At 58.6% G+C, this 230,686-nt stretch carries 196 protein-coding genes and 1 pseudogene (2 of these 197 only partly in view); 102 read left to right on the plus strand and 95 right to left on the minus strand.

Translation table 11 applies throughout. The annotated features are described in order from the left end of the window. Positions 1-420 carry the start of a FecCD family ABC transporter permease gene (locus IEW73_RS00530; protein WP_188669679.1) on the minus strand. The gene continues 1,032 nt to the left of window position 1, outside the view, so only the first 420 of its 1,452 coding nucleotides appear in the window; it begins with the start codon at positions 418-420; its stop codon lies off the left edge, out of view. Positions 421-640: 220 nt separating this feature from the next. Here IEW73_RS00530 and IEW73_RS00535 point away from each other — a divergent pair, with 220 nt between their 5' ends. Both IEW73_RS00535 and IEW73_RS00540 read left to right on the plus strand, forming a co-directional pair. Then, on the plus strand, positions 641-1,438 hold the full coding sequence (locus tag IEW73_RS00535; RefSeq protein ID WP_229675623.1) for a hypothetical protein: 798 nt from the start codon (positions 641-643) through the stop codon (positions 1,436-1,438). A gap of 344 nt (positions 1,439-1,782) precedes the next feature. Then, positions 1,783-2,181 carry a PaaI family thioesterase gene (locus tag IEW73_RS00540; protein WP_188672648.1) on the plus strand — a complete coding sequence of 133 codons (399 nt, stop codon included), beginning with the start codon at positions 1,783-1,785 and terminating at the stop codon, positions 2,179-2,181. Positions 2,182-2,241: 60 nt separating this feature from the next. Here the strand turns inward: IEW73_RS00540 and IEW73_RS00545 are convergent, their stop codons facing one another. After that, a complete protein-coding gene (locus IEW73_RS00545) occupies positions 2,242-3,639 on the minus strand; it encodes an NAD(P)/FAD-dependent oxidoreductase (RefSeq protein ID WP_188669680.1) in 1,398 nt (465 codons plus the stop codon). A 218-nt stretch (positions 3,640-3,857) separates the two neighbouring features. On the opposite strand from IEW73_RS00545, the gene IEW73_RS00550 reads away from it, so the two are divergent. The 6 genes from IEW73_RS00550 to IEW73_RS00575 are packed head-to-tail and all read left to right on the plus strand — an operon-like array spanning position 3,858 to position 10,099. After that, positions 3,858-4,493, plus strand: coding sequence for an alpha/beta hydrolase (locus tag IEW73_RS00550; protein WP_229675624.1), 636 nt, complete (start codon positions 3,858-3,860; stop codon positions 4,491-4,493). Between the two features lie 43 nt (positions 4,494-4,536). After that, entirely contained in the window at positions 4,537-5,832 is a 1,296-nt protein-coding gene (locus tag IEW73_RS00555) for an NAD(P)/FAD-dependent oxidoreductase (RefSeq protein WP_188669682.1), read from the plus strand. Next, positions 5,826-6,650 carry a DUF1365 domain-containing protein gene (locus IEW73_RS00560; RefSeq protein ID WP_188669683.1) on the plus strand — a complete coding sequence of 275 codons (825 nt, stop codon included), beginning with the start codon at positions 5,826-5,828 and terminating at the stop codon, positions 6,648-6,650. The genes IEW73_RS00555 and IEW73_RS00560 overlap by 7 nt, the downstream gene beginning before the upstream one ends. A 36-nt stretch (positions 6,651-6,686) precedes the next feature. After that, a complete protein-coding gene (locus tag IEW73_RS00565) occupies positions 6,687-7,994 on the plus strand; it encodes an SAM-dependent methyltransferase (RefSeq protein ID WP_188672650.1) in 1,308 nt (435 codons plus the stop codon). Between the two features lie 4 nt (positions 7,995-7,998). Beyond that, positions 7,999-9,330: an SAM-dependent methyltransferase gene (locus tag IEW73_RS00570; RefSeq protein ID WP_188669684.1), complete on the plus strand. Its 1,332-nt coding sequence runs from the start codon at positions 7,999-8,001 to the stop codon at positions 9,328-9,330. Continuing rightward, positions 9,323-10,099, plus strand: coding sequence for a DUF1295 domain-containing protein (locus IEW73_RS00575; protein WP_188669685.1), 777 nt, complete (start codon positions 9,323-9,325; stop codon positions 10,097-10,099). Before IEW73_RS00570 ends, IEW73_RS00575 begins: the two co-directional genes overlap by 8 nt. Here the strand turns inward: IEW73_RS00575 and IEW73_RS00580 are convergent. Together IEW73_RS00580 and IEW73_RS00585 are read right to left on the minus strand one after the other, a co-directional pair. Beyond that, positions 10,088-11,548 (minus strand): alanine/glycine:cation symporter family protein, encoded by a 1,461-nt coding sequence (locus tag IEW73_RS00580; RefSeq protein ID WP_188669686.1) that lies wholly within the window; start codon positions 11,546-11,548, stop codon positions 10,088-10,090. The genes IEW73_RS00575 and IEW73_RS00580 overlap by 12 nt on opposite strands. Positions 11,549-11,762: 214 nt before the next feature. Next, positions 11,763-13,142 (minus strand): DUF2252 domain-containing protein, encoded by a 1,380-nt coding sequence (locus tag IEW73_RS00585; protein WP_188669687.1) that lies wholly within the window; start codon positions 13,140-13,142, stop codon positions 11,763-11,765. Positions 13,143-13,269: 127 nt separating this feature from the next. On the opposite strand from IEW73_RS00585, the gene IEW73_RS00590 reads away from it, so the two are divergent. Both IEW73_RS00590 and IEW73_RS00595 read left to right on the plus strand, forming a co-directional pair. Continuing rightward, complete coding sequence (locus IEW73_RS00590) at positions 13,270-13,722, plus strand: Hsp20/alpha crystallin family protein (protein ID WP_188669688.1); 453 nt, start codon at positions 13,270-13,272, stop codon at positions 13,720-13,722. A 72-nt stretch (positions 13,723-13,794) separates the two neighbouring features. Next, a complete protein-coding gene (locus tag IEW73_RS00595; RefSeq protein ID WP_188669689.1) occupies positions 13,795-14,397 on the plus strand; it encodes a nitroreductase family protein in 603 nt (200 codons plus the stop codon). 7 nt (positions 14,398-14,404) lie between these two features. Here IEW73_RS00595 and IEW73_RS00600 read toward each other — a convergent pair whose 3' ends face one another. Further along, positions 14,405-14,893, minus strand: a complete 489-nt coding sequence (locus IEW73_RS00600) for a DUF309 domain-containing protein (protein WP_188669690.1) — start codon at positions 14,891-14,893, stop codon at positions 14,405-14,407. A gap of 148 nt (positions 14,894-15,041) precedes the next feature. On the opposite strand from IEW73_RS00600, the gene IEW73_RS00605 reads away from it, so the two are divergent. From IEW73_RS00605 to IEW73_RS00615, 3 genes are all read left to right on the plus strand, one after another. Then, positions 15,042-15,764 (plus strand): type 1 glutamine amidotransferase, encoded by a 723-nt coding sequence (locus tag IEW73_RS00605; protein WP_188669691.1) that lies wholly within the window; start codon positions 15,042-15,044, stop codon positions 15,762-15,764. A 190-nt stretch (positions 15,765-15,954) separates the two neighbouring features. Further along, the gene (locus tag IEW73_RS00610) at positions 15,955-16,098 is read left to right on the plus strand and encodes a hypothetical protein (protein ID WP_188669692.1); all 144 of its coding nucleotides are present in this window, start codon (positions 15,955-15,957) and stop codon (positions 16,096-16,098) included. 55 nt (positions 16,099-16,153) lie between these two features. Next, positions 16,154-17,215, plus strand: coding sequence for a SagB family peptide dehydrogenase (locus IEW73_RS00615; protein WP_188669693.1), 1,062 nt, complete (start codon positions 16,154-16,156; stop codon positions 17,213-17,215). Positions 17,216-17,236: 21 nt separating this feature from the next. On the opposite strand, the gene IEW73_RS00620 is transcribed toward IEW73_RS00615, so the two are convergent. Continuing rightward, positions 17,237-17,878, minus strand: coding sequence for a lipocalin family protein (locus IEW73_RS00620; RefSeq protein ID WP_188669694.1), 642 nt, complete (start codon positions 17,876-17,878; stop codon positions 17,237-17,239). Between the two features lie 161 nt (positions 17,879-18,039). On the opposite strand from IEW73_RS00620, the gene IEW73_RS00625 reads away from it, so the two are divergent. Next, positions 18,040-18,258 carry a hypothetical protein gene (locus IEW73_RS00625; RefSeq protein ID WP_188669695.1) on the plus strand — a complete coding sequence of 73 codons (219 nt, stop codon included), beginning with the start codon at positions 18,040-18,042 and terminating at the stop codon, positions 18,256-18,258. Positions 18,259-18,272: 14 nt separating this feature from the next. On the opposite strand, the gene IEW73_RS00630 is transcribed toward IEW73_RS00625, so the two are convergent. Next, positions 18,273-19,187, minus strand: coding sequence for a hypothetical protein (locus tag IEW73_RS00630; protein WP_188669696.1), 915 nt, complete (start codon positions 19,185-19,187; stop codon positions 18,273-18,275). 370 nt (positions 19,188-19,557) lie between these two features. On the opposite strand from IEW73_RS00630, the gene IEW73_RS00635 reads away from it, so the two are divergent. Next, positions 19,558-19,701, plus strand: coding sequence for a hypothetical protein (locus tag IEW73_RS00635; RefSeq protein WP_188669698.1), 144 nt, complete (start codon positions 19,558-19,560; stop codon positions 19,699-19,701). An 87-nt stretch (positions 19,702-19,788) separates the two neighbouring features. On the opposite strand, the gene IEW73_RS00640 is transcribed toward IEW73_RS00635, so the two are convergent. After that, positions 19,789-20,487, minus strand: a complete 699-nt coding sequence (locus tag IEW73_RS00640) for an META domain-containing protein (RefSeq protein WP_188669700.1) — start codon at positions 20,485-20,487, stop codon at positions 19,789-19,791. 223 nt (positions 20,488-20,710) lie between these two features. Here IEW73_RS00640 and IEW73_RS16495 point away from each other — a divergent pair, with 223 nt between their 5' ends. The 4 genes from IEW73_RS16495 (at position 20,711) to IEW73_RS00660 (ending at position 24,120) form a co-directional block, all read left to right on the plus strand. After that, positions 20,711-21,334, plus strand: coding sequence for a DUF4190 domain-containing protein (locus tag IEW73_RS16495; RefSeq protein ID WP_206050438.1), 624 nt, complete (start codon positions 20,711-20,713; stop codon positions 21,332-21,334). 72 nt (positions 21,335-21,406) lie between these two features. After that, a complete protein-coding gene (locus tag IEW73_RS00650; protein WP_372433611.1) occupies positions 21,407-22,477 on the plus strand; it encodes an NAD(P)-binding domain-containing protein in 1,071 nt (356 codons plus the stop codon). A gap of 38 nt (positions 22,478-22,515) precedes the next feature. Continuing rightward, positions 22,516-23,277 carry an enoyl-CoA hydratase/isomerase family protein gene (locus IEW73_RS00655; RefSeq protein ID WP_188669704.1) on the plus strand — a complete coding sequence of 254 codons (762 nt, stop codon included), beginning with the start codon at positions 22,516-22,518 and terminating at the stop codon, positions 23,275-23,277. 21 nt (positions 23,278-23,298) lie between these two features. After that, complete coding sequence (locus IEW73_RS00660) at positions 23,299-24,120, plus strand: SDR family oxidoreductase (RefSeq protein ID WP_188669706.1); 822 nt, start codon at positions 23,299-23,301, stop codon at positions 24,118-24,120. Here IEW73_RS00660 and IEW73_RS00665 read toward each other — a convergent pair. Then, complete coding sequence (locus tag IEW73_RS00665) at positions 24,092-24,973, minus strand: SRPBCC family protein (protein ID WP_188669708.1); 882 nt, start codon at positions 24,971-24,973, stop codon at positions 24,092-24,094. The two genes, IEW73_RS00660 and IEW73_RS00665, sit on opposite strands and share 29 nt — an antisense overlap. Positions 24,974-25,196: 223 nt before the next feature. Between IEW73_RS00665 and IEW73_RS00670 the strand changes: the two genes are divergently transcribed. Together IEW73_RS00670 and IEW73_RS00675 are read left to right on the plus strand one after the other, a co-directional pair. Continuing rightward, positions 25,197-26,156 carry an ATP-binding cassette domain-containing protein gene (locus IEW73_RS00670; RefSeq protein WP_188669710.1) on the plus strand — a complete coding sequence of 320 codons (960 nt, stop codon included), beginning with the start codon at positions 25,197-25,199 and terminating at the stop codon, positions 26,154-26,156. Next, on the plus strand, positions 26,153-26,995 hold the full coding sequence (locus tag IEW73_RS00675; RefSeq protein WP_188669713.1) for an ABC transporter permease: 843 nt from the start codon (positions 26,153-26,155) through the stop codon (positions 26,993-26,995). Before IEW73_RS00670 ends, IEW73_RS00675 begins: the two co-directional genes overlap by 4 nt. Before the next feature lie 62 nt (positions 26,996-27,057). Here the strand turns inward: IEW73_RS00675 and IEW73_RS00680 are convergent, their stop codons facing one another. The 8 genes from IEW73_RS00680 to IEW73_RS00715 all read right to left on the minus strand — a co-directional run bounded on the left by IEW73_RS00680 (position 27,058) and on the right by IEW73_RS00715 (position 33,114). Further along, the gene (locus IEW73_RS00680) at positions 27,058-27,291 is read right to left on the minus strand and encodes a hypothetical protein (protein WP_188669715.1); all 234 of its coding nucleotides are present in this window, start codon (positions 27,289-27,291) and stop codon (positions 27,058-27,060) included. 187 nt (positions 27,292-27,478) lie between these two features. Beyond that, positions 27,479-29,194 (minus strand): acyl-CoA dehydrogenase family protein, encoded by a 1,716-nt coding sequence (locus IEW73_RS00685; protein WP_373286496.1) that lies wholly within the window; start codon positions 29,192-29,194, stop codon positions 27,479-27,481. A gap of 177 nt (positions 29,195-29,371) precedes the next feature. Beyond that, a complete protein-coding gene (locus IEW73_RS00690) occupies positions 29,372-29,923 on the minus strand; it encodes a YceI family protein (protein ID WP_188669719.1) in 552 nt (183 codons plus the stop codon). Positions 29,924-30,033: 110 nt separating this feature from the next. Continuing rightward, on the minus strand, positions 30,034-30,615 hold the full coding sequence (locus tag IEW73_RS00695) for a YceI family protein (RefSeq protein ID WP_188669721.1): 582 nt from the start codon (positions 30,613-30,615) through the stop codon (positions 30,034-30,036). Positions 30,616-30,653: 38 nt separating this feature from the next. Next, positions 30,654-31,100, minus strand: coding sequence for an SRPBCC family protein (locus IEW73_RS00700; RefSeq protein ID WP_188669723.1), 447 nt, complete (start codon positions 31,098-31,100; stop codon positions 30,654-30,656). A 4-nt stretch (positions 31,101-31,104) separates the two neighbouring features. Further along, positions 31,105-31,410 carry a GNAT family N-acetyltransferase gene (locus tag IEW73_RS00705; protein WP_206050437.1) on the minus strand — a complete coding sequence of 102 codons (306 nt, stop codon included), beginning with the start codon at positions 31,408-31,410 and terminating at the stop codon, positions 31,105-31,107. A gap of 10 nt (positions 31,411-31,420) precedes the next feature. After that, a complete protein-coding gene (locus tag IEW73_RS00710; protein WP_188669725.1) occupies positions 31,421-32,140 on the minus strand; it encodes a pirin family protein in 720 nt (239 codons plus the stop codon). A gap of 2 nt (positions 32,141-32,142) precedes the next feature. After that, the gene (locus IEW73_RS00715) at positions 32,143-33,114 is read right to left on the minus strand and encodes a pirin family protein (protein WP_188669727.1); all 972 of its coding nucleotides are present in this window, start codon (positions 33,112-33,114) and stop codon (positions 32,143-32,145) included. Positions 33,115-33,301: 187 nt separating this feature from the next. Between IEW73_RS00715 and IEW73_RS00720 the strand changes: the two genes are divergently transcribed. After that, on the plus strand, positions 33,302-34,579 hold the full coding sequence (locus IEW73_RS00720; RefSeq protein WP_188669729.1) for a glutaminase: 1,278 nt from the start codon (positions 33,302-33,304) through the stop codon (positions 34,577-34,579). 56 nt (positions 34,580-34,635) lie between these two features. On the opposite strand, the gene IEW73_RS00725 is transcribed toward IEW73_RS00720, so the two are convergent. Then, the gene (locus IEW73_RS00725) at positions 34,636-35,250 is read right to left on the minus strand and encodes a lytic transglycosylase domain-containing protein (protein ID WP_188669731.1); all 615 of its coding nucleotides are present in this window, start codon (positions 35,248-35,250) and stop codon (positions 34,636-34,638) included. Positions 35,251-35,525: 275 nt separating this feature from the next. On the opposite strand from IEW73_RS00725, the gene IEW73_RS00730 reads away from it, so the two are divergent. Together IEW73_RS00730 and IEW73_RS00735 are read left to right on the plus strand one after the other, a co-directional pair. Next, a complete protein-coding gene (locus IEW73_RS00730; protein WP_188672656.1) occupies positions 35,526-37,259 on the plus strand; it encodes an ABC transporter ATP-binding protein in 1,734 nt (577 codons plus the stop codon). Beyond that, positions 37,256-39,178, plus strand: a complete 1,923-nt coding sequence (locus tag IEW73_RS00735) for an ABC transporter ATP-binding protein (RefSeq protein WP_188669733.1) — start codon at positions 37,256-37,258, stop codon at positions 39,176-39,178. Before IEW73_RS00730 ends, IEW73_RS00735 begins: the two co-directional genes overlap by 4 nt. Before the next feature lie 88 nt (positions 39,179-39,266). Here the strand turns inward: IEW73_RS00735 and IEW73_RS00740 are convergent, their stop codons facing one another. The 4 genes from IEW73_RS00740 to sfnG are packed head-to-tail and all read right to left on the minus strand — an operon-like array spanning position 39,267 to position 44,201. Continuing rightward, positions 39,267-40,751 (minus strand): SDR family oxidoreductase, encoded by a 1,485-nt coding sequence (locus IEW73_RS00740; protein ID WP_188669735.1) that lies wholly within the window; start codon positions 40,749-40,751, stop codon positions 39,267-39,269. A 22-nt stretch (positions 40,752-40,773) separates the two neighbouring features. Continuing rightward, entirely contained in the window at positions 40,774-41,916 is a 1,143-nt protein-coding gene (locus tag IEW73_RS00745) for an LLM class flavin-dependent oxidoreductase (protein ID WP_188669737.1), read from the minus strand. A 12-nt stretch (positions 41,917-41,928) separates the two neighbouring features. Continuing rightward, positions 41,929-43,086, minus strand: coding sequence for an SfnB family sulfur acquisition oxidoreductase (locus tag IEW73_RS00750; RefSeq protein WP_188669739.1), 1,158 nt, complete (start codon positions 43,084-43,086; stop codon positions 41,929-41,931). Then, positions 43,083-44,201: a dimethylsulfone monooxygenase SfnG gene (gene sfnG / locus IEW73_RS00755; protein ID WP_188669742.1), complete on the minus strand. Its 1,119-nt coding sequence runs from the start codon at positions 44,199-44,201 to the stop codon at positions 43,083-43,085. Before sfnG ends, IEW73_RS00750 begins: the two co-directional genes overlap by 4 nt. A 136-nt stretch (positions 44,202-44,337) precedes the next feature. Between sfnG and IEW73_RS00760 the strand changes: the two genes are divergently transcribed. The 3 genes from IEW73_RS00760 to IEW73_RS00770 all read left to right on the plus strand — a co-directional run bounded on the left by IEW73_RS00760 (position 44,338) and on the right by IEW73_RS00770 (position 45,957). After that, positions 44,338-44,838, plus strand: coding sequence for a hypothetical protein (locus IEW73_RS00760; RefSeq protein WP_188669744.1), 501 nt, complete (start codon positions 44,338-44,340; stop codon positions 44,836-44,838). Then, positions 44,838-45,332, plus strand: coding sequence for a flavin reductase family protein (locus IEW73_RS00765; RefSeq protein ID WP_188669745.1), 495 nt, complete (start codon positions 44,838-44,840; stop codon positions 45,330-45,332). Before IEW73_RS00760 ends, IEW73_RS00765 begins: the two co-directional genes overlap by 1 nt. A 187-nt stretch (positions 45,333-45,519) precedes the next feature. Further along, positions 45,520-45,957 (plus strand): hypothetical protein, encoded by a 438-nt coding sequence (locus tag IEW73_RS00770; protein WP_188669748.1) that lies wholly within the window; start codon positions 45,520-45,522, stop codon positions 45,955-45,957. Positions 45,958-46,060: 103 nt separating this feature from the next. Here IEW73_RS00770 and IEW73_RS00775 read toward each other — a convergent pair whose 3' ends face one another. Further along, positions 46,061-47,296 carry an ROK family protein gene (locus IEW73_RS00775; RefSeq protein WP_188669749.1) on the minus strand — a complete coding sequence of 412 codons (1,236 nt, stop codon included), beginning with the start codon at positions 47,294-47,296 and terminating at the stop codon, positions 46,061-46,063. A gap of 350 nt (positions 47,297-47,646) precedes the next feature. Here IEW73_RS00775 and IEW73_RS00780 point away from each other — a divergent pair, with 350 nt between their 5' ends. Continuing rightward, positions 47,647-48,840, plus strand: a complete 1,194-nt coding sequence (locus tag IEW73_RS00780) for an acyl-CoA dehydrogenase family protein (protein WP_188669751.1) — start codon at positions 47,647-47,649, stop codon at positions 48,838-48,840. A 59-nt stretch (positions 48,841-48,899) separates the two neighbouring features. Further along, positions 48,900-50,261 (plus strand): styrene monooxygenase/indole monooxygenase family protein, encoded by a 1,362-nt coding sequence (locus IEW73_RS00785; protein WP_188669754.1) that lies wholly within the window; start codon positions 48,900-48,902, stop codon positions 50,259-50,261. Here the strand turns inward: IEW73_RS00785 and IEW73_RS00790 are convergent. Both IEW73_RS00790 and IEW73_RS00795 read right to left on the minus strand, forming a co-directional pair. Further along, entirely contained in the window at positions 50,258-50,926 is a 669-nt protein-coding gene (locus tag IEW73_RS00790) for a hypothetical protein (protein ID WP_188669755.1), read from the minus strand. The two genes, IEW73_RS00785 and IEW73_RS00790, sit on opposite strands and share 4 nt — an antisense overlap. A 6-nt stretch (positions 50,927-50,932) precedes the next feature. Further along, the gene (locus tag IEW73_RS00795; RefSeq protein WP_188669757.1) at positions 50,933-52,408 is read right to left on the minus strand and encodes a bifunctional phosphatase PAP2/diacylglycerol kinase family protein; all 1,476 of its coding nucleotides are present in this window, start codon (positions 52,406-52,408) and stop codon (positions 50,933-50,935) included. 121 nt (positions 52,409-52,529) lie between these two features. Between IEW73_RS00795 and IEW73_RS00800 the strand changes: the two genes are divergently transcribed. Beyond that, complete coding sequence (locus tag IEW73_RS00800; RefSeq protein WP_188669759.1) at positions 52,530-53,765, plus strand: NADH:flavin oxidoreductase/NADH oxidase family protein; 1,236 nt, start codon at positions 52,530-52,532, stop codon at positions 53,763-53,765. A 5-nt stretch (positions 53,766-53,770) separates the two neighbouring features. On the opposite strand, the gene IEW73_RS00805 is transcribed toward IEW73_RS00800, so the two are convergent. Then, positions 53,771-54,070 (minus strand): hypothetical protein, encoded by a 300-nt coding sequence (locus IEW73_RS00805; RefSeq protein WP_188669762.1) that lies wholly within the window; start codon positions 54,068-54,070, stop codon positions 53,771-53,773. A gap of 681 nt (positions 54,071-54,751) precedes the next feature. On the opposite strand from IEW73_RS00805, the gene IEW73_RS16615 reads away from it, so the two are divergent. Continuing rightward, positions 54,752-54,874 carry a hypothetical protein gene (locus IEW73_RS16615; protein ID WP_268236247.1) on the plus strand — a complete coding sequence of 41 codons (123 nt, stop codon included), beginning with the start codon at positions 54,752-54,754 and terminating at the stop codon, positions 54,872-54,874. A 150-nt stretch (positions 54,875-55,024) separates the two neighbouring features. On the opposite strand, the pseudogene IEW73_RS00810 reads toward IEW73_RS16615, so the two are convergent. The 5 genes and pseudogenes from IEW73_RS00810 to IEW73_RS00825 all read right to left on the minus strand — a co-directional run bounded on the left by IEW73_RS00810 (position 55,025) and on the right by IEW73_RS00825 (position 58,486). Next, positions 55,025-55,780 (minus strand): annotated as a pseudogene (locus IEW73_RS00810) (heme ABC transporter ATP-binding protein). Further along, positions 55,777-56,823, minus strand: a complete 1,047-nt coding sequence (locus tag IEW73_RS00815; RefSeq protein WP_188669764.1) for a FecCD family ABC transporter permease — start codon at positions 56,821-56,823, stop codon at positions 55,777-55,779. The pseudogene IEW73_RS00810 and the gene IEW73_RS00815 overlap by 4 nt, the downstream one beginning before the upstream one ends. Next, positions 56,820-57,416 (minus strand): heme/hemin ABC transporter substrate-binding protein, encoded by a 597-nt coding sequence (locus IEW73_RS00820; protein WP_372433601.1) that lies wholly within the window; start codon positions 57,414-57,416, stop codon positions 56,820-56,822. The genes IEW73_RS00815 and IEW73_RS00820 overlap by 4 nt, the downstream gene beginning before the upstream one ends. Beyond that, entirely contained in the window at positions 57,413-57,679 is a 267-nt protein-coding gene (locus tag IEW73_RS16680; RefSeq protein ID WP_372433600.1) for a hypothetical protein, read from the minus strand. Before IEW73_RS16680 ends, IEW73_RS00820 begins: the two co-directional genes overlap by 4 nt. A 156-nt stretch (positions 57,680-57,835) precedes the next feature. Beyond that, positions 57,836-58,486 carry a biliverdin-producing heme oxygenase gene (locus IEW73_RS00825; RefSeq protein WP_188669766.1) on the minus strand — a complete coding sequence of 217 codons (651 nt, stop codon included), beginning with the start codon at positions 58,484-58,486 and terminating at the stop codon, positions 57,836-57,838. A gap of 76 nt (positions 58,487-58,562) precedes the next feature. Between IEW73_RS00825 and IEW73_RS00830 the strand changes: the two genes are divergently transcribed. Then, positions 58,563-58,904, plus strand: coding sequence for a neocarzinostatin apoprotein domain-containing protein (locus IEW73_RS00830; RefSeq protein ID WP_188669768.1), 342 nt, complete (start codon positions 58,563-58,565; stop codon positions 58,902-58,904). Here the strand turns inward: IEW73_RS00830 and IEW73_RS00835 are convergent. After that, positions 58,901-59,470, minus strand: a complete 570-nt coding sequence (locus tag IEW73_RS00835) for an NADPH-dependent FMN reductase (protein ID WP_188669770.1) — start codon at positions 59,468-59,470, stop codon at positions 58,901-58,903. The two genes, IEW73_RS00830 and IEW73_RS00835, sit on opposite strands and share 4 nt — an antisense overlap. A gap of 191 nt (positions 59,471-59,661) precedes the next feature. Between IEW73_RS00835 and IEW73_RS00840 the strand changes: the two genes are divergently transcribed. Together IEW73_RS00840 and IEW73_RS00845 are read left to right on the plus strand one after the other, a co-directional pair. Further along, positions 59,662-61,350 carry an NAD(P)/FAD-dependent oxidoreductase gene (locus tag IEW73_RS00840; protein WP_188669772.1) on the plus strand — a complete coding sequence of 563 codons (1,689 nt, stop codon included), beginning with the start codon at positions 59,662-59,664 and terminating at the stop codon, positions 61,348-61,350. Then, positions 61,347-62,801: an ATP-binding protein gene (locus IEW73_RS00845; protein ID WP_188669774.1), complete on the plus strand. Its 1,455-nt coding sequence runs from the start codon at positions 61,347-61,349 to the stop codon at positions 62,799-62,801. Before IEW73_RS00840 ends, IEW73_RS00845 begins: the two co-directional genes overlap by 4 nt. Here IEW73_RS00845 and IEW73_RS00850 read toward each other — a convergent pair. From IEW73_RS00850 to IEW73_RS00860, 3 genes are all read right to left on the minus strand, one after another. Then, positions 62,798-63,337, minus strand: a complete 540-nt coding sequence (locus IEW73_RS00850) for a Clp protease N-terminal domain-containing protein (protein ID WP_188669776.1) — start codon at positions 63,335-63,337, stop codon at positions 62,798-62,800. The genes IEW73_RS00845 and IEW73_RS00850 overlap by 4 nt on opposite strands. 5 nt (positions 63,338-63,342) lie before the next feature. Then, complete coding sequence (locus tag IEW73_RS00855) at positions 63,343-63,543, minus strand: HTH domain-containing protein (RefSeq protein ID WP_206050436.1); 201 nt, start codon at positions 63,541-63,543, stop codon at positions 63,343-63,345. Between the two features lie 129 nt (positions 63,544-63,672). Next, complete coding sequence (locus tag IEW73_RS00860) at positions 63,673-64,719, minus strand: HNH endonuclease (RefSeq protein WP_229675626.1); 1,047 nt, start codon at positions 64,717-64,719, stop codon at positions 63,673-63,675. A gap of 153 nt (positions 64,720-64,872) precedes the next feature. Between IEW73_RS00860 and IEW73_RS00865 the strand changes: the two genes are divergently transcribed. The 5 genes from IEW73_RS00865 to IEW73_RS00885 all read left to right on the plus strand — a co-directional run bounded on the left by IEW73_RS00865 (position 64,873) and on the right by IEW73_RS00885 (position 68,479). After that, positions 64,873-65,730, plus strand: coding sequence for a type IV toxin-antitoxin system AbiEi family antitoxin (locus tag IEW73_RS00865; protein ID WP_229675627.1), 858 nt, complete (start codon positions 64,873-64,875; stop codon positions 65,728-65,730). 139 nt (positions 65,731-65,869) lie between these two features. Further along, positions 65,870-66,166 carry a hypothetical protein gene (locus IEW73_RS00870; protein WP_188669780.1) on the plus strand — a complete coding sequence of 99 codons (297 nt, stop codon included), beginning with the start codon at positions 65,870-65,872 and terminating at the stop codon, positions 66,164-66,166. Next, a complete protein-coding gene (locus IEW73_RS00875) occupies positions 66,163-67,356 on the plus strand; it encodes a putative T7SS-secreted protein (RefSeq protein ID WP_188669782.1) in 1,194 nt (397 codons plus the stop codon). The genes IEW73_RS00870 and IEW73_RS00875 overlap by 4 nt, the downstream gene beginning before the upstream one ends. Further along, positions 67,356-67,853 carry a hypothetical protein gene (locus IEW73_RS00880; RefSeq protein ID WP_188669784.1) on the plus strand — a complete coding sequence of 166 codons (498 nt, stop codon included), beginning with the start codon at positions 67,356-67,358 and terminating at the stop codon, positions 67,851-67,853. Before IEW73_RS00875 ends, IEW73_RS00880 begins: the two co-directional genes overlap by 1 nt. Further along, positions 67,850-68,479 (plus strand): hypothetical protein, encoded by a 630-nt coding sequence (locus IEW73_RS00885; protein ID WP_188669786.1) that lies wholly within the window; start codon positions 67,850-67,852, stop codon positions 68,477-68,479. Before IEW73_RS00880 ends, IEW73_RS00885 begins: the two co-directional genes overlap by 4 nt. Before the next feature lie 8 nt (positions 68,480-68,487). Here IEW73_RS00885 and IEW73_RS00890 read toward each other — a convergent pair whose 3' ends face one another. The 3 genes from IEW73_RS00890 to IEW73_RS00900 form a co-directional block, all read right to left on the minus strand. Further along, the gene (locus tag IEW73_RS00890; protein ID WP_188669788.1) at positions 68,488-69,381 is read right to left on the minus strand and encodes a hypothetical protein; all 894 of its coding nucleotides are present in this window, start codon (positions 69,379-69,381) and stop codon (positions 68,488-68,490) included. Between the two features lie 207 nt (positions 69,382-69,588). Continuing rightward, positions 69,589-69,978, minus strand: a complete 390-nt coding sequence (locus IEW73_RS00895; RefSeq protein ID WP_188669790.1) for an ArsR/SmtB family transcription factor — start codon at positions 69,976-69,978, stop codon at positions 69,589-69,591. Further along, positions 69,978-70,628, minus strand: a complete 651-nt coding sequence (locus IEW73_RS00900; RefSeq protein WP_188669792.1) for an SRPBCC family protein — start codon at positions 70,626-70,628, stop codon at positions 69,978-69,980. The genes IEW73_RS00895 and IEW73_RS00900 overlap by 1 nt, the downstream gene beginning before the upstream one ends. Before the next feature lie 350 nt (positions 70,629-70,978). Between IEW73_RS00900 and IEW73_RS00905 the strand changes: the two genes are divergently transcribed. Beyond that, positions 70,979-71,542 carry a hypothetical protein gene (locus tag IEW73_RS00905; protein WP_188669794.1) on the plus strand — a complete coding sequence of 188 codons (564 nt, stop codon included), beginning with the start codon at positions 70,979-70,981 and terminating at the stop codon, positions 71,540-71,542. A gap of 235 nt (positions 71,543-71,777) precedes the next feature. Beyond that, a complete protein-coding gene (locus IEW73_RS00910) occupies positions 71,778-72,911 on the plus strand; it encodes an alpha/beta hydrolase family protein (protein WP_188669796.1) in 1,134 nt (377 codons plus the stop codon). A 15-nt stretch (positions 72,912-72,926) separates the two neighbouring features. On the opposite strand, the gene IEW73_RS00915 is transcribed toward IEW73_RS00910, so the two are convergent. The 8 genes from IEW73_RS00915 to IEW73_RS00950 all read right to left on the minus strand — a co-directional run bounded on the left by IEW73_RS00915 (position 72,927) and on the right by IEW73_RS00950 (position 81,704). Further along, entirely contained in the window at positions 72,927-74,225 is a 1,299-nt protein-coding gene (locus IEW73_RS00915; protein ID WP_188669798.1) for a lysine N(6)-hydroxylase/L-ornithine N(5)-oxygenase family protein, read from the minus strand. A gap of 29 nt (positions 74,226-74,254) precedes the next feature. Next, on the minus strand, positions 74,255-74,902 hold the full coding sequence (locus tag IEW73_RS00920) for an isochorismatase family protein (protein WP_188669800.1): 648 nt from the start codon (positions 74,900-74,902) through the stop codon (positions 74,255-74,257). Then, the gene (locus IEW73_RS00925) at positions 74,899-76,530 is read right to left on the minus strand and encodes a (2,3-dihydroxybenzoyl)adenylate synthase (RefSeq protein ID WP_229675628.1); all 1,632 of its coding nucleotides are present in this window, start codon (positions 76,528-76,530) and stop codon (positions 74,899-74,901) included. The genes IEW73_RS00920 and IEW73_RS00925 overlap by 4 nt, the downstream gene beginning before the upstream one ends. Further along, on the minus strand, positions 76,523-77,281 hold the full coding sequence (locus IEW73_RS00930) for a 2,3-dihydro-2,3-dihydroxybenzoate dehydrogenase (RefSeq protein ID WP_188669804.1): 759 nt from the start codon (positions 77,279-77,281) through the stop codon (positions 76,523-76,525). Before IEW73_RS00930 ends, IEW73_RS00925 begins: the two co-directional genes overlap by 8 nt. Continuing rightward, positions 77,278-78,408: an isochorismate synthase gene (locus IEW73_RS00935; protein WP_188669806.1), complete on the minus strand. Its 1,131-nt coding sequence runs from the start codon at positions 78,406-78,408 to the stop codon at positions 77,278-77,280. Before IEW73_RS00935 ends, IEW73_RS00930 begins: the two co-directional genes overlap by 4 nt. Before the next feature lie 364 nt (positions 78,409-78,772). Next, positions 78,773-79,783, minus strand: coding sequence for an ABC transporter substrate-binding protein (locus IEW73_RS00940; protein WP_188669808.1), 1,011 nt, complete (start codon positions 79,781-79,783; stop codon positions 78,773-78,775). A gap of 8 nt (positions 79,784-79,791) precedes the next feature. After that, complete coding sequence (locus IEW73_RS00945; RefSeq protein ID WP_188669810.1) at positions 79,792-80,586, minus strand: ABC transporter ATP-binding protein; 795 nt, start codon at positions 80,584-80,586, stop codon at positions 79,792-79,794. Then, positions 80,586-81,704 (minus strand): FecCD family ABC transporter permease, encoded by a 1,119-nt coding sequence (locus IEW73_RS00950; RefSeq protein WP_229675629.1) that lies wholly within the window; start codon positions 81,702-81,704, stop codon positions 80,586-80,588. The genes IEW73_RS00945 and IEW73_RS00950 overlap by 1 nt, the downstream gene beginning before the upstream one ends. Positions 81,705-82,327: 623 nt before the next feature. Here IEW73_RS00950 and IEW73_RS00955 point away from each other — a divergent pair. From IEW73_RS00955 to IEW73_RS00985, 7 genes are read left to right on the plus strand one after another with little or no spacing between them, the layout of a single operon-like run. Next, positions 82,328-96,466 (plus strand): non-ribosomal peptide synthetase, encoded by a 14,139-nt coding sequence (locus IEW73_RS00955; protein ID WP_188669812.1) that lies wholly within the window; start codon positions 82,328-82,330, stop codon positions 96,464-96,466. Further along, positions 96,463-97,482 carry an ABC transporter substrate-binding protein gene (locus IEW73_RS00960; protein WP_188669814.1) on the plus strand — a complete coding sequence of 340 codons (1,020 nt, stop codon included), beginning with the start codon at positions 96,463-96,465 and terminating at the stop codon, positions 97,480-97,482. Before IEW73_RS00955 ends, IEW73_RS00960 begins: the two co-directional genes overlap by 4 nt. Beyond that, positions 97,479-98,750: an enterobactin transporter EntS gene (gene entS / locus IEW73_RS00965; RefSeq protein ID WP_188669816.1), complete on the plus strand. Its 1,272-nt coding sequence runs from the start codon at positions 97,479-97,481 to the stop codon at positions 98,748-98,750. The genes IEW73_RS00960 and entS overlap by 4 nt, the downstream gene beginning before the upstream one ends. Then, positions 98,747-99,583 (plus strand): siderophore-interacting protein, encoded by an 837-nt coding sequence (locus IEW73_RS00970; RefSeq protein WP_188669818.1) that lies wholly within the window; start codon positions 98,747-98,749, stop codon positions 99,581-99,583. Before entS ends, IEW73_RS00970 begins: the two co-directional genes overlap by 4 nt. A gap of 26 nt (positions 99,584-99,609) precedes the next feature. Further along, on the plus strand, positions 99,610-99,855 hold the full coding sequence (locus IEW73_RS00975; RefSeq protein WP_188669820.1) for a phosphopantetheine-binding protein: 246 nt from the start codon (positions 99,610-99,612) through the stop codon (positions 99,853-99,855). Positions 99,856-99,915: 60 nt separating this feature from the next. Next, the gene (locus IEW73_RS00980; RefSeq protein ID WP_188669822.1) at positions 99,916-100,293 is read left to right on the plus strand and encodes a PPOX class F420-dependent oxidoreductase; all 378 of its coding nucleotides are present in this window, start codon (positions 99,916-99,918) and stop codon (positions 100,291-100,293) included. A gap of 25 nt (positions 100,294-100,318) precedes the next feature. Beyond that, on the plus strand, positions 100,319-100,996 hold the full coding sequence (locus IEW73_RS00985) for a hypothetical protein (protein ID WP_188669824.1): 678 nt from the start codon (positions 100,319-100,321) through the stop codon (positions 100,994-100,996). 20 nt (positions 100,997-101,016) lie between these two features. On the opposite strand, the gene IEW73_RS00990 is transcribed toward IEW73_RS00985, so the two are convergent. Continuing rightward, complete coding sequence (locus tag IEW73_RS00990) at positions 101,017-101,973, minus strand: sodium-dependent bicarbonate transport family permease (protein ID WP_188669826.1); 957 nt, start codon at positions 101,971-101,973, stop codon at positions 101,017-101,019. Between the two features lie 123 nt (positions 101,974-102,096). Here IEW73_RS00990 and IEW73_RS00995 point away from each other — a divergent pair, with 123 nt between their 5' ends. Then, positions 102,097-102,390, plus strand: a complete 294-nt coding sequence (locus tag IEW73_RS00995; protein ID WP_188669828.1) for a helix-turn-helix transcriptional regulator — start codon at positions 102,097-102,099, stop codon at positions 102,388-102,390. A 17-nt stretch (positions 102,391-102,407) separates the two neighbouring features. Here IEW73_RS00995 and IEW73_RS01000 read toward each other — a convergent pair whose 3' ends face one another. Together IEW73_RS01000 and IEW73_RS01005 are read right to left on the minus strand one after the other, a co-directional pair. Next, positions 102,408-103,037 (minus strand): alpha-ketoglutarate-dependent dioxygenase AlkB, encoded by a 630-nt coding sequence (locus IEW73_RS01000; RefSeq protein WP_188669831.1) that lies wholly within the window; start codon positions 103,035-103,037, stop codon positions 102,408-102,410. A gap of 32 nt (positions 103,038-103,069) precedes the next feature. Beyond that, on the minus strand, positions 103,070-104,068 hold the full coding sequence (locus IEW73_RS01005) for an alpha/beta hydrolase (protein WP_229675630.1): 999 nt from the start codon (positions 104,066-104,068) through the stop codon (positions 103,070-103,072). A gap of 292 nt (positions 104,069-104,360) precedes the next feature. Here IEW73_RS01005 and IEW73_RS01010 point away from each other — a divergent pair, with 292 nt between their 5' ends. Then, positions 104,361-105,974 carry an ABC-F family ATP-binding cassette domain-containing protein gene (locus IEW73_RS01010; RefSeq protein WP_188669833.1) on the plus strand — a complete coding sequence of 538 codons (1,614 nt, stop codon included), beginning with the start codon at positions 104,361-104,363 and terminating at the stop codon, positions 105,972-105,974. Between the two features lie 97 nt (positions 105,975-106,071). Then, entirely contained in the window at positions 106,072-106,893 is an 822-nt protein-coding gene (locus IEW73_RS01015) for a glycerophosphodiester phosphodiesterase (RefSeq protein ID WP_188669835.1), read from the plus strand. Positions 106,894-106,937: 44 nt separating this feature from the next. Here the strand turns inward: IEW73_RS01015 and IEW73_RS01020 are convergent, their stop codons facing one another. Continuing rightward, positions 106,938-107,591, minus strand: coding sequence for a TetR/AcrR family transcriptional regulator (locus IEW73_RS01020; protein WP_188669837.1), 654 nt, complete (start codon positions 107,589-107,591; stop codon positions 106,938-106,940). 291 nt (positions 107,592-107,882) lie between these two features. Here IEW73_RS01020 and IEW73_RS01025 point away from each other — a divergent pair, with 291 nt between their 5' ends. From IEW73_RS01025 to IEW73_RS01035, 3 genes are all read left to right on the plus strand, one after another. After that, the gene (locus IEW73_RS01025) at positions 107,883-109,316 is read left to right on the plus strand and encodes a lipase family protein (RefSeq protein ID WP_229675631.1); all 1,434 of its coding nucleotides are present in this window, start codon (positions 107,883-107,885) and stop codon (positions 109,314-109,316) included. A 162-nt stretch (positions 109,317-109,478) separates the two neighbouring features. Beyond that, positions 109,479-110,498 (plus strand): type 2 periplasmic-binding domain-containing protein, encoded by a 1,020-nt coding sequence (locus IEW73_RS01030; protein WP_188669839.1) that lies wholly within the window; start codon positions 109,479-109,481, stop codon positions 110,496-110,498. A 99-nt stretch (positions 110,499-110,597) separates the two neighbouring features. Continuing rightward, on the plus strand, positions 110,598-110,747 hold the full coding sequence (locus IEW73_RS01035) for a hypothetical protein (protein WP_188669841.1): 150 nt from the start codon (positions 110,598-110,600) through the stop codon (positions 110,745-110,747). Between the two features lie 100 nt (positions 110,748-110,847). Here the strand turns inward: IEW73_RS01035 and IEW73_RS01040 are convergent, their stop codons facing one another. Together IEW73_RS01040 and IEW73_RS01045 are read right to left on the minus strand one after the other, a co-directional pair. Then, a complete protein-coding gene (locus IEW73_RS01040; RefSeq protein WP_188669843.1) occupies positions 110,848-111,657 on the minus strand; it encodes a siderophore-interacting protein in 810 nt (269 codons plus the stop codon). Positions 111,658-111,845: 188 nt separating this feature from the next. Continuing rightward, entirely contained in the window at positions 111,846-112,874 is a 1,029-nt protein-coding gene (locus IEW73_RS01045; RefSeq protein WP_188669846.1) for an RNA polymerase subunit sigma-70, read from the minus strand. A 138-nt stretch (positions 112,875-113,012) separates the two neighbouring features. Here IEW73_RS01045 and IEW73_RS01050 point away from each other — a divergent pair, with 138 nt between their 5' ends. The 5 genes from IEW73_RS01050 to IEW73_RS01070 all read left to right on the plus strand — a co-directional run bounded on the left by IEW73_RS01050 (position 113,013) and on the right by IEW73_RS01070 (position 118,836). Continuing rightward, positions 113,013-113,651, plus strand: a complete 639-nt coding sequence (locus IEW73_RS01050) for a LysE family translocator (RefSeq protein WP_188669847.1) — start codon at positions 113,013-113,015, stop codon at positions 113,649-113,651. An 89-nt stretch (positions 113,652-113,740) separates the two neighbouring features. Further along, complete coding sequence (locus IEW73_RS01055) at positions 113,741-115,378, plus strand: exonuclease domain-containing protein (RefSeq protein ID WP_188669850.1); 1,638 nt, start codon at positions 113,741-113,743, stop codon at positions 115,376-115,378. 295 nt (positions 115,379-115,673) lie between these two features. Beyond that, on the plus strand, positions 115,674-116,600 hold the full coding sequence (locus IEW73_RS01060) for an acyl-CoA dehydrogenase family protein (RefSeq protein ID WP_188669852.1): 927 nt from the start codon (positions 115,674-115,676) through the stop codon (positions 116,598-116,600). A gap of 21 nt (positions 116,601-116,621) precedes the next feature. Continuing rightward, positions 116,622-117,491 carry an AAA family ATPase gene (locus IEW73_RS01065; protein ID WP_443667592.1) on the plus strand — a complete coding sequence of 290 codons (870 nt, stop codon included), beginning with the start codon at positions 116,622-116,624 and terminating at the stop codon, positions 117,489-117,491. A 4-nt stretch (positions 117,492-117,495) separates the two neighbouring features. After that, positions 117,496-118,836 carry a vWA domain-containing protein gene (locus tag IEW73_RS01070; RefSeq protein WP_188669854.1) on the plus strand — a complete coding sequence of 447 codons (1,341 nt, stop codon included), beginning with the start codon at positions 117,496-117,498 and terminating at the stop codon, positions 118,834-118,836. Positions 118,837-118,850: 14 nt separating this feature from the next. Here IEW73_RS01070 and IEW73_RS01075 read toward each other — a convergent pair whose 3' ends face one another. Next, the gene (locus IEW73_RS01075; RefSeq protein WP_188669855.1) at positions 118,851-120,194 is read right to left on the minus strand and encodes a phenylacetate--CoA ligase family protein; all 1,344 of its coding nucleotides are present in this window, start codon (positions 120,192-120,194) and stop codon (positions 118,851-118,853) included. 398 nt (positions 120,195-120,592) lie between these two features. On the opposite strand from IEW73_RS01075, the gene IEW73_RS01080 reads away from it, so the two are divergent. From IEW73_RS01080 to IEW73_RS01095, 4 genes are all read left to right on the plus strand, one after another. After that, complete coding sequence (locus IEW73_RS01080) at positions 120,593-121,720, plus strand: fatty acid desaturase family protein (RefSeq protein WP_188669857.1); 1,128 nt, start codon at positions 120,593-120,595, stop codon at positions 121,718-121,720. 359 nt (positions 121,721-122,079) lie between these two features. Beyond that, entirely contained in the window at positions 122,080-123,198 is a 1,119-nt protein-coding gene (locus tag IEW73_RS01085) for a ferredoxin reductase (RefSeq protein WP_229675633.1), read from the plus strand. 37 nt (positions 123,199-123,235) lie between these two features. Next, a complete protein-coding gene (locus tag IEW73_RS01090) occupies positions 123,236-124,369 on the plus strand; it encodes a fatty acid desaturase family protein (RefSeq protein ID WP_188669859.1) in 1,134 nt (377 codons plus the stop codon). A 152-nt stretch (positions 124,370-124,521) separates the two neighbouring features. After that, positions 124,522-124,911, plus strand: a complete 390-nt coding sequence (locus IEW73_RS01095; RefSeq protein WP_188669861.1) for a DUF1304 domain-containing protein — start codon at positions 124,522-124,524, stop codon at positions 124,909-124,911. A 53-nt stretch (positions 124,912-124,964) separates the two neighbouring features. Here the strand turns inward: IEW73_RS01095 and IEW73_RS01100 are convergent, their stop codons facing one another. Beyond that, positions 124,965-125,447 carry a limonene-1,2-epoxide hydrolase family protein gene (locus tag IEW73_RS01100; protein ID WP_188669863.1) on the minus strand — a complete coding sequence of 161 codons (483 nt, stop codon included), beginning with the start codon at positions 125,445-125,447 and terminating at the stop codon, positions 124,965-124,967. Between the two features lie 149 nt (positions 125,448-125,596). Here IEW73_RS01100 and IEW73_RS01105 point away from each other — a divergent pair, with 149 nt between their 5' ends. Together IEW73_RS01105 and IEW73_RS01110 are read left to right on the plus strand one after the other, a co-directional pair. Continuing rightward, positions 125,597-126,691, plus strand: coding sequence for a site-2 protease family protein (locus tag IEW73_RS01105; RefSeq protein WP_188669865.1), 1,095 nt, complete (start codon positions 125,597-125,599; stop codon positions 126,689-126,691). A 109-nt stretch (positions 126,692-126,800) separates the two neighbouring features. Next, complete coding sequence (locus IEW73_RS01110; RefSeq protein ID WP_188669867.1) at positions 126,801-127,229, plus strand: nitroreductase/quinone reductase family protein; 429 nt, start codon at positions 126,801-126,803, stop codon at positions 127,227-127,229. Between the two features lie 432 nt (positions 127,230-127,661). Here IEW73_RS01110 and dndA read toward each other — a convergent pair whose 3' ends face one another. After that, complete coding sequence (gene dndA / locus IEW73_RS01115) at positions 127,662-128,852, minus strand: cysteine desulfurase DndA (RefSeq protein WP_188669870.1); 1,191 nt, start codon at positions 128,850-128,852, stop codon at positions 127,662-127,664. Between the two features lie 75 nt (positions 128,853-128,927). Here dndA and dndB point away from each other — a divergent pair, with 75 nt between their 5' ends. The 7 genes from dndB (at position 128,928) to IEW73_RS01150 (ending at position 138,966) form a co-directional block, all read left to right on the plus strand. Next, positions 128,928-130,067 (plus strand): DNA sulfur modification protein DndB, encoded by a 1,140-nt coding sequence (dndB, locus tag IEW73_RS01120; RefSeq protein WP_188669872.1) that lies wholly within the window; start codon positions 128,928-128,930, stop codon positions 130,065-130,067. Then, positions 130,064-131,593: a DNA phosphorothioation system sulfurtransferase DndC gene (dndC, locus tag IEW73_RS01125; RefSeq protein WP_188669874.1), complete on the plus strand. Its 1,530-nt coding sequence runs from the start codon at positions 130,064-130,066 to the stop codon at positions 131,591-131,593. The genes dndB and dndC overlap by 4 nt, the downstream gene beginning before the upstream one ends. After that, positions 131,590-133,557 carry a DNA sulfur modification protein DndD gene (dndD, locus tag IEW73_RS01130; protein WP_188669876.1) on the plus strand — a complete coding sequence of 656 codons (1,968 nt, stop codon included), beginning with the start codon at positions 131,590-131,592 and terminating at the stop codon, positions 133,555-133,557. The genes dndC and dndD overlap by 4 nt, the downstream gene beginning before the upstream one ends. Before the next feature lie 3 nt (positions 133,558-133,560). After that, positions 133,561-133,947, plus strand: coding sequence for a DNA sulfur modification protein DndE (gene dndE / locus IEW73_RS01135; protein WP_188669878.1), 387 nt, complete (start codon positions 133,561-133,563; stop codon positions 133,945-133,947). Positions 133,948-133,949: 2 nt separating this feature from the next. Then, a complete protein-coding gene (locus IEW73_RS01140; RefSeq protein WP_188669880.1) occupies positions 133,950-135,395 on the plus strand; it encodes a DNA phosphorothioation-associated putative methyltransferase in 1,446 nt (481 codons plus the stop codon). Between the two features lie 631 nt (positions 135,396-136,026). Then, positions 136,027-136,701: a hypothetical protein gene (locus IEW73_RS01145; RefSeq protein ID WP_188669882.1), complete on the plus strand. Its 675-nt coding sequence runs from the start codon at positions 136,027-136,029 to the stop codon at positions 136,699-136,701. A gap of 96 nt (positions 136,702-136,797) precedes the next feature. Beyond that, positions 136,798-138,966 (plus strand): ParB N-terminal domain-containing protein, encoded by a 2,169-nt coding sequence (locus IEW73_RS01150; protein WP_206050433.1) that lies wholly within the window; start codon positions 136,798-136,800, stop codon positions 138,964-138,966. A gap of 625 nt (positions 138,967-139,591) precedes the next feature. Here IEW73_RS01150 and IEW73_RS01155 read toward each other — a convergent pair. From IEW73_RS01155 to IEW73_RS01180, 6 genes are all read right to left on the minus strand, one after another. After that, positions 139,592-140,296, minus strand: coding sequence for an HNH endonuclease (locus IEW73_RS01155; RefSeq protein WP_188669886.1), 705 nt, complete (start codon positions 140,294-140,296; stop codon positions 139,592-139,594). A gap of 360 nt (positions 140,297-140,656) precedes the next feature. Then, the gene (locus tag IEW73_RS01160) at positions 140,657-141,127 is read right to left on the minus strand and encodes a DNA phosphorothioation-associated 4-like protein (RefSeq protein ID WP_188669888.1); all 471 of its coding nucleotides are present in this window, start codon (positions 141,125-141,127) and stop codon (positions 140,657-140,659) included. After that, the gene (locus IEW73_RS01165; RefSeq protein WP_188669890.1) at positions 141,124-143,181 is read right to left on the minus strand and encodes an AAA family ATPase; all 2,058 of its coding nucleotides are present in this window, start codon (positions 143,179-143,181) and stop codon (positions 141,124-141,126) included. The genes IEW73_RS01160 and IEW73_RS01165 overlap by 4 nt, the downstream gene beginning before the upstream one ends. Then, positions 143,178-143,342 (minus strand): hypothetical protein, encoded by a 165-nt coding sequence (locus IEW73_RS01170; protein ID WP_188669892.1) that lies wholly within the window; start codon positions 143,340-143,342, stop codon positions 143,178-143,180. Before IEW73_RS01170 ends, IEW73_RS01165 begins: the two co-directional genes overlap by 4 nt. 29 nt (positions 143,343-143,371) lie before the next feature. Beyond that, entirely contained in the window at positions 143,372-145,510 is a 2,139-nt protein-coding gene (locus tag IEW73_RS01175; RefSeq protein ID WP_188669894.1) for a DEAD/DEAH box helicase family protein, read from the minus strand. After that, a complete protein-coding gene (locus IEW73_RS01180; protein WP_188669896.1) occupies positions 145,507-147,723 on the minus strand; it encodes a DNA-directed RNA polymerase subunit alpha C-terminal domain-containing protein in 2,217 nt (738 codons plus the stop codon). The genes IEW73_RS01175 and IEW73_RS01180 overlap by 4 nt, the downstream gene beginning before the upstream one ends. A gap of 473 nt (positions 147,724-148,196) precedes the next feature. Here IEW73_RS01180 and IEW73_RS01185 point away from each other — a divergent pair, with 473 nt between their 5' ends. Both IEW73_RS01185 and IEW73_RS01190 read left to right on the plus strand, forming a co-directional pair. After that, positions 148,197-150,644 (plus strand): AAA family ATPase, encoded by a 2,448-nt coding sequence (locus tag IEW73_RS01185; protein WP_188669899.1) that lies wholly within the window; start codon positions 148,197-148,199, stop codon positions 150,642-150,644. Beyond that, complete coding sequence (locus tag IEW73_RS01190; protein WP_188669901.1) at positions 150,644-150,991, plus strand: hypothetical protein; 348 nt, start codon at positions 150,644-150,646, stop codon at positions 150,989-150,991. Before IEW73_RS01185 ends, IEW73_RS01190 begins: the two co-directional genes overlap by 1 nt. Before the next feature lie 281 nt (positions 150,992-151,272). Here IEW73_RS01190 and IEW73_RS01195 read toward each other — a convergent pair whose 3' ends face one another. The 5 genes from IEW73_RS01195 to IEW73_RS01215 form a co-directional block, all read right to left on the minus strand. Beyond that, positions 151,273-151,647: a PH domain-containing protein gene (locus IEW73_RS01195; RefSeq protein ID WP_188669903.1), complete on the minus strand. Its 375-nt coding sequence runs from the start codon at positions 151,645-151,647 to the stop codon at positions 151,273-151,275. A 1,288-nt stretch (positions 151,648-152,935) separates the two neighbouring features. Then, positions 152,936-153,253, minus strand: a complete 318-nt coding sequence (locus IEW73_RS01200; protein WP_188669905.1) for a GNAT family N-acetyltransferase — start codon at positions 153,251-153,253, stop codon at positions 152,936-152,938. A 51-nt stretch (positions 153,254-153,304) separates the two neighbouring features. Beyond that, positions 153,305-153,727, minus strand: coding sequence for a hypothetical protein (locus tag IEW73_RS01205; RefSeq protein ID WP_188669907.1), 423 nt, complete (start codon positions 153,725-153,727; stop codon positions 153,305-153,307). 105 nt (positions 153,728-153,832) lie between these two features. Next, entirely contained in the window at positions 153,833-154,402 is a 570-nt protein-coding gene (locus IEW73_RS01210; protein ID WP_188669908.1) for a TetR/AcrR family transcriptional regulator, read from the minus strand. Positions 154,403-154,431: 29 nt separating this feature from the next. Beyond that, positions 154,432-155,838: an amidase gene (locus IEW73_RS01215; protein ID WP_188669911.1), complete on the minus strand. Its 1,407-nt coding sequence runs from the start codon at positions 155,836-155,838 to the stop codon at positions 154,432-154,434. A gap of 167 nt (positions 155,839-156,005) precedes the next feature. On the opposite strand from IEW73_RS01215, the gene IEW73_RS01220 reads away from it, so the two are divergent. Further along, positions 156,006-156,221 carry a helix-hairpin-helix domain-containing protein gene (locus IEW73_RS01220; RefSeq protein WP_188669913.1) on the plus strand — a complete coding sequence of 72 codons (216 nt, stop codon included), beginning with the start codon at positions 156,006-156,008 and terminating at the stop codon, positions 156,219-156,221. Here the strand turns inward: IEW73_RS01220 and IEW73_RS01225 are convergent, their stop codons facing one another. After that, positions 156,222-157,691: a potassium/proton antiporter gene (locus IEW73_RS01225; protein WP_188669915.1), complete on the minus strand. Its 1,470-nt coding sequence runs from the start codon at positions 157,689-157,691 to the stop codon at positions 156,222-156,224. A 45-nt stretch (positions 157,692-157,736) separates the two neighbouring features. On the opposite strand from IEW73_RS01225, the gene IEW73_RS01230 reads away from it, so the two are divergent. Then, positions 157,737-158,615, plus strand: coding sequence for a universal stress protein (locus IEW73_RS01230; protein ID WP_188669917.1), 879 nt, complete (start codon positions 157,737-157,739; stop codon positions 158,613-158,615). A 105-nt stretch (positions 158,616-158,720) separates the two neighbouring features. Here IEW73_RS01230 and IEW73_RS01235 read toward each other — a convergent pair whose 3' ends face one another. Further along, positions 158,721-158,960: a hypothetical protein gene (locus IEW73_RS01235; protein WP_188669919.1), complete on the minus strand. Its 240-nt coding sequence runs from the start codon at positions 158,958-158,960 to the stop codon at positions 158,721-158,723. A 200-nt stretch (positions 158,961-159,160) separates the two neighbouring features. On the opposite strand from IEW73_RS01235, the gene IEW73_RS01240 reads away from it, so the two are divergent. The 3 genes from IEW73_RS01240 (at position 159,161) to IEW73_RS01250 (ending at position 162,168) form a co-directional block, all read left to right on the plus strand. Then, the gene (locus tag IEW73_RS01240; protein WP_188669920.1) at positions 159,161-159,760 is read left to right on the plus strand and encodes a DUF3558 family protein; all 600 of its coding nucleotides are present in this window, start codon (positions 159,161-159,163) and stop codon (positions 159,758-159,760) included. Between the two features lie 110 nt (positions 159,761-159,870). Continuing rightward, positions 159,871-160,485 (plus strand): DUF3558 domain-containing protein, encoded by a 615-nt coding sequence (locus IEW73_RS01245; RefSeq protein WP_188669922.1) that lies wholly within the window; start codon positions 159,871-159,873, stop codon positions 160,483-160,485. 24 nt (positions 160,486-160,509) lie between these two features. Then, positions 160,510-162,168: a hypothetical protein gene (locus IEW73_RS01250; RefSeq protein ID WP_188669924.1), complete on the plus strand. Its 1,659-nt coding sequence runs from the start codon at positions 160,510-160,512 to the stop codon at positions 162,166-162,168. Between the two features lie 17 nt (positions 162,169-162,185). Here the strand turns inward: IEW73_RS01250 and IEW73_RS01255 are convergent, their stop codons facing one another. After that, complete coding sequence (locus IEW73_RS01255) at positions 162,186-162,839, minus strand: response regulator (RefSeq protein ID WP_188669926.1); 654 nt, start codon at positions 162,837-162,839, stop codon at positions 162,186-162,188. After that, on the minus strand, positions 162,836-163,939 hold the full coding sequence (locus IEW73_RS01260) for a sensor histidine kinase (protein WP_188669928.1): 1,104 nt from the start codon (positions 163,937-163,939) through the stop codon (positions 162,836-162,838). The genes IEW73_RS01255 and IEW73_RS01260 overlap by 4 nt, the downstream gene beginning before the upstream one ends. 112 nt (positions 163,940-164,051) lie before the next feature. Here IEW73_RS01260 and IEW73_RS01265 point away from each other — a divergent pair, with 112 nt between their 5' ends. The 3 genes from IEW73_RS01265 to IEW73_RS01275 are packed head-to-tail and all read left to right on the plus strand — an operon-like array spanning position 164,052 to position 166,155. Further along, complete coding sequence (locus tag IEW73_RS01265; RefSeq protein ID WP_229675635.1) at positions 164,052-164,795, plus strand: ABC transporter ATP-binding protein; 744 nt, start codon at positions 164,052-164,054, stop codon at positions 164,793-164,795. Next, a complete protein-coding gene (locus tag IEW73_RS01270; protein WP_188669930.1) occupies positions 164,792-165,559 on the plus strand; it encodes an ABC transporter permease in 768 nt (255 codons plus the stop codon). Before IEW73_RS01265 ends, IEW73_RS01270 begins: the two co-directional genes overlap by 4 nt. Continuing rightward, complete coding sequence (locus IEW73_RS01275; RefSeq protein WP_188669932.1) at positions 165,550-166,155, plus strand: DUF998 domain-containing protein; 606 nt, start codon at positions 165,550-165,552, stop codon at positions 166,153-166,155. The genes IEW73_RS01270 and IEW73_RS01275 overlap by 10 nt, the downstream gene beginning before the upstream one ends. Positions 166,156-166,171: 16 nt before the next feature. On the opposite strand, the gene IEW73_RS01280 is transcribed toward IEW73_RS01275, so the two are convergent. After that, complete coding sequence (locus tag IEW73_RS01280; RefSeq protein WP_229675637.1) at positions 166,172-166,522, minus strand: MmcQ/YjbR family DNA-binding protein; 351 nt, start codon at positions 166,520-166,522, stop codon at positions 166,172-166,174. A gap of 40 nt (positions 166,523-166,562) precedes the next feature. Between IEW73_RS01280 and IEW73_RS01285 the strand changes: the two genes are divergently transcribed. Both IEW73_RS01285 and IEW73_RS01290 read left to right on the plus strand, forming a co-directional pair. After that, positions 166,563-167,723, plus strand: coding sequence for a sensor histidine kinase (locus IEW73_RS01285; RefSeq protein WP_188669934.1), 1,161 nt, complete (start codon positions 166,563-166,565; stop codon positions 167,721-167,723). Next, a complete protein-coding gene (locus tag IEW73_RS01290) occupies positions 167,720-168,325 on the plus strand; it encodes a response regulator transcription factor (RefSeq protein WP_188669936.1) in 606 nt (201 codons plus the stop codon). The genes IEW73_RS01285 and IEW73_RS01290 overlap by 4 nt, the downstream gene beginning before the upstream one ends. Here IEW73_RS01290 and IEW73_RS01295 read toward each other — a convergent pair. Together IEW73_RS01295 and IEW73_RS01300 are read right to left on the minus strand one after the other, a co-directional pair. Then, positions 168,322-169,134 (minus strand): ABC transporter permease, encoded by an 813-nt coding sequence (locus IEW73_RS01295; protein ID WP_188669938.1) that lies wholly within the window; start codon positions 169,132-169,134, stop codon positions 168,322-168,324. The two genes, IEW73_RS01290 and IEW73_RS01295, sit on opposite strands and share 4 nt — an antisense overlap. Beyond that, complete coding sequence (locus IEW73_RS01300; protein ID WP_188669940.1) at positions 169,131-170,060, minus strand: ABC transporter ATP-binding protein; 930 nt, start codon at positions 170,058-170,060, stop codon at positions 169,131-169,133. Before IEW73_RS01300 ends, IEW73_RS01295 begins: the two co-directional genes overlap by 4 nt. 146 nt (positions 170,061-170,206) lie before the next feature. Between IEW73_RS01300 and IEW73_RS01305 the strand changes: the two genes are divergently transcribed. Next, the gene (locus IEW73_RS01305) at positions 170,207-171,373 is read left to right on the plus strand and encodes an MFS transporter (RefSeq protein ID WP_206050432.1); all 1,167 of its coding nucleotides are present in this window, start codon (positions 170,207-170,209) and stop codon (positions 171,371-171,373) included. A gap of 3 nt (positions 171,374-171,376) precedes the next feature. On the opposite strand, the gene IEW73_RS01310 is transcribed toward IEW73_RS01305, so the two are convergent. Together IEW73_RS01310 and IEW73_RS01315 are read right to left on the minus strand one after the other, a co-directional pair. Next, on the minus strand, positions 171,377-172,417 hold the full coding sequence (locus tag IEW73_RS01310) for a glycoside hydrolase family 3 N-terminal domain-containing protein (RefSeq protein WP_188669942.1): 1,041 nt from the start codon (positions 172,415-172,417) through the stop codon (positions 171,377-171,379). Between the two features lie 117 nt (positions 172,418-172,534). After that, a complete protein-coding gene (locus IEW73_RS01315; protein WP_188669944.1) occupies positions 172,535-173,203 on the minus strand; it encodes a DNA alkylation repair protein in 669 nt (222 codons plus the stop codon). Between the two features lie 158 nt (positions 173,204-173,361). Between IEW73_RS01315 and IEW73_RS01320 the strand changes: the two genes are divergently transcribed. The 3 genes from IEW73_RS01320 to IEW73_RS01330 all read left to right on the plus strand — a co-directional run bounded on the left by IEW73_RS01320 (position 173,362) and on the right by IEW73_RS01330 (position 176,643). Next, the gene (locus tag IEW73_RS01320; protein ID WP_229675638.1) at positions 173,362-174,171 is read left to right on the plus strand and encodes an AzlC family ABC transporter permease; all 810 of its coding nucleotides are present in this window, start codon (positions 173,362-173,364) and stop codon (positions 174,169-174,171) included. Then, on the plus strand, positions 174,164-174,490 hold the full coding sequence (locus IEW73_RS01325) for an AzlD domain-containing protein (RefSeq protein ID WP_188669946.1): 327 nt from the start codon (positions 174,164-174,166) through the stop codon (positions 174,488-174,490). Before IEW73_RS01320 ends, IEW73_RS01325 begins: the two co-directional genes overlap by 8 nt. Positions 174,491-174,612: 122 nt before the next feature. Beyond that, a complete protein-coding gene (locus tag IEW73_RS01330) occupies positions 174,613-176,643 on the plus strand; it encodes a fatty acid desaturase (RefSeq protein ID WP_188669948.1) in 2,031 nt (676 codons plus the stop codon). A gap of 2 nt (positions 176,644-176,645) precedes the next feature. Here IEW73_RS01330 and IEW73_RS01335 read toward each other — a convergent pair whose 3' ends face one another. The 4 genes from IEW73_RS01335 to IEW73_RS01350 form a co-directional block, all read right to left on the minus strand. Further along, a complete protein-coding gene (locus IEW73_RS01335) occupies positions 176,646-177,188 on the minus strand; it encodes a YaeQ family protein (RefSeq protein WP_188669950.1) in 543 nt (180 codons plus the stop codon). 150 nt (positions 177,189-177,338) lie between these two features. After that, on the minus strand, positions 177,339-180,410 hold the full coding sequence (locus IEW73_RS01340; protein WP_188669952.1) for an MMPL family transporter: 3,072 nt from the start codon (positions 180,408-180,410) through the stop codon (positions 177,339-177,341). Between the two features lie 266 nt (positions 180,411-180,676). Beyond that, on the minus strand, positions 180,677-180,997 hold the full coding sequence (locus tag IEW73_RS01345; protein WP_188669954.1) for a GYD domain-containing protein: 321 nt from the start codon (positions 180,995-180,997) through the stop codon (positions 180,677-180,679). Positions 180,998-181,091: 94 nt separating this feature from the next. Continuing rightward, positions 181,092-181,586, minus strand: coding sequence for a DUF1707 SHOCT-like domain-containing protein (locus tag IEW73_RS01350; RefSeq protein ID WP_188669956.1), 495 nt, complete (start codon positions 181,584-181,586; stop codon positions 181,092-181,094). A gap of 57 nt (positions 181,587-181,643) precedes the next feature. Between IEW73_RS01350 and IEW73_RS01355 the strand changes: the two genes are divergently transcribed. Together IEW73_RS01355 and IEW73_RS01360 are read left to right on the plus strand one after the other, a co-directional pair. Continuing rightward, a complete protein-coding gene (locus IEW73_RS01355; RefSeq protein WP_188669958.1) occupies positions 181,644-182,186 on the plus strand; it encodes a PadR family transcriptional regulator in 543 nt (180 codons plus the stop codon). A 51-nt stretch (positions 182,187-182,237) separates the two neighbouring features. Continuing rightward, entirely contained in the window at positions 182,238-183,056 is an 819-nt protein-coding gene (locus IEW73_RS01360) for an aldo/keto reductase (RefSeq protein WP_188669960.1), read from the plus strand. A 3-nt stretch (positions 183,057-183,059) separates the two neighbouring features. Here IEW73_RS01360 and IEW73_RS01365 read toward each other — a convergent pair whose 3' ends face one another. The 4 genes from IEW73_RS01365 to IEW73_RS01380 all read right to left on the minus strand — a co-directional run bounded on the left by IEW73_RS01365 (position 183,060) and on the right by IEW73_RS01380 (position 185,944). Then, positions 183,060-183,611, minus strand: a complete 552-nt coding sequence (locus IEW73_RS01365; protein ID WP_229675642.1) for a class I SAM-dependent methyltransferase — start codon at positions 183,609-183,611, stop codon at positions 183,060-183,062. A gap of 125 nt (positions 183,612-183,736) precedes the next feature. Continuing rightward, complete coding sequence (locus tag IEW73_RS01370; protein WP_188669962.1) at positions 183,737-183,967, minus strand: antitoxin; 231 nt, start codon at positions 183,965-183,967, stop codon at positions 183,737-183,739. 81 nt (positions 183,968-184,048) lie between these two features. Beyond that, a complete protein-coding gene (locus tag IEW73_RS01375; protein WP_229675644.1) occupies positions 184,049-184,360 on the minus strand; it encodes an NINE protein in 312 nt (103 codons plus the stop codon). Between the two features lie 153 nt (positions 184,361-184,513). Then, entirely contained in the window at positions 184,514-185,944 is a 1,431-nt protein-coding gene (locus IEW73_RS01380; RefSeq protein ID WP_188669966.1) for an alanine/glycine:cation symporter family protein, read from the minus strand. A gap of 129 nt (positions 185,945-186,073) precedes the next feature. Here IEW73_RS01380 and IEW73_RS01385 point away from each other — a divergent pair, with 129 nt between their 5' ends. From IEW73_RS01385 to IEW73_RS01395, 3 genes are all read left to right on the plus strand, one after another. After that, positions 186,074-186,901, plus strand: coding sequence for a glycerophosphodiester phosphodiesterase family protein (locus IEW73_RS01385; protein WP_206050431.1), 828 nt, complete (start codon positions 186,074-186,076; stop codon positions 186,899-186,901). Positions 186,902-186,933: 32 nt separating this feature from the next. After that, positions 186,934-187,641 carry a hypothetical protein gene (locus IEW73_RS01390; protein WP_188669968.1) on the plus strand — a complete coding sequence of 236 codons (708 nt, stop codon included), beginning with the start codon at positions 186,934-186,936 and terminating at the stop codon, positions 187,639-187,641. Between the two features lie 68 nt (positions 187,642-187,709). Beyond that, positions 187,710-188,408, plus strand: coding sequence for an MOSC domain-containing protein (locus IEW73_RS01395; protein WP_188669970.1), 699 nt, complete (start codon positions 187,710-187,712; stop codon positions 188,406-188,408). A gap of 1 nt (position 188,409) precedes the next feature. Here the strand turns inward: IEW73_RS01395 and IEW73_RS01400 are convergent, their stop codons facing one another. Both IEW73_RS01400 and IEW73_RS01405 read right to left on the minus strand, forming a co-directional pair. Further along, entirely contained in the window at positions 188,410-189,408 is a 999-nt protein-coding gene (locus IEW73_RS01400; protein ID WP_229675648.1) for an SDR family NAD(P)-dependent oxidoreductase, read from the minus strand. A 79-nt stretch (positions 189,409-189,487) separates the two neighbouring features. Continuing rightward, complete coding sequence (locus IEW73_RS01405) at positions 189,488-190,684, minus strand: AI-2E family transporter (protein ID WP_188669972.1); 1,197 nt, start codon at positions 190,682-190,684, stop codon at positions 189,488-189,490. A gap of 179 nt (positions 190,685-190,863) precedes the next feature. On the opposite strand from IEW73_RS01405, the gene IEW73_RS01410 reads away from it, so the two are divergent. After that, a complete protein-coding gene (locus tag IEW73_RS01410; protein ID WP_188669974.1) occupies positions 190,864-191,703 on the plus strand; it encodes a hypothetical protein in 840 nt (279 codons plus the stop codon). A 91-nt stretch (positions 191,704-191,794) separates the two neighbouring features. Further along, positions 191,795-193,462, plus strand: coding sequence for a cation:proton antiporter (locus IEW73_RS01415; protein ID WP_188669976.1), 1,668 nt, complete (start codon positions 191,795-191,797; stop codon positions 193,460-193,462). On the opposite strand, the gene IEW73_RS01420 is transcribed toward IEW73_RS01415, so the two are convergent. Next, entirely contained in the window at positions 193,430-194,443 is a 1,014-nt protein-coding gene (locus IEW73_RS01420) for a VIT1/CCC1 transporter family protein (RefSeq protein WP_372433610.1), read from the minus strand. The two genes, IEW73_RS01415 and IEW73_RS01420, sit on opposite strands and share 33 nt — an antisense overlap. 346 nt (positions 194,444-194,789) lie before the next feature. Here IEW73_RS01420 and IEW73_RS01425 point away from each other — a divergent pair, with 346 nt between their 5' ends. After that, entirely contained in the window at positions 194,790-195,122 is a 333-nt protein-coding gene (locus IEW73_RS01425) for a nucleoside triphosphate pyrophosphohydrolase (RefSeq protein ID WP_188669980.1), read from the plus strand. A gap of 13 nt (positions 195,123-195,135) precedes the next feature. On the opposite strand, the gene IEW73_RS01430 is transcribed toward IEW73_RS01425, so the two are convergent. Further along, entirely contained in the window at positions 195,136-195,447 is a 312-nt protein-coding gene (locus IEW73_RS01430) for a YidH family protein (RefSeq protein WP_188672699.1), read from the minus strand. Positions 195,448-195,612: 165 nt separating this feature from the next. Here IEW73_RS01430 and IEW73_RS01435 point away from each other — a divergent pair, with 165 nt between their 5' ends. Beyond that, positions 195,613-215,502 (plus strand): non-ribosomal peptide synthase/polyketide synthase, encoded by a 19,890-nt coding sequence (locus IEW73_RS01435; RefSeq protein WP_188669982.1) that lies wholly within the window; start codon positions 195,613-195,615, stop codon positions 215,500-215,502. Here the strand turns inward: IEW73_RS01435 and IEW73_RS01440 are convergent. Further along, a complete protein-coding gene (locus IEW73_RS01440; RefSeq protein WP_188669984.1) occupies positions 215,495-216,610 on the minus strand; it encodes an alpha/beta fold hydrolase in 1,116 nt (371 codons plus the stop codon). The two genes, IEW73_RS01435 and IEW73_RS01440, sit on opposite strands and share 8 nt — an antisense overlap. Before the next feature lie 470 nt (positions 216,611-217,080). On the opposite strand from IEW73_RS01440, the gene IEW73_RS01445 reads away from it, so the two are divergent. Further along, complete coding sequence (locus IEW73_RS01445; protein ID WP_188669986.1) at positions 217,081-218,469, plus strand: condensation domain-containing protein; 1,389 nt, start codon at positions 217,081-217,083, stop codon at positions 218,467-218,469. A gap of 13 nt (positions 218,470-218,482) precedes the next feature. On the opposite strand, the gene IEW73_RS01450 is transcribed toward IEW73_RS01445, so the two are convergent. After that, positions 218,483-220,240 carry a DUF2207 domain-containing protein gene (locus IEW73_RS01450; protein ID WP_188669988.1) on the minus strand — a complete coding sequence of 586 codons (1,758 nt, stop codon included), beginning with the start codon at positions 220,238-220,240 and terminating at the stop codon, positions 218,483-218,485. Between the two features lie 64 nt (positions 220,241-220,304). Between IEW73_RS01450 and IEW73_RS01455 the strand changes: the two genes are divergently transcribed. Together IEW73_RS01455 and IEW73_RS01460 are read left to right on the plus strand one after the other, a co-directional pair. Beyond that, positions 220,305-220,808: a DedA family protein gene (locus IEW73_RS01455; RefSeq protein WP_229675652.1), complete on the plus strand. Its 504-nt coding sequence runs from the start codon at positions 220,305-220,307 to the stop codon at positions 220,806-220,808. Between the two features lie 132 nt (positions 220,809-220,940). Further along, complete coding sequence (locus IEW73_RS01460; RefSeq protein ID WP_188669990.1) at positions 220,941-221,753, plus strand: DUF5602 domain-containing protein; 813 nt, start codon at positions 220,941-220,943, stop codon at positions 221,751-221,753. Positions 221,754-221,773: 20 nt separating this feature from the next. Here IEW73_RS01460 and IEW73_RS01465 read toward each other — a convergent pair whose 3' ends face one another. Together IEW73_RS01465 and IEW73_RS01470 are read right to left on the minus strand one after the other, a co-directional pair. Beyond that, complete coding sequence (locus IEW73_RS01465; RefSeq protein WP_188669992.1) at positions 221,774-224,422, minus strand: FtsW/RodA/SpoVE family cell cycle protein; 2,649 nt, start codon at positions 224,420-224,422, stop codon at positions 221,774-221,776. A 223-nt stretch (positions 224,423-224,645) separates the two neighbouring features. Beyond that, on the minus strand, positions 224,646-225,443 hold the full coding sequence (locus tag IEW73_RS01470; RefSeq protein ID WP_188669994.1) for an FHA domain-containing protein: 798 nt from the start codon (positions 225,441-225,443) through the stop codon (positions 224,646-224,648). Between the two features lie 302 nt (positions 225,444-225,745). Here IEW73_RS01470 and IEW73_RS01475 point away from each other — a divergent pair, with 302 nt between their 5' ends. Then, positions 225,746-226,699 carry an alpha/beta fold hydrolase gene (locus IEW73_RS01475; RefSeq protein WP_188669996.1) on the plus strand — a complete coding sequence of 318 codons (954 nt, stop codon included), beginning with the start codon at positions 225,746-225,748 and terminating at the stop codon, positions 226,697-226,699. On the opposite strand, the gene IEW73_RS01480 is transcribed toward IEW73_RS01475, so the two are convergent. The 4 genes from IEW73_RS01480 to IEW73_RS01495 all read right to left on the minus strand — a co-directional run bounded on the left by IEW73_RS01480 (position 226,639) and on the right by IEW73_RS01495 (position 229,187). Next, complete coding sequence (locus tag IEW73_RS01480; RefSeq protein WP_188669998.1) at positions 226,639-227,256, minus strand: dihydrofolate reductase family protein; 618 nt, start codon at positions 227,254-227,256, stop codon at positions 226,639-226,641. The two genes, IEW73_RS01475 and IEW73_RS01480, sit on opposite strands and share 61 nt — an antisense overlap. Before the next feature lie 74 nt (positions 227,257-227,330). Then, positions 227,331-227,615, minus strand: coding sequence for a hypothetical protein (locus tag IEW73_RS01485; RefSeq protein WP_188669999.1), 285 nt, complete (start codon positions 227,613-227,615; stop codon positions 227,331-227,333). After that, entirely contained in the window at positions 227,578-227,931 is a 354-nt protein-coding gene (locus IEW73_RS01490; RefSeq protein WP_188670001.1) for a CD225/dispanin family protein, read from the minus strand. Before IEW73_RS01490 ends, IEW73_RS01485 begins: the two co-directional genes overlap by 38 nt. Before the next feature lie 326 nt (positions 227,932-228,257). Beyond that, on the minus strand, positions 228,258-229,187 hold the full coding sequence (locus IEW73_RS01495; RefSeq protein ID WP_188670003.1) for a trypsin-like serine peptidase: 930 nt from the start codon (positions 229,185-229,187) through the stop codon (positions 228,258-228,260). Between the two features lie 265 nt (positions 229,188-229,452). Here IEW73_RS01495 and IEW73_RS01500 point away from each other — a divergent pair, with 265 nt between their 5' ends. Next, positions 229,453-230,686, plus strand: the beginning of a protein-coding gene (locus IEW73_RS01500; protein ID WP_188670005.1) for a DEAD/DEAH box helicase. The gene runs 1,928 nt beyond the window's last position; the window shows 1,234 of its 3,162 coding nt (coding positions 1-1,234); the start codon lies at positions 229,453-229,455; its stop codon lies beyond the right edge, outside the window.

Below are 230,686 nucleotides of genomic sequence, written 5' to 3' on the forward strand. Positions count from 1 at the left end.
GCCGTCAGCGGTGGCCTGGGTGGTGGTGACTACTTCAGCGCTGGGGCCAGCGAGGCCGAATGTGGCGCGGCGGTAGAGGTTTGGCTTTCTACCCACCGCTTGTTTGGTTGTGGTGTTGCGCAACGTGTGGTTCATGGCGTGTTTGCCGATGCTGCTGCCGGTTCTTCCTTCGAGGTGCCCGAAGTTCCATAGCGCGGTAGCGATGGTGGCGAGCAATGTGAAGGCGGTAAAGGCAACACGGTCGGCTTGGCCGCCCCCGGCTTCCTCGCGCAGAGATGTCACGATCAACGCCCCGATAAGCAGCGGGGCGCAGGTTGCGGCAACGTCGATGAGGTGAGAGGTGAGTCGTTCCCATTGTGGTGGGGGATCTGCGCGGGCCGCGCTGGGAAGCGTGTCCGCTTCCAGTGGCCGAGTGCTCACGGGTGACCACCTTTCGTGGACCAAAGTTTTTCAGCGCGATGTTTCACGGATTAGGTTACGACAGCCTAAGCTAATTAGGAAAACCAAGCCTAACCAAATGCCGCGACGCTATGATCCGCATCACATGATTTGCTTACTTGGTAAGCCTAGCCTCAAATTACTAAGGTTAGCCTTATTGGAAGTTGGCCAGAGTGATGGACGAAGCACGAGGAGGGATTTCGTGTCGCGAGCAATGATGAAGGTGGCAGGCGGGTTTGGTGCGACTGAACCGCAAGCTGCAGGAGTGGGTGTGCACCGTGAAACCCCATTGCTAGTCAACGCTTCTGCGCTGCGGCAAATCGATCCCGAATATCCCCGCAATTACGCGGTCACATGGATGCATCTCGAACCGCGTCGCAGGTGGTGGGCGCTTTCTTCGGCCTTGACCGAGCCGCGGTTGGAGCATATGTATGTCCGGATGCGTCGAGAACTGGGATCGCCCGAGGTCGCGGCGAGCCAGGTTGCCGCAGTGGTCATTCACGCAGTCGTCGGGCGCTTGATGGCTTCACTGGCACTCCAGGGGCGGGCGTGGGACCCGGGGCTTGACAACCTTTGGATGCACTACGACTCTGACGGCGGGGTCGATTGGGCGGGGGTTGTCGATCCCACCCTGCGCGTGTTGCCGACCGACTGTTTTGCCGGGTCGCGCGTTGCTGTCACGATGCCGAGTGAACGAGCTCTTGCGGTGTGGGCGGCTCACAGAGTGGAGACGACGCTCAGGCCGCTTTTCTGTCGCATCTCGGAATTTACCGGCGCTGACAGTGAGCGAATGTGGTCAATGGTGGGAGAGTCCATTGTGGGGACGATGTCGTATGTGCCCACGCGGACGGGCTGTGACGACGTCAACGCCGCACGTCGCGGCCGCTTGATGCTCGATGCGATGACGGCGGCGGGATTGCCGGTGCGGTCCCATGTTTCGGCTGTGCGCCTGCGGTGGAGTTCGATGGAGCTTTCAACCCCTGTGCGCGCAACCGCGTAAGAATGTGACGGGCGTCACCCTGAAGATGGTTGTAATGTAGGTGAGCCTCACCTAATGTTGTTGGTGGGACGGGAAATACTACCGGGCCGAGACGGTGTCCTGAGGGCTGCAGAGACATCCGGTCCACGCCACGATGGGCCTCACGCCAAGTACGGCGTGAGGCCCATCGCTATTTCTCACACATCCCATGAGTGCTTTTCAGAAGCACGAGCGTATTTGCGCAACTATGGTGGAGCGCAACTACCACGCCACAAGGAGCAGCCGTGAGCAATTTCGATGACAACGAGCAGATTCAACGTGGAGGAGAAATCCCCGACGAACTCCGAGAAATCCTCAGCCGAGGCATGGGCGACTACCTCGGGCTCCGGTACACCGAGATAACACCAGACTCCGTGCGCGCCCATTGGCGGATCCGTCCCGAAATGCACCAGCCAGCCGGACTGGTCCACGGTGGGGTGTACTGCGCAGTCGTCGAATCACTAGCGAGCATTGCAGGAATGGCTTGGCTGGGCGACCGCGGCCACGTCGTCGGCGTAAACAACAACACCGACTTTCTCCGTGCAGCCCGCGAAGGCACCCTGCACGCCCACGCCATCCCCATGCATCGTGGACGTCTGCAGCAGTTGTGGCTCGTCAATATCGTCGATGAACAACACCGACTCATCGCCCGCGGGCACGTTCGCCTACAAAATGTTGCAGACAGCGCAAATCTGGCAAAGCCAGAAAACAACACCACCGACTAGCTCAAACGGGCAGAAAAAGGCGGGCGCCACACACGGCGCCCGCCAATCTCGCACTGCTTATTAGCTAGCTTCGACCTGCTTCTGATTCAACTTGTCGTTGGCCTTCTGCGCCTCAAGTGACTCAAGGTGATCGATCGCGGTCCGCGCCGTCATCCACTGTTCGGTGACCGTAAGCTGCGCCCGCGAGTTCGTCGCGAACGTGACGATCCACGAGAACAACGTCGCTACCCGGCTCTTGAATCCCACGATGTACACCAAGTGCACCGCGAGCCACATCAACCATCCGATAAAGCCACTGATATTGATCTTGCCGACCTGAGCCACCGCGCTGTACTTGGAAACAGCAGCCATGTTGCCCTTGTTGAAGTACTTAAACGGCTTGCGCTCAGGCGCAGGCTCGCCCTTGGCGTTGGCCTTGACTTCCTTCTTGATGATCTTCGACGTGTACCGCCCGCCCTGGATGGCGACCTGGGCTACACCAGGCAAACCATCGAGCGCCATCATGTCACCCACAACGAAGATGTTCGGTTCGCCCTTGATCGACAAGTCTGGATTAACCATCACGCGGCCTGCGCGGTCAATCTCGGTTCCAGTCTGATCCGACAACATCTTGCCCAGTGGGCTCGCAGCCACACCAGCGGCCCACAACTTGCAGTACGCAGTGATGCGCTGTTCGTTTCCTTCTTTGTCCTTCACGACGACGCCATACTCATCGACATCGGTGACGAAGGTGTTGAGCATGATCTCCACGCCCAACTTTTCAAGGCGGCGATGTGCCTTTCCACCCAGCTTCTCGCCAAACGGAGGAAGTACCTGCGACGCCGCATCGAGCAAAATGATGCGTGCCTGGCCTGGGTCGATGTTTCGGAACGCGCCTTCGAGCGTGTCCTTGGCTAGTTCGGCGATCTGACCAGCCATTTCCACACCGGTGGGTCCTGCGCCAACGACTACGAAAGTGAGGAGACGTTCCTGTTCAGCCGGGTCATTCGACAACTCAGCGAGCTCGAAAGCGCTCACGATCTTGCCGCGCAACTCAAGGGCGTGATCCACAGTCTTCATGCCTGGTGCGTACTTAGCGAAGTGATCGTTTCCGAAGTACGACTGCTCTGCGCCCGCTGCAACGATGAGGCTGTCGAACGACGTGACCGTGGTCTGCCCGAACTGCTCCGAGGTGATCGTGCGGTTGGCGACATCGATATCGCTGACCTCGCCCATCAACACACGGGTGTTGCGCTGCTTCCTAAGTACCACACGGGTCGGTGCCGCAATCTCGCCGACAGACAAAATCCCGGTAGCAACTTGGTACAGCAACGGTTGAAATAGGTGGTGTGTTGTGCGGGCGATCATGGTGATGTCAACATCAGCCCGTTTCAAAGCTTGGGTCGCAAATAATCCACCAAATCCGGATCCAATAACGACGACATGATGGCGCTGACCGTTGTCGGGCTGGTTACCCATGACAGTCTCCTTCGATTGCAGGGCTGACGTGCTAAGCCTAGTAACGTTGCATTTGCTGCGGGAATGGGATCCCGATATTGGTCGCAACTTCTTCCACAACTTTCTCACCACGAACGGTTCGGGGGCGTAACCGGGTGCCCGAATGTGTCCAAAATCGCACCGCAGAAGCATTCGCAGCGTGAACCGAACTGCACGGGCTCCCACTCCGAATGAATGGTGTGAAAACAATCGTTCTCGTTTTGCCCGGCGGAAAGGTTCGCAGCGATTCCAGCTCGCGCCCATGGCACCTCTCCTCTGTGCGGATGCGCCCATTTACCCGGGTCTTGTCCGCACTTGCAGAATCAGCAACCACCGCTGGAGAAGCCGATATCCATGTCGTGCAGGTCCGCTACCGCAAGCGGGGATGGAACGGCAATGGTGCAGAAGCGATCGCCGACGCGAGAGGTGCGATGCAACGTGCGATTGAACTCAACGACAGCGAAATCGACACCAACGTCATAGTCGTGGGGCATTCCATGGGAGGCCGAGTGGCGGCCCACTTGGCAAGCGACCCCCGAGTCTCCGGTGTCATCGCCCTCGCCCCCTGGTGGCCCGACGAGGAAGGAAACCTCTTTAGGGCAGGGCAGCGACTGGCAGTTCTCCACGGGACTGAAGATCGTTGGACAGATCCAGTGCTCTCACGCGCTGAAGTTCTTCGCGCGTCACGCAACGGTGTTGAGGCCCACTGGGAACCGATGGAAGACGCCGGGCACTTCATGTTGAGCAAGACGGGCCAATGGCACAACTGGGTCGTCGAGTCCGCTGAACGCATGATCGCAGCCAGCCACACAGATAACCCATCCGACAACACGTGAGCTTCGAATAACTGCTAAAGGTTCTTTTTTCGAGGGGGAAACGATGGCAGAAGCCAAATCGCCAGCGCGGCGCTCAGTTGCTGTGGTGGGGAGTGGCGTTGCAGGGCTCACAGCAGCATGGGTGTTGCGCAAAAGCGCGGACGTCACACTGTACGAGGCGGACAACCGCCTCGGTGGGCACGCCGACACACACGATGTGGTCGTCGGTTCGAGGATCGTTCCGATCGACACAGGGTTCATCGTCCACAATGAACGGACCTATCCCACGCTCCTGAAGCTATTTGCTGAACTTGGGGTGCAAACGCAAGAGACCGACATGAGCATGTCCGTCCGATGCGACGGGTGCGGTTTGGAGTACGCAGGCGGGAAGAAAGCGCCCGGACTCTTCCCCACAGCGAAGGTCGCCGTAAGGCGGCCATACCTGCGGATGCTGTCCGAGATCAAGCGCTTTCATAAGGCGGCCCGGGGAGTCATTGACGGCGGCGAAGCCACTGCTATCGACGATCAAATCACCTTGGGTGAGTTTCTGCAGCGCGAACAGTTTTCGCCGTACTTCACAAACCATTTCATGACACCACTGGTATCAGCCGTGTGGTCATGCAACCCCGAAACCGCGATGCTGTACCCCGCGCGCTACCTCTTCGCGTTCCTTGACCATCACGGAATGTTGTCAGTCACGGGTTCCCCAACATGGCGCACCGTTACCGGCGGCTCGCGCGAGTACGTCAGCAGGGTGGCGAAGGAACTGCACCAAGTTCGCGTCGGCTACGCAGTGCGCGATGTCCAAGTACGTGCCGAGGGAATCGAAATTCGTGACGACTCCGATGACGTGCACATGTTTGATGCAGCGGTCATCGCAACGCACCCCGGACAGGCACTGCGAATGCTCACCAGACCGACAGACGCTCAATTCGACGTCTTGTCCGCGATGACATACACACCAAACACTGCGTTATTACACACGGACACCGACGTCCTGCCCAAAGCGAAACTTGCTCGCGCTTCATGGAACTACCGAATCCCCGCGTGCGATGCAAAGCCGAACCATGTTCTTGTCAGCTACGACATGACACGGCTACAACGTCTTGGCGCTCTGGACGGCCGACGATTCATGGTGACACTGGGCGGCGAACACCTCATTTCAGGTTCCAGCGTCATTGATCGTATGGAATACGAACACCCTCAATACACGCCGGAATCAATCGCCGCGCAGCGCCGCCTACCCGAAATCAACAGCACCAACCTGGCATTCGCTGGCGCCTACCACGGGTGGGGTTTCCACGAGGACGGCGCATTGTCCGGTCTTCGCGCAGCCCAACACTTAGGCGGTTCATGGTGACCACCACTGCGCTTAAATCTACTGCGCCCGAATCTTCTGCGCCCAAATCTACTGCGCCCGAAACGATAAACCCCTCGCGTCGACGCAAAACCTACCCGGGCGCGATCTACCACACCCAGATTAGGCATGTTCGGCGCGCACCTCTGCGCAATGTGTTCACCTACCGCAGCATGTGGTGGCTGGTCGATCTCGACCGCATTCCGGTTCTGCCATGGTGGGCGCGCCCGTTCGTCTCCTTCCAATCGAAGGACCATTTCGGGGATCCACACCGCAGCATTCGCGACAATGTTGAGGAGTTTCTCGCCCTCCGCGGAATTGATATCAGCGGCGGATCCGTGTGGATGCTCGCAAATGCCCGCGCCATGGGAATCAATTTCAACCCACTCTCGGTGTATTGGTGCTTCGACCGGCACGGAGACATGGCGTGCGTCATAGCTGAAGTTCACAACACTTACGGCGAAAAGCACTGCTATGTCGTCGGTCCAGACGCAGCGACCGCCGGTGCTCGCGTAGACAAAGAGTTCTACGTATCGCCCTTCAATGACGTGTCCGGGGAGTACCAACTGCGGTTACCGGCGCCGACTCAGATTCTGCGGCTAGCAATCGTGTTACACCGCACTGGGCAACCCCCATTCACTGCCACGGTCACGGGGGTGCGCCAGCCCATCACCGTGGCATCAGTAGTGCGGGCAATCTCCTCAATTCCGCTGCCTCCACTGCGTGTGATCGTGCAGATCCGCTGGCAGGGGGTTCGTTTGTGGCTGCGGCGTTTACCAGTAGTTCCACGGCCGAAACACCAGCGGCAGGAAGGCGTATAAATGGAAATCCAGAAAGCGGAAAACATGAGCTCCCAGATGCGTGTCGCCCCCAATGCAGACAGTTCAGTCGTACGGGCACCTGGTCAACTCGACATAGATCCGCAGCGGTGGCCTGCCATCGCTGTTGCGCCGTCTGGTGCCACAGTGAACATGCGAGCACGCGTGGCACGAAGAATTTTTCGCCGCGCGGTTTCCGAACTCCCATTGAGGGTGGAGTTCCCCGATGGCACGGTATGGGGCGCGACGTCAGAGGTTGAGACCCATCCACGCATGTTGCTTCACCGTCCCGACGAATTTTTCCGACGGCTCGGCAGCGGAGCCCTCATTGGCTTCGGTGAGGCCTACATGGCGGGGGACTGGGATGCCAGTGACCTTGAGGCCGTCCTCGAGGTGTTTGCTAGCCGCGTAGCCTCGCTCGTGCCAGGGAACCTGCAACGCTTGCGCGCGTTTTTAGTTGCGCGGCAGCCCAAGAACGAACGTAACTCGACGAAGAACACCCAGTCGAACATCTCCCGTCATTACGACCTATCCAACGACTTTTTCCGCTTGTTCCTCGACGAGACGATGACGTACTCGGCCGCGCTGTTTACCGACCCGGAGACGGCAACCCTGGACGACCTCGCTGAGGCGCAGCGCCGCAAGATTGACCGCCTCCTAGACCTCGCGGGTGTTACAGCAGGATCCCGTGTACTTGAGATCGGTACCGGCTGGGGTGAACTCGCCCTCCGCGCAGCCGCACGAGGCGCCACGGTTCACACCGTCACATTGTCAACAGCGCAGGCTGAACTAGCACAACAGCGAGTCCACCAGCACGGATACTCTGACTCGGTCACCGTCGAGATCCTTGACTACCGATTCGTCGATGGACAATACGACGCTGTGGTGTCCGTCGAAATGATCGAAGCCGTCGGCTACCAATACTGGACGGAATACTTCAGCAAAATCGACAGTGTTCTAGCTCCGGGCGGCAAGGTGGCAATTCAGGCCATCACGATGCCCCACGAGCGGATGCTCGCCACACGTAATACGTACACCTGGATTCACAAATACATTTTTCCAGGTGGGCTACTCCCGTCGGTTCGTGCCATCGAAGAGACCACGGAGAAATTCACCACCCTGCGCGTTGATGAAGTCTTCAGCATGGGATCGCACTACGCGCGGACACTTCGCCTATGGGAAGACCACTTCACTGCGACGTTCGACCAGACGCGAAAGCTTGGCTTTGACGATGTATTTCGTCGAATGTGGAAGTTCTATCTGAACTATTCCGAAGCCGGATTTGCCTCACAGTATCTCGACGTACAGCAAATTTTGATCAGCCGTCCCAACGAGAGCAGGACGTGAATCGATGACCGCAACTGTAAAAGAGACTGAACCTGCCGCGCCCACACAACATGGCGCTGCTCTGACTATTGCCAACGTGCTCGAACCCATCACAGGTAGCCCACTTCCGGTCCGGATCGTTGCATGGGACGGAAGTGAAGCAGGACCCGATGGTGTTCCCGTAGTGCGGATCACCAGCCCCGACGCGCTGCGACGACTGTTGTGGCACCCAGGGGAGCTAGGCGCAGCACAGGCCTATGTCACAGGCGAAATAGATGTCGACGGTGATCTCGGCGATGCGCTCGATCACGTGTGGAACGTGGTTCACGAACGCAACCTCAAAGCGGTGCGACCAGGTCCGCGTCTACTGGCTGGTATTGCGGGTGCAGCCAAGAAGCTCGGAGTTTTGGGCTTAGACCCAGAACCACCCGAATCGCAAGCGAAAATTAAGGGCAAACTGCACAGCGTGCGTCGCGACCGCAGTGCCATTAGCCACCATTATGACCTGTCGAATGAGTTCTACTCGAAGATTCTTGACCCGCACATGGCGTACTCCTGCGGATACTGGACCTCCCACGAACCCGGTTACACGGTCGAGGATGCACAACGTGACAAGCTCGACCTAGCGTGCCGAAAAGTTGGCCTGAAACCCGGAATGCGGCTGCTCGACATTGGTTGCGGATGGGGATCACTCAGCATTCACGCAGCCGCCGAATACGGTGCACGCGTCGTAGGGGTAACCATCTCCCGCGAGCAAAAGAAGTTTGCCGACGCTCGCATCGCCGCCCTCGGTCTAGAGGACACTGTTGAAATTCGACTGCAGGACTATCGCGAAATCCACGACGGACCGTTTGATGCCGTCGCATCCCTCGAAATGGGGGAGCACGTGGGTCAACGCAACTACCCGAGGTACGCAGAGGCGCTGTATAAGAATGTGCGCCCAGGCGGCCGCGTCCTCATTCAGCAAATGTCACGCAGGGGCCGTCACCCTGGGGGTGGACCGTTCATCGAATCGTTCATTGCCCCAGATATGCACATGCGACCACTCGGCGAAACTGTGGAGATGCTCGAAGAATCCGGCCTGGAAGTGCGCGACGTGCACGCCCTGCGGGAACACTACGTGTACACCGTGGATGCCTGGTACGACACATTCGAATCGAAATGGGATGAAGTGTGCGACCTCGTCGGTGAGGAAGTCGCTAGGGTCTGGCGGCTCTACCTAGTGGGCGGCGCGCGGGCGTTCCGCGACGGCCGCATGGGAGTAGATCAGATACTTATGGTTCGCCCAGATGCTCGTGGTGCCTCACATCTCGAAGACGTTCGACCACAGTGGGTTGGGGAACGACATCATGGGTGATTTTGTGCTCGTCAGCGCGCTCAGCTTGGTGGCAGTAGCGGTCTTGATGGCCGTCACGGCACGGGTTGGGTTTTGGCTGGGACGACACAATGTTGTGGACGTCACCTGGGGAGTGGCGTTCGTAGTCATCGCAGGTGTTGCGGGTCTGGCTGGCAGTGGTTCTGTGTCGAGGCGAATCGTAATCTTCGTCCTCGTCGGCATTTGGGGTTGTCGCCTCGCGTGGCACCTATACGTGCGCACCCGCGGCCATGGTGAAGACCCACGCTACGAAAAACTGCTCGCCGGAAGTGATTCGGTATGGGTACCCATCCGCAAAATCTATGTCACACAAGCATTAGTTGCCTGGTTCATCTCACTGCCCATCCAAGTGGTGGCGGTGTCGGACGGTCCTCTCGGGTGGATTGCGTTCGCCGGGATCATGCTGTGGATTGTTGGCGTCACGTTTGAAGCTGTCGGCGACCACCAGTTGCGACAGTTCAAGGCTCGGCGATCAAGCCGCGGCAAGGTCATGAACGAAGGGCTCTGGGCGTGGACGCGTCATCCAAACTATTTCGGTGACGCATGCGTGTGGTGGGGCATTTACCTTATTGCCGCTGACGTCTGGCCTGGTGCGCTCACGGTTTTGTCACCTGTTGTGATGACGTATTTTCTGGTGTTCGCCACCGGGGCGCGCCTGCTGGAAAAGCATATGCAAGAGCGCCCCGGCTTCCGTGAGTACCAGCAAACTACGAGCTTCTTTGTCCCGCTTCCACCGAAGTCACGCGTCTAGTCGCGGTGTTTTCGGTTGGGTGATGCCTTTTGCTTCGGTTTCGGAACCCCAGCATTCGATGTTTGTGAGGTCGGGCATATCTGACCTCACAAACACGGGGTCGAGGCCTTGTTTGCGTTGCGCACGGTAGTGGTCGAGGAGTCTGAATACGATCACGGACAGTGGTGCGATGACGGCGAGGTTGATTGCGACCATGATGCCCATCGAGAAGTCCGCCATGGTCCACACAAGGCCGAGGGACGCCACAGATCCGATGAAGACGCACGATACGACGGTGAGCCTGAAGGCCTGCACGGCGAGCGTCGAATTGGTCATGAAGGATACGTTCGCTTCGCCGATGTAGTAGTTGCCAAGGATGGAGCTAAACGCGAGGAAGAAGATCACGACGGCGAGGTAGTGCACAGCCCAGTCGCCGAACTGCAATGCCAAGGCGTCTTGGGTGAGGGACGCGCCCTCTCGGCCCTGTCCAAAGGTGGGATCTGCGAGCAAGATAATGAACGCGGTCATCGAGCAGATGACGAGGGTGTCAAAGTACACACCGAGCGACTGCACGAGCCCTTGCTTGACTGGGTGCGACACAGCGGCCGTCGCGCTGACGTTGGGGATTGACCCCATTCCGGCTTCGTTGGAGTACAAGCCTCGGCGTACACCGTTCATGATTACCGCTGCGATGCCGCCGCCGACGAGTTCCTGGATGCCGAATGCGTTCTCGAAGATGAGGACGAACATTCCGGGAACTTCAGTGATGTTGAGGGCGACTACTACTAGCCCTAGTCCAACGTAGGACAGCGCCATGATGGGCACGAGGAACTCGGTGACCCGGGCGATGCGGCGGACGCCACCGAAAACGACGAGTGCGGTGAGTGCTGCCAAGAGCAAGCCGATGCCGACGGTGAACAGCGTTGTCGAGTTACCGGTGGATGTTTGGACTACATCGGAAATGGTGTTTGCCTGGACTGTGTTGAACACCAACGGGTACGTCACGAGTGCAACGAGCGCGAACGCTATCGCAAGATGCCGGTTTCGCAGTCCTCGTGTGATGTAGTACGCCGGTCCACCGCGATAGCTGTCGCGGTCCTTCACTTTGTATAGCTGCCCCAATGTTGATTCGATAAATGCGGTGGCAGCACCAATGACGGCTGTCACCCACATCCAAAACACGGCACCAGGGCCACCAATGGTGATTGCCACCGCGACACCGGCGATATTGCCGGTACCTACCCTCGCGGCAGCGGCAATGGTGAACGATTGGAAAGCAGAAAGACCTTTTCGTCCGTTTTCCATCACGAGTGCCGGTTCCGCTACTGATCGGAACATTTCGCGAATCATAGAAATTTGCAGAACGCGTGACCGAATTGTGTAGTAAAAACCAGATAACAGCAGGCCAGCAACGACGGCGTACCAATAGATGTCGTTGATGCTAGCTATTCGATCAATCAGTTCGTCCACGGGTCCACCTCTGTGTGGGAATGGGGGAGTGAAGGTTTTGTTTCGCTCAAGTGAGAGTAGCCGGACCCTGGCGTATTTCAGGCGCTTTTCGTGCGCTCGAACAGTTGGAAAACATCTAATGATCAGCAATAATCGCAGGCTTTGCGAAGAATGTACGAATTACGTTTCGTAACGTAACTTTCACACCATCGCCGGTTCCTGGTAGCGCTGAAACTTAAACCCCGTGCATCACCGGGAAGAGCTTGTCGCCAACCATTGACTGAAAATCTCGATAGTCGCGCTCCATTTGGTCGGCATACGTGTTCGCGTACGCAGCGATGGCCTTATCGAAGTGTTTTCCCTTCCGTAAGTAGGCGCTCAGGATGCGTGGATCAAGCGTGCGGGCGTGTGCGCGAGCCAATAACGCGCCGGTGAGACGGCCGTAGTCGTCGAGGTTGTTGCCGGTGAGTGTCGTGGGGTCGATGTGCGCTTTGTGGTTTCGGAACTGCCGCACTCGATACTCACGGTCGCCGATGCTCGTCCACCCTACGGAGGGGTCATAGTCAGCTTGGACCAGTTTGATTCCTTCGACAATGCGCTGACCATTGTGCTCCGGGGTGGTGTGGTTGACGTACGGCGCAAGTAGAGAAGGTTGGGCTTGTTTGATCTGCAGAACTAGGACTTCGTTGCCGTTGCCTTGCAGAAGTGCAAGGTAACTGTGGAGTCCCACGCTGCCGGTGCCGACAACGCGATGGACGATGTCATGGATGCGGTATCTGTGCGCGAGGGGGCGTTGGGAAGCCGGGAGCGTAGTGACGTATTTGCGTAATGCTTCAACGATGTCGTTTTCGGTGGTCGCTGTGATGTGGGTGCGCACCGGCGGGTCGTCGGTGAACCGCCACTGGCCGTCTTCTTGTTCAGTCCACCTATCGAAAATTCGGGTTGAAGTGTTGCGCTGCGCCTTTCGCATGGCCTTGATGAAGTCTTCTTCGAGCGCTTCGACCTTTGCCTTCTTGAGGGCCGTTTCGTCGGGGAGTGTGCGCCATGCCTGAAGAAACGGCATGTCGGCAAGGCGGTGCATTGTTCGCCTGTAGGCGCGTGCGGCGTGGCGGGCCGCTTTGGAGTTTGTTTTGGACTTGATGTCGTTGTTGCGCCCAGCGAGTATCAAACTTGCGGCGAGTCGTTTGAGGTCCCACTCCCATGGCCCGGGAATCGTTTCGTCAAAGTCGTTGAGGTCCATGATGATGCCACCGAGTCGGCCAGCAAAAAGGCCGAAGTTTCCTGCGTGGGCGTCGCCGCAGAGTTGAGCGTGATAGCCGGTGATGGTGTCACGGTGGAGGTCGAACGCCATGAGTCCTGCGGTGCCGCGGTAGAAAGCGAAGGGTGTTGCACTCATCCGTCCGATGCGAATGGGGATGAGGTTTTCTTCTCGGCCTTCGTTGGTGTCTGTGATGTAGTCCTCGACGGTGGGTCTGTCACTGTGCAGGACGAATTCAGCATGTGCGCCGAAGGGGATTTCCTCGCGCAGTGTTTCGCCAATTGCACGGGCATCGGCGGCGCTTCTCCACGCAGGCCCGTTGCCTGTGAACAACGTCTTCTGAGTGTGTACATCCATGTTATTCACTGTGCCCTAGTTGCCGTCATTGCATACAGGGTTGAGCGGAATAGACTCAAGAACGGTGATGTTATGTCAAGTGCGAAGCTCTTTTATCGCGACAACCTGACCCAAAGGAGGGGTAACAATGGGAGTTCCAGTACGTCGCCACAACACCACGCCGACATGGGGGCGGTGGGATCCGTTGCGCGACTTCGAAGAAGTGTACGACCGACTCGGTCGCTGGTTCGGCACCGCAACGCCTGACGGCTCTACAACGTGGGTCCCGAGTTGCGACATCGAAGAGAGCGACTCGGAATACAAAATCGACGCCGACCTTCCCGGCGTTAAGAAGGATGACGTCTCCGTCGAATTTCACGACGGTGTCCTCACCATCTCCGGCGAGGTGAACGAAAAAGAACACACCGGCGTCGTCCACCGCAGAACCCGCAGAACTGGGCGTTTCAACTATCAGCTCAGCCTGCCTGGAGAAATCGACACCGATGCGGTGACAGCACATCTCGCTGATGGAGTACTGACCGTCACCCTGCCAAAATCGGACAAGCACTCGACTGTCCAAAAGATTGCGATCACCGACTAAACACCACCGCGCCCGGCCCGGAGCATCAGGCACCGGGCCGCTGTCGCGTCAGTCACGCTAACGTAGTCAGCGATGAACGAACCACACGTCGACGCTGCCGAGCAGATCGTCACCACCATCGCCACGCGGCGCTCCTACCTCACACTCACCGACGACGCGCCGTCCGATGCCGCCATCGCTGAACTAGTTCAGGCATGCACCTCCGTCGCCGACCATAAAGCACTGCGTCCTTGGCGTATCGTCACCCTGCGCGGGGAAGCCCGCGAGCGCTTCGGCGCCGCAGTTGCACGTCATCAATACGGTGACGTTGCTTCTCTGACCAAGCCCGATGAAATAAAAGATGCTGCAAAACTTGCGGCTAAACCTTTGCGGGCACCCCTACTCATCGGCATCGTGCACCGCGCGGCCCGCCACCCCAGTGTGCCGGAGTGGGAACAAATAGCGACCGCCGCCGGTGTGGGCCATCTACTCTCGCTGGCATTGTTTGCCCAAGGCTGGGGCGTTGTCTGGCGCACGGGGCCGTTTGTCAACATGCCCGGCGTAGCGGAAGTCCACGGCTTGAACTCCAACGAACGCCTGCTCGGATGGCTTTACGTCGGAGGGATAGACCCAAGCGACGCCAAACCGCGAAACCGCAAAATTGACGCCACTCAACTCATTACGCGGCTGACCTAAACCACCGCTACTGCTTGTCGTGCAGCTTAGGAACCGTCAGCCACAACTCGACACCGCTCGGATGCTTGTGGCATACATCAACTTGTGTGTTGCACCAATCGACTAGTTCGCGCACCCGCACACCGTGCGCGGCATTGTCAGCGAAAGGTGTGAGATTGTGCGACGCCCTTGTCAGAAGTGCCACCGCCCCGCGCATATTTCCCCGCGCGGCATGGGTGACTCCAACAGCAAGCTGCGCTAGCCCCCGCCACATTTCCTTGGCAACGGTAGTGTCCGCCTTCCATGCCTCCTCAAGGATTTCGTGGGCATGAAACGGCGCGCGATCTGATAGCAAGCGTTCAGCAACGACGAGGGCCTGCTCGGGGCTCTCGTACTCAACAGCAAAATCTGCGCCAGTGTCACGAGCGCCATACGGGAGTGGCCGCCCGAGAGCATCACGTGGCCGCTGGTTAAAAGGGCGCCCCTGCTCGTCCCTGTTGCGCGATGACGGGTTCACACCGCCAAGGCTGCCACAGCGCGCCAGCTTCAAGGGCTTATTCAATGACGTGGTTTCAATGACGTGGTGGAAATGCGAACAGCCGTAAACGTAGGTAATCTTCTCGTCAATTACGACGTACAACGTCCGGGCAAGGGGAAGCACGATTATGGCGCAAGCAGTAGTGACGGTGATTGAGAATCACCCAAGCTGCCCCCTTGATCTGCTCGAAGACGCGATCAACACCTGTGTCATCGACGTCGTCCGTCCTTATCTTGGTGATGCAGTCCCATCAGTAGGTGACGTAGGTGATGGCCTCATCGTGCTGGGAGGCTACCAAAGCGCCCTTTCTGATGACGACTTTCCGTGGTTGCCGCGAGTGCGAGCACTCATGGTCAGCTGCGTCGATGCAGAAGTGCCATTGCTCGGTGTGTGCTTGGGGGCGCAACTCCTCGCAGTGGCATGTGGGGGAACCATAGACATTGATGCGGCACCGGGACTTGAAGCTGGCGTGACCGATGTGCACTGGTCACCGGACGCGATCACGGATCCACTGTTCGGTCGGATCGCCCGATGCTGCAACCCGTTGCCTGTGCCCTCCATGCACTTTGATGCAATCGGTGTATTGCCCGATGGAGCTGTCCTGCTGGGTTCATCAGCGCAGTACACCAACCAAGTTTTCCGAGTAGGGCAGCGAGCGTGGGGTGTGCAATTCCATCCCGAAGCGTCATTTTGCACCTTCCGGGCCTGGGCGACCGATGCGGCCATGCAGGAGTCGATGAGTCCCAATCGATTCTTGACTGAATATAAAGAGCGGGAACCCCACATCGCCGCGACCGCACAGATGGTGGGGAAGTCGTTCGCTGGGGTTGTGCTCAGTTCTGCCAGGTAAAAGCACCACTCAGTGTTAGGAGCAAGGTCGAAGCTGTGGGCTGAGCCACGTGGAAAGTAAAAATTTTAAGCAAATTGTGGCAAGTGTGTAACAAACCTGATCACCCGATGCGATGTAAATAGCAGAAGGTCCGAGCGGCCACCTGAACGGTGCGCAACCGCTGAGGCATTACGGGGAGAAAGGCTTTTACATGAACTTCGACGCAACGGCACAGGTGCTGATTGACGTTGTTGGCGAAGACGCCACAATTAGCTCCGCCTTTTCAGTCGAGGCCGCAGCATTCCGGGCTCACAAAAGCGACTATATTGAGGCATCACCACGCCCTCTCAGCTGAACAGGTAGCGTGACCTTCACCCGGTTAACATGCTGTTCTAGGGCGGGAGAGCTGAATGAGTCGAGTGAAGGTTGCTGAGTACGCCATACTTTTCTGGCGTGACGGAAACCTCATTTGGGACGACTACTTACACCACCGACAGTTCGCACTCACACCAGAAAGTGTGGGTCTACTGCGGTGGTTTTCTAGTTGGCGCGACATTGACACGATCGGCGAGCCAGGTGAATTGCACAGGGCGATTGCGGAACGCCTAGTCGAAGAAAAAGTTCTCATTCGCGAAGATTCCGTCGAGCACAAAGAAGAAGTTCGTTTGCTAACTCAATGGCGAGACTGGGGTCCTAGTACCCGCTACCACCACTTCGCCTCCCGGACCGACGAATCCGTGAGTTATCTCGACCCCGTGACAGATCACGAAACATTCGCAGCTAAAGCTGGCCGAACGCCACCTCCCGAGGTTGTCAAAAGCTTCCCGAATCAGCCCATTACCGTGACAACACCTGACACTAAGGATTTGTCCAAGTGGCCGCGTCCCGCGCTGGTGGACGCCCTGTTTGCCCGACGATCGACGCGTAGATTTTCGCCAGAAGCTGTGCCGCTCGACATGTTGGGAACGCTGATCGATATCGCCGCGGGGCCGATTGACATCATCGAGAACGAGGAAACCGGTTCGGTTATCAGAAAAACGAGCCCCTCAGCGGGCGCTCGCAGCCCCATAGAGCTCTACTTGCATGTCAATAAGGTGCACGGCCTGCAGTCGGGTGTGTACCACTACGCCGCATCACGCGGTGGTCTTGAACGTATTCGGCGTCCCGCCCGGCCAGCACTCCTGCAAAGGGCGGTGGGGGAACAGTCGTGGCTCGCGGAAGCTCCAGTGTTGCTTGTTTACACCGCCGTTCTCGAGCGCAGCAGGTGGCGGTTTTCCTCAATGCGCGCGTACCGCGACATTCTTATCGAGCTAGGCCACCTCAGCCAAACCGTCCTCTTGACCGCCACCGCAATGGGACTCGGGTCAGTGGTGGCGACAGCCGTTAGCGATTCGCTGATCGAACAGATCATCGGTGTCGACCCGATCAGTGAACCGGTACTGGCCGTAACAGGGCTTGGCTTCAGTAAATAGAAGCGGCTACCGCCTAGGCGGTTACACCGTGCACAACGGTTGGATGACGTTCTTGCCACCCGCAGCCGGGGTTGTGAGGAAGAAGCACGGATTCCATCCACGTGAGGCGACGATGTCGCGGACATTTCGCCACTGCTGATCACTGAGATCTGGCGTACGGGACAGCACAAACCCCGAACTGCGCGCAGGGTCGCCCACGATTGCGAGCGAATAGTCGTCGTCGATGAATGTCACCACGTAGTTAGGCAGGCCTTCAGGAAGCTGAAATGGAACTGATGGGAACGCGACCTGGAGTGACGCGTTTGTGTTGGCGTCAGTGACGGTGGCAACGCCTTCAATCGTGTTGGTATCGCCTGTCCACGTGGTGCACTCGTTGTTCACTGATACTTGGCCCTCGCCGATGATTCCGTAGGTGGCGCGAGTGTCGCGTGCACAGTCAAGGCTGAAAAGCTGCGGCACTGCGGCCACCTGCAGCCAGGTGCCTGCGTAGCGTTCGACATCAAGTGACGGGACCGATGGCAGTGGGCCCGGTACTACTGGGTCGAGTGAGTCAGCTCCGGGGAAAGCAGATGCTGCTGCGGCCGGGGTGATAGCTAGCGCGAGCGCGGCAAGTAGCGTGGTGGCTCCGCGGCGAAGGCGGGGCGAATGCGCGGCCGAGTTCATGGTGTCTCCTCATCGACAGCTCGGGGAAAACATCTGGAAGAGCAACAAAGTGTTAGGAAATTACTTGAACAGTATCTATCGACTGTGGTTGTCGGCAACGAGAAACGTGTAACACACCACATCGAATTGAGAAATTAGTATTTACAGGACACGATAAGTGGGTGAAAACTGTCCTCGATCGCCTCATCGGAGCATCGCCCTACGCGGCTGGTTCTTTGGTCAGTATCGTCGTCATCCGTATTTTTACAGGGACAGAAGCGGACGCCGCAGTACTTGAGTCACTCGGCAGCACAGCTTTTGCCTGGGGAGTATTTGCCCTCATGGGGGTAGGAATCAACCCGCGAGTGCGGCGCCCAGCGCTAAGCCGCCCCAACAGCTAGCACAACGCAGATCCCTACTGAATGGCTGGCAACGGTGGATTGAATTCCAGAGTGACATATGGCTGCGCAGCCTCTTCCGGGCTCGTTGGCCATGTGGCTGTAGCCTCGTGCACAACGTCATCAAGCTGCATCGTTACTCGGTAAGTAAACGGTGATTCTGCATCGTCAAGCGGCGCGGGGACCTCGCTTGTGAAGAACCGTAGAGTACCCGCGGGGCAACCAGCATCCTCAACTTCTGAGGACACTGTCTGTGTACTTCCGTCCGCAGACTCAATGTCGATTGAAACGGCCGCGTGATCCGGGATTGTTCGAAGATTCGTCACCGATAGATCGGGGCGTGACTCTGATAGCGGCACAAACATCGACGCAATCGCCAACCTTGCCTCAGGTGCGGCTATTTCACCGTCCGTCGGGGTCGTCCACAAGAACGAGACCGCAGCATCGCCTTCCGGGGCCCGAACGGCGAGGAGCACCTCGTACTCACCCGCCTTACCAATAGGCGACAAGGTGAAAGTTCCATCATCGTTTGCAGTGAGTGGTGCTTCATAGGAACGGCCGCATTCCCCACTGCCCGCCTCGCGCAGCAAGGCAACGAAGGACGCATCGTCGGCGGGAAACTCAACGACTACATCGTCGGGGCTGCCCAAATCCAAAGAGTCATCGGGTGGTGTGCCATCTACACACGTGTCTGCCCAACAGTACGACCACGGTGCAATCTCGTGAGTCTCGTCGCCCGCAACAATCGTGATAGGTGGTGGCACAGAATCTTCCGCGCCGCCTGGCGCGGTGGTGCCAACTTCCTCTTGGGTGTCGCCGCCATTGGAGTCAGGGTCAGTTGGTGTGTCATTCGCACTGCAACCTGCGATGAACAAGGCGGCAACCGTACTTGCCGCAAGCATCGACGTCACCCCAATCGGAGAACGACCCACAATGAAACCTCACCCTTCTGCCTGCGAACAATCTGGTACATCTGCAGCACTACCCGCGATGGTACCCGCACCAAACAGTGATATACGTCACGCACAGTTGGTGCCGCGCCGAAAATGTCAGACCGAACGCGATTGCTGATATCCACGGTGATGCGGCGAGAGATTTCTGCGCAGTTATCCAACCCCGCGTGGAGACAGAAGTTCGCCGACTCGTGTCACCGAGACATCGATGAATTCGGATTGCGGCCAGAGTGCGGCCATCGAGAGTTCCTGCGGGCCAGACTATTAGCACATGGAAGTAACAATCACTTTTCGTCTCTCGGCAACTCCCTGCGATAAGTGATGTGTTGGAAACATAAGAAGTACCTCGGTGAAACAGGCCCTCCATAATGTCGTTGTTGCCCAGCAAGGGCAGATTCAACTCAACGACAGGAAGGGCTCCATCATGGGTCTAGTAGCTGGTCTTATCGAAATTGTCGGCAGTCTTCTCTCCTTGCTCCTCGGCGGACTCTGATCTGTCATCCTGAGAGCTCACCGGCCCCCGCCAATGTGGCGGGGGCCGGTTGCGTTTGCAGAAGTTGCGCCTCCTCGGGCGTCAATTTCACTCCCGAGCGACGTACGTCAAACCATTGCCGGCCTCGGTCATCAGTGTCAGGGTATCGGCCTCGATTGACGCCCTGACGTTTGTTTCTGACAGCACAGATAACACGGCGCGTTCAACCTCATCTCGGTCGTCGATACACGCCATGCGTGTCGTCGCTAGAGGGCTAAAACGAATCTCGTCGCCATTAATGGACGCTGAACCATTCATTCGGTTGCAGCCAGTCGAACCGCTCACTTGCCCATCGCTGTCGATCAGCAACAGTGGTTCCGACTCGTCAATGGCTCTGCTCGACATTACGGAGTCTGACGTGATGATGCTCCGAAGAACCCATTCAGTTCCCTGCAGGGGCCGGTCTGGCATCGCCTCCACACGATCGAGCAGCGTCACAGTTCTATCACCCGTTCGGAGCACTAGCTCGTTTCCGTCAATTGTCCACTCTGGCTCATCAACGAACATTGAGTTCACCCACTCGTCAGCACCCGCCGTTTCGGGTGGACACCCAATTAATGTCGACGCTAACTCGCCAGTGATGATCCTGCCGTGTTCAAACCGAACTCCCCCAAAGACTGTGTTGCAGCCAGCGTTGGCGCTGAGAGTTCCATCCTCATTGAACTCGATGCGAAGCGGGCCCCCGCCAGGTATGGGTACGCCATCGACTCCGGTTGACAGAAATGTGCGACCGCTCAATTCATCCATGCCAACCTCCTGCTCATTCGCGCTGCAACCCGTGAGAAGTAACAATGCACAGCATCCGGCTGCCACGATCGAATGTTTCATCAAATTCCTGCCCTGGGAGGTGAAACCAACAACTCAGTTCTACCAGCGGGCACTCGAATCTCGCCAAGAAAACCGAGCCGATAGAAAGTGAGAATCCTCGCTCGAGCGGCAGTTCACCGCCGCAATCAACTACATTCAGAGGGTGACTACGCCGCAAGACCCGAATAGCGGGGATAACGCACATGACCGGGACCCCTCGGACGGGACCGGGCAGCAGTGGCCTCACCCTGGCGGATACAGCTATCCGCCGCTAGGCGGTGAGTATCCGCCGCCGCCGGGTGCTGCGTACCCGCCTCCACCGGGTGGTTCGGGGCCCAATTATGAGTCGCAACCATATGAGTCGCAACCGTATGAGTCGCAGCCGTACGATTCACAGCCATTCAACCCCAACCCGTACCACTTCGACCCCAACAGCCCGGGCGCATATGGCACACCGCCGCAGTACGGAGATCACTCACCGTACGGTGGACGATCGCCTATCCCTGGGCAACATCAATACCCGCCCTACGGGTACTACGGTGCACCGCCACCCACGAACGGAATGGCTATTGCGTCTCTCGTGACGTCACTAACGTCGTTGGTGTGCTGTGGCCTTTTTGCGTTTGTCGGCATTATTTTGGGCGTCATGGCCCGCAAGCAAATACGTCAGACCGGCGAACGGGGTGATGGACTAGCTATCGCGGGTATCGTCGTCGGATCAATACTCACAGGCCTGATCGTCTTGTACTTTGGTGCCTTTTTGCTAGCGATCCCTGCGGGCTTCTAGTCTCTGGCGTCGTTGCACCTACGAGTCGCTGCGAGTTGAATGAGAACCGTGGCGAGTAACCCGCAAGACTCGATGGTGGATGTTGTTGTTATCGGCGCCGGTCAAGCAGGCCTGTCAGCGGCGTTCTACTTGCAGAAGTCCGGGCTCGAACCCAATGACGGATTTGTTGTACTTGATCAATCTGAACGACCAGGCGGTGCGTGGCAGCATCGTTGGCCATCACTCACCTTAGAGACAGTCAATGGAGTTAGCGATCTGCCGGGCCTGAAGTTCTCCGATGTGGTGCCGGTTGAGCAATCATCGGTGCATGCGTCGGATGCTGTCCCGCGCTATTACGAGGCGTTCGAAGAAAAATTCGACTTGCGGGTTCAACGTCCAGTATCGGTATCGGTGGTATGCGGTGGCGAAGAACGCTTCCGAGTTGAGACCGACCGCGGAATCTATTGGGCGCGTGGACTCATCAACGCCACCGGAACCTGGGAAAAACCGTTCATCCCGTACTACCCGGGTATCGATACTTTTCGCGGTCGGCAACTTCACACCAAGGACTACAACACTGCTGACGAATTTCGTGGAAAGCACACGATTGTCGTTGGGGGTGGGATCTCTGCTGTGCAGCTGATCGACGAGATCTCCCGGGTAACAAGCACTACATGGGTGACACGCAGCGAACCGGTCTTCCGCGACGCTCCGTTTGATCCCGAACTCGGCCGACGTGCGGTCGCACTGGTCGAGGATCGTGTGCGTCGCGGTCTACCACCTGGGTCGGTAGTTTCTGTGACGGGGATCCCTGTTACCGAACAGGTTCGCGATGCACGATCGCGCGGTGTGCTCGATCGCAAACCCGCGTTTGCTCGCATCGAACCAGATGGCGTCCGGTGGAAAGACGGCACGTTCGAGCGCGCAGACATCATTTTTTGGTGTACTGGCTTCCGTTCATCGCTCGACCACCTTGCGCCACTGGGGCTACGAGGTCAGGGCGGAGGAATCACGATGTCTGGGCGACTCGCAACCCAAGTTGCCGCAAATCCCCGAGTCCACCTCATTGGCTACGGCCCGTCTGCCAGCACAATTGGTGCCAACCGTGCGGGGAGGGCCGCGGTGAAGGAACTACTGGCCACAATTGACGGTGTTAATCCGTAACATCGCACAAGCAACCCCCACGTCGGAGAGGACGCGACTTGTCGGTCACAATTTCACACGGTATTGCGCACGTCGTTGTGTCCAACCCCAACCGTGGGCACAGCCTCGATATTGACGGCCTCGACGCCGCGGCCGAGACCCTGAAGCACGACACCTCGATCCGCGCGATTGTCCTGACCGGCGCGCAAGAGGGAAGTTTTTGCAACGGTGGGGACGTCAAGGCCTTTGCCGCATCAAGCGATCCTGGTCAGTATTTGCGAAGCATCGCCTTGCCTTTCCACCGTTTCATCTCGACACTTCTTGACGCTGACGTTCCGACGATTGCAGCAGTACGCGGGTGGGCTGCCGGTGGTGGGATGAGTTTGGCGTGCGCGACGGACCTAGCAATTGGCGGGCCAGGCACTCAACTTCTGCCCGCGTACCCCACAATTGGCTATTCGACGGACGGAGGACTGAGCTGGACGTTGCCGCGCATCGTTGGGCGCCGCGCTGCCGCGAGCATCATCCTGACCAACGCACCACTTGATGCCCCGGCTGCGCATAGGCTTGGCATTCTCTCCGAAGTTGTCGACGATGATGAAGCCGTGGTGCAGCGGGCATTCGAACTCGCCGAACAGTTCGCCCGCGGACCGCGTGGCGCATACGCCGAAATCAAACAACTGCTGCGTACCTCAGGCTCACTTTCGGCTACCGAACAATTGCAGCTGGAAGTTGATGCCATAGCTCGCACAGCGGGTAGTGACGACGGCCGCGAAGGCGTCGCCGCTTTGCTCGACCGCCGTGCCCCGCGTTTTCAGTGACCACGAACCTAAGGAGTTTGCATGAGCAATGAATTCATTACCGACCTAGATCTTCGGGACAAAGTTGTTTTCGTCGCGGGCGGAACCAGCGGAATTAACCTCGGTATCGCGGAAGATTTCGCGCGTGCCGGTGCGCACGTTGCCGTCCAAAGCCGATCACAGGACAAAGTCGACAGCACCGTAGCATCATTGCGGGAACTCGGGGTCCGCGCATGGGGTGGCGCTGCCGACGTCCGTGACTACGCCGCCACCGAGAAGGTGCTCGCGGACGCACACGCCGAACTTGGCGACTTTGATGTCCTGATCTCGGGTGCTGCCGGAAACTTTCCAGTGTCAGCGCTGAAGATGTCGGCTAACGCATTCAAATCTGTCGTCGATATCGATTTGCTCGGCACCTTCAACGTACTGCGGGCTGGGTACCAGTTTCTGCGCAAGCCCGGCGGCTGCGTCATCAACATCTCGGCTCCACAGTCGGAACTGCCCACAATCACTCAGGCACATGTGTGCGCGGCAAAAGCGGGCGTCGATATGCTCACGCGGACTCTCGCCCTCGAATGGGGCCCAGCGGGAGTGCGGGTCAACGCCGTGATCCCAGGCCCAATCGACGGCACCGAAGGGATGTCCCGTCTTGCGCCGACTGAAGAGTCCCGCAGTTTGGTGACCAACAGTGTGCCGCTCCGACGCTACGGAACGCCCCGCGATGTGGCGAATGTGTGCCGATTCTTGGCCTCGCCACTCGCTGACTACGTCACCGGAGTGATCTTGCCTGCTGACGGCGGGTGGGTTCTCGGAGGTGCTTCACACGCCATGGGTGTCATCGGACAACCGTTGCTCGACCAGTAGCCGCGACAGCCATCCTGGAGATCACGCGCGGAATTTCTCGATCAACTTGTTTGGCGAGGGCTGGCAAAATGAGGAGTGACAACCACCGTGGGTGGGGCGTAAGTTCCCACCACACAGTCACGGTGGATCCGTATTTCGCCGGGCCCTCGTTAACGGCCCAGCCGCCAGCCATCGCTGAAGCAGGAAATGGGAAGTTCTCGTCCTCGCTGCGGAATCGCAGTGCAAAGCTTCCACTCGGGTCGAACGTGGTGCACTCTTCGGACCAGCCTTTCCCTGCCCGATTGACGCATTGCCGAACCGCACCAACTCCAGGCTCTTTGTTATCGATCACCTCTGATGAGGCAAGCGACGGCATGTAACGAGCGATGCTTCCAATATCCCGCACGACGGGCCACATCTTCTCCATCGGTGCAGTGGTTTCGACGGAAATGCGGTGCTTGTGAACCCCGGCCGCGAAACTTGCACGGTGCACTCCCCAGAGTTGTGCGATACCCAAACCAAGAACGACCGCCGCAACGACGACAATCGTCGCCCGTCCTGACGTGCTCAGCGCCCCGCCGAACAGTGCGAGCGCAACTACGGTTGCCAGGACCCAGGCGAAATCTGCTGCGCTTGAGTAAAGCGACCGCCACACTGCGATTCGTGGTCGCGTGCCCTGGTGGATCAGATCAGCCGCAAAGATTGCCAAACCGATGCCGACGACCAAGTAGACGCTGCGTGGCGCGTTAATCCCTAGAAGTTCGTTGACCAGCGTGGGTGCGGCGATGAGCACGACCGCAGAGCCCAACGAGAACGCTGCGTTCGTCAGGAGCGTGCGACGGAGCGGTGTGGTGGTTGGTTGGTTCCTGATCATCGAAACTCCTACGGGTATGAATTACGGCATAATGCGTACTTGCTTTGTGTGAGGAACCCGAAGACCCAGTGTGAGCATTCCACAATGTTGGCGAAGTTTCAGATCAGGCAGCAAGCAAACTGTCAGACCTCGGTGGAAAAATCGGTTTACGCGATGAGTTTGTGACGGTATGAAGGTCAGTAGGGAAGAGCGCGCCGCAGGGGCGGGCGAGGAGGGGAGCGCGATGCCACAATCTAACTTCGCAATTCATACGCAAGGGTTAGTGAAGCGGTTCGGAAGCACGGTCGCCGTGAATGGTGTCGACCTCGCTATCCGAGAAGGCGGTGTGTACGGCGTCCTAGGTCCAAACGGCGCCGGTAAGACGACAACAATCCGGATGCTTGCAACATTGCTTCCCATCGACGGCGGGACCGCAACCGTGCTCGGCCATGATGTTGCGTCCGAGCCAGAAAAGATACGAGAAAAAGTTGCCTTGACGGGGCAATTTGCTTCATTAGATGAGGACCTCACGGGCGCGGAGAACTTACTACTACTCGCTCGCCTTTATGGGTATTCACGCCCGGCCTCGCGTGAGCGCGCGGCGCAGCTTCTCGAAGCTTTCGGGCTCACCGAGGCGGCGAAACGGCAGGTCAAAAACTACTCCGGCGGGATGCGACGTCGGCTTGACATTGCCGCGAGCATTATCGTCACTCCCGAACTGATGTTCCTTGACGAACCCACTACAGGTCTTGATCCGCGCAGCAGAAACCAAGTGTGGGAGATCGTTCGCGCACTAGTGGCGGGCGGCACCACAGTCTTGTTGACCACGCAGTATCTCGATGAGGCAGACCAGTTGGCCGATCGCATCGCCGTGATCGACCACGGGAAGGTGATAGCAGAGGGCACGACGGGTGAACTGAAAGCATCAGTGGGGTCGGGGGCATTGCACGTGCGCATCGCAAACCCTATCCAACGGGCCGATGCGGCTGGAGTCCTGTCGCGCGTTCTTGGCGTCGATATTATTTCCGAATCCGACCCCGCAGCCCTCACTGCCCGAATCAGCGATCCCCGAACCGTAGCGCTTGCCCTGCCTGCACTTGATGACGCAGACATCGCTGTCACCACGTTTGCGCTTGGGCAGCCAAGTCTTGACGAAGTCTTTCTTGCACTTACCGGTAAACCAGCAGAAGAGGTCACGCAATGACCACCAACCTTGATACCAGCACTAGCGCGACGCCGTTGGCCGTGGAACGTGTCTTGCATGCCCCGGGCCCGCGCCCAGCAAAACCGAGTTCGATGTCGACATCACTGTCGTTCGGTTGGCGCGCACTGCTGAAAATCAAACATGTCCCGGAGCAACTGTTCGACGTCACGATGTTCCCGATCATGTTCATCCTGATGTTCACGTACCTCTTCGGCGGTGCGCTTGCCGGGTCGCCTGGAGAGTACGTGCAGTTCCTTCTCCCCGGCATTCTTGTTCAGACGGTAGTGATGATCACGATGTACACCGGCCTGACCATGAACAAGGACATCGAAAAGGGTGTTTTCGACAGGTTTCGGTCCCTGCCGATCTGGCGGCCGTCGCCCCTTGTCGGGGCGCTGCTAGGCGACATTGTTCGCTACACGCTGGCGTCAATTATCGTCATGATTGTCGGCATGCTCATCGGGTTCCGACCCAACGGTGGAATCGTGGGCGTCACCCTCTCCGTGACCGTTCTGCTCGCCTTCTCATTCAGCCTGTCGTGGGTGTGGACGATGCTGGCAATGCTCATGCGAACGGAACAAGCTGTACTTGGCGTATCCATGTTCATCCTGTTCCCCCTGACATTCATCAGCAACATCTTCGTTGACCCCGAAACCATGCCGGGGTGGCTGCAGGCCTTCGTCAACGTCAACCCCATTACGCACCTGGTGACCGCGATCCGAGGGCTCATGGACGGCAGCATCATCGTCGGTGACCTCGCACTTGTAGGTGTGTGGTGCGTTGTCTTCGTTGCCATCTTCGGCCCGTTGACAATGTGGCTATACAACCGCAAGAGCTAACTACACCAACCAACAATTGTGCCCCGAACCGCAATCGCAGTTCGGGGCACAATCCGTTCGAGTTATGGTCGCGCGAACACATCCCAGGGCATCACTGGTTGTGCAAAGTACTGGTCAACATTGACCCACTGGCCGAGGTCAGCATCCCACTCCTGGGTTAGCTCGTGGTCGCCACGGATAACACCGATGAGTTCAGCCTGGCCCGCGTAAAAGTCACCGAGGCCAGCGAAGAAATCACCCATCTCTGCGTAGTAGGCCGAATCACCGATCAACGCAGTCAAGATTTGTTCCAACATGAGGGCATCCTTAATTGAGGTGGGGGACCGCACTTTACGATGTGCGTTGCCCTAATTTGTAGGCTGCCCAACATGTTTCGGTGCCCAGTTTATGTGCAGTGATGCACCCTAGTGACCATTCCGAACCCAACCTGACATCGGGTTACACGCACATTAACCCGCCGTTAGATTAGAGTTCGCCAAATGCTCAATCGCGCATGGAATATGCCCCTGAAAGCGCTGACACTGCCTCCCACGTGACACTGTCATCTGACTCGGCCGGACGGCGGATCGCAGCGATCATGCGTTTCTGCTGATCATCGGTTGCAAGGGGCTTTGAGTACAGTGACACGGCGTAGCCCGAGAAGTCACGGACGATCGTCGCGAAAATCTGATCCACAATCTCATCTTCGAGTCCAGTGATGCGTGCCTGTTCGAGAATGAGGTGTCCGTAAACGATTTGGGTAAACAACTGCCCAACCTCAAGCATGAAGCTCATGTCGCCGATTTGCTCAGCTGTGGGGGTGGCGTCGGTAAGTAGAGCCATGAACTCGGTGATCTGCTCGCGGAAGACGGCCACATTTTTGATGTGCGACGCGTTCGCAAACTCTGCGTTCGAATCGTGGAATCGCACCTTTGACAAGCCCCGGGCAGGTCCTTGTTTGAACAAGAAGTCGTCGTTTGCCGCGTCACGCCGAGTCGGTACCTCGGGCAAATCTGCTGCCTGGAACAGGTATGCAGGCATGAACTTGTTGATCAGTGCCAGGTTGACGGCAACGGTGCCTTCGAGTTTCGGGAGTCCGCGAACATCGTTTGCGGCGATGGTGATGTAGTTGTCCTTTTCGAAGCTCTTTGCCGCCACAACTTCCGTGAGGAGTCCGATAATTTTTTCGGACTCGGTGGTGACCTTCATCTTGGTGACGGCGTTGTAGAGAAGGTAGCGGCGGTCGTCGGCGTTAGCCTCACGGAAGTAATCGATTGCGCGGTCAGAGAACAGCCGCCCGCCGGTCAGCCTCGCGTACGCCTCGACGAATGCTGCGCGAACGTGCGGCATGGTTGTGACTGCTGCGCCGTACAGGACACGGTTGGATGCGTGAGTGATGGCTTCGTAGAAGGCGTGGGTTGCCATGCCGATTCCACCGAAGCACAAGTTGAACTTGCCGACATTGACGGTGTTCATCGCGGCCGAGAAGGCATCGTTGCCGCGGTGCAGGATGTCCTCTTCGCGCACTGGGTAATCGTTGAGCTGGAACGCGGCCACATACATTTGCGATGGCACGATGTTTTTGATCAGCTCGAACGCGGGGTGGGTTGAGTCGGCACGGAAGAACACGTATTCAGGCTTGTCATCAGCGGAGTCGATGCGCCCGAAGACTGAGACCGTGCGGGCACAGTTGCCGTTTCCGATGTAGTACTTTCCACCGTTGGCGAGGTAGCCGTCGTCTGTGGGGGTAAGGCGCATGTCGGTGGAATACACGTCGGCGCCGTGATCTTTGTCGGATAGCCCGAATGCTGCAACTTCGCCTGCGGCCATGAATTCAGCAGTGATCTTGCGGGCGGCGGGATTTTCGCTCTGCCAGACTGGGCCAAGTCCGAGGGCGGTGACCTGCCACGGGTACCAGTAGTTGAGCCCGTAGAATCCGAGGATTTCAGAGAACGCGGCGACGCGGGCGGTGTCCCAACGGGCCCCATCTACAGCGCCTTCTTGGCCTGCTGGGGTGAGGAACTTCGCGAACAGCTGTTTTTCGGCGACGAAGTCGAGGAATTCTTGGTAGAAGACCTTGCCGTAGTAGTCCTCGGTGAGCTTGGTGAGTCCACGTTCTTCGAACCACGCGATGGTGGCCGCGAGTAGTTCACGAGTTTCGTCGTCGAAGTGTGTTGGGTTGTAGGTGTGCGGGTTGAGCAGTAGGTCGGAAGAGGACACAGTACCTGCCTTAGCTAGGTGGTATGGCATAACGCCGCTGGTGGACCCATATTAGGTCGTTTATCCAAATCGGCGCCGTATTTGTTGCTGAGGTGTGCCTACGCGACCGTAGCCCAACGCAGCGGTGGCGGCCACCCTGGAAAGGGGAGCCGCCACCGCTGCGATGTGTTGGTTGAGTTACTGCTTGATTGCTTCGATGTCGAGGGTGATGGTGACCTTGTCGCCTACCACTGCGCCACCGTTTTCGAGTGGGGCGTCGAAGTTCACGCCGAATTCTTTGCGGTTGATCACGGTGCTGGCTTCAAAGCCTGCGACCTCGCCCTGGCCCATGCCGGGGTTGACGCCGTTGAACTCGAGCGCGAGGCTGACGTTCTTGGTGATTCCGCGGAGCGTGAAGTCTCCATCAAGGTAAAGGTCGTCGCCTTCGGCGCGGAGTCCGGTGGACTTGAACACAGCGGTTGGGTGGTTGGCTGAGTCGAAGAAGTCGTTGGCTTTGAGGTGCTCATCGCGTTGCTCGTTCTTGGTGGTTACCGAGTGAGTGGCGATGTTTGCTGTCACGGAGGGGGTGCCGTCTGCTGCGACTTCCAGTTGGCCGGAGAATTCGGTGAATTCGCCGCGAACTTTGCTCACCATCAGGTGGCGGACGCTGAAGGACACTGTGGAGTGAACTGGGTCGATGGTCCAGGTTCCTGCGCTAAGGCCGGGGAGGGTGGTGACGGCTGCAGTCATGATGGCTCCTTGTGGGGGTTCGCAATGTATTTGCTTGAACAACTAAAACTAGTTAAACATTCAACTACTGAAATGTCGAGTTACTGTGAGGCAGATCACAGTTATGTTGGTTATTCAGGCGAAATCGGCGTTAACGCGCCAGACACTTCCACTGTTACATCGTCGGCCAGCCGCAAAGCGCCCAGAAACGCAGAAAACGGCACGATGCCCCAATGGGACTGCGTCATCACAGTTTTCATCTGCACGACACCAGTTTCCGATACCGATCCCGACATGGCCACCGGCCGCGACAATCCCAGCAAAGCAACCTCCCCGCGCACATCGAGGATGCCGTCGCGCACGTCGACAGACGTCGAAGTGAAATCAATTGAGGGGAAAGCCGCAGGTTTTAAGACCCCGCGCATATTCTTCTCAGTCGACTTCCGGTCCGCCTTCGACATGGGTTTCACTCCGCCGTGGGCTTCAGCGACGAACAGGCTCGCCACAGCGATAGTCGCGGATACCACTGTCCCTGTGGCTCCTATCGTCACTGTGTCTTCTATCGTCACTGTGGCCGACCACTCGGCAGCATCAATGACCAAATCGTGCCCAACTTTTGCGCCGATCCCGGCCCTCGTCGTGCGCACCGAAAGTCGGTCGCCCTGGTGGCCAGCGTGAACAGGGCCGAGCGCATATTTACCGGCTGGGAGCATAGTGCCACCGTAGTCCTAACGTGCCTGTCAGAGGAGGATTACTCCGGATAGCGCGATTCGACAATGCGTTTTAATGCCTGCAGATCTTTGGTGTTCGCCCGACGCATCGCCGCCGTCATCATGGGGGCAACAAGACGCGAAAACCCTAACGGTTCCCCTGCGTTATTCAACGTCACGCGCGTCACTGTCGGTGATACCGCGGTCCACTCATACGTCGTTTGCATCGGGAACGGCCCCTCCGTCGTACGCATCACCAGGCGTACCAGCGGCTCAAACTCGACAATCTCGTATTCATACTCCAGAGTGCGGCGCAAAAACTCCGCAGTAAATGCGACTCGAGCGCCCACTTCCACAGTTGGGGCAGTGCGCCAGTGGACTTTCTTGATATTGGCGTACCACTCAGTGGCATTGCTTGGATCAGCACAATAGCCCGCCACCTCAGAAAGGGGGCGGGCTATCTCGATTGATGTGGTGACGTCCACCATCGGCTTAGAGGTCGAACTCCGCGCGACGGTCCTCCGGGACTAGCGCCACATAGTCGGCATTTTTCGTCAGGAACTTGCGCACAGCTGGGCAGTACGGAAGCAATTGAAGTCCTTCTTCGCGGGTTGCGTCGAGCGCCTCGCGAATGACCTGCATGGCCAGTCCCTTGCCGCCAAACTTGTCGGCGATCTCGGTGTGAATAAATGCCCGCTGTTCTCCGCGCGGCTTGTACTCGGTAAAGCCTGCCATTTCGTCGTCAACCCAGATTTCAAAGCGAGTCTGCTCAGTGTTGTGCTTGACCTCAGTTGCCACGGTCGTCCTTTCAGAAGTGGGCGTACATCTCCCAGATGAGTATTTCGGATTCTTCGATCATTGTCAGCGTTTGCCCGCCGCCGGAGGCTACTCGCACGGAATCGCCATGGTGGAGAGTCTCGCCGTCCATCTCTACCTCGCCGGAGGCAATGAATATATGGATGAACTTGCCAGTCGGTACGGTAATGGAGGAACCGGCCTTGGGTCGTGCGGCGTACAGCGCGGCGTACTTATTGTTTATTCCGATTCCTCGGTCCGATTCATGTTTCGCAAGGCCGGACGCGACGACAAAAAGCTCGCCAGATTTTATCTTGTCGGTGAAGTCTGCCTGGTTGTAGCTGGGCTGCAATCCGTTGGTGTCAGGCGCAGCCCACATTTGCACTACGTGAATGGGCCCCTTGTCGCGCGATAGGCTTCGCTCCGCGTGACGGATTCCAGTGCCGGCCGTCATGCGTTGGGCCGACCCAGCCGGAATGGTGAGGGTGTTGCCTGTCGAATCTTCGTGTACCACTTCGCCGCTCATCACCCACGTGATGATTTCCATGTCTTGGTGATAGTGCATGTCGAAGCTTCCACCGGCAGACATGATGTCCTCGTTGTTGACTAGCAGTACGCCGTGTCCGCCTCTGTGGAGGTCGAAATTGCCCGCGAAGGGGAACGAGTGGTTGCTGACAAGCCACCCAAGGTTGACGGACGTGCGTTCGCCCGCACGTTTTATGTGAACCTCCACCGTTAGCGCCCCCGGTATGGGCGGATGCCGTCCGCAGGGATTTGCCCGAATGCGCCGGACTGGAAGTCCTGGAGCGCTTCGATGATTTCCTGCTTGGTGTTCATCACAAACGGCCCGTATTGGAAGACTGGTTCGCGGATTGGTTGGCCGCCGAGAAGAAGTACTTCAAGTGCGGGGCGATGGCCGTCTTGTGTGCTGTCCGCCGTCACAGTGATGCGGTCGCCTTTGCCGAGCACAGCGAGTTGGCCCTGTCGGATGGGGCGTGCTTCTGCGCCAACGGTTCCGCGACCAGACAGGACGTAGACCAAACCGTTGAAGTCGGGACTCCACGGGGTGGACAGTTGAGCCCCCGGCTGGATCGTTGCGTGCGCCAACGTGATGGGTGTGTACGTCGATCCCGGACCGCTGTGTTCGCCGATGGATCCGGCGATGACGCGAACGAGGGCTCCGCCGTCTGCTGACGACAGCAGCTTCACTTTGTTGCCTTCAAGGTTTTGGTAGCGCGGTGGTAGGAACTTGTCTTTGCGTGGCAGGTTCACCCAGAGCTGGACCCCGTGGAAGGTGCCACCGGACTCGACTAGTTCGGCTGGTGGCGTCTCGATGTGGAGCACTCCCGATCCTGCCGTCATCCACTGTGTGGCGCCGTCTTCGATCAGCCCTCCGCCGCCGTGTGAATCCTGATGCTGGAAACGGCCATCGATGATGTAGGTGACGGTTTCGAAGCCCCGGTGGGGGTGCCAGTCGGTGCCGCGTGGCTCACCTGGGGCGTATTCGACTTCACCCATTTGGTCCATGTGGATGAAGGGGTCGAGGTCCCCGGAGGAGACGCCAGCGAATGCGCGGGTGACGGGGAACCCTTCGCCTTCGAATCCGCGTGGTCCTGTGGTGATGGATTTGACGGTGCGTTCAGTTTCGGCGGCGCTGGGCGCGGGGATTCGGGGGAGGGTCAGGGTGTCGGCGGTGATGGCGGGCATTGTGGGCTCCTTTCGTGGCTCTCACTCAGCATAACTAGTTGAATGTTCAACTTATTCCACTGGGGTAACTCAGCCACATTTCTTCTTCATTCTCCCACCTGTCGCCGCTCAGGCAATGAAACGCGACCAAAACACAGGATCGGACACAAGCCGGTACAAATCGTGAACCTAAGGCATCCTGAACAGCATGGAATCGCCAATCCCTGACTACCTCCGAGAACTACTAGACCGCTGCACTGGCAACGAGCAGGGTGCCGTTGCCGACTACATCCCCGAACTTGCCCGAGCCAACCCCGACCGGCTTGGCATAGCCATGACCACGGTAGAAGGCGCCACCTACACCGTCGGTGATGCAGATATCGACTTCAGCATCCAATCCATCTCCAAGCCCTTTACATACGGACTCGCGCTCAGCGATGCGGGATTCGACGCTGTCCTTTCGAAGATCGGCGTCGAACCATCCGGCGATGCCTTCAACGAGATTTCGCTCGAAGAAGTAACCGGCAAACCCTTCAACCCGATGATCAACGCGGGCGCGATCACCGCCCACTCGCTGGTCAACGGAGCCGACAGTGAAGCGCGCGTCGAGCGCATCCGCGAACACTTCAGCGCCCTCGCTGGTCGAGAACTCTCCTTTGACGAGGCAGTCAACTCATCCGAGTTCGACACCGCCCACCGCAATCTCGCTATCGGCTACATGCTCAAAACAGTCGGGATCCTCGAAGGCGACCCAGTCGACGTTGTTCGCGGGTACATCCGCCAATGCTCACTCAACGTGACGGCCCGGGACCTCTCCATCATGGCGGCAACATTGGCCAACGGGGGCGTGCAACCCAACACCGGCGAGAGGCTGTTCTGGCCGTCAGCAGTACGTCAAGCGCTAAGCGTCATGCTGACGTGCGGAATGTACGACGCTGCCGGTGACTGGATGTCCGTCGTCGGCATTCCCGCAAAGAGCGGGGTAGCCGGCGGGCTTATAGGCGTTCTGCCCGGCCAGATCGGCATCGCGGTGTTCTCGCCCAAACTCGACGACCACGGAAACAGCGTGCGCGGCGTCAAACTCTTTGAGCGCCTGTCCCGCGACATGGGTCTTCACCTCATGGAAACTCCCACCCTGGGGCGCGCAAGCCTGCGCTCGGACTACGTCAAAGACGGTGTGCACGTCTTCGAGGTGCAAGGTGTTGTGAGGTTTGCGGGCGCTGAAGCTGTTGTGCGATCAATTGCGGAGGGCGATCAAGACGAAGATGCCTACATCCTCGACCTCAGCAGGGTCTACGAACTCGGCGATGTGGCACGTCGCATGCTGCTTGAGGTGGTGCGGCGTTTGACCCTGCTCGACAAGAAGAAGGTTGCCATCGTCGATCCAGATGAAGTGCTTCCTGATCCGGACGCGGGCGACGGAGTGACAGCAGATGTGTTTGCCACCGTCAGCGAAGCAATGAGCCACGTCAAGAGCGCAGCCTAGAAATGCAGAGCGCCCAGCCTCGTCGGGAGAGGCTGGGCGCTGGGACAGGTGTGTGCCTAGAAGAAGAGTCCCTCAAGGGATCCGAAATCCAAACCAGCATTGACTTGCGGCAGCGTCGTGGTAGGGCCGTTGAGGCTGCGGTAGCGCGGCTCGAATGCCTTGATCTTCGCCACGTAGGGCTGCGTCTGGGTGGTGTACTCGCCACCAGATGGCATGCCTCCGGCGCGCTGAACTGCACCAAGACCTGCGTTATATGCGGCGAGCGCGAGGTCTAGCGGGTCTCCACGTAACGTGCCATTGCGGACACCCGCGCTTGTCTGACTGTAAAGGTGGCACATAAAGCGACCTTGCGCAGTGACGGAGTCGGGAATGCTACGTGGGTCGGCGCGGCCGTCGCCGTCGGCGTCGACACCCCAGGTTGCCCACGTGCCGGGCATGAACTGCGCTGGACCTACAGCCCCCGCGCTGCTGACGACATTGGTTCGGAAATCGCTCTCGGCTTGAATCTGGGCGGCGAGTAGCGAGGCGGAGATGCCTGAACATTGTGCCGCGGCGGACTGTAGCCACGGAACGTATTCAGACGGAGCGTTGGCGGACGCCGGACTCGCAAGGGCAACGGTAACGCCCAATGCGGCGGCTGTGGTGCTAAGCACTGATGTGATCTTCTTCATGGCAGTGTGAAGCGTGCCATGAATGATTCAGTAGCGAAACGGTTTTGGCACAATTTGATAACAGTAAGTCAGCCCGGGTGTGTTGACTTGCGGTTATTCAATACGAAATTCAACTTTCACCCTACTGTAGGCCCCCTGTGGGTGTCCACCATTTGGACGGCAGTGCTTTTGGGGGCATCGGTGCCAAGAGATTTGTGCATCGAATAACACTGGTGCGCAAACACATGACTAGTCGTAGGATGAATCACTGCCGACTGACGCGAAAGGAAACCCCATTGCTCATCGCGTTGCTCCGCACATACCTACCGCGCTACCGCAAACCCATCGCCGCAATCGTCATCCTGCAGCTGTTCGGAGCGCTCGCCGCACTCCTGTTGCCTAGCCTCAACGCCGACATCATCGACAACGGCGTCACCCAGGGCGACATCCCCTACATCATCCGTATCGGCGGCATCATGCTCGCCGTCGCAGCACTGCAAATTACGTGCAGCATCACCGCCGTCTACTTCGCCGCACACACCGCGACATCGCTCGGCGCAGACCTCCGGCGCGACGTGTTCCACCAAGTCAACCAATTCTCCGCCCGCGAGATGGGAGTTTTCGGCGCACCATCGCTGATTACCCGCAACACCAACGACGTCCTACAGGTTCAAACCCTCGTCCTCATGTCGTTCACCCTGCTAGTCATGGCGCCGATCATGGGCGTGGGCGGCATCATCATGGCACTACGCGAAGACTTGCGACTTTCCTGGCTCATCGCCGTAAGCGTGCCCGCACTGGCCCTCAGCATGGGCATCATCATCGCCCGCATGATCCCTGGCTACCGACTCATGCAAATCAAAATCGATGCCGTCAACAGGGTGCTGCGAGAACAAATCACAGGGGCACGGGTAGTGCGCGCATTCGTTCGCGAACCCTGGGAAACTCGAAGATTCGCCACCGCAAACAACGAACTCACCGACACAGCCCTCCGCGTCGGGCGACTCATGGCTTTTGCTTTCCCCATCGTCATGCTCATCATGAACGTCAGCTCCGTCGGAGTCATCTGGTTCGGCGGCATCGAAATTGACGAGGGACGAATGCAAGTCGGCTCGCTCACCGCGATGCTGAGCTACCTCATCCTGATTCTGATGTCCATCATGATGGTCACGTTCATGGCGTCCCAAGTACCACGGGCGGCGGTATGCGCCGAACGCATCCACGACGTGCTGTCCACAGAGTCATCCATAGTCACATCACCAAAACCGACAGCAGACATGCCAACACCGGGCATCGTCGAATTCCGCGGCGCCACATTCTGTTACCCCGGAGCAGAAAAACCCGTCATCCACAACATCACATTCACCGTCACGCCAGGCACCACCACCGCCATCATCGGCGCCACCGGTTCCGGGAAATCAACCGTCCTTAACCTCATACCAAGGCTCATCGACTGCACCGATGGCGCGGTCCTCGTCGGCGGCGTCGACGTCAAAAACCTCGACCCGCACTTGCTACGAAGCAACATCGGTTACGTCCCCCAACGAGCGTTCCTGTTCTCCGGGACAATCGCCACCAACCTCCGCTACGGCAGACCCGACGCCACCGACGAAGAACTCTGGGACGCACTCACCGTGGCTCAAGCAGCCAACTTCGTGCGCGCCATGCCACTCGGCCTCGACAGCCCCGTCTCCCAGGGCGGCACCACGGTATCCGGAGGACAAAGGCAACGACTCGCCATCGCCCGCGCACTCGTGAGAGCACCCCAGATTTACCTATTCGACGACTCCTTCTCCGCCCTCGACGTCGCCACCGATGCGAGGCTCCGCGCCGCTCTGAAACCCCGAACCACCAACTCGGCGGTCATCCTCGTCGGACAGCGCATCGCCACCATCCGTGACGCAGACCAGATCGTCGTCCTCGACGGCGGGGCAGTGGTGGGCACAGGTAAACATGACTACTTAGTTGCCACCTGCGCCGAATACCGCGAAACCGTGGACTCCCAAATGATTGTCGAGGGCAACCGATGACCCGACCAGGAATGATGGGCGGCGCTGCCGACAGCCAAGGCAACCCCAACGCCCGCGCAACACAATTCGGCCCCTCAGTCCGACGATTGGCAACGCGGCTAGCGCCCTACAAACGTGCCATCGGTGCAGTCCTTCTTTTCATCGTCACCGCAGTATCGCTTAACGCGATCGGCCCCCGAATTCTCGGACACGGCACCGACATCATCTTCAACGGCGTCATCGGAAAACAACTCCCAACAGGAGTGACACAAGCACAAGCCGTCGAACAACTCCGCGCTGCCGGACAAGACACCTTCGCCGACATGGTGTCCGGGATGAACCTCATTCCCGGTGTTGGCGTGGACTTCGGTGCACTAGCCCGCGTGATGTACCTCGCGCTGGCGGTGTATCTCATCGCCGCCACCTGCGCCTGGGCCTCCGCCTACATACTCAACAATGTTGTGCAGTCCGTCATCCGAGGGTTGCGGTCCGACGTTGAAGACAAAGTTCACCGCCTACCGCTGTCCTACTTCGATAAACACCAGCGCGGGGACGTGCTCAGCCGAGTCACCAACGACATCGACAACGTGTCGCAAAGCCTCCAGCAAACCATGAGTCAACTCCTCAACGCGCTCCTCACCGTACTTGCGGTTCTCGCGATGATGCTGTGGATCTCGCCGCTGCTCGCCCTCATCGCACTACTCACGGTGCCGCTGTCACTGCTGGTCACCGCCATCATCGTCAAACGCGCCCAGCCTCACTACGCGGGCCAATGGCGGCACACCGGTCTGCTCAACGCACACGTCGAAGAAACCCACACCGGCCACGAACTAGTGCTCGCCTACGGGCGTGAACGAGACGTCCAGAACACCTTCGACGAACGCAACGGCAAACTCCAAACCTCCGCGTTCAAAGCCCAGTTCCTATCCGGAATGGTCATGCCCGTCATCATGTTCCTCGGCAACATCAACTACGTACTCGTCGCCGTGGTCGGCGGAATGCGTGTCGCCTCAGGCAACATGAGCCTCGGAGAAGTCCAAGCGTTCATCCAATACTCACGCCAATTCACCCAGCCACTGTCGCAACTCGCATCCATGGTTAACGTGCTGCAATCGGGCGTGGCTTCGGCCGAACGCGTATTCGAACTTCTCGACGCCGAGGAAGAAACCGCAGACGTCACCAACCCCGACCTTCCCGCATCCCGCGGACGCGTGGAGTTCGACGACGTGTCCTTCCGCTACGACTCGGACCGACCGCTGATCGACAACCTGTCCCTCACCGTTGAACCAGGTCAAATGGTGGCGATAGTCGGCCCCACTGGTGCTGGGAAAACAACCCTGGTCAACCTGTTGATGCGGTTCTACGAAGTAGACAGTGGCGCGATCCGCATCGACGGCGTCGACATCCGCAGAATGCCGCGCGCCGAACTGCGCACCCGCATCGGAATGGTGCTGCAGGACACCTGGCTGTTCGGCGGAACGATAGCCGACAACATCCGATACGGAGCCATCGATGCGAGTGAGGAATCCGTATCGCAAGCTGCGAAAGACAGCTACGTCGACCGGTTCGCTCGCGCCCTGCCCGATGGGTACGACACCATAATCGACGAAGAGTCCGGCAACGTCAGCATCGGCGAGCAACAGCTCATCACAATCGCCCGAGCTTTCGTGTCTCAGCCGCACATCCTCATCCTGGATGAAGCGACCAGTTCCGTCGATACGCGCACCGAGCTACTGATTCAAAAGGCGATGTCGCGGTTGCGCGCTGATCGCACGGCGTTTGTTATCGCGCACAGGCTCTCCACGATTCGCGACGCCGACGTCATTTTGGTGATGGAAGACGGCCACATCGTCGAAACAGGCAGCCATGACGAACTGATCGCGGCGGATGGCCCATACCGCGCGCTGTACATGTCGCAGTTCGCCGGCGCATCGACCTAAACCCGTCACGCTCCCACTTTGTTCCGACGCTCCCACTTTTACAGTGACAAACCGGGAGCATTCGTCAAAAGTGGGAGCGTCCAGCTAACTACTCGGCCCGCTCGGCGGTGCTCGTCATATTCTTCACCATCCCGCTGAAGATCACGCCATGGAACGGCAGGATCGAATACCAGTACAGAACGCCCACAAGGCCCTTCGGGAAGAACACGGCGCGCTGTTCAAGCCTCGAACCATTCTCAGTAGGCACAACCTTCATTTCCAACCACGCGCCACCGGGCACCTTCATCTCGGCGCGCAGACGCAATAGCTCCGGCGGCCGAATCTCCTCGACACGCCACCAGTCCAAGGCCTCACCCTTATACAAATGGCGTGCATCCCGTCGACCACGCCGCAAACCGACACCACCAACGACACGATCCATCCAACCCCGAATTGACCACGCGACGGGGAACGAATACCAACCGTTCTCGCCACCGATTCCTTCGACAACCGCCCACAACTTCTCAGGCGGAGCGGCACATTCTTGCTCGCGAAGGTCGGTGTAGACGGTTTCGCCAGCCCAATCCGGGTCCGACGGCAAAATATCTGCGGGCGCCTCAGGAACGGACGCGTTTGACCACCGGGTCTCGACGTTGCCGTCATCGATGCGCTGCAAGGCAAGCTTCACAGCCCGCCTGTACGGGGTGAGACCCTCAGCAGGTGGGGGAATGAAGTCGTCGATGTCGTGTTCATGCGCGATAGCCTCGCACTGCAACGACGCAATCAGCGGCATCGCCAACGCTTTCGGCACAGGGGTCACCAAATTGATCCAATGACCAGCAAGGTGCGGCGTCAGAACAGGCACCACCACCATGCGACGTTTAGGAAGTCCCGCAACATCGCCGTACGTCTTCATCATCTCGCCGTACTGCATAACATCAGGTCCGCCGATGTCGAACGTGCGGTTAGCGCCCGGGGCCACCGAAAGATCAGCGAGCGCAATCAGATAATGCAACGCATCCCGAATCGCAATCGGCTGAATACGGTTGCGCACCCATTTAGGAGTCACCATCACGGGCAAACGGTCGGTGAGATGGCGAATCATCTCAAACGACGCTGAACCCGACCCAATCACCACACCCGCTTGAAGCACCACAGTGGGTATCGACGACGCCAACAAGATCTCGCCGACTTCAGCACGAGACTTGAGGTGAGGCGACAAATCAACCCCAGGCGGATGAAGGCCACCAAGGTACACAATTCGTTGCACCCCGGCGGCCTCGGCTGCGCGCACAAAATTTAACGCCGACTCGCGTTCAGTCGCAGCGAAAGACTTGTCACCACCCATCGAATGGACCAAGTAATACACCACATCGATGTCTTTGCAGGCGTTCAGGAGGCTATCCGCATCAGTGAGATCGCCCTGAACAACGTCGACGTCGCGAGCCCAAGGAACGTCCCGCAACTTGTCAGGAGTACGGGCCATCACCCGCACCTTGTAGCCCTCTTCCGCAAGCCGTGGGGCAAGCCGACCGCCAACATAGCCAGTTGCACCGGTTACCAAACAACGAGAAGATCGCGAGTTATCCGCCATGCCCTATAACGGTACTCGCGACTCATGAACTGAAGGGAACAGCAGCACCTTCTAGTTGTTCAGCCTCGGCGAGACGATGCGGATGCTTCCACAGGCCGCGTTCGTGCAGCCTCGGTAAAACCCCTTCGCCGAACCAGTACGCCTCCTCAATGTGCGGATATCCGGAGAAAATGAAATGGCTGATGCCCAAATCACCATATTCCTGGATACGGTCCGCTACCTCCTCGTGCGATCCGACAAGTGCAGTGCCAGCCCCACCCCGCACTAGGCCCACTCCGGCCCACAAGTTCGGTGCGATGGTCAACGCGTCAGTTCGCCCCTTGTGGAGTTCTTGCATCCGACGTTGGCCCTCTGACTGGCTTTGCGCAAGGTTGGTTTGGATTCGGTTGATTTCCCGAGGGTCGAGGTTTGCGAGCAATTTGTCCGCGACGGCCCACGCCTCGGCAGAAGTATCTCGGCTGATGACGTGTAGCCGAATGCCATGCTCCACGCGTCTGCCCTGTTCCGCTGCGAGCGCGTTGATCCACGCGATTTTCTTTCCAACTTCCAAAGGAGGTTCACCCCACGTTAGGTAAACGTCGGCGAATCTTGCCGCTACGTCTCCCGCAGGTGCGGAGGATCCACCAAAAAATATGGGCGGCACCACTACTGGGCGACGGCCAAGTGACGCATCAGATACGGATAGGTGCTGACCGCGGAAAGTAAACGGCGCTTGTTCGGACCAGAGGCGTCGAACAACGGAGAGAAACTCGCCAGTCCGCTCGTAGCGTTCACTTTTGTTGAGAAAGTCGCCATATGCGCGTTGCTCATGGTCCTCGCCGCCGGTAACCACATTGAGGTACAACCGCCCATTGGAGTGCCTTTGGAATGTAGTTGCCATCTGAGCGGCCAAAGTAGGGCTGACGAGCCCCGGTCTGAAAGCGACTAGGAACTTCAGGTATTCCGTCGATTCGATGAGCATTGCTGTTGTCAGCCACGCGTCTTCGCACCACGCTCCGGTCGGAGTCAATACCGCTTCGAATCCGTTCGTCTCGGCAGCGTGTGCTACTTGTGTGAGGTACTGCACGGATGCTGGGCGATCACCCGTCATCGCTGAGCCGTGACCACCCGCGATAAGGGCTCGCGAGTCCCCGTATGTCGGTAGGAACCAATGAAAACGAAGCACGGTTTCTCCTTCTCAGAATAGGGCGTGTTGAGGTTGTGGATGCCCAAGCAGCGCACGCCCGATGTTGTGGTATTTCCACCGGACTGGGTCGTGAAGGGTGTGGGTTCTGGCATTTCGCCAATGCCGATGCAAGTTGAGCGATGCGTCTGCTGTGCGGGTTCCGCCGAGTTCGTGAAGCGCGTTCGTTGCCGACAGTGCTGCCCGGTCTGCAGCCGCCTTCGCGATGGCAACGGCAAGGGATGCGCGTGTTGCCTGCTCTGAGGAAAATGCAGCAAAGGCTTCATCGACAAGGGCTCCAGCTTCCGCCACCAGTGCTTCAGCTGACGCAACATCGACAGTGACTTCGCCGAGTCGATAGGTAGTGAGTGGATCGTCCCGAGCTTCGTCGACTTTGGCTTCAAACCAGGGGCGGGCAGAAGTCCTGATGAATTCCGCTGCATCGTCGAGCGCATTGCGCGCGATGCCAGCATCAATTGCAGCGTGAAGAAGTTGAGCGAACGCGCCATACGCAGCCGGAGCGCGCACTGCTGGTTCGCGCGGCACCACCCACGCCGAATCTACGTGCACATTGTCGAGGTGAACTGTCCCGCTCGCGGTTGTGCGCTGGCCGAACCCGTTCCAATCATCGTCAATTGTCAGACCAGGGGAGTCTGATGGGACAAAGGCAACAAACTCCGTCCCCTCCGACGTGGAAAGGACAGGAATCCAGTCAGCGAACACGGTGCCAGTGCAGTAGTACTTCGTCCCGTTAAGGCGGTAACCCGTTTCAACGGCGTCCAAGGTGGTGGTTATAGACGCAATGGTGCTGCCGTTGCGTTCAGACTGCGCGTTCGCGAGTCGTTGCCCGTCGAGGATCTTGCTAAAGAAGTACTGCTTCTGCTGGTGGCTTCCAGCGATCTTCAAGAAGTTGACATAGACGAAGTGGCTTTGCGGGATCTGAGCGATGTTCGGGTCTGCAGTAGCAAGGATCCGCGTTGCTTCGGCCACCACAGAGGGAGGTGCTTGAAGTCCGCCGTATTCACGGGGGATGGTCAGCGCAAAAAACCCAGCGGTGGAAAGTTCAGTGATTTCGTTGAACGGCAGCGACCGGTCACGATCCCGCTGTGGCGCTGACTGTCGGAACTCGTCCGCGAGCTTATGCACGGTCTGAATGGTTGCGTCCCACGTCATGCCGTAAGCAATTCTCGTGCGTTATCGGCTGCTTCGAGTTCCCTCACCAGCGGCAGCACATGCTTGCCGAAGTATTCGACCTCTTCCTGGAAGTGAAGGAAACCGCCAAGAATGAGGTCGACGCCGAGACGGCGGTACGCGACGATACGCTCTGCGATCTGCTCGGGAGTTCCTATGAGTTGCGTGCGGAAACCGTCGTTGTACTGAACGAGATCATCGAATGTTGAGTCGGCCCACATTCCTTGCTTGTCGGACGTCGAAGCGCCAGCTTGTTGGACAGCACTGCGGAACCCCTCAACCGCTGGCCTGTTCGCCTTCGCGATGATTTCACGGAGCGTTTCCTTGGCTTCTTTTTCGGTGTCGCGGGCAATGATGAAGCCATTGAGGCCGAAGTTAACCTCCCTGTTGGCTTGCCGGGCGTGATGCCGAATGTCACCAAGCTGTTCAATTACTCCCTCGAAGTCTTTGCCATTGGAGAAGTACCAGTCGGCGTACTTACCCCCATTCGAACGTGCTGCCGCGGAATTCCCGCCCTGGAACAATTCGGGATTGGGCCGTGCCGGAGTGTTCAGCGGTTTTGGCTTGAGTGTGAAGTCGTGAATTCGGTAAAAGTCGCCGCGAAAGTCAACATCGTCCTCCGTCCAGATCTTGCGAAGCACCTGGAGAAACTCTGCGCTGCGACGGTACCTTTCGTCATGTTCGAGCCACGGCTCACCGAGATGTGTGAACTCGTCTTTGAACCAGCCACTCACAACATTGACAGCGAAGCGCCCGCCCGACAGATGGTCCGCTGTCGCCGCGAATTTAGCGAGGACTGCGGGTTGCCACAAACCAGGATGCACCGCGGCAATGACCTTGAGTCGTTGGGTGGCAAGCAGGAGCGCAAGGCTAAACGAAGTCGATTCGTGTTGAAACTCAGCGCCGTAACTGGCTTCGTATCGCACCTGACTCAGTGCGTATTCGAACCCGCTGTTTTCTGCGATTTGGGCGAGCTTGACGTTGTATTCGTAGTCCCAACTTGTGCGCTGTTCGATGGTGCTGGTGACCAACCCGCCGCTAACATTTGGCACCCAATACGCAAATTTGGTGTACTCCGAGAGTCTCTCTGTAGTCATCGTTTAACGCCTTTCCCTGAACGTGACGAACCTGTTGGGGGACAACATTGTCAGGACTGGCGTTCCCAGTGAACAGTTAAAACCGCTATGAATTGAACCCTGTTACCTGACGACTCGACAGGGTGTTCTTGGAGTCATGAAATCACTCAGCATTGCCGTCGAATACGGCGCAACGGCACCGCAAGCCAGGCGTGATCCCCTTGAATCCCCATTGCAGACACCGAGCGGAGAATGGGTGTTGCTCACGGGATCACACCGAGGTGAACGCCTCATTCGGCTTCGTGCGCGCGACCTTGGGGAAGCCCGTCAGCGCTATGAGGGAATCAAACTCGGTGACCCCAGAGCTGTTGTGCTGCTCGACATTTACGGGTACTCCGCCGACTCATGGCGACAGGCATTTGACGCCTACCGTCAGATCAACCCCCAGTGGAAACCAGGCGGAGTGTTCGACACAATCACCTACGTTGGTTCCCACAGCGGTCTGGTGGGACTTATTGAAGATGTGCATGCCGCGGGCGTCGCCGATGGTGTCACCGTGCAAGGTCCTGACGATTGGTTGCAGGCGTTTCACCGCGACACTTTAAAACCGTGGCTGGCAACGAAAGCGGGTCCCGTTCGTGAGTTGGTGGCGAGCTGATGACCGCTTCAGTGGATACCAGATTGCAACCGCAGCAGCTACGGAGCGCTTTTGCGGCGCACCCTGCCGGTGTCGTGGCAGTGGCTGCTGACATTGGCGGGAGATACGTGGGGATGGTGGCAAGTAGCTTCGTGCCCGTTTCACTCGATCCACCGCTCGTTTCCGTGTGCATCCAAAATACCTCGGGGACCTGGCCGGTTCTGACAACATCGGCGACGCTCGGCATCAGCGTCCTGGGCTCACACCACGGGGACGTTGCTCGCAGCCTCGCCCGTAGGACGGGTGACCGCTTCGAAAATGTCCCAACCGAACTCGGCCCTGCGGGTGCAGTGTTTATCGCGGCGTCGCCGTTGCATTTGCAGGTGGCGATCCGCGACACGATCGCTGCGGGTGATCACCACATCGTTCTTCTTGACGTCCTAGACGTGCGGATACTCAGCGATCACGCACCGATCGTGTTCTATCAGAGTGGCTTTCACACCCTCCGCCCTTGATGCGCCCTGGTTCCGCCGGGCCCTGGTTCCGCCGCGGCGCAAATCCATCTGCGGAAGTCGCCTAAACCGCCAATTTGGGCCGGGTTTTGTTGACCTCCACAGATGGATTCCCGTCGGAGTTAGCACCGCCGGGGCCGACCACTGCTTGGATGGTTCTATGTCAAGGTCAACTTGTACCGTCGGCCCAGTGACAAGACTGAAGTGTTTGCCCATCGCGGGGGTCTTGCTCGCAGCCTCATGCAGCGGGGATTCCGCGACAGCAGACAACGCTCCGACCTGCCTCGATGTAGGGAGTGAAGTGATTGGCGCGATTTCCGAACAACTCGACAGCTCGGTTAATCCGATCGTCGGTATAGCTGCACCCTCTAACTCGGGCACCAGCTTCGTTGTCAGGCTCGGGATCGCTGAGCTGATCGTGGACGGAGACCAGGCTGAGGTTGTCAATCACGAGGGGAGTTGGACTACGGACTCCGTCAGTTCACGTCCCGAGACCATTCGCGCGCTGGACCACATGGCCGCAGAGTTATCAACCTGGCCAATGGAAGCCGATCCGCAGAACTACGAGACTGGTCAAGCTGCAGTTGCAGCGTGCTTGGGTGACGTTGGCACTTGGGTCAGAAGGTGAACACGCGCAGATCCATCTGCGGAAGTCGCCTAAACCGCCAATTTGGGCCGGGTTTTGTTGACCTCCACAGATGGATTCCCGTCGGAGTTAGCACCGTCGGAGTTCATAAAAGTTGCGCATTCAGCGGGTCGGCGTGGAGCACACTGAGCGACACCGCAACCGCGGCATGTTCCTGCACCCGATTCCCGAAGCCCGTGACAAGGACGTTCCGACGAGGGGAACGTGTGGTCTGATCGAATGACTGCGCAAAGTCCCTCATGGCTTCGGGGTATGAAGTAAAGGCTTGGCCGCCCAATGTCACGTGGTCGGGGTTGAACAGGTCCCGTAGAGTCGCGACGACTTTTCCGAGGGTTCGTGCCCGGTCTGTCAGGATTGCAGCCGCGGCGGTGTTGCCGGCTCGCGCAAGCTTGATCAGCTCATCGAGCGATGGACCGGATGACAGGGCAATTCCGTCGTCGATCGCGCGGCGCATGATGGCGTCTTCACTGACCGTCGCTTCGAGGCAGCCCCGCTGGCCGCAATCGCACAACACACCAGAACCTGATGGAAGGTGTGCGACGGATCCCGGGCCGCCACGGGGGGTGATCACTCGTTCGGCGAAGGTCAACGCGACGCCTACGGTTTCGCGGGCATAAAAGTAGAGGTTGCTGCTTTCACCATTGTGGGTGGATTCATGTGGGGCGAGTAGTAACTCAGCGGCGGCCATCGCTTCGACGTGTGGAGCTACGGAGACGGGAACATTCAGTGCCTTACCGATAACGTGACCGACAGGCGCGTTGGTCCATTGGAGGCGGTGGTGTGACGCCGTGCCAGTTGTGGGATCAACCTGCCCGCCTAAGGCAATTCCGGCCCACAAGAACGTGCGCCGAAAGCGGGCAGCGAATGCGGAGGCGCTAGAGGCGATACTTGTTAGGGCTCCGTGTTGTGGCCCAGCTGGTGTCGGGATTCGGATGCCGCCCAATATTGTTCCGCGGATGTCGCTCGCCACGATTGTGGTCACTGCGGCGCCTATGTGAATTCCTATGGTGGCGTACGGTTCGTGGTTGATTTGTATGGGTACGCGTGGTCGCCCGACAGCTCCTGATGTAGTGAGGTCGTGGCGTTCGAGCAACAGCCCAGCCGCGAGAAGGGCGGCGACATTTCGGTTAACTGTTGCGATGCTTGCGCCACTGAGTTGCGCGGCTTTCTCTCTGGAGATGGGCCCTTTGTGGGCAGCGATCCGAAAAATCGCTGCAGCTGGAGTTTGCCCGTGAAAAAACCGCGGGGGGTGAACGGATACCCCCGGCGCTGAATGGTGAGAAGTAGGCGTTCTAGCTGATGAGAGTGAGAGTGTAGTCACGAGAAACCATCCGTCGACGTCGAATGTGCGGATCCGCAAATGAGTGAGCCCCGGACGCCAACGGACGCCGGAACGAGATTGGGGTTAGCGCGCTTACAGACAGCAGCGCATGCAGCACATTCGACACATCTGCGACGTCCGAACCGGAGCTACGGCCATGACGGCGTGCTTGGTGGGATTCGTAGAAGTCGACACGAGAATGAACCTAGCATCAAACCTTCATTGGGTTCTATGTGATGTGCGCCCCACCCATGTGAGGGTGTTCGAATCGAGCCGATTCTAACTAGTGCTTTGTGCTCCTTTGCTCTCGATAGTTGAACCAACATCGGTACGAGGCAGGGAGCGGAGAATTGAGTACTGCAACGTCAGTTACGCATGATTTAAAGCAATATTTTCGACCACTTTTCTCTGAAATTGCGGCGGGAGCGTTTGAACGAGAGAAGGACCACCGACTACTTCATAAGGAAGTTGACCTACTGCGCGATGCGAAATTCGGTGCGTTGCGTGTTCCCCGAGAACTTGGGGGTTTTGGTGTCAGCGTGCGACAGCTGTTCGACCTGTTGATTGATCTCGCTGCGGCCGAATCAAATTTGCCGCAAGCGTTGAGGGTGCATTGGACGTTTGTTGAAGATCAATTGTTGTCGCACGACCGTGATTGGCTGAACAGGATCGCTGAGGGCGCCTTAGTTGGTAATGCGATTACCGAACCTGGTATTGGCGCCGCGGATCGCTACCAGACAAAACTTACGCGGCGGGGTGAAGGCTGGCTGCTTAACGGAACAAAGTACTACAGCACCGGAAGCCTGTATGCCGACCACATCCTGACTGCCGTCGACCTCGACGGTGAGCGTGTGGGTGTGCTCGTCGATGCCAACCAGAACGGGGTGGAACAGCGCGACGACTGGGACGGTTTTGGGCAACGTCTAACTGTGAGTGGTACAGCTTCATTCACGGACGTTGACGTGGCACCATCTCGCATTCTGGGGCCGGGCTACGGTTCCCCTGGTCGCACTTATTCCACGGCCTACCTTCAACTTGTTCAGTTGGCTGTGTTGGCCGGGATTGCGCAGCGTGCTCAGGACGATACTGCTGAATGGGTGCGTCAGCGGACTCGAACATTCACGCATGCTTCCGCTGACCTGCCGCGCCATGACCCCCTAGTGCAGCAAGTGATCGGAAAGCTTGCGGCGGCGTCATTTGGGGCGCGGGCAGCGGTACTTTCCGTAGCTGATGAACTCGATGCGGTTCTTGCATCTGGTGGCGATGACGCTGAATTGCTGGACCGTGCTGAAGCCGCCGCGGCGAGTGCGCAAAGTGTTGTCATCGACCTTGTTTTGACAGCGACGTCGCAGCTTTTCGAAGTGGGCGGCGCCTCGATTACGTCGTCGGCTCTTGCCCTTGACCGGCACTGGCGCAATGCCCGCACAGTCGCCGCGCATAACCCCCTCGTCTATAAGCAGCAAGCAGTGGGGGCGCACGTCTTGAACGGGGATCCGTTGCCCTACGCGTGGAGCGCTGGTCGGTTCGATAGGAGCTCAACATGACTCGTCGTATCAGTCTTCGTCAAGCACTTGAACGTCATATTCTGAGAAGGAGAACTCACATGACCATTGAACAACGTACTGTCGCCGTCGTCGGTGCCGGTTTAGCTGGTAGCTCAGCTGCATTGGGCTTCGTCAATGCGGGATTTAGTGTCACGCTCTTCAGTGACCGGGATCTGAAGTCGTTGCGCGATGATGTCCCACCAACGGGTACTGCTGTCTACTTTGGGAAGTCCAGGGAGGCGGACGCCACCATCATTGAAGATTTGTATGGTGCGCAGTCGCATACCAGCGGGTTGAGTACTCGGCTGCATTCCGGCGTAGGGGAGACAAGCGCGGATGTGCTTGAGTTTGACCCTTCGTTTGGTTATGTGGCCCAGGCGGTGGACGTTCGACTTCGGTCTGCGGATCGGATTGCGCGTTTCATCGAGCGTGGAGGCACGTTTGTTGTGCAGGATGTCACGCGAGATGACCTCGGTGAGATCGCGGGCAGACACGATCTCACCGTGGTCGCGACTGGAAAAGGTGGGCTGGCGTCGTTCTTCCCTGTTGACGAGGAGCGGACGGTGTATGACAAGCCGCAGAGAACCCTTCTTTTTGCTGCACTAGGTACAAACGGTGAGGCCCCAGATTTCAGTTACCGAGGCCCCGGTGGTCGCGAGCATAATCTCTTTAACCTGCATACCGATTTCGGTGAAGCATGGCTTGGGCCATATCTCCACAAGGATTTTGGTGAGGCATGGGGATTCATCGGGTTCGCTAAGCCTGGTAGTCCGTGGGAGAGTGCATTCTCGTCAGCAATTGACGCCGCAAGCGCGCATAAAGTGGTTTTAGAACTTTATCGTGAGTATTTTCCCAAGGACGCACGTGAGGTGGAGAAACTCCGCCCGATTGAGTCCGACCCGCATTCGTGGCTTCGGGGGGCTGTCACCCCCACCGTGCGGAAAGCCGTCGGTGCAACTGATAGCGGACACCCGGTCTTAGCGATTGGTGATACAGCGATAGCCTTTGACCCAGTCGCTGGGCAGGGGGCTCAGAACGCCATTATTCAGGTAGCTTCACTGGTCGCCGCGGCGCGAAAACACCAGGGACCATTTACCGCTGAATGGCTCGGTGAGCAGTTTGAGCTGCATTGGAAGAGTCGGGGTTATGCGGCGACGGAGGTAACGCGATTGTTCCTCGGGGATCCCAAGCATGCGGAGCATGCGCAGTTGCTGTTTGCGGCTGCTGCTGTGAACGACGCTGTGGCTACCGCGCTGTTCCTCTTGCTGTCGGAGCCGGATCGTTTTCTCGCACTCACGTCGCGTGACGATGTTCTCGCCTACATCACGGAGGCGGCAGGGGTGTCGGCTGAGGATGTGCTTGCCGCATTCTCACCGAGCGAAGGGTTCGCGGAATCCTCACTCGCTCGGGCGGCTTCTTAGTGCGCATGCACTTCGACTCGAGAGATGACTTCGGTGGTGGGGATGATGAGAAACTCGCGCTCTGTCTCCGTCAAGATTTTCAGGAAGCCTGGCGAGGTTTCCATGACGTATCCGCGGACGTCCCCTTCAAGTAGGTCGATTTGCTCGAGGGGGACCCACGGTGTGCTGACGATCGCGGCGAGAATTAGGAGCATTCCGCTCGCGATCAGCCAGACGCGGTGGAGGACGAACACAGCGGCTTGGTGAAGTTGGTCGTTGTGACGGAGACGTTCCAGCAGCGCAACAACGGCGGTGGCGAGCAACATGGTCACGAGGAGCCACCAACTGCGATAGGTCGCTAGCAGCGATGCTAATGCGGCTGTGACGACCGCAAGTAGAACGAGACTACTTGACCGACCACCTTCGACTACGGGCCAGATCACTCGAATGAGTATGAGTGGAAGAAGCACCGCGAGCGCAACGCCAGTGAGTATTGGTTCACCCATCAATGTGCCGACGAGGATGCCGAAGCCTTCGTTGAGGTCGATTGTGTGGATTATGGCGAAGGCAACATTCCAGTCGTAGCCGCTCACCGCGAGTAGGCGAAGGAAGAGGAACAGGAACAGCGCACTAGCGCCGGTGATGACGAGTCCCGATGTGCTGGTTCGCTTTTCGTGATGGGACATGCGAGGTCATCCTTGAGACATTGGTGCGTAAACGGTGAGTGCGTGCGGTTCGGTTCGGACAGTGAGTTGCTGTACGTCGCTGACGGGGTCGCCGTCGAGGGCCAACGGTGCGGGGTCAGTGAGTTCGATGTTAAGGCTAGGGGACAGCAGGCGAAGGTAGGTGGGGCTGGTCATAAGTGTCCCTGTGATGACGGCGTACAGAGCGCGCGTGTACGACAGTGTGAGGTCGGCTCTGATGATGCGGATATCGAGGTTGCCGTCCGCCATGCTCGACCTGCCGACGGGAATGCGATGTGCGGGTTGGTAGGTGCCGTTGCCGATGAAGAGGGTGCGAACCCTAATGTGTTGCCCGTCGAGGGTGAGTTGGAGTGGGTCGTTTGCGGCGAGTTCGCGGATCATGCCGAGTGCGAGTGGGATCCATTTGCCGAGATGGCGTTCCCACTTTTTGCGGACTTTGAGCGCCGCGGGGTAGGTGCCGAGGCTTGCTGTGTTGATGAATGTGTGGTCGGTGTGGCTATCGGCGATGGCGGTGGCGAGGTCAATTCTGCGAGAGTCGCCGGATGCTACTGCTGCTGCGGTGGTGCAGACATCGAGTGTCCCGATGTCGATAGCGAAGTGATTGAGTGTTCCCCCTGGGAATACTGCGAGCGGATGGTGGGTGAGGGCGGCTGCGGCTGCGACCGTGCGCACGGTGCCGTCACCTCCGAGTACTCCTAGCGCTGATGGGTTCCGTTGCTTGATGAGCTGGATGAGTTTTGCGTGGGTGTCGGCTTGGGTTTCACCGATCGGGATGTCAACAAATTCAGCGTGCGGTAGCAATTCTTTGATGCTGTCGCGGAGTGTGTCGGATTCGCTGCCAGATTCAGGGTTGGCGACGATGAGGAGTCCGTTGCCGTCGGGTAGCGCTGGAGCATCACCCGGAATGTTGCTGATCGATGGGGTTGCGGGGAGGGCGGCCCACCATCGGCGGGTGGCGAAGGCAATACCGACGCCTAGTGCGCTCCCAACGATGACGTCGGAGGGCCAGTGCACGCCGTTGTGGACTCGGGAGTAGGCGACCGTGGCGGCGAGGGGTGCGATGGCGAGGCCGAGGGCGGGTGATTCGAGGGCAACTCCGGTGGCGAATGCTGCGGCTACGGCGGAGTGTCCGGATGGAAAGGATGACGATTTTGGCATTCGGATGCGGCGCCTGTGCAGCGGCATCGAGAAGTGGTCGGGTCGGGGGCGCGGGAGTGAAAACTTGAATGCCACGTTTGCGAGGAGACTGGTCGCCCCGACGGCCAGGATGCCCCGAACTGCAGCTCGACGGGGTGCGCCGGGGTGCCGCGAGAGAAGGAGCGATATCGCGATCCAGGGCTTGCTGTAGTTGGCGATTGTGCTCGCGAACTGCATGCCTGTGTCGAGCGAAGATGGGCGCAGGGTGGCGGAGTGGGCCATTACGTTGTGGTCGAACGTCGAGATGAGGCCTAGTAGGCGGCGCATAAATAAACGCTAGCCGTTGCGGTGTGATTGGTGGGGGTATTGCATGTGTGGATTTGTCGACGTAGCCTTGAAAACATTATTGACCGCGGGTCAACAGTGATACTCGAATGACGGAGAGCCCATGACCACCGTTCCAGGACTGGACACACCACTCACGCTTCCGTGTGGGACAACGCTGCGTAACCGGATCGCGAAAGCGGCCCTCAGCGAGCAATTGGGCAACCGATCTCATGCGCCAGACCGCAAGCTCGTCACCCTCTACGAGCGATGGTCGAATTCCGGCGCCGGGCTGCTGATTACCGGCAATGTGATGGTGGACCGTCGAGCGCTGGGTGAACCCCGCAATGTCGCAATCGAAGACGACCGCCACCAGTCGGCAATGAGTGAGTGGGCCGCCGCCGCCACTGCGAACAACACCCAGGCATGGGTGCAGATAAACCATCCAGGACGGCAGGTGCCCCGCAACCTCAGCAACACCCCCGTCGCTCCCTCCGCCATTCCCGTAAGTGGGATGGCAGGCGCATTCGGCACCCCGCGTGCACTCGAGCACGACGAGATAATTGACCTCATTCGCCGGTACGCCACCACAGCAGGATTGGTGGTGCGCGCAGGTTTCACAGGCGTGCAGATTCACGCCGCGCATGGCTATCTCATTAGTCAGTTCCTGTCGCCGCTGACGAACGTGCGCACCGACGAATGGGGCGGCACACCTGAGCGCCGCCGACGTTTCCTTCTGGAAATCGTGGCCGCTGTACGCGCTGAAGTGGGTCCGCAAACGCCGGTGAGCGTCAAGATCAACTCGGCGGATTTCCAGCGAGGAGGATTTACTGAGGAAGAATCGCTCGCAGTTGTTGCTGAGCTCGCATCAGCTGGAATCGACCTGATTGAAATATCTGGTGGCACTTACGAAGCGCCCGCGTTGATGCTCGGAAATCCTCAAGCTTCCACCGTGTCCCGCGAAGCATACTTCCTCGACTTCGCGCGCAAGGTGCGAGCAGAAGTAAATGTTCCGATCATGCTCACCGGTGGATTCCGAACCGGCAGCGTCATGAACGAAGCAATTGGCAGCGGTGACATTGACGTCGTCGGCCTTGGTCGTCCCATGGCGTTGGAACCTGACCTTCCGGCGCGACTCATCGCGGGAGACGCAGCGGCGAGCACGGTGCGACCACGGCGCATCGGTGTGAAGAAACTCGATGCCGCAAGCGAACTCACCTGGCACACCACGCAATTGTGGCGCATGGGAGATTCCAAAGAACCCGACGCGCGCCAGCATCCGCTCGTAGGCATTGCGCGGTATGCGAGCGCCGCAGGGCTCGACACCTTGCGGCGACCACTTCGGCGAGGCCAGTACTGACCTGTTTACTCGCTAAGTGGCCCGCGGCCTTCCGATGAGTTCTGCCGGTCATTTGTGTCCGGCAGTTCCTCGGAGAGCACTACCGCGGCCTGACGCCACAGGACGATGCCGACAATGAGGAATACGGCGGCGGCAACGCCCAGCGCGATGGCGACACCCGTCATTGAGCCTGCTGCCGCCATGAGAGCACCCGGTATCGCAACCACAGCCACGGCGATCAATAGGTAGGCAACATTCTTCTTGCCGCCTACGTTCGACACATCGTTCGAACCGGTACCTGCCTGGTTAGTGCTGCGCTCATTCATGGGGCTGCCTCTCCATTGATATCGGTATTCCCTTTGAGTATGCCAGCGCTTGGCGCGGCCCACCACGATGATCGGCGAACGTGGGAAGGCGGGGGCCATTGTGCCGTTTCACGTAATGTCTGAATAGTCCGGTTTATTGTTTCGGCGCGGTCTCGGTGTATGGGTACGCAAAAGGGGAAATGAGGCGCATTCGTTGGATTTCCGGGCTGTCAGTGGCTGGGCGTCTCTGATTGCGCGAAATTGATAGAACGGTGGCAGGTCTACACGGTTGCCGCTCTGTGCTCGTTTCATATTCTGCCAGTTATGTCTACATTGTGAGACGTAGCGGCAGGTTCCTTCCATCGTGAGAATATGCCGCAGGCTGTGGTGTTGCAGTGCGCTCGACCAGGGTCCTTACGGGCCGCGATAGCAAGTTCGGTAAATGCAGGTGTAACGCGTTTATTAGAATTAATGACACTTTGTCTTGCGTGGCTGTATTTGATCTAGAGTTCGTAATCAGGTGAACATAAGTTTCATGTCGGTATTATCTATAATTGTTGTCTGTGCGACCGGTTTGCTGCATCCTCCGAGGATCAATTTCAGGCGAAACTGTTTACCTTGACGAGTTTGAATGTTTCAATACTAAAGGGCGCCACGTTGGGCTCAACGAGAAACTATTGTTCGACAAATCAGGAGTTAATTATGGGTAGCTTGGAAGTTTTTGCTGACCTCTTCGGAGCATTCAGTGCATTCTTTGATGTCTTTGGATCACTCGGCGGCGGCGGCGAGGCCGGAGCTGACGGCGGCTTCGAGTTCCTCAGCTGAGACTCAGCTTTCTAGCAGTCAATTGCGACTGCACACGGCGGGGCGCACGGACATATTATCCGGGTGCCCCGCCGTACTGTTTTTGGTTCGTGGCCACAAACATGGGTTATGTGCGACTAGTGCTGTGACGGCGACTGCTCGGCGTCACCTTTACCGGGCTGGAACCACTACCGGATGGGTGGTTCCCGGAAGGTCGATCACTGTCACCGGTAACCCGTACACCTCACTGAGCGCACCGCTTGTGATGACGTCACGTGTCGGACCATTCGAATGAACGCGACCCTCGCAGAGGATGACGGCACGGTCGCCGTAGGCCGCGGCGAGGCCGAGGTCATGCATCACCACCACGACGGCGCACCCCGCATCGGCCCTAGTTCGCGCGATCCGCATCACGTCCTCCTGGTGACGAAGGTCCAGCGCGGCAGTTGGTTCATCAAGCAGCAAGATGCCTGTGTCCTGCGCGAGTGCCACGCGGGCGCGCTCTCCGCCCGACGGAGATGCGAACGGTCTGTCAGCGAACCGCTCGACATCGCACAATTCCATCGCCTCGGCAACCGCGACGGCGTCATCGATTTCGTGCGGGGTGCGCAACCAAGGCGAGCGTCCCATCTCAACGACTTCGCGGGCTGTGAACGAAAACCCGACGGTGTGCTGCTGGGGGAGCACTGCCCGCAACTGTGCGGCCCTTTTCGGCGAAACCTTATGGAGCGGTGATCCGCCTCAGGTGATGTGGCCCTCCGCGTGCGCAATGTCGCCGGACAGCGCGGCAAGCAAAGTTGTTTTTCCAGCGCCGTTGGGCCCCACAAGCATCAACACCTCGCCCGCATTGATGGACAAGCTCACGTCCTTCAAGACGAGGGTGCCACGGCGGCTGACGGTAATTCCTCTAGCCTCCATGAGGGTCATGCCCAGCCTCTCTGACGGGCGCGGGTGCGCCGCAGGAGCCACTGGAAGAACGGTCCACCTGCGAGAGCGGTGAGCATTCCGAGTAGAAGATCGGCATTGTTGATTAGTGTGCGTGCCCCAAGATCTGCGATGACAAGCACCAGCGCGCCACCAAGCAAACTTGCGGGCACAAGAAATCGGTGGGCTGGGCCGACGATCATGCGGATCAGGTGTGGGACCACCAGACCGATGAACACGATGATGCCGGTTAACGACACCGCTGCGGCGACCAGAATTGCCACAACAACGACTATGTACTGTTTGAGTCGTTCCACATTGACGCCGAGGTGTCGGGCCGAGGGTTCACCGAGTGCGAGTAAGTCGAGCTGCCGCCCGAGGAGCACCGCGCATAGCGCACCCGCCACAGTTAATGGTGCCACGACAGCCACGGCTTGCCAGGTCGCGCCGTTAAGGCTACCGAGCTGCCAGAATACTATTTGCTCCCGCGCGGACTGGCTGGCGGCGAAGGTGAAGAACGCAATGAGCCCGCCGCAGAACGCGTTGATCGCCACGCCCGTCACCACGAGCGTCACTACCTCGGTCCGGCCGTCGAAGCGGGCGAGGGCATAGACAATGAAGGTTGCGGCGCAGCCTCCGGCAAAGGCCGCAGCGGTGACAGACCAGGCTGCGGCGAACGCGCCCCCGACAACGATCACTGCGGAAGCACCAACGGCTGCACCGGCAGAGACGCCGACGATCCCAGGCTCGGCAAGCGGATTGGCGAAAACGCCCTGCAGTAAAGCGCCTGCGCAACCAAGGCAAGCGCCGACAAGCAAAGCTAGAACTATGCGAGGAAACCGCACTTTCAGCAGAGTTACTTCAGCGAGGGGATGAGACGGTTCGGCGATGATGCCGACCCCAAACTGGCGCAGGAGCACACTGGCGACATCAAGCGGCGCGGTCGCCACCTGACCGAGGCATGCCGAGACTATAGCGGCGACCACGACCGCTATGGCCAGCACTGGGATCGCCACCTTCCGTCGGTGCGACGTCACCGTTGTCATGATTCATAGGTTGCCGCCGCTACGGCGCGAATCGTGTCGGGTGTGCGGGGCCCGAAACTGAGCATCCCTGTTTCGTCGAGGGTGACGATGCGAGCATCGCGTCCAGCGGGTGTCTGCTTGATCCCGGGTATGGTCAGCAGTCCGTCGACGCCGCGCACCGAATCGAGCCCGCTTTGCATCAATATCAACACGTCCGGACTTGCGTCGATGAGCGCCTCGCTCGTAATCGGTGTAACCGGATTCGCTAAACCGGCGGCAGTCCCCGCACATTCAGCACCGACAGCGGTAATCAGTTCGTCCGCTCCCGATCCGGGCCCAGCGATGAGTTGAGTGCCAGTGCCCCGCAGGTAAAGGAACGCGATTCGTAGTGGCGGGTCGGTTTCGGGGATCTCTGCCCGCACGTCCTTGATGTCGCCGGTGATCCGGTTGGCAAGATCTTCACCTGCTGCGTTCACACCGAGGGCGTTGGCCACGGCGCGAATCTGATCAGCCACCCCGTCGAGTGTGCGAGCCGGATTGAAGAAGACCACAGGTATACCCGCATCGCGAAGTTGACGCTGTACAGCGCGCGGACCCACGGTGGTGTCGGTCAAAACGACAGTGGGGTTGAGTGCTTCTGCGTTGAGACTATGGCCGCCTGGTGTGACGTTTGGGAATGCGCGGCGGCTGGGAAACTCGTGGACGTATCGCGGCCAACAAGGTTCTCGCCGAGACCGAGCGCAAACACGGTTTCGCCCAGCGTCCCGTACTGATCTACGGCGATGATGCGACTTGAATCAGTGACGGTGACGTCGACGCCGTCAAACGAAGTGACAGTGACGGGGAAGGTCGGTACTGGTGACGGCGTGTGGACCACCGAGTCGGGGTTCGTGAATCGTGCCGCGGACGGTTCGTTGACTGGGGACGGTTCGTTGACTGGGGACGGTCGATGTTGCGGTGCTGCAAGCCGTTAGAGCCGTCGCTACCAGGACAGCGGTTAGGAGTCTCGTGGGCCGCGCGGTGAGTGACATCGTCACTGGGTTTGCCCAAGTTCCACGAACAATGCTCGGTTGTGAGCGAACCCAAGGTTTGCCTCGGCGATGATGAGTTCCTGTTCAGCGTCAGTCAGTTGGATGGTGTCGAGGTGGCGGCGGTAGGCATCCTTGAACGGCTTTGCGTTGGGGATGGCGTCGAAGCGGAAAAATCGCACTCCGTCGGTAGTGAAGCCGTAGGCGCGTTCAACTGCCCGGCGCATGATCTGCCCGCCGGAGAGGTCGCCGAGGTAGCGCAGATAGTGGTGGGCAATGAAACCGGCGGCGGAATCAACAGACGCCTCGGTGATCCTGTTGGCATATTCGGTCGTCGCAGGCAGCGGATTAATGCGCAATTCCCAGTCCGGTCCGTCGATGTAGGCCAGGTCACGGCTGAGTTCAGGGACGCGCAGAAGCCCGTCATCAAGGAACGGCACCACCGTCGGGTCGGTAGCGCGTAACCGACCGCTTTGCTCAAGCGCGGTGTAGATGACGAACAACTGGCGCAGGAAACGCGCATAGTCCGGCAAGGGGAGCGTGCCGTGGGTGAGGGCGTCGATGAATGGAGACCCTTCTGCGTCGCGGTGCGCTGCGGCGGTGCGAGACCGCAACCGCGCTGCAAAACCCAAATCTGAAGTCGACGCCTGTGCCATGTACCATCACCACCCTTTCTAACTGCTATAGGTTAGCCTAACCTCCAGTGCGTATTCTGGCGAGAACTGGGGAGACATGAAAACACAACACTGCCTCGCTGTCGCGCTCACCACCACTGTCGCTACCCTCACCATCGGTTCAGCCGTAGCGACCGCCGAACCAACTCTCGCAGTCGAGCCATCAACAGGCCTTACGACAGGCGACTCAGGCACCGTCACCGGTTCCGGCTTTGACCCAGAAGCTGGCTACTACCTCTCCACGTGTGTCTTCGGCACCTCTGGACCATCAGGACCCGAATGCGCAGGAAGTCCAAGTGAACGTGGCACATCAACTTGGGTAACCGACAACCCCCCGCGTAGCACTTGTCATCGGCGCAGCAGCGTTCGTCATCGTCCACCGACGCGGAAACTAAACTAGCTCCTGCGCGGTAGCACCGTCAGGACGCGTTCGATATGGTCCCGAAACTCAACCATGAAATCGCTCAAAAACTTCTCTGTTGATTCGTTGGTCACGGCCCCGTCCTCAGTGATGAGTCCTGGTTTCAACGAAATGTAACCTTCGGGCGCTGTCATTTGGCGCGCATTGCAGTAGGACAACACGGCGCGAAGCGCCTGCTGCGCGAGCGCTGTCCCAATCGCGCCTGGTGTTGCACCGATTACTGCGGCCGGGATGTGATCGAAAGAGTTCTGCCCCCAGGGACGGCTGGCCCAATCGATCGCATTCTTCAATGCGCCCGGAATCGACCGGTTGTACTCGGGCGTCACAAAAAGAATTGCGTCAACCTGGGCTATGGCCCGCTTCAGCGCTTGGCCTTCTGGCGGGTAATCAGCGTCAAAGTCTGGCGAATACAGCGGCAGGTCTTTGATCGGGATTTCGACGAAATCAAGGTCAGCAGGGGCGAGGCGAATCAAAGCCTTCGCGAGCGTACGGTTGATGGACGTGGACGACAAACTCCCAACAAAATAGCCGACGGTAAACGCCATAATCTCCTGCTCTCACTGTAGGTCTGTTGCGTCAAGGCTATTGCGCGTGCCTCCACTCCGCGGCGACTTTGCTCAATGCCGACGGCAGAACTGTCGAACCAATTCGGTGAACTCATCTGGGCGTTCAAGATTGCTGACGTGTCCGCGACAACAGCAGGATTGATTCGGCTGCGGTCGGCATACTGGTAGCCATGACCCAACCGAGCGGCCCCAGTGCACCGCCCGCGCAGCTAAAACCTGTCATCCTGAGCGTCGATGACGACCCTGGTGTGTCGCGCGCGGTTGTCCGTGACCTGCGGCGGCGCTTCGGTGAGGACTACCGCATCATGCGAGCGCAGTCCGGTAAAGACGCGTTGGAGGCGTTGCGCGAAACGAAACTACGAGGACAGCCCGTCGCCGTACTGATCGCGGACTTCCGCATGCCAGAAATGGACGGGCTTGAATTCCTCGAACAAGCAATGGATCTCCATCCGCAAGCTCGTCGGGTCTTGCTTACTGCCTATGCGGATACCAACGCCGCCATCGACGCAATCAACGTGGTCGACCTCGACTACTACTTGCTTAAGCCGTGGGATCCTCCCGAAGAGAAGCTGTACCCCGTAATCGACGCCCAACTCGATGCCTGGCTGACGACCGAGCACCGGTCAGTGCCGGAGGCGAAGATTGTCGGGCATCGCTGGTCCGCGCGGTCGGCGCAGGTTCGGGACTTCCTGGCGCGCAACCAGTTGCCGTACCGCTGGTACATGTCCGACGAACCCGAAGGAATGCGGCTGCTCGACGCAGCCGGTGCAGACGAGGAACACTTACCCGTCGTCGTCACCGCCACAGGCGAGGTGCTGATCAATCCGACGGACACACAGCTCGCTGACCACGTGGGCTTAAGTACCACCCCCGAATGCGACTTCTATGACCTCATCGTCGTCGGCGGGGGACCTGCCGGGCTTGGCGCCGCCGTGTATGGCGCCTCGGAGGGCCTCCGCACGGTACTCGTGGAACGCACCGCTACCGGCGGCCAAGCAGGACAAAGTTCCCGAATCGAAAACTACCTGGGTTTCCCTGATGGCGTATCCGGTGCCCAACTCGCCGACCGAGCCCGTCGTCAAGCGGCGAAGTTCGGGGCGGAAATCGTCACCACCCGTGACGTGATCGGACTCGACGCTCGTGGGGCCGCCAAAGTTGTCCGGTTCGCCGATGGCGGGGAACTCGCGGCACACACAGTGATCGTCGCAACAGGTGTCGCCTACCGGCAGCATCCGGCACCGCAAGTCGCCGAATTCACCGGCCGCGGCGTGCACTACGGCTCGGCGATGAGTGAGGCACCGCGCTGCGCAAACGAAGACGTCTACATCGTTGGTGGCGCGAACTCAGCTGGGCAAGCCGCCGTTTATCTGTCTCGCAGCGCAAAATCAGTCACCATCGTCGTTCGTGCACCGTCGCTGGAAAAGTCGATGTCGCACTACCTGATTAAACAGATTCAGGCGATCAGCAACATCACTGTGCGGACAGGCTGCGAGGTCGTCGACGTCGCCGGTGACGACCGCCTCGAGCGCATCACCCTGCGTTCCGGCGGTCACGACGAAGATGTTGACGCTGGATGGCTTTTCCTCTTCATCGGTGCAGAACCACGAACCGAATGGCTCGATGGCGTCGTCGAGCGCGACAGTCGAGGTTTTGTGCTCGCCGGGCCAGACCTGTCAATCGACGGTGCGAAACCAAAAGGGTGGACCCTCGACCGCGAACCCCATTACCTCGAAACCAGCGTCCCAGGCATATTCGTCGCTGGGGACGTTCGGTCAGAATCGGCGAAACGAGTCGCCTCCGCAGTAGGAGAAGGAGCCATGGCCGTCATGCTCGTCCACAGATACCTGGCAAAGCCATGAGCAACCGCACGCCCTGCGACAGGGCGGAACTCAAAACCCTATTTCTGTTCGAGAAACTCGACGACGAACAACTCGACTGGCTCTGCCGCGACGGCCACATCGAAACCTTCGACGTCGGCCCAGTCGTCCGCGAAGGCGACCCCGCAACCTGCTTCTACGTCCTCATCGAAGGCGAGATCGCGCTCCGCAAAATGTCGGGTGGACAGGAAATCGAAACCGTCCGAAGCGCCCACCGCGGCGCCTACTCGGGTGCCTGGTCATCGTTCCTAGGCGACCGTGTGGAACAGACCTACCAAGCATCGATGTACGTCACCAAACCAGCACGATTCTTCGTCCTCGACGCGGGCACGTTCTCGCGGATGATGCAGCAATGGTTCCCCATGGCCGTGCACCTACTCGAAGGTGTGTTCTTCGGCGGTCAAAACACGCGCCGAATCATCGGACAACGCGAACGACTACTCGCGCTCGGATCACTGTCGGCTGGCCTCACACACGAACTCAACAACCCAGCCGCCGCAGCAGTACGCGCCACCTCAGCGCTACGCGACCGCGTCGCAGGAATGCGCCACAAACTCGGAACGATCGCAAAGAGTGAGGTCGACCCCGCAGCCCTCGACATCCTCATCACCCTGCAAGAAGAAGCCGTAGCACTCGCGGCAAAAGCACCCACCCTCACACCCATGGAGGAAGCCGACCGCGAAGACGAACTCGGCGACTGGTTCGACGACCACGACATCTCAGGCGGCTGGGACCTTGCACCCACCTTCGTGCAAGCCGGAATCACAGTTGACTGGCTCGACAAAGTGGAAGCAACCACCGGGGAGCACGCGGGCGACGCAACCATGCTCGAAGGTGCCTTGCGGTGGCTGAACTACACCATCGAAACTGAACTACTCCTCAACGAGATCGCCGACTCCACCAACCGAATCACCTCGCTTGTCGGCGCAGCGAAACAGTACTCCCAAATGGACCGGGCACCCTTCCAAGTCGTTGACGTGCACGAACTTCTCGACAGCACCCTCATCATGCTCGGCGGCAAAATCGGCGACGGCATCACCGTGGTGAAAGACTACGACCGTGACCTGCCCAAACTGCCTTGCTACGCGGCCGAACTCAACCAGGTGTGGACCAATCTCATCGACAACGCCGCCGCAGCAATGGGCGAACACGGCACATTGACCGTGCGGACGTACAGGGAAAACGACTATTTAGTTGTAGTAATCATTGACTCCGGGCCAGGCATACCCCCAGAGATTGAAAGCCGGATCTTCGAACCCTTCTTCACCACCAAACCCGTCGGCGAAGGAACCGGGCTCGGCCTCGACATCTCATTCCGCATCGTCGTCAACAAACACCGCGGCGACATCCGCGTCGAATCCGTACCGGGCGATACCCGGTTCATCGTCAGGCTGCCGCTCACCGCACCCGAGATCGACGACGACGAATCCTAGGCGGCGGGTTCGTCGAGCATTTCGTGAAGCCGTTGTCGAAGTTGGCTGCGCGGCACGATTGCTTCGATCGCTGCAAGTACCTCGGCGTCGTCGCTCCGGATGATGCCGAGCAGTACGTGTTCTGCGCCGATAGTGCGGTCCTTACGTGCAATTGCTTCGCGCAACGCCAGCTCCAGCGACTTTTTGGCGCCAGTGCTGAACGGTATGTGTCCGGTGCGGAAGCGTTTGCGGATAGGGCGGCGGATGTCGAAACCGAATCGCTTATTTATGGTGTCGGCGATTGTGTTGAGGTCAATCCCTACTTCGCGCAATGCTTCAGTCTCGCCGGTCGTGAACACTGTGTCTTTGGCGTTTTCGCGAATCGAATCGGCGCTGACACCGAGTGCAGAGAGGGCGGTGCTGGTATCGGCATCCAGAGATCCGAGCACGCCGAGGATGAGGTGGGTGGGGGTGATGCGATCGGCTCCGGCGTCTCTTGCCTCCTCTTGTGAGAGGACGACACCGGCGCGGGCTGATCGTGAAAAGCGTTCGAACATGGCTGCTACTTCCCGTATTTTTTGTGCACGGCTTGTCGGCTGACTCCGAGCCGCTGGGCGATTTCGTTCCAGGACCATCCGTGTGTCCGTGCATTGCTGACATGAACTGCCTCGAGTTGGTCGGCGAGTTTTCGCAACGCAACAACGGCTTGTAGTCCGACGGCCGGGTCTCCTGCCGCGACCGAATCTTCCAGTGGTGAGGTCATACAAGTCAATCTAGGTTGACGCCCAGCGGTTGTCAACCTAGATTGACGCTTTGGTTTTTCTGGTTCGCATGTGCTGAAAAATACATCGAAAAGTGTGTGTTGGGTGATGCATTTTTCTGCACATGTGGTTCAGGCGCCGAAGGGGGAATAGCTGCCGCGCCCGACCCACAGCGGTACCCCTGGCGGAAGACCGTTGTAAATCCCCGCACTAGCCTTCTGCGTCCTTGTAAGCAGTACGGGCACGCGTGTGTGTTCACTGATGCTGGCGAGATCTGTCTTGTCGCGCGCCAGTGCCCGATCCGTGTGCTCGCGGATGGGTAGCGTCGCGGATTTGTCGAGGTTGCACCGTGCATCAGCGGCGACATAGTTCGCAATCCCGTCGAGGGGAACCTTCGAGAACGGGATGACGTGATCGATGTGGAGAGTCTTAGGGAGCTTCGTGTCGCAGTAGAAGCAGCGGTTGTTTTGAAGATCGCGGAGATGCGGGCCGACGACGGCAAGGCTCGACCGATCACTGCCAAAGAGGAACCCTGCGAGGTCGTCGGTTTCGAGCTCATGGCGGTTCCAACGCACGACGTCATCTGTCCACATGATTTCGATGACAGGACGTATCAGGCCAGCTAACTCGCGCATCGCATGCGCGACCCCAGGTTTAAGGACGATCATCCATCCGATGGCATCGAGTTCAGCGCTCGTCATCTTGTTGCTGAACGCGCTGGAATCGAAGATGAAATCGGTTGTGCCTGTGAATGATTTGGCATTCGGCGTTTGCAGGTAGGTGAGAGGGTTATGGATGAGTTTCCGCTGAACCTTGTTGACGAGCGAGAAATAGTCTGGGTCGCCGACTTCGCGAGCAGCTTCGGGGGTGTGCAGCTTCTTGGCCTGAAGGATGGGCCGCGTGTGGGCGATGAATGCAGGGATCGCTGCCTTTTGGGATGACTGATGCAGGATTCCATGTTCCGCGTAGGGGCGCACCTGTCGCCAGTAATAGCCGATGACGCGGTGGGTGAGTTCGCTGATCGGAATCGCGAATGTCGCCTCGGGGCCCACTTCGTTCTCGACACAAACGTCGATCATCGCCATGAGTGTCGCGAGTTTGTAGGTAGACACCCTCCGCCCGGTTTCGAGGAGCGCCACCAGGCGTTGCGCAAACTCGAGGGGTGCTTGGTGATCCACATGATCAGCATAAGGGGCGGTGTTTCAGCATGTGCAGAAGAATGCAGCGGAACCGCGGCTCCCGATCATGCATTTCTCTGCACATGCGAACCGGGAACTGTGACGTGGTCGACCAAGTGAATCCCGCGGGCCCGCGTGTGCGTCACCACAGATGTGCAACCGTTCAAACCCAGCCAACGAGGTGTCACTCGCGGCGAACTCGCCCGCTATCGGCGCCTACTCAGCGGTGTTTACGTCGATCCCCAGCATGAGGTCACCCCGCTGCTGAAGGCGCGGGCTGCGTGGGTGTGGGCTGATGGCAAGTGCGTACTGTCGGGCGTTTCCGCCGCAGCAGTCCACGGCACCCGATACCTTCCTAACGGCGCACCTGAGATCGTGTACCGCAAAGCAGCGGCCGTAACGGGATTGGCGGTCCATCGAGATCGTCTGCGGCGAAGCGACATTACGGTGAAACGCCAAATGCGCGTCACCACGCCAGCACGCACAGCATTCGATCTGGCGCGGCGCCAACCACTTTACAAAGCTGTCGCGATGGTCGACGCGCTGTATCAGGCGACCTATCTCACCCCGAAACGACTAGCGAAGTTCGCCGCCGACAATGGTGGCCACCGTGGGATTCGGGCATTGCGCAGTGTAATCGAGCTGTCCGATGACGGCGCTGAATCGCCGCGGGAAACGTATCTGCGGCTGCTCATCATCCAGGCGGGCTTCCCGCGACCGGTTACCCAGCATGTGGTGTGTGACGCGTCCGGAACCTTTCTCGGGCGCGCCGACTTGGCCTGGCCGGAGTGGAAAGTCGCAGTCGAGTATGAAGGCGCGCACCATTTCACCGATTCGCGACAGGCTCGGCGGGATGCGCTTCGGTCGAACGCGTTTATGCGCTCGGGGTGGCGTGTTATTCGGGTGCTGAACGAGTCGACTCAACACCCGTCGACGCTGGTGGCGCACATCGACGAAACGCTCCGGGCTGCGGGGTGGTCCGGCTTAACGCATGTGCAGAAGAATGCATGATCCTCGGCGGGCTAGGTGATGCATTTCTCTGCACGTGCGACGAGAGCAAACATTCTCGACGCGAGGTGGAACCAAACCGGTGCGTCGGTGCGTCGTACTTATCTGACGTCTAGTACGACGACGCCTATAGGGGGATGGGATGAACGAGCTCGAAGTGTCTTCACAAGAACTCCAGCGCATCGGGGGGATTCTTGGCGAGGTTGCGTCGACCATGGCGCAGGCCAGTCGCGAACTGGGGCGCGCCAGGGTGTTCGACCTGGGCTCACACACGCTGGCGTCGGCTGCACAGAACTTCCACGAGCGGTGGGAACACGGCGTCACCGAGCTGAGCAAGGCAAGCGACCTCATGAGCGAGGGAATCAGCAAAACAGCCAAGTTGTATGCCGCAGCCGAACGAGCCCACACCGGAATGTACAGACCAGGCGGTGACCGGTGACAGTTCTCAGCGACAGTTTTGAGAGCCGTCTCGGGACTATGACTGGATTCTCCACCATCAGTCCGAGGACAGCTGATTTTTCTGCCCTTAGGTTCGACCCGGCACCAGGCAGCCTGCCCGATGTCGAGGCGCTTGCCGACCAGTTCGAATTGGTTGCGCGCCAGCTCGACGATGCACACCACTCCTTGCGCAACATCCAGGTAGGCAATGGCACCTGGACCGGAGAGGCTGCCAACCATTTCGCAACGGCGATTACCGAGTTCATGCCGCTGGTTGGCATGGGTGCGGAATCGTTCACGGATGCGTCCCGCGCATTGCGGGACTGGGCCACATTGCTGGCCACTTTTCAGGACAAAGCAGCGAGGCTCGAAGCAGAAGCGAAGGCTGCACTTCGCGTAGTGGTAGCCGCAGAAGCCAACCCGGACCTACATATCACGGTGGGCGATCTTGCAGCTGTGGACCGGCATCGGCAGGCGCGGCAGCAACTCGACAGTGCAAATGAGGTGCTGGAGCACATTCGCTGGCAGGCTCGCCAATTACTCCAAGAACACCAGCGCACAGCTGACGACATCGCGCGACGTCTCGATGCCGCGGCAGACAAGGCGCCGGACGGACCTCGATGGCTCGAACGCTTCGCGCAGGCATTCCACAATGTGCTGGAAGCGCTCCTCGATCTCGGCGAACTCGGTTGGGAATTCATCGAGGAAAATGCCGAACTCATCGGTGCGATCTCGGCGGTAATGGGTGAACTCAGCAGCTACCTCGGCATGACCGCAGCAGTCCTCGCCGTGATGCCATTCGGTTTTACCCAAGCCGCCGCGGCGGTGATCGGACCAGCCGCACTAGGCCTAGGAGTGGCGGCGACGATCGGGTCTGCGGTCGCAGCGACAGCAGGCGCCGACAACACCGATTGGAGTGATGTCGCAATGAATGGAGCAGGGCTGATCCCGTTCGGCCAAATTGCAGGTAAGGCTGCCCCGGCGCTGGGACTCGCTGGAAGTGGGGCTGTTCTGAGCGATGTAGTCGATATTCTTCACACCCCCGTGCTCTATCACGTGGACGCTGCGCGAACTGGAACTCTTCATGAGATGAATCCAAGCCCAATCGTCCACGGCGCTGAACGGATCAAAAACAGTGTGCTCGACCTCGGTGACGAAATCAGCGCATCACAGGAAAGCAGGAGCAACTGATGGGTGGAGCCATATTGGCATTCTTGGTGGTGTTCGGCCTAGTCAATTTTGTGGTTTGGTACGTGGCTTGGACTGCGGTTCACGTTTCGAGTTTGCTGAAGGGGCGGCGTATGACTGTCGAGCAACAGACTGCCCGCTTCATTGAGCTTCTCGATGGGCGTGACGAGGTGTACATCTCCATGTACGAAATGAAGATCCCCAAGCGCGACTACACCAAAATCGCCGAGCAACATGGCTACCAATGGGTGGGCTGGACACGCCAATTTACCTGTCTTGTCATATATCGCATCGACCCAGCCCTGACATTTGTTCGGCGTGAGCTAGTACGAACTAACCGCAAGCGAGTCATCGGAAAGAACTGGATATACCACAAAGCTGATCGACTCCTGCCTAGCGCTTGTCATCGCGACCGTTCTGTCCGAGCACCAAAACCACCGCAACATGAGTCGTACTTGCAGTACACGACCACAGACGTTAGCAAGGGGTCCCTTCGATGATCGGGCTGTCGGTCCCGCCGGGGACTGTTGCTATTCCATTGGATGCGGACGAATCTGAACGTCAAACAGGTGCGAAAGCGCTGCTGGCGAATCTTCCGGCTGGGCATGAATTTGCGGGGGATCGCGCGGCGGAAACCGCCATCGCGGATCTCGGCGGCACACTCCGAGACTCAGGAATCACGTACGCAGCAGTGCTCAGCAAACCAGGCGAGACACCCGAGAAATGCGCCATGCTCATCGTCGCGTATTCCGAGCTGAATCGCAGCGCAGGTTCGAACGACGGTCGCGGGGCTGCTGTCGATGCGATCCGCAGCATCTGTGCAGTGAAGCATCCGCAGGCCCAGGTCGATGTTGTGCCGCTGGCGAATGGTCGGGCCGTCCGGGTGCTGAGGGGCCAGAAAGTCGCAGTGCCACCATCGATTACGTCGCTCGACGACACTGTGGAAGCTGAGTCACGGTCCGTCCAATACCTTGTGCCGTCGCCTGAGGCTTCGTCGCTTATCACTATTGAGGTGACCACGGGAAGCGTGGACCTGTGGCCGTATTTCTCTGAGCAAGCTGCCCAAATCGCGGGCCGAATCAAGTTCGGTGGTCAGGCCTTACAGCCCAGAACGCTCAACCTGTAGGGGGGGATCTAACAAGCGATGAGTTCTGCCGGGTCGCTGGTGGTGTCGAGCCAGCGTCCGTATGCGTTACCTCCGAGTCGACGCACTGTGGAGCAGATTTGGGCGTGTGTGTTTCCGGCGGGGAAGTACACCGCGTAGATGGGGTTGCCGTTGAAGGACTGACGCAGTGATGGGCAGGCTTGGTCGGTCCGCAGGTAGCGCGCACCTGAGTGTTGATTGAGTGCGTTTTGCACTTCGTTTGCGTACCGGCCGGGGGTGGTGGCGCTATACACCACGGCGATCCCGCTACCGTCACACGCAGGCCTTGTCATGGGTGTTGTGAGTCCGAGGTCGCCGGAATCAGACGTCGCGGATGGTGCCGCGTTGTGGCAATCGTAAAGTGCGCTGCCGGGCCAGTTGGTGCTCATCCATTGCTGGAGGCCATGAGGCGCGGTAGTGCAAAACCGTTCGTGAACCGCATGATCGGGAACGCCTTCGAGGAACCAGTATGTCCAGTCGTCGTTGTATTCGAAGACCGCTGGTATGGCTTGGCGATCATCGAAACTGACTGAGGCTCCGACCCATCGCCCAGTGCAGTAGTGATTGTGCAGTCGGATTTGTTGGGTTGGGGCTGTGGGGAAGGCGGCTTGCGTTGTGTTGTTGATGGTGTCGTGAGCTGTGGCGGCAGTGAAGCTATCGCACGGGCCTTGTGCGATCTGTGAATCGTGATCTGCTTCGTCGGCATCTGCATCACCAGAGTTCCCGTCATGGATGGTGACCTCAAACTCTGATTCACTTGGATCCTCGTCGTGATTAGCCGTTGTCCTATCAGCCGTGTCGAAAGGGTTCGGGAGCTCTTGAGCGGCGGAACACCCGGTGGTTACGAGGGAAAGCGCGGCGATCAGTACGGTCATTCGTCTCATAGCAACTCATTCGTTTGGCCTAGATGAATGCGACGCATAATCGTACAAGGTTATCGCAGGTCAAACATGTCGGTCGAACGGCGGACCCGGAACTTCACTCGTGCCCTCGGTGCGCCCGCGTTGTCACATGTGCAGAAAAATGCATCGCAAAACTCGATGACTCTGCTGCATTTCTCTGCACATGGCGAACACCGTTTCGCTCACTACTTAGGCCCCCAGTGCGTCTGCCTCACCCGACGCGCTGCCCCGACGCTCCCTCTTGCCGCGGGCGATTTCGGTGGCCAATGCGTCGAGTGGTTGGCTGAACTGTTCAAGCGGGTCGGTGAGGGTAGCGAGCCAGTGTTGGGCAGCGGCGATTCCGGCTGGATCAATTGCGTAGAACCTTCGGTTGCCTTCGGCGCGGACACTCACGAGCTCAGCCTCGCGGAGTACGCGAAGGTGCTGCGAAACTGCGGGCTGCGAGATTGTGGCGTGACGTTGCATTTCCGAAACGAGGGTCCCTGCGGAGTGTTCGCCGGTGCCCAACGCGGCGAGAATTGCCCGGCGCACGGAGTCGCTTAGCGCCGCGAACACTGTCTCGACGTGCTGGTCTTTCATTAGTCGTGCGATTCGTCTTCGGGCATGGTTGTGTAGAAGGCGATGGTGCGTTCGGCGGCTGCGCGCGCTTGATCGGGGTCGTCGCCGTCGGCAATCGCGGCGTCGGCCCACCATGTGGCGGAGGCTTTGACGAATTCGATACCGACGGGTGAGGTGGAGAACGCGATTGCCTCGTTGGGGTCAACAGATTTGCCGCTGCTGAGGTGCAATCCGAGACCCATTAGTGCGAGGTCCCATCCTGCTCCGCCTGCGCCGGGTCCGTATTGTGCCCAGAACTCTGGATCCTCGGGCGCTTCGTGCGAAAGTTCGAGGGCTGTGCCGTTGCTGTTGGGGGAGAGGCGTACGCGCACCCATGAGATTTGGTCTCCCATCTCCCATGTGATGGCGAACGATTCGGGTTTGTTGCATTGCTCGACGACGCCGCCGGCGTTTCCTTCTAGCTGGTAGTGGCCACCGACGGTGAGGTCGCCGGTGATCGGAAGAAACCAGCGGGGTAGGCGTTCGGCGTTTGTTAACGCGTCCCATAGGTCTGACTGGTCGGTCGAGTAGGTTCGGCGCGCAACGATAATTCTGGTGGGGGCGCCATCTCGGGTGCCTGTGTGTACTTCGCGGGCGACGAGTCCGGCGATGGCGGTGGGATTCGAGATCATTGTCAGCTCCCTCTTGGTATGTCTATCTATATTAGCTGTCACTTATATAGTCCGCTAGGTCTAACGCGAAGTTTCCTCACTTGCGTCAGCGTCGCTGGTGGCGCTCTGAATCCAGCTTTTGTAATACGCACAACGGAAAATCGTGAAATGCAGGTATTGCAAGATGCGGTAATAAATTCGCGACCAGCGAAACCGGCAGAAATGCAGGCAGGCCTCAGGCCTTGGGCCCAAAAGCTAGTTGTCGGAGTTTTCCTAAAAGTCCGGTTTACGCGCACGAATCCCGTTAGTCTTGCAACCGAATCTGTGGCCAAAGTGTCGACTGAACAATGCATGATAAGGAAGGTTGTCGAATGTCCATTCGAAGGTTTGGGGTAGTCGTCGCGGCGAGTGCATTGTTCTACGGAGCATCGTTTGGTGTTGCGAGCGCAGGCCATAACGGAGCCGACGTTGAGTTTGTTGCGTCCGGTGATTGCGGTGAGACGACTTTCACTGCGGGCGTGATTGACGCAGCAGGTACCCACAAGGTCAACAACATGGTTCTAGTTGTGCACGCTGATGGCGAGACTCAGAATCAGGTGATCCCCGTTGATGGCACCACAACGTCGATTACTGTTGGGCCCTTTACATCTCCATCAGCTGGAACCGAAACGATTCACTGGCGCGTATTCGGTGGCGGAGAGCGGGACTACGACGACCCTTCCTGGAATGGGTACGGCGAAGCGGGCTTCACTGATGACATCAATGCGTACGCCGAAGACAACGGCTGGGGTTGGGTTGTGGCTGGTCCGGACGATGACAACCCGTTCACTATCTGGAGCACCGTTGACGTCGAGAGTTGTGCAGGTGGCGCTGAGGAATGCGCTGGAATGCCCATTGATCTCGGGTCGATTCAATTCTGTCTCCCAGCATTCTGATAGCAATGTGGGGTATATAGGGGACTGAACAGTCCGCTGTAATCCCGACTTTCCGCAAAATAAGCGAGAAATGAATCCCGGCCGCAATAATGCGAGCCGGGATTCATTTGTGAAACACATAGTTGCAGGTCCGCGAAACGTACAACTCGCGTGAAATTATTCCCAGGTGGGTCTGCAAGGTGAACGGTTCGCGAATCCGTGCTGAATCTGCAACACGATGGGATTTAATTACTGCATGCCTGCCGTGCGCATCACGTCATTCAGTCTCGCTTGTGTCGTTGGTCTTGGGGTGTTCGTCGGCACCCCTGCTGCTTCTGCGGTACCCACTGCCGCAGAATCCGGCACCGTTATCGAGGTGTCCAACCATCCGTTTGATCAGTGGATTCCAGGTACAGCACACGCATTCCGTATTTCATATTGGTCGGTCGGCGCTCGCGGTGAGCGGATACCAGTTTCTGGGGCTGTGTATCTGCCGGAAGGCACCCCACCACCCGGCGGCTGGCCGGTGCTCGCCTGGGCGCACGGCACTGTGGGGCTCGCGGATGATTGTGCGCCGTCGGTCACGGGCAGATCGGAACGCGATCTCGACTTTTTGCAGGAATGGATGGCCGAGGGTTATGCGATCGTTGCGAGTGATTATGCGGGCCTTGGTGGTCCGGGTGTGCACCCTTATCTCAACGGGGAGATCGCTGCGTACAGTGTGATTGACGCCGTGCGTGCAGCGCGGAACGCCGAACCGTCACTATCACGTTCGTGGGTTGCGGTGGGTCAGTCCCAGGGAGGCCATGCGGCCCTGCAGACGGCCAACATTGCGCGTCGATACGCTCCAGATCTTGATTTCCGCGGTGCTGTGGCGACGGGTGCGCCGTCACAATTGGAGTATCTGGTGTCGACACTCGGGCCGTGGTTCCCGGATGTGGGACAACCTGGCCTGTCGACGTTTGTGTCCTACTTGCTTGCGAGCGTTCGTGAAACGCACCCTGAGGCCAATATCAACAGCTATCTCACACCACTTGGTCGCGCAGTTGTGGACGATGCGGAGCGGCTTTGTTACCACGACCAGCGCGCCCAGCTTGAGGGAATCGCGTTGGGGGCGTTGTTCACTCGTCAATTGACTGACGTGCCGTTTTTCTCCGCGCTGCGCGAAGTCGTGGAAGTTCCTGTAACTGGGTATGAGCGGCCGGTCTTGATCGCGCAAGGAGGGATCGACACGACCGTGTGGGCACCGTTGACGGAAATCCTGGCGACCCAAATGCGGGCAAATCAGCAGCCGGTGCGTGTGCATTACTACCCGGCGGACAATCACGACTCGACGATGACTGCCTCACTGCGGGATTCGCTGCCATTCGTGCGGGAACTGTTCCGCTAGCCAAACCCCGCGCACTCAACGCGCGGTAGCCCACACTGCATGCTGGTCAGCCAACTCCCCGCCCATCACCCGAGCATCGGTTCGTCGTTGAGCGATGGAGTTCAGTATTTCTCCGGCTCGAACAGCGACGTTGGATAGCAGCGATGAACTGATGCCGTGCGTGTGTTCGACTCCGCCTTGTAGGTAGATGCCTGCTCGGATGCGGGGATCGGTGATGACGCGGTAGTCGCGTGCGACGGCGGGTGGCTCACTGATGATGTCGCCGAACAGTGGATGTAGCGGCGTTGGAGTGAAACCTGTTGCACAGACCACGGCGTCGCACTTCAGCGTTTCGGCATGTCCGTTGAGGTCCGAACGGACTGTCACGGTTACGCCGTCTGTGGTTTCTGTGACGCCGTCGACTCGCGATGCCCGGTGCATGAAGATGCGTCGCTGGCCGGTGACGCGTTCCTGGTATTCGGTTTCGTAGAGGTGGGCGATGAGTTCGGGGTCGACGACGGAGTAGTTCACGCCGCGGTGCAGGGCGAGGAGTCGTTGTCGTACCTCGGTTGGTGCGTAGTGGAATTCGTCGACGACGGAAGGGTCGAAGATTCTGTTGGCGTAGGGGGAGTCGTCGGCCGGGCTGTATCCGAACCGAGAGAACACGCTGTGCACGGCTGCTGTTGGGTACCGGCTGTGTAGGTAGTCGACGATTTCTGCGGCGCTTTGGCCTGCACCGACGACGACGAATCGCTGGTGCTGCGGTTGCGGCATCCGTTCGATGTGGTGGAGGAACTGGTGATTGTGGAAGCAGCGCCGGGAGGCGGTGACGTCCTCGGGTAGGCGTTCACGTAAGCCCAGCGCGGCGACGACGTTACGGGCGACCACGGTTGTACCGCCTGCTTCGACGCTATGCGCGGTTCCGTCAGCAGCCGGGGTGATTCTGGTGACGGCGGTGCCATACCGGACGTCCGCATCAACTTTTCCTGCCGCCCATTCGAGGTAGTCGTGGAATTCCTTCCGGGATGGGAAGAAGGTTTGGTGGTTGACGAAGTCGGCAAGCCGATTGCGATCGTGCAAGTAGGAGAAGAAGGTGTAGGCGCTGGTGGGGTTGCGGAATGTAGCGAGGTCTTTGGGGAAGGCTACTTGCATTGTTGTGCCGTCGAGCAGCATTCCTCGGTGCCAGCCGAAGCGCTGTTGCCGTTCGAAGAACACCGCGCGCAGCGGTTCGGCAACCGTGTGGTTGTGTTCTTCGATTGCTATGGCCAACGCCAGGTTGGACGGGCCGAAACCGATTCCGGCGATGTCGTATTCGGCGGGGGCCTGGACGCTCATGGTGTTCCTTAGGGTGGTGGGGTGGCAGGTTAGACGCGAGCGGCGCGCAAGGCCGCGTCTACGTCGCAGGTAGGAAGGACGACAGCGCAGCGGGCTGCGGCGTAGGCGAGTGCCTCACGGTGTTCGCGTGCGGTGAAGTCCGCGACAGCATCTGAGACGAGGAAGACCTGGACGTCTTGCATGAAGCCGTCGAGTGCGGTGGTGAGGCATCCGATGTGGGCGTACACACCGGTGACGATGAGTTGGTCGCGGCCCCATTCGTGCATGAGTGCACGAAGGTTGGTGCGGATGAATGCGCTGTAGCGCCACTTGGTGAGCAAGACATCGGAGTCCTCCGGTGCGAGGTCACCGACGATTGCGGTCTCGCGGGGATCGTTGCTGAGGCCTGGGCCCCAGAAGTCTGAGAGCAGAGCGCGGTCGTCGGGGTCTTGGTTTCCTGGTTGTGCTGTGTAGACGACGGGGATTCCGGCAAGCTTGGCGTTTTCGCGGATTTGGGCGATGTTGGGGATCACTGTTGCGAGCGGTTCGGCGTTGCGCTCGAAGGATCGGACGAAGTATTCCTGCATGTCGTGCAGAAGTAGCACTGCCCGATCTGGGTCGATTGACCAGTCTGCAACATTGTTGGACTCGACGTGCGGCAGTGCGTAGGAGATCGCTTTGGGCAGTGTGGATGTCATCGGGATGTCACTTTCTCCCAGGTGCTGGCGAGTGTGCGGCGTAACTCTGACCGGCTAGTCTTGCCAACTCCAGTGGCGGGGAATTCGGAAACGATGTGGATGAGGTCGGGTACTTTGAAGCCTGCAACCCCGCGGCCACGGAGGAACGATTTCAGTACCAACGGATTCGGGGGGGTGCCGTCGGCGACGATGAAGGCGCAGGTGCGTTCGCCGAGGTAGGTGTCGGGGACGGAAACCACGGCGGCGTCGAGAACATGGGGGTGCGCGATGAGGTGGTTTTCCACTTCTTCGGGTGCGATCTTTTCTCCGCCGCGGTTGATCTGGTCTTTGCTGCGCCCTTCGACGACGATGTATCCGTCGGGTGTGACACGGACAATGTCGCCGGTGCGGTAGAAGCCGTCGTGGGTGAAAGCTGCGGCGTTGTGTTCGGCGGCGTTGAAGTAGCCCCGAATGGTGTAAGGCCCACGGGTAAGCAGGTGCCCCTTTTTTCCGAGTACGACGTCGTTGTCGTTGTCGTCGACTACTCGAATTTCATCGGCGGGGCTGATGGGTCGGCCTTGGGTGGTCACGATGGTGTCGGTTGGATCGTCCAGCCGCGTGTAATTGACGAGGCCTTCCGCCATACCGAAGACCTGCTGGAGAGTGCAACCGAGTTCGGGGCCGATACGTCGGGCGGCTTCTTCGGTGAATTTTGCGCCACCTACTTGCAGCACTTCCAGTGACGTCAGATCGCGGGTGGTGTTTTTCGCAGCGGACAGCCATGCGAGCGCAAGGGGCGGTACGAGCGATGAAATGGTGACGCGGTGCTGTTCGATGAGGGTAAACGTGGTAGTCGGGCTGGGGTCGGGCGCGAGTACTACGGTGCCGCCTGCGTGTAGGACGCCGAGAATGCCCGGTGAACTCATCGGAAAGTTGTGGGAGGCAGGCAGCACCACGAGCATCCGGGTGTCTTTTGTGATGCCGCAGATCGACGCGGATTCACGCACTGAGTAGAGGTAGTCGGCGTGGGTGCGGGGGATGAGTTTTGGTGTGCCGGTGGTGCCGCCCGAAAGTTGTAGGAAGGCAATGCACTCCGGATTAACGGGCGTTGGCGCTAGCGGCGCTGCCGCGCGCAGATCGGTGAGCGCCGTGAATTCTGCGGCTTCGCCTGCGACGACGACCATACGGCCGGTTGCAACTGTTCGGGCGATCTCTCGGTAGTCGAAACCACTGTGCCGGTCCGCGATTACGTATGCTGCGGCGTCGGTGAAGTTGATGAAGTGCGCAATGTCAGAGCTGCGGTGCGCTGGTAGCGCAAAGACTGGCAGGGCGCCAAGCCTGAAGAGCCCAAAAAGCACCTCGGTGTGTTCGATGATGTTGGGCATGTGCAGGACAACGCGGTCACCGGCTTGGATTCCGAGTTCGGCGAACCCTCCCGCGATCCTCTCGGCTGATGCGGACAGTTCGGCGTACGTCAGGCTTCGCTGCACCCCTGCTGAGTCATGACCTATGACGGCTACGTGGTCTGGGAACTGTTCGGCCCGGCGAGGCAGGAATTGTTGAAATGTTTCGTCAGTCCAGTACCCAGCGGCGCGGTAGCGAGCAGCGAATTCGTCGGGGTACTGGGGGTGAAGGCTGAGGTCAGGCACGAAGAGTCGCACCTCCGTCTATGTAGAGGGTTTGCATGGTGATGTGACGTGCTCGATCGGAAAGGAGGAACTCGACTGCGTGGGCGATATCGGCGGGTTCGGCGATTCGCCTGAGCGGGATGCCAACTTTGTAGGACTCGAGATTGCCGTTGATGACGGCGTGCCGTCCGGTTTCTTCGTCGGTCCACAGGGAGCGCTGCATTGTGGTGTCGGTCGATCCGGGGGCGACAATGTTTGCGCGGATACCGAACTCGGCCAGTTCGAGCCCTAGCACGCGAACGATCATTTCCGCAGCCGACTTGGATGCGCCGTAGGCCCCCATTCCGACGCGGGGGACTCCGGCAGCGTTGGAGCCAACGACGACGATCGACCCGCGTTGCCTATCGCGCATGCGTGATCCCACTGCGCGGAGGACGCCCACCAGTCCGTGGACGTTGACGTCAAAGACCTCGTGCCAAGCAGCTGGTTTGGTATCGAGAATTGATCCCGTTTCTAACACCCCGGCGACGTGCGCGAGGCTGTCGATGGGTCCATGCTCTGATTCGATCTCTGCGATGGTGCGGTGGACTGCGGTTTGGTCTCGCACGTCGAGCAGGAAGTAGGGCGCGGCGCCTATGAGCTGTGCTGTTTCGTCGAGCGCCGCGCGATCAAGGTCCGCGATAACCACACGTCGTCCCGCTTGTGCGAGGGCAATGGCGGTTGCCTTACCGATGCCGTGGCCTGCCCCGATGACCAATGTGATGCCGTTCACCCCTGCACCTCGAAGGCGTCAAAAACGGTGCGGAGTTTGGTGCTAGTTTCGGAGAGTTCGTCACCGGGGTTGGAGTCGGCAACGATTCCGCCGCCCGCGTAAGCGGTAAGTGTGGTCTGATCAGCGTCGAGAATTACACAGCGAATGGTGACCATCCATTCGCCGTCACCGTTGTGGTCAGTCCACCCGACGGCTCCTGCATAAAATCCGCGGTTGCCTTCGACGTTGCTGATGACGTCGCGGGCAGTTGCGGTGGGGGTGCCGCACACTGCTGGTGTGGGGTGGAGTGCGAGGGCCAGATCGAGGGCGGTGGTGTCGGTGCTGCGTAGTTCTCCGCGGATTGGGGTGCCGAGGTGCCACAGTTCCCGAGTTTTGGTGAGGGTTGGTTTGTTTGGTAGCCGGAGTTCCCGGCAGTACGGCATGAGTGCCCTGCGAATGTGGTCAACGACAAATGCGTGTTCGGTGAGGTTTTTTGTTGACGTCAGCAGTTCGGCGGCGTGGGTGCGGTCGATTTCAGGGTCGAGGTCCCGTGGCGCTGAACCTGCCAGTGGGTGGCAAGTGACGATGCGTCCAGTGCGGCAGACGAGAACTTCTGGGCTCGCGCCGATGAGGTGGCGTCCCACCCATGTCCCGCCCGCGGCGCTGAGGTCGACGGCGTAACCGTTTCCGTGTGGGTCGCGTTCGACGAGCCGCGTACAGAGCGCCGACGGGTTGACTGCTTCGCTTGCGCTGATGGTGACGGCTCGCGCGAGAACCACTTTCTCTAAAGCGCTGTCGCTCATGCGTGCAATGGCTGCTTCGATGCGTGACGTGTGTTCTGCGGTGGCTGGAAAGTACCCGGTGACAGCCATAGGCGGAATCCAGGTGGGTGTGGCTGTGGGTGGCGCGGAGTCGTGCATGAGTCGTACGGGCGCGATGAGTGCGGCTGGTTCTTCGAGGTCGAAAGGGAGGGCTCCGGCGACGGCACTGATTGTGCCACTGCGCAGGCGTTCGAGCGCTGCGTGTGCGGAACTAAATTGTTCCGCGACGCCTTCTGCGATCACAGTGCCGTGTGGGCGGGAAAGCACGAAGGGCATGGAGTTCGCCTGGAGGTTTTGGCGCGTCTGCGTGGCCACCTGCGTCTGCATTTCGCACATACCTCCTGGTTGCTTGTCGTGACGTTGCCGGTGTTTTCCCGCAACAATCCAGAAGATATATGGTTAGCCTCACCTTTGGTGAAGTTCCTTTCGGGGTGCAACCGATTGGACCGATTCGCGAAACATAATGTGGCGTAGGCAAAGCCGGGTGCGCATATTGCGAACAGCGTGTCGACCGCCGCGTAAGTGCAGGACATAACGCAGTTTGCGAAGAACCGCTGGACTATTCGTACTTGAACGCTGTAGCGGAATGCGATCTTCGCCACATAGGCGTGTGTCGGGCCAATGGGTGGTCAATCCACCCGATCGGCCCGACACAGAGCTGCCGACGATGCAGCCGACTAGTCAGAGAGCATCAGAACGCCTCTGGGTGAAATGCCTCTGCGAGTTGGCGAAGAACCTCGATGTTGCCCCATGTTCCAGGCATCACGGCGTTGCTGCTGACGGCGACAATTCGGTCGTCGCGCACCGCGGCAACATCAGCGAAGCGGTCGGTGAGGAACGCCCGTACCGCTTGCTCATGGGCGTCGCCCCTGACTGAGATGACGATGACGTCAGGATTGCGGGCGATGAGTTCTTCGGGCGAGATAACGGCGGCGATGAAGTCGGAAAACTCAGGGCTGTCTGGATGGAATACGTTGTCGCCGCCCGCTTTCTGGATGATGTCGTATTCCAGGCCAGCACCAATCGCTGAGATAGTTGTTCCTTCGATGAACAGCTGCGTCACGGTGGGCTTGTCACGGTCGCCGACGGCGGCCTCGATTTCTTCAATCTCAGCGGTAACGCGATTACTCAATTCCGCGCCCTGCTCCTCTGTGTCGAGCAGTACCGAAAGCTTCTCGATGTCGTCCAGGATGTCTGTGACTTCGGCGGTCTTGCGGCGATCAAAGCATCCCGCAGTCGCGATGTACGCAGCCGCACCAGCCTCGCTCAACTGGTCGATGCTCGCGAAGCCTTGCTGTGCGGTGAATTCGTAGCTTGTGGGCGATACGACTAGGTCCGGTGCGACATTTAGTAGCACCTCGCGTGACGGCGGCGAATCGACGCTGAGCACCTCGACCACGTCAGGATCTAGAGCTGAATTAAGGGGTGTATCGCCTGACTGAGCTTCCGCGACAACACGATCGCCGACGCCAAGGCGCACCAGCAGGTCTGTCGTGCCGGGCATCATCGACACCACGCGCTGCGCATCGCCTGCAACCGACACTGAGCGACCGCAATTTTCCACCGTACGAGTTTCTGAGGTGCGAGCTTCCGCGCTATCCGATTCGCCTGCGGGAGTTACTGATTGGCCACAGGCGGACAGCACAAATGTGGCTGCCGCAGCTAGCGACACACTGACGAGGGTCGTGGAGTTCCGTTTCATGGTGATCCTTACGTGTGGGAGGTGACTTGTGCAGTGCATTGTTGAGTGGAGAAGGCGATAACTGGTCGCCCATCGGAGGGGTGGATCAGAGTGTGGGCGGCGACTCCGAACACGTCAGAAATCAGTTCAGGGGTGAGCACGTTGTGCGGGGTGCCGGATGCTGCCACACCGCCGTCGTTGAGTACCACGACGTCGTCGCAGAAAGTGGCCGCGAGATTGAGGTCATGCAATGCCGCGATTGTGGTCAAACCACGCTCGCGGATCATGGTCATGAGTTCGAGTTGAAAGCCAATGTCAAGGTGGTTGGTGGGCTCGTCGAGAATGAGCACGGGTGTTTCCTGGACGAGCGCGCGGGCGAGCAGGATCCGCTGCTTTTCTCCTCCGGATAGGGCGGCAAAGAGACGGCCTTTAAGATGCCCAGCTCCGACTGATTCAAGTGTGTCGTGGGCAAGGTCGAGGTCGTAGCGAGAGTCCCCGCCAAACCCGCGTTGATGGGGAACCCTGCCGAGCAGTGCCACTTCGAGTGCGGTGAGGGGGAAGTCTTGTGCGAGTTCTTGTGTCATCACCGCGACGAGTCGGGCGGTTTCGCGCGCCGAGAGGTCTCTAAGGTCGAGTCCGTCAATGCGCACTGTGCCGCTAGATGGTTTGTGTACCCGGTACACCGTTCGGAGGAGGGATGATTTCCCGCTCCCGTTAGGTCCGAGCAGCCCTATGAAGCGTCCCGGCTGTACGTCGAGGTTGACGCCGTGCACGACGCGTTTGCCGTCAAGGGTGACGGTCAAGTCCTCAATGTGCACCCGCATTAGGCCACCCCTCCGCGAATCGCGCTTGACTGGCGCATCAACCAGAGAAAGAACGGGGCCCCGACAACCGCGGTCAGGATGCCCAACGGGATTTCCGTGGGCTGCGCGATAGTACGTGATAGCAGGTCGGCAAGCATGAGAAAGCATGCACCGCCGAGGACTGTGATGGGGAGCATTCGCCGGTGGTCCGCGCCAACCAAGATGCGAGCGACGTGAGGGATGACGAGTCCCACGAATCCGATACCTCCGGCGACCGCGACCGTAGCGCCTGTTAGAAGCGCTGCCGCTAGGAGAAGTAGTTTGCGCATCACCCCGACGTTGACGCCGAGGGCTGTGGCGGACTCGTCGCCCGCGAGCATGGCATTGAGGTCCCGTGAGCGGAGCATGACCAACACAGACACGGCAACGAGGCACACTGCAGGAAAGAGCAGTTGGCTATAGGTGGCGGCAGAGACGCTACCGAGGAGGAAGAACAGGACGCTGTAGACATTCTGAGCTTCAGTGGTGATCGTGAGGAAATTGGTGATTGCGGCGAGCAACGCACCGAGCGCCACACCCGCGAGAATGAGGCGCGTCGGTGCGATGACGCCGTGTTGCTGAGCCAGTAGATACACGAGTGCGGTGGCGACGACTGCTCCAGCGAACGCGGCGAGGCTGATCGGCACGCCGGATAGTGTTGCGGAGCCCAGGACGATTGCGGTGACGGCACCGACACCCGCGCCTGCTGAGACTCCGAGGATGTATGGCTCGGCGAGCGGGTTTCTTACCGTCACCTGCATCAGTGCACCTGCTAGTGCGAGCGATGCGCCTGCGATGCCCGCCAATAGTGTGCGTGGCACGCGAAAATTCCACACGGCTCGATCTTGGGCAACGGTGATCGTGCCGTCTGTCATCCATGGCATGCCCGGAAGTAAGTGACCGAGAGTAATTTTTGCTGCTTCTTTGAGTGAGGTTTCGAGTGGTCCAACACTTGCGGACTCGACCATGATCAACACGATCGAGCCGATGAGCAGACTGCTGAGGAGTGCGGTCCGGTTACGTAGGGGCCGTCGCGTGGCAGATCTAGTGCCTCGGACTGTTTGTGGACTGTCGTACTCGTCCGTTGATAGTGATGACACGCTGCCTCGCAGTCTGGAAGATCGAACATATTCTTTAATGAAAACTATTGTCAGGTTTACTCGATCTGGCGCACGATCACCAATCGGTCATGTCTGGCTTGGTGGGGTTAACTTGGCAGCCTTCGCGTTATGGGCAACGCGGCCCACTCTGGGTTCGGTCGCGATAGAGCTCACCTGTTAGCGGTTGAAACAGCCTCATTCGCCGGGAATGAATGGACTGCGATCCGCTGGCGAATGCTGGGCGCGCTCTGTCCGGGTTTGGCGCTTCTGGCTACTCACTGGGTCGCTCGTGCGGCGTAGATCACAGAGTGAGGCGACCGAAAAATAACCCAAGGGTGTTAACTTTGGTAAGGCTAACCAAATCACTTGGACAAATCGGACAACCTGGGGGATGAGTCATGCACGCAACAACGCTGAAGGCTATGCGCCGCGCGTTGAACTGCCTCGGCGGCCTTGATTGCGTTGCCGCGCAACTGAACCCCACGGATGTCAACCCCGCTGGAGTCAATACCGAGATTAGATCATTCGGATCGAAAAGTGGGCGCGTCGTCATCTCAGCCGGCCCCCGAAGGATTGCCGCTGCCAGACGGATGGGACCAGAAAGCAATTGGGGTATTTAGCTGATGACTAGCACTGCAGTCGGTTCGGTCACCGACACAGCAAACAATGATGTCGAAAGTGCCGAGGTAACCGATTCCACTTTGCGGCCACTCACTGGTGCGCAACGCGGAATTTGGCATGCGCAACAACTTGATCCGGAGTCTGACCGGTATCTCGTCGGCGAAGTCCTGGAAATCACTGGATCAGAGCCGATTGATGTCACAGTGCTCACCAAGGCAATTAAACGCACCGTCGCTGAAGCCGAAACGATGAGACTTCGATTCGTCGACACCTCGGACGGACCACGCCAGTTTGTTTCTCACATCGGGGTTAGCGCTGAGATCGTCGATCTGCGGGCGCATTCCAATCCAACCGAAATAGCGCACGCAGAGGTGGAGAACCATCGGCGCAGCGCTGCCGAACACTGCCGTCACATGGTCGACCGGCAGCTGTATACGTATCTCTTGATCCGTCTTTCCGACTGCGAAGTCTGGTGCGTCCAGCTCTACCATCACCTGATTGTTGACGGATACAGTGCGGCTTTGCTGTCTCGCCGAGTGGCCGCCCACTACACCGGTTTGGTTCGAAACACCCCAGTGCCGACTGCTCCGTTTGGCACCATCGCTGAACTCGTAGCGGACGACGAAACCTACCGCGCAAGTGAACAATTCGAGCGTGATCGCGAGTACTGGCGTGGTGTACTCACACCGCTGCCGCCGATGGAACGACGTACCGTCCCGCTGGGCGGCCAGGTCGAAGCCACAGTGCAAGCGCGCACGATCCTTCCAGGCGAGTTCCTTGACGACCTCCGTCAGCAAGCACAACACCTTGGTGTGACGTGGGCCGACATGCTCATCGCCGGGTACGCCGCGTTCCTTCATCGGCTGTTGGGGGTCTCCGACGTCGTTATCGCCCTACCTCTCATGGCGAGGTCGGGTCGGCTCGCGCTCACCACTCCGGCGATGGTGGTGAATGTGCTGCCCTTGCGGGTCACCGTGCGTAGCGACGACGAACTAGGTCATCTCGCGCAACGAGTGGCGGGGGCGCTGCGTGACATGAGAGCGCACCAGCGTTATCGGGGTGAAGATCTCATCCGCGAGTTCCCAGGGTGCGGCGCCTTGCTCCACGGAGTGGGCGTCAACCTCAAGGCATTCGATATGGCCCTGGACTTTGCAGGCGCCCGGGGTGTTCTCCGCAACGTAGCTGGTGGGCCTCCAGAGGACTTTGGACTGACGGTCACTCCTGGCGCTGATCGCACAGTTCAGTTGGGCTTTGAAGCCGACGCCCGCACGAACGATGCGGTTGCAGTGCAGTGGCGGATGGACGCCCTCACCCAGATCGTCCGGACGCTCACAGCGAACGCAACCAAAGTGGGTGCGCTACCGCTGATGTCGGCCGAGGAAACCGATCGGGTGCTGCACGCGCGAGCGAGCGCACCAGTAGCACGGCCAGCCGAGTTGCTTCCCGACGTGTTCGACCAACTGGTTGCGCAGCAGCCACAACGCACCCTCCTGTCGAGTGGCGACGAACAGTTCACCGCAGCAGAGCTCGGCGCGCGGGTATATCAGTTGGCCCGCTACCTGAGAAGTCAAGGCGTCGGACGCGAAACGATTGTTGGTATTGCCCTGCCTCGGAACGCTGACCTCGTCATCGCCGTGCTGGCTATCCTGCGTGCGGGCGGAGCGTATTTGCCCCTCGACCTTGAACAACCGACTGCGCGGTTACGAGACATCACCGTCGATGCGCAGCCCTCAGTCATTATCGCCAACAACGAACTCGCCGAGCTGGCAGGCACCGCGGTGCTGGTGGACATTGACGCACCAGACACGCGTAGTGCTGTGTCCGCAATGCCCAGCAATGTGCCGACAGGCGACGAATGGGGCGCGGCAAGTGATCAGCTCGCCTACGTCATCTACACATCGGGATCGACGGGTAAACCGAAAGGCGTACTGGGGCATCATGGGGGCCTCGCCGCATTGCTGGCTGGGCATCGCGGGGGACTGTACGCCGAGACGGTGCAACGCTGTGGCGGACGACCACTGCGGACCGCACATACTGCATCCTTTGCCTTTGACGCGTCGATTGATCAATTGCTCTGGCTGTTCGATGGTCACCACGTCCACGTGTATGGCCCTGAGTTGCAGCGCGATGCCGCCGCACTCATTGCCGCGTTCCGTGATGACAGCATCGATGTCATCGACACCACCCCGTCGATGGCTGGTGCACTTATGGAGTGCGGACTAGCTGACAGGCCGCCAGCGCTACTCATCCTTGGCGGTGAAGCCTCCCCACCAGGACTGTGGCAGCGCCTCATCGACGCCAACATTCCGGTAGCTGACCTTTACGGACCCACAGAGGCCACGGTCGACGCAATCGGCTCACTGCGGCCAGGCGCAGAGCCACGCATTGGTTGTCCGCTGCCCGGCACGGGTGCGTACCTGCTTGATGCTGACCTATCCGTAGTTCCGGATGGCCAGACAGGGGAGTTGTATCTTGCGGGACCCAACATTGCACGCGGTTACCTTGGGCGCGCGGCGCTGACCGCAGACAGGTTTGTGGCAGATCCGTTCGGGAAGCCCGGTTCACGGATGTACCGCACCGGCGATCTTGCCCGGTGGATCCCGGGCGAAGGATACGAGTATCTCGGTCGCGCTGATCAACAGGTCAAGGTCCGCGGATACCGCATCGAGCTTGGCGAGGTTGAAGCCGCGTTGACGCGCCTGCCCGGCGTTCGTGCTGCTGCCGCGACTGTCCGCAACGAACCGCGCATCCTTGTCGGCTATGTTGTCCCAGACCCAGGCGCAAACCTTCCCGATACGGTCCGGTTGCGGGCGATGCTCGCAGAAACAGTGCCAGATCACTTGGTGCCCTCGTCGCTGGTTGTCATCGATGAACTTCCGATGACCGACAACGGAAAGGCCGATCGTTCAGCGCTGCCTGCTCCTCTTGTTGGCGCCTCTGGGCCGCAGGCCAGTACCGCCGCAGAACTAGCCTTGTGTGAGGTAGTGGCTGAGGTGCTAAATTCCGGCACTGTTGGTGTGGACGATGACTTTTTCTCCGCGGGTGGTGACAGCATCAGCGCCATCACGGTGAGCAGTCGGCTCCGCTCGCGCGGGTACGTGTTGCAGCCGAAGCAGTTGCTCACGCAGCGGCCGCTCGGCACGATCGCTGCGACCCTGACAGCACGCGACGCTTCGGATGCGGTGACGGCAGCTAGTGATGGCACGGGGGAAGTCCCGGAACCTCCCATCGTGCAGGCATTACTGCGCCGCAACGCGAAGTTGGCCGCGATAGCCGGGTACGTCCAGTGGACGTCTCTGCGCGTAGACAGTGGACTTTCTGCTGATGTATTACGAGCGGGCCTGACAGCGGTTGTGCAGCATCATGATGCCCTGCGGTTGGTCAAGACCGAGGACGCCCTGGTGATTCCAGAATCGTCTTCTGCCGTCGTCGCCGTGGCGGAACGAATCCTGGACGACGAAAACCAGATCGCACAGATCGCGGCAGATGAAGCAGCTCTGGTCGATGTTATCGGTGGCCCACTCGTCAGGGCAGTGTTGGTGCAGGTGCCAAACGATGAGTGCAGCCACATTGTGATCGTCGCCCATCACCTCGTCATCGATGGCGTCTCCTGGCGCATCCTGCTGACGGACCTCTATAAAGCCTGTGCGGCTACGCAACAGACGCCGCGGCTTGATCCGGTCCCCGCATCGTGGAGGCGCCATGCCCAACTTCTTCACGAACAGGGTCGCTCAGGCGCCCGGCGCACAGAGTTGCCGTACTGGACATCCACGCTCGAAGCAGCAACTCCGCTGCTGGGAACTCGTCGCCTCGACCCTGCGATAGATACTGCTGCCACAGCGAACCGAAGCACAACTATTGCCTCAACAGGTGTCACGTCAGCACTGCTGACCACCTTGGCTGACGCATACCGCGTGCGCGCCGACGAAGTGCTGCTTGCCGCTTGGCTTCTGACACTTCGGTCGTGGCAACAAGAGCGGACACAGGAGCGCAGACTCGACCATTGCGCTGTTGACCATTGCGCTGTCACTGTCGAAGGCCACGGACGCGAAATGGACGAGACAGGACTCGATCTCACGCGAACCATCGGATGGTTCACAAGCGAGTTCCCCGTCCGACTTCCGATGCACGCAATTAACAATCCGCAGGCGCTTGATGATGCGCTCGCCGGGGGAACCGCAGCCGGACAGTTGCTACGTGCTGTGAAGGAAGCGCGCCGACGAGTGCCCGGTTCAGGTGTCGGGTTTGGTGTGCTCCGATGGCTCGACCCGGAATCAGCACCCGCACTGAGTGCCTTGCCTGAACCTGAGGTGTTGATCAACTATCTGGGTAGGTTTACCGACGCTCCAGGGCCGGGCTGGCACCTTCCCGACGAGGATGCGTTCGCGGTAATCGAACCCGCCGGGAAAGCGCTCACAGAAGTGCTGGCACTGAACGCCTTCATCCGCGAACAAGGCGGTAACCCGCAACTTGCGGTCGAGTGGACTGCCGCGAGCAGGATCGTGGACGACAGTGCACTTGCTGCGTTGCAGAACCATTGGCAGAACGCTCTCGAAGCGCTGGCCGCGCACGCATATCTAGCACCGGGTGGGCTCACTCCGATCGACTGCCCACTGGTGACCATTGATCAACCCACCATTGACCTATTCGAAGCCAGTCACGGGCCCTTAGCTGATGTGTTGCCGCTGTCACCGCTGCAAGAAGGGTTGCTCTATCACGCACTCCGCGACGGGGACGACGATGCTTACACGCTAACCGCTCGGCTTGATCTCACTGGTTCGCTCGACAAGGACAGGCTCACAGCCGCGTTTGATCGAGTAGTAGCAAGGCACCGCAACCTCGGCGCCGCGTTCCACTACGCAGAGTTGCCCTACCCCGTGCAGGTGATTCCGCGCACCGTGACGGTGCCGTGGCGGTATGAAGACGTCTCCGCTCTGCCCCCATCAGTTGCCGAGCGTGTCGCAGCGCGGCTCGAAACGGAAGCAGCTTCCCACGTCTTTGACGTCGAAACGTTACCGCTGTTGCGTGCGTTGTTGATTCGTATGCCAGGTAGTGAGGATCAGTGTGAGCACCGACTCATTCTGAATGCGCATCACCTGCTGACTGATGGCTGGTCGACACCTATTGTTCTTCGCGAATTGCTCGCTCTGTACCACGGTGATGATGCCGCTTTGGCGACGCCGGGGTATTACGGCGACTACCTTGCGTGGCGTGGTGAGCAAGACTTCGAGGTAGCGCTGGAGTCGTGGCGCACACGGCTCGCTGGGCTTGCGGGGCCCACAATGATCGGGCGCCGAGTTGGGGCGGGTGCCACTGCGGAGCAACGTATCGAGCTGGCGCCGAACACCGTCAACAGCCTCGAAACGCTCGGAAGGTCAGCCGGGCTCACCCAAAACACGATCGTTCAAGGTGCTTGGGCAATGGTGCTGGCCGAACACGTTGGCTCTGACGATGTGGTGTTTGGTGCCATCGTTTCCGGACGACCAGCAGACCTGCGTGGTGTCGAAAGCACCGTCGGCCTGTTCAGCAATGCGGTGCCTGTTCGGGTTCACCTGGACCAGGCTGTGCCACTGTGCGAGCAGCTCGCGACACTGCAACACACCCGACTGGAACAGCAGGAACACGAGCATGTGAGCCTGGCTGAGATCGAGCGGGCGGCAGGCCTCGGGCAACTGTTTGACACCCTCATGGTGTTTGAGAATTTTCCCGGCGCCGGTGTGCGCCAGCCAGAATCGCACGAAGTTCGCGTCAGTCGGTTCGTCAACCGCAGTCTCACGCACTACCCGGTGACACTGGTCGCGCCCCCGGCGGATCACTTGGAATTGCTGCTGGCCTACGACACCGAACGCATGCCCGAGGGGCTAGCACAACGCTTCGCAAGCAGGCTGGCAGAGATCTTGACTGCCCTGGCCGCAAACCCGGCGGTGACTCCTGGGGAACTCATCCACATAGACGGCATTACTGCTGGTTACACTGTTGCTGACTGGATGGAAACCGTCGCTGCACAACACGGAGACCGTCCCGCTCTCGCCTACGGTGACGAGACTCTCAGCTACCTCGAACTACATGCGCGCGCCAATCGGTTGGCCCGCTGGTTAGTCGATCAGGGTGTTGGACCAGAATCTGTGGTCCCCATCGCGGTTGGTCGCAGCACACAATTTGTCATTGCTGTGTGTGCGATTAGCAAGGCCGGGGCTGCGTTTTTGCCGCTCGATCCGCAGCTGCCGACGCAACGCATCGACGCCATGCTCGCAGTGACCGCGCCCTCGGTGGTGCTCACGGCAGCGGAAATCGACAACGTCGAACTCAATGATTACTCGGCTGATCCGATCACCGACAATGAACGTCGAGCGCCGATCCGTCCCACCAATACGGCGTACGTCATGTTCACCTCAGGTTCCACCGGTGAGCCCAAGGGCGTTGCGGTGTCGCACGAGGCGATCGTGCAGCGTATGCGCTGGGTGCAGCGCGCTGGCCTCTACACAGCTGACGACATTGTGCTGTTCAAGTCGGCGCTGAACTTTGACGTCGTCGTCGCGGAGATCTTCGGCGCACTCCTTGCTGGGGCGAAACTTGTGATTGCCCGCGACGGCGCACACTGGGATCCCGCCGCGCTCGTGGACCTCATCCGTGCCCATAGCATCACCACCGCAGAGTTCGTGCCGTCGATGCTGGCGCTGTTCTCCGAGGAGATCGAGCCGGGGAGTGTGCCGTCACTCCGACGCGTCTACTCCGGGGGCGAGGCACTGTCACCGGCACTTGCACAGCGTGTAGCCGCCACAACCGGGGCTCGAGTCTTCAACACCTATGGCCCAACCGAGGCCGCAGTCGACGTCACGTGCCGCGAAGTATCAGGGCTGGACACGCCGGTGGTGCCCTTAGGGTTGCCCGCCCCAGGCATGCGAATGTACGTGCTCGACGACGCCTTCCAACAGGTAACCCCAGGTGTTGCCGGTGAGCTGTACCTCTCTGGGAATCAGCTCGCACGCGGCTATGTGGCACGCTCCGCCACCACCGCTGAGCGGTTTGTCGCTGATCCTTTCGAACGAGGCAAGCGGATGTACCGCACGGGCGACCGGGTGACGTGGACCGCCGCCGGTGAACTCGAATACGTTGGGCGCGCTGACTTTCAGGTCAAACTCCGCGGACAGCGCATCGAACCCGCGGAAATCGAGCTAGCGCTCCTCACCGAGGAGGCGGTGGCACAGTCTGTCGCTATCCCGCGGGAGGATGTGCCGGGGGACCAGCGCCTCGTCGCATATGTCGTGCTGCACACTGGAATGTCCACCAGTAGCGAAGTTCTCCGTGAGCGCGTGCGAGCGACGCTGCCCGAGTTCATGGTGCCGTCCACGGTCATGATCCTCGAATCCATGCCGCTGACTGTGAGCGGAAAGATTGACCGCTCGGCATTGCCTGTACCTACGCACGTGTCGTACGCACCACTTGAAGTTAGTCTCGACGACGAGCCAGCGATCGCCGCTGTCTGCACCGCGATGGCCGAGGTGCTCACCGCTGCTCATGTAGGCCCCGACGACGACTTTTTCGCCCTTGGCGGCCATTCACTGAGTGCGGTCCGGCTCATTGGTGCGCTGCGCCGTCTCGGCCACACCGCTGTCGTGGACGACGTTTTCGAAGCTCCCTCGCCTCGGCAGCTCGCCCGGCGAATGAGCGGAGCGGCTCCACTCGAGGCACCACTGCCTGAACACCGCATGGCGGACAGCGTTGAGGCGCGCGACGTTCTGTCGCCAGCGCAGGAACGACTGTGGTTCCTACACCGGCTGGAAGGGCCGTCAACCACCTACGACATTCCCGTCCTGTGGCGGTTGACTGGGGATCTTGATTCCGCGGCGCTGGCCGCAGCGTGGCGCGATGTGCTCAGCAAGCACCCCATGTTGCGCACGATCTACCCCGAGGACGAAACCGGTGCGCCGACACTGTCCACGGTCGAACCAGGCAGCGTCGAATCAAGCAGCGTGCCTGCGTTACGAATCCGAAGCATCGAACCCGATGTCGAAACCGTTGACGCTGCGATAGCTTCCTGCCTAGCGCAAGCAGTCGATCTCGCACGTGAGATGCCCGCACGCGCGACGCTGCTCGCTACCAATCCCGGCGAGCACGTTCTCGTGATCGTTGTGCACCACATCGCTGTCGATGCTGGGTCGATCGCAACACTGTGCACTGACCTCGCCGCGTCCTACAACGCCAGGACGGCTGGTGAGACGCCACAATGGTCCGCCATTGCGCCGGACTATCGCCTGTATGCGACACGCGAACAATCCAGGATTGAAGCAGGCTCCTACCGCACCCAGGTCGAGTACTGGCGCACAACGCTGGCAGGGCTTCCCGCCGAACTCGATCTGCCCACAGACCGGCCGCGTCCCACCCGTCCTCGGTACCGAGGTACAGCGGTGTCGATTCCGCTGTCAGGCCACACCCGTGCCGCAATCGGCGCGCTGTGCGGTGAGTACGCGGTAACGCCGTTGATGGTGCTCCAAGCAGCGGTCGCGGCTACGTGGCAGGCGTTCGGCGCGGGCACAGACATCCCGTTGGGCAGTTTGGTTGAACACCGTGCTGGCGGACTGCAACCCGGGTCTGGTCCAGACTTCACCGGCACAGTCGGCTACTTCGTCAACACCCTTGTGGTGCGCTGCGACCTCAGCGGGAGACCATCGGTGGCCGAGCTTTTGCACCGGGTGCGATCGGCCGCGTTGGGTGCGTTGGCGAACCAAGATGTGCCGTTTGAGCAAGTGGTGGAGGCGATTTCTCCACCCCGCTCACTCGCGCGGCATCCGCTTTTCCAAACGCTGGTCGCGCATGAACAACCCGAACCTGCATTGCCGTTTCATGGTCTGGCCACTGAACCGGTTGTGCCCCCGGTAGCTGCTTCGCGATTCGATGTTGCTGTGTGGCTTGCGGATTCACACGAGTCAACCGATGCATCTGATCCTGCTGCGCATCTGCGTATCGTCGCTGACGCAGACCTATTCGACCACAGTACGGTCGTGAACCTCGTCCACGGTGTCGTGCGCATGCTCGACCAGATGGTGCAATCGCCAGCGGGCTCGATCGCCGAGATCACGTTGGGGGAATCTGCGGTCGCGCCGTCGGCGGCACGCAAGTGCGGCGCAGGTGTGATCGCAGACTTCGTCCGCCAGGCCGAGCTCACTCCCAACGCCATAGCGATTCGGAGCGGAACCACCGCGACGACCTACGCCGAGCTGAATAGACGCGTTGATCAGCTTGCTTCGCTGCTGCACCAGTCCGGGGCAGGTTCGGAACGCGTTGTTGCGGTGGCTCTCCCGCGATCCACCGACCTGATCGCTGGTGTGCTCGCTGTTCTTCGAGTCGGAGCCGCCTACCTTCCCCTCGATATCGACTACCCACAGCAACGCTTGGCGTTCATGATCGCGGACACCAATCCGGTGTGTGTTCTCACCACCAGCGAGCATGCGGACCGGTTGCCGTCCGGCGGTGGGGAACAACTGGTCTTCGTCGACGGCGATATGCCGACGCTAGGTGTTCTCCCGGAACCGCCCGCGCCTGGTGACGGACTTGCCTACGTCATCCACACCTCAGGATCAACTGGACGTCCCAAGGGTGTTCAGATCACAACTGCGAACCTCGAGGCGTTCGCCGCAACGGTCACAGGTGATGGGTGGGTTCGTTCAGACGACAGAATCGTCGCCGTCACCACGGTGTCCTTTGATATCGCCGTTCTTGAGTTGTTGTGCCCGTTGACAATCGGCGCGACTGTGGTGCTCGCGGATCGCACTACGGTTCGAGACCCGGAACTTCTGCTGGCCCTCATCGCGGCGGAACAGGCGACAGTTTTGCAGGCCACCCCGTCGTTGTGGCGTGGTCTGATCGAGCACAGCGCTGGCGGCGAACTAGGAGGTGTGCGCGCACTCGTTGGCGGTGAAGCGGTCCCCAGCGATCTTGCTTCTCAACTTGTGGCGAACTGCGCAAGCGCACGCAACGTGTATGGCCCAACCGAAGTCACAGTCTGGGCCACCACATCGATGCTGACCAGCGGTGCACCCGTCACGATCGGCCAGCCCTGGACGGGCGTCCATGCTCGCGTGCTTGATGCCGACCTGCGCGACGTTCCAGCAGGAGCCGTCGGTGAGCTGTATCTGGGTGGCGACCAAGTTGCCCGGGGATACGGCGGCCGATTCGGATTAACGGCGAGCCGGTTTATCGCCGACCTAACGGTGCCTGGTGAGCGGTTGTATCGCACGGGTGATCTCGTGCGTGTCCGTGATGGGCAACTGCACTTCGTGCGCCGCGCCGACGACCAGGTCAAGGTACGCGGGTTCAGGATCGAACTGGGGGAGGTCGAGTCGGCGCTCTCTGCCGCTCCAGGCGTCGCGAGGGCAGTGGCAACCGTCCGCGCCGATTCGCGTGGTGCGGGCCAACTACTGGGCTACGTGGTTCCAGAAGCGGGTTCCGCGCCAACACCCGATGGTGTGCGGGCCGCGGTCGCCGCTGCGCTTCCCGAATACATGGTGCCCGCGGTCATCACCGTGCTCGAAGCGTTGCCGACAACGCTCAACGGCAAAATTGACAGGTCGGCGTTGCCCGAGCCAGGCCCAGCCGGTTCCGGCAGACGAGCGACCACGGCGTCCGAGCGACTCATGTGCGAGATCACCGATTCCGTGATCGGCAGCCGTGGCGCGGGCCCAGATGACAACTTTTTCGCACTCGGCGGCGACAGCATCTCGTCGATCAGATTGGTCACCGCAGCAAGGCAACGAGGACTCCAACTGTCCGTTGCCGATGTGTTCGAAATGGCGACCTTGGCTGATCTCGCAGCCGCCGCCGTGCCCGTGTCAACAGATACATCTCCGACACTGCAGCGAGTGGATGCCCCCCTCGTCACCCTCGACGAGAGCATGCGACGCCACCTCGACGCAGTGAGTCCGGGCTGGGTCGAGGCGCTGCCTCTGGGGCCGTTGCAGGAAGGCATGTACTACCAGTCTGTCGTAGACGCCGCGGCCGATGCCTACCACGTCCAACATCGCTTCACCTTTGCCAGCGACCAACAGGTTTCGGGCGACGCAGTGCAGGCAGCGGCACAGATTCTGGTGCAACGCCACCCGAACTTGCGGGCAGGTTTCACCAATCTCGCTGGTGGCCAACCGGTTCAGTTCGTGCCCCGCCAAGCGACAGTCCCGTACCGGGAGGTTGAGTATGGCGAAGAGTTCCACAGGCTCGCAGCAGAAGTCGCTGCGGCGGAGTATGCGGCACCCTTCGACCTCGCTGATCCTCCACTTCTCAGAGTTGCGGTGGTTCGTGGACCCGATGGGCGTTCGGAACTTATCGTCACCCATCACCACCTCCTCGCCGATGGATGGTCGCACGGATTGCTCTTCGCCGAACTGTTCGCGCTGTACGAACGTGCCCGCGATGGTGTGGAACTTGAGGCTCTCGACCACGTGCTGCCTCAGCCAGCGGACTTCCGTCAGTACCTGCGGTGGGCTGCGAGCGCCGACCGTGCTGCTGCCGAATCTGCGTGGCGAAACTATTTGTCAGACTTGGCTTCTCCAACGCTGCTCGCGGGCGAAAGAACTCCCGACAGTCAGGTGAAGGAGAGTCGAATCTCGGAATCCCCTGTTGTCGTATCGGCAGACACGACAGCCCAGTTGCGTCGTCTCGCAAGCGACTGCGGGACCACACTGTCGACCGTCGTGGCCACGGCATGGGCGTTGACATTGCGCACGCTGACAGGCAGCGATGACGTTGTGTTCGGTGCAACCGTGTCAGGTCGACCCGCGGATGTCGAAGGGGCAGACCGGATGATTGGGTTGTTGCTCAACACCCTCCCAATCCGTGTCAAGGGCAAACCAGGTGAGCGGCTCACAGATCTGCTGCGACGTGTGTTCCAGGAACAAGGCGCACTAACACCACACCAACACTTGGGCCTCGGACACATTCAGCGATCAGCAGGTTATTCAACGCTGTTCGACACCCTGTATGTTTTCCGGAACCTGCCACGCGATGAGGAAGGTAGGTTGTCAGCTTTCGCGACAAGCGGTGTCACAGCCACCGCGTCAGCTGATGCCACGCATTACGCCATCACCATTGACGTCGACCCTGGTGACAGCGACAGACCACTGCACGTGACGGTCGAACATCGTGACGACCTCATCCCCGCATCAACTGTGGCGCACCTGTGTTCACAGTTCGCCGCGACGCTAAACCGACTAGCCGAGCCCGCAACCGCCCGCGGAGTAACAGTGGTTGCCGATACCGGGCCTGCGATCGTGCCGTCGGACCTGGACCGCGTGCCTGTGCCTGAACCGGGAGAGCGGGAAGGCAGCGTTGATGCGCTGCTGCGTGAACGTGCGGGGAGTACGCCGGACCAACTGGCGCTCGTATGCGGTGAGATCCGACTGACGGCAGCCCAACTTGACACCAGGGTTGACCGGTTGGCCCGGGTGCTGGCATCCGGCGGCATCGGCAGCGGCGATGTTGTGGCAATTAGTTTGCCGCGCACCGCTGATCATGTGGTTGCCATCTTCGCGGTCCTGCGAACGGGTGCCGCCTACCTGCCACTTGACCCGGCACATCCGGTCGCCCGTCGGCGCGAACTCGTGGCCGATAGCGGGGCGATGTGCTTGATTGAAAGTGGCACTCGGGCACCGTTGTTCACCGGCGATACTGCCGAGCCTCAGGTTCGAATTGTCATCGACGACCCGGAGATCACCGAAATACTCGATGGGACTGTTCCTGCACCCGTCGTGGATTCTCACGCCGTAAGCGGGCCGACCTTCGCCGATCAACCCGCGTACGTGATCTACACGTCCGGCACAACAGGTCGTCCCAAGGGAGTTGTCGTGGGGCACCGGGGACTGACGGCGATGTACCACAACCACCGCGACGAAATCTTCATCCCCACAGTCCGAACCGCTGCACGGTCACCCCTACGCATTGCCCATACGGTGTCGTTCTCTTTCGACATGTCGTGGGAAGAGCTGTTGTGGATGCTCGCCGGACATGAAGTCCATGTCATTGACGAGGACGCCAGGCTCGATCCTGTCGCGCTCGTGCGGCATTACCGTGAAGTCGGGATCGACGTGGTGAACGTGACCCCGACCTACGCGGCCGAACTGCTCACAGCAGGCCTACTCGACGGTGAACGACACCCCGCCCTGGTGATGCTCGGCGGTGAAAGCGTGCCTCAGTCCTTGTGGAGTCGCCTCCGCGAACAAGCCGGGGTAGACGGCTACGACCTATATGGGCCCACCGAGTTCACCATCAACGCGCTGGGGTCCGCGGTACGGCGAAGCGACACCCCGTGCCTCGGCCGCCCTGTACGGAACGCGACCGCCCGGGTGCTCGACAGCGGCTTGCGTGAAGTGCCGGACGGTGCCGCAGGGGAGTTGTACCTCGCCGGTGATGGCATCGCCCACGGTTACCTCGGCAGGCCAGGTCTGACGGCGGGCGCATTCATAGCTGATCCGTACAACTGCGGTTCTCGCATGTATCGCACGGGCGACTTGGTGCTACGTCGCTGCGACGGCGAGTTGCAATACCTCGGGCGTGCCGACCGGCAGGTGAAGATCCGCGGCATTCGAATCGAACTCGGCGAAATTGAAGCCGCACTAACAGCGAGCCCCGGAGTCCAACGTGCAGCGGTGGACGTGCGCCGGAGCGACTCTGGGGTAACCAAGTTGATTGGTTACGTCGTCACTAGTGCCGGTTATGACCCCGCGACTGTTCGTGCACAGTTGCGCAGCGAACTACCGGCGCAACTCGTTCCCTCGGTGCTCGTCGAAGTGGCGTCGATACCGCTGACGGTCAACGGGAAACTCGATCGAGCAGCGTTGCCGGAACCACCCGCAGTGTCGATGACGCGCTCACCCCGGTCCGCGACCGAGCAACGAGTGCTGGCGGTATTTGAACGTGTACTCGACACGACCGGCCTGGACCCTGATGACGGGTTCTTTGAAGTCGGCGGCGACTCGCTCGCGCTGATGCGACTTGTCGGGGAGCTCAACCGAGAATGCGGACCGCTTGATGTCCGCACAGTGCTTGCGCACCCGTCGGCCGCAGAACTAGCGGCGCACCTCGATGGCCGTGCAGAACAACAGGTGCTACCACAGCACCTGCCTTCCGAAGAAAGAGGAAACAAGGCATGAAAACCACCAACTGGGGCCGAGTGCGGCGTCCGTTGCGGCAGACCGCGGTCGCCGCAGCCACGCTCGCCGTTGTATTCACAGGGGCGGCGTGCGGTGCCGACAGTGACACAGAATCAGGCGCAAATTCGGCAGAGACGCGCACCGTCGAAACCGAGCAGGGACCGATCACGGTCCCAGCCGATCCGCAGCGCGTAGTTGTTCTCAACGGCAGCCTCGCAGGCTACCTGTTCGACCTCGACGTTCCCGTGGTCGCGGCAGACACCCGCATGATCGGTGTGAACACCGACGGCGGCGAATTCCCACCATCACTTGAAGAGTCGGCCACCGACCAGGGCACCGAAGTCCTTCCGGCTGCATCCGAAATCCCCGTCGAAGTTGTCGCAAGCTACGACCCCGACTTGATCATCGGTGGTGGCCAAGGATTCACAGGCGTCCTCTCAGAGCAGGCGTACGACCAGCTCGCAGAAATCGCACCCACCGTCCTCGTTCCTGCCTCAGCTGCTGACTGGCAAGAACAACTGGGATTTGTGGCCAACGCAGTGGGCCGATCTGACCAGGTCGACACCATCATGGACAGCTACCGCGACCGGATCAACGAAGTCGCATCCGCTATCACACCCCCCGATGGTCAGGTTGCATACATTCTCACCACCTCGGACCCGAGCACGGTGACAATGATTTCAGCCACTGCGGCACTGCCAGAAATGATGAACGAAATTGGTTTCGAAGCAGACGCTGACGTATGGGACAAAGCAGGAAACCCAGAGCTATATGGCACGGGTGACAGCTTCCAGTTCAGCCTAGAACGGCTCGAACAAGCTGCGGACGCACCAGTAGTTTTTGTCATCGCACTTGATGGCGGCCGCACCGCTGAGGAACTCGCCGATGACCCGATCTACGCACGCCTACCTGCGTTCCAGAACGGCAACGTATACGACCTGCCCGCAACAAGTTTCCGGCCTGACTACCGTCTCGCCATCGACACACTCGACATCGTTGAGGCGCAGTTCGGATGATCCGTCGCCTGTTCGTCGATCTGTCCCCGCTGCGGGACAGCCGCCCATTCCGGTATGCCTTCACCGCGCGGCTCGTGTCGCTGCTCGGAATTGGTTTGCTCCTCGTAGCACTTCCGATGCAGGTCTATCAGCTCACCGGGTCGAGCCTCCACGTTGCAGCAGTATCAGCAACGATGGCGGTGGCACTGTGCGTCGGCAGCCTAAGCGGAGGACTGATTGCCGACCGGGCTGATCGGAGTCGCACAATCCAGTGGGCTCGCGCCATCGCGGGTCTGGGGTTCGTGGTTTTGGGTGTCAACGCGCTCATGCCCGAACCCCAACTGTGGGTGATCTATATCGTCGCCGTGGTGGACGGGGCCGCAGGTGGGGTGAGCGGCTCCGCACTGATGGCACTCATGCCTTCGCTTGTGGGGCGCGACCGGTTGGCCGCAGCTGGCGCACTCGTTGCGCTCACCACTGATTTAGGCCTGATGATTACGCCCGCGATTGCGGGAATCGTGATCGCGGAAAGTGGCGTCGCCACCACGTACTTCGCTGCCGCTGCCGCCACAGGGCTGACGGTGTTGCTGTTTCAAGGCGTCGGCCCCGCTCCACCACCCGGTGGGGGAGCAACTCAACCACTGCAGGCGCTGCGCGAGGCATTGCACTACGCGGCGCAACACCAGATTCTGCGTGCTGTACTTCTCACCGGACTTCTCGCGATGGTGATCAGCGGCCCGCTCGTCTTGCTTCCCGCATTCGTTGACATCGAATTGGAGGCGGGACCACGCGTGCTCGGCGTTCTCTACGCGGCACCAGCCGTTGGAGCGGTGCTCGGGTCTCTGCTCAGCGGCTGGACGGGGCGCACCCAACGTGCGGGGCTGTGGCTGCTTATCGCTGTAGCGGCGATGCCGTTTGGTGTACTTGTATTCGGCTTCGCCAAAACAGCGGTGGTCGCGTTCCTTGGGCTAGCTGCATACGGTCTGGCCAGCGCTATCCAAGAGATCTTGCAGTATGCGGTATTCCAAAGGAATGCAGCTGAAGAAATGCGGGGACGCGTCTCCAGTCTCCTCATGGTTCAAGGCGTGGCTGGCGCTGCCGTAGGCTCCCTCGTCGCCGGCACACTCGGCACCGTGTTCGCACCAGGAACTGCGCTGCTCGTCTACGGCCTTTTCGGTTCGGTGCTGGGGTTGGCCCTTCTCATATCGATGCGCAATCTCCGCGCGGTCGGCGCCCTCACCGGAGACGAAACAGTATCTGCATCAACCACCAGGAGCACTCAAGAATGAACCTAGCCATGTATCACGAGCGCCTCGCCGAGGTCCTCGCCAGCACACACTCAGACAAGGTGCCCTATCCCATCGGGTTGCGCGAACTCGAAGTAGTGCGAAGGGCTCCGGTGGGATCCGGGCTTGTCCGGATCACCTTTGGCGGTCCAGAGCTCGAAGGTTTCGTCTCCCATGTGGCCGATGAGCACCTTCGGTTGATCTTCCCCGATGACACAGGCGCGCTGAACCTTCCCGAACGTGACGGACTCTCACTGCGGTGGACAGCGCCACGACCCATCTCGCGCGAATACTCTGTTCGACGCTTCGACCGCGATGCCAACGAACTCGACATTGAGTTCGTTCTTCACCCCGGCGGGTTGGCGTCCGAGTGGGCAGCCACAGTGCAACCGGGTGAGCGCATACACATCGCTGGCCCTCCCGGAGGCGTTGTAGTGCCGGATAGTTATGACCGCTACCTCCTCGCTGGCGATATCACTGCGTTGCCTGCGATTGCTCGGTGGCTCGAAATGCTGCCCAGAAGTGCACGCGGCTGGGCTGTCATCGAAGTTGCTGACGCCAGCGAAGAAGTCACGCTCGATGCTCCAGAAGGTGTGGTCGTGCAATGGCTGCACCGCGGTGACGCGGCCCCCGGAACCACAGACTTGCTGGAGGTTGCCGTACGAGCTATCGACTTGCCCGCCGGAGAACGTGTCTACATCTGGATCTCAGGTGAAGCAGGCTCAATTAAGCCACTGCGTCGATGGGTGCGGGCCGAAGCGAAGTCCGCGCGCGGCGACCACCTCATCACCGGGTACTGGAAACGCGGCGTCACCGACTTCGATGATCACGACTAGACCACAACCGACCACGGAGAACTCACATGACAGTTGCTCACGAATACAACAGGCAAGACGCCCTCAATGACATCGCGCACGTATTGGGGATGCCCCCTGCGGATCTGCCCGACGGAGTCAACCTGTCGGACGCCGGAATGGACTCGCTCCGCACCATGGCGCTCGTAGAAAAGTGGCGAGAAGCAGGGTTCGAACACATCGATTTTGTCACTCTGGCAACAGATCCCACGCTCGACTCGTGGCTCGCCGCGCTTTTTGAACCAGCAGCCTAGTTAGTCGGTGTCCTCCCGTAGTCTTCATATACCGCACCGGCCGGATTGAGGAGAGCACCCATGACATCTGATCTCGACCATTTCGGGCAAGCAAAATATGTGTCCTTGACGACTTTCCGGAAGGACGGGACACCCGTAGCTACACCTGTGTGGGTTGCCTCCGATGGTGACCGACTCCTGGTGTGGACTGTGACGGACTCGTGGAAGGTAAAGCGCGTCCGAAAAAACCCCAAAGTCACAATCCAACAGTGCGACATGCGGGGGAATGCGTCGGGGCCGGTCGTCGAAGGGCACGCGGAGGTCCTTGATGACGACGGCACCGCGTTGGTTCGGAAAGCAATCAAACGGAAATACGGAATCACGGGGACTGTGGCGATCAACGCCAGCCTGTTACGTCGAGGCAAGCGCGGCACAATTGGACTCGCGGTGACTGTGTAGGCGATGAGGTGTAATTCGCGCAGCGGTGGCGAAGCCGAGCAACATCGGAAACGATGGGTCTGTGCAACTCGGTGAAGTAACGGGATTTGTCGCACTGGGCCTTATGGCAGGTGCGGCGATCGGATTAGTCTGCCAGGCCATCGTCCGAGCGATGCGGTGGCGACGAGGAATTGCAAGCGCACTCGGGGTGGCCGGTGTATTCCTCCTCGTCGCGGTACTTGCAGCGGTGTGGGACCCGAGCGGCGCCCTCGCCCTGGGGCTCGGCGCTGCACTCACCACTCCGATATTTGCGACCATCACGAGGCCTCCGCTGCAGATCAATGTTGCAGAGGAAAAGCCGTGGCAATCAAGAGTGGTTGCCACGACACTGGCCTCAGGTGCCGCATTCGGGCTCGGCCTTGTTGCGTGGGGGCGTGGTTCGTTAGGCGAAACGATGTTCGCCGTTGTGCTGGGGCTCATTGTCGGGGGGTGCATTAGTGCCGTCGCCGTAGTGTTGGGCAACATTGCGTTGCGCCTGCGCCCCGATGATGCTGTTGCCTTTGCGTTAGCACTCGCCGTTGCTACCGAAGCAGTACTTCTGGGGCTAGCTATCTGGTTGCCAACAGGGGATTGGATCGCGGTTGTTGCCCTTGCCTCCGGAATCGTTGCGTTCGCCTGCGGAATTCGTTTCCACCCATCGGACCTGCGGCAGCGCCGTGCGTGACACAGGTCCATGATGGTTGGTTACGCGAGTAACTGTGCGGCGGTGTAGAACAGCGGGATTCCCACGATGAGGTTGAAGGGGAACGTGACGCCGAGGGCCAGGCCGAGCGAGAGGGCGGGGTTGGCCTCGGGGACGGCCTCTCGTATGGCTGCAGGTGCCGCGACATATGAAGCGCTCGCGCCCAGCACCGCGAGCAGTGTGGCACCACCGACGGATAGGCCGATGGCCGTTCCCAGCAGTACACCAGCGGTACCACCGATCAGGGGCATCACCATTCCGAACGCGAGCAACCGTAGCCCGGCTTGCCGCAGTTCGCCGAGTCGACGGGCCGCGATGATGCCCATGTCGAGGAGGAAAAGCGCAAGTACGCCGAGGAATGGAGTGACGAGAAAGCCTTCAAGTTGGGCCATCCCGGCTTCTCCGGTTGCGGCACCGACCACGGCTGCGCCGATGAGCAACACGATGGGCCCGTGCGTCAGGGTATCCATGAACCGATGGTTCGAGGTGCTACCTCCACCGCGGCGGGCGAGGTAGATGCCGATAAGGATCGCGGGGACTTCCATCGCTGCGAGCAGGGTGATCATGAAGCCCTCGCTCGATTCTCCCATCGCGCTGAGGAAGGCGGTTGCTGCGACGAACGTGACGACGCTGACTGATCCGTAGTGTGCGGCGACGGCTGCGGCATCGATCCGGCTGACGGGTGTGAACGACCGCAGGATGAGGTATGCCACCAGGGGCAGGGTTACAGCGAGGAAGAGTCCTGCACCGATGCCAAGGGCGAGGCTGCTGCTGATGCCTTCGGCCCGCAGTTGCACTCCGCCTTTGAAGCCGATCGCGATGAGGAGGTAGATGGACAGGGCTTTTGCCGCCTGTTCGGGGAACGACAGGTCTGACTTCATTCGGGTCGCGATGACGCCAAGGGCGAAGAACCCGAGTGCCGGAGAGGCGAGGTTAGCGGAGAGCACATCGATTGGCACGCGCTTTATCCTGTCTTCTAATACATGAAATACACTTCCGGTAATATAGATCGTGTGAGGATGGTTTGTCACTTCGTGCCCGAAATGCGTTAGCGTTAGGTCCAGGATCGACGGGAGGAAGGCATGGCAGCGGAGTCGCAGCGAAACTGGACCTTCTTAACGAACCATGCGCACGTACTGGTCTGCATCGCACGCGATTCCGGGATGCGCATGCGGGATATTGCGCAAGCAGTCGGCATCACAGAGCGCGCTGCGCAGAGCATCCTTTCGGACCTCATCAGTGAGGGTTACGTCACACGCACGCGAATCGGTCGACGAAATGACTACGTGATTAACCAGGAGAAGCATCTTCGCCACGAGCTGGAACACGAGCGGCTCGTTGGCGAACTGTTGGACGTGCTCGCGCGCGAATCCTGACAAGCTCCGCTTCGGGATTATCTAACGTCGCGTGGCCGGAATTGGATACTGATGCGTGGGCCGACTGGCCGTGCTGTTTTGGGTACGCAGTGCTCCCACGTGCGTTGGCATGAACCGCCCATAACGAGCAGGTCGCCGTGGCCGATTGGGAACCGAAGTGAGCGTCCCCCGCCGTTTGGTCGGAGAAGTAGCGGCCGGGCTTCGCCGAGCGACAGTATGGCAACCATCGTATCCTCGGTTTTACTGCGGCCGATCCGGTCTCCATGCCAAGCGACACTGTCTGCGCCGTCGCGGTAATAGCACATTCCGGCGGTGACGAACGGTTCCCCGAGCTCACTGGCGTAGTGGTCGTTTAGCGCTCCTCGCACTTCATTGAGCAGGGGGTGGGGAAGTGGGTCGCTGCGCTCGTAGAAGCAGGCGAGCCGGGGGACGTCCACAACGCGGTCGTACATCTGCCGACGCTCCGCCCGCCACGGCACTGTAGTCACTAGATGTGAAAATAGGTCCTCTGACCCGGCAATCCAGGTGGGGAGCGTGTCCACCCACGCACCGCCGACCAGGTCAGTTCGCCGAGTGTGTGAAAGTGCGCCGATGCTCGGACCAGTCCCACATGTGTCAAAGAGTGAAGCCTGGTGTGATGCGAACATGTGTTCGATTGTAGCGGTAAAAAGACGAGGGCTTACGGTCCCCCGACCGCGGCTTCAACGGTGGGCCACGCCGAGCGAATCGCATCGTTCCAATACGGCCACGAATGCGTTCCTGATGACCGGAAATCGACGGTTGGGATGATCCCTTCGTCGATGAGTCGTGCGGCGAAATCAGTGGAGCACACCAGCGCGGCAGCCTCGATCGGGCCACCAACAGTTACGGTCTCCTGCGCATCGTCGACTTGCGTCTCATAAATGCCCGGTGCGCCACTACCGGCATAGAGATAGATCGGCTTGCCACGTAGCGCATCGAGATTCTGCGCCGGGTCGTGTTCAAACCAGCCTGGGGCATCTCTGGGTCCCCACATGTTGGTGGCATCGCCACCGCGAGAGGCGATGCCAGCGCGCACCGAATTTTGATAAGGCTCAGGCGCGACGAGCGGGCACGCGCTAATTCCAATTGCACCCCTGAATAGCTCAGGATTTCGTGTAGCGAGGGTGAATGCGGCTTGGCCACCCATCGAGGTGCCCCCAATCGCGTTGCGCCCATTGCCGTTGAATCTGGCGTCAATGATCGGAGGTAATTCCTCAGCGAGGAAGGTCTCCCACTTGTACACGCCAAACTTGGGATCAGTTTGCTGCCAGTCCGTGTAGTGGCTGCCTTCACCCCCAGCTGGGAGGACGACATTGACATTCTTGGTTGACGCAAACTCCACAATGCTTGTCTTCGCGATCCAATCACTTTGCTCATATCGCGCCTCGTTCCCGTCGAGCAGGTAAAACGATGGCCGCGGTGCCGAATGCGATGGATGCAGAACATGCACCAGAATGGTGCGCTGCATCGCGGGGGATGAGATGTAGATGTCAGTCTGTGCGTCCGATATTTGATCCTCCCGTGCGATCGAGGCGGTAGACGGCGAGGCCATCGCTGACCGCAGTGAGAACGCGGCGGTACACAGAGCAAGCAGTACCACTGCGAATATCACGATTGCCGCACGGGAATGGGTAGTGACCCTTGACTGCGATGTCACAGGGACCTCACTTAAACACAGAATGTGACTTACGACTCACACAGTGTAACCACGTCGTCGCTCTAAGCGCCGGGCGCCCACATGTGCAGAAAAACGCATCGACAAAGCCGCTCGATCAGATGTATTTCTCAGCACATGCGGCAGACCACCGACCACCATTCGCTCGGTAATTCGGTTGCACGAGGCGTCGGCTGCAGGCACCCTTGAAAGCATGAAGAGCTGACACCCGTCCCGCCCGTTCTGTGGCCTTGCGTGCCCTGCGGGCTTTCCGTCTCAACGGATAGGTGTCTTCATGCCTCACGAAATTTTGCGCGCAATTGATCTGGTCAAAATTTATGGCGACCGCCGTGTCATCGATGGACTCAACCTCACGAGTGCGCCAGGGGAGCGCATCGGTTTAGTCGGTGAAAACGGGGTCGGGAAGTCGACGCTGCTCAGGCTGCTCGCCGGGATTGAGGAACCCGACGACGGCCGCGTCGAGCGACCACAGGAAGTGGGTTATCTCGCACAGGAACTTCCCTACGCACCAGATACAACAATCCAGGAAGCAGTCGATGAAGCGCTCACGCTGACGCACCAGATCGTGGCTGATCTCACCGCCACCGCAGAAGCTGTGGCAATCAGACCAGAGGACGGCCCCGCGCTTGACCGCTACGCGAACCGCCTTGCCCGCGCTGACGAATACGGCGTGTGGGACGCTGAGAATCGAGCCGAAACTGTACTTGACCGGCTGGGCCTCGGCGGGATCGCGAGATCAACGTCAGTTCAGGAGATTTCTGGTGGCCAACGGTCCCGACTGGCGCTCGCAACGCTGCTCATCCGTCAGCCGAGAGCGATGCTGCTCGACGAGCCGACTAACCACCTCGACGATGCCGCCATCACGTTTCTAGAGGAACAGTTGCGCACATTGCCTGGAACGGTAGTTCTCGCATCTCACGACCGAGCCTTTCTCGATGCGGTGTGCACAACGGTGATTGACCTTGACCCGTCACGGTTCGGAGTGACCCGCTACGGCGGCAGCTACTCGTACTACCTGGCTGAGAAGCGGAAGGAACGCGTTCGGTGGGAGCAGCAGTACGCGGCGGAACAGGCTGAGCTCCGCAATCTCGACTATGCGGTGGCAGTGAGCGCGCGTGAGGTCAGCCATGGTCGCCCCATGCGTGACAACAACAAGCTTGGCTACGACCGGCTCGGTGGTCGTGTCGACAAACAAGTGTCCAGGCGCGTTCGCAATGCGCAACGTCGCTTCGATGAACTGATGGCCGATCAGGTTGCCGAGCCAGTCGAAGTACTGCGCTTCGGCGGGCAACTGACGAGCACAAACCATGTTGTCGACGACCCTCTGATCACGGTAAAGGACGTTGTAGTACCACGACGTTTGACTCTCGACGCGTTGGAAATTACGGCGTCCGAGCGGTTGTTGATCACTGGCCCGAACGGTGCAGGAAAGTCCACACTGCTCACTGTCCTCGCCGGTGAACTGCAACCTACGGCCGGGATCGTGGAGGCGGCAGACGGAATAACGCGGCGAATGCTCCGACAGGATGTTTGGTTCAAACACTCTGATCGCAGCGCTTCGTCGACATACTTCGAACAAGCCGGAGATGACGCGCCAACACTCACAGCGCTCGGTTTGCTCACCGCAGCACAGGCCAACCAAGCGGTGGCTCACTTGTCGGTGGGGCAACGGCGCAGACTAGCGCTGGCGATCCTGCTTGCCGAACCACCAGACGTCCTGTTGCTTGACGAACCAAGCAATCACCTTTCGCTACGCCTGGTTGAGGAGTTGGAGGATGCGTTTACATCGGCTCCGGGGGCCATCATTGTTGCCTCCCACGACAGGTGGCTGCGGGCACGGTGGGACGGCCGGGAGATTCAGTTGCATGATGGAGAGGTGAAACTCTAGCTGCGCCCATGCCTGTGGCTCACTTCATTGCGTTCCTCGTCGTTTAGTCAATATTGTCAAGATTAAGGTCCCGACGAGGGGAGTGAGCGTTATGGCCATGATCTCGGCTCACCGGTGTGGTGCGGGTGCGGATTTAGCGCTTGGGAACGGTCGCGCCGCCCTCGAACGTGCATTGCAACTCGATGTGGATTTCGTTGAGTTCGACGTGCAACTGTGCGGCGATGATACTTTCGTGCTTCATCATGACGACCACATCGTTGCTGATGGGGAACGTATTTTGCTGACTTCTCTGACGTTTGACGAGTTTGCGTCGTTGGTCGATGATCCGATTACCTTTAAGCAAGCGCTGGAAATATTGCAGCGTAGCGACAAGAAGGCGCATATCGACTTCAAATTCTCGACAGGCGACGGCGAAACCGAAGATCCTGAAGCTCGGACTGAAGTGGCTGCCGCAAGGCTTGCCATTGACACCCTTGGTTGCGAGAACTTCATCATCACGACGTTGGAAGACGATTCGGTGCGCGCACTACGCGACTGGTCAGATCATCAGGACATCGCGCTCATGGTCGGTCTTTCGCTCGGCCGTGATCTTGTCGGTTACTCGCCGATCGACAAGGTGGTTATCCGGATGTCTGAGTTGTTTCCCAGCCGACGGTTCCGTGAAAGCCGCGCGAACCTCGTCGTAGTTCACCACAGATTGGCGTACTTCGGTGTGGCGGAATGGGCAGCCCGGCGAAGCCTTCCTTTGTTGGTGTGGACGGTTGACGGACAGGCGCGGTTGAGCAGGTGGTTGTTTGATGAGCGTGTGTGGTTGGTGACGACGAACTTTCCGCAGGATGCTCGCCGGATTATCGAATCGGGAGTCGGAAGTCGGCGAAGCAGCACATCCCGTCGCAGATTTCGATCAGCTAGTTCTTGACCCAACATTGCAATTTTCGACAGTGCTTCAACCAGTCACGACGTTCACTTCTTGTACGACGCGAGGGGCGTGAGCACAGCTGTGAATAGCTCTTTTAGGTCGCTGTGCGGTGGGCGGGGGTCTGAGAGGCTCCATTCGTGCGCGACGTTGTTGACCGCACCGACGAATGCCTGACCGGCAAGCATGTAACCACCGGGGGGCTCGTAGGTTTCTCCGAGTTTGCTCCGTAAGGCTGTTTCAAGGAGTTTGCCCCAGGTGAGACGTTGGCGGCGCCGCAGTGCCTCGAGTTCCGTGCTGACTCCTACGACTTCGACGAAGGCGACCTGAGCGCGAAGTGGGTCTGCCGCGATCGACTCGACGTAGGCAGACATTACTTCGGCGATTGTCTCCTCAATTGGCGCATGTGAGAACTCGGTAATTGCGGTGAGTACTGCTGTGCGGGCGTCTTCTTGGATTCGACTGTATGCAGCGGTGAGAAGTTCTTCCCGTGACCCGAACTCCTCGTAGAACTGGCGGCGTGAAAGTTTCGCATGGCTGCAGATGTCGGACAGTGTCGAACCGCGATAGGTGCGTTCGCCAAACACTGTGATCGCGGAATCGACGAACCGGACGCGACGCTCGGCCCGGCGGTCGGAAACTGAACGTCCGCCGTACTGTCTTTCGGTCGCCGCAGAAGTCGAATCAAGCTTTGTCTGCATACTTCCATTTCTACCCGCTACGTCAGATAACTTCGCAATTCGCCCCATTTTGTCAGCCCCCCGAACAAAGTGAGACTGATACGTTCCACTTATGATAGATTTCCGTTGTGGGATAAGCCACAGCTTGTCTCATTAGTGTGGTACGTCATAAATGGAGTGCCGCAGCACTGATGGATGCCCAAAACCTGACGGGCCGAATCATCAACATTCGTGGCACCACCGTTCGGCGAGGTACCAAGTTTTCGCTGACAGCGCTGTGGTCCAGTTGGCTGAAAATCGAAAAGGTACTCAATGCCGGAGATCAAGAAACGCACGAGAAAGCACAATTCGGGGCGGCGCACCGTGGGGGCGATGGTTGCCTTCGTCATGATGGTTGTGCTGCACCCATTCATCGCGGTCGGGGGCGCCGCCGCTGAACCGCCACCACCGCCTGACGCCTTCTACGATCGGCCCGCAGACTTAGCGGCCTTCAACCCAGGCGACATCATCCGCAGCCGCGCTGTCGAAGTGCGCGCGCTTCAGCTGTTCCCAGTGAACGTCCAAGCCTGGCACTTGATGTATCGAACGTCAGACGCCGATGGCGCGCCCGATGCGGCTGTGACCACCGTCATCGTTCCGCAGGGCCCCGCTAAACCTCGGTCACTGCTGTCCTATCAGGCCGCGACGGATTCGACGCTTCGAGTGTGCGGCCCATCGTACTCCCTCGTCCACGGCGCTCCGATCGACTTCAATAACCCCGTTGGTCCGGTTACACTCACCCTTCCCGGAGCTGAAATCGCACTTGCAGCAGCAGGTCTCGCCGAAGGTTGGGCCGTCGCCATGCCTGATCACGGCTCAATCGCAGACCGCTTCCTCACTCCTCGGCAGCCTGGCTTCGCCGTTCTCGACGGGATTCGCGCCGCTACCAGCTTTGAACCCGCAGGACTAGCCGGACCCCAAACACCGACAGCGCTGTGGGGATACTCCGGCGGTGCGATCGCTTCGAGTTGGGCAATTGAAGAGCACCCTACCTATGCCCCGGAACTCAACATCCGCGGTGCAGCATTTGGAGCCCCTGAACGCGACCTTGAAGCGTCCCTGCACTCGGCGAATCGGGCACTGCTCGCTGGGCTCATCCCGATTGCCCTCGCGGCGATTGGAAAAGACTCGCCAGAATTTGCCGCTGAGCTCGAGCCCTACCTCACCACTGAAGGCAGGAACATCGTTGCTCGGGCGAGGAACCATTGTGCGAGCCAGAATGTACTCAACAACATTTGGTTCGACTATGAGCAGCACCTCAATGCACCTATTGACGAAATTCTCGCCAACCCTGTCATCCGCCGCGAAATCGATGCCAGGGGAGTTTCCGGCCGTGCGCCAACCGTTCCGACATACGTGCACAACGGAATTAGCGAGGAAGTAGCACCCATCGTCGGTACTGACAGGCTCGTGAACAGCTACTGCGCGGGCGGGACGCCAGTTACTTACCGGCGGGAAGCGTTTCCGGAAAACCCGCCACCCCAACTCTTTACTACGCACGGGTTCATTGCTGTCACCGGCGCTCCGGGTGCCTTCACATGGATTAAACAGCGCATGGCACCAGGTGCGCCCGACCCCGTCGCGGGTTGCGACATTCAGGACGTTCCCAGCACCTTGCTTGAGCCAGGTGTAGGGGATGGTTTGCCAACCTTCGTGGACAACATCATCGCGATGATCACAGGTCAGCCGCTCGGAATGGATCGATAAAAGATCGCCGCCAGCCCTGCCCTGACGGAGCGTTGACGCCGGGGCAGGGCTGATGCATCAGCCAACAGACGAGTAGCCCACTTGTGTTCCATGCCATTTGCCTAGGGTTTGCGGGGCAGAAAGGCCCTAGTGCGCTCCGCCCGCCGCGAGCACGATGAGGATATGGCAAATCCTGATCCGGTACACGCTGTGCAGTGGCCCCTCTCGGTGCATCTCGAAACGATCGATGCGATGGTGAACTTCGAGATCCACAACCACCCGGTCTACACGGGTGTGGAGGTGCAATCCTTCGACGATGAAGCACATGGCACCGGTGTTCTCGTGCTGATGTGCCGCGCCGACAACGGCAAGGTAGACGTCTATCAACAGCCGGGTCTGACGATCGACCGATCGGGATACGGCATCGCGGCGGGACTCGGTGATTGGTTTACGGTAGACATCTCGCCAGCAGTGTTGGAAGTGTCGGATAGCGGAGTCCACGTGGACATCAAGTTCGACGACAAAATTGGCCGGGCGATCGAGATCCAGGTTGACGATCGAAATGGCAAACGGCGGTGCACTGCGGAGTTTCTGGCGCCGGTGGGCGCTGAAATTGAGCACCCGACGGAGTTAATGCTCGTCTGGATGCGAAGGTTTGACCTCGTTCGTCAGACGGGTATCGACCCAGTTGTGCGTATTGATGGGGAGTCCATCAGGATCGGCAGACTCCCTGGTAGGTGGATGCACCGCCGCCACCTGATCAAAGTGGCATCCGATTTGTGGATAGTCAGCGTGAATCCCGATGAGAGCAAGGGCACTCTCGATGCGCACGGTCCCGGTGAAGCTAACGCCCAACTTCACCTTTCGCCACCACCCCCAGCGCCTGGAATGCTCAAGCCCGGGGAGGTGCTAACTGGAAAATGGTCGGTGTCGATCGGGGATCACGCAGACGTTGTCAGTGGCACGTGGAAATGCGCGGGCACTCCAGTCGTAGCACTCACCTTCGCTGTGACGCGCGGTTGGCAGCCACGGCAACTCCCGCTGTTCATGAGAGTCGTTACGACAGTGCTGCCGATGTTTCGGCGATGGCCGACGACGTACATGTGGGAAGCGCGAGCTGATGTGCGCGACGGCTACAAGGTAGAGGCCACGTGGCGGCGGACTGTGCACAAGAAGAACCTGTACACGAAGGTCACTAGCTAGCCATTTGTTCCCGCGCGTGTATTTGTAACACTCTGTGCGCCAATGAGGATTAAGGTGATGGACTGTGCGTAAGCACGAACCGAATGAGAAGGAGAAAAGATGGGTTCCATCGATTACCTGAACGTCGTCCTCGATCGGACAGCGGGCCTACCGCTACTTGAGCAAATCGAAACTCTATCCCTCGGAGCTGGTATCTACATCTTCAATGCAATCGCGGCGGTCACCCCAATAACGCCGTGGGCTTACTAAACTTCGCGCATACTCTCAGGCTCACCCGTCACGCGGGTGGGCCTGTTTTTTAGCAAAGCGATGCTCACTGATTGCTTGATGGTCGTGCTCCGGGTGCAGGTTACAACCTGGAGACGCCAAGTGGTTCGGCTTCAACCTCGCGCACCCAGGCAGCCTTCACTGAGCGCCATTGCTCGTCCGTGTGGCCGTGCCGCCAGTAAGGAGAGCAGGACAGGTACTCAGGTGTGACGATGTTCTCTCCGAGTAGCACCCGCCGCACTGCCCGTATGGACTCCGCTTCGCCATGGACGAACGCGCTCACGGTGCCGTCAGTTCGGGGAAGCGCGTGCACTGCCTCTGCCAGCAAGTTCTCATCGTGGCGTCCGGCGCGGTGCACCCAGTGGATGTCAAGATTGCCGGTCGAGCGCAGTTCGATTTCCCCTGCGGAATCCTCAACCTCGGCAACGATCGTCACACGCCGACCTTCTGGCACGGATTCAGCGGCAACCGCAATGGCTGGCAAGGCACTCTCGTCACCTACAAACATGTAGCTGTCGGCTTCCGAGTGGGGGCTATATCCGCCGCCTGGTCCTCGGAACTGAAGGCGGTCGCCCGGCTTGGCGTTGAAGGCCCAGCTACCGGCGTATCCGACGTCGCCGTGTACCGCGAAGTCGAGGGCTAGCTCTCGACGTTCCGGATCCCACGATCGCACGGTGATCCGGCGCGGGAGAGGCCGGAATTCGCGGGCGTGTTTACGCACGTCGGCCTCATCGAACGGAACCTCATACGGCGCATCGCGTGGAATGAAGAAGGCGTTGACGTAGCTATCTGCGTACGGGGAGGGGGCGAAGTCGTCGAGTCCTGCGCCGCCGAGCGTGACGCGCACTAGTTGCGGGGTTAGCTGTGTTGTCGCGATGACCTCGCCATGCATGGAGGCTCCTTCTGCTGTGCGATCAAGATTGAAAGCTTCGCATATGAGCATAGCCTAGCCTCACTAGCGCCGCATTGTTGCTGACCTGTGAGCTGGACTCCATCCACGGTTTACGCCTACTTGTGCGGCACTCGTCGCGTGTAGGAGGACGGGTCCACAGTCGCGCGTCCGCACCGATGTCGTGTCGCCTACCTCTGCTCCTCAAGGACTGGTGGCAATCCAAACGATTCGAAGTACGTATCGTCATAGGTGTAGATCTCCGTCACGAGTCCGTCGACTACGCGCAACACATCGATCGCCAACGCACTGTATTCCGACCCGCCAGGTTGGCGGACGTACATTGCCACCGCAGGTTGACGATTGGCGGTGGTGGCAATGCCTCGCCATTCATCGAAGCCCGGTTTGCCGAATCCGCCTTCGACCCATAGGTCAACAGCTGCATCTCGTCCGACCCAGACACCAGGTTGAGGCGGCATCGCAAACCGCAGGTCGTCACGCAGCAGCGTCGTTAGCTTGGTGATATTGAGCTGCTCATGCGCGTCGATATACGCAGAAACGAGGTTTCGTTCATCGGCCGACAACTCGTGAGTGGTCGGCGCACGCCAATCTAAACGAGCATCAGGTAATTGCTCACGCATGGTCGCTCGTGCCCTCTGAAGTGCGCTATTAACGGATGCCACGGTGAGGTCAAGAGCGTTTGCGGTGTGGCTAGCTTGCCACCCAAGGACGTCCCGCAAAATCAGAACCGCGCGTTGACGAGGCGGCAAATGCTGCACAGCGACAATGAACGCTAGCTCAATAGTTTCCCGTGCGACAGCTGATTCCTGAGGGTCATCCGGTAGCAATCTGTCTGGATACGGCTGGAGATAACGCACCTCGGTAGTGCCCTCATAAATTTCCGCCGGAATCGGTGTCCGGTTTTTGCGTTTGTCAAGGAAATCCAAACAGCAATGCGTGGCGATGCGGTAAAGCCATGTACGCAAAGACGACCGGCCTTCAAAAGTCTGTCGGTGATTCCACGCTCGCAGGAAAGTCTCCTGCGTCATGTCCTGCGCGTCCTCGTACGAGGCCAACATTCGGTAACAGTGCACCTGCAATTCGCGACGGAAGCGTTCCGTCGCAAGCGCGAACTGACTGGTGTCACCTGATTGGGCTGCGGACATAAACCGCATTTCGTCCGCCCCGATCGGACGCGCTCCGCCGGTCTTGGTGTCCATAATGATGATCCTTCCCCGTCTGGATGTGACTATCAATACAGACGACGCAGCACCGGAAAATTCATCGGTGGGTCGGAGTCTTTGGCTAATTCAGTTGCGCTACGGCCGACGATCAGCGTGAATCGTAGAACGTGAAGAATGCTGGCGGAAGTGGGGCCACCTGTGGAGGTACACCAATACGTACTCCTGATTGGAGTGTGGGCCGTGGCCGTTGTCGCGCCAGGTCCCGATACGGTTGTGGTGCTTCGCCAGTCGATTGTCGGTTCACGCACCTCAGGCTTGGCTGCTGCCGCAGGTATTGTCGTCGGAATAGCACTGTGGATTGTGCTCGCCATGGCGGGCGTCGCCGCACTTGTTTCGGCCCACCCTGCGTTGCTGCCCATCTTGCAGGTATTAGGTGGCGGCTTCTTAGTCATCCTCGGTGTTTCGGGCCTGCGTGCGAAACCATCACGCACAGCGGCAGCAGCTCACGGTCGGTCGTTTTGGATCGGGCTCGCCACGAACCTCGCCAATCCGAAAGCGCTGGTGTTCTTTGCAGCTGTGTTCGCAACGCTAGTACCAGTGACAGCATCACTCGGTGAACGTACAGCGGTGTTTGCCATCCTCGTCACAGGCGAGTGGCTGTGGTTCAGCATGCTCGCAGTCTTCGCGTCGTCGCACGGTGGCTGGCTAAGCCGGAAGGAACGGCCATTAAACACTGCCGCATCGTTAGTCATCGCCGCGCTCGGTGGCGCATCAATTCTTGCGGGCGCGGCGACGCTTAGCGGAGTTCGTTGACTCGGGAGCCTTTTCGAAGGCTGCCTCTCCTGTCGTATCGTTCGCGTACTGTGATCACCCAAAGCATCAGGAACCGCAGAAGGGCGCACGTGTCCCACTATCAGACAGCTGACGCATTAGTACGTATCGAAAACGAACAGGTAATCATCTGGGGGCAGAGGGTGATGCAGATTTCGTTTGGCGACATCACTGCCGTTGCTGCCAGTGAACCCAGAATGCTGGGGCGAGGTCGCCTTGATATATTCACCGCTGACCAGCGACACACCTTGACTTTCACGCGCGGGCAACTTCGCGAACTCAATGTACTTGCGGGCTACCTAGCCCAAATCGCCGACATTAACTCCACTCGTCAACCAGTCTGCGGCTCAGCCAACACGACAGGCGTGAGCTTTGTTTCGTTTGACGTGGAAACCGCAAATCGAGCACGCGGCAGCATTTGCGCGGTTGGGTTTTCGGTCGTGCATAACGGAGTCATTACTGACACGCGCGCGATCCTATGCAAACCACCGAAAAGTCTAGATGGCTTTGACCCCGGGAATGTCCGCGTGCATGGCATCACCCCAAATCAGGTGCGTCGTGCCATCCCGGCGCGGGAGGCTATTGGTCACGTTCTTGATATCGCCGGGGGCCTACCTTTGGTGTGCCACAATGCCAGCTTCGATATCAGTGCCTTGCGTGACGCATGTGTGGCTGAGGCCCTCCCCATTCCAGAACTGTCGTTTGGCTGCACGCTTACGTGGTCTCGGAAAGATCTATCAAAATTGCAGAATCATAAGTTGCCAACTGTGGCAGCAGCCCTCGGGGTTAGTCTAGAAAACCACCATGATGCTGGCGCTGATGCATATGCAACTGCGGGGATCTTGCTTAGCCTCACGTCAAAGCGGGGGTCCTCGACTCTCGCCGACTACACCACCGCGACCAAGACTCAGTTGGGCTCTTTGGGACCTGCAGGGATTACCGCCTGCAAGGGCACAAATTCGACAAACTCATCGTCTAGGACCCCAACTGGAACACCTAGAAGAAGGCCTCCGAAGCCAGACCTGCGCGCGGATCCCACTGGCCCATTGCGTGGGCAGACGATCGTGATTTCTGGCGAGGTCCCAGGATTCACTCGCGATGAAGCATGGGACGCGATCGTTGCTGCCGGTGCTACGCCCGAAGACTCGGTAACTAAGCGCTGCACCATACTCGTTGCCGGGGATGGCGCTGGGGAAACGAAACTAGGGAAGATGCGCCGTCTGGCCGAGACAGGCCACCCCATTGCCTTGGTCGATTCCTCAGAGTTCGCTGAATTACTCGCCGGCCAGAAAATCGCAGCACTTCCCAACCTCGCCGAAGTCCGAGAGCAGAAGCTCCACCACGCCATGTCGCTCGTTGGCGACGCACCGGCCGAAGCTATACACCCCTCCGAACTGGTGCGCGGCAAGCACTACACGGCTTGGGTCGAGCCAATTAAACAGCTTAAACGTGACGAGCTCTATGACGAAGCACTTGAGTTGCTACTCGAATGCGTGACCGCCTGTGAACAACCAGAATCTCGCCACCGCTCGTCGCCTGCACCCTGGTACACAGAACAAGCCGCCATCATTTACCGCAAGCGAAAGGACTTCGTCGGCGAAGTTGCCATATTGCAACGCTGGTTAGAGCTAGTGGAAGACGGCTCGCAACGACAGCAGTTAAAGGAACGCTTCGAAAAGGCGCAACTGCTACTTGCCCGCGAGGGCTAGAAATCTGCTCAGCCGCCGTAAGGGGGACCTGTTGCCTAAGCGTGCGCCCAGACCTGTCATCGATGAAGTGTCGGTTCCCCAGATTGGTTTTCGAGGGGATCTGGAAGCTCACCGTAAACTCAGCCGAAACCCGCGATCGGTGCGCATGTGCAGAAAAATGCATGCTCTAAAGCCTTGATGGTCCTGCATTCTTCTGCACATGTTGCGGACCCGAAGCTCGCTCACGACCAAACCCCGGCGACCTGGGTGCCGCACGTCCCCATCAAGCCCCGGGCACACAGGCTAGGGTCGCTTCATGGATTGCGAGCCACTGCTTCAGCACCTACTTACTGCGCCTACAAAGGCGCCACAAACGGAAACCACGGCCGAGTTCTGGGCCAGGCACCGCGAGACGGCCCGCCTTTTTCATGAGCCTGTTGATGCCGCAGCCGCCGCGGGGTTTGACGCGAGTTGCGTTGGGCACGCGTTTGGTTCGGGTTATCAGGTCGCTTTGCGTGTCCTTGATCCGCAGCTCGGTGAGGGGCTTGCGGCGATGTGCGTCACGGAGGCAGGCGGCGGACACCCGCGCGCGATCACCACCACCATCACGCCCGCCGACGGAGGGTGGGTCATCAGCGGAACGAAGACGTTTGTCACCTTCGGGACTGATGCGTCTGAACTGCTCGTCGTTGGCAGCGCGGGGACCACACCTGACGGGCGCCCCAGACTTCGCGTGGCCCGAGTCTGCGCGAACGAACCCGGTGTCACTGTGACGCCGAGGCCGCCGCTTCCGATGGTCCCGGAGTTGCCGCATGGTGAAGTTCAGCTTCATGAAGTCCGCAGTACCGAACTGCTCGACGGCGATGGCTACTCTCGGTACGTCAAGCCGTTCCGCACCATTGAGGACATCCACGTAACCGCGGCGCTTCTGGGTTGGTTGCTCCGTGTCGCGAGGGAATCGGGCTGGCCGCACGATATTCAGCAGCAGCTCCTTGCCTCGATTCTTATGTTGCGTCCTCTCGGGAGCGCGAGTCCTGCTTCGCCCGTCGTACACATTGGTCTTGGGGGAGCGTTGGCTGCGATGGCTCAACTTGTCGAAACACTGGAACCTCTGTGGGCGGACGCGGATCCTGACCTGGCCGCGATGTGGCACCGGGACAAAGCGTTGCTGGGCATAGCTGGCCGCGCACGGGCGGCACGGCTTGATTCGGCGTGGGCGGCGATCAGCACAACTGGGAGCTAAAGGCCACCGTATGCTGACGAGGTGGATGAATTGACGGTCGGGTTCTTCACCGACGCCGACGCGGTGAGCGGGCAACTCGAGGCGGAGGGATATCTGCCGGATGAGGACACGGCGTTGACGGTGTTCCTCGCGGATGTCCTGGGCAAGCCGTTGCTGATCGAGGGCCCCGCGGGGGTGGGTAAAACTGAGCTCGCTAAGGCTGTCGCTAGTGCTGCGGGAGTGCCACTGATTCGGTTGCAGTGCTACGAAGGACTGGATGAATCGCGGGCGTTGTACGAGTGGAACTATTCGAAGCAGCTGTTGAGCATCCAGGCGGCCAAGGACCCAGGCGGGTCGACTGACGATGTGTTTAGTGAGCAATTTCTGCTCACCAGGCCGTTGCTGACCGCGATCCGCAGCGAGTCCCGGACGGTTCTGCTTATCGACGAGATTGACAAGACTGACCTTGAGTTCGAGGGCCTGCTGCTTGAGATTCTGTCGGATTTCCAGGTGACGATCCCTGAACTCGGCACAATGCAGGCCACAGCTAAGCCGTTCGTTGTGTTGACATCGAATGCGAGCCGCGAGCTGTCGGAGGCTCTGAAGCGACGGTGCCTTTACCTCAACATGGAGTACCCATCGATCGAGCGTGAACGCGACATTGTTCTGCGCCGCATTCCAGGTATAGATGCCACCCTCGCGCTGCAGCTCGCCGAGACGGTGGACGCCTTGCGTGGGCTTGAGCTGAAGAAGGCGCCCTCGATTGCGGAGACCCTCGACTGGGGGCGCACTCTTCGCGCGTTGGGGACGACCAGGCTTGATGGTCGCACCATCACGAAGACCCTGGGCGTGGTTCTCAAGCATGCCTCCGATCATGCGAAGGCGATTACTGGCTTGAAGCTGACGGAGTAGGGCAATGCTTGACCGTCATCTCGGTTTCTTGGATGCTTTGCGTGCCGCAGGTATTCCCGCTTCGACCTCGGAGGGACTTGATTCTCTGCGGGGGATCGAGGCGTCGACTCCTCTTGATCGACGGAGGCTTCGCGCGGTCTATTTGGCGACGCTCGTGAAACGTCAATCGCATCGACAGCTGTTCGATAGCTTGTTCAACCTGTGGTTCCCGGACAATGCAGCCGCTCGCGAGCCGCGAGCAGAGCAGGGGGCGGAAGCTCCGTCGATACAGCAGGTTTTGCGCGCCGAACTCACCGAGACGGTCCTCCATGGTGACGATACGGATCTGTACGAGGTTGCGCGGGAAGCGGTTGAGCAACTCGGCCAGATCCCTAGCGCGGGTGGCACAGGAACATCGTGGTCGCCGGCGACGGTGATCACCACGATGTCACCGCGAACCCTGATGGCCGGGTTGATGAAAGCTGCCGACGAGGAGTCAGCCTTGCCCGCATCGATCGCCCGGGCCCGGTTTGATGGCAGGCTTCAACGCTTTGAGGAACTGGTGCAGGCTGAGACGCAGCGGCGGATCCTTGAAGACAAGGGAGTCGGCGCGGACTTGGTGCACGTGAAGCCTCTGGAGATGGTGAGTTTCGGTGCCGCCTCCAAGGCCGAGATTGCGGAGATGCGACGCCAGCTGTACCCCCTCGCTCGGCGGCTAGCAACGCGGATGAGTATGAAGCGCCACCACGGTCGCAGGGGGGCACTCGATTTCCGGCGCACTATCCGTGCGTCGCTGAGTACGGGTGGTGTCCCGGTGCATCTGGCTCACCGCCCGAAGCGACCGCACCGCCCCGAGCTAGTGGTGCTGTGCGACATCAGTTCGTCGGGGGCGACTTTCGCCCGGTTTGCGTTGCTGCTGGTTGCGGCGTTGCAGCAAGAGTTCACCCGTGTTCGTTCCTTCGTGTTTATCAATTCGCCCGAGGAAGTCACGGAGCACTTTGCCCGCCACCACGATGCGTTCGACGCGTTGGCAGCGATGGAAAATGGGATCACCCAGCAGGTCATGGGTAGCGGAACTGACTATGGGCAGGTCTTCAGCACATTCGCGTCGACGTACGCAGATTCCCTAACCCCTCGGTCGACGCTGCTGATTATCGGGGATGCACGTGCCAACAACTTGCCACCCCGCGTCGATGCTGTTGCGGGCCTCGCCGATCGCGCCCTCCGCGCGTACTGGCTCAACCCCGAGCCGAATGCCAGTTGGGGGACCGGTGATTCTGCGGCTCTTGAGTACGCCGAGGTGATCGACATGCTCGAGTGCCGCAATCTCGCGCAGTTGACCGAGGTTATCGAGAGGCTTGGGTAGGTTCTTAAAGATCGTTAGGCATCTGCCGGGAGGTAGTGCCGGAACTTCCCACCGGGGCTGATCCGTGGCGGTTCGTTGGCTAGTTCGATTGTGAAATGGGCGAGGTCGTGCTCGGCGAGCAGGGTCTTGAGTTCTTCGCGGACCTTTGGCCACAACTCATCGGCGCGCAGCCCGTCTGCCGGGAGCATCCGGACCTGCAGCGCACTCGGACCCGCCTGCACCAGTTGGAACTTGCGGACGCCGTCCACTCGTCTTGCGAGCGAGCGGACCAGGACCTGCGCGATAACCGCAGGTGCGCCTTCTTCGTTGCGCAACACGTCAGCAGTGCGGCCCTGCACCTTAAACGCCGGATAGGGACTGCCGCAGGGGCACGGATCTGGTCGTTGCAGGACAGCGTCACCGAGTTCGTAACGTAGCAACGGCTGGGTCCTGCGATACAGCACACTGATCAGCACTGAATGCGAAAGGACACCGGCGGGGGTGGGTGAGTAGTCCGCCTCGACCGGCTCGAAGACTACCCAGTCGGTGAACACGTGATGCCATCCTTGAGCGCAACTCTTGCTCAGCCTCAGTGCCTCGTTCGCCGCGTACACGTCGACGAGGTGGGCGCCGAACTCCCGAATGATGGAGGCACGCTCCTCGTCGGAGAGTGTTTCCCCGGCGATCAACACGACCGCTGGTGAGATGCTCAGGCGTCCCGCCGCTTTCTCCCCGGCGAGTAGCGCCACGATACCTGATGTCCCGGTCACGATCGCTGGATCGAACGCGTTGAGCTGCGCGACGAGCTCAGACAACGGTTGAAGCGAGGAGTAGCGCTGGTGCCTTTTGTTGCCCGTGCCGTGAGCCTGCACCCATGTGGAGTTCAACACGTGGTGTCCCGCTAGATCCATGATCGTCGCCGTGCGGATGCCCTTCGTGAGCAACCGGAACAAGCGTATGGGCAATAGGAGCGGGCCTATCGAGCTGGGGCTATATGCCGGTCCGGACACGGCGCGCAGCTCGTCTGCGGAGATGATGAAAAATCCTCGCCGCCCTGTCGACCCCGATGTTGTAGTGAGAAGGTACTTGTCGAGGAATTTGGTACCGATCAGGTCGGGTCTGGCGAGGAACTTCTCGACCTGATCAAGGGTGATGTCGCGGTCGGTGGTCCATCGGTCGAAATCGGCCATGAGCCCGGGCTTGGTGGTGACGGGCAGCATCTGCGGATCGGTGACGGATTCAGGCATGTCCCGGTATAGCTCGGCGAACAATGGGGAGTGGGCGCGCGCGTGGGCAACGGCGTCAGCGAGCCGTTCGCGTTGCCGGGACTGGATTTCTCCAGTGGATGGGTTCTTGCTCGCAAGCGGGTTGCTGAGCACATGCGCTCCGATCGTTAGCTGCCAGGACGGCGTGGATCCGGTGGGAACATCTTCCGAGGCTTCGGGGGAACACGTGAAAGATGTTGACTGGTTGCCACGCTATCGTGTTGTGCGTTCGTACGCGTCCTACAACACGCCGAACGCCGAATGGACATTTCAGTGAACACCTGTACTCTCGGGTATGTGGGGCAAATTGTCCAGCGCAAGGTAGGCGACCTAACAATGCGGCCCAACTCAATCTGAAATGGCCTCTGAGCAGGCCTGGAAGGCAGCCCTCACGCCGGTGTATGGCCGCCGACGAGGGCAGAGACGCTTTCAGATTCATGTAACGGCGCCTTGCGGAGACGAGAACGTCAACCTCTAATCACCCCAGAAGCGCTAGCAAAGGACAAATTATCGTGATTACTACCCACCCAGATCTCACCGCCGATCAGATCGAAGCACTCGGCCAGGACTTCGACGCCATCCGCGCGGAGGTCGTCGCTGACCTCGGCCAGCGTGACGCCGACTACATTCGCAACATCATCGACGTTCAGCGCAAGCTCGAGGTCGCAGGGCGCGTCTTCCTGTGGGCAGGAGTCGTTCCGCCATTCTGGTTGGCCGGTGTCGCTTCGCTGGGTGCCGCCAAGATCCTCGACAACATGGAGATCGGGCACAACGTCATGCACGGCCAGTACGACTGGATGCAAGACACCGAGCTAACATCGAAGAACTTCGAGTGGGACAACACCATTTCGGCGGACAGCTGGCGCTACACCCACAACTACGTGCACCACACCTACACCAACATCATCGGTAAGGACCACGACGCAGGTGGCTACGGTGTCATGCGTTTGACTGAGGAAACCCCGTGGCACCCAATTTGGTTGCTCAATCCAGTCTTCGCGGTACTGGTGCAGTCCTTCTTCCAGTGGGGAGCCGCCCTGCAAGAAGCCGAGGTCGAGAAGGTCATCCGTGGCGAGAAAACCTTCGCCGACGCCCGTGAAAGCTTTGGCCGCGCACTCGGCAAGGGGCGCAAGCAGGCTTTGAAGGATTACCTGATCTTCCCGGCATTGTCCGGTCCGTTCTTCCCGGTAACCTTCGCGGGCAACGTCGCGGCCAACTTCATCCGCAACATCTGGTCGTCGGCGATCATTTTCAACGGTCACTTCCCGGCCAACGTGCAGGAGTTCTCGATCGAGGAGACTGAAAACGAGTCGAAGGGCGCGTGGTACTACCGCCAGGTCTTGGGTTCGGCCAACTTCACTGGCGGCAAACTTATGCACATCATGTCTGGCAACCTGAGCTTCCAGATTGAGCACCACCTGTATCCCGACCTGCCGGCGCACCGCTACGCCGAACTATCCCCGAAGGTTCAGGAAGTCTGCGCGAAGTACGGCCTGCCCTACAACACGGGTACGTTCCTCGGCCAGTTCGGATCGGTCTACAAGAAGATCTTCCGCCTCGCATTGCCTGATGGCCGAGCGGCAAAGGTCCAGCGCGCCGCTAGCACGAGCATCAACAGTCGCGAGCTTGTCGCTGCCTGATCAAAACCATGAGCCCCCTTTTCCTCGCGGAACTGGGGGCTCATGTTTTTTCTCATCGGTTGGCTATCTGAGGGCTGCAGCTCTCTAGGAACCGCGGTCGCCGAGTCGTAGTTGACCGGTGCTATCCAGCGGCTTGGGCAACTGTTCAAGTGATCCGGTGTACTCGGTCAACGGTTGGGCAACCAGTTGAGCCAACATCTGTTCACTGCATAAATCTCCGGCTTGACGGGTAAAAGCGCAGGTCAATAGCACGTGTTCGGGAACACACCGTCAAATGTATTGAGAATCGAGTGAACACATGTACTCTCAATGCAACGGGCTGAACGGCCCAGTACACGTCATAAACCTGAGGAGTGTAGATGCGTACAGCAATGAGTGTGGTGACGTCATCGCGACCAGGACGACGCGTTCTGGGTTCATCGATCGCCCGAGCAATGGCAAGCCCCCACAGCGTGGACCGCTACGTCAGCATGATCGACCCCGCGTGGTCGCTCACCGACATCCGCGCCGAGGTGACCACAGTTGAGCACAAGACGAGCGATAGCGTCACCCTGACACTGCGTCCCAACGCGAACTGGCAAGGCTTCCGAGCAGGCCAGTTTGTGCGCCTATCCGTCGATATCGACGGTATCCGCCGCACACGCTGCTACTCGCCAGCAGATTCACAGTTCCGCCGCGACGGTCGCATCGAGCTCACCATCAAGGTGGACCCGAACGGCCTCGTCTCCCGCTACCTGAGTGACAACGCCAAGCCAGGGATGATCGTCACCCTTTCGGAGGCGCAGGGCGAGTTCTTCGTCCCACTGCCGCACCCGCGACGCATCTTGCTGATCAGCGGCGGCTCCGGCATCACCCCGGTGATGTCGATGCTGCGGACGCTCTGCGACAAGGCATACAACGGCAAGATCACTTTCTTGCACTACGCGTTCACTGAAGACGACATCATTTACCGCCGCGAACTCGACGAGCTCAAAGAGCTCTACCCGACCGTGAAGATCGTGCGGGCGTACACCGAGCAAGAGACCGGCGGAGACCTTCACGGGTACTTCAACCGCGAACACCTTGTTGCAGCGGAACCGTACTTCCATGATGCAGAGACCTTCCTGTGTGGACCGCTGCCCCTGATGGACGCAGTACGCAAGGTTTACGCCGAGGACGGCCTCGACGACCAGCTTCACCTCGAGCAGTTCGCGGCACCAGTACGCACGGTCCCATCTGATGATGTTGACGGCGACCTGTCATTCACCTTCGCCGACAAGAAGGTGACCAACAACGGCCGCAGCATTCTTGAGCAGGCCGAGGAAGCGGGCCTTACTCCGGAGTATGGCTGCCGGATGGGCATCTGCTTCTCGTGCACCAAACGTAAAGACTTCGGTACGACACGCAATGTCATGACGGGCGAACTGGATTCCGAAGAAAACAAGGACATCCAGATTTGCGTAACGGCGCCCTGCGGCGACGTCAGCGTCAACCTCTAACCAACTTTCACGATTCAACAGTTAAGGACTCTTAATCATGATTACTACCCACCCAGAACTCACCGCCGACCAGATCGAAGCACTCGGCAAAGAACTCGACGCCATCCGCCAAGAGGTCGTTGCTGACCTCGGCCAGCGTGACGCCGACTACATCCGCAACATCATCGACGTCCAGCGCAAACTCGAAGTAGCCGGACGCGCATTCCTGTGGGCCGGAATCATCCCGCCGTTCTGGTTGGCCGGAGTAGCGTCACTGGGCGCAGCTAAGATCCTCGACAACATGGAAATCGGCCACAACGTCATGCACGGCCAGTACGACTGGATGCAGGACCCTGAGCTGACCTCGAAGAACTTCGAGTGGGACAACACCATCTCATCGGACAGCTGGCGCTACACCCACAACTACGTGCACCACACCTACACCAACATCGTCGGTAAGGACCACGACGCTAGCGGCTACGGTGTCATGCGCATGACCGAGGAAACCCCGTGGCACCCAGTCTGGTTGCTCAACCCGGTCTTCGCGATCTTGCTGCAGTCATTCTTCCAGTGGGGCACCGCCTTGCAAGAAGCAGAGGCTGAGAAGGTCATCCGTGGCGAGAAAAGCTTTGCGGACGCTCGTGAAAGCTTTGGCCGCGCGCTCGACAAGGGCCGTAAGCAAGCACTCAAGGACTACCTGATCTTCCCGGCACTATCAGGTCCGTTCTTCCCTGTCACCTTCGCAGGTAACGTCGCTGCAAACTTCATCCGCAACATCTGGTCGTCCGCAGTGATCTTCAACGGTCACTTCCCAGCCAACGTGCAGGAATTCTCGATCGAGGAAACCGAAAACGAGTCCAAGGGCGCGTGGTACTACCGCCAGATCCTCGGCTCAGCTAACTTCCACGGCGGTCGGCTCATGCACATCATGTCCGGCAACCTGAGCTTCCAGATTGAGCACCACCTGTTCCCAGACGTCCCAGCGCACCGCTACGCCGAGATGTCCCCTAAGGTCCAGGAAGTTTGCGCCAAGTATGGCCTGCCCTACAACACGGGCTCGTTCCTCGGCCAGTTCGGATCGGTCTACAAGAAGATCTTCCGCCTCGCCCTTCCTGATGGCCGCAAGGCGAAGGCACAGAAAGCAGAGCTCGCCAAGGCCAGCTCCAACGTGCGCGAACTCGTCGCCGCCTAATTGAACATCACGACATGATCCCCGGTTCCCTCGCGGAACCGGGGCTCGTCGTGTTTTGGCCTTTCGCTGCTGTCAGCCGCCACGATGCCGCGCTGCGAAGAAAGCTACAGTAATCAGATGCGGCGACGAGTGCGCGCCGCGGAGAGGCACGAATGATTGTCGTAGGTCTCATATTTGCTGGAATCGCAGCCTTAGTTCATCTGTACATTTTTTACCTAGAGTCGTTGGCGTGGGAGTCTCCACAGGCACGTGCGGTGTTTGGTACAGGTAGTGTCGAGGAGGCGCGGGCAACCCGATTCTTGGCATACAACCAGGGGTTCTACAACCTGTTCCTCGCCATTCTGGCTGCACTCGGCATCATTTTCGTAGCCGTAGGCCACCTAGGTGTGGGGTCGGCATTGGTCTTCGCGGGTACGGGCTCGATGCTCGCCGCGGCACTTGTTCTGTTTGTGTCGTCGAAACCGCACCGGTCAGCCGCAGTGAAGCAGGGCTTGTTCCCTCTGCTAGCCGTGGGTGCTCTCGCTATCGGACTGTTGGTGTAGCTCCTAGAAGGCGACGCAACTACTCATCGGTCCGCCGAACGGTTTGTCACAACCTACGTTCGGCGGGCTTGGCTTTTGCCCGAAAGTGCAGCCAGTCCTGGTGCGAACAACGCGAAGGGCTGACGCCGTGGCAACACAATTCCGACCAAGCCCCGTATGATCGCGAACGTAAAGTTGGCGTAGTCGAACCGGTCACGCCATACAGAGATTTTCCCGTCGCGGAACTCAAACGTGCCGCACACCCAGAACTCGATCCGAAATCTTCCAAGGCTGAGAGCATCAGTACGTTCAGTCAACACTGCATCTGTGCCCGTGCCTATGTGATGGAACTGCACGTCAAAGCGCATATTCAACTTCTTCATCAATGCGAACGCTCGGCTCACGTTGCGCTTGCCCCGAACCTTGGGAAGAGACACGTTGTGCCACACAAGATCCTCGGTGACGTAGCTCAACGCCTGGTCAAACTGTTCATCACGCAAAGCCGCTAAAAAGGCAACGACCACTCCGCTGCTCGAATCTTCACCCTCATAAGCCATGCGAAACCTCCACAGGTTCAAAAGCCGTTGCGACGCCTCGTCGCTATTGTGGCAGACAAACGGGCGCAGGCTTCAAGTGTTGGAAGGTTGGGAGCGAAGCCAAGATCCAGGAGTGCCGAGAAGGTTGCTGCTGTCGGACAATGGTGGGTATGGAGCGCGGGCGAATTCGGCTAGGCACAGTCGCGGGAATACCGGTCGGTGCGCATTGGTCGGTGCTCGCGATCTTTGGTCTGATCACTATCATTCTGGGCGCGTCAATACTCCCCGGAGCAGTGCCGGGAAGGTCTCCCATTGCGTACTGGTTTGTGGCAGGTGCAGGCTCAGTAATCTTTCTCGGGTCACTTCTTGTCCACGAACTGGCTCATGCCCTCGTGGCGTTGAAATACGGTGTTGGAGTTCGACGTATTACCTTGTGGCTGCTCGGTGGAGTGGCGGAACTGACTGAAAATCCACGCACCCCGAAGTCGGACTTCCGGATCGCAGTAGTGGGGCCACTGGCGAGCCTTGCTATTGCAGTGGTGGCGCTTATTGCGGCGTATGTCGCGCACCCGTGGATCGACACCCTGCTGGTGGCGATGCTGATTTGGATTTCGCTGGTGAACCTCATTATTGCGGTTTTTAATATGTTGCCTGGCGCCCCGTTGGACGGGGGGCGGGTGCTTCGCGCATTCTTGTGGAAGCGCACAGGTGACCGAGAGCGAGCCTCAGAAATGGCCGCCACCGCCGGGCGCTTCCTCGGATTTATCTTCATCGGTCTAGGGATTATGCGGATGGGTTTCGGTCAGTTCGGTGGTCTATGGCTGTTGCTCATTGGCGGGTTCATGCTGATGGCAGCCCACGCCGAGAGCGAAGCGACCAAACTTCGGCGCCGACTCGCCGGCGTACGAGTCTCTGACGTCATGTCTCGACGATTTGATGTTGCGCCCGCGTGGTGGCCCGTTGAACAAGTCTTGGCGAACACCACGACCGGGCACCGGGTAGTACCAGTGGTGTCGGCAACAGGCACCCCCGTCGGTGTGGTGAACATCGCCGATCTCGCGCGGCTCGACCCCCACGTGCGCATGCGGGCGACCATTGCTGATGTAAGCAGACCACTTCCTGCGGACGCGATCGTGGGCGTCGCCGATGAACTTGTGGATGTGTTAAACCGGATCGAAGATGTTGACGCAATCTTCGTGGTCGATCGCGGTGCGGTCGTCGGCGTTCTGACATCTGAACAGCTCTTCGGACGACCAGGACTGTGAGTGTTGATCAGGACCCGCCGCGACTTCGTGTGCCATTAGCACGAGCAATCGGCGTCGGGCAATTAACGTAATAACTGCACCACACACTCATGGGGAAGGAACCCACGCAATGAGCGAGTACGACGACTGGAACGCCAGCATCATCAGTGAGTTTCGCGCAAATGAGGGTCGAGTAGGTGGCCAATTCGAAGGTGCCGACTTGATCCTGCTGCATCACCGCGGTCGGAAGTCTGGTCGCGAATACGTCAGCCCGTTAATGTGCCTAGTTGATGAAGCCAACACCGATTCGATCTACATCTTTGGCTCCGCGGCGGGAGCGCCGAAGCATCCGCAGTGGTATCAGAACATCACCAGTGCTGGCCAAGCAGAAATTGAACGCGGCACAGAAAAATACACCGTGATTGTGGAGGAAGTGGTGGGGGACAAGCGCGACAAGGTCTACGCCGAACAGGCACGTCAGTACCCCTTCTTCGCCGAGTACGAAAAGAAGACAGCAGGGATTCGCACAATCCCTGTTGTGGCGCTGCGTCGGGCGTGAACTGAGCCAGTTACGGTGCTGAGAGAGTGAATTCGGTTGCCTGGGGGAGTACAGGTGACGCACGCTTTGTCCTCAAGGCTTGCGTTACGCCTATTTGAGCCTCGACGAAAATTAACTGGCGGAGTGCCGTCATTTCGTCGAATCCTCGACTACTCAAACTCGTCGAGCTGGAACGCCGCCTTCTGACGCAGTGGATACCCCTACCTCAGAATTTGTGCATGGGTGGACCCTCGATATTGGTTCACAATCACGGTAGGGGCTTGTTCGTGTGGGGACAGGCGAGTTTGCACGAATGTCGCGAAGGCCAGTGCGGTCGAAGGACATGTCCTGTGAGGCGAGACTTGCCCCGAATGATCTTCCTGAGCGTCGAAAGCGTGTGGGAGGCTAATTATCGTTCCGGAGGTGCCTTTAGCTGTGGCGCGTCAGCGCACGCTACGTGCCATCGGATTGAATACGGCGCAACCTTTCAACGAGCTCATTGATGTCAAAAGTTGGTGTGAGGTGACACCAAGACATGCGCAGGGCTCCGTGAATCTGAGTCTCCGGCAGTCCGGCTGCGAGCAACACATGACTGAGCGCGTAACTTTGTGATGTGCACGCAGATCCGTTTGAAATTGCGGCGATGTCCTTCAGTGCAATGAGCGCGGCTTCGGAATCGAGACCAGGAACTGAAAAGTTCACAGTGTGTGGGGCCGTCCGGTCTAGGTCAGCGTTCCATGTGACGTTGATTCGGTTGAGCGCGGCGACGAGTTGATCACGGATCTCGACACAGCGCGCTTCGCGCGCCTCGTGATCCCTTGTCGCAATTCGGGCTGCAGTCCCCAGTCCTGCGATCAGGGATACCGGCAAGGTTCCTGGTCGTAGACCTCGTTCTTGGCCACCTCCGAACATTATCGGTCGCAACGGTACCTTTTTAAAGCCTCGACGACGAGCAACGAGCGCGCCGATCCCTTTCGGCGCAAATATCTTGTGCCCGGAAATACTCATGAGGTCTATTCGCTTGTTCCGGAGTGGCCCGATCGTTTTCCCGAAGGCCTGCGCCGCGTCGACATGCAAATAGGCATCGTGGTCGCTCAGGCTTTGTGAGATCTCCTCAATAGGTTGGGCGACCCCGGTTTCATTATTGATACCCATGACGGAGACCAAAAAAGTGTCTGGTCGGAGCGCCTTGGTAATTGAGGTAGGTTCGACCCACCCTCCGCGATTCGGCGGTACGACAGTGACATCAAATCCGAGCTCACGCAATTTTTCGATGGGCTCGAGTACAGCTTTGTGTTCAATCTCTGTAGTAAGGATGTGGCGCTTGCCAGCTTGCTCCGCGTGCGCTACAAGTCCGAAGATCGCCAGATTGTTGCTTTCGGTTGCTCCGCTGGTAAAAGTAACCTCTTCGGGTTTTGCATCCACAACTTGAGCAACTTCGGCGCGCGCCCGCACGACGCGCTCCTTCGCGACCTGCCCATATGTGTGTGTGCGACTGCCAGCATTTCCGAACTCGACGTCAAGATACTTCACTACTTCGTCACGAACCTCGGGGTCTATCGGGGTTGTGGCGTTGCAGTCCAGATAGACAGGTCTTGTCGTCCTGCCAGTCAACAAGTTGTCAGAGGGAGGCGTTAAGGTCATATCCGAACAGTACGGGATCCGACACGTGTTCGGTGGTGACAAATCGCCACACTGTTCGGATGTATTGTTCCGTACATGGTTCTACATGAGGGGCGTGAGTTGACGACAGCTAAGGTGCGAACGACCGGGTTTGAGTACGTGTTTCCTGCACTTCGCGGTGTGCAGGCAGGGCGCGAATATTTTGTAACTATGTGCCCGCTTCGGCTGATTCCGCGGTTGTTTGTGTTCGACGATGAAGAACTTGCCCCTGAGATGCGAGCACAAAGGTCATTGAACCGAAATCGTGTCCCTGAGATAGCCCGATATATGGCTCAGAATCCGACAAATTACGTCTTTTCTGCACTTACAGCATCTGTTGATGCAGATGTGTCGTTCGAGTCCTTCACCGAGACCGGTTCGAACGAGCGAGTCGGCATCTTGACAATTCCCATGTCCGCGAAGTTTGTCATTAACGACGGGCAGCACCGCCGCGCAGCGATCCAACAGGCGTTGTCCGAAAGCCCCCATCTAGGTGACGAGACAATTGCGATCGTGCTCTTCCTGGATGTAGGACTGAAGCGGTGCCAGCAAATGTTTGCCGACCTAAACCGGTACGCAATTCGTCCCGCCAAATCCATCAGTGTCTTGTATGACCATCGCGATGAGATGTCTGCCATTACACGGGTGACGGTGTTCAAGTCGCCCTTCTACAGCGATCTCACCGAGGCAGAATCCAATAATCTGGCGGCGCGCTCTCGCAAGCTCTTCACACTCTCAGGGTTCTACAACGCGAACAAGGCCCTACTCGATGGGGTTGCAGAGGACTCATTTGAACGGCGTGTCGACCTCGCAACAGCTTTTTGGGAGACAGTAGCCAGGCAGTTCCCTGAGTGGGGTCAAGTCCGGAACCGCGAAGTCAGTGCTGGTGAAGTGCGCCGTGACTTTATCCATAGTCACGGAATTGTGCTTCATGCGATCGGCAAGGTAGGGAACAGCCTGTTGCGGCAAACTCTCGAACGTAGAACCTGGGAGAAGACACTAAAGCGACTAGATTCAATCGACTGGCACAGGTCGAACTCGAATCTCTGGGAAGGCCGCGCAACTTCGGGTGGGAGAGTCTCGAAGAGTACAGGTAATGTACTCCTGACCACGGCAGTCATCCGGAAAGCCCTGGGAATGGAACTCTCCGCGGACGAACAGCGTGCAGAGAACGCCCTTACGCGAGGAGAAGCATGACAATTAACATTCCGTTGCGCCCGAAGTCGTCCTTCGACGATCTGGGGTTCTCCGCAACTATAGGTGCAATAGTTAAACAGACGCAGGAACTCTACCTATCAGACGGCATCCCGTGGGTAGTCGGCTATTCCGGAGGAAAAGACTCGACAGCCGTCTTGCAAGTAGTCTGGAAAGCCCTCGCTGGCCTCGCGCCCGAGCAGCGCACGAAGACGGTTCACGTGATCAGTACTGACACGCTCGTTGAGAATCCCGTAGTGGCTTTGTGGGTGACGCACTCATTGGACACAATGGCTGCAGCGGCACGAGAGCAGGACTTGCCGATCGTTCCGCACCGACTAACGCCAGCGGTCGCCGACACCTTCTGGGTCAACCTAATCGGGAAGGGGTACCCGGCGCCAAGACCTAAGTTCCGTTGGTGCACCGAGAGACTCAAGATAAAGCCGTCGAACACCTTTATTCGGGACATGGTGCGGGACCACGGCGAGGCGATTCTGGTGCTCGGCACGCGGAAGGCAGAGAGTTCGGGCCGTTCCCATCGGATGACTGAGCTCGAATCTAGAAGGACCCGAGATCTCCTTAGTCCAAGCCAATCGCTACCAAACTGTCTCATTTACTCTCCTGTCGAGAACTGGTCGAACGACGACGTGTGGACTTTCCTGATGCAGGTTCAGAACCTGTGGGGACACTCCAACAAAGAATTGCTCACTATGTATCAAGGTGCATCGGAAGATGGCGAATGCCCTCTTGTAGTCGACTCATCAACGCCAAGTTGCGGTGATAGCCGCTTCGGCTGCTGGACATGCACTCTGGTTGAAAAAGACAAGTCGATGTCGGCCATGATCCAGAACGATGAGGAGAAGGAGTGGATGCTTCCGCTGCTTGAGCTCCGTAACGCGCTGGACGTACCTGACGACCGACATCTTCGGGATTTCAGGCGCATGAACGGATCTGTTCAGCTGTTTTACGATCGGCCTATCCCCGGTCCTTATACACAGACCGCGCGCGAGGACTGGCTCAAGCGATTGCTCGAAGCGCAAGTCTGGATTCGTGAGAACGGCCCCGAGTACGTTCGTTCCCTCGAGCTAGTTACTTTGGCGGAGCTGGAAGAAATTCGCCGAATCTGGGTTGTCGACAAGCACGAGTTCGAGGACACTCTTCCACAGATTTACGAGCAGACCGTGGGAGAAAAATATCAAGGTAGCTCGTTAGATGAGCACTTGCCGTTAGGGCCGGACACAGTAGACATCCTTCGCTCGGTAATCGGGGAGGACCGGTTGCACTTCGAGCTGGTGCGAGAACTGCTTGACGTCGAGCAACGTCATCGTGCACGAGCTCGTCGCGCCGGGTTGTTCGACTCGTTGGAGAAGGCACTTAAGCGTGGCTTCTACGAGTCCAAGGATGACGCGTTGGAGCGCGCAAATGCACGACTATCTGCATTTGAGAAACGGGACGACGATGAATCACCGACCGATCTAGACATAGCGGATGGGTACGTCAGGAAAGTGAACGGGGGATCCGCGCAGTGATTCTCGACGAACTTGTCCTCAGCAATATCGGGACCTTTTCGGGCACACAACGGCTAAATCTCACGCCCGAGGCTGGTAAACCGATCGTACTGGTAGGCGGCTTGAACGGTTGCGGGAAGACCACAATCCTCGAAGCGATTCAGCTCGCGCTATACGGTCCGCTCGCTCCCCGAAATGGGCGCCGGAGTGGCGGATACGACACTTATTTGCGCAATCTTGTGCATCGTGGAGCGGAATCGAGGCACGCGAGGGTGGAGCTGGCTTTCCGTAGCTTCCAGGAAGGCAGTCAACGGAGCATCAGAATTATCCGTTCCTGGGATGGGGGCGCCGGTCCAGTTCACGACAACCTGGAAGTAGCTGTTGACGGACGATTCGACAATGCACTTACCTCGACGTGGAACGAATATGTTGAGACATTTCTTCCTCGCGGTGTCGCAGGGTTGTTCTTCTTTGACGGCGAACAGATTGAAGCTCTGGCCGACATGGACCGGAGCCGTGACGTACTAAGGGCGGCCCTCGCTGCGCTACTGGGACTGGACCTAGTTGACCGTCTTGGCGCGGACCTCGGTGTCCTGAGGCGCCGTCATCGTACAAATCAAATTCCGCCGGAACTGCAGTCATCCGTGGAGAGCAGTCGTCAACTAGTCACGCTCGCAAGGCAGGCAGAAGAAAGCGCAATGTCGGCCGTCGCGCATGCGAGAGTACAGCTTGAGCGTTCCGAAAAACAATTCTTTAGAATCAACGAGCAATACCGTTCAATCGGTGGTGAGTTGCTCGAGCAGCGTGACGATGTGGTGACCAAGCTGGAATCTGCGAAGCAGAGCAAGCGCGCTATTCAGGATCAACTTCGGGAAGCTATGGCAGGAGTCGCACCGTTGTTGCAGTTGGCGTCACTGCTTGAAGAACTACGCGATCAGGCAGCACTTGAATCTGCGGCAGCTCACCAACACGTTGTTGGCCAGGTGATCGCGGAGCGCGACAGAAACCTCGTTGAAAAACTCCGTGCTCAGGACGTCGAAAGTTTGGCCATCGACGTAGTTGAACGATTGCTTCGTGCGGACCGCGAGTCACGCAACAACAATGCGGATGTTTCACCTGTAGCGTTCCTAGCTGATGAATCTGCGCTCTCGAAATTAGTGGTTTCAGACATTCCGGCAGCACGTGAGCTCCTGAGTGGTCTTACTTATGAGCTGGAGTCCACTTCTTCGAAAGTCGATGATCTAGACCGATACCTTGCGACAATGCCCGATCCCGAATCAGTCGCGCAGATAGCAAGCGAACGAGAAAATGTTGAATCCGACCTCTACGCTCATCGAGCGGCCTTGGCTGCGGCCGAGGAACAGCATCGCTTATCAGGACTTGGGCGTGCGAAGGCCGAGACCGCGTACGAGTCTCAACTTGACCGCTTAGCGCAGGCCAACCTATCGATTGATGACGATCGCCGAACTATAAGCCACATCGACAAGGTCAAAGAGACCTTGAGAGCGCTGAAAGCGGCAGCCGTTGAGAGGCATATCGATCGAATCGGTGCGCTTGTTCTCGAAGCGTTGCAGCAATTACTCCGAAAGCAATCGCTTGTATCAGCGGTGAAGATCAGTTCTGATGACTACGGGGTTGAACTAGCTGGTGCAGATGGCTCAGTCATCTCCGCCAACCAACTGTCGGCCGGTGAGCGCCAATTGCTCGCAGTTGCGCTGCTGTGGGGGTTGGCCCGAGCTTCAGGGCAACCGCTACCGGTCGTCATTGACACTCCGCTGGGGCGCCTGGACGGCACACATCGCGAACGCCTACTTGATGGGTATTTTCCCCACGCAAGCCACCAAGTAATCCTGTTGTCCACAGACACAGAGATTGATAAAAACGCCTTTCAACGAATTTCGGGCGACGTCGCGCGCGTGTATCGCCTGAACTTTGACGACGAACTTAAAGCAACCTCGGTCGAGCCGGGATACTTCTGGGAGTGAAACATGGCGATCGAACACATCCGATTGAGTCAGTCCGCACGAGACCAACTGATCACGCTCAAGAGGCGAACTGGAATTGCCCACTGGAATGTCCTTTGTCGGTGGGCATTCTGTAGATCGCTCGCTGAGCCATCGGTTCCGCCGATGACCAAACTTGTGACTGATAGTAGTGTCGAGATGAACTGGAAAGTTTTCGCCGGCAATCAGGGTGATATCTATTGGGCATTGCTGCGAATGCGCTGCCACAAGGATGGGTTTCCCTTGGATGAGGACACGCTAGCCTCGCAGTTTCGGCTTCATTTACACCGGGGGATTGGTTACCTAGTAGGGGACAGTCGCGTGACCGACGTTTCAGGATTAGCTTCAGTCGGGCTCGCCGCTGCGGAATGACGATGACCAGCATTGCTCGCCACAAGACGGCTATGGTGCGCGACGCGTTGTCACGTCCAATGTCGATGGCCGTCTCAGACAGTCTCATCGCTCCCGGGCGAACCGTCTTTGACTACGGTTGCGGGCGGGGTGACGATCTTCGGCACCTTGAAGCGCTCGGATACCAAGCCAGTGGTTGGGATCCCGGACACCGTCCTGATGCAGAACACTGCCATGCAGATGTCGTCAATCTTGGTTACGTCGTCAACGTGATAGAAGATCGCGCCGAACGTGCTAGGACACTTGCAGCAGCTTGGGAACTAGCGAAGCGTGTACTGGTGGTGTCAGCGAGACTAGTCTGGGATGCCCGCGATCTCGTCGGTAGACGGCACAGTGATGGCGTTATAACTAGAACAGGAACATTTCAGAAGTTCTATGAACAACCTGAGCTAGCTGCCTGGATCACGCAAGTGCTCGGGGTGACACCTGTAGCTGCGGCGCCGGGCATCTTCTATGTCTTCCGCTGTGAAGAGGATCAACAACAGTTCCTCCATGATCGTGTGCACACGTATCGACCAAGAGTGCGAATCGATCCACACGAACGCTATGAGTCGACCAAAGAACTTCTTTCGCCGCTGTTTGATTTCATGTCTGCTCACGCACGCCCGCCCCGCACCCTTGAGCTCGATACCGGCGCGCAGGAAGCGATCAAAGTTGAGTTCGGCAGCGTTGGGCGAGCACAGAAGCTTATTTACGCTGTTACCGGCGACGACTACTGGGAACAGGTGCGGATACAGCGCCGAGCCGAGCTACTTGTGTACATAGCAATGTCTCGATTTGGGCGGCGGCCAAGATTTAGCCAACTCGCCCGAACACTGCAAACAGACGTTAAGGTCCACTTTGGCACCTACAAGGACGCATGCATCCAGGGTGACCGAATGTTAGTAGCGACCGGCGATCCGATGTTGGTATTTGTGTCTGCACGAAGCTCCAAAGTGGGGAAGCAGACACCGTCGGCGCTCTATGTGCACCGCAGTGCACTCGGCGAGCTACCGCCTCTTCTCCGCGTCTATGAAGGCTGTGCGCGAGTACTTTCGGGCAACGTCGAACGCGCGAACATGATTAAGTTGTCGGTAGTGAAGCCTCAAGTTTCTTACCTTTCGTACCCGAAATTCGACAAAGATGCCCATCCGGTGCTGGAGTCTGCGGTAACCGTAAATTTGCGGCACTTGACTGTCGACTGGAGAGACTACTCAAAATCGGACAACCCTCCGCTACTTCATCGGAAAGAAGAGTTCGTATCGGAAAGTGACCCGAGGCGTGACCTCTACGCGCGGTTGACGCGCGCCGAGATGCGCGCAGGTCTATATAGCGATCCGTCTCGAATTGGGTCGCTGCATGGTTGGGAGAGGCAACTTATGGCGACGCAGTACCAGGTTTTCGGTCACCGGTTAAGGAAGATGGCCTAGGGCCCAATTTTCAGAATCCAAATCAGATTCGGCTCACCGCGAGTCGTAGTTTCAATTGAATTGCTTGCAAATGTATAGGGCTCGTGCGGCCGTCAAATTTGATATCGAAAGATATTACCCTACTCGAGAATCTGTTAGGCACACAGCCTAGCCTCGATTATTCTCAATTAACCCCAAAAATTCGTTGTCTAGAAAACGAAAGGGTGGCGTGCAGCTTAGATGCCTATGGAACTATTCCGTCATAACCAATGGTGTTGACGTAAGCGTTGTGAATTTCTGAAATCGTAAAAATAGTTCTTAAAAATACCAGAGCTACGAAATGATGTTAATTCATACAAATTCAGGAAAGCGTTCGAAACGCGTGGATCTGTAACAAGCGTTCAGTTTCGCTGGTCAATAGACTGGTCTACCAGCAAAACTATTTGCCGTCATCAACCATGAATTTGTGATCGAAAGCCCATTCGGATCGAAGCAAGTCGCGCGACATACAGGTGGCACCCACGATATAGTCGATCAAGGGTGATAACATGACCCGAATCGGTTCACCCACACGGAGGCTGAGCGCTATAGGCGAGAGAAGGTTGCTATGGCTTTCGAATCTAGCCCTATCAGTCGTTTCAGAATGATCGAGGTGGATGACGCGCCATCGGCACCTGGAATCTATGCCTGGTATGCCAGAATGCAGACTGGAAGTGAGGATTGGAAGATTCGAACCCAGGATGGTCGGGACGTTTCAACGGACGCCTTTGCTGATCTTTTGCGCCAGTACGCCTCATATCATCAACCACGTCCAATACCGCTACGAGGTGAAGCTTCGTACGGAGGCCGCTGGGCGGGCAGCCTCGCACTTGAGCAGCCCTTGGACTTCATAAGCGAGATGCGGAGCAACGGAGAGGATCTACCGGATGAGGCTTCGGACCTATATGACACCATCAGTTCCGAGAGTGGCCGAAAAATTCTCGCAACTATGCTTGATCAAGCAATACCAGTATTTTCATCCCCGATGTACATTGGGGTAGCTAAAGATTTAAATGATCGTCTGCTACGTCATAGAACAGACTTTGACAAGGGCGTGCAATGGCTTTCCAAAAACCCAGGCGAGGCGGAGTCCTTAGCAACCAGGGCAAAAAACTTCGGGCTGAGAGCTGCGGCTAAAGGTCTTGCAATGGAACAACTCGAGGTTTGGGTAATTGAAACATCGCCTTCTGGAATGGGTGACGTTGATGCAGTTCAATTGCGGTCGATAGCGCACACTACTGAATGGCTCCTTCATAAGATATTTGCGCCGGTACTAGGAAAGCGATGAGGCATGTTCCGAACGACAAAAAATCCCGTATTTCGTGATCTTGTACAGGGCACATGGGGAGCATTCGCAACACCTGCGGGCCGAGTGGAATATATAATGACCAAAGCGCGTTTGGGGGAAGAATCCGAGGATCCTGAACGCCTTTTAACAAAAAGCCTGAGGCCGGTACGTGAGGTCATGCGTGCCAGGGACCTCGACTTCAATCAACTGCTCCAGCGGGACTTAGACGATCACCGTGTCGCGACTAATTTAATTCCTTACTTACTAAAGCATCGAACCACTGGTCCAGCCTTCTTTCCGCCCATCGTGGCGGTCCTGCTTCCTTTTAAAAACAAACAACCCTCTTCGTTTCCTGCACTTGAGAATTCGGAGGATGCCGATGACGAGCAACTAGGTCTGCGATGGCGTCAGTGGAAAGCTGGTGACGCATTTCAGGTACGCCGCGTTATTGATGACGGTGGTAATTTCCACAGTGTTAACTTGGGCCAGCTGCGTTGGAACAGCACCGCGGCGCAAATAGTGGTTTTAGACGGTCAGCATCGCGCTATGGCCCTATTGGCGATTGACCGTACCATGTCTAGGACATGGGACGATAACGAAGGATCGAAGTATCGATCCTTCTACGAGCGCCAAGTTGAACAGTATCTGAGAAGCTATGACCCAGAGGGAAAGCTCGATCTAAGTCAGGTCGAAGTTCCTGTTGCAGTGTGTTGGTTTCCTGAGAAGACTGGACTGAATCGCAAACCGCACGAGGCGGCGCGTCAGTTGTTCGTCGATGTAAATAGCGAAGCCAAGCCGCCAAGCGAGTCCCGAATTATCCTTCTGTCCGATGCCGAACTAGCGAATGTTTTGACAAGAAGCCTCCTCAGTCTTCTCCGCGACGAGAAAGAAACCTCGTTCCTCCCTCTGTTTGCAGTTGAGTATGACAACCCGGACATAAACAGCAGTCGGCCCGCAAGATGGTCCGTGGTTAGCAATATTAGCCTCCTGAAACTAGTAGTAGGTCGACTGATCTTCGGTCCAGCTAAATATCTGCGCCAGGTAAATCTTCGCAATACATCGGGTCGGGATAGCGCAAGCGCTAGAGATTCTTTTATGCGTGAACAGCTGGATATTTTAACCTTATTTCCTGCAATTATTGATGACTCTGGTTTTGCTTATAAGCGTGAAGAGATTGGAAACGAAAGCTTCCCACTTGGTAGAGTCGAAGAAATAATTGATCGTTTCTCCCAAACTTGGGGTATGGGGATTTTGACATTATTTTCACATGTGGCTCCCTACAAATCGCATGCGGCAGCATTGAATCGGTTGGAAGCTGACTGGAGTGCAGCGGTCGAGCCTCATGCTGCCTTGGGATACGATGCCCTTTTCGGCGGTGTTGGAGTGTTCTGGACGCTCAAAGACAGCTACGAGCACTATCGGGAAGAGATTCGCCAGGACCGAGGAAGGCAGACGACTCGAAGTAAATCCGATGACGTGATAAAGGCATGGAATGCAATCACAATAAAGCGCGATGATTTCGAAATGTTTAGAAGTCAAGAATATCTTGCTTCCACAAAACCCGAGCGGCTTAAGCTTTGCAAGTCGGTATACGAAGTTGTCAACACGCATGCTTGTCAGCTCGGGTTGGCGCTTACACTCGGCAGTCTCTGGGAGTTGAGGAAGAAAGGCGGTAGTAAACCGCGCGTCGAAGAGATCCCCGAGTTCGCCTCGTCGATTGTTTCTGGAATCAATAGTTTTTTATTGTCGGATGAATCTCGCGGAACCAAAAAAGATCGTCGCCTACTTTTCAGTAAAGAGGTTAATGATCCGCTCAACCTGATTATTAATATGGATGCTGGAAAGGCGATATACTTTCGTTACTTCTGGCTTGAAATCTTGAATACATCTGAAGGCTGGCCGTCGGTGGCTAATTGGTTCCCCAGCAAGGCTGGTTTTGACGAAATGCTGTCTACGGCGCGAAATGCATATTTGTTATATTTGATCGATGAGCAGAAAAAACTCTTGAAGAGTGAATTTGCTGGAAAAACTGATTCAAGCCTGGTGCTCGAAGCGCGAAACAGGTCCCGTAAGCGACTACAGCGTGCTTTAAAGAAATGGTTTAACCTCAGCGAGGAAGTGTTCGATGATTGGGTATCGGATAAATTAAGTATTGATGATGAGGCGGACTCGGCGCCTGACCCCAACGAGGAATCCGGACTTGAGTCTGAACCACAACACGACGGACCTGATTCATTGGAAGCGCTTATAGCTGAGGAAGACTGATGTGAAGCGAAACGTACAGCGGTGGCCTGTGCCGTAACCTCAGTTTGGTAGTCAGGAAATTCCTTTTCAATCCGCAATGGGCATGTTGTAGCCTGTCGGGTTTGGCGATAGCCTGCTTGGCTAAGTTAATGTCACGCTACCGTTGGGCGCTGGAATGAAAGCCTGACTGGTCGAGAGAGCTCCTTTCCAAACATTAATTTACTCCTGTGGTATTCTCTGCGCCGATGGATTTCATGCGCGCGGGTCGAAATCTAGATACAAGGACCTCTCCGGACTTGTGGTGATTCTCTGCTCCAGCACTATCAAGAACTCCGGCGGGATAGAGTTCCAATGCGTTCGTCTCAAATACGAATTGCACTTGGCGGAGAACGTCAATCTAAGCAATTATCGTTTGCTTTGTGATCGTGTAGGGTCGGTATCACTTGTTAGGCAGTGTCGTTGGATTCCAACTATGTCTTGGCTCATCGCCGATCTACGCGCGCCATCACAATTGTTTCTTTGGTTTCCATTGTTCGAGGCGGTGACGGCATATTTAGTATTGATCGCCTAGGTCGATTTTACAGAGTCCCGCTACGGGCGTAGGAACCGAACGGATTGCCGGAATCTGGGGTTTGTAGAGACTTGCCTACGTGATGCCGTGTTCTTGGAGTTGTTGGGCTGTGTACCCGGATTCGACGGCAAGTGCTCTGAGGTTTCGCATATTCTCGGCGATTCGATCCAACGATGGGCGGAAGTCAAAATCGTCAGTATCGCGTTTTCCACGATTGCATGATTCGCACAGTACCTGCAGGTTTGCTGGGTCATCGACATCAATCAACTCACCGCTTTTTGTTGTAACTGTCCCAGTTTTCAGGTTGCGCCGTGACCACGGTACGACATGGTCCACATCTAGCTTTTCAGTAAAACCCGAAGCCCCACATGCCTGACATCGTCCTTGGGCGGCTAGTATCGCAGCGTAGCGACGCGATGCCCGACGAACTCGTGCCGGGTCCTGCCATGCGCAAAGAGCTTGTTCACACAGTCGAAGTGCTTCAGCTTTTTCCGCTTCGTCCGCGAAGTTAACCAGCAGCGAGAATTCTTGTGAAGACCGCTCGTAGCGGACAATCCCATGCTTTACTAGCGTAGTTTTCGGCCACCGCATCACAGTGCGTTCTGCTCTGGCAACTGCCTGCACATCGGCACGCAACAGCGCCTCGGCGATGCGCCGTTTCGACGCACTGCCACCTTGTGTGATCAGCTCGCGGATTACCAGCGGCTGGTACACAGCAGACATCGACATTCGCGACTTCAAAAACTCGACTAGGTATTCACCATCTACCAACGAATCCATGTACGTATCTTGTCACTTGCAGGTGCATTCTGATAGTCGGAACGGGGGCTGAAGGAGTTAAATCTATTCTTTCCTTGATGCACTGGATCAAGCAGACACCGCAATAGCTGTGCAGCGACCAAACTCTAATCTTGAAAGTCGGAGACCAGGTAATCGTGCTGATATCGGACGAGCTGACGATTTCCCGCCGCGGAGTTGGGGCGGGAAATCGTATCTATCTCTAATTGACTCGTTGCCCTAGTCAGCCAGTTGATTTCCCTTGCTATTAAGACCTTTCAGCACTTAAAGACTTAGTTTTTTGAAGTGGATCGCGCTTGTCCGAAGAACGCAGGACCACAATTCTGCGAATCGAATTCTCATCTACCAGCTAACACCGCCAAGTAGTTCGTCGACGGATGCGGCTGTAGCGCCGCTGCTGTCGTTAAGTGCTTCGGACACCAAATCAATTAGTACAAGTGCAGCCGTCTGAATGCGTACGTTGACCTGCTCCTGGATGTATTCCAACCCACCGTTCATGTACTCCTCGAAAATCTCGACTCGTTCCTGGATCCGGACGTTATCCATAATTTCTGGGTCGTCTCCAATAACATTGGCAGCGATCATGTTGATTAGCGCCTCGCTGAAGGTGGGTCCAGTGAGTGTCTCGTACCTAATTGGGTCTCCCGCCGTTTCCGTGAATCTCACTCGACGTGAGCGGTGATAGCCAATGGCAGCGGCGAGCAACATGATGTCGCGGAATGTTGTGAAACCAGCCTCTTCCTGCAGTTCCAGCATTAACGCTTCATGCTGTTGTGGGCGTCGAATGCGAACGTCGGTGGGTACGGTCGTCATGTGACCTCCTTCAGTAAGGCATAGTCAGAATCGGAGTGGCGTATGTATGGATAAGTGTGCCCCCGCAGCTGTATGTCTTCGCTCCCGGCTCCAGGAAGGCTGCTGTGTGCCTCGATGATTCCGAGGTGGCTCACATACGGTGTAAGTTCGTTCGCTACCTTTCCAAGGCCCTGGCTCTTGCTGACTAGTACCACAAGTTGGGGTGCCATCCTTGCGAGGGCGCGGGAAACAGCTTCCTGGTAGTTCTCGTCCAACGAACCAAATGCGGCATCCATTACGATCGGATATGTCCCGGCGTCTGCGGCGGCATCGTCGTCCGTGTGGCGCTCCCTGCGGAGCTCTCTCGCTAGCTTGGAGACTGCAGCGACAAAGCTGAGGCTGAGGATCTGATTCTCGCCGGTTGACTTGCCGACCGGCAGTTCTACTCCATCCACAAACGTATGCAACGTGAGCTGGAAGGACTCGCTGACGGCGGGGATGTAGTTCTTGTAGGTGATGCTCTTGTAGACGGATTTCAATTCGGCGTCGAGGCGTTGACGCATTCGCTCGGAGCGGATTTCTAGAATCTCTTTCAGTGCTCGACAGACGCTCTCCACCATTTCGGAGCGTGCCCGCGCTTTAGCAGCCAGGATATCGGTTACCTCAGCATTCGATCTTTCCTTTACTTTCTGCTCGACTGCTTTAGTGACCAGCTTTAGGTTATCGACAACCGACCCGACGCGGCGTTGCTTCGCGTCGTATCGGTCGTCTAAGTCGATCCGCTTCGACTCGAGCGCCTGGACGCCTTCGAGACGGTTGTCGCTTAGCTTGCCGTCCAGTTCCGACTTGGTTGCTTCGAGACGGGCAACGGTTTCCTGGAGATCCCCGATGCGCTTCATAGTCTGGCTGAGGCTGTCGCGTAGGTCCGTCCGCGCTGCTGCGATTGGTTCGATCTGGCCGCTTAGCTTCTGCCATACCGTTTCCACCGCCTGGAGGCCTGCGCGTTGGCGCCAGTCGTTGACTCGATTCCAATGCGCGCTCTGTGCGTCTAACGGTGTTCCACAGATGCATTCTCCCTCGTCTAGCAACTGGTCAACAAACTCGCGCTTAAGCGGGGCCGGCAAGGCACCCCTTCGATACAGCTTCTCTGCGATTCTGCTTGTCTCTGCTCCTAGCTCCGCCGTGAAAGCGAGGAAACCGCGAGTCGCGATCAGGTTTGCGTGCTCCTTACGCGCAGTGGCTAGGTCCGTTCTGGCCTGGGCCAACTGTTTGGTCACCTCGTCACGTTGTTGCTGAATGGGGGCCGCGGCTTCATGTTGAAGGAGGAGTTGCCTGACATTTTCCCGCTCTTCATTCAATATTGCGAGGTCGCCCTGCAACAACTTGTGTTCTTCCCGCAGACTTGCTTCTTCCTCACGAAACTTGTCAATGGCAGCCTGGATCGCGCTCGCCTTGCTGCCACCAAACTTGGTGATGTTCGCTGACAGCTTTTTGTCAACTTTCGGTAGGTGGACAAGTGCGCGCTCGACCTGTTCTAGGTCGAGGAGCACCTTGATATCCTGTTGAACCTCCGCGTAAGCGCTTTTTTCGACGAGCTTTTCAATCCGCTCCCCGTTGAAAAAGAAGAAGCGACTTATGCTCTTTGGGAGGATGGAGAATACCTTTTCTTGGGGCGCATCTACTACTTCGGACGACCCATCAAGTTTGGTGACCCAGACTTGGACCTCAGGATTTGCAGTCGCCTGGTGATCGCCTTCTTTGCGGATGCTTGCCCTGCGCTGAATTCGGTAGTTCTGCCCCTCGTGATCGAAATTGAGTTCTACGCTCACCTCGACCAATCCGCCGGTTGGGGTGGCGCGCCAGACGCTGTCGGTGACTAAACGCCCCTGCTGCTCTACATCCTCCGAGAGTGTGCCATAGAGCGCCCATGTGAATGCATTGAGGAAGGTAGTCTTGCCCGCCCCGTTTGCTCCAAACAATAGTGTGACGGGCTTAAGCGTATCCGACTGCAAATCCAAGCGCTGTGAACCCTTGAACTGACGAAAGTTGTGGAGAACGATCGAGTGCAACTTCACGGAATAATCTCCTTGACGGCGGCGAGCAAATCGTCAGTTGCGTCGTACTCTTTGACGTGCAGCTTCGCGCGCTCAATTTCAAGCACCCGCTTCAGCAGAGCACGTTCCTCGTCACTCAACTCCCGAACTACCTGTTCTTCCGTGCGTTCTGTGCTACTCACTCGCCGGTCCTCCATATTCTGGCTGTTTCCTATAGGTGCATCAGTTGGTAACGGTCCTTGAGGGGTCGCAAAAGCTTCAGAGTAGCTTCATAATTCTCGGATAACTTGCCGAACTCGTTGGCTCGTTCGAGTTCACGTATAAGCAGCCGCCGCTCGATCTCGAAATCTACCGGCGCGCCCGTTGGCGGCACAGCTAGATAGTCGAAAATCTCTGCATGATCTTTACCCTCTGCACGCCGCAATAGACGCCCACGCCGTTGAATAAACTGCCGTGGGTTGCTGCTGCTGGCAAGGAGGTAGCCAGTTTGGGCGTCCGGGATATCAACACCCTCGTCGAGGCAACGCATCGCCACAAGTACTCGCAGGTCGTCGCCGGTGGCGAATCTGTGGAGTAGAACTTTACGCTCGCGGCGCGGCGTCTCAGATATGTACGGGTGCGCTGCAAGGTTCAATTCGTTGCCTACGACATTCATGACCTCGCTCAATTGATTAGGACCCGGAGGTTCCCCCGCATGTGATGGGCGTGAACCCTCGGCACAATACGCAAGTTGAAACCACGAGTTTGCACGTCCACCGATATCCTTGCGAAGCAGATCAATCTTGCCCGCAGCGTGCCCCAGTACGCCAGCACGCTTACGCAGAAGTTGCCCTAGTTGCGAATTTGAATCTGGATTGTTGTCGTCGGACCCTGCTGCGAAGCATCTCGCGATTTGACGCGAGAGCTCAACATACAGTTCTGTCTCTACATCGTTGAGCTCGACCAGCCGAGGGAAGTAGTTGTAGCGGCACAACGCACCCATCTCGATCGCATCGCCCAAGCCAAGTTCGTAAACAACGGGGCCGAAGTAGTCTACGAGTGCGTCAGTTCCTTCGTCGTCAAACCATCGTTCAGGCGTTGCAGAGAGCGCAAGCCGGTATGTGGCGTTCGTGGGCAAGATCGTTCGGTATGCCGGGGACCCGAGGTTGTGCGCCTCATCAGCGATAACAAGTAGCGGTTGCGTGATTCGCGACAGGATCGATTGGAACTTCGCGCCAGCGAACGAGGCGTTCGTCGCGACCATAGCAACAATCGGTCGCTGTCCGAACCGCACCTGCGCCAGCTGCTCCTCGACAAGCGGCAACCACTTCTGGCTCGACTCATAAACCGGAATCGGTCTGACCCCAAAATCTTCAACTTCCGTAACCCACTGATCGACCAAATGCTGGAGAGGGGCTACTACAACGAGAATGAGAGCCTCCTCGCGGTCGCGCAGAACGTCGGCCAGCTTGGTAGCAGCAATCAGCGAAGTCTTAGTCTTGCCAGTACCCGTGGCCATCTTGAGAATTCCACGGCCTCGGTGCAGCAGCCAACCTTTGACTGCTGCACGCTGGTAATCGCGTACCGTCATCCAGTCGGGAATCGATAGTCGCTGTGCCTTCCCCCGTACGGTAACCGGTTGCACCAGAGCATCATCCCGTGGCGGAGTGAGCGTGGTGCGTTCTTGCCCAAGCTTAATCAAACGGTCACGTGAGACATCCGGGAATGTCTCGACGCTTAGCGATGGGGTCTGATTTGACCAAAGTTCATCAAAATCCTGCTCAATGTCTAGGGCACGCATGCTGTCGCCGTCGACCCACCCGCGATAGACTTCAATCGATTCGAAGTTGCTGGCGAGCCCGCCCAGAGTTTCGTTGCTGCTGCCCGTAAAGGCTACGAGGTCTCCGTGGGAGTCCCGGAAGATTCCAAGTTTCTCGTGGTAGATGCCAATGCGGCCCTCCTGCGCGACAAACGCCAACTTAATGTCGAGGCGACCATCAGCTATCAGTCTTCCGAGTTGACCAAGTCCGTCGAGTATTGGGCCACGGTCCTCGACTGCGAGTGCACGCTCAGTCGCTCGTGTGATCACAGAACGGAAATCGTACCCCCGCTCGATATCCAAGATGTCGTCCTCGTTGAGGTGAGGTGACGCGATGAGCCGCATTGTGCCACCCCGTTCGGCAAGATTTTCAATGCCTCGCGAGTAGAGGGCAAGGCTAGTTGACGTGAAGTAGCCAACTGCGCGGCTATAGCTGCAGGCGACCTGAAACGCTGGTAGATAGAAGCCCTGGACTACATCGCCTCGGTTGCTGCGGTATCTGCTTGCCAGCGACAGGCTGCGGAGCCCGGTGCTTCGCGGCTCAGCCGTCACAGGAGGTCCAAGATGCCGTGAACATCGGTTGCTTTTGCTTCGCGTTCAATTGGTTCCCCAGTTTCCAAGTAGTGACGCATAGTCGTAAGTGAGTCCGCGACATCACTTTCGCCGCGGTCTCTATAACCGCCGATAATGCTTACGACAGGGGAATCTTCGGGAAGTTGAATGGCCGCGGCGAACGCTCGTCTTGCTTCCTCCGCCGCAATGCCGGAAGGCACGCCGATGAGCGCGAGGGCGTCGGCCAAAGGATCTCCGGAAAGTTCCCCGATGACCTCAATATCGAAACTTCGATCGTCGCGGATTCTCAGAAATACCTCGGTATCGGCAGAGATGTCATCCTTGAGAAGGAATCGGCGAATTGTGCCGAACGCTGGTTGCGTGCCCGTCCAGTTGATGGACTGGTCGCCTAGCTCCGATGCGAGCTGTAGTTTGTCGCCGTACGCCATACCAAGAATTGCGGCAATCGCGACGGGAGCGACTGAACCGCTGCCTCGTAGGTGGTCGTGGTTAATGCGAACGCGATAGATCCATTCATCACCGCGTCGATACAAGCGCGGTGTACGCGCGGGGGGTTTGCGTGTTTCGCGGGACATTCCAGCAGATTTGACCATTCCACCGCGCAGTTCGAAGGGTGGGGTGCTGGCATAAGCCATGACGCTACTACTGGAAACTGAATACTTGCCAGTGATGTGCTCGACAAGCCTGTTTATGGATATCGCGCCTCCCGCCTTCGCAAGTTCTTTGCGGATGACAGATCGGATTCCGGCGTAAGCCTCCATGCCCCATTCAGCCAGAGCCCATTCCTTGCGATCGACTCGTTCGAAGCGTTCATCGTTCGTCATGGCGTTCTTCAGAGAACCAGCGGTTCTTTTAACTGCAAAGCATTCGATAATCTCGTCAGCGGTCATAGGCGAACCGCGTAGAAACAAGATGGCAGCTGCGTAGTCACCGACGGACGCTGTCCGCGTCAGTACTGTGGTGTCGTCGACAATATAGCCGCAGCTACGGAGCCATTCTGCAGTTAACTCGCTTTGGTTCAAATCGGGGCTACACTCAATCAGGTCGAGCTCTTCTAATCGACCAACGCCGTGGTAATCAGTTCTCTCCTGAAGCTGGGCTGCCGTCCATTCGCGCGCCGCAGTAAGCGTTGGTACAACGCACCAGCCCTCTGTAATCTGATATGCGTCATCGAGTCGGTCGATGACTCGCCAGACTGGTTGGTTCACAGCCTGAACCGTTCCATTGAGCGCTGGCATTAACCGGACGAGGTCAGTGAGTGGTCGGATTGTTCCGATTAGGGCCCTAGCAGCATTCGCAACCATGTGGAGGGTGCCTGAAGAAATCGCATCGAGCATAGCGGCTCGCGCCTTGCCCTCGATTTGCCGCGCTCGTTCGCGGGTGAAGCCGTACTCAATCCCTAGCTCATCCAACGTCGCTGGTTTATCGGCGAACACACGCTTCTGCAGAATACCTACTGCGCGGGAGTCCAGCTTTCCCAGCTCATTGTCTAGCAATGCGGCCGCATCGAGCTCAAGTTCACTTTCTTGGAGAACATCCTTTGCGGAGAGTGCCTCCAGGTAACCGCGAGCGCTCCGGATCTCGGGCGGTACTCCAGCTGGAATCTTATCGCCGAGCAAGGGCGCTGCGGGAAGTCCGATTGCTGTCTGCCACATGGCGATTTCCCGCACACTCGCGATCAACCCACTTGACAAGACCGGCGGATGAGCGTGCTCGACATAGCGATCTTCTTGGCGGCCTGTCGAGTTTTCTGCCATTACCGAGGTAGTTGAAATCGACATCGAACATTCGGCTAACACCTGGAGAATCGTTGATACCGTACCGATCCCAACATTCCTCCAGTCCATGATCTCGTCAAGCACAAGGAGGCTGAGTTCATCCGTTGTTGAGATGCCGCGCCTGGCGAGCACATTTCCAGCCCTTACTGGTAGACGTAGCGCAGTAAGGGGGAAAGATGGCGGTAGACCTGGAAAAATCTGACCGATTGTCCATTGCGACAACCGCTCGATCGCAAGCTCGGCAATTCTCTCCAGCTTCACCACTCGCTCGACCGATCCAGATACTGCAATCGGAACTTCCCACCACGCGTTTGCATTGTCGTCGGTGGATGCGCCTCGAAGCCAAGGGAATGCGTCAAGCCATATGAGCGGAGGTAGATCGTCAACCTGAGGGTCATGGCCGAAATCATCCATATAGCGCAAGCTCCTCTCGTTAGAACTAGACAATAGTAGGTGTACACCTCGATGCGTACAGTTTTGCTTGGAGCGGGAGCTATCTCGCTGTCGTTTACTTCGAACGGTTCGTTGCTCGGGCTACGGAAGACATAACTGTTCGACGGGTCGAATGATTTCCAACTTTAACCGTAAGTGCGGCAAATGATCTGATCAGTCGCTGTGGGCTTCGGGAGCAAGATTTCGGTTGTTCCGGTTGCCGTCGAATTCGTATACGACCAAATTCGACAGGTGCGATTGTTTCGTGTTTTTTCGGCGCTCGCTGAAACACATGGGTAACGAAGGATCTTGCAAGTTGGGTGCTCAGTTTCCCCTCGCCCTTTTGCGGGCTTATACCACCCCAATCACTTCGACCCGTTTCCCCGCAACCCAATGCCGTCTACTCGTACGATTACGTCGAATAGGTTTCCACTAGAGGGTGCTGAGGGGGCGGGATGCGGGATTCGGATCAGCAACTGGTGGATGTGGTTCTTCGTCGTGCGGATGCGGATGAGTCGCTTGATGAGGAAACTCGGATGCTGATCCTGGCTGCGTTGGAGAGTGAGGATTCGCTTCGGGACGCGATCGGTGCGGAGCGAACCGCTGAACGTCCTGAATCTTCGGATTTGTCTGACGCAATGCAGGATCGGGAGCCCGTTGGCGCGTTCATTGATGAGATTTCGGTTGCGGGTTTCCGCGGTATTGGCAATAGGGCGGTGTTGGATCTCTATCCGGCGCCGGGTTTGACGGTGGTGAGCGGGCGTAACGGTTCGGGGAAGTCGTCGTTTTCTGAGGCTTTTGAATATGCCATCAGTGGAAGCAGTTACCGGTGGCGGAACAAGAAGAACGCGAAAGTGTGGACGCGGAGTTGGCGGAATTTGCACCGTCCTGTTCCGTGTGAGCTTCGTGTGCGTTTAGCGGTCGAAGATCAGGGTGCTGTGACGATCGGGGTGGATTGGGCGGGCGATTCTCTCGACGATTCGTCGGTGTGGGTACAGCGGCGCGGTGAGAAACGCATCCCGGGTGTTGAGTCGTTGGGGTGGCAGGCTGCTGTCGAGTTGTATCGGCCGATTTTGTCATATGACGAATTGGGTGGACTGTTCGAGGAAGGGCCGTCGGTGTTGTATGACGCGTTGGCGAAACTTCTGGGTTTGGAACAGATCGCGGACGCAGAAAATCGGCTGGGCACGGAGCTGCGGTTCCGGAAGCAGGCGCGGACGGATGCAACCGCAGCTGCGCGGAACCTCAAGTCGGCGTTAGCGGGGTCAGATGATGAACGTGCCGCGTTGGCGTTGAAGCAGATTTCACGGTCAGGCGACCTGGTTACGGTGACCAAGCTGGCTACCGGTTCTAACACCGGTGGGTCTGACGGTGTACTGAATCAGCTTCGTGCCATTGCGGCGTTGACGATTCCACCGCGTGACGTTATCGAGGCGCGGGTGGCCGCAGTGCGGTCGGCGGTAGCTGCGCTTGCTGAGCAGTCTGATGCTGTGGTTGGTGCTGTTCAGCAGCGGCAAACGATCCTCATGGCCGCGTTGCAGTACCACTCGTCTCATGGTGACGGGCCGTGTCCGGTGTGCGGGGAAGGCCAGTTAACAGGGGAGTGGCACTCCCGGATTGAGACTGAACTAGCGTCGGAGAAGGAACGAATCACTGAGTATCACGACCGAAAGCAACGTGTCGCAGCCGCACAGCGGGACCTTATAACTGTGGTTAATTCTGTGGGTGCGGTGCGCTCTGTGGCCGATGTTGCCCTCGAAACCTTAGGTGCATTCGAGCAGGCTCAGAAGTCGTGGCGGAACGGTCCCGACGATGCCGCAGCGCTCGCGACTCACGTCGAACAGTCACACGCTGCGCTGGAGGAAGCATCTGCGGTGCTGAAGACCGAAGCCGAAAACGAGCTAGGGCAACGGGAAGACGAATGGGCACCGCTCGCTACCGACCTGATGGCGTGGGTGAAACTTGAGAAGCAGGCCCGCGCATCCGATCCGGTTGTCAAACTGATCGACAACGCGCGCACGTGGGTGAAGAACAATGCCGCGACGTTGCGCAACGAGCGACTTGCGCCGATCGCAGAAAAGTCCGCCCACATTTGGGGTGTGCTTCGGCAGGAAAGCAACGTTGAACTGGGTTCTGTCACCCTCACTGGAAGTGGAACACAACGGCGTGTGGAACTCGAAGCGCAGGTCGATGGCGCCCCAGCCGGCGCTCTTGGAGTGATGAGCCAAGGTGAGCTTCATGCACTCTCGTTGGCACTGTTCTTGCCACGGGCGGCGTCCCCAGCAAGCCCGTTCCGGTTTATCGTGCTGGATGACCCGATCCAGGCCATGGATCCGTCAAAGGTGGAAGGTTTCGTTCGGGTTGTGGAGGAACTTGCACAGACTCGCCAGGTGATCGTGTTCTCCCACGATGATCGGCTCGCCTCCGCCATTCGGCAGCTCGGCGTCACCGCACGCGTCGTCGAAGTTGCCCGAGGATCACAGTCTTCAGTCGCTGTAACAAACGCCCAGAGTCCAGCGTTACGGTTTGTCAGCGACGCTCGCGCACTCGCCAAAGACCCAGATGTCCCAGAAGATGTTAAGCGCAGAGTTCTCCCAGGGCTGTGTCGATTGGCGATCGAAGCCGCAGCGCGTGACGTGTTCTACACACGGCAACATCAGGCGGGGGCGGCAAGGGAAACGTCGGAAGCAGAATGGTCCGATGCGCGGTCAGTCCCAGCGGCATTGGCGCTCGCGTTGAAGGGCGACCGTGATGCTGACATTAGCGGCTGGCGTAGTGCGAAGCCTTGGCGAAGTAAGTCAATGGGCATCGCAGGCGGGGGAGTGCACCGCGGAATGTTCGGCGACCCTGCAGATGCGGTGGCGGACCTACAACGCACCGTCGACGATGTTCTGAGTGCGTAATGAGCACACCAGCAGTTGTTCTCCTGCGATACGCCGAACAGATCGTCGACGGCGACGCGAATGCCGACAACATCCAGTCCGTGCGCGGTGCAGCGTTCCTAGCACGGCAAGCCCTCGAAGAACTCGTCACCGACCAATGCCAAAACTTCAATTCTGAACTTGGGCGGGCGTCCATGCGGTCCAAGCTGATTGTCCTTCGCCAGCTTGGTGATTCGGACCACGCTGAGGCCGCATCATTGGCTTGGCATGGGCTTAGTAACGCTTGCCACCACCACGCCTACGAGCTCGCACCTACTGTGGACGAAGTGCGGCACCTCTGCGCAATGGTCGCGGGGCTACTGAAGTAGGTGTGCGGGGTTGTGTAGCGATGCAAAACGAGGTATTCAGCAATCGATGGAAGGACGCACGGCGCAACCTTGCGTCAAGTGGCAGCAACTTGGACGGCCAGTATGCGTCCGCTCCGCAACTGGTCACCTTCGCAATATCCCGATCGACAAAATCAGTCAGGTCAATTCTTCTTCGACCGTTTCCGCAGTGGTCTTTTGGATCGATGCGAGCGCAGATACCACGTGGTTAAGGGTGGCTGTTAAATCACGATAGAGCGTATCGGCGCGAACAAGCCGTAGCACTAGAGCACATGGTCGCCGAGCAACTTTCCGATCGACCGGATGTCGACCCGCCCTTTGAATTCAAGCCGAACCTTGCCGAGCCCACTAAACCACAGATCAACTTCAGCATCGAGATCGAAGCTCCCAGCGGTCTCAATGCTGAACGCCTGAATTCGTGAATACGGCAATGACGTGTAGTCACGCTTTTTCCCGGTGACTCCCTGAACATTGATGGTGAGCAAGCGCTTGCTCGTAAACAAGACGGAATCTCGGACCCCGCGAAATGCCAAGTATAGTGACTCACCTTCGATGAGGATTGGAGCAAGTTCTGCGTGGTAATCAGCAGGATTCGCGGGACCGAGCTTGAAGAATGAACCGTTCTGGAAGTCGATCATTCGCTTGACAATACAGTGGGAATCGATCGGTAACTCGCCAGTAGTGCTGCGGATCAGTAGATTTCGTACGTCGAAATTTGGTCGCTGGTTCCCATGGTCCTTAGAGAATGGCGCGCCAAGGCCTAGCTTGCGCACGCGCTTCTATCCGTCATGCTGGATTCGAGGCACGCGGAGGCACTACTCGGTTCGCGTAGAGTGGTCTCTCTATACGCTCCAGCAGAGGCATAGCCTTTATGCGTTTTCGCCGGTAAACCTGTAATGACCTAACCACGCCTCATGCCATTGGTGTGCTCGGGTCGCAACGGTGTAAGTGAAAGTTTTCGACATGTGGATCGTGAACGCGCAGTCGTTCAAGTGGCTCGCTGCTGCTCTGACTGGAAAATCAGTATCAAGAAAATTGGTGCGACGACAAGCCACGCCCTACGTGCTGAGAAATACATGGTGTGGTGCCGATAGCGTCATGCATTCTTCGGCACGTGCGAAGAGCTCTTGGGAGACGCGAGGCCCCACCAGCTAACAATGGGTGCGATCACGACGAAGGCGACCACAGTAGGGAGTCGGATTATCGGCTGTCAGAGCGAGGAAGTGGCTGTTTTTTGAGGCCTCGCGAGTTGCGCCAATAACCCAATTCTCAGCGAAGTGGAGCGGAAACTGCACTAGACCACAGGCAAATACCGGGAGGACTCAAGGAAATAGCAGACCGCCCGAATCCGAAGTGAGCTTGGAATCGAGTTCATCGAAGGACATCGCTAGTAGGTGGCTTGCGAGTGCGCTTCAGCGTTCAGATATCTGCCACCACACATCAGGATTGCGCTGGAGACGCAGCAGTTTCCTGCTAGAACCCGATTCGAATGTGACCGCGTCGTGTGGTTCGCAAGCCTGCAGTTCAAGGTAAATGTTGAATAGACCCAACCGGGTCCGAAAAGTGTTCCCCCAGTTCAGGATCCAATTCTTGAGACTGATCTCAGGTTGGCTGTATCGGGAAGCGAGATCGCTGACTGAGCCGCGATCCCCATGAACTCGGTCAAAGTAGAATCCGTTGTCGGCGACGATAGACAGGCCCGTCCTGCCAATTTTGGAACCGATGCACAGTTCGTCGACATGTGGCATCCATATGTCGGGCCAGTCGAAATTTCAGTGGACAGCTTTGTAGCGTGATTCCCATTTATCAAACCAAATCTCGGACCGCCGATATTCCCTCCTGAGCAGCTCAAAATCATTCGATAGCAAAAACATCCTATAATTTCGCGCAGTGTGGGCCATTCACCGTCAATAGCCTGAAAACGAGCTACCCCTGGGTAGTCAGCCCGAACCGGCCGTGCAACTGGGATGGGACGAGGTCTGCATATTCGGGGTTTTTCCGGATGAAGGATTGGGCGAACGGACAGGACGGTAGTACGGTCATCCCGCGTTCCCTTGCGGTGTCGAGAACTTTTTTCAGCAGTATTGAACCCACGCCTTGTCCGCCGTACTGGCGGTCTACTTCTGTGTGGGTCAACGACATGCGATCTTGCAGAATGCTGTATTCGGCAAAGCCTGCGACCGCGTCACCGTCGGTGAGTTCGAACCGCTCGCGTTTGCCGTTGTCTCGGAACTCGAAGGTCATGTTCCCCATCTTTTCTGCGCTGTGTTGCGAACCGGTCATTGCCAACGTGTCTCAGTGACGTTTGCGAGAACCAGGGATTCCACCGCTGACGACTTGCCTTCCGAAGATCGAACCGTCACCAGTGTCACTGTATTCGGCTCCGCTAACGCTACGACTTGATTGTGGTGGCGCTGCCTGATTGTCTTGTTGTGCTTTGAGATCAGCAATGTCGCGCAGTATCGCAGGATCAGGTGGCGAGTACTTCAACCTTGCGTAGTGTTGAGCCCTTTTGGCTCGCTGGCGCTTTTCCTGATCAGCTTCATGTTGGGCGCGGAGGGCGTCTATGTGGCGCTGCCTCAGTTCGTCTGCTTCAGACCTTGTTAGGCGTTTAGGTAGGCGCACATGTGTGGAGGAGTAGTCGCCCCTGTCATTCCCGATGTCTGCGGGAACGGTGAAGCTACTCGAAGTCCTTCTGGGATGGTGGCGTTTGCTCACACCTGAAAGCTATCTGCAATGGCGCCCGTAGTGGGTCAGATCTTTGGAATTCGTGTGTCGACGCGGGCCAGTTTGCTCTGGACAATCCGACAGACCTTCTCCCGCTCAACCGTTTTCGGTGGCCTGAGCTCCGGTGATGACGGTGAGCAGTGCGGCGGCAACATCGATGTCTTGACCGCCTGTTGCTAACCGCCGTAGTTGCAGTCCCGTGACTGTTGCCACGACCACTGGTGCAAGGTGTCTCGCGTGGTCGGTGCCCAGAGCGGTCAGGATTGAGACCGCGAGTTCGTCGTAGGCAGCAAAACTGCGGGCGGCGGCTTCGCGGAGTTCTGGGTCGCGTCCAGCGTGGATGTATAGCTCAAACGTGGCGATTTGTTCGTTGGTGAACGCGAGTTTGTCGGCTGTGTGCTGAACGAGACGCGCCGCTTCTGCGACGTCCACACCTGCGGAACGGTACTGTTCCGCCTGCTCTTCGAGCTTTCGGGTCTCGTCCATCACGAAGTCAACCATGGCCGAACGAAGCATGTCTTGTTGGGTGGCGAAGTGATAGGTGATCGACCCCAGTGAGACATCGGCCTCGCTTGCGATGCGCCGATTGGTGACGGCACCAACCCCGTCGGTGCCGATCACCCGCACAACCGCGTCCAGAATCCGTTGACGGGCGGGTGAGCTCATGTCTTCACAGTTTGGGAGGCATCCACAGTTCACCATGGTAGCGGGGCATTCTCATGCCACCGCAGTCGTTCTTCTAGTTGTGCCGCAAGCGATACCAGCAGTGGTTCGGAATTCTCCGGTCCCATCAACTGCACCCCCACTGGAAGTCCGTCTTGTGTTATTCCCGCAGGTATTGCGACGGACGGCCAGCCCAAGACGTTCCACGGATAGGTGTAGGGGCAGGCGCCGGTAATGATGTCATTGGTGCGGGTGGCTGATGCGCCGTCGAGTGCATCGGTGAGCAACGGCGGTGTCGCGGTAGTGGGCGCGAGGATGACGTCTGCGGTGCGGAAGACCCTGGCGAACTGCCGACGCAGCAGCGGTTCCATCGCCCGGGCTGCGTGGAGCGGGCCATATTTCAGCAATCTGCCAACACGTGCGTTCGCGGCTGTTCTCGGGTCAAGTAGTGATGGGTCAGGAACCCGGTTGCGAAGGTCATCAAGGCCTGCCAATGATCGGGGCAGGAAGGAGAGACCGACCGGAATTCCGTAGTGGAGATGCAGGTTCGATGTTTGATGACCGATTTCTCGGATTGTTTGCGCCACGTTTTCGAGTCCATCGTGGACTGCTGGATGAATGCTCGGCCATGAGCCAACGAAGGGTGGGTTTTCGGCGACGACAACGCGTAACTTTCCCGGATCCCGTCCCACCGCATTGGAAACCTCGATAGCCGGAGGCTGGTCGCGGTCATCGAGGTGTGAGCCAGCGGCGATGTCGAGCAGAAGCGCCGCGTCGGCAACAGTGCGAGCGAGAGGGCCAATAACGGTGAGGCCGTAAAACAGTTCACGTTCGGGCCATATTGAGATGCGGCCTCGCTGCGGCTTGATCCCGACAAGGTTCGTCCACGCCGCTGGGATCCTGATTGATCCTGCTCCGTCCGAACCAAGAGCTGCCGGAACAATCCCGGCGGCGACTGCGGCTGCTGCGCCTCCTGACGAACCACCTGGCGTGTGGTCTGGGCTCCAAGGATTGCGAGTTACCCCGAAGCCGGGGCCGCTTGTGACTGGCCATTGGAAGAACTCTGGTCCGTTGGTCTTTCCGACGATGACCGCTCCTGCTGCGCGAAGTCTTCGGACTACCTCGGAGTCGACAGACTTGTGGGGGAACTGCCCGCGAGCGCCGAGGGAAGAGGGAGCGCCTGCGACATCAACGTCGTCTTTGACGGCTACCGGCACACCCAGCAGGGGAGAACGGTGTCCCGCGGAAAGGCGACGGTCGGCTTCGGTGGCATCGCGTAGCGCAGCGTCACGCAAGACCGTCCGAAACGCGTTGAGCGTCGGCTGCGTCGCGTCGACCCGGTCGAGAACCGCAGTGGTCAGCGCGACGGATGTCACGCGTCCTGCGGCGAGATCACCGGCGAGATCGGTAAGGGTTGGCATCGTTGATAGTGCATGCATGGGAACTCCGATCGGGACTGTTCGTTCGAACGAACAGTATCACTGTTCGGGGGAGTTGGAAATTGGCATACTCATCGGAAGTGCGTCGACGATCTACCTGACCCAACCAACGAAAAGTTATGGTTGGTTGCGCGCCAGTCAGCGTGATGAGATCAAAAGGAGTTTCCATGGCTAATACACCTGATTTTCGTCCGGTCGGCGATCTCCCTGATGCGATTGGCAAGACGGCTGCCCGTGAACTCTCTCTCAATGGCATCACAAGTCTCCAGCAGGTGGCAGATCACTCAAAGAAGGAACTGTTGGCCATCCACGGCGTTGGCCCGAAAGCCATTGCGATCCTTGAGGAAGCCCTGACTTCGAGAAATCTTAAGTACAAAACCTAATTACTTCGGGTCTAGCTCGCCCTTGGCCCACGCGGTGACGATCTTGTTTGCATCGGGTCGGCGCGGCATTGCCACAATGACGAGGTCGCCTTCTCGGAGCTTTGTGCGGGGTGTCGGTATGAGCAAACGCGGACCACGGTTGATGGCGGTGATGAGGCCAACCGGTGGCATCACTTCGCTCAGGTATTTGCCTTCGATCGGCAATTGGGTCGTGACTCGTACCTGCACAAGTTCAGCATTGAGGTCACCGATTGGGAGCTCTTCCGCGACGGGACTCCAGACATCAGCTTTTTCGGTGAGGTCCAGCCATTTGGCTGCGGTGCGAATGCTCATGCCTTGGACTAGGGCGGAGACGAGGACAACGAAGAAAACGATGTTGAAGATCAGGTTCCCGTCCGGGTAACCGGCAACGGCGGGGAAAGTGGCGAGGAAGATGGGGACAGCGCCGCGCAGACCCACCCAGCTGACGAAGGTGAGTTCTCGCCACGTGAACTTGAACCAGATGAGGCAGCACACGACGGCAAGCGGTCTCGCCACCAAGATGAGAACCGCAGCAATCGCCAACCCAGGGAGCGCAACATCGATGAGGTTCGAAGGAAACACCAGCATGCCAAGCATCAGGAACAGTGCCACTTCTGCGGTGTTGGCGAGGCCTTCGTGGAATGTGCGTATACCGCGCCGGTGTAGGGGAACTTTCGCTCCGACGATCAACCCTGCAACGTAGACCGCCAGGAACCCCGATGCGCCACCAGCAGCCGCGAGGCCGTACGACAGACCTGCAATGCCTAACGCCAACACCGGATAAACACCGGCCGGTCCAAGTGTCGTCACCAGTAACAGGCGGCTTCCGGCAAGCCCGACGAGCGCGCCAATCAGGAGCCCACCCCCAAGCTGTGTGACAGCGAATGTTGCCCATTCGCCTGCGGGCGGCGAGGACGTCCACGTGGCGATGAGGCCAACAGTGAGCATGATCGCCATCGGGTCGTTCGCGCCCGACTCCACTTCGAGCAGGGCGGACATTTTGCGAGGAAGGGGAGCTCGACGGAGCATCGCGAAAACAGCCGCGGCATCTGTTGACGCCACAACCGCGCCAATGAGCAAAGCCGTCAGAAGGTCGACATTGAGAATCAGATAAGTGGCACCGCCCAACACGGCAGCCGTGATCACCACGGCTACTGTCGCGAGCGTTAACCCCGGTGCCGCTGCTTTACGAATGTCTCTAGGTTTTGTTGTGAGTCCACCCTCGTAAAGGATGAGAAGCAACGCTGCCGTACCAACCATCTGTGCGATCTCAGGATCAGACAACGAAACAAGGCCGAGCCCCTCATCTGAGATAAGCATGCCAAGCCCCAAGAACAACAAGAGTCCAGGCATCCGGATACGCTGAGCGAAACCGGCTGCCAGAATGGCTGCCACAAGAAGAAGCGCAGCCGCAAGGATCCAGCGGTCGGCGGGGAGTTGAATACTCATAGTCCTCTTGAAACAGTTGCGTTCAGCATAGAAGGGAGTTTACCGGTGGCTGACGCACCCCCGGCTAAGCCGAAACAGCGGAAGGTGAAACCAACCCCGCCCATCGACAAGCTGATCGTCCCCCTCGACGGAACCTTTGAGGCAGAAGCAGCAATAACACCTGCCCTCAAAATTGCCCGGCAGCTACACGTGCCGCTCGAACTGTTCACGGTGCATGACCCGGTGCACGGGCGGTGGGCAACTGGAATAGATTCCCTTGCCGCTGACACAGAGTACGACGACGTCGAGGTTGTGTGCGTCAGTGCAGGCTGGGCTGGTGATCATTTGGTTCAAATGTCCCAAGAATCCGCCGGAGCAGTGATCTGTTTGGCAACCCACAACCGGGACCGGTTCTCCAGGATGGTGACAGGAAGCGTTACTGAGCACGTGATCCGACAAGCGCCCTGCCCAGTGCTGATGGTCGGCCCCCACTATGACTCAGCATTCGAACCTGACCAGTACCGCGACTGCATCGTCTGCCTTGACGGGAGTGTGCGAGACGAAGCAGCACTGCATACCGCACGCCACTGGGCCCGGCAACTAGACCTCGGCCTCCGACTCGTGCACATAGATTCGCCCGGCAGACCCGAAGAACCACAGGTATACGAAAGCGCGCTCGAAACCCTAACTCGCGAATTAACCGAGGCAGGAATTCGCACTGAATACGCGCACATCACTCACAATGATGTTGCCGACGGCATTAGGGTTCTCCAATCTGAAATGCCAGGGTCTTTAACAATCGTCACCAGCCGTAACCGTGGAGTCTCCCGGTGGGTTGTAGGCAGCACCACCCTGAAAGTCCTGGCGAACAGCCCATCTCCAGTAGTTCTGGCTGACACCTCATACGAACTGCACGGGCGCACGAGCATCCGCCAACAAGCTTGAACTACCCCAAGCATTAAGCACCCCGTGCCTACTCATTAAAGTGTTGGCAGCGGTTTGGCTGGCTTATCGGAATCAGTCGCGGCGACATCATTCCTAGTGTGCGCTCTACGAATATTCAGGACGACTTGCCACACGATTGTTCTGGAGTCGCTTCGACCTCGAAATGTACGCCCGTTGTGCCCAGATAAAGACGGGCATACCAACGAGAAGTGTTATCACACTAGGCAATTGTTGGAACATACCGATCGCTGCAGTGGCGAGGTACAGCGCCAGAACGGCCAGCATTGCGGCCAGGAAACCAACTACGAATCCTGCTGCCCGCTGGAGGAACCTCCGTTTTGTCACATCAACACGTATATCTCGGACACCTGCGAGTGGGGGCGCACAGCATCGCGGTCTCTTACAGGTCGCCGTGGGCGGCGCGGGCGGTTTGAGGCTTGGTGCGATGTCACATGCGCGTCCATCGAATTTCGGCGAAAGTTTTTGTGAGTAGGTGGAACCGTTTGGGTGTGCGGTGCGTCTGTGTTCTGTAGAGGGGGACTTTGATGAGCCAGGTGTTGGGTGTGTGGCGTCGGTGTGTGGGTGTGGTGTTCGCGTGTGTGCTGGTGTCGGGTTGTGCCCAGTCGACGACGGAGGATCTCGGTGCTGAGCAGTCGACAGTGTTGACCGAGACGACCGAGGTGACGACCCCGGCCCCGGTGCGTCCACCGGCAGTGTTTGATCCGTGTGAGGACATCCCCGATGAAGCCGTCGAAGCGGTGGGGCTAGACCCGGCGACGAAATACATGAGCATCATCGGGGGTGAAAAGCATGATGGCCAGCACTACGATTTTCACCGCGAATGCGCGTGGAACGGTCTCCACATGCGCGTCTTCATTGCATCGGGGGATACACCAATTGAAGAAGTCGTGAACTACGACTTTGTTGACAATGCGCGTCAAATTTCGATCAATGGGCGTGCGGCGTTGCATTACGACCTAGTGACGTGTGGGCCGCGTGTGTGCTCGGAAGTTGCCTTCCAGACCGGCGCGGGGAGTGTGTGGGTGAACCTCAACCTGTCGTCGTTGGGGGATTTAACCCTGCAGGCTGATGACTTGGTGTTGGAGTATACGGCCTTGTTGGAGCCGTATCTCCCGGCGGAATAACAGCGTGTGGATCAGGGGGACGTGATGTCAATACCGTTTTTTGGGACCACCGCCTCAGGTGGAACCGATTGTGCCTGCGCTGCGTCTGTGTTCTGTAGAGGGGGACTTTGATGAGCCAGGTGTTGGGGGGTGTGTGGTGTCGGTGTGTGGGTGTGGTGTTCGCGTGTGTGCTGGTGTCGGGGTGTGCCCAGTCGACAACGAGTGAGGAGCTCGGTGCTGAGCAGTCGACGGTGTTGATCGAGACGACCGAGGTGACGCAGGCGGCAGGGCCTGCGCCAGTGCGTCCACCGGCGGTGTTTGATCCGTGTGAGGACATCCCCGATGAAGCCGTCGAAGCGGTGGGCGTGGACCCGGCGACGAAGTACATGAGCATCGCGGGCAACGAAAACCACTATGGCGTCCATTGGGATTGGCATCGGGCGTGCGCGTGGAATGGTGAATACCACCGCGTGTGGATCGCGTCTGTCGATGAGCCTTTTGAGGATGTACCGGAGCGGTCAATTGTGGAGAATGTGCGCGAGATTTCGATCAATGGGCGTGCGGCGTTGCATTACGGCCTGTTGGCGTGTGGGCCGCGTGTGTGCTCGGAAGTGGCCTTCCAGACCGGCGCGGGGAGTGTGTGGGTGAACCTCAACCTGTCATCTCGGGGGGATCGGTCTCTGCAGGCTGATGACTTGGTGGTGGAGTATGCGGCGTTGTTGGAGCCGTATCTCCCGGCGGAATAACAGCGTGCGAACCAGGGGGACGTGATGACAATACCGTTTTTTGGGACCACCGCCGCAGGTGGTGTGCTGGATATTGATCCGGAAGCCGGAACGCTGGCGATTGCAGCGTGCCAGGAATTGAAAGAACACCTCCGCGATGTTCAAGTCACCCGCATCCATCGGTTACCGTCGGCATCGTTGCGGTTGGGCACATTCACCTCAAGCCAGCAACTGATCGCGGCCTACGGTGCGTTGTGGGATACCGGTGCTGATTCACTCGATCACATCGTCACCCAACATGTTGCGGCCGCGGACTCGATGATCCTTGCGTTCCGGGCCGCCACCGGGTTGTTGCTTGGTGTGGACACCGACAATGCGACGTCGATCACCCGGCTTGTGGAACCCTCACCCGAGGGTGGGGTAGCGGCGCTCTTTGACCATCATGTGCGCGACCTCAAATCCTCCGTCGAAGCTGCGAGTGCCTGGAATCTCAGCCCTCGCACGGTCGGGTATCAGGGTTTGCCGGTAACGGTGTCCGAACCGTTCGCTGTGATGCCACTCGAACAGATCATCGCCGGTGCTAAGTCAGTTGAGAATGATCTATTCCATTTACTTACGTTCTTCGATTCGTGGCGGGTGGTCGGCAGAGAACTCATCACGGCGGCGGAGGATGCGGCGGCGGGTTTGCGGGTGCTGCGTGCTGCGTGGCAGGGCATGTTGGCGGAGCAGATTGATCACGCGGTCGGGAACTACTTGGTGAGTTTGTCCACGTTGGGGTCGGCGGCGGTGGAGGTCAGTCAGAAACTTGATGTGACGTCGCAGGGTTTAGGTCATGCGGTCGGTGCGGTACCAGTTGTGGTGCCGACGACTGCGGAGGCGCGTGTGGTGGCGGAGGTGCAGGCACGCGATGCGATGGAGTTGCTGTATCGGCCGGTGGTGGTGGATGCGGTGGCGGGTGTTCCGGTGTTGCCGCCGCCGGATATGCCGACCACCGGCAGCGAGATCGGCACCGGCACTAACATTGGTGGTACGAATCCGCACAGTGCATCATCGTCGTCATCGAGTGGGGGAGCCGCACCGTCCGTAGGGAACACCGCCGGTGTGTCACCGGTGTCTGGTGGTCCGGGCGATGCTCAGGCTGTGTCGGGTGGCGGGTCGCCGATGGATGACCGCGATGTCGGTGCTGTGCCGTCGGAGGTGACCATATCGCCTGCGAGTGTTGCCCCGGCGTCGGCGGGTATTGCCTCCGGTGCCGATTCGGCACGACTCACACCAGGTGCCGGAACGCCAGGATCAGGGGCACCGGCTGGTGGGGTGTTGGGTTCGGGTGGTCCATTAGGTGGGTCTCGCCCTGGAGTTGCGGGTCCTGTCGCCGCGGGATCGGGTGGTGGTTCACGCAGTTCTTCGGGTACTGCGCTGGCACCGGGCGGTGGGAGTTCGCACCGCACACCAGGTTCCCCAGGCACCTCAAGCCCAGCGCAGACAGTCTCAACGAAAGCCGGTGTCGCCACCGGTGGTGGGCGTTCGATGATGGGTGGCGTCGCCCCAATGGGGGCCATGGGGGCTGGTGCGGCAAGTCAGGGTCAGGATCATAAGCCGGCGAGTTATCTGACGAGTAAACGTAATGGTCATTCGATTGTGGGGAAGCTGCCGAGGACAGCGAAGTTGGTTATTGGGGCGGATACCGAGCACTTCGACCGGTAGGTACCGGAAGGTCGCAGTCAGCTAAGCAATCCTTCATGTAGTGCGCGTAGTACGGCGTTGGTGCGGTCCCGGGCGCCGAGTTTGAGTAGCACAGTGGACACGTGGTTTTTCACGGTGCCTTCGGCGAGGTGGAGTGCGTTGGCGATTTCACGGTTGTTCAGGCCCTCTGCGACGAGGCGGAGAACTTCGAGTTCGCGGGGGCTGAGGTCCTGAATGGGCGTCGCGCCGTTGTCGATGGGTGAGGGGCCAGTTCGAATTGCGCGTAGTAGCCGGTCGGTTATCGATGGGGCAATGAGGGTGCCGCCTCGAGCGAGAGTGTGGACTGCGTTTTTGAGTTGGTCGACTGTGACGTCTTTGAGTAGGTAGCCGCGCGCACCACGACGCAGCGCTTCGAGCACGAGGGTGTCGTCGTTGAAGGTGGTGAGAATCAGGACCGGTACGTCGATCTCTTTTTCGCGGAGCTTTTCGAGTGCCCATAGCCCGTCGAATTGGGGCATGCGTAGGTCGAGGAGCACGACGTCTGGATCCGTTTCAGTGATGACGTCGATCGCTGTTGCACCGTTGTCAGCTTCGCCAACGGCGGTGATGTCGCCAAGTTCGAGCAGGCTCCGAATGCCGTGGCGCACCAATGTTTGATCGTCGACGATGACGACTGAAATTTGCTCGCTCACGACGTGGGGATCCTGGCTGTGATGGCAAACCCGTGCTTCCCGTTCATGAGGACTGTTCCTCCGAATGCTTCGAAGCGTTCGATCATTCCGCGTAACCCGTTACCCGGCTCTGTTTGTGCCGAACCGCGCCCATCGTCTTTGGCGGCCAGAACGGTGGAGCCGTCTTTGTCACGGTAGAGGTCGATCCACAGTTCGTTGGCGTGCGCGTGACGCAAAGTATTGGTGACAATTTCGCGCACCGCGTGGAGTAGCGCTGCACTTTCGTGTTCGCCGACTTCGAGGTTGGGTGCTACATCGACTATGACATTAAGACCGGGTAGGTCCTCGACGATTCCACGAAGCGCAATATCGAGGTCCGTGGATTCGGTCCGCAGTTCACCGACGGTGGCACGCACGTCGCTGAGAAGGTCACGGGCTACGGCGTGCGCACGGTCAATGTGTTCGCGTGCGCGTTCACCTTCTCGGTGTCGGGCCGCTTCCAATTCCAGGTTGAGGACTGTCAATTGGTGCCCCATGGAGTCGTGTAGGTTTCGTGAGATTCGCAGTCGCTCGGCAGTCCGGGCGGATTCGGACAGCAAGGCGCTTGCGGCGCGAAGTTCGACGTGCGCTTCCGTGAGTTCGCGCCGTAGTCTCTGCTCCCGCAACAGTGCCAATGATGAAAGCACCGTCGCCAACTGGATTGCGAAATACAGCACCGTGACGATCACGGTTTCACTGGTTGCTACGGCGCGTTGGCTCGACACGATCCCCAGAAATGCGGTGTTGAGACCAACAATGATGAGTGCGACTCGGAAGGGCGCCAGGTAGACGCTCACCGCAGCGACCAGAATGAGCAAGATGGGCAGGAAACCCAAGGCGGGTGCCCCTGCTATAAGAACCCAGGAGCTACCGACCATAGCGGCCAGCGCGGTGTAAGTAAGCATGTGGCTGTGTTCGTACATTGCGACGAATGCGGCACCGATCATCAGAGCGAAAGCCAGCATCCACCACACGCGGGGAATCACAGGGTCCACGAGCCCCATAAGGACGGGGCCACTGACTGCGATCCCAATCGCGAGCGTTATCAGGCCGGCCCATGCATCAGGATCTATACGCCGCATTGCACCAGCCTATGCTCACGGGATTGAAGGCCGCAGGTGCCAAAAGTCATGACCCGAATCGATGACGTTTGGCACAAGCGTGCGTAACTGACGAAAACTTAGCGTCAAGTGTATGAACAGAACTATGCCCGCTATAGCGGTGGAGAATCTCCACAAGCGGTATCGATCGAAGATTGCAGTTGATGATGTTTCGCTGCGCGTTGAACAAGGCCACGTGCTTGGGATCCTCGGCGCCAATGGTGCTGGGAAAACAACGACGGTAGAGCTGATGGCTGGCTTGCGTAAGCCGGATCGGGGCACGGTGTCGGTGCTGGGTCTTGATCCGCGCCGTGACCGCGCGAAGATCCGCCAAGTGCTTGGAGTGCAATTGCAAGACGCATATCTGCATCAAGCCTTGACCGCGGCTGAGCTGGTCGAGCTGTACCGCAGCTTCTACCCCAACCCGCGTAGCGCTGACGAGACTCTCGACCTTGTAGAACTTTCCGAGCACCGTGACACGATGTTCGAGAAGCTGTCGGGAGGGCAGAAGCAGCGACTGTCGGTAGCGCTGGCCCTTGTGGGTCGTCCGCGTGTGGTCATTCTCGACGAATTGACGACGGGGCTTGACCCTCGTGCGCGCCGCAGGATGTGGTCGGCGATTGAAAAACTTCGTATCGAAGGCGTCACGTTAGTGCTTGTCAGCCACGCGATGGATGAGGTTAACCGCTTGTGTGACTCACTGGTCCTCCTGGACAAGGGGCGGATTATCGCGCAGGGAACCCCAGCTGAAGTGACGGCTCAGGCGCAGGCCGCGGACCTTGAAGAAGCCTTCGTTGCCCTGACGGGCCGGAGTTTGCAGGATGAGGAGGACCTATGACCACCACGATTGAAGTGCATCGGCCAGGATTGTGGTCGTGGGTGACGCTGATCAAATGTGAAGCGAAGATGGTGGTGCGTGATACCGCAGGTTTGGTGGTACCGATCGGGCTGCCGTTGTTGATTCTGATCATGAGCGCCTCGGCCGCAAGCGCGCAGGCGGCGGGCGATACCGGGTTAACAGGGCTGGAAGTGTATGTTTTGCCCCTTGTGTTCGCGGTTGTCATCGCGTCAATTGGGATCATCAACATGCCAAGCTTCCTTTCTTATTACCGGCGGTCAGGAATTCTGCGGAGGCTCGCTGTCACGCCTGCGTCGCCTGTGATGGTGTTGGTGGCGCAGGCTGTCGTGAGTCTGATGCAAGCCGCGCTGGGGGTAGGCGTTGCCCTCGCGGTGGCTGTTCTGTTTTTCGGCGCACAGTTTCCGGTAGCGCCGTTGACGGCAATAGGTGTGGCGCTATTGGGGCTCGGTGCGATGTATGGGGTGGGCATGATTGTGGCTGCTGTCGCGCCAACACCGAACTCGGCCGTCGCCATTGGGCTGATCGCGTTTTTTGCCGTTGGGTCACTTGGTGGGCTCTTCGGCGCGCAAGCGCTACCGGACAGTTTGGCGCGAGTCGGTGAACTCTTGCCATTTGGTGCGACGGTGCAGGCGATGGGTGACGCTTGGGTCGGTACGGCTGTCGACCCTGCTCACATCGTCAGTCTCGTTGCCACGATCATTGTTGGTGGTGTTGTCTCGGCAGCATTTTTCCGATGGGACTGACACAAGCGCTCGCCGCGGTCGGTGCGGCGGGCGCAATCCTGTTTGTCCTGGTGTTCACGGTGGATGGGTGGACCCGGCCGAATTATGACCCGGTTCGTCAGCCGGTCAGTGCACTGGCATGCGGCGCCCGCGGATGGGTTCAGACGGCGAATTTTCTGGTGTGCGGTTCGATGATCGCAGTGGGGGGAGCCGGACTGACACAGGTTTCGTGGGTTCTCGGCGTGTCCATCATTGTGTTCGGCGTCGGGTTGATTCTGTCGGGTCTATTTCCCATGGATGCGATGCGCGGTTATCCGCCAGGAACACCGGACACCACCCCGGCGACGTTTTCGCGCCGACACCAATGGCACGACCACGCTGGTGCCGTCGTGTTCTTCACCATTCCCGTGATGCCCGCGGTGGCGGTGTTTACTACCGCGTTTAGCGCTGAAATGCGAGGTGCTTCCGCCATCGTCGTGGTGCTGGCTGTGGTCCTTGTGAGCAGATTCGCTACGGCGTGGGAGAACGACGAACCCCGCGCCGGGCTGTGGCAGCGCGCTGCTTTGGCGCTGATTATGGTGTGGCTGGTGGTCGTGTGCGCGAACGTTGCACAGTAGGAGTGGTTTTGGCAGGTCAGCTCTTTAGGTACACAGGCTCTGGGTGTTGTTCAATCAGCTCATCCGGTGCGGACAGGCGCCATGCCTCGTAGACCAACTCAGATAGTTCGTCTGCATCGATCTTGTCGAGATACACGACGACCCAGCCGAATGCGCCGGCGGTGAACTGCACTTCGAAAACGTCAGGGCGTTCGGCGACGAGCGCTGTCTGCTCGATGCGGGTTTGTTTGAGACCAACGGTTCGAGTGCGGGGCCAGTAGTATCCAAATCGCTTGCCCTCCACGGTGTATGACGTGTAGTCACGGGCCTGTGACTGACCGACTCCGGCCATTGTCTTGAGCATCTGGAAGAACTGTTTCTCTGTCACCACAACCACTATTCTGCGGCACAGATGACAAACTAGTGGCGTGGTGAAACTAGGAGGGGCAGCTCGACGTTGGTGGCGAAGTTATACGCCGGTTCAGCGGGTTGCGATGTACACAGTATTGCCGTGGTATCCGTTTTTGTGGGGGATACCTGCGGTGTGGTTATCCGCAGCAAGTATTGACGCCCCGGGTCATGTTCCTGTTATCACGGCCATCGCGTTGGTGGCGATGCTGGTCCCGCTCACCATCGTGTTGCGACAGCAAATTCGGTGGCACACACATTCCGAGCCTCCGCAGTATCAACGTCTTCTTATCGCCGCTACCGTCCCTGGTGCGGCGATCTATTTTCTTGCGTTGGTGATGGCTGGGGGCCGTGGCTCAGACTGGGTTAACCTCTACCTCGCGTCGGGTTTGGCTGCTCTCGCGGTGGGGCTAGCTCCGATTTTGGTTGGTAAGCGGGCTGTGGTGGCAGGGCTGGCAGCGGCGGCGATCGCGCTGGGAGTTACCGGTGCGCCACATGCTGCGTTGGTGGCAGCTGTCGGTGTTGCGTTGGTCATCACGTTTTTTCACTCGACCTTGTGGCCACTTGATGTCATGAAACAACTCGAACAGTTACGGGTGAGAGATGCGGCCCTGTCGGTAGCGGAAGAGCGCCTGCGGTTCTCGCGTGACTTGCACGACGTGGTGGGCCGCACTTTGTCTGCTATCGCGATTAAGGCCGAGTTGGCGGCGAAACTGGCGGACCGGGGTGATGCGTCCGCGTCGGCCCACATGCGTGAGGTTGAAAGCATTGCGCATTCGTCGCTCCGCAATGTGCGAGAACTTGCACGCGGCTATCGGGCTATCGACTTAACTCAGGAGTTGCGCGGGGCACGATCGTTGCTCGAATCAGCAGGAATTGCTACGACGGTGGAGGGAACGCCTGACGCTGTGTCGACTGCGAACAGTGAAGCCGCGGCGTGGGTGGTTCGGGAAGCTACGACAAATATCCTTCGCCACGCACGGGCGCATCAATGCACAATAACCATCGACGAATCGCAAGTGGTGGTCGCCAACGATGGGCTCGCCGGGGCACCGAACATGTCGCCAGGTCTGGGGCTGACAGGTCTTCGTGAGCGACTCGCTGCGATTGGCGCTAGCCTCGACATACGGTGTGACGCCTCCACTTTCACGGTCATCGCTCGGTTTAAGGAGAACGCATGATTTCTGTCTTACTCGCCGACGATGAAAATCTCATCCGAAGCGCACTGGCAGCAATGTTGTCGCTCGAAGACGATCTCGACGTGGTTGCGGAAGCGTCGCGTGGTGACGACGCGGTAGCGAAGGCTCTTGCGTTTCGGCCTGATGTTGCTGTGTTGGACCTGCAAATGCCTGAACTCGATGGGGTAGAAGTTGCGGCGAGGTTGGCCAAAGAACTTCCGTCGTGCCGGTGCATCATCGTCACCAGCCACGCCCGCCCCGGCTACCTAAAACGGGCACTGTCGGTGGGGGCGAAAGGGTTCCTGCCAAAAACCGCGACCGGCTCTACCCTCGCCGAAGTCATCAGAAAAGTTGTGGACGGGGGCCGCTATGTTGATCCCGATTTGGCAGCCGAAGCCATCAGTGCAGGAGACAGTCCACTGACCCCGCGCGAAGCCGACGTTTTAGAGGCTGCCGCTGACGGAGCCGCTATAGAGGAAGTGGCCCGCCGCGTATCGCTTGCGGCGGGCACTACGCGAAACTATCTGTCGTCAGCTATTGCCAAACTTGGTGCTGGCAATCGGTATGAGGCCACACAACTTGCTCGTCAATTTGGCTGGATCTAACTACGGGGACCCCACTGCCACGTGGCCTTCGCGAACCACACCCCGGCAGCAATCCACACCAATGTGCTGACTACATCCAACGCCACTGCCGATAGCCCCAGACTTGCTGGCGCCTGAACTAGTTCCGCGCCCATTCCACGCGCAAGTAAGTCCGCCACCCCGGAGAAAGGTCCGAGAAGAAGCCACGATCGTACGGATTCATCGAGTAATCCCTGCAACGCCGCGACGGGAAAGCCGATGCTGACGATCAAGATGGGAATGGTGGTGAACTGCACGGACGCAGCACTGGTCGAGAATGCCCCCGTGGCGATGCCGCCGACAATGCTTAACGCTACTGTCCCGATCAGACCTGCGCCTAAGTAGAACCAGTTGGCTGGCATCGGTGCACCGATAGCGATGAAGCCGCCGATGATCAGTGCTCCAACAGCAAACCCGATGACCAAATACGGCACGACTAGTGCGGCCATCATCTGCGTGGGACCAAGTTCAGTAGCGCGCAGAACTTTGAACATTTCAGTTTCTCGGCGCACCGCGATCACGATGGCGAGCGCTGATGTCACCGATATCAGAATCAAAACCGGCCCCGTGGTGGCCAACATGGAGGCCCACGCCTCGGGTGCGCTTGAGTCGAGAGTGCTTGCGAAAATCAGCGCGCATACCGGCCCCAGGGCCAGCATCGCCAGCACCAGTTTTTGCCGGAAAGTGTGTTTCAACTCGAAGACGGACATCCGCGCGACACGCGTCGCCGGTGACAGCGGCTTGGGCGTCAGGTGTGGGGCCGAAACCTGTGCAGTGGCTACCTGTGTCATTGTGTTGCTCCTGACGATTGAGAAATCTGGTGGAAAATGTCTTCCAGCGAGGCGGGGTTTGCGCGAATCATCCCGAGTTGAGCGTCAACACGGTGGGCATCCTGAAGAAGCCAGTGGAGCGATGCCTGTTGGTCGTCTGCTTCCACGGTGACTGTGCGAGTGCCTGACTTTTCGCCGAAGGTGATGGACACACCGGGAGGTGGTGAGGGGAACCAATCGTCCGGTGCCTGCATGATCTCGGCCGTCATACGGGCTGGTCGGCTCGCAAGAACCTCATCCAACGTGCCGTCGATGGCAAGTCTGCCCTCGTGCATAATTCCGACATGATCGGCAAGGCGCTCCGCTTCTTCGAGATAGTGGGTGGTCAGCAGGACTGTGGTGCCGCCCGACTTGAGGTCGCTGATGATGTGCCACAGAGTTTTCCGTGATTCAGGGTCGAGGCCTGTGGTGGGCTCGTCGAGCACGATAAGCTCCGGGCGCCCCCACATTGCGAGTGCAAGATCAAGCCTTCGTCGCTCGCCGCCAGACAGCGTCTGCACCACAGCCTTGGTGCGGTGGTCGAGCCCCACCCGGGCGATCACTGCGTCGACATCATCGCTGCGTGACGACAGCGAAGCAAAAAGCTCGACCGTTTGCCGCACGGTGATTTCACCGAAGTGCCCGCCGGATTGCAGCACTACCCCAGCGCGTTGCCGCACCGTGTGTGGCTTACGCGATGGGTTCGCCCCAAACACGCGCAGGTTTCCGCGAGTGGGGCGGCGAAAGCCCTGCACTGTTTCCAGCGTCGTGGTTTTACCAGCGCCGTTGGTGCCGAGTAGGGCATAGCACTCACCGCGTGCGGCCTCGAAGCTTACATCGGACACAGCCTTGAAATCGCCGTAGTGGCAATCTAGGTTTTCGACTTGAACAACAATTTCGCGGGTCATGGTTCAATGCTGTCGCGTCGCAAAGCGTGTGTGTAGCACCGTATATCACGGGTTTTCAGGAGGTATTCACGTACGAGGCATGACACATGTCATGGTCCAGTGAAACCCCAGGCACGAAGATTCATCACATGAATTATGGTGGGTGTGTGGGGAGCGCAGCACGGGAGCATAAGCCAGACCGCACGCCCGGTCTTGTTCCGTTGCTGATTCTCACCGCCCTTGCATTTGCGGGGCACGCATTGCTGTTCCCGGTCGCACCCCTGTGGGTTGTCCAGCACGGCTCCGACACAGCCGGGGCAGGTGCAGTCAACGCGGTACTCATGCTGTCCACAGTGCTCACTCAGTTGGGTGTTCCCTATGCCTTACGAAGATTCGGCTGGTCGACCACGCTCATCATCGGAATGGTGTTCCTCGGAGTGCCGTCGGTGCTACACATTTTCACATCGAATCTGGAAACGGTGCTGGTCCTTGCCGCTCTTCGCGGCGTTGGGTTCGGAGTCTTAACCGTGGCGGGGGCCGCAGCAGTCGCCGAGTTAAGCGACCCCGCCCATCGCGGTAAAGCACTAGGTGCCTACGGGCTCGCCATTGCGGTGCCACAGTTTGTGCTCATTCCGCTCGCGCCGTGGGTGGCGCTCAACGTCAACTTTTGGATCGTGTTCATCGCTGGTGCCTGCCCGCTAGTGGCATTGCTAGTTGTGTTTCCGCTGTGTCGTCATGTGGGCCGGGGTGAACCGCATTCCGTTGCGGTACATGGCGAGAAAGCCCCCTTGATCAAGCGTCGACTTGTAGCGCCGATGTTGATCCTGCTGGGTGTCACTGCGGCTGCGGGAGCATTGCTGACGTTCATCCCGCAGATGACCGACTCCGGTGTGGCGGCACTCGTTGCATTGTTGGTGCTCACGGCAGCGGCGGCGTGGAGCCGGATGTGGTTCGGGGCCTTGGCCGACAGATACGGCACGGCACCATTCAAAGCGCCGCTGATCGGCGTGACGGTGGTGGGGTTGCTGATGGTGGCCGCAGCCGTAGCAACGTCTGGAACGCAACAATGGGCACTTCTGCTTGGGGGAGTCGCGCTCATCGGTACGTCCTACGGAGGCTTGCAGAATCTGACATTGCTGGATTCGTTTGTCGCCGCCGGGCCATCACGTAACAGCACAGCGAGCGCCACCTGGAATATCGGATTTGACGCAGGCACCGGCGTTGGCGCGCTCAGTGTCGGAATGATCGCAGTGCAAGGCGGATTCTCGATTGCGTTCGTGGTTATCGCCGTGCTGTCACTGCTGACGTTGCCACTAGCTCGCCAGGCACGCTAACCGTCAGATCCCTGCGAGCGCCGCAGCGGCTTCGTCTCCCTGGGCAACATCTCGTGCAGCACAACACACGAGGTCGTTGCCTGCGGCGACCGCGGCTCGAACCCGGTTGCCGGTGCTTCCGTATGTAGCAAGCGCCCCCGCTTCGATCGCATCGGAGACGATGAGGCCACGGAACCCAAGCCGCTGGCGGAGTCGACCCTGCAAGACGGCAGCTGACATTCCAGCTGGCCTGGAACCGTCGAGTGCCGGATACACAGCCCACGACGGCATCACCATGTGCACACCCGCTGCGATGGCGGCCTGGTAGGGCATTTCGTCGACGGTGCGCAGAGTGTGCTCATCAAGCGTGATGGTCACAGGGGTGACATCGGTGTTGGCTGCGGTTGGAGCGGCGCCGAGTCCAGGGAAGTGCTTGGCGCATGTGCTCACCCCCATGCTTTGGGAAGTTCGAATGAACTCTGCTGCGGCGTCGCCCACAATCCGAGTGTTGGTGCTGAAGCTGCGCTGGGTGGCATCAAGGAAATCACCGGGCCTGCGGTACACGCCAAGGACAGGGGCGAGGTTGGCATTCATTCCTGCTGCTTGAATAGTGGCGGACGCCTCCCGCCCTTGCTGTTGCGCCGCGGCGATCACATTGGGTTGGGTGCCCACTTGTTTTGCGGACAGTGTCGGCCCGCCTGGCAACCGTTTAACCGGACCGCCTTCTTGGTCAACAAAAAGCCTGAGTGAATAACCGGAGCTCAGCGCCGTCGCGGTGAGTTGTCGCGTCACCTCAGCGATGTGTCCGGTCGACGTGATGTTCTCGCTGAAGAAAATGATCCCACCGATTCCGCGGCGAACCCGGTCAAAAAGTTCAGGCGGCGGAGTAGCACCTCGGTATGAGTAGATGACGCGGCGCGCACCCACCGGTGGGCCGGAGAGCAAGTCTGAGAGCGGACCGGCGAGCGAACCAAAAGGTGATGCGTGTGCTGCAGCAGCGTGCATCGGAAGAGCGCCAGCCGCCCCAACGATTGCGGCTGTGCGGAGAAAACCTCGCCGATCCATTCCGTGGTGCCCCTTTACCGTCGTGCCTGCGCGTCGAGCCTGACGGTAGTGGATTGCGGGTCGGTCCTGGTGGTGTTGTTCGGATCTTGATGCGTTTGTGCTGAATATTGTGGCGGGCTACTGCTGCTGCCGACGGACCATTTCTTTGATCCAGATCGGCGCATACGGTGACGTGCAGTTGGGTGGAGTGGGGTAGTCCTTCAGCACCTCGAGTCGTTCACCAATGGCGATGGCACGGTTCCGATGCTCGGGGTGGTGTATACCGATCTGCGCAAGGCAGTTGTTCATCGCCCACTGCAAACGATCCGGTGCGTCCTTCATGGATGACTCAATAGTGTCGAGAAGCCCCTCAAGATTGAGACCCTCCGGCGCTTTGGTGACTCGATCTGCGGTGAGTGCCCAGCCCGCACTAGCGACCACAGCGTTCGGATCATCGAACCAGGCAACGCGCAAAGCGTCGACACCGGGATGTTTCTTCACGAGGTAGTTGACCAACCAGTCGAGTTCTTTAGGGGTCCGTGATTGGCGAAGCATGGCGTCCAACTCGTCTTGCCGAAGATCTTTCGGTCGGTAGATCAAAATCGCCAGAAGTCGCGCCGAACTGTCACCACTGTCCCACAATTGGCGTGCAAGATCCGGCTGGTTTTTCAGCCGTTTGGCCAGCGCACGAAGCTTGGTGAGATTCACACCATGATCATCGCCATGGTTCCGATTCACCTCACGAATTTTGGGGTCTTCGAGCTCAGCGAGCTCCCCAAACACTTCGCTCACAGTAGTCTGTGCCATCGAAACCTCCAGCTCGGATTACTAATTACCCTACGCGGCGACCTGAACTTCTGACGTTCGTTTGGGCGCAGAAAACATCACCTGTAATTATGCTGCTGATCTTCATCTATCCAGTTCAAAGGCATGTTTGCGGCTTACCGGACATTCCTCTCGTGTAGTTGACACGTCGTAATTTGGCGATAAAACTCATCATCAACAAATCGCTGAGCACCTCAGGGGACGCCGCATTCTTCTCGCAACTAACGGAGGCCTGTCCGTTGCATGCTCGCCAGTTCTTTCCGGCCGAAAAAGCACATCTCATTATCTCCTCGGCGTCGATTGCTGTTGCCGTGGGCGTGGTGGGTGTGGCATACGGAGCCGTTTCCGTCGAAGCAGGGTTGCCCGTTTGGTTTGCGCCACTGCTCGGAGTTCTTGTCCTTGCAGCGTCATCCGAAATGCTGTTCGTGGGTTTGCTTGCGAGCGGAGGAAGTCCCATTGTCGCAGCGGCCGCCGCACTGACGGTTAATTCGCGACACTTGCCATACGGGCTGGCCGTCTCCGACGTCGTGGGTCGTCGATGGCCCCGATACCTATGGATTCATCTCATCAACGATGAATCGGTCGCTTTCGCGGCAGCCCAGCGTTCTCAGCAATCTAGGCGTTTTGCCTACGCCTGCGTCGGCATTGGAATCCTGGTGGCGTGGCCTATCGGTGCGCTGGTTGGTTCACTTGTTGGGCAGGCGTTCGACGTCACAATTATCGGCCTAGATGCTGTCTTTCTGGCCGTCATTCTCGCCCTCGTTATTTCTGCCTTGCGTGACAGCAATACTCGCTTGGGTTTCGTGGTGGGAGTGATTGTGGCCGTGGCATGCGCTCCGTGGGTCCCAACAGGAGTTGCGCCTTTAATGGCACTTGTTGCCCTCCCGCTGATGGGAATCCGGCAGCCAACGTCTGCTCCTGAATCGCGTAATGAGGCGTCCGATGGCTGAGCTATGGGTGGTGGGGGTCGCGGGTTTAGTTCTTGCTGCGGGAACGTACGCCATGCGCGGAATTGGCCCTTTGTTGCCCGAACGATTTGTGGATTCTCCCAAAATGCGTCGGACCGTGGAGAACATAGCGATCCTGCTGCTTGTCGGAGTGATGGCGACATCCACGGTGGTCAGCGACAGCGGGTTTGCTGGCTGGGCACGATTCGCTGGTGTAGTGGTCGGGGGCATTCTCGCGTGGTTCAGGGCGCCTCTGCTGGTCGTGATCGTTGCCGCCGCATCCGTGACGGCCATCCTGCGGGGTCTGTTGCCGGTGAGTTAGCGCAAAGTAGTCCTATGGAAATGGGGGAGCGACCACCCAAAGCCGCCATCCGTTAAGCATTTCCTCGATGATCGCGTAGCGAATCCGGCAACGAGATTACAGTGGCTCTGTAGGAGGTAAACATGACAACGCAGCCGGTGTTGAGCGAACAGGAATCACAGGCGGTTCGCCGCGGAGTCCCCGATCCTGGTATTCCGCTACCGGCAATAGCGATCCCAACGGTGCTGCTGTGGACGGCTTGTATGGGGTTGTGGATCTTTACTACCTGGCTTCTTCTCGGCGCGAATGTCAGTGCCCTCATCGCGATACCGCTATACACCGTGGTCAACTTCACCATGTTTACTGTGGCCCACGATGCCACTCACCACGGGGTGAGTCGGTACACGTGGGTGAACGAACTGTTCGGCAGACTTTCCACTCCGTTCGTGGCCCTCTACGCATCATTTCCTTTGCTTCGGTTTATTCATATTGAGCATCACCGCAACACCAATGACGTGATGACGAAGGACCCGGATGCGTGGACGAGTCACGGTCCGTGGTGGCAGCTACCTGTGCGCTGGGCAACGATTGATGTCTGGTACGTCATCTTTTACCTCCGCCACGGGTTCCATTGGGGGGCTATCACCGATAAGTCGCAGCGCCCGTTCCTTCGCCGTCCCCGCGCGGAGGTTGTTGAGACGTTGGTGATGTTGTCGCTCACCGTTGTGTTGTACGGAGGGCTTATTTGGGCGGGTTTCGGCTGGTATCTGCTGGTGATGTACGTGATTCCGCAGCGTATCGCCCTGACTGCCTTGGCTTGGTGGTTCGACTGGCTCCCTCATCATGGCCTCACCGCGACCCATAAGGAAGACCGGTACAGGGCGACGCGTGTCCGCGTGGGAATGGAATGGTTGCTGACCCCCACGTTGCTCTATCAGAACTACCACCTGGTGCATCATTTGCACCCGGCGATCCCGTTTTACCGTTACATCACGGCGTGGAAAAAGAATGAAGAGCAATACCTCGACGCCAATGTCGCCATTATGAACGCCTGGGGTAAAGAGCTCACGGCATCGGAGTATCGGGCGTGGAGAAAGATTACCGAAACCGCGGCAGGGGACAACGCGGGAGATCGACACCAGTTTCAGAACCTGAAAGTTAGTGAGGTGCGACCGCTAACTGATGACTCGGTGTCGATCACCTTTAATGTCCCGCAGAACCTGAAAGAAGAGTTCCGGTTCAGCCCGGGCCAGCACCTCACGCTGGAAGTGCCCATTGACGGCAAAACACACCGTCGCACGTATTCGTTGTGTGCGTCGGCCACCTCGGATTTGGTTCGCATCGCGGTCAAACGCATACCGGATGGGGTCGTATCGCACTACTTGAACAGTCAGTTGAAGGCAGGCGACACGCTGCGTGTACTGCCGCCGTCGGGTCGATTCATTCTCAACCACACGACATCGAAAGCCCGCTATGTCGGAGTGGCGGCAGGTAGTGGAATCACACCGGTTATTTCGATGCTCGCCACAGTTCTCACAATTGACGAGGACGCTCACTTCACCTTGCTGTATGGAAACAAGTCTCGAGAGAGCACGATGTTCGCCGACGAACTGTCGATGCTTGCCCGCCAGTTTGAGGGCCGACTCACCATCACCCACTTCCTCACAAGCGGCGAGAAGCCGGAATTCCCGAGCCAGCACGAAAAAGCTGTGATGCGAAGAATCTTGCCCACCGACCTCACTGAGTTCGGCAGCGTAACCGGCTGGTACCTGTGCGGACCGCAGGAATTGATCGACAGCACTACCGATGCTTTGGAAGAGGCTGGTGTTCATCACGACAACATCCACCTGGAGTTGTTCTTTGCCAAGGCTGAACCGCATGCTGAGGTTCACGGTGTTGTCTCGTCGGTGACCGCAACGATCGACGGTGAGCTCTTCAATGGTGTGAGTTCCGGCGCAGAGACTGTCCTGGAAACAGTGCTGCAAACTGGGGGAGACGCACCCTATGCCTGCATGGGCGGGGCGTGCGGCACCTGCCGAGCAAAGCTGGTTAGCGGCGACGTGGAGATGGATATTAGCTACGCGCTCACCGAGGAAGAGGTCAACGCTGGGTACATACTTACGTGCCAGGCTAGGCCAGTAACTCACCAACTCGACGTCGACTACGACCAATAGTGTTACCGAAACCGGTGCTCTATCACTGGCGTTTCGAGGGAAGTCCCATTGATGTCGAAATACAAGTGCCGTTCCATGATTGACACCGTCACGGCGTTGCGACGTTTAACCTCGGCGACAGCGGATTCAATGAAGTCAGGAGCGAAGCTGTAAAGCGGGATGTGCTCGGCTCGGTGAATTTTTTTGCCGTCGAGCAACTCAAGCACACGGCTTGCGTCGTGGTGGGTGTAAATCGCTGCTCGGCCAGCGCGTTTGCTCCCACGGTGCACCCGATCGGAAGCGGGTGCACCAACTTCAATCCAGGCCGTCAACTGGCCAGTGAGGTCCCGCACCAGAACAGCCGGTTCGTCCGAAGTGGAGACACCTCCGTCGCTAAACGCGATGCCTTCCTGATACTCGAGGCAGTATGCAAGCATCCGCGTCACCATGAACTCGGTCGTTTCCGAGGGGTGCCGCGCTAGACGCAAGTCCAACTCTTCGTATACGCCTCGGTCGACGTCGGACAATTGCACTGTAAACGTAAACATCGTTGTACCTGAGGCCACAGCCTTAACAGTACGGGTCGTGCGGGTGCCACGGGATTCCGGTCAACACTCGCAGCCTCGCATGTGCTGAAAAATGCATGACGACAGGGGTTCCTGATCATGCATTTTTCTGCACATGTGGCCTCACCTATCCGAACGGCATCCCGAAAACTACGCCCGGGCTGGCCACCAGGAGACCCGGCCGAGCAGCAACAGTGTGGACGGAACCAGCACTGTGCGCACGATGAGAATGTCGAGCAACATCCCAATCCCCACAACAAACCCAAGTTGCGCCAGGAGATAGATTCCGCCAGCCATGAGGGCGAACATCGTCACTGCGAACACGATTCCCGCAATGGTGATCACACTTCCGGTGGCGCCAAGCGCACGAATGACGCCGAGACGCAAACCGCCGCTCGGACCTGACGCGGAGGACGACAGGGCTGATTCCTGCCGTATTCGGCTGATCACCAGCATGCTGTAGTCCGCGCCAACACCGACGAGGATGACGAACGCGATCGGGATCACCGACCAATGAAGCGATATTCCCAGCATGTGCTGCCAGACCAGCACGCCGATGCCGATTGTTGCGATGAACGAGACGAGCGCCCACACCATAATCACCAACGGGGCGACAATACTTCGCAGCATCGCCGCAAGGATGAGGGTTACGGCGGTGATCGCGATGATCGCCACGAGTGCGAAGTCGCTGTTGATCTCATCTTCGAGGTCGCTGTAGATGGACCCGAATCCTGTTGAGGAAATGTCGACGTCTGCTAGCACTGTTCCTGCTGCGGCAGCTCGGGCTGCGGACTTTATATTGTCAATTCGCTCAAATGCTTCATGCCCGAGTGTTTGCCCGTTGCTGAGGACGATCATGCGCGCTGTCTTCCCGTCGGGTGACACGAAGAACTGGCTGGCGGTAACTAGCCGTGGATCGTCAAATGCGAAGGCGGGCAGGTAGAAGCCCGAAGCTGTGCCAGTGGAGGCGCTCGCTCTCATTTGGTCGAGGTAGTTGGTAGCCGACCCAAGTCCTTCGAGTAGTTCATCCAGGGTGCCGGGCAATTCTCTTGTGCCGTCAGCGATCTGGTTGGCGCCGCCTGCGATTTGTGCCACCCCGTTTTCGAGTTCGCGAACTCCTGCGGATAGCTGGTCAAGCTGCGGCCTGACGGAACCACCGTCGAACATGGCGAGTGAACCTTCCACGCGGTTTGCGATCTGCCGCATGCTTACGGAAAGTGCCTTCATTCGATCTGCGGCGGCGTCGGCGTCGCGTCCCGTTTCGATAGTGTCGCGGAGAACCTGCGCAGTGTTTCCACCTGTGGCGGCATCAACCATTGAGAGCGCTTGCCGCACGGTGGCGCAGTGCATGTCCGAGCCGCAACTTCCGCTGCGGAGCCCTGGCCCAAATATGGTGGCGAGCAATTCGGAGGAGTCACGAATGGCGGCGGAATTGGCCGTAATTACGGTTGCGACGTCTTCGATTCCGGTGGCGAGCACGCGCATTTCGGCGAGGGCATCGTAGAGATCCATGGTGCCGCCTGACGCATTCTGGACAGCGGCCTCCACTGCATCGACGGTATCGAGTATTTCGCGGGCGACGCCGATGAGTTGGTCGGTTCCTTCGACGAGTTCTGGCATGCGTTCGCGTGCTTCGTTGCTGCCGCGGGCTAGTTCGGAGGCGCCAGCAACGAGCCTGTCGACTTCGGGCCTATCCGCGTTGATTCGGTCGCTTGCGGTGCCGAGTCCGTCGGAGATCAGTCCGGCTTGGTATCCGAGTGACGCTTCAGGCAGCGTGGTTCCATTGGGTCGAGTAATAGAACGTACTTCGTCTACGCCCTCGACTTCGGAGATGCTGCGTGCCATATGTTCGAGGGCGGCAAGATCGTCGGTTGTCCGGAGGTCATGGTCGGAACGCACGATGAGGTATTCGGGCAGTAATTCGTTGTTCGGGAAATGTTTTGCTGCAAGCTGGTACCCGGTATTGCTTTCAGAGTCGTGAGGTTGTGCGCGGAATTCGTCGAAGTTTGGTTCGTGGGTGAGGGCGACGAGGGCGAACGGGGCGAGGACGAGGACGGACAATGCGAAGGCTGGCAGTGGTTTTCGAACAACCCGTGCACCTGTGCGCCGCCAACGACGCTCAGGCCCCCGTTTGCCCGGTGGTGTGGGGCGAGGATCTGCGCGGCCATGACGTCCAAGTAGTGCGAGCAATGCTGGGCCAAGTGTGAGTGCGGCGGCGAGCGATACGACGATACCGACGGCGATTGGTGGTCCGGCGGTGCGGAAGATTCCTACCTTGGTAAAGAGCATGGCCATACATGCTGCGGCGATGGTGAGTCCTGACGCGATGATGACTGTTGCGATCCCGCCGATGGCGTCGGCTGCTGCCTCGTCGACTGTGCGGCCTGATCTTCGCGCTTCGTGGAAGCGGCCAATAATGAACACCGCGTAGTCGGTGGCGGCGCCGATAACTAGCGCTGTCATTAGCGCAGCGGTGAACATGGACATCTCGAGGATTCCGGCTTGTCCGAGGAGCCCGACGACTGGTCGGGCAGTGCCGAGGCTTACGCCGAGTAGGGCGAGCGCGATGGCGACGGTGGCGATGCGTCGGTAGGCGAAGAGCAGTGCGATGGAGATGAGGAGGACGCTAACTCCGGTGATGATGAGCATGCCGCGTTCGACTGCGTGCAGCTGATCAGAGGTGGTGGCGACTGGGCCCGTGAACTCCACTTCAAGCCCGTCAGGGCGGGGTATGGTGTCGGCCAGTTCGCGGACCGCGAATGTGGCCTGAGTGGCCTCGGTGGTGCCGTTGCCGCCGTTGAGCACCGTCATGAGTGTGACGGCTTTGCCGTCACTGCTGGTGGTCAGTTCGCGCGCTTCAGGGGATGTCTGCAGGTCAAGTATGTAGGCGACATGAGTGGGCAGGTCGATGAGGCCTTGGGCGAGTTGTTCGTAGTAGGCGCGATCCTCGGCGTCGAAGCCGTCCTCGCTAGCGAGGACGAAGAATCCGATGGCGGACGATTCCGGATTGTCGAAGTCGCGGGCCATTTGCATAAGTGCCTGGTTGGCTTCGTTGTCATCGGGGATGAATGCGGCCGAGTTTTCGGCGATGACGCGTTCAAGCTGGGGCACAGCGAGGTTTAGTCCGACGAGTGCGAAAATCCAGGCGGCGATCATCCACCGGGCGTGGCGGGCAATAAACGCGGCGAGGCGGTGAAACGGGGGACTGGTCGAGTGGGCCATCGGTTCTCCTTGGGCACATCGTCGTTGATGTGAGCTTGCACTGATATGCGCTATGAAGTAGAGCATAATAATGAGGTGCAGGAGAACTCAGTGTGGTGAGCGGCACAGTTATTGTTGGCGGTTGGAGACGGCGAATCTCGACCGTCATTGAAGCGCTGAGCTGCAGTTAAGGGCTAGCGAATCGTTCCAGAAGTAAACGGCCGTTACTGACCCCTCGGTCGCAGTAACGGCCGCACATTAGCCCCTGATGATGGTGTGAAATGTCGCTAGTCGCCAGGCGGGCGGTACTGCACATCTAGTGCAACGGCTTCGTCGATTTGTTCCGCGGTGAGTAGTGGAACAGTTTGCGACACGGCGGCGCCGGATGCGGCGGTGCGCACTGCGAGCGCTGCTGCTGCAATTTCATTTGGCACGTCGCCGATGACGATGAGATCGTCGTCGCCGAAGGCGAAGTAAAACGCCTCCACGGTTCCGCCCACACTGTGAACCATTTCAGTGATGGCGGCGCGGCGAACACTGCCGCCTTGTTCGACCAGTCCGGCGGCGCCATCCGGTGAATAGTTGACTCGCCACATGTATTTCGGCATGTCTTCTCCCGTGTGTTCCGGTTCGCTGTTATGGCTGACGATACGCGGGATTGGATTGCGGCGCGGCCATTCGGCACGGTCTGATACGGGCTACCTAGTGGTGCCTGTTTGACACTCGAGCCCGGTGGTCGGCAGCTATCTTGTGTGCGTGTTCCCAATGGCGACTCTTGCTGCATCGGGATTCAAAACCGGTGAGCATGCGTACGGCAAGTACGGCACCCCACGGTCCAATGACCCACACCGGCCATGGGTATGTGAGGCCGCCCGAGGCTAATGAGATGGCGAGCCACAATGCAATGCAGAATGCGCCGACTGAGATCCAGGTTTGTAGTTCGGCCCGCAGCCACAGTGGGGTCGTGCGTCGTCGTGGGGGTGGCGTGATCTTCGGCTGATGCTGGTGCGCATCTAGTGGCGGCAGGTCTGCAAGGACTCGATTCACCTCATCGACTGCTTGTGCCGCGTAAACGTGTGCTGTGCGCTCGTCGTATTCGGCGATGTCAATCCGGCCGTCGTTCATGTGCTTGCCAAGCAGTGCGAGAACGTGTTCCCGGTCGGCGGTGGAGGCGCGGGGGCTAGGAGTGATGTCCATAAAACTGACCTTCCACAGTGGAATGTTGTATTCTGATGATCAACCTTCCACAATGGAATGTCAAGAGGGGGATATGTGAAGAACGAAAAACCTCTCAACTCAACCGCCGCGTCGCTCCTCGGGTTCTTGCACGAAGGTCCGATGTCCGGCTGGGATCTTGTGGCCATGGCCCAAAATCGAATTGGCAGCTACTGGAGCATCACCCAAAGCCAGGTCTACAGGGAACTCGCCGCCCTCAACCGCGACGGGCTGGCCGAACGAGGTGAAACCGGTCCGCGCGACCGCACTCCGTACCGCATAACCGAGGAGGGCCGGGAAGCCTTCGCTGCGTGGGTAGCTCGCGACCCAGGACCGGAAACGATCCGCTTTCCGTTGCTTCTCTCGTTGGCGTTCGGTAACCACGTTGAGCCAGAACGACTCTCACGCATCATCGCCGCGAATCGAACAATTCATGCGGAACGACTAGCTGGCTACCTTGAAGAGGCGAAATGTCACACGGGCAACGCCTATGGTGCCGCGACGCTGGACTTCGGCATCACCTACGAACGTGCAGTACTCGACTGGTTCGACCGACTACCCGGACTGTTGGAGCGCGATTAGGGACACCACACCCTCGCCCGCCGCGCATCAGGACCTGTCAGTATTGACCCCATGGCTTCCTCGATGACACTCAATGACGGTATGGAACTTCCGTCGATAGGTTTTGGTCTGTACAAAGTGCCCGCAGATCAGACGTTCGATGTCGTTACTTCGGGAATTGAAGCGGGCTATCAGCTAATAGACGGCGGAGCCTTTTACGGCAACGAACGCGAACTCGGTGAAGCCGTACGCGAGTCTGGGCGACGAGATGAGTTGCTCGTAGCGTCTAAATTCTGGGGCGACCCTGTACAGACCTATGACCAGGTGTTGGCCGATTTCGATCAAACGGAACGTGATTTAGGGATCGGTCCGGTCGATTTCTACCTCATCCATTGGCCACGTCCAACACGGAACCAGTTTGTAGACGTCTGGCGGGCGTTTATTCGCCTGCAGGAAGAAGGGCGTGTCCGGTCGATCGGCGTCGCCAACTTCGGTGCCGCAGAACTCGGACGGTTGATGGACGAGACGGGTGTGACTCCGGCGCTCAACCAAGTCGAATCGCATCCGTGGCTGCCGCAACACGAACTGCGTGCCTTCCATGCAGAACACGACATCGTGACCCAGGCGTGGAGTCCTCTCGGGCGCGGACGCCTGCTCGACGAACCAACCCTAATTTCTATCGCCGATCGGCACGCTGTGTCAGTGGCGCAGGTGGTCTTGCGGTGGCACATTCAGATCGGTGGCGCAGCCGTTCCCAAGTCCGTCCACATACAGCGCCTTCGAGAAAATCGAGACGTTGATCGTTTCCATTTGGACGAAGAGGATATGGCGCGAATTGGTGCCCTTGAATCCGGTGTACGCACGGGAAGTTCCCCCGCTGACAAGCAGTGACGACTAACGGCGGGCGTAGAGGCAGGTCCAGGCGTGGCTTTCGACGCCCCCTTGGTGCTCTCGAATCACCGTGAAGCCGTCAGGGAGTCTGGCGCTGAGTGCACCGTGGTGTATCCGAAACGGTCGGGAAGTCATAGTTGGAGTTGAGAGTGCCTGCCAGGCAATAACACCGCCGGGCATGACGGCGTTGCAGGCAGCATCAAAAACGCTTCCGTCCCAGAAGAATGTGGCGATTACCAACGCATAGTGGTGTTCGCGGGGCTGGTAGTCACTGAGGTCTGCTTCGACGATGTCGAGATGCGATGTGAGGCCACGATTGTCAGCTTCACACCGGAGTTGGCCTAATCCGACATCGGAGATGTCCACTGCGGTGACATGTCTACCGAGGCTGGCAAGAGTCACCGCGTTTCCCGATGCACCACATGCGAGCTCAAGCACTGGTCCGTCAGAGATGCCCGCGGTGAGTACATCCGAGAGAATAGGTTGCGGCTCGAAGGTTGGTCTCTTGGATGTATAGCGAGCATTCCACCGGGCGCGATCGTTGTCGGCGGTCACAAGGGAGCCTCTCGTCAGTAGCGTTCCCGTGCTACGCGGCGATGGTGTTCGGGTATTCGAGATCAACGGTGGTGACACTGTTCCGCTCGGTGCGGCGGTGAAGTCACGCCGCACCGGCAGCACGATTACTTGGCCTCAGGTGCTTCCTTGTCGGCTTCGCCCGTGTCGGAATTTTTCTGCTCGGTGACGCCGAGTTTGTCCTGAACGACGCTGCCGCCCTGGCGAATCTGGTCACCGTATTTGCCGCCAGTTTTCTGATCAATAGTGTCTTCAGCCTTGTCGACCGCCGCACGGACTTTGTCGGGACTCTTCTGCGCGAGTCCCTTTGCTTTGTTCATCATGTCGCCAAATCCCATGTGTGCCTCCAATGTTGTTCGTTTGAGAACCTATTCCGGACCACACCGTAGTGCTTTTTGCTTTACCGCGCAGGGAGGCAGCTAGGGCCGGAGTGGCTGGCCGTCGTTGTCGGTGGAGCCGTTGATGAGGACGAGGATTCCATCCGTGACGCTCCACAACCAGCCAATTCCGCAGGTAAGAATCGCCGCGGCAAGCTGGAGGAGTCCAAGAGCGAGGCGTCCTGAGTACAAGCGGCCGACGCCTGGCAGAAAGATATTGAGGACACCCACGGCGACGCGACTTTTTGACGAATACGGTTCCTCGGTTTCAGGGTCGTATCCGAATGGCGCTCCTGGACGGCCGAAAAGGGCGTCATAGTTCTGCGTAGCTCCGGGGTGCGAGGAATCGGACACACTCGCCTCACTGGAGGGAGGCGTGCTGTCTGTGTTGTCTGATTCCTCGATGCTCACGGTTGCTAAAGCTACGTCACGAGTTCACTACCGTGAAGACTTTGGTGACCAATCCCACGGCACACAGGGGAATAGGTGCGCCGTGGGAGTAGTCCGCTACTTCTTGTACGCGGCCATGAACTGGTTTACTTCGCGGGCGGATGCACGCAGTTGTGGGTCATTGTCGAGGTAGTGCTTGGTTTCTCGCACGATGAGCCCGGACAGTAGCAGCAATCCAATGAGGTTGGGGATTGCCATGAGGCCGTTGAGGATGTCGGAGATTGTCCACACGATGGTGAGCTGCGATACAGCGCCGATAAAGACGACGCCTGTGAAGACCGCCCGATACGGCACGACGCCTCCGCGCCCGACGAGGCGTTCAACACACCGCTCGCCGTAGTACGACCAACCTAGGATTGTCGAGAACGCAAAGAACGCGATCGAAATGGCAACTATGTAGTGGCCCCACTCGCCGGGCAGGCCAGTGGAGAATGCATTCGCGGTCATGGTGCCGGAGGCTTCGCGGTCACCTTGCCACACACCAGTCGTGATGAGGACGAGCCCGGTGAACGTGACGACGATGATGGTGTCGATGAATGTTTGGGTCATGGACACCAGGCCCTGACGTACTGGGTGCGTCGTTTTTGCTGCGGCGGCGGCAATGGCAGCTGATCCCATGCCGGACTCGTTGGAGAAGATTCCGCGTGCCACACCGAGTTGTAGCGCGTAGAGGAAAGCTGAGCCGAGGAACCCGCCGACTGCGGATTGCCCAGTGAATGCTTCGGAGAAGATCATCCCAAAGGCGCCGGGGATGGCATCAGCGTTGCTGATGAGGATGAAGGTGCCGCAAGCGAGGTATAGCGCGATCATCATGGGCACGAAAGCTGCTGTGACACGACCGATGGCCTTGATACCGCCGATGAGAACAAGTCCGGTGAGGGTGAAGAGAACGAGTCCTGTAATCCAGGGTGTAACGCCGAATGTATTTTCCATTTGCGCGGCGACGGCATTGCCTTGGGTCATGTTTCCAATACCAAATGAGGCAAATACGGCAAAAATGGCAAAAAGAATACTGAGGGTGAGTCCGAATTTGTTGGGGATTCCACGGAATAGGTAGTACTGCGGGCCGCCTGATTGTTCGCCCTTGGCGTCAGTAACGCGGAAGCGAACGCCGAGGAACGCTTCGGAGTATTTGCTAGCCATACCGACGAGGGCCGTCACCCACATCCAGAACAACGCACCAGGCCCGCCAAGACCTATAGCCGCAGCTACACCCACGATATTGCCGACACCGACTGTGGCCGCGAGTGCGGTGGTGAGGGCTTGGTAGTGGGTAATGTCGCCTGTGGCTCCCTTGTCCTGACGTTCAATAAGGGCGAGCCGTAATGCGGGGATGAGTTTGCGAAACTGCAATCCGCCTAACCTAATTGTTAGGTACAACCCCGTGCCTAGGAGCAGTGGTATTAGCGCCCACGGTCCCCACACAATTCCAGCTATCGTGCCGAGCACCGATTCAAAGGTGTCGACAAACTGTTCGAAGTTTGACATTGCAGCAATGTATACGCGCTAGATCACGCCTAGTGTGCAAACTCGCCGTGGATATGAAATACCTGTGATCTCTGTGTTGAATTCTTATTACGACTCGCGAATCGATGCGGTCGTCGGCACACTTGTGGGGTGACGACAAGTGGATCTCCGCCCCATAAGCATGCGTACCTGAAGGGAACTCCTCCGCGCGCGTTTGCTCACAGGGGTTGGCACACGGGCGAATTCACGGGACTTGAGAACACCCTCACGGCGATGACAGAAGCAGTGCGTAATGGGTACTCGTACATCGAGATCGATGTTCACGCCACCAGCGATGGTGTCGTCATTGTTCTCCACGATGCGACGTTAGATCGGGTGTCGGACGTTGCTGGAAAGGTTTCGTCGATTCCATGGTCGCAGGTCCAGTCCGCGAAGGTTGGCGGTAAGGGGGCTGTCAGCACGCTCGAAGAAGTACTGGCGGCGTTGCCGTCAGCTCGTTTCAACATTGATGTGAAGACTGACTCGGCGGTGGATCCATTTGTTGACCTGATCGAACGGACACAGTCGCATGGTCGGATTTCGATTGCGTCATTTTCAACCCGCCGTCTAAGCCGCTTGCGTAGGAAGTTTCAACGCCGCGGCGGCGTCCCTGCGGCAGCGTTCTCACCTGCCGGGGTCGCAGCGGTGTGGGCCCTTTCACGGACGCCCTGGTCGCAAAAGGTTCCGCTTGGTGGCTTGCGTCGAGTTGCGTGGGGTGACATGGCCCAAGTGCCAAGGACCTACAGAGGCCGTACGCTTGTGGATGATCGTTTCGTCGCGCTCGTGCACCGGCTTGGGGCGGAAGTGCATGTCTGGACTGTCGACGACGACTCCGATATGCGCGCGTTGCTTGACATTGGGGTGGACGGAATTGTGACTGATCGGCCAGACGTATTGATCGACGTTCTTCGTGAGCGCGGTCAGTGGCAGAAACCGTAGTTTGCAGATGTCGTAGTGGAAGGTGAAGTTTGTTGCGCGGTTTATTTAAGTTAGTTTTCTCCTTGGCCGTAATCCTGGTTATCGTTGCGGCGGCAAGCGAAGCGGCGACGCGCTACTTTGTTGGCAAAGACATCCGCGACCCGTTGAGCGAGTCGTGGCAATCTTCCGTATCGACGTCGTTCGGTTTCACACCGCTACTTCCAGCGTTGCTTGACGATCGGATTGCTGATCTCTCCATTGACAGCGGCACCATTGGCACAGGGACGTTGCGGGGTTCGACTTTGTTGATCGACCTTAGTGATGTCAACATTTCAGACCGGGAGAACCCTGTCGCTGGGACTGTTGAAGTTACCGCGCAGGTCGCAACTGACACGATTTTTGAAGCAATCCAAGCCCAAGGCGGTGGAGGGGTTGCTCTCCTTCCAGGCGTCACTGTGTCCATCGACGGTGTAACCGCTCATCCTGACCGCGATGCGTTGGCGGTGGAAATGATGGGTGGTACCGCATCGGTGGATATGGTGCCGCGGATCAACGGCGGCGATGTTGTTGTCGATATTGGGCAAGCTCAGATCCTCGGATTGCCATTGCCATCGGCTATCGCTCAGGCAATCCAGGGTGGGGCAACTGAGCCTGTCGCCGCGCTACCTGATTCGTTGCGCGCCGACTCAGTTCGAGTGACGGATTATGGTGTAGAAGTGCGTCTCGTTGGTGACAACGTGCCACTGTCCGATCTGCAGTAAGCAACACAGTCAGAGAAGAATCACTGCCAGAGAAGAAACATAGTCCGAGAAACGATGTAGGTGTGATCGTGGTGCCCTCTACAAATGAGACGGTTACAGATGTGACGGTGGAGTCGGTGTTTGTGGGGACACCCGTAAACCTCGGTACGCATGGCGGGGAACGCGTGGTCAGCAGTATCGGCAAGCGCTCCGTCGCGGCGAGCACCGTCGATGTTGTACACCACAACATTGTTGGCGACGAGCAGGCTGATCTGAAGTTTCACGGCGGCCGAGACAAGGGCGTGTACATCTATCCTGCGGAGCACTACGCGGCGTGGCAGGCGGATGGTTACGACCTTAATCCCGGTGACGTGGGGGAGAACATCGCAGTTCGTGGTCTCACCGAACAAGAAGTACACGTTGGTGATCAGTGGCAATGGGGCGACGTGATCCTTGAGGTGACGCAGCCACGCGAGCCGTGTTACAAACTCGGCATGCGGGTCGGCACCAACACGATCATCGCGGACATGATTGAAACTGGTCGGTGCGGTTGGTACGCGCGCATTATCAGCCCCGGGTCCGCGCCAACACACGGAGCTTTGACGCTCCTTCGAAGTAATCCAGATCAAGTGACGATCGCGGACTTGTTCGCCATAATCTGCCGCAACGGTCGAGGGTTTACAACGGCTGAGATTAGGTCCGTCCTCAATGCTGATGACCTCGCGCCGTCCGCACGAGGCGGTGTGTTGAAGGCGTTGAAATCCGCCGAACGGCGCGAGTCACGTTAGCTCATACAGCAGGCAGTTCGAGAGCATCGCAGCAGAACCGCCACAGGCGCACGACATCCTGGTCGCTGTGGCGTGTGCGGGGGATTCGGAACTGTGAGCGTTCGCGGCGATCATGCCAAAATCGGCCAGACGAAGGAGCGGGGTGCGATGCCGCGAGCCACACAATGGTGTCCGCGCCTGATCGCGCGTCGCGCAACAGCGGTTCCATCACCTTGTGGAACCCGGGAAGCGCGTCAACCACGCCTGGCGTGTTAGCCCAACCGGGGTGCATCGCGTGGGCGGAAATGCCGTCGCCGGCCCATCGCTGTGCAAGCAACGGGGTGAGCGCAACTTGCATGCGTTTCGTCCGGGCGTACGCCGTCGCCCCCTTATAAACCCCAACATGATATTCAGGGTCTTCAACTGGCAACCGCTGGGTGTACATGCCGCCAGACGACACAAAAATTACCCGGCCGTTCTGGGACGCCCGCAACGCAGGCCTGAGCAGTTCTGTGAGCAACAGGGGGCCGAGCACATGTGTGGCCAATGTGATTTCGTGTCCGTCATTGCTGTCGAGGCGTTCTCGCGGAAGAACGCCCGCGTTGTGCACGATGACATCGAGGCGAAGTTCGTTCGCCACAATGTTGCGTGCGGCGTGCCGGACCGACGAAAAATCAGACACATCAACGTCAATCACGTCAACATCAGCGCCGGGGACTGTGTCTCGAATCCATGCGGCAGTGTTGGCTCCTTTACTGGGCGTGCGAACGCCAAGTAGGACGCGAGCGCCAAGCATGGAGAGTTGACGTGCGCATTCTGCGCCTATCCCGGAGCCTCCACCGGTGACGAGCACGACGTGGTCGCGCAAACTGTGCGGTGCTGGGTCGGCTGGCCACTGGGGAAGCGAGCGACGTGTCGAAAGCCCGAATTTGGTGAAACTCCCAACAATGCTGGTTTCGAGGACAGCGTCAGCCGCGCGGGCCACGAGCCTGGATCCTCTTGCGCCAAGTGACGACGTCACAACACAACCTCACAGTTCGTCGACAACAGTTCGTGTTTCAGAGTAGGAGACTTTGCTGTGTTGCCGCAGACAGACCTGATCAACCGGACTCCACTGCTTCTTCTTCGTCGTGGGTTTCTTCTTCGTATTGTTCTCGTTCTTCTCGTGCTCTTTCGTCGAGCACTTCACCTATGTATCGCACAGCGACAGCCACCATCGCCGCCACCGGTACAGCAAGGAATGCCCCAACTATCCCGAATAGGCGTGCTCCTGCGGTAACTGAAAGCAGGATGACGACGGGGTGCAGGTTCATGTGTCGACTTTGCAGGATGGGTTGCAGGATATTGCTTTCGAGCTGTTGAACAGCAACGATAATGCCCAACACGATGAGTGCGTTGATGGGTCCGTTAGCAACAAGTGCGACGAGGACTGCTAGCCCACCCGCAACGAACGCACCAATGATGGGCACAAATCCGGCGATGAACGTGATGACGGCCAGCGCATTGGCGAGCGGCACATTCATCACCATGAGACCGATCCAGATGAAGAACGCATCAACGAAACTGACGATCGCCTGGGCCCTAATGAACCCCGCTAAGGTTTTCCACTGGCGGGTAAGAACTTCAGCGACATGGCGGGCACCAGTTCCCCCGGTTGACCGAAGGAACCACGGCATAAACCGCAAGCCATCCTTGAGGAAAAAGAACGTCAGTACCAGGGACAGGATCAGCGTAATGATGATCGATGTCGCGGCACCTAGGCCAACAAAGACGCCGGAGGCGATCCGGTCCGAGCTTTCCTGCAAAATGGTCGCGGCGGCTTGGACGTATTCGTCAAACTGCTCCGGTTCGATATTTAACGGTGGTCCTGCAAACCATTCCTGAATGCTGATAATGCCGCGTTCCGCTTGCTCTGCAAGCTCGGGGACATCGCGCGCGATCGACGGGACAATCGAAGCTATGAGGAAGGCGAACGCCCCGATTGCGACAGTGAGGGCAGCAAGCGATGCCAACGATGCTGGAACACGGTGCCGATGCAACCACCCCGCGATGGGCCACAGCACCGTCGAAACAATGACGGCTAGCGAGACGGGGAGTGCGACCACCCACATCTTGCCTACCACCCACCCGACGACGTAGAGGGCAGCGGCGAACAACAGTAAGCGCAAACTCCACGTGGCAACCCACTTGCCGCCGTCGCCAATAAATTCGCCGCGGTCACGAGGTCGTGGTCGCCTGGGGACGGAGCGACGTGGGGCTCTCGGCTTGGGGGAGTCACTCCCAATTTTGTCAGGCATAAGCAACCTCGCAGACGCGTCGGCACTGGCGGAACCGCGCCGGTGACTGTTCCATCTGTTGAGGCTACCGCCATAAGTGATCGATGCGGTGGCACGGCGCCTAACACGATTACGGCGGTGTCACAATCAGTGATCGGTGTGGTTGACACCGGGGTTTTAATGGTGCGGCTTATGCGTCGGTGACGTCCAATGACATGGTGCGCACAATTATTGGCGAGTCCCACCTCAGCAGCCGCGGCGGCCGAATCATGTGCGCTGCTGCACCTGCCGTTGTCGCGGTAATTTTCGGCGCAGCCTGTGCAACAGGGTCTGCGGACATGATCTACCACTATCCGGAACCGCAGGCGATGAACAACAATTCCGCTGTTGCGGCATCCTCAAGTACGGCTCCGCCGCCGACACCGGCCGGTGGGGTTACGCGGAGCACGGCAGGAGCGATACCCGAGGGAACTCTCGCTGTTGCAGCACGCACGCTCAGCGGTATTCCAGTGGATGGAGTTACTGTTCGCGCCCATCGTTTCGCTCCGTGCGGACCAGATGGGCCTGCTGAGGGTGCCGAGCAGTTAAGTACCCACGAAGGCACAACAGACGCCAATGGAATGTTCGCGGTGACAGTTCCTCAAGGTTGCTACGCCGTGAAACTCGGCGACGATGCGCACAATAGGTATCCAGTGCCTGCCGAACCGCACACCACGCTGGTGACCTCCGCGACCAAAAGCGACGTTGTCGAAGTGATGTTTTACGACGGGCCGACCGGTTTAGGCACCAACTGGGCGGCGGGGACGATTCTCGTGCAAGACCAGCAGACCGGTGCGCCAGTGTCTGCGGTCCGGGTGACTGTGGAGCGCTGCGATAAGTCGTCAGATCCCTACACGTCACCGAGATCGTTCGCGGATGGGCGCATAGTCATAGCGTTGGCGCCCGGCTGCCACACAGTTCAGGCCTCAGACGCGGTCACAGAGTTCTTTGTTGACGTCGAGTCGGGGTTTGACGACGTCCGCGTTATCAAGCACGACTAAGGGCGCTCGATTTCCACGGTTAATTTCTCACAAGGGTCGCACTGTGGGAAGGTAGGGTAACTGCCCGCACCTGACCTGATCGGATGCGCTCATGGATGTGCACGAGTTCCCCATTCTTGCTGCGGTACTGACCATCGCTGCAATAGCAGCAATGTTCGCGGTGCGGCTTAAACAACCGCTGATTGTGGCATTCATTGGAGTCGGAATTCTCGTCGGCCCGGTCGGTTTGGGGTGGGTCACCACCGATGGAACGATGGAACTACTCGCGCACCTTGGCATCGCAGTTCTGTTGTTCCTAGTTGGCCTCAGGCTTGATCTTCACCTTGTAAAAACCACTGGTCCAGTTGCGTTGGCCACCGGTCTTGGCCAAGTCATCTTTACGTCAGTGGTGGGATACTTCATCGCTATTGCGCTGGGCATGGACACGGTAACTGCCTTGTACGTGGCGGTTGCACTGACCTTTTCGTCAACGATCATCATCGTGAAACTCCTGTCTGACAAGAGGGAACTTGAGCAGCTTCACGGTCGAATAGCCGTGGGTTTCTTGATCGTTCAGGACATAATTGTGGTGCTAGTGATGATCGCTATCACCGCGTTCGGGCAAGAGGCTCAGGACAATGTGGCGCTCGGTGTTGTCGAGGTTGTCGCCAAAGGAATTGGGCTACTCATCGGCATAGTCTTGCTAGCCAAGTACGTGCTGCCGCGCGTTCTGCACAGCGTCGCCCAGTCACAAGAGTTACTGGTTCTCTTCGGTATCTCGTATGCGGTCGCTGTCGCTGCGTTTAGCGACTGGCTAGGTTTCAGCTCGGAGGTCGGAGCTTTCCTCGCTGGTGTGTCCTTGGCCTCGACTCCATACCGTGACGCGCTCGGCTCACGGCTGGTGAGTTTGCGGGACTTCCTCTTGCTCTTTTTCTTCCTCGTGCTTGGTGCGCAGTTGGAGTTCACCGATGCTGGGCAGCAAATCAAGGAAGCACTGATATTTTCGGCGTTTGTGCTGTTCGGCAACCCGCTGATTGTCATTTTGATCATGGCACTTATGCGCTACCCCGTACGTGTTGGCTTTCTGGCGGGCTTGACCGTGGCGCAGATATCGGAGTTTTCGCTGATTCTGGCCGCCCTGGGCCTCAGTCTGGGCCATATCACCAATGCCACCGTAAGTTTGATCACCGTGGTTGGATTGATCACCATCGGCGGATCAACCTACCTGATCTTGTACTCGCATCAGATCTACGCGAAAATTGGGCGCTGGCTCGAAATTCTCGACAGAAGCAGCACACGCAAAGTCGATCTATCCGACGACCAATCTGATGTTGATGTCATCGTGTATGGACTGGGGCGTTTCGGGGGTCCCGTCGCAGACCGGTTGGGTGCCAATGGATGGAAAGTGCTTGCAGTCGACTTTGACCCTCGACGGATTTCCAACAATCGGCGCCCCGGTGTCACGGCAATTTTTGGTAGCGCGGAGGACATCCAATTTTTGGAGACGCTCCCATTGGGGCGAGCGAGGGCGGTAGTTAGCACCATCCCCGATATTGATGCAAACCGGGCCTTGATCGTTGGACTTGAGCACCATAGCTACACCGGGTGCGTGGCCATTGTCGCGTTGAACGACCACGACGCGCACGAACTGTCGCTTCGAAACATCGATTGCGTTCTTGAGCCGTACGTCATCGCTGCGGACGTCAGCGCTGAACGGATTGAACACATTGTCAGGGGGCCTGATTCGTCATTCGAGCATGGTCCCGAAAGCCATGCCTAGCAGGTAGGTGATGGTGGCGGCTCCGTAACCGATGGCAAGCTGGCGTAATGCACGCTTTGCTGGTGGGCCGCCAGACAGCAGTCCCACGATGACGCCGGTTGTCAACAGCGCAATTCCTACCAGAACGGCCGCAACAACAACGGCGAGGGTTCCGTGCAGCCCTAGCGCATAGGGAATGACCGGCACGATTGCGCCTGAGGCGAAGAATGCAAAACTTGCTGACGCTGCGCGAAGCCCCGTGCCAACGGCTTCGTGGGAGTCGTTGGCCTGCGCGCGGGCATCGGCGCGAGCGTCGCTGAACTCTGAATTCGTGTCGGTACCGATGTCGGCAATGACGGCTGCGGCCTTAGCCTCGGCTTCGTCGGCAGACATTCCTCGTGCTCGGTATACAAGCGCAAGTTCGTTCGCGTTCACATCAAGGTCGGGCAGTGCCTTGGTGGTGTCAGGGCTCGGCGTTGATGCCTCAAGCAATTCCCGCTGCGAACGCACTGAAATGTATTCGCCAGCCGCCATCGACATCGCGCCAGACAGCAGGCCAGCGACACCGGCGAGAAGTATGACGTCATTGTCGACGCCGCTGCCCGCGAACCCAAGAATCAAGGCAAGGTTGCTGACCAAACCGTCGTTGGCGCCAAAAACCGAAGCCCTAAACGTGCCCGAAAGCCGGTTTCGGCCGCGCGTGGCCAGTGCCCGCACAACTTCTTCGTGGATATGTTCGTCAGCACTCATCGCACTGGTCGCGTCTCGATCCATCGCGTACGGAGATCTCTTCTCGGCACGTTGGACGAGGGCGAGCACAAACACGGAGCCGAATCGACGAGCGAGGAAACCGAGCATGCGGGTGCGGAGATCACCGCGAAGCGGCATGCCAACCTGGTCGCCGAGCAGTGTGCGCCAGTGTTCTTCGTGCCGACCTTCGGCATGCGCTAGGGCGAGCAAGATCTCTCGCTCCTCACCGGTGCGCCGCTCAGCGAGGTCCATATACACAGCGGCTTCGGCGCGTTCATTCGCGAGATAGCGGCGCCAGCGGGCAATGTCCTGCGACGTCGGTTTTGCGTGGTCATTGATGTCGCGTCGAACCAGGGGCTCATCGGGGATGCTGTCAGAGTTGCGGTCCGGCATCGTCAATCCCCTCCTGTGGTCGCATCTGTGGGTCGAGAGTGTTTGCGTCGCTACCGTATGAAGACAATACAGTGGCGACGCTACCGGTCGGCGGTCTGCATTGCAGGTTCTAACACAACTCCAAAGTGATGGTTATGTCAGCTAAACAGTTGAACATTTTCTCGGAAGTGTTCCGCGGTGTGGCTGTGTCATGTAGAAAAATGGGATGTCAAAACTTGTGCGCGATCTAATCCCGGAGATCATTCGAGCGTCGGGGCGCGAACCGTCTATCAGCTTTGTAGACGGGCAAGATCGAGTATCGGCGCTGTTCGACAAGTTTGACGAGGAATTGTCGGAGTTGCGTTTGGCGGATGATGAGGCTGTGCTCGAAGAGGCAGCTGACGTTTATGAGGTCCTGCTGTCGTTGCTTGCTCATCATGGGTTTAGTCGTCTTGATCTTGACATGGCTGCGGCGCAGAAGCGGGCAGAACGTGGTGGATTTGGTGCCGGTGTCGTTCTCGATTCGGTCTCGAATCCAGGGTCGCTACCAATGAACTAGTTGAGATTGAGAATTAAGAGGTCGCAAGATCAACGAGTATTGCCGTCAAGGTCGCCACGCCAACGGCAGTAACGACAGTTGTCACAATCAACAAGTGAGCCGACCCTGGCATATCAGAACCCGTTCGCATTGCTCGGTCCACGGCGACCCATCGGCGATAGCCTCCCAGCGCGGCGAGGCAACCTAGCGCAACCAGTGCGAAACCCAGCGCGCTGCGAATGTGAATTGTGCTGAAATCCGGCACGATATGAATGACAGCGACTCCGGCAACTAGGAGGCCGAGTGCTGTGCGAATCCATGCGAGGAAGGTGCGTTCGCTGGCCATCGTGAAGCGTTCATCGGGCCGTGCGTCCACTTTGCCTCCTTGGTTCGTACGCAGGACATTCAGTGTAGTAACAGTGAGTCATGTATTCGCATCCTTGCCGATGCAATAAGCTTGTCGAGCCCTGAATGTGGCACATGTGATTTCCCTGTAACGTACATCTACGTTGTGGCGACAGTCACTGTAGCGGCATCGTGCGCCACAATGGTGATGGGGCGGGGGTTGTCGGTGACCGACTACGGTGTCGGACTAGCGATGGAGGGGAGGCTCATGGACTACGCTCAGCGTAGCGGTGGCCAGGCGGCCCCGGTCGGAGCATTCCCATTGTCCCCCGCACAACAAAGCATGTGGCTTGCGCAACGGCTAAACCCCGAAGTTCCACTGAATATTGCAATGTTCATCGAATTCGATCAAGAAATCGATGTAGCAGTGTTGAGCCGAGCGTCGGAACAAGCTGGACGCGAATTTGGATCGGGCTACCTCCGCATCGTCGAGGTTGACGGGACACCCTTTCAGTTCGTTGACCGCGAAATCGACGACCACATCGTCACGATCGACTTTTCGCGAGAACCGGATCCGCGTGCGGCAGCCATGTCCTTCATGCGCCGCGACTATTCGGCTCCGATTGACTTATTAGAAGATCGCCTCGCGGTGTCATACGTGCTCACCGTGGATGCTGGGCACCAGTTGTGGTACACGCGGATGCACCACGTCACGATCGATGGTTTTGGCGCCACAACGATGCTCAATCGCGCTGCCGAGATTTACTCTGCTCTCGTGTCGGGCGACGCGTCGCAGCACAAACCAACAGACACCCTGCGCGAACTGTATGAACACGACGCCGCCTACAGGCAGTCGGGCAGGTTCCGGGCCGACAGTGAGTACTGGAGCAACTACACGGCAGATCTCCCGGACGCTGTGTCCTTTGCGGTTAAGTCCGCACCGGCTGCCCCGGTAAGTCGAGTCGCCTCCGCGCCCCTTCCGCGCGAACTTGAGTCGTCGCTCGACGCATCCGCCGAAAAATACAACGGCTCAATCGCACCACTCTCGATCGCCGCGTTCGCCGCATACGTAGCTCGCATCACTGAGCAGCCCGAAGTTGTTTTGAGCCTCCCCGTTACGGCCCGAACAACTCACGCGGCGCGTCGTTCAGGCGGCATGGTGTCAAACGTGGTGCCGCTGCGGTTGTGGGTTGGGCAAGGCACGACAGTTCGTCAACTGATTGACAGTGTTCAGGTGCAGCTTGTAGGCGCACTGCGACACCAGCGGTACCGCCACGAAGACATGCGCCGCGACTCCTCAACAGTCTCCGCCGACCGTGGCTTCTTCGGACCAATGGTGAACATCATGATGTTCCGGTCCGAGGTGGCATTCGGTGACGTAACCGGACGCATCAACGTCTTGTCGACGGGACCAGTAGAAGACATCTCCGTGAACCTGTACTCCAGCACAGGAACATCACGCACACACATTGACTTTGAAGCAAACCCGGACCGCTATTCAGAATCAGAACTTAACACCCACTACCAGAGGTTCTCTCGGTTCCTTCGTCGTTTCGTGCGCGCAGGCGACGATGACGATGTCACCACTCTCACCCTCCTTGATGAGGAAGAACTGGCCCTGATACTCGACGTGTGGAACACACGTCGGCTCGGTGTCCCAGCGGGTGCGACGCTGTCAACTCTTCTCGCTACCCACCGGCCGGAAGCCAAATACGCACTCGCCGCTGTGGCCGGTACTCGCAGGCTTACCTACAGTGACTTTGAGAATCGAACAAACCAGTTGGCGCGGCAACTCGTGGCGCTCGGGGTAGGACCAGAGGTGCGGGTAGCGGTAGCCCAACGGCGCTCGCTCGACATGCTGGTTTCGTTCTGGGCGGTGCTCAAAGCCGGTGGCACATACGTTCCTGTCGATCCGGACCATCCACACGATCGCATCGAATATGTTCTGAACACGGCCCACCCGTCATGCGTGCTGGTCGCCACCAACGATGCGGCTGCGTTTGAGACGACGACAACTCCAGTTGTTGTCGTTGACCGGCCGTCGTTCTTACCAACGGACTCGTCACCACTTCAGCCTCACGAGCTCCGCCAGCCAGTTCGGCCTGACAACACCGCATATGTGCTGTTCACGTCAGGTTCTACCGGGCGACCCAAAGGCGTGGCGGTATCCCATCGCGCAATCGTCAACCAGGTGCTGTGGCTCATTGATCACTACGGATTCGGCAACGATGACGTCATCCTGCAAAAAACGCCACTGACATTTGATGTATCACTGTGGGAACTGATCGTTCCGCTTATTTCCGGCGGAACGATGGCGATTGCGCCTGCTGATGCGCACAGAGATCCCACTGAACTTGCCGCAATCATCGACAGGTACCACGTCACCGCGACATCGTTTGTACCGTCGATGCTTGCCGCGTTTGTTGCCACCGCTGACCCTGAGCAGTGTCGATCATTGCGTCACGTACTTGCGGCTGGGGAAGCTCTGCCAACGGAACTAGCTGCACGCTTTCACCAATTCTCGTCCGCGCAGCTGCACAACCTATATGGCCCCACAGAATTCGCCGTGCACGCGACATTCGCTCGGGTAGACAACGTGGCTACCAGGTCAGTTCCAATTGGTAGCCCAGTGGCCAATACACAGGCATACGTGTTGGACAAGGGCCTCAATCCCGTGCCAATCGGAGCTGCCGGTGAACTTTATCTCGCCGGTCAACAACTTGCGCGTGGGTATCACGGCAGGGGGGACCTTACGGCCGACCGATTCATCGCATGCCCGTTCGGTCAGCCCGGCGAGCGTATGTACCGCACCGGCGATTTGGTGAGGTGGGCGGACAACGGGTCTCTCGACTACATCGGCCGCACTGATTTCCAGGTTAAGGTCCGCGGCCAGCGGATTGAAATGGGCGAAATTGAATCGACACTAGTTTCGCACCCAGCCATCACCCATGCTGTGGTCGTAGTGAGGGAAACAGAACGCGGCCAGCGAATTGTCGCCTATGTCGTGGCAGACACCGACGCCACCGTGACGTCCGCAGACCTCCAAGCATGGTCGGGACGCACGTTGCCCACATACATGATTCCGGACGTCGTTGTCATGCTCGCGGAACTTCCATTGAGCTCCAGCGGCAAAGTGGATAGAAAGGCGCTCCCGGAGCCGAAGCTTGACACCAAGTCCAGCCATTACGTGGCCCCTCGCAATGCGACAGAAGAAACATTGGCGACGGTAATGGCGCAGGTGCTCGGCGTCGACAAGGTGAGTGTTGAAGAATCGTTCTTCGCAATGGGCGGCGACAGCATCGTGTCGATGCAACTCGTTTCCCGTGCGCGCGAAGCCGGTTTCATCGTGACACCTCGGCAAGTGTTTGAACGCCAAACAGTCGCAGCGCTTGCGGACGTAGCGCAGCACCGGAGCCTTTCGGCCTCATCACAGGTCGTGGAGCTTCCTGGAGGGGGCGTGGGGGAAGCGCCACTGCTCCCGGTCGGAAGATGGATGCTCGAACGCGGGGGAGACTATCAACGCTTCTGCCAAGCAGTGATGGTTACCGTTCCTGTTGGTGCCCAACGACGCGATCTCGAAGTAGTTCTTCAGCGGCTTCTTGACCGGCACGACGCGTTGCGCACAACATTAAAACTCGGCGACCCGATCAACGATCCGTCAAGTGGAATCGACGCCGCGACAATGGACATCTACCCACCGGGCAGCGTGTTAGTGGCCGACCGGATTTGGGAAGTGCCCATTGCCGCTGAACTCGATAGCGGCGAATTTGATAGCGACGAATTCGACGATCTTGTGGCGCGCGAACTCGAAGCAGCCGCTGGTCGGCTGGATCCATCAACTGGCTTGATGCACCAGTTTGTGTGGTTCACTTCGCGGAACGGTCACAGCAGGCTGCTGCTGGTTCTTCATCACCTGGTAGTCGATGGAGTTTCGTGGCGCATCATCATTCCCGATCTGGCCGTCATCGGTGCTACATACGCACATGGCGAGCAACCGCCAGAGTCGGCATCGGGCACTTCGATCCGACGGTGGGCGCACGGGCTTGCGGACATCACCAAACACCAGGGACATTCGCACCCCATTGTGTCTGAACTCTCGTATTGGCGGGACGCACTCGACAACGCCGATGTGCCACTAACAGGCGTGATCTTTGATCCTGAACGCGACACAGTCGACACGGCAGCGCAGCACACCGTCACGCTGCCCGCGGACCTAACGAAGGACCTGCTCAGTGCAGTTTCAACACTCCGAGTCGGTATGCAAGATGCCCTCCTCACTGCCCTTGCGGTGTCAATTTCACAGTTGCGGGACGAGCAGGGGATGCACCGCGATGATGTAGTGGTTTCAGTTGAAGGACACGGACGTGAGGAATCCGTACTGCCAGGTGCGGAATTGTCGTCCACTGTTGGGTGGTTTACCTCTATCTACCCCGTGGCTTTGTCACTGTCTGGTTCGCAAGTGCGAGACACCACCACACTCGGCAACATTGCGATCGGTGCGGCACTCAAGCATGTAAAGCAGCAGCTCGCCGAGGTTCCGAACAACGGAATCGGTTTCGGGTTGCTTCGCTACCTCAACAACGTGACGCAGCCTGTTCTCGCGAGCCACCCGCATCCACAGGTGTCCTTCAACTATCTAGGTCGGCTGACGACCGTTGACATTTCCGATGAGCTGCGCGCCAACGGGTGGCTCCCAAGCCGCGAAGGGGCGCGACACAACAGCGTTTCTGGTGGTGCAATGGCCATGCCTGCAGCGCTCGACATCAACGCTCATATCGAAGAAACGAAGGCTGGCCCGCAACTCGTGGTCAACCTCAGTTACGCCACCAGAGTGGTGACAGAACGCGAAGTGGCTTCGCTTGCCACGCACTGGCGTTCAGCGTTGACCAGCATTGTTGCGTATGCGAATACACCCTCTGCGAGTGGCCTGACACCGTCCGACTTCGATCTTGTCTCAGCCACCCACGGCGACATCACCGTCTGGGAATCGCAATTCCATGCGATCGATGATGTGTGGCCGCTTGCCCCACTGCAATCAGGGTTGCTCTACCACGCACAGCTCGCCCACGACGAAGTGGACGTTTACACGGCACAAATCGTCCTGGAGTTAACAGGTGCGGTGGACGCGGATGCGTTGCGCTCAGCATGTGCCAGCCTGCTCAATCGCCACCCAAGCCTGCGTGCCGCATTCACCATCAATGCGGCTGGCGAGCCCGTGCAGGTAGTTGCTTCCACTGTCGATGTGCCATGGCGGGTCTGCGATGTGCATGACGGAGCAGGCACCTTCGCCAACATTGCATACGAAGAACGAGCGACCCCGTTCGACATGGCGGCACCGCCCCTTATTCGGTTCGCGTTGGTCCGCCATACCGCTGACCACGTATCGCTAGTTATTACAAGCCACCACATCCTTGTCGATGGCTGGTCAATGCCGTTGATTGTGACGGAACTTTTGGGTACCTACGTGCTGCTCAAGACGAGCGGGAACCTCTCTACGCTGCCGCCCGCTCGGTCATACCGCGATTTTCTTGCCTGGCTAACAAGCAAGCCACGGCAACCATCACTGCATGCCTGGCAGCGAGCACTTGAAGGCGCCTCCGAACCCACGCTCCTCGCGGGGCTCGGGCAGAGTTCGGCAAGCACAACGGAATCAGTCGACCTCGACCGACACATCAGTCCACAGTTGATGGCCGCGTTAGAACGTGTCGCACGCGAGGTAGGCGTCACGGTCAACACCATCATTCAGGTGGCGTGGGGAATTCTCGTCAGCAGGCTCCTCGACCGGGATGATGTCGTTTTCGGTGCCACCGTATCTGGTCGGCCCGCAGAACTTGTTGGCGCCAACAAGACCATTGGTCTGTTCATCAATACGGTCCCTGTTCGGATTCAACTCCGGGCAACCGACTCCGTTGCCGACATTCTTACGAGAGTGCAGCACGAACAGGCCGAACTCCTCGACCATCACCATGTCAGTCTCGCCGACATCATGAGCAACACCGGCGCAGGTGCCTTGTTTGACACATTGACTGTCTTTGAGTCGTACCCCGTCGACCGTGCCGGGTTAACCGAGGACACCGACCTCGCGGGTATGCACGTACGGGACGTAGCAGTTACCGATGCTACCCACTACCCGTTTGCACTCGTCGTCCTCACTGACACTGGCCTAACACTCCGCGCCAAGTACCTACCGTCCGTGTTCACACGCAGCGACGCAAAATCGCTTCTGTACGGCCTAGAGTGCGTCTTGACGGCGATGACAACGGACGTGTCAGTGTCGGTCGGATCGGTTGACATTCTCCCCGAAGACGAACGCGCAACACTTGTGCCCGTGTACGGCCTACCCGGCACCTCCCCAGTTCTACTCGCAGATATTTTCACTCATACTGCTGAGACGTTCCCAGGGCGTCCCGCCATCACGTGTGGCACGAAACAATGGACCTACCAGCACCTCAATGATGACTCCACGCGACTTGCACGACTACTGATTCAGCGTGGTGCCCGCGCTGAAGAACCCATAGCCATTGCCATGGCGCGATCGTGTGAATCCATCCTCAGCGTGTGGTCGATAACAAAAACAGGTGCCCCGCTCCTGCCGATCGACCCTCGCTACCCGCATGACCGAATTGCCTACCTGCTCAGCGATGCGCGGGTCACAATCGGTCTCACCACCGCAATTCACCGGCCTTCGCTCCCAGATTCGGTCGAGTGGATCATTGTCGATGACCCAAGCACCGAAGCTGAACTGGTACACCACGCCCATACCCCGCTCGTTCCGGGCGACCTAAATGCGAATGTTCGGTGCGACAACGCCGCATACCTTCTGTACACATCGGGTTCCACTGGATTACCTAAAGGCGTCGCAGTCACCCATCGCGGACTCGCGAACTTCCGGGATGAGCAGCAACAGCGCTATCACGCCAACGAATTCAGCAGGGTCCTGCACGTTTCATCACCGAGTTTCGACGCGTCGATGCTCGAATATTTGCTCGGGTTCGGCGTCGGTGCGCACGTCATCATCGCCCCTCCGGAAGTGTATGCAGGTGAGGAACTCGAACACTTGCTGCACACCCAGCAGGTAACCCATTCATTCTTGACACCAGGTGTGCTCAGCACACTGAACCCCTCAGCCGTGCGCGACCTTCAACATCTGTGCGCGGGTGGTGAAGACGTTCCCGCATCGCTGGTAGCGCAGTGGGCTCCGGGGCGAAACCTATACAACGGGTACGGGCCTACGGAAACGACCATCATGGTCGCGATTTCCGACCCGCTCGCTGCTGAGGAACCCGTCACTCTCGGAGGCCCCATTCGTGGTACCTCCGCTGTGGTGTTGGACAGTCACCTGCGCCCAGTCCCAGTGGGGGTGCCGGGCGAACTGTACGTCGCCGGCCTTGGCCTAGCGCGGGGTTATCACGAGCGGGCACCGCTCACCGCGACATCGTTTGTCGCCAACCCCTTCGGCATACCGGGCGACCGACTCTATCGCACCGGTGACATCGTCAGTTGGGTTCGTGACGCGAGCGGCGATCTCAGCATCAAGTACATCGGTCGATCAGACTTTCAGATCAAAATCCGAGGCCTGCGCGTGGAACTCGGCGAGATCGACAGCGCCTTGGAATTGCACCCGTCGGTGCGAACAGCCGTCACTCTTGCGCACAAAGCTGACGACGGCGTTGTTCGGCTAGCGTCCTACGTACTGCCCAGTGACAGGATGCTGTCGGGGGGCACAGGTTCTTCGGGGGGCACAGGTTCTTCGGGGGGCACGAGTCATGACGTCGACCCCGCAGAGCTTTCGGCGTTCCTCGCGCAACATGTTCCCGCACATATGGTCCCGTCAGTGATCATCGTGCTGACAGAACTGCCCCTCACCGTTAATGGCAAAGTCGATCGGCGACGGCTGCCTGAACCGGTATTCGAACAGCATTCAGGCGAATACGAAGCGCCGATCAACGCCACCGAACAGGCTATCGCCGATGTGTTCGCCGAGGTCATCGACATCGCCACAGTGAGCCGACACGACAGCTTCTTTGAGCTCGGCGGCAACTCACTGTCAGCCACCCGCGTCGTGTCCCGAATCAGGTCTGCCCTCGACGCGAACATGACCGTACGGGCACTGTTTGACTACCCGACGGTATCCGCGCTTGCTCAGCATCTCGAGGCCGACGCAGCGCACGCCGAAGCACGCCCACACCTTGTGCCAGTTCCGCGTTCAGGCGAACTGCCACTGTCACCGGCACAGCAACGCATGTGGTTTCTTAACCAATTCGACACTGCGTCACCGGTATACAACATCGCGTTGGCGTTAAAGCTCGTTGGCGAACTTGACGTCGAGGCGTTGACGACAGCGCTCGCTGATGTGGTGGAACGGCACGAAACCTTGCGCACGATCTACCCCAATACACCGCAGGGACCCGTACAAATTATCCGCGACGGTGCCGCGACTGATCTGCGGCTCCACACCGAAACAGTGGGCACTGGTGAAGCTGTCGAACGAGCGAAAGCCATCGCCGCGCAGGGGTTTGACGTCTCTGCGGAGATACCAATCCGGGTGCATCTGCTCACTAGTAGCGCGCACGAGCATCATCTCGTTCTTGTTGTCCACCACATCGCCGCTGACGGCTCATCCATGGCCCCGCTCGCATACGACGTCATGGCTGCCTACAACGCGCGAACCACGGGCCACGCACCACAGTGGGAAACGCTGGACGTTCAATACGCAGACTTCAGCGTCTGGCAACGAAACCTCCTCGGCGACCCCAATGACGAATCAAGCCTCGGTGTTCAGCAGGTGCAGTTCTGGCGCGAACAACTAAAAGGGGTGCCCGAAGCTCTGGGCCTACCGATCGACTTCCCGCGGCCACCACAGCAATCCAACCGCGGCCGCTCACTGCGCACAGTCCTCGACGCTGACATGCAACAGCGCATCAGCGATTGCGCAACTGATGCTGGCGTGACCGACTTCATGGTGATCCACGCTGCGCTCGCTGTGATGCTCGCCCGCATCACGGGTGAAACAGATATCACTGTGGGCACCCCAGTTGCAGGTAGGGGAGAACCAGCTTTAGAGCCCCTCATCGGCATGTTCGTCAATACGCTTGCCCTGCGCACAACCGTTGACCACGACGTTTCATTCCGTGAATTTTTAGCGCATGTGCGGGATCGAGACGCAGCCGCATTCAGTAATACGGACGTGCCATTCGAAACCATTGTCGATGCCGTCGCGCCGACCAGATCGACTGCGCACACACCGCTATTTCAAGTGATGCTGGGATTTCAGAATCTTGATCTCCCCGCCGTCAAGCTTGGTGACCTCGACATCACCGCATCCGGCATCGACACGGGCACAGCGAAGTTCGATCTGCAGTTTACTGTCAGTGAACGATTCACCGATTCTCACCGTACGGCGGGCTACGACCTCGAGGTCAACTACGCAACAGATCTCTTCGCCGACCGTACTGCCGCAGGATTGACGCAACGATTTGTCGCAGTGCTCGATCGATTGCTCACTGCGCCGGACACCGCTGTGGGGGTAGTCGATATCCTCCTCGAAGACGAACTATCCACGCTGGCATCGCTGGTGAGCTCGCGGGCGCCGTACGTGCCTGAGCATGGATCACTCATTGGGATGTTCCGGGCCGTCGCGCAGCGGGCACCAAGCGCGAGGGCGATCACCCAACGTGACATCACCGTGACGTATGCCGAACTCGATGAGGCATCCGACACTCTCGCAGCGCATCTGGCCCGGTGCGGTGTAGGTCCGGACGACACCGTCTCCATCGTGCTGCCGAGGTCTGTCGCCTGGGTCGTCACCATGCTCGCGGTGTGGAAATGCGGTGCTGCCTATTCACCCATTGACCCCACATTTCCGGCTGACCGAATCGCACTCATCATCGAGACCACAGAGGCGAGTGCCGTCGTCGTCTCGGCGGACTCCCGAGCGTTCGATACCGCGGACCGTCCATGCTTTTCTGTGACGCAACAGGGACTAATCGTCGACGGAGCCGACAACCCTGGAAGACTGGTTGTGCCCAGTGATCGCTGGACTGAACCCGGCGCGGGCCAACGCCTTGGTTGGGTCATTTCAACATCTGGCTCCACAGGAAAACCCAAACCCACGCAGGTGTTAATGGCGGGGATCGCCAACACTGTGTGTTACTACACAGAGCTGCTAGGCCTGAACTCTCTCGATGGCGTGTTTGTGGCATCATCACCAAGTTTTGACCTCACGCAGAAAAATGTGTGGTCGGCCCTCACCGCAGGCGCCGAGGTGTTCCTTGCACTACCAGGGTTCGACCCAATAGAGATCCTGAATGACATCGCAGCGAATCCACGGATTGCCGCGACAAACATGTCGCCCGCAGCATTCGAAATCCTTGTCGAACAGGACAAAACAAAGGTACTTACACAACTTCGTGTCTGCGTGCTCGGTGGGGAACAAGTGCACCGCGACCCACTTGTGTACCTGTTCAACTCGGGTGTGCAGTTCCTCAATGCGTACGGCCCTACTGAAGCGGCCGATGTTGTGTCCGTGGCGGCTGTCAACGACCAACCAGACCCACTGCCTATCGGCACGTCATTCCCTGGCGTTGAGTTGTATGTGCTCGACGGTAGGCTTCGTCCGGTGCCTCCAGGCAGCACCGGCGAACTCTACATCGGCGGGGTATGCGTCGGCCGGGGCTACCGCGGGATGAGTGGTGTGACTGCGTCCCGCTACATCGCCAACCCGATGGGTGCATATGGCGACAGGTTGTACCGCACTGGCGATCTCGTGACGTTGCGTCACGACGGAAACCTTGTGTACGTGGGTCGCACCGACTTTCAGGTGAAGATTCGCGGCCTTCGCATCGAACTCGGTGAGATTGAATCGGCTCTCACCCGTATCGAAGGCGTCGCGCAAAGTTTTGTCCTCGCGCATCGGGACAACGCAGTGGGTGACAGGCTCGTTGCGTACGTCGTCGCGACGCCGGATGCCATCATCGACGGCGGCGCGCTGCGGGACACTCTCACCACGGTTTTACCGGAGTACATGGTGCCGTCCGCGATTGTTGTGCTTGATGAGTTCCCGCTTAACGCCAATGGCAAAATTGATCGGCGCGCCCTGCCTGCGCCGCAGTTTGACACACACAGCGTCGACTTTGTGGAACCGGAAGGCGACCTCGAAATGGTCGTCGCCGATGTCTTTGCTGCGGTGCTCGGGATCGCAAATGTCAGCGCCACAGCGAGTTTCTTCGACCTTGGTGGCAACTCCCTTGCCGCAACACGCGTTCTCGGGCGAATCACGGAGGCGACATCATCAACGGTGAGCATGCGGGACCTGTTCAACGCCCCGACTGTTCGAGGACTGGCGCATCTTATCTCCACCTCGGCGACAAATGTGGCCGTGCGCCTCGAACCACAAACGCGCCCCGAACCGCTTCCGCTGTCACTCGCACAATCGCGGATGTGGGTCCTCAACCAATACGATGTTCATTCGCCTGAGTACAACATCCCCCTGACGGTTCGGCTTGACGGTCCCGTTGATACTGACGCACTCATCGGTGCTGTCTACGATGTGGTGCAGCGCCACGAGGTATTGCGCACTTACTATCCGAATACCTCAGACGGTCCCGTGCAAGTAATCGATGCCTCCGGCAGGCTCTCGGACACCGTCGCTCAGATCGACGTGCGGGATACGACCGCAGACAAGCTCGCAGCCGATGTACTGTCGTTTGCTGCGCAAGGATTCGACGTCACGACGGGTCGCCCATGGCGTGCCATCATCTGGCGCGTCTCAGCAACGCACCACTTATTCGAGTTCGTAGCGCACCACATCTCCGCTGATGGCGCGTCGCTGCAACCGCTTGCGCGCGACTTAATCCAGGCGTACGACGCACGTCGTCACGGCTCCGACGTGGCGTGGAACCCCCTGCCGGTGCAGTACGCGGACTACGCCCTGTGGCAGCGAGAAATGCTTGGCGATTCCAGCGATGAGAATTCTCGTTCAGCCACCCAAATTCGGTACTGGAAGCGCATTCTGGACGGAATGCCGGACCTGCTTGAATTGCCAACCGACAGGCCCCGCCCAGCTGTGCGCAGCCTTGCTGGGGCCACCCAAATGTTCACACTCGATGCGAGCATCCACCGCGCCCTCGCTGATGTGGCCCGTAACCACCGAGCGACGATGTTCATGGTGATGCACGCCGCCTACGCGACGTTACTGGCGAGAATCTCGGGCACGTCCGATATCGCCATTGGAACCGCAGTCGCGGGTCGGAATGTTCCGGAACTCGATGACCTTGTCGGCATGTTCGTTAACACAGTGGTGTTGCGTACCAACATTTCCACTAGCGCCACGTTTACCGAACTTCTCGACCAAGTACGCGAAGCTGACCTGTCAGCATTTGCTCACACCGACGTGCCTTTCGAGCAACTTGTTGAACAACTAGCGCCGGTCCGCTCCGAATCACACGCACCCCTGTTCCAAGTTGTCCTGGGACTGCAACACGCGACACCATCAGTAGTGCCATGGGGTGAGGCCACGGCATCCTTCGACGCTGTCGATGTAGGGGTCGCCAAGTTTGACCTCGCCCTCGACGTGGTTGAACACCATGACGACGACGGTTCGCCTGACGGAATCAGCGCATACATGAACTACTCGACCGCGCTGTTCGATGCGGAGACCATCAACCGGTTCGTCTATGGCTTCACGCAACTGGTGAAGCACATCATCGCTTCTCCGACCGATTGCGTCGGCGACGCTGATCTGCTCAGTGCCTACGAGCGAGATGCACTTGTGCCTGCCGTCGGCGCTAAAGCGGCAGAACCGGTGGTGCTCAAGGACCTATTGACGACCGCTGCGGAACAAAACCCAGACGGCACCGCAGTTGAGTATGGCGAACGCTCGCTCACCTACACCGAACTCGACCGGTGGACCAATCAAATAGCCCGGGTCCTCATCACCGCCGGAATCGGTGCTGAATCCACGGTGGCGATAGCGGCACCCCGCAGCGTTTACAGCCTCGCCGCAATCTGGGCCATAGCCAAGACTGGGGCCGCGTTCCTTCCGATTGACCCGTCACATCCCACTGAGCGCATCATCCACATGTTGGCGGACTCGGGCGCAACCTTGGGCTTGACAGTTGCTGAACACGGCCGCAGTTTGCCGGACACCGCTAAGTGGGTTCATCTCGACATCAATTCGACGCTCACGGCTGTGTCTGCCGCAGACGATTCGCCGATCGCGCCTTCCGAACTGCTGAGGCCGGTGACAGACCTCAACGCCGCTTACATCATCTACACATCCGGTTCCACCGGCACACCCAAAGGTGTTGTGGTGCATCACCGGGGCCTCGCCACCGTGGCTTCCGAGGAACGACGTGTCCTAGATGTTGATGCGCAGTCACGCGTGATGCTGTTTGCCTCGCCGAGCTTCGATGCGTCCGTATTCGAGATTCTTATGGCCGTGTGCGCCGGCGCTGCCGCCGTGATCGCGCCGCCGTCAATCGTTGGTGGTTCCGCACTCGGCGACTTCCTTCGTTCGCGTGGCATCACGCACGCATTCCTCACCCCGTCGGTTCTCGCAACGGTGGAGCACAATGCACGGTTCCCTGAGCTACGCTCGCTCGCCGTCGCAGGTGAGGTCTGTCCGCCAGAACTGGTAGCCGCCTGGGCACCACACACGCGGATGGTGAATCTGTACGGTCCGACTGAGACAACAATCTGGACGACGAGCACCGCTGCGCTGCGCGCAGAGCAACCAGTGACCATTGGCGGTCCCATCGCAGGCAACGACGTCCTGGTCCTCGATGATCGGCTCAAACCAGTTCCCGTAGGTGTCGCTGGCGAGCTCTACATCACCGCCGTAGGTGAGGCGCGGGGATACCTAGGCCGGATGGATCTGACATCGTCTCGGTTTGTCGCCAACCCGTACGGAAAACCTGGTCAACGGATGTACCGATCCGGCGACCTGGTGCGGTGGGATCGTGACGGCAATGTTCACTACCTTGGGCGCACCGATTTCCAGGTGAAGCTCAGGGGCCTGCGCATCGAATTGGGAGAAGTCGAAACTCTCGTTGCTACCCATCCGTACGTTGCGTCGGCTGTGGCGATGATCCATCGCGATTCGACCTTCGGTGATCACCTCATCGCTTACGTCGTCCGCGCAAAGACACGTGACGTTGACGCGGATATTGACGTGTCTGAGCTCCGGGATTTTGTGGCCCACCGCGCGCCGAGCTACATGGTGCCCACGCAGTTCATCGTCCTCGACGAACTGCCGATTAGCGTGAACGGCAAGCTCGACCGACGCAGGCTTCCTGCGCCCAACTTTGACCTCACACGCACCGCGTTCCGGGGTCCGACAACGCCCGTCGAAGAGCTTATAGCCGCGGTGTTCACCGAGGTGCTCGGCGGGGCAGCAGTAAGCGTGGATGACAGCTTCTTCGACGTCGGTGGAAACTCGCTGTCCGCGACCAAAGTGGTGGCACGTGTCAGCGAGGCACTCGGTGTGGATGTCGGCATTCGTGACTTGTTTGACGCTCCCACCGTCGAACAACTCGCAACGCACGTCCAGCAGCTCAGCGCAACACGAACGCGGCTTCCCCTTGACGCGCGGCCGCGCCCATCGGTTGTGCCGCTGTCGCTTGCCCAGCAGAGGGTCCGATTCCTCAACGAGTTTGAACCACAGTCGTGGGCGTACAACATCCCACTGGTGGTGGAACTGCGCGGAGAGGTGGACGCCGACGCGATGGCTTTGGCGTTCCGCGACGTGGTCACTCGCCACGAAGTGTTGCGCACAATCTATCCCAACACCGCAGACGGACCCGTTCAGGTTGTCCTACCCGCAGACAACTCCCCGGAACTTGCCCGTGTTGCAGTCGCTGACGGTGACGACATTCGTGGGCGAATCGAAGCAATCGCCAAGACCTTGTTCAATGTGAGCAGCGAGATTCCGGTGCGCGCCGAACTGATCAGCGTCAACGAGACACATCACTACCTGGTGGTCGTCATCCACCACGTCTCAGCGGATGGCGCTTCGATGGCACCGCTCGCCGCGGATCTTCTCGTCGCTTATCAGGATCGCAGAGGCGGAAGCGAACCCACATGGGAGCCGCTCCCGGTTCAATACGCCGACTTCGCCTTGTGGCAGCGGGACTTACTGGGTGACGACAGTGACCCGAACTCACTGCTGTCCGAACAACTGACGTACTGGACCCAACAACTAGCGGACCTGCCCGAACAGTTGGCGCTGCCAACCGACCGCCCCCGGCCACCGGTGCAGTCCATGGCAGGGGCGAGCTATCGGCTGCCCTTAGACGACGAGTGCTTCGATGCCTTCGCCACGATGGTTCGGCAACGCCACGCCACGCCATTCATGGGTGTGCACGCCGCACTGAGCGTGCTTCTCGCATCATTGTCGGGCAGTGCCGATATTGCTGTCGGCACTCCCGTTGCAGGCAGGGGACAGGCCGCACTGGACCGCCTTGTCGGCATGTTCGTCAACACCCTGGTCTTGCGCACCACAGTGGAAGGCACACAGTCATTCTCAGGTCTTCTTGAGCAGGTGCGCGAGACCGATCTTGCCGCCTTCACCCACACCGACCTGCCTTTCGAGCGCATCGTGGATGCACTGAACCCCGTTCGTTCGCAAGCGCATTCGCCGCTGTTCCAGGTTTTGCTGTCATTCCAGAACGAGGGCATACCGGCGCTGACACTGCCCGGGCTTGAGGTCATACCACTTGAGGCTGGCGCAGAATCCGCGAAATTTGATCTCCAGTTGACCATTACTGAGCCCAGCGATGGTCATCCGCGAGAACTCATCGTCACCTATGCCACCGACCTGTTCGACCACACGACCATCGCTGGCATCACCGAACGATTCGTGCGACTGCTCCGCGACGTCACTGACGCACCTGACCGACCACTTCGTGAGTTTGACCTGCTGACCGCCGCCGAGCGGCGTGAACAGCAAACGTGGATGCACGGCATTGTGCGGGAGCTGCCCGCAGCTTCGCCTGTGGCTGAGATTCGCCGCGTGTGCGAAACAAGCCCGCACATCACCGCCGTTGAAACAGCAACCGATTCGTTGACGTACGCGGAGCTTGACCACTGGAGCGATGCTATCGCCCACCGGTTACGCACTAGCGGTGTTGGCCCCGATCATGTCGTGGCACTAGCTATACCGCGGTCAGCCCACTGGGTCGTCGCAATGCTTGCAGTGTGGAAGGTCGGTGCGGCGTACGCGCCCATTGACACAGCATTCCCCGCAGACCGTGTCACGGCGGTGCTTGAGGACATCAACGCCAGCATTGTCCTCACCACCCCGCAGTGGCAGCACCTCGACCTTGTCGCGGAGAACCGGCGCATCGTTCTGGCTGAACCACCAGCGGCCACTGAACACTCAAACACCGCCACGCCTCATCGTTGGGCCGAACCGGGCGCTGGGCAACGCCTGGGCTATGTGATCTCCACATCCGGGTCGACCGGGCGGCCAAAGCCCACGCTGGTGCAATTTGCGGGCATCCACAACACGCTGCGCTGGTTCCTCGAGACAGTGCCGCTCGAAGCGGGAGACGGTGTTCTCGTCGCGTCAGCCCCCACATTCGACCTCACCCAAAAACAGGTGTGGACTGCGCTGATGAGCGGTGCGACCTTGCATCTGAGTGCTGACGTATTTGACCCCCACACGATCCTGACGACCATGCGTGACCATCGCATCGTGCTGGCGAACATGGCGCCGAGCGCCTGCGAAGCACTCATCGACTCCGACGAACACAATGCTCTCGCGGGATTGCGCACACTCGTTCTCGGCGGCGAACCCATCAGACTCAAGCCACTTCGCAGGTTGATGGATGCCGGGTTAGTTGTTCTCAACAGTTACGGACCAACTGAAGCTTCAGATGTCGTGAGCTTCCAGACGGTAGACGCCCAGACCGAACCGGTGCCGATCGGTCTTCCCGTTCCCAACGTCACACTGCATGTACTTGACCAGTGGCTGCGACCAGTGCCCACTGGTGTGGCCGGTGAACTCTACGTGTCAGGTGTCTGCGTTGGCCGAGGCTACGGGGGACTGCCTGCACTTACCGCCGATCGCTTCGTGGCGAACCCAGCCGGTGTGGGTGAAAGAATGTACCGCACAGGTGACCTTGTGCGCTGGCGCAAAGACGGCTCGCTTGATTACCTTGGGCGCACAGATTTCCAGGTCAAGGTGCGCGGATTACGAATCGAGCTTGGTGAGATCGAAACTGCCCTCATTGGCGCACCCGCAGTAAATCAGGCCCTTGTCGTTGCGCAGCGTGGTGACGCGCTGGGTGATCGCCTCGTTGCATACATTGTGTGGGACCACAGCGTCGACACCAGTGTCGGTGAACTTCGCGCCCATATAGCGAAGTCGTTGCCCGACTACATGATCCCCAACGTGATCATTCCGATTGATGCGTTCCCCCTAAATGCCAGTGGCAAAATTGACCGTTCAGCGTTGCCGACGCCGGACTTCGTGACCATCGGCGACGAGTTCGTTGCGCCGAGGAACGCCGTCGAAGAATTGCTGGCGCGGATCTACAGCACCGTTCTCGGGCTCGATCGCATCAGCACGCATTCCTCGTTTTTCGACGCCGGTGGCAACTCCCTCAGTGCACTGAAGGTGCTTTCGCAGGTCAACGCCGAATTCGCGATTACCTTGCGGGTCAACGACATCTTCGATCATCCCAGCGTTGCTGACCTCGCTCCACGAGTGATCGCCTTGGTGGCCAATGGGGCTGACCGGCCTCCGCTAGAGCGTCGCAACAGGCCTGAGTTCCCACCATTGTCGTTTGCGCAAAAGTGGATGTGGCTGCTCAACCGTCTGGACCCGAGCCAAGGTACGTACAACATCCCCATGGCCTTGACGTTGACAGGCAATCTCGACGTCGCTGCCCTGGAACAGGCAATCGTCGATGTAGTGCAACGGCACGAAACGGTTCGCACAATCTTCCCCACCCGCGACGGGGAGCCATACCAACATGTCCTGTCAATGGACGATGTGGACACTTCGTTGCACGTAGAACACATCGAACCGAGCGCGATCGCTGATCATCTCATCCGTTATGTGTCGCAAGGATTCGATGTTGAGAAGCAGCCACCGTTCCGAGTGCAACTCATCGAACTCGACGCAGACAACCACGTCCTGGTAATGGTTGCGCACCACGTCGCCGCTGATGGTTTTTCGATGCCACCGTTGGCACGCGACGTGATGGTCGCATACTCGGCGCGCACCGAAGGCGCAGAACCAGCCTGGCAGCCTTTGAGCGTCCAGTACATCGACTTTGCACTGTGGCAACGTGAGTTTCTCGGTGAGCGCGAAACACCCGATTCGATGTGGAACCAGCAACTGTCGTTCTGGAAATCCGCCTTGGCCGGATCGCCCGACCTGCTGCCTTTGCCGCTCGATAAGCCGCGCCCCGCGATGATGAGCGCGGCCGCGGCGGTGGAGACAACGGCTGTGCCAGCGGAGGTGCACCGCAAACTCCACGACGTTGCACACGCGACGCACACGACCCCTTTTATGGTGCTTCACACGGCGCTGACGGTGTTCCTTGCCCGCATCACAGGCACCACCGATATCGTGATCGGCACGCCGACAGCCGGACGTAGTGACTCGGCGTTACTGGACCTGGTTGGCATGTTCGTCAACACAGTGGCTCTCCGTACGGCCGTAGACCCAGGCGCGACAGCGAATGCACTGCTCGCTGAAGTTCGGCGCCATAACATCGCCGCATACTCGCACGCCGACATTCCTTTCGAGCACGTGGTCGAAAGCCTTGTGCCACGAACACCGACAACGCACACGCCGCTCTATCAAGTCATGTTGACTGTCGAGCAAGCGTCCGAGAATTCATTTGTACTGCCAGGGTTGACGGTAGCGGCAGTCGATCATGAGTTCGCCGTCGCAAAAACAGACCTGCTGTTCGGATTCCTCGAACATTCGACGGACGGTAAACCCGCTGGTATCGACGCGTCGATTACCTACCGGACTGATCTGTTCAACCCCTCGACGGTGGCACGTTTTGCTTCTTGGCTCGTTGATGTTCTGACTGAAATCGTGACTGATCCGGGCGTCATCGTGGGTGACATCGCATTGAAGTCCCACCAGGCGACCGCTGCGGACGCGACGGACTCGGTTGCAGTGCTCACCGGCATCGGAGAGGTAGTCGACCCTCAGCCACTTCCGCAGTTGTTTGCCCGAGCTGCAGAAAGCGATCCATCAAGAGTTGCCGTTCGCGACGCAGAACGCAACGTGACTTACCGCAACCTTGATCGGCGTTCGTCGAGGCTCGCCCGGGTACTGCTCGCGCGGGGGATCTGCACGGGGATGTCAGTGGCGGTGTCGATCCCGCCGTCAGTGGATGCGGCGGTCGCGATGATGGCGGTCGCTAAAACAGGTGCGACCATCGTTTTCACCGATGGAGGGCCAATTTCTGGCGGCCTAGACATTCACTTGGGCATAGGCGTTGGCATTTCGGCGTCAACAGTGGGGCCCGAAGCGAACACTGTGACGTCGTGGCTGGACCTCAAATCGGACGAGACAGTGGCTGCGATGAAGGCCGCCCCGTCAACGCCAATAACGTACTACGACAGGCCACTGCCAGTGCGAACGGCCAACACCGCGCTGATCTGCACTCTGGGACAAGCCGATGTACGAGCATGGTTCACGCACGCTGATCTCGCCGCGTTCGCGGGCGGTTCACCGGTGGGAGGCAATCTCGGATTGCTGCTTTCGCTGATCCGTGGCGACTCGGTAGTGGTCGAGGACGCAGGCAATACCCCATCGTTTGCCGAGGTTGCATTTATGCCCGCAGGTGAGGGCGATGGTGTGCGCCCGCGGCCGGGGATGACGGCGCTTGTGCTCGACGACAACCTTGCGCCCGTGCCTGCTGGTGTCGAAGGCGATGCATACGTAGCGGTTTCCGATATGGCGGTCGGTGTAGAAGCTCGCGCGCAGACAGCTGTGTGGATTGTCGCTAACCCGCACCAACCCGGGCGAATGCTCCGGGTTGGTAAATGCGCACAGATGCGTCCTGACGGAAGCCTTGACCTCAGTTAGCGGAAACGCGGGCAGCGTCAGACGGACTCGTCGCTGCCTTCTGCTGCTCGGTGAGGAAGGCATCAATGTATGGCCACGTGGTTTCGCTTGCATGCGGGCCCGCTAGTACCCCAAGGTGGCTGCCGGGTGCAGTTTCAAACTGGAACGACGGCGCATTAGTTAACACCGATTTGAGGTGCCGCGCGGCAGGCACAGAAGTGATGGCGTCGCCCGTGCCGGCGATAGCAAGGACAGGGACTGAAACCTTACTCAAATCGACGCGTCGATCACCAAGAATAAGCTGGCCCTTGGCGAGGTCATTTCGGATCATGATCCGCTTCCACAGCTGAAGGTACAAACGTCCTGGATAACCAGGCATTTGGGCCATGAACCGTTCGATTGCCTCCATGCGTGCAAGCGTTTCGGTGTTTCGGAGGTTCTGTGCGATAAACCACGGCTTTTTCAGTTCGCGCTGGAATGCGGTTGCTCGGAACGTCAACTTCACGAATGGCGACGGCATTCCGCCCATAGCCATTGTTCCCAATGTTGTGACGCGGCCGCCAGTGAACTTGGCTGCAGTTCGCAGCGGATATAAGTTGGGCAACTTCGAATAGTCAATAGGGGTGGCGACTGTGGCGATCGACCGAATCGGCTGGTCTGAGTGTGCCGCCGCGGACAGCAGCGCCATCGTTCCGCCGAGGCACCAGCACACAAGGTCTACGGGTTTTCCACCGTGCTCTTGGGATACTCGCGCGATCGCGGCGGGAATGATGTCGTCAATCCATTCTTCAAAGCCGAGCTTTCGGTCAGCGAACCCGATCGTTCCGTAGTCGATGACGTACGGGGTGCGGCCGGTGTCGATGAGGTGTTGAGCAAGGCTTTGGCCCGGCCTCAGATCGAAGCAACTGATGGGGACTGCAAGTGGCGGTATGAGCAGTACTGGGTGATCGTTGTCGTCAGCGTTGCGAGGTGGAACGTCATACTTCCGGAGCGTGCGGTGCGGGCCATCCGAGATAATGGTTGATGGAACAGGACTCGGTGCCTCAAGGCCCTCGCCAAACGTCAGTTTCCATGCGTTGCGGGCCGCGAGGGGGATTTCCCTGCGAGGAAGGGCGATGCGCACGCTCATTCGGCTTACTCCTTACATACGAGGTGGCCGAAGATGACGGCGATGGCGCCGATGCCACCCACTGTTACTGAGACATCTTGTCACGTGATCGAGATTGGGTGAAGCATGGCGTGGGGAATCCCACACCGAGGCCGACAAAATGCGCATTTCAACTACGCGAGTTTCTAGCCCCCACAAATGCCGTCATCCAATTGGCGTATCGACGAAAAATCACAAACTACCTAAACTGAACTAGCGATTGTGATTACATTTTTCTGTGAATACAACATCGACAGTAGGTGGGGTTAACCCAGGATCCGTCGACGGAAAGTGTTGTGCATCAGTAATACTCGCGAGGGGACCAGGAGGAGCGAGGATCTAAGTCGCACGTCACAACGCTCGAGACCAAGCTGAAACATTCTTGGTTCCGAAATATGCGTGACACCAAAACCAACGACTTTCTTTCATCGTGTAACACTCCGGGGGCAAATGTGGATATACCAAGCGTGAAGAGGGCTACCCAAACTACACGCGACGACACGCTCCTGCCGCTTACCTCAGCGCAGTCAGCAGCGTGGTTCGCCCAACGAATGAACCCCCACACCCCGGACTGCATCGCGCGATACGTCGATATTCACACAGCGCACGGCGACGACGCCATCAACGCCGAGGCCCTTTCTATTGAGGCCCTCCGAGCAGCAATAACGCAAGCTTCACTCGAATGCGCCCTGTCAACGGTGCGCATCACCGAGCGCAACGGGTGGCCGTATCAACAACTCGACTCGCAACACCTTCATATCCACCAAGTTGATTTGCGTGAAGAACCTGACCCAGTTGCCGCCGCGCATGACTGGATGTGCCTGCATCGCTCCACACCAGTCGACACCAACCGTGAAGCGCTCTTCTCAACGGCGCTCCTCATCGTCGCGGACAACCGCACACTGTGGTACTTCCGAGCACACCGTGTCATCGCGGATCCAGCAGGCGTCGTCGTCTACCAGCGACGTACCGCCGCGATCTACTCCGCACTCGTCGCAGAGCGAAGCATTCCCACGTTCCGCGGCCTCACAATCGCGCATACCGTCGAGCACGATCGCCGATACTCATCAACAGACCGATTCGGATCCGACCACGCATTCTGGGCCGAGCAACTCAGCGGTGTGCGCGCCCCAATAAGTTTCGCTGGCAAAACCGCACCCGCTTCCGTTGCGACGATTCGTTCGACCGCCACGCTGTCGCCGTCAACACTAGAAGCCGTCAACGCGGTCGCCCAATACGCAGGCGCGACGGTCGGTTCGGCAGTCACTGCCGCGTTCATCGCGTACTTCACCCGCATTACCGGTTCCACCGACCCGACCATCACCTTTCCGGTGACGGCACGCACCACCATGGCACTACGCCATTCGCCAGGCGTGCTCGCCAACCTTGTCCCGCTGCGACCAAGCATCACCGAATCAAGCACCGTAGCCGACACGCTGCGGCAAACCCGCCGTTGCGTCGCCGACGCCGTGCGACACCAGCAGTACCGCGTCGACGACATTGTCCGCGAACTCGGGGTCATCGGACCTCAAGCAACCCATTTCGGACCCACAGTCAACGTGGCCTTCGGCGATCCCACACTGAGCTTCGGATCTACCACGGCAGTCATCAACGCACTCACCGACGGACTCGTCTACGACCTCACCGTCAATATCCACTTCGACGCACACGATGCACTCATCATTGAGTTCGAAGCGAACCCTGCACTGTATGGCGAGGCAGAAGTTGCGTCACACCATCAACGATTCATGACCTTCCTGCACGCATTCGCCACCGTCGACCCCGACACCACACTCAATCGAGTGCCAGGGGTGCGCCCACAGTTCCAGGTAATCCAGTAGGTTCGGTCGCCGTTTATCGGCCGCCGACGCTGCCACCTCCGCCGCCCCCTCCGACAGAAGCACCCCCGGCGAAACCGCCTGAGCTAGCCCCAGCTGCGCCCGACGGCGAAGAAGCGAAGTTGTTCAACGCAGCGCTGAAATGCACGGGGCTAAACGGCTGGATGCCGGTGAACCACATCGGACCCGTATTCCCTTCATACTGGTGCGATAACTTTTCCGCCCACTTCTTTCCGAATCCAAACAGGATCGAGTAGGGGAGCGTCTGTTCGTATGCCGCGACCGTCTGGTATCTATCGCCGTCGGTAAAGCTGTTCGGTTCAAACTCTGACTTCCTATTACTCGTCGCGGATTTTAGGTACAACTTGATCCCATCCAACCGATCCACAACTTCGCGTCCTTTTTCGGTCAATGGCCGTATTCCCATCGTTGAGACCATCGCGAACAACCCCAACATTGCGCCAACAATCACCAGTGAGATTCGCCAATCCGCCGGTCGACCAATGAAGAACAGACCACTACCAATCGCGGCAACAATTGCAACACTGCCCAAGGCGATCGCTGCCTTGTTTACCGGAACAGTTCTGCGATATCCGTCCTCGACGACGGACTTGTTTATTGAGTTTGTGAGTTCTTGGAGCGCTTCACTCGTATCGTCATCGGGGTCAGAAAACGAATATTGCTCCCCAGCGGTACCCGACGGGAAGAACGCATCAAGCAGTGCACGTTCGTCCTCGTCCACGCCGTCTGGGTGCACCAATTCGATGCTGTAATTCTCGGACTGCGACCATCGCGAATTGCTCGCAGTCTCCACGATGCGGATGTTTCCACGGATAGCGAGGTCGACAATCTGTGCAGGAACCGCATTGCCTCCAAGGGTTGCGCACTTAATCGCGGCAGCCTTAAGAATGGACATCCCACTAGGAGCGATAAAGGTCGCAGTGAGTTCGCCACGGCGGGGTGCATTACGGCCAACAGTCGAATAGATCCGCACCATCCATGCCATCGCACCCGCTCCTACGGCGGCAGCAAGTGCCATGACGGACGTGGCGACAACCCCGGCCGGACCTTCGGTGTACGGAGCGAACGAATCGCCCTCAAATCCCGCGACTACGGACAGGCCCTCACCCGCATCGAGTTCTCCATTCGATTCAAACGTCAGTAGCCCACCGTCAACATCGCTGGCACAGTCGCGAGTTGCAGCACTAGAACCTTGCAGACACCGCACATCGCCCGTGAACGAATCTTTCACATCATCATCGAGATGGACCCGAGCTACGACATTCCCGAAAGGCTGGATTGAATCAGCCGGAACAGCATCCCAAAAGAACTCCTGACGACCATCAACGTCGTCCACCACATCTCGCAACGAGTACGAAAACTCATATACTTGCGTGCCGCGCACATACTCGTCGGTACCGGTTTCGACAACCCACTCGCTGCCGTCTGCAGACTCAGAATCGATGGGCTCGGCCTCACCATTGCGCGTCACAGAGACACCATCGACAAGCACTGGTCTGCGATCGTAGAACCTCGGCACACTACGCGAAATGCCCTTGTTCTGATCGAACTCAGGGAACTCCGCGGTAAACCTCTCTGTGACGCGGACCGTCGCCCTGTCGCTGTCATCGCGCTCAAAGTAGAAATCAACTTCCACGCTGCTGAAGACGAAGTCATCCACAGCCTGCGCCACGGCAACCGTGGGCGAAACAAACATCGTCACAAGCGCGAGCTGCGCCACCACAAGCGAGAAGGCGAATCGCTGACGTCCCACTGTCGTTTCCTTCACGCTGTCCCTACATTCTCTAGTATCAGGTGGCGATGCAATCGTCGCAGAATTGCGCACCAACGTCGATAAGGAACGGGGCACAGTGGAGTACGGTTTCCTTGAGGGCCATTCCATCGGTGTCGTCTACGCCATTCTGTTCGGAATTGTCTTCCTCCGTGCGCAGGCAACTTATTGGATTGGGAGAGCACTGGGAGTAGGTCTGTACCGCTCCCGCCTTGGCATAAAACTCGGACCGAAACTTGGTCGCGCAGAAGCCGCCATCAATCGCTATGGGCCGATCGCCGTGACCTTTTCTTTCATGACAATCGGGATCCAAACCGCCATCAACTTGACCGCTGGCGTGATGCACATGAAGTTCGGCCGCTACCTCATCGCCATGATCGCAGGTTGCCTCATTTGGGCCGGAATCTACACGTTTGGAGGTCTCGCCGTGTTTACAGCCTGGTGGACCCTTTTCATTCGGTCGCCGGAAATCGCCGTCGGTGGATTCGTCGCCATTGCACTCATCGTCGCCTTGGTGCTGTGGCTTCGACACCGCCGCTCACACCGCTAATCCGTGGTTCAACCCTCACCAAGATTGGCTGAAACTTCTGTGCACTAAGTACTACACAAAGTTGTCGCGCAGGAGAAAGATAAGCCCTATATGTCCTAATCGTTGGCATGAGTAAACTCAAGGGCGGACACAATGTACCTATCTCATCCACGTCGAATCATCAGCATTCTCGCAGCATGCGGAATGACCTTCGCACTTACCACTGCGTGTGGGTCGGACGACACAACCGACGGCGTTCACTATGGGCAACCTGAACAAGTGGGCGAGGGCGAAGCGCGCACTTATGTGGTGGTCGACGACGACGGTGCACCCACAGAAGTGGGTGTAAGAATTACTGAGAACGCACTCACTGGTCTACCGGACTCGCCTGAAGGTCCGCCGCCGGTCTGGATTCTTGATCTACCGGACGAAGCCAGCGACACGGTGTTCGATCATGTCTCACTAGATTGGGCTAGCCACGGTCACGAGCCACCTGGACTTTTTGACGTGCCGCACTTCGACGTCCACTTCTACATGGTGAGCGAAGACGCAATTGACGCCATCAGCCCAGCCGACCCTGATTTTGCGAGCAAGGCTGAAAACCTCCCGGAGGATCGCTATATTCCGGCAGGTTATGTTGTGCCGCCAGGACCGCCGGTTTCGGCGCAAGCAGTGCCGAACATGGGGGTGCATTGGGTGGATTCCGCTGACCCGCTAGTTCCAGGTGAGTATGAGTTCGAATCAACACTCATCATGGGAACGTGGGACGGTGACCTCATATTTGTTGAGCCGATGGTGACGCATGAATTCTTGCTGCAAAAGGAGACCCGCACAACGGATATCCCCCAACCTGAGGCGTACCAAATGAGTGGCTACTTCCCAACGACGTACACCGTTTCTTACGACGCTGATACGGGAGAACACTTGATCACACTCGGTGGGCTTGAGTGGCGTGAAGCCAGCTGATGGGCTAGGCCAATCGGACTCTATGCGCAGGGCTCAGGACTGATTTCTGATTCGCTTAGTGCCGTTCGAAGAACCGCTGCGGCTACCGGACCCGCGTTGGTGGCACCGCCTCGCGATACTCCCGAGGCGGTGTCCGCGACCACGCGCACTGCAACTGCAATGGTGGTGTGCTCGGCGGGCGCGATGGCGATAATCCAACCGTCGTAGAGTCCTGCGCTGTTTTCGGCCGTGCCCGTTTTTGCGGCGATCCCCTCAGCGAGACCGGTGAGCGCTGGGACTTGTCCTTGTGTGATCGACAGTTCCATGCCGTCACGGATCCGTTCAGCAGCAGCGGGGCTGATGAGCTGTGTGGGCCGGGGCATTTCTGATGGTGAAAACCGGCCCTTTCGACATGATCCGATGATGGTGCGTGGTGGGGTGGCTGCGCCATTGTTAGCGATGATCGCGGCGATGTGCGCCATTGTTGCCGGTGTGGCGCGAACGTCTTGTTGACCGAACCCGGTCCGTGCCAGTGCATCCGGACCGTCGACATCTCCGAGGGTGATCGGCCGATTCGGGAGCACCATGTCCCCGTTCTCCCACGTCGACATTGCGGAGGACATGTCTTTGAGCTCATCTTCGCCGAGTTCAATGGCGATCTGGGCAAATGCAGTGTTGGACGAAACTGCGAGCGCGTTTTCCAGCGAGCCCCCACTGCTGCCGCGGTCGTGGTTGCGCACAACACCCTGCCCACCTGGCGGCGTGTATTCGCTGCTCAACTCGGTATCGCCACTAAGGCCCGCAGACAACGCTGCGGCTGCAGTGACGATCTTGAAGGTCGATCCAGGAGCAGTGTCCGCCACGAGGGCGGGGTGCCCATTTGCCCACCTTTGTGAATTGCCGCTGTCTGGGGTAGACCATGCGGCGAGCACCGAACTAGTTGTGGTGTCGAGTACAACGACGTCGCCGACAAGGCCAGCCAACGCATCGCGTGCAGCTGTTTGGATAGTCGGGGACAGTGATGACACTGCGGGTTGTGGTGGGCATTCGAGATCAAAGAAGTTGCGCCACCAACTTCCGCAATTCGGCCAATGCTGGACCCGCTCGTCAATGGTGGTGATGAGTTGGTAGTTGTCGTCGTCAAACCCTGGGACCGTGTGGATAGGCCGCGACGGAAATTCGTTGGCGTTGGTTACTGTGCTTGCGAGGAGGTTGCCGTCGCGGGTGACGAGGTCGCTTCGGCTGGTGAGGGGGACAGAACTGGCATGGCTGGACGCCGGTGTGGGGTCGATGATGGCAGTCGCCATGACGGCGCCGCCCACAATGAGAACCCAGAGCAGCGGAATGCCGGGCGTCACGAGCGCAATGCGTTGGGTGAGTTCCCGTTCACTGCGCGGTGCGTTAAGCGAGATTGATCGCGCGCCAGCCCCACAAATGAGCCCGATGGTGAACCACATCCCGATCATGGCACTACCGCCCTTGGACAAGAAAGGGGTGACCATTCCTGTCATAGGTACGACTCCGAGGTTACCCAGGATGACGTAAGCGGTTTGGATACTGAGCATGGCGGTGAGCCCAGCGGTGATGAGCCGCATTGCGAGGCTGCGTGCCCGCAAGGCGGAGTACCAACCACCGACCGCGATAATGGTGTACAGGGCAACAATGACCAGGAGTGTGGCGTAACCGCGTTCCTCCCCGATGCCGGCGAGAATATAGTCACTTTCGACCACCGGAATCACACCAGGTGTGCCGCGATCGAATCCGCTGCCGAACCACCCGCCGCGGGACAACGCCATTTGGCCCATACCGCTCTGTCGAATACGCCCGTCCGGCAGAACTGGTTCCATCAGTTCGGTGAACCTGTCACGCACCTTCGCTGACACGAGGAACAGCAACGCACCCAGTGCTGCGATACCACCAAACATGAAAAGGGCGTAACGCATCTTTGGTAGACACAACGTGATGATGACGATGCCACCACCGACAATCGCGAGTAACGGCCCTAAGTCATCAAGAAGCAACGCAAGTATTGCCGCGGCAGCCAGGGGGGACGCGGTGATGGCGATTGTTCGGGGAGTGGCTTGCCTGAAAGTCGCCACCGTTGCCAGCGCAAGTATCGCTACGGATATAACGATGAAAGGCCTGGCAAGCTCAACCGGTTGAGCGGTAATCGGCCCGATTCGCACCCACGCTCGCACGTCACCAACAGCGTGCTGCAATGGCGGCACCAGCGGAAGTGCCATAAGGGCCAGACCGACAGCGGCGATGACGAATGCGTGTGTTTGTGACACTCGCGGATGCCACCTGCTCGCAAACCGTGCGGCAACCAAGAACGTGACTAGGGCCAGCACAATCCACATCGCAGTTGTTGGCGCGCCACTGGGTTCCAGTCGAAGTCCCGTGACGTAACCAAGACACGTGAGGAACCACGCAGCCCACGGCACGGCCAGCGACACCTTGCTGCCGATGAATTTCCGAACAGCGAGCGCAAGCAAAAGTGGCATCACTGCGGCAGTGGCAGTGAGCAGAAGCCCGGTACCAACCGGCCACGTGAGCCGCCCCAATGCTGTCAGCATGAGAAGGAAACACGCGGCAGAAACCGACAGGCCGGTGCGCCATTCGCGTTCGGTCATCGCAAGGATAGGGGAACGGTGCCACACCCAGGGTTGCGGTTGGGCTGGTGCGCTCACGCATTGTCCCCTTTCCGTCTCTTCAAGGGGTTGCGGTCTTTGGGTTTGCTTCTCTTTGCTTTGTTTTCTCCGGCTTTGCTGTCTGCGGCAGATGACTTCTTCTTAGACGACTTGTCCGCAGGGTATTGCACCTTGGTGCGTTCGTGAACCACCTGGAAAAGCAGGGGAATAGCTACAAGAAGTATTGCGGTGTGAGCAAGGAAGTCATTTAACATCTGTGTCGCTACCCAGTTCGGGTGACGCGGAGGGAAACCTCACCTGCGAGCACCACTTCATCGCCGTCCGAAAGTTTGTGCGGGCCAGTTAGCTTCTTGCCCCGCACATAAGTCCCGTTGGTGCTGTTGAGGTCGGTAACAGTGATCGAATCTCCCGCTGGGGTGAGGTGGGCGTGGCGACGACTCACCGTTGGCACATTGATAATCAAGTCGCATTCACTGCTTGCACCGATCAAAAAGTCCTTGCCGTCCAGCAACGCCAGTGACTTACCGTCGGGCCGCGTCACCTCCCAGCGCACGCGCCCCACGACCATCGTTGACTGCCCGCTCGCACGAGCAGGTTCCCTGCGCACCTTCGCCGAACTCGGAACTTCTTGGGCATTGAGCAATACCGAAAATCGACGACGGTGGAAGTGTGAATTCTCTGCCAAAGCGAACGACGTGCCCGACGCCCGGTAGCCCTCATCGCGGGCATATGTTTCGACGTAATTCGACAACTCCGCGGTAACGTCATTCCACGCAGAATTGAGACGCTTGGCCATCTCCGGCGACACCACAATAGTGACCTGGCTCGGCATCACCCGAGTGGTCAACGTCCGCTCGGATTGCAAAACAATCCGGTCCGCCACTCTGCTTAAGAAGCTGTCTAAGGCCTCCTCAGGCACAAGCGCTTCCGCGCGCCGCACCGAGTCGAAGAATCGTGACGACACCTCATCTGATACACCCCGCGAGCGCCACTGCACCCACAACCACCAACACCCCGCGGCGACGAGGGCCAAGAACACAACAATGACGAGAACTCGCACTACGACGCCTCTCTCAATCCTTGTTGCAACACAACTGACCCCCATAGACGGAAAACACAACAATCTGACTATAACGACGACAACCGACAAGACACAGGGGCCAAACCGTACACCACATGCGCCGACACACACCGCGCCGTCACGTCAATTGTTCCCCGGCAAGCGGTTTCGCGCTCACCAGCAATCACATTATGTTGACGAACACCCTGGTCACGTCGGGGACATCACACTCAAACACAACAAACGACCCCAACACCGCGCCGCCAACTACACTCAAAACACCGCGGAAAAAGAAGGGGCCCATGGAAACGATCGACGCAGAACTCAGCGCCGCCTACCGAACTTTTCGCGACGAAATCACCCAATACGTCGTCACCACAGACCGCAAAACAGGCGACAAATACCGCTTCTACTTACTCAACCAGCAATACCACCACGTACAACCCGTGGTTATCTATAACGGCTTCGGATCCACCCCAAACACCAGCCTCGGGCAACAGTACCTATGGTCATACGCGCGAAACCTTGACCGACCGATCATCGCGCCCATGGCCGCCCACGTGCACAGGCGAACACATCGCCGAATCTTCGCCGACGGCCACGCCCGCGCACTGAAGCGGGTACACCCCGAACCGGTCCACGTCGCCGGGATGTCCTGGGGCGGTCTGCTGGCATTTTCGGTTGCCGAAACCCTTCAAGAGCAGGCGTCACACCTCGTCACGATGTCGTCCGTCGGCACCCTCGAGTACCTCACCCATTACGCATACCGCGCCTACCGCATGTACCAATACGAAGGGCCCGTCATTCGGCAGGCGGCCCGCATGCTTGCCCAAGACTTCGACCCCACCGACCGTGAACACCCAGCCCCCACAATGGACCCGCTCAGCAAGTTACGCCGCTCACTCATCATGCGGCGACGATCACTGCCCGGCATCGCATATACCCTCAACTCCGCCACAACCTGGCACGACATAGTCGGAGCGCACGATCAGTTCGCCCACTACAGCGATCACATCGACACCGTCCTCAGACGCAACAGCCTCCACCCAAAAAGTTCATCCATCACACTTGTACGCAACCACGGGCACATGTGGGCCCACATGCGCGAACCTCTCGCGCAATTGCTCGCACAGTCACTACGAAACAAAGAAACCGACCACTACCGTGAAGCCACAATTGCCCGCACGCGTGACGACTACACCGGCGTCGACGAACATGACATGTACTCAGTCCGCGGTGGCCCCTCAAGGCGTTGATAGCGCAACAGCAACACACCCCGCGAGAACGACTTCGGCGGCTCAACAAGTTCGAAGCGCGCGGCAGTGGTGCCTTCCGGAAATAGCCTCTTTCCCTGGCCGAGAACTACCGGACACACCCACAGATTGATTCTGTCGACTAAACCTTCGCGGAACAGACTCTGCAACAAATTGCCGCTGCCCCACGTGTGGACCCGCCGATGGCGCTCACAAAGCTCGGGAACCTGAGTAGCGACATCGGAAATTTGAATACTGTTGTCCCACGACAACTCAGGGACACCCGCCGACGCCACATACTTGGGCACTCGATTAAACGCAAGCGCAATCGGATTCGCCTTGCCCGGCCAATAACTACGAAAAATATCGTACGTCGTGCGCCCCAGCAACAACGCGTCCGCACCTTCAATATCAGCGACTAACCGCTCACCAGACTCCGGATCCCCAAAAGGCCTTTCCCACCCTGCAAACTCGAAGTTTCCGTCCTGCGCAGTAGGGCCACCGTTAGCCTGAATCACACCGTCAAGCGTGACTGTCATATTGACGTGCAACTGACCCATGACACCACCTTAGGCTCTTGCGGTGACTGGGCCCAGGGGAATTGTGCGGCGCGCTTAGCTCCGGTTTTTCTGATCTATCGGCGGATGTCGGTATTGCCGAGGGCGCTGGCGAGGTTGTATTTGTCAGAGAAAGCCAAATAGGGGTCACCACTGGTGCCGCCGCCGACCCAGCATTCGGTCTGGTCAGACACTCGGCTGATTGCGCCACCGCAGCTTGCTGGGTGGATCTGCAAACCGCCACCAGTGACGTCGGCGATCTTCGTGCCGTCCTGCGGGCCGATGACTAGTACAGCGACATTACCGCCGCTATTTTGGAGCGGGTCAGTAATACATGGCTGAACCGGCCGCGGCGAAGACAAATGCGATCATTGCGATCATTGCGACGATGAAGGTGACGTAAAAGATGACACCGACGATGACGCCAATCTTGGCCAGGTTCCGGGCACTATCGGCTGTTTGAATTGACTCGGCGTAGCGGCCTTGCGCCCACAATGTGTTCACGTTTCCGGCCTTCAATAGCGCGAAGATGCCAACCGGCCAGAACAACAACATCGCCCAAATTGCCATCCCGAGACGGTTTGCGGGGAGCGTTGGACTACCTGCCGTGTAGCCGCCGGGAGTATTGGGTGCTGACTGGGGTGTTTGCGCAGATGAATCCCATGGTGTTTGCGACATGGCAAGATCCTTATTTTCTCGGACGGCAGATCTCTAAACGCGTGAGACCGTTGGTTTTTCCCGGTGTCGAAACCACAATTTAGTCACCATGGATGATCGGGATTGCGTCGAATTTAATCACAAAGGTAAGAATAAGGTCAAGTGAATAATGACACAACAAATAGAGTTAATCCATCAAATAATTAAGTAACGATCGCGAATGACATTAAATTAATGGTGATTCAAGAAGCATCTAGCTTGGACATTATTTAGCCAAGACACATCCTGCGGTACCGGTCCTGGCGGCCCGGTCCCTATTTGGAACCGGACTGCCAGTGGGTGCCAGGTTAACTCCCAGCCCCGCCTCCAAGACTTCCAGTGTCAGGTATGGGTGTCGGTACTACCGGCGGGGTACTGTCAAGGTTGTATTCAGATTGTGCCCACGCGTCGGCCTGCTCTATGAGATCGGGTACAACGTCGCTGATCCGTGAACCACCGTTGCTGTTAAGTACCGTAATAATTTTCGGGACGCCGTCAGCGAACGCCAAGTACGGGCCGCCGCTGGAGCCGCCGCCAACCCAGCATTCGGTCTGGTCAGACACTCGGCTGATTGCGCCGCGGCCTCTATCCGGGTGGTAGGTGTAATCACCAATGCAAATGGACTGGCGCAAGCCGTTGTACGGCGATGGCCCTGGGTATCCGATAAACGAGCCGCGCACTACCTCGCCAGCCGCTAGACCAGGGTGGATCTGCAAACCGCCACCAGTGAGGTCGGCGATCCTCTTCCCGTCCTGCGGGCGGATGACTAGAACAGCGACATCCGGAATAGATCCATCGACTGGATCAGATGAGGCAAACTTCTTGTCGATAAACCATCCGCCGTACGGTTCTTGCCCTTCTTCGGCTGCGGGGGCGAATTTCACCGTACTGCCAGGTTTGATGTTCACTGTGCAGTGATCGGCAGTGATAGCCAAGGTGCGAGTCGCCGATTCGATGACAGACGCGGTGCAACCCGACGGCCCGAACGTCTCACCGACATACATTGAGCCAATCTTCTGAGAGATTGAATTTTCGGTATAGGGGGTTTGCACGAAGTAACCGCCTGTGCCATTCGTGCGGAGGTCTCCTTGGTCGTCATATTGCAGACGATCCGACAGCGGCGCACCTTCAGGCGAAGGCTGATTGGCGCTGTCTGCGGAGGCAGGGGACGTGGACAGTGCGATGGACGCCGCGATCATGGCGGCGCACGAAGCGCGTAGGCGATTGCTGGACTTCATTGATCTCTCAATTCGGTACGTGATGAATACCCTTGTGGAGCAGGCAATCTCGGTATCTTGGTCGCGATCAGAATAATCTGTGATTGGGATCGATGCTTGCCAAACGCGTTAATTAAGGTCTGCACCCGCTTGCGACGGTAATTTGGCACGCTTAGGACCTGTCTGACTTCTCGTGTACCTTGACCGGGTGTTACCTGAGCAGCTGCGTTATGTTGTGCCGGGGTCCCTTCGCCCGATCGTGGGCGAGGCGACCTTCTGGCGGGGTATGGCGTACGCACGTGACGGTGCCGTTCGCGACCTGACGTGGGATATTGCAGCGAATGTTTTGCGTGCAAATGTAGACGGTAGTGGTCGCAATTCGTACGACACAGTGGTGGCATTTACTACTGGAGGCGGGGAGTGGGAGTTCGACTTCGGTCGGTGTAGTTGCCCCGTTTCGCGAAACTGTAAACATAGCGTCGCGGTGCTGGCAACGGCTGTCACTGCCGCCAGTGCGGATGGGGGCCACGTTGCACCCTTGGCGGACTGGGAACGAACTCTGGCGAGCCTCACGCCCGACGCTCCTGCCCCGGCTGAACCAGCGCTGGGATTGGAATTCTCGCTAGCTGAGTTGACGAAGATTCAGCAACGAGCAGGCGAAACGGGGTCGCGCTTGCTTGTGCGGTTAGCAACGCACGGTCGGCGAGGCTGGGTCACGACCGGGATCACTTGGTCGGAATTGCCGTATGCCCACTATCGGACGGACACACCACCTGAGCACGTGCACATCCTCCGCGAGCTGTTTGCGATCTATCAGGCTGGGCGCGGGCAGGCGCACTATGTCAACTCGTTAGACGGGCAGATGGACCTCGGGGAGTTTCACAGCCCGCGCCTGTGGGCGGTGTTGCGCGATGCCGACTGTCACGGTTTACCACTTTTGGATCGTGCACGAAACTGGCGGCCGGTGACGTTGCACGACAACATCACCTGGAATCTTGATGTGACCAATTCGGGCAGTGCGGGGCTCTCGTTACGCGGGGTATTTAGTATCGACAAATCTTCGACGGCTGTGACCTTTCTGGGTAAACCAACTCACGGGATTGCCGTTACGGACGATTTAGGATGCTTGCACCTTGCAGCATTGCAACGCCCTATCCCTGACACCTTTAAGCCGATGTTCACCGGGGGAACCGAGGTCAGGATTCCTGCTAGTGATTCCGCGAGATTTGTCACCGACTACTTTCCGCAGTTGCGGTCGTATACGGACATCGTTTCCACTGACGGGTCGTTTAAGCGACCTGTCATTAGCGGACCTGAATTGGGCGTGTCTGTGGTGTTCTCTCCCGACTACCGGTCGACGCTCACACTGTCGTGGCGCTATTTTGTTGACGACAGCGCGAGCAATTTCCGTTTTGGTGACAACACTAGTGGGGCGCAATTGCGTATCCGCCACGAGGAAATGGCGATCACCGATCATGTTGCCTCGTGCCTTAATGGATTAATTCCACGCGATGGCGTCG

It is taken from the genome of Hoyosella rhizosphaerae (assembly GCF_014643175.1).
In the GTDB taxonomy this organism is placed as follows: Bacteria; Actinomycetota; Actinomycetes; order Mycobacteriales; family Mycobacteriaceae; genus Lolliginicoccus; species Lolliginicoccus rhizosphaerae.

Bases quoted from the DNA above. Each gene is read 5' to 3' on its own strand.
- IEW73_RS01355 (WP_188669958.1), top strand. From the start codon at position 181,644: ATGTCAAGAGGGGGATATGTGAAGAACGAAAAACCTCTCAACTCAACC.
- IEW73_RS00585 (WP_188669687.1), bottom strand. From the start codon at position 13,142: ATGGATGTACACACTCAGAAGACGTTGTTCACAGGCAACGGGCCTGCG.
- IEW73_RS00545 (WP_188669680.1), bottom strand. From the start codon at position 3,639: ATGGGTAACCAGCCCGACAACGGTCAGCGCCATCATGTCGTCGTTATT.
- IEW73_RS01330 (WP_188669948.1), top strand. From the start codon at position 174,613: ATGACAACGCAGCCGGTGTTGAGCGAACAGGAATCACAGGCGGTTCGC.
- IEW73_RS01020 (WP_188669837.1), bottom strand. From the start codon at position 107,591: ATGCAGACAAAGCTTGATTCGACTTCTGCGGCGACCGAAAGACAGTAC.
- IEW73_RS01010 (WP_188669833.1), top strand. From the start codon at position 104,361: ATGCCTCACGAAATTTTGCGCGCAATTGATCTGGTCAAAATTTATGGC.
- IEW73_RS00975 (WP_188669820.1), top strand. From the start codon at position 99,610: ATGACAGTTGCTCACGAATACAACAGGCAAGACGCCCTCAATGACATC.
- IEW73_RS01060 (WP_188669852.1), top strand. From the start codon at position 115,674: ATGGATTGCGAGCCACTGCTTCAGCACCTACTTACTGCGCCTACAAAG.
- IEW73_RS00855 (WP_206050436.1), bottom strand. From the start codon at position 63,543: ATGACCTCACCACTGGAAGATTCGGTCGCGGCAGGAGACCCGGCCGTC.
- IEW73_RS01295 (WP_188669938.1), bottom strand. From the start codon at position 169,134: ATGACACAGGTAGCCACTGCACAGGTTTCGGCCCCACACCTGACGCCC.
- IEW73_RS00905 (WP_188669794.1), top strand. From the start codon at position 70,979: ATGTCCATTCGAAGGTTTGGGGTAGTCGTCGCGGCGAGTGCATTGTTC.
- IEW73_RS00740 (WP_188669735.1), bottom strand. From the start codon at position 40,751: ATGGCGGATAACTCGCGATCTTCTCGTTGTTTGGTAACCGGTGCAACT.
- IEW73_RS01200 (WP_188669905.1), bottom strand. From the start codon at position 153,253: ATGACCTTCGAGTTCCGAGACAACGGCAAACGCGAGCGGTTCGAACTC.
- IEW73_RS01150 (WP_206050433.1), top strand. From the start codon at position 136,798: ATGACCAAAGCGCGTTTGGGGGAAGAATCCGAGGATCCTGAACGCCTT.
- IEW73_RS00750 (WP_188669739.1), bottom strand. From the start codon at position 43,086: ATGACGTGGGACGCAACCATTCAGACCGTGCATAAGCTCGCGGACGAG.
- entS (WP_188669816.1), top strand. From the start codon at position 97,479: ATGATCCGTCGCCTGTTCGTCGATCTGTCCCCGCTGCGGGACAGCCGC.
- IEW73_RS00605 (WP_188669691.1), top strand. From the start codon at position 15,042: ATGGCGCAAGCAGTAGTGACGGTGATTGAGAATCACCCAAGCTGCCCC.
- IEW73_RS01345 (WP_188669954.1), bottom strand. From the start codon at position 180,997: ATGCCGAAATACATGTGGCGAGTCAACTATTCACCGGATGGCGCCGCC.
- IEW73_RS00670 (WP_188669710.1), top strand. From the start codon at position 25,197: ATGCCACAATCTAACTTCGCAATTCATACGCAAGGGTTAGTGAAGCGG.
- IEW73_RS01475 (WP_188669996.1), top strand. From the start codon at position 225,746: ATGGAAACGATCGACGCAGAACTCAGCGCCGCCTACCGAACTTTTCGC.
- IEW73_RS00650 (WP_372433611.1), top strand. From the start codon at position 21,407: ATGGTGGATGTTGTTGTTATCGGCGCCGGTCAAGCAGGCCTGTCAGCG.
- IEW73_RS01420 (WP_372433610.1), bottom strand. From the start codon at position 194,443: ATGGACCTCGCTGAGCGGCGCACCGGTGAGGAGCGAGAGATCTTGCTC.
- IEW73_RS00870 (WP_188669780.1), top strand. From the start codon at position 65,870: ATGAACGAGCTCGAAGTGTCTTCACAAGAACTCCAGCGCATCGGGGGG.
- IEW73_RS00540 (WP_188672648.1), top strand. From the start codon at position 1,783: ATGGGCGACTACCTCGGGCTCCGGTACACCGAGATAACACCAGACTCC.
- IEW73_RS01185 (WP_188669899.1), top strand. From the start codon at position 148,197: ATGCGGGATTCGGATCAGCAACTGGTGGATGTGGTTCTTCGTCGTGCG.
- IEW73_RS00900 (WP_188669792.1), bottom strand. From the start codon at position 70,628: ATGATCTCGAATCCCACCGCCATCGCCGGACTCGTCGCCCGCGAAGTA.
- IEW73_RS01095 (WP_188669861.1), top strand. From the start codon at position 124,522: ATGATTGTCGTAGGTCTCATATTTGCTGGAATCGCAGCCTTAGTTCAT.
- IEW73_RS01195 (WP_188669903.1), bottom strand. From the start codon at position 151,647: ATGATCGACTTCCAGAACGGTTCATTCTTCAAGCTCGGTCCCGCGAAT.
- IEW73_RS01245 (WP_188669922.1), top strand. From the start codon at position 159,871: ATGAGCCAGGTGTTGGGGGGTGTGTGGTGTCGGTGTGTGGGTGTGGTG.
- IEW73_RS01260 (WP_188669928.1), bottom strand. From the start codon at position 163,939: ATGCGGCGTATAGATCCTGATGCATGGGCCGGCCTGATAACGCTCGCG.
- IEW73_RS01045 (WP_188669846.1), bottom strand. From the start codon at position 112,874: ATGGACACCAAGACCGGCGGAGCGCGTCCGATCGGGGCGGACGAAATG.
- IEW73_RS00945 (WP_188669810.1), bottom strand. From the start codon at position 80,586: ATGCGGGTGCACATTGAGGACTTGACCGTCACCCTTGACGGCAAACGC.
- IEW73_RS00850 (WP_188669776.1), bottom strand. From the start codon at position 63,337: ATGTTCGAACGCTTTTCACGATCAGCCCGCGCCGGTGTCGTCCTCTCA.
- IEW73_RS00805 (WP_188669762.1), bottom strand. From the start codon at position 54,070: ATGAATGAGCGCAGCACTAACCAGGCAGGTACCGGTTCGAACGATGTG.
- IEW73_RS00715 (WP_188669727.1), bottom strand. From the start codon at position 33,114: ATGCCCGCCATCACCGCCGACACCCTGACCCTCCCCCGAATCCCCGCG.
- IEW73_RS00595 (WP_188669689.1), top strand. From the start codon at position 13,795: ATGAACGAACCACACGTCGACGCTGCCGAGCAGATCGTCACCACCATC.
- IEW73_RS01425 (WP_188669980.1), top strand. From the start codon at position 194,790: ATGTCAAAACTTGTGCGCGATCTAATCCCGGAGATCATTCGAGCGTCG.
- IEW73_RS00845 (WP_188669774.1), top strand. From the start codon at position 61,347: ATGAGCAACCGCACGCCCTGCGACAGGGCGGAACTCAAAACCCTATTT.
- IEW73_RS01490 (WP_188670001.1), bottom strand. From the start codon at position 227,931: ATGTCGCAAACACCATGGGATTCATCTGCGCAAACACCCCAGTCAGCA.
- IEW73_RS01025 (WP_229675631.1), top strand. From the start codon at position 107,883: ATGCCGGAGATCAAGAAACGCACGAGAAAGCACAATTCGGGGCGGCGC.
- IEW73_RS00690 (WP_188669719.1), bottom strand. From the start codon at position 29,923: ATGACTGCAGCCGTCACCACCCTCCCCGGCCTTAGCGCAGGAACCTGG.
- IEW73_RS01315 (WP_188669944.1), bottom strand. From the start codon at position 173,203: ATGGCACAGACTACTGTGAGCGAAGTGTTTGGGGAGCTCGCTGAGCTC.
- IEW73_RS00890 (WP_188669788.1), bottom strand. From the start codon at position 69,381: ATGAGACGAATGACCGTACTGATCGCCGCGCTTTCCCTCGTAACCACC.
- IEW73_RS01415 (WP_188669976.1), top strand. From the start codon at position 191,795: ATGGATGTGCACGAGTTCCCCATTCTTGCTGCGGTACTGACCATCGCT.
- IEW73_RS01220 (WP_188669913.1), top strand. From the start codon at position 156,006: ATGGCTAATACACCTGATTTTCGTCCGGTCGGCGATCTCCCTGATGCG.
- sfnG (WP_188669742.1), bottom strand. From the start codon at position 44,201: ATGACTACAGAGAGACTCTCGGAGTACACCAAATTTGCGTATTGGGTG.
- IEW73_RS00575 (WP_188669685.1), top strand. From the start codon at position 9,323: ATGGGTGATTTTGTGCTCGTCAGCGCGCTCAGCTTGGTGGCAGTAGCG.
- IEW73_RS01300 (WP_188669940.1), bottom strand. From the start codon at position 170,060: ATGACCCGCGAAATTGTTGTTCAAGTCGAAAACCTAGATTGCCACTAC.
- IEW73_RS01015 (WP_188669835.1), top strand. From the start codon at position 106,072: ATGATCTCGGCTCACCGGTGTGGTGCGGGTGCGGATTTAGCGCTTGGG.
- IEW73_RS00610 (WP_188669692.1), top strand. From the start codon at position 15,955: ATGAACTTCGACGCAACGGCACAGGTGCTGATTGACGTTGTTGGCGAA.
- IEW73_RS01250 (WP_188669924.1), top strand. From the start codon at position 160,510: ATGACAATACCGTTTTTTGGGACCACCGCCGCAGGTGGTGTGCTGGAT.
- IEW73_RS01180 (WP_188669896.1), bottom strand. From the start codon at position 147,723: ATGGATGATTTCGGCCATGACCCTCAGGTTGACGATCTACCTCCGCTC.
- IEW73_RS00880 (WP_188669784.1), top strand. From the start codon at position 67,356: ATGGGTGGAGCCATATTGGCATTCTTGGTGGTGTTCGGCCTAGTCAAT.
- IEW73_RS00760 (WP_188669744.1), top strand. From the start codon at position 44,338: ATGAAATCACTCAGCATTGCCGTCGAATACGGCGCAACGGCACCGCAA.
- IEW73_RS01000 (WP_188669831.1), bottom strand. From the start codon at position 103,037: ATGTTCGCATCACACCAGGCTTCACTCTTTGACACATGTGGGACTGGT.
- IEW73_RS00700 (WP_188669723.1), bottom strand. From the start codon at position 31,100: ATGGTGGACGTCACCACATCAATCGAGATAGCCCGCCCCCTTTCTGAG.
- IEW73_RS00895 (WP_188669790.1), bottom strand. From the start codon at position 69,978: ATGAAAGACCAGCACGTCGAGACAGTGTTCGCGGCGCTAAGCGACTCC.
- dndE (WP_188669878.1), top strand. From the start codon at position 133,561: ATGGCGATCGAACACATCCGATTGAGTCAGTCCGCACGAGACCAACTG.
- IEW73_RS00660 (WP_188669706.1), top strand. From the start codon at position 23,299: ATGAGCAATGAATTCATTACCGACCTAGATCTTCGGGACAAAGTTGTT.
- IEW73_RS01270 (WP_188669930.1), top strand. From the start codon at position 164,792: ATGACCACCACGATTGAAGTGCATCGGCCAGGATTGTGGTCGTGGGTG.
- IEW73_RS01440 (WP_188669984.1), bottom strand. From the start codon at position 216,610: ATGAGCGTGCGCATCGCCCTTCCTCGCAGGGAAATCCCCCTCGCGGCC.
- IEW73_RS01035 (WP_188669841.1), top strand. From the start codon at position 110,598: ATGGGTTCCATCGATTACCTGAACGTCGTCCTCGATCGGACAGCGGGC.
- IEW73_RS00765 (WP_188669745.1), top strand. From the start codon at position 44,838: ATGACCGCTTCAGTGGATACCAGATTGCAACCGCAGCAGCTACGGAGC.
- IEW73_RS00980 (WP_188669822.1), top strand. From the start codon at position 99,916: ATGACATCTGATCTCGACCATTTCGGGCAAGCAAAATATGTGTCCTTG.
- IEW73_RS01190 (WP_188669901.1), top strand. From the start codon at position 150,644: ATGAGCACACCAGCAGTTGTTCTCCTGCGATACGCCGAACAGATCGTC.
- IEW73_RS01360 (WP_188669960.1), top strand. From the start codon at position 182,238: ATGGCTTCCTCGATGACACTCAATGACGGTATGGAACTTCCGTCGATA.
- dndB (WP_188669872.1), top strand. From the start codon at position 128,928: ATGGTTCTACATGAGGGGCGTGAGTTGACGACAGCTAAGGTGCGAACG.
- IEW73_RS00795 (WP_188669757.1), bottom strand. From the start codon at position 52,408: ATGCGCCGCCTACTAGGCCTCATCTCGACGTTCGACCACAACGTAATG.
- IEW73_RS00955 (WP_188669812.1), top strand. From the start codon at position 82,328: ATGACTAGCACTGCAGTCGGTTCGGTCACCGACACAGCAAACAATGAT.
- IEW73_RS00785 (WP_188669754.1), top strand. From the start codon at position 48,900: ATGACCATTGAACAACGTACTGTCGCCGTCGTCGGTGCCGGTTTAGCT.
- IEW73_RS00935 (WP_188669806.1), bottom strand. From the start codon at position 78,408: ATGCAGACGCAGGTGGCCACGCAGACGCGCCAAAACCTCCAGGCGAAC.
- IEW73_RS00790 (WP_188669755.1), bottom strand. From the start codon at position 50,926: ATGTCCCATCACGAAAAGCGAACCAGCACATCGGGACTCGTCATCACC.
- IEW73_RS00885 (WP_188669786.1), top strand. From the start codon at position 67,850: ATGATCGGGCTGTCGGTCCCGCCGGGGACTGTTGCTATTCCATTGGAT.
- IEW73_RS16615 (WP_268236247.1), top strand. From the start codon at position 54,752: ATGGGTAGCTTGGAAGTTTTTGCTGACCTCTTCGGAGCATTCAGTGCA.
- IEW73_RS01040 (WP_188669843.1), bottom strand. From the start codon at position 111,657: ATGCATGGCGAGGTCATCGCGACAACACAGCTAACCCCGCAACTAGTG.
- IEW73_RS00825 (WP_188669766.1), bottom strand. From the start codon at position 58,486: ATGGCACAGGCGTCGACTTCAGATTTGGGTTTTGCAGCGCGGTTGCGG.
- IEW73_RS01100 (WP_188669863.1), bottom strand. From the start codon at position 125,447: ATGGCTTATGAGGGTGAAGATTCGAGCAGCGGAGTGGTCGTTGCCTTT.
- IEW73_RS01460 (WP_188669990.1), top strand. From the start codon at position 220,941: ATGTACCTATCTCATCCACGTCGAATCATCAGCATTCTCGCAGCATGC.
- IEW73_RS00815 (WP_188669764.1), bottom strand. From the start codon at position 56,823: ATGACAACGGTGACGTCGCACCGACGGAAGGTGGCGATCCCAGTGCTG.
- IEW73_RS01210 (WP_188669908.1), bottom strand. From the start codon at position 154,402: ATGAGCTCACCCGCCCGTCAACGGATTCTGGACGCGGTTGTGCGGGTG.
- IEW73_RS00665 (WP_188669708.1), bottom strand. From the start codon at position 24,973: ATGATCAGGAACCAACCAACCACCACACCGCTCCGTCGCACGCTCCTG.
- IEW73_RS00830 (WP_188669768.1), top strand. From the start codon at position 58,563: ATGAAAACACAACACTGCCTCGCTGTCGCGCTCACCACCACTGTCGCT.
- IEW73_RS00840 (WP_188669772.1), top strand. From the start codon at position 59,662: ATGACCCAACCGAGCGGCCCCAGTGCACCGCCCGCGCAGCTAAAACCT.
- IEW73_RS01090 (WP_188669859.1), top strand. From the start codon at position 123,236: ATGATTACTACCCACCCAGAACTCACCGCCGACCAGATCGAAGCACTC.
- IEW73_RS00570 (WP_188669684.1), top strand. From the start codon at position 7,999: ATGACCGCAACTGTAAAAGAGACTGAACCTGCCGCGCCCACACAACAT.
- IEW73_RS01050 (WP_188669847.1), top strand. From the start codon at position 113,013: ATGCTGGCGGAAGTGGGGCCACCTGTGGAGGTACACCAATACGTACTC.
- IEW73_RS00995 (WP_188669828.1), top strand. From the start codon at position 102,097: ATGGCAGCGGAGTCGCAGCGAAACTGGACCTTCTTAACGAACCATGCG.
- dndA (WP_188669870.1), bottom strand. From the start codon at position 128,852: ATGACCTTAACGCCTCCCTCTGACAACTTGTTGACTGGCAGGACGACA.
- IEW73_RS00565 (WP_188672650.1), top strand. From the start codon at position 6,687: ATGCGTGTCGCCCCCAATGCAGACAGTTCAGTCGTACGGGCACCTGGT.
- IEW73_RS00555 (WP_188669682.1), top strand. From the start codon at position 4,537: ATGGCAGAAGCCAAATCGCCAGCGCGGCGCTCAGTTGCTGTGGTGGGG.
- IEW73_RS01350 (WP_188669956.1), bottom strand. From the start codon at position 181,586: ATGGACATCACTCCTAGCCCCCGCGCCTCCACCGCCGACCGGGAACAC.
- IEW73_RS01085 (WP_229675633.1), top strand. From the start codon at position 122,080: ATGCGTACAGCAATGAGTGTGGTGACGTCATCGCGACCAGGACGACGC.
- IEW73_RS01105 (WP_188669865.1), top strand. From the start codon at position 125,597: ATGGAGCGCGGGCGAATTCGGCTAGGCACAGTCGCGGGAATACCGGTC.
- IEW73_RS01310 (WP_188669942.1), bottom strand. From the start codon at position 172,417: ATGGATCGGCGAGGTTTTCTCCGCACAGCCGCAATCGTTGGGGCGGCT.
- IEW73_RS01030 (WP_188669839.1), top strand. From the start codon at position 109,479: ATGGCAAATCCTGATCCGGTACACGCTGTGCAGTGGCCCCTCTCGGTG.
- IEW73_RS00910 (WP_188669796.1), top strand. From the start codon at position 71,778: ATGCCTGCCGTGCGCATCACGTCATTCAGTCTCGCTTGTGTCGTTGGT.
- IEW73_RS00620 (WP_188669694.1), bottom strand. From the start codon at position 17,878: ATGAACTCGGCCGCGCATTCGCCCCGCCTTCGCCGCGGAGCCACCACG.
- IEW73_RS01340 (WP_188669952.1), bottom strand. From the start codon at position 180,410: ATGGCCCACTCGACCAGTCCCCCGTTTCACCGCCTCGCCGCGTTTATT.
- IEW73_RS00940 (WP_188669808.1), bottom strand. From the start codon at position 79,783: ATGAAACGGAACTCCACGACCCTCGTCAGTGTGTCGCTAGCTGCGGCA.
- IEW73_RS01225 (WP_188669915.1), bottom strand. From the start codon at position 157,691: ATGAGTATTCAACTCCCCGCCGACCGCTGGATCCTTGCGGCTGCGCTT.
- IEW73_RS01070 (WP_188669854.1), top strand. From the start codon at position 117,496: ATGCTTGACCGTCATCTCGGTTTCTTGGATGCTTTGCGTGCCGCAGGT.
- IEW73_RS01370 (WP_188669962.1), bottom strand. From the start codon at position 183,967: ATGGGATTTGGCGACATGATGAACAAAGCAAAGGGACTCGCGCAGAAG.
- IEW73_RS01430 (WP_188672699.1), bottom strand. From the start codon at position 195,447: ATGGCCAGCGAACGCACCTTCCTCGCATGGATTCGCACAGCACTCGGC.
- IEW73_RS01380 (WP_188669966.1), bottom strand. From the start codon at position 185,944: ATGTCAAACTTCGAACAGTTTGTCGACACCTTTGAATCGGTGCTCGGC.
- IEW73_RS00640 (WP_188669700.1), bottom strand. From the start codon at position 20,487: ATGGATGAATTGAGCGGTCGCACATTTCTGTCAACCGGAGTCGATGGC.
- IEW73_RS00695 (WP_188669721.1), bottom strand. From the start codon at position 30,615: ATGCTCCCAGCCGGTAAATATGCGCTCGGCCCTGTTCACGCTGGCCAC.
- IEW73_RS01215 (WP_188669911.1), bottom strand. From the start codon at position 155,838: ATGCATGCACTATCAACGATGCCAACCCTTACCGATCTCGCCGGTGAT.
- IEW73_RS00960 (WP_188669814.1), top strand. From the start codon at position 96,463: ATGAAAACCACCAACTGGGGCCGAGTGCGGCGTCCGTTGCGGCAGACC.
- IEW73_RS01290 (WP_188669936.1), top strand. From the start codon at position 167,720: ATGATTTCTGTCTTACTCGCCGACGATGAAAATCTCATCCGAAGCGCA.
- IEW73_RS01265 (WP_229675635.1), top strand. From the start codon at position 164,052: ATGAACAGAACTATGCCCGCTATAGCGGTGGAGAATCTCCACAAGCGG.
- IEW73_RS01275 (WP_188669932.1), top strand. From the start codon at position 165,550: ATGGGACTGACACAAGCGCTCGCCGCGGTCGGTGCGGCGGGCGCAATC.
- IEW73_RS01160 (WP_188669888.1), bottom strand. From the start codon at position 141,127: ATGACGACCGTACCCACCGACGTTCGCATTCGACGCCCACAACAGCAT.
- IEW73_RS00675 (WP_188669713.1), top strand. From the start codon at position 26,153: ATGACCACCAACCTTGATACCAGCACTAGCGCGACGCCGTTGGCCGTG.
- IEW73_RS00970 (WP_188669818.1), top strand. From the start codon at position 98,747: ATGAACCTAGCCATGTATCACGAGCGCCTCGCCGAGGTCCTCGCCAGC.
- IEW73_RS00835 (WP_188669770.1), bottom strand. From the start codon at position 59,470: ATGGCGTTTACCGTCGGCTATTTTGTTGGGAGTTTGTCGTCCACGTCC.
- IEW73_RS00590 (WP_188669688.1), top strand. From the start codon at position 13,270: ATGGGAGTTCCAGTACGTCGCCACAACACCACGCCGACATGGGGGCGG.
- IEW73_RS00720 (WP_188669729.1), top strand. From the start codon at position 33,302: ATGGAATCGCCAATCCCTGACTACCTCCGAGAACTACTAGACCGCTGC.
- IEW73_RS01140 (WP_188669880.1), top strand. From the start codon at position 133,950: ATGACCAGCATTGCTCGCCACAAGACGGCTATGGTGCGCGACGCGTTG.
- IEW73_RS00560 (WP_188669683.1), top strand. From the start codon at position 5,826: ATGGTGACCACCACTGCGCTTAAATCTACTGCGCCCGAATCTTCTGCG.
- IEW73_RS01325 (WP_188669946.1), top strand. From the start codon at position 174,164: ATGGCTGAGCTATGGGTGGTGGGGGTCGCGGGTTTAGTTCTTGCTGCG.
- dndC (WP_188669874.1), top strand. From the start codon at position 130,064: ATGACAATTAACATTCCGTTGCGCCCGAAGTCGTCCTTCGACGATCTG.
- IEW73_RS01480 (WP_188669998.1), bottom strand. From the start codon at position 227,256: ATGGGTCAGTTGCACGTCAATATGACAGTCACGCTTGACGGTGTGATT.
- IEW73_RS00735 (WP_188669733.1), top strand. From the start codon at position 37,256: ATGACCCGACCAGGAATGATGGGCGGCGCTGCCGACAGCCAAGGCAAC.
- IEW73_RS00915 (WP_188669798.1), bottom strand. From the start codon at position 74,225: ATGAGCGTCCAGGCCCCCGCCGAATACGACATCGCCGGAATCGGTTTC.
- IEW73_RS01405 (WP_188669972.1), bottom strand. From the start codon at position 190,684: ATGCCTGACAAAATTGGGAGTGACTCCCCCAAGCCGAGAGCCCCACGT.
- IEW73_RS00725 (WP_188669731.1), bottom strand. From the start codon at position 35,250: ATGAAGAAGATCACATCAGTGCTTAGCACCACAGCCGCCGCATTGGGC.
- IEW73_RS00800 (WP_188669759.1), top strand. From the start codon at position 52,530: ATGACCACCGTTCCAGGACTGGACACACCACTCACGCTTCCGTGTGGG.
- IEW73_RS01240 (WP_188669920.1), top strand. From the start codon at position 159,161: ATGAGCCAGGTGTTGGGTGTGTGGCGTCGGTGTGTGGGTGTGGTGTTC.
- IEW73_RS00920 (WP_188669800.1), bottom strand. From the start codon at position 74,902: ATGACATCCACACTGCCCAAAGCGATCTCCTACGCACTGCCGCACGTC.
- IEW73_RS01110 (WP_188669867.1), top strand. From the start codon at position 126,801: ATGAGCGAGTACGACGACTGGAACGCCAGCATCATCAGTGAGTTTCGC.
- IEW73_RS01155 (WP_188669886.1), bottom strand. From the start codon at position 140,296: ATGGATTCGTTGGTAGATGGTGAATACCTAGTCGAGTTTTTGAAGTCG.
- IEW73_RS01495 (WP_188670003.1), bottom strand. From the start codon at position 229,187: ATGAAGTCCAGCAATCGCCTACGCGCTTCGTGCGCCGCCATGATCGCG.
- IEW73_RS00615 (WP_188669693.1), top strand. From the start codon at position 16,154: ATGAGTCGAGTGAAGGTTGCTGAGTACGCCATACTTTTCTGGCGTGAC.
- IEW73_RS00680 (WP_188669715.1), bottom strand. From the start codon at position 27,291: ATGTTGGAACAAATCTTGACTGCGTTGATCGGTGATTCGGCCTACTAC.